The organism is Streptomyces sp. NPDC050085 (genome assembly GCF_044460595.1).
In the GTDB taxonomy this organism is placed as follows: Bacteria; Actinomycetota; Actinomycetes; order Streptomycetales; family Streptomycetaceae; genus Streptomyces.
Map to the genome: position 1 here is coordinate 507843 of NZ_JBITJZ010000004.1, position 228493 is coordinate 736335.

A 228493-nucleotide genomic window follows, 5' to 3' on the forward strand; every position below is an offset into this window, starting at 1 on the left:
CCCGGAGATCGGCCTGCCCGCGGCCTGTCGAGCTACACGCGCGGCGTGCACACCGATCAGGCGTCCTGGAAAAGGGAGTTGAGGCGCGCACCCGCCCGGGTCCAGTGGGACCCCGAGCGTGATCTGCATCTACGGCCCCTGCCTCACCGGTCGTTGCAGCTCGGGCTGTCGGGGGAAGCGGTACGGCTCTACGCGGACGAGTGGCTGGCATCGGTGCGGGATGTGGACTCCGCGGGCCGGGCCGGTTCCGCGGGAGCGGGCGTATCCGGGGCAGGAGCAGTGGCTGGGGCACCTGATGGCGGACCGCCGCTCGGGGTGAGGCGGGTGCTCACAGCCCGGCTCCGCCGCCATCTGCGCCCACGGCTACGAAGTCCTGCTCTGCGCGGTCGAGTTGGTGACGAACGTCATCGATCACGTCGGCGAGGGCACGCCTGTCTCCGTCCGCGTGTACCACGACACCTCGACCAGCCGGCCAGGTGACAGTCAACCCGTCATTGTTCTAGTATGACGCAAACAAGTACCGCACATTCGGGAGGTTCCATGCCGTCCTCCATGCCGTCCTCCATGCCGCCCTCCAAGCGCGTACGGGTCGCCGCTTCCGCCGCGCCCTGCGTACTGGCCGCCCTCGTCGTCGGCGGTGTCTATCTCGGCGTACGCGAACGGCTGCCGGATCCGATCGCCACGCACTTTCCGGGGAGCGGAGCGCCGGACGGGTTCGGGTCCGGCGGGGGTTTCGTGGGGGTCGCTGTCGGGGTGCTGCTCGGGATGGGGGTGCTGATGGGCGCGCTCGGCGGGTTCCAGCAGGCGGGTGCCGCGCGGTGGATACCGCCTCTGTCGTGGGCGGCGGCCGGGCTGACCGGGTCCGTGATGGTGTCGGCGCTCGTCGTGAACTCCGGTGTCGCCGACGCGCATGACGTACGGATGCCCGTGTGGCACCTCGGCATCGGGTGCGCGGTCGCCGTCGCGGCGGGCTGCGTCGGGTGGCTGATCGCGCGCGGCTGGCCCGGCGGACCGGTGGGGCGTGGCGTCGGGCCCGCGGGGCGGCTGACGCTGGGCGAGACGGAGAGCGCCGTGTGGGTGCGGGGCACGGGGTCCTGGCAACTCGGCCTGATCGGCGGCGTGTTGGTCGTGGGCGGAGTCGCGACCGTGGCGCCGCTGGGGTGGATCCCGTGCACGGTCCTGGTTCCCGCCGGGCTGTCCTGCCTCGTCTTCAGCCGGCTCCAGGTCGCCGCGGGCCCGCGCGGTCTCAGCGTCTCCGTGCTCGGGCTGCCCTGGGCCCGCGTCCGCGTCCCGCTGGACGGCATGGCGAGCGCCACGGCACGGCAGGTGAGCGCGATCGGCGACTTCGGCGGCTGGGGCTACCGGATCAGGCCCGGCGCCTCCGGGGTGATCCTGCGCTCCGGCGAAGCGCTCGTCGTGCGGCGCCGGGGCAGGGACGGGGGCGAAGACGGGCGGGAGTTCGCCGTGACCGTGGAGGACGCGGCCACCGCTGCTGCACTGTTGACGTCCCTCATCGACAACTCCCGTACCACGCACGGGACTTCTTCAACCTCGGGATGACAGCGTGCTGATTCGTGTGACTCCGGGATCCACCACCCCGCTCGGTGACCAGATCGCCGCGCAAGTGCGGCGGGCTGTCGCCGATGGGGACGTGTCCCCCGGCGAACGCCTGCCGTCGGCCCGCGCACTCGCGGACTCGCTCGGCGTCAACCTCCATACGGTGCTTCGGGGTTACCAGCGGCTGCGCGACGAAGGGCTCATCGAGTTGCGGCGCGGGCGGGGCGCCGTGGTGCTCTCCGGCGACGCGGCTGCCGGGCGGGCCCGGCTGATGGAGAAGGTGCTGGCGCTGGTGTCGGAGGGGCGCCGGCTCGGGCTGAGCGACGAGGAGATCGTGGGGTTGGTGCGGGGCGGGATGACCCCGTAGAGCCTCCCGAGAACCGGTAGGGGTGCGCGCACCGGCCCAGGACCAGGAGGGCGGTGATCCTGCGCCGTACGTCGACCGATTCGGCAAGGGCGTCGGCCTCACGCAGGGCCGGCGCCTGCACCTCGAGTTCCGGCAGCATGTCGAGGAGGGCGTCGCGCGCTTCCCACTCGCTCGACCTCGGTGCCGAACGCGATCATCGGGAACTCGGCGCTCGCCACGGGCTCGTCCTCCCGCCCCGACAAGACGAACAGGGTGGACCACTGGGCGAGGGCGGCGCCCCCTCCCCCGGGCTCAGGGAAGGACCGTGCGCTGCCCGGCTGCTGCCTCACGCCGGGTCTCGCCAACGAGCAGTCCGCATACGGCTGTTGCGGCTTCGTGCTGTCCGGCGCCCGCCAGGTTCGCCGCCCACGGGACCAGCCCCCAGAAGGGCTGTTCCGATGCGCCGCCGCGGACCGTCTCCGGCCTCGCGCTTCAGCAGGAGTTCCACTTCGGGATCCGAGGTGCGGTGCTGATTCAGGGCTACTTGAGGCCCCGGGGTTCCCTAGGCTTCCGCCATGGAACATCGTGCGCTCGGCCGCAGCGGCCTCATGATCAGCGAAATCACCTACGGAAACTGGCTCACGCACGGCGAACTGGTCGGCCGGGACGGCGCGTTGGCGTGCATCCGGGCGGCCCTCGACGTCGGCATCACCACCTTCGACACCGCGGACGTGTACGCCCAGGGCGCCGCCGAGGAACTGCTCGGGGAGGCGTTGCAGGCCAGCGGTGTGCGCAGGTCCTCGCTGGAGATCGCCACCAAGGTTTGCCTGCCGGTGGGTGACGGACCCAACGACCGCGGGCTGTCCCGCAAGCACGTCATGGAGTCGTGCGACGCATCGCTGCGCCGCCTTCGCACCGACTACGTCGACCTCTACCAGGCCCATCGCTTCGACGAGCGCACCCCGCTGGAGGAGACCCTCGTCGCGTTCGACGACCTGGTCCGGCAGGGGAAGGTGCTGTACCTGGGGGTGTCGGAGTGGACCGCGCCGCAGATCGCGTCCGCGCTCGCGCTCGCCGACGAACTGGGGCTGCGCAGTCGCATCGTCTCCAACCAGCCGCAGTACAACATGCTGTGGCGGGTGATCGAGCCGGAGGTGCTGCCGCTGTGCCGGGAGCGGGGCATCGGGCAGCTCGCCTTCCAGCCGTTGGCGCAGGGGGTGTTGACGGGCAAGTACCGGCCGGGGCAGGCGCCGCCCGAGGGGTCGCGGGCCGTCGCGGGCGGGCGGGCACCGCAGTTCATCGGGCGGGTCATGGGTAGGCAACTCCTCGAGCACGTCCAGGAGTTGCGGCCGATCGCCGAGGAATCAGGTGTGTCCATGGCCCAGTTCGCCATTGCCTGGGTGCTGCACCAGGAGGGCGTGTCCTCCACCGTCATCGGGGCCAGCCGGCCGGAGCAGGTCATCGAGAACGTCGCGGCCTCGGGCGTACGCCTTGGCGAGGACGCCCTCAAGGCCGTCGATGACATCCTCGCGACGCTCGTCGACCGTGACCCGGCGAAGACCGCCCGGATGATGGCTGTCGAGGCCGACTGGCGCGATTAGGGCCACACCGGGAGAAGCTCAAAGGGTGGGCGGGATAGGGCAGTTGCGCACATTTGCCGTTCGGCATCTCGACCACCCTTCGATTTCTCGGACCAATCTGCGTCACGGATCTTGACCGGGCCACTGAGGGGCTTCTTCACTGCGACGCATGCCCACCAACAGGACGCCACACCTCTCCCGTCGGCATCTGCTGGTCGCCGGTGCCCTCACCGTCACGGCCGCCGCGCTGCCCGCACCCGCCGCACAGGCTCGCACCCGGGGCAAGGACGCCGACTACGCCGGATACCTCTTCGTCTACTTCACCGGCGAGGGCACCGCCACTGGCGAGCAGATATACATGGCCCTCAGCCGGGGCAACGACCCGGTGCACTACCGGGAGTTGAACGGCGCCGCCCCCGTGCTCACCTCCGACCTCGGTGACAAGGGCGTGCGCGACCCCTTCGTCATCCGGTCGCCCGACGGGGACAAGTTCTTCCTCATCGCCACCGATCTGAAGATCAACGGCGGCAAGGGCTGGGACTACGTGCAGCGGCACGGCAGCCGGTCGATCATCGTGTGGGAGTCGACCGATCTCGTGAACTGGGACGGGCCGCGGTCCGTCGAAGTGTCACCCGAGAACGCGGGCAACACCTGGGCGCCGGAGGCCTATTGGAGCGAGGAGATCGGCGCGTACGTCGTCTTCTGGGCCTCCAAGTTGTACGCCGATGACGATCCCGAACACACCGGGGACACGTACAACCGGATGCTGTACGCCACCACCACGGACTTCGTGACGTTCACCGAGGCCAAGGTGTGGAACGACCCCGGGTACTCCGTCATCGACTCCACCGTCATCGCGCACGACGGGACGTACTACCGGTTCACGAAGGACGAGCGGGGCGCGGACCAGTCGCCGTACGGGAAGTTCATCCTGGAGGAGAAGTCCACGGACCTCCTCTCCACCTCCTGGACGACCGTCGCCGAGGGCATCGGCATGGGCGCCATGGCGCAGGGCGAGGGGCCGCTCGTCTTCAAGGCCAACCCCACCAGCGGCGCGGACCAGTGGTACCTGTTCGTCGACGACTACACCGGGAGCGGGTACATCCCCTTCGTCTCCGACGATCTCGCGGCCGGGGTCTGGACCGAGGTGAAGGAGCGGCGGCTGCCGTCCGCGCCGCGCCACGGCACCGTACTGCCCGTCACCCAGGGCGAGTTCGACCGGCTGCAGGAGAAGTGGGGCGTCGCCCCCGTCCGCGCCGACGAGCACGGGCTCGTCGCGCACTGGCCGCTCGGCAGCGATGCCGAGGACGTCTCCGGGCACGGCTATCACGGCACCGCCGAGGGCGACGCCTCCTGGTCCGACGGGGCGCTCGTGCTCGGCGGCGCCACCGGGCACGTCAAGCTGCCGGACGACATGCTCGCCGGGCTCGACGCCGTCACCGTCGCCGCCGACGTGTGGGTGGACGAGGACCAGGCGACTCCGTACTTCCTCTACGGGTTCGGGAACACCGCCGCGGCCACCGGGTACGGCGACGGCTACCTCTTCTCCTCCGGCGGCTCGGCAGACTCCGGGTTCCGCGCCGGCCTGTCCGACGGCAACTGGAAGAGAGAGCAGGGGGTCGACTCCAACACCGGTCTCACGCGCGGGCGTTGGGCCCAGGTCACGTACACCGTCGACGGGGGCAGCCACACCTCCCGGCTGTATCTGGACGGCGCGGTCGTCGCCACGAACACGGCCACGCACCTCGCCCCCGGCGACATCGGCGGCGGCCGCACCACCGCCAACCACCTGGGCCGCTCCGTGTACGCGTCCGACAAGCGCCTCAAGGGACGGCTGCGGGACGTACGGCTCTACAACCGCGCCCTGTCCGCGGACGAGATCGCCGCCCTGCCCGCGAACGCCACCAGCATCCGCGGCGTCGAGCTGGCCGCCCTGAAGGTGCCCGCGATCATCGAAGAAGAGGGGGAGACCGGCGGAACCGTCGTCCTGCCCGTCGCACCCGGCACGCAACTTCAGTCGCTACGACCCGAGTTCACGCTCGCACCCGGCGCGCGGATCAGCCCCGCCAGCGGCCGCCGCGTGGATCTGCGCCGGCCCGTCACGTACACCGTCACCTCGGCGCAGGGCGCCGCCCGGACCTGGAAGGTATCGGCCGTGGAGATGCGGACGCCCGTGCTGCCCGGGTACCACGCCGACCCCAACATCGTCGCGTTCGGGGGCACTTACTACCTCTACACCACCACGGACGGGTTCGACGGCTGGAGCGGGACCACCTTCGGCGTGTGGTCGTCGAAGAACCTCGTCGACTGGACCGACCACGGGGTCATCCTCGACCTCGGCAAGGACGTGAGCTGGGCCGAGTCCCGGGCGTGGGCCCCGACCATCGCCGAGAAGGACGGGCGGTTCTACTTCTACTTCTGCGCCGAGGCGAAGATCGGGGTCGCCTCGGCCGATTCACCCACCGGACCCTTCACGGACAGCGGCAAGGTCCTCATCGCCGCGAATCCGGACGGCGGCGGCCAGGCCATCGACCCGGCCGTCTTCACGGACGACGACGGGCAGGCGTACCTCTACTGGGGCAACGGCTCGGCCTGGGTCGTCCCGCTGAACGACGACATGGTGTCGTACGACGCCTCAAAGGTGCGTCAGATCAAGGGACTTGAGGACTTCAGGGAGGGTCTTTTCGTCGTCCGGAGGAAGGGGACGTACCACCTGACGTACTCCATCGACGACACCCGAAGCGTCAACTACCGCGTCGGGTACGCCACTTCCGACTCCCCCTACGGACCGTTCACCAACCGGGGCGTGATACTGGAGAAGGATCCCGCCCAGGGCATCCTCGGCACCGGGCACAACTCGCTGCTCCAGGTGCCCGGCACCGACGACTGGTACATCGCCTACCACCGCTTCGCGATCCCGGGCGGCGACGGCACCCACCGCGAGACCACCATCGACCGGGTCACGTTCGGGGCGGACGGTCTGATGAAGGCGGTCACGCCGACCCTCGACGGGGTACGGCCGCGGCGCATCCCGTAGTCGCGGCACCCCGTAGTCGCGGCACGAGTGCGCGACCGGGCTCAACCGGTCGTCAGGATCTCCATGTTGTGCCCGTTCGGGTCGTCGAAGTACGTGGCCCTGCTGCGGCCACGGGTACGGATCTCGCCCGGGGTCCGGTGGTGCGGGTCTGCCCAGTGGGTCAGACCCGCCGCCCGGATCCGGGCGAGGATCGCGTCGAACTCGTCGTCCGTGACCTGGAACGCGTAGTGCTGCGGGGTGATCCGCTCGCCGAACGCGGAGTCGTCGATCTCGCGGTCGTAGTAGTCGAGCGTGACGCCGTTCGCGACCTCGACCGGGGTGAACGGGCCGTCCGGCGGGCCCACTTCGAGTCCGAGGAGGTCGGCGAGGAAGCGGGCGGAGGCCTGCTTGTCATGAGCGGCGACGATGGTGTGGTTCAGTTCGACGGGCATCGTGCGGTCCCCTTCCGGGCGCTGCGTGAAGTCGTACAGCCACGGTAGGAAGGGCCGGTGCGGTGACGCATCCGCCTTGCGGAGTGCGGGAGTTGGGGCATTGGGCCTACGACGTCCCGCGGATCGCCGCGACCGTACGCGCCGCTTCGTAGCCCGGCGCCACCCCCTCCAGGAACACCAGGCTGCCGGGCAGGTGGTCGGTGCGCATCGGCAGGATCTCCTGGTAGGCGGGCGACGCGTACCAGGCGTGGGCCCGGTCCAGGTCGGGGAACTCGACCATCACGACGTCACCGAGCGGCTCTCCCTCCACCCAGTTCGCCTGCTTGCCGTGGACCAGGAAGCGGCCGCCGTACGGCTCGAAGGTGGACTGGACACGCTCCATGTACGTGAGGACGTCCGGGTGCGGTGCGGTCGTCGGGCGCATCACGGCTATCACGTAGGCGGTCATGAGCGAGCCCTCCTCGGGTTCCGGCGGTGTCGGGGGAAACACTGCCGGATCCCGGGGAGGGCCGTCGATTACCCCTGGAGTAGGGGGAGTTGCCGGAGTCAGATCGTCGCGGTGTCGATCACGAAGCGGTAGCGCACGTCGGAGTTGATGACGCGCTCGTAGGCCTCGTTGATCTGGCTGGCCTCGATGAGCTCGATCTCGGCGCCCAGGCCGTGCTCGGCGCAGAAGTCGAGCATCTCCTGGGTCTCGGCGATGCCGCCGATCATCGATCCGGCGAGGGTCTTGTTGCCGCCGATGAGGGTGAAGAGGTTCAGCGCGACCGGCTCCTCGGGGGCGCCGACGTTCACCAGGGCGCCGCCCGTCCTGAGCAGCCCGAGGTACGCGCCGAAGTCGAGCGGCGCGGACACGGTGGAGAGGATGACGTCGAAGGTGCCGGCCAGGTCCTCGAAGGTCTTCGGGTCACTGGTCGCGTAGTAGTGGTCGGCGCCCAGCTTCAGGCCGTCGTCCTTCTTGCGCAGCGACTGGGACAGGACCGTCACCTCGGCGCCGAGCGCGTGGGCGATCTTGACGCCCATGTGGCCGAGGCCGCCGAGGCCGACGACCGCGACCTTCTTGCCGGGGCCCGCGCCCCAGTGCTTCAGCGGGGAGTACGTGGTGATGCCCGCGCAGAGCAGCGGGGCGGCCACGTCGAGGGAGAGGCCGTCGGGGATGCGGACGGCGTAGTTCTCGTCGACGACGACCTTCTGCGAGTAGCCGCCGTAGTTCGGCGTGCCGTCGCGGCCGATGGCGTTGTACGTGGGGCCGATGCTGCCGTTCAGGCAGTGCTGCTCCTGACCCGCCTTGCAGTTCTCGCACTCGCGGCAGGAGTCGACGAGACAGCCGACGCCCACGCGGTCGCCGACCCGGTATTTGGTGACGCCCGGGCCGACCTCTTCGACCACACCGGCGATCTCGTGGCCCGGGACCATCGGGAAGAGGGCCTCGCCCCAGCCCTCGCGGGCCTGGTGGATGTCGGAGTGGCAGATGCCGGCGAACTTGATGTCGATCAGCACGTCGTGCTCGCCGACCGTGCGGCGCTCGATGGTGGTGCGCTCCAGCGGAGCCTTGGAGCTGGGAGCGGCGTATGCGGCAACAGTCGTGGTCATGCGACCAGCCTGCCAGCCCGATCCACGTTCACCCAGGTCATCGCTTTGCGTACGTCCAGCGGTCCTACCACTGGCGGGGTCAGGCTCGGTTTCGTACGACCGGGAATACTGGAGGCATGAGCGATCACCCCCACTCCCCCGACGGCCTCGACCGCCGCGCCGAGCTCAGCGAGTTCCTGCGCACCCGGCGGGCCCGGCTCAAGCCGGAGGACGTGGGGATCCCGTCCCTCGGCCGGGCCCGCCGCGTCCCGGGCCTGCGCCGCGAGGAGCTGGCACAGCTGGCCGGGGTCTCGGTGGCGTACTACACCCGCCTGGAGCAGGGCAACGGGCGCAACGTGTCGGCCGAGGTCCTCGACGCGATCGCGCGCGCCCTGCAGCTGTCCGACGCCGAGCACGCCCACCTCACGCATCTCGCCAAGCCGCAGCAGCAGCGCAAGAAGCACCGCGCGCCCCGCCGCCAGCAGGTGCGGCCCGCGCTGCGCCAGCTGCTCGACTCGGTGGAGGGCGTGCCCGCGTACGTCGCCGGGGCGCGGGCCGACATCCTCGCCTGGAACCGGATGGCGGCGGCCCTCTTCGGCGACTGGGGCAGCCTGCCGGCCGGCGAGCGGAACTGGGCGCGGATGACGTTCCTCAACCCGGACTACCGCGAGCTGTTCATCGACTGGGAGTCCAAGGCCAGCGACATCGTCAGCTATCTGCGGATGTACGCGGGCGAGCACGCGGAGGACCCGGAGCTGTCGGCGCTGGTCGGTGAACTCTCCGTCAAGAGCGAGGAGTTCAGGCGGCTGTGGGCCACCCATGACGTGAAGCAGAAGGGCCACGGCGTGAAGCGGATGCGGCATCCGCTGGTCGGCGAGCTGACCCTCGCGTACGAGACGCTGTACCTGCCGGACGACGACGGCCAGTTCCTGAGCCTGTACAGCGCGGAGCCGGATTCCGCTTCGGCGGACGCGCTGCGCCTGCTGGCGAGCTGGGGCACCGACGCCGCGGCGCAGCTGCACTCCGAGCCCGGACCTCAGGGCCGGTAGGGCGGGGCCGCGCCCCAGGTCCACTGCGGCACCGGCTGCTCGGCGGGCCGGGTCGCGTCCGGGCCCGAGAAGTACACCGCGAGCCGCGTCCCCCACTCCACGTACGCGCTGAACGCCGAACGGAACTCGGCGTCCGTCGGCAGCCCCGCCTCGTCCGCCGCGTCGTGGATCAGGTTCACCCAGCGGCGCCGCTGCGGCTCGGTGATGCCCTTGCCGATGTGCTTGGCGACCATGTGGCTGTGTCCGCCGTGCTGTTCCGTGTACGCGGACGGGCCGCCGAAGACCTCGCCGAGCCAGAGCGCGACGTGTTCGGCGTGCTCGGCGGGGAGGTCGGCGAAGAGCGGGCCGAGCAGGTCGTCCTTGAGGACGTGGTCGTAGAAGACGGCGGTGAGGCGGCTGAGCGCCTCGGCGCCGCCCGCCCATGCGTAGAGGGTGGGTTCGGCCGACCCGCTGCCGCGCACCGTCGTCGGCTTGTAGTGGCGCATCTCGTCGATGTCACCCACGTACGGGCGGATCTCCGCGAGGAAGTCGGGGAAGAGGTCGGACTGCCGGAAGCCTTCGAGGTGGTCCTCGGTCGAGGTCCACACGATGCGCAGGACGAAGTGCTCGAAGTCCTCCTCGCAGCGCGTGAGTTCGTAACTGACGCAGTGCGGGGAGGCGGCCAGCTGCCGGGCCGCGCGGGTGTAGGCGGCGAGGAAGCCGGGCGAGCGGTCCTCGGCGATGTGGTAGCGGATGTATTCGACCGTCTGAGTCGTCATGGGGGTCATCCCAACACGGGCGGCCCGCCCCGGCCATAAGCCGGAACGGGCCGCCTGTGTACGTGCGTTGACTACTTGCCGTAGTACGCGTTGTAGACCGAGATCGTCGACACGTTGCCCTTCTTGTCGGTGATCTTGGCGTGGAAGGAGATCGCCTTGCCCTTGGCGGGGTTCTTGACGGAGATCTTCCAGTTCTTGTACGTGACCTGCTTCCAGGTCTTGCCGTAGTCGTAACTGACGGACACCGACATGGACTTGAAGTTGCTGCCCTTGGCGGCGCCCTGGACCTGGAGCGGGATCGACTGCGTCTTGCCCGCGGGAACCGTGCTGTCCAGGCCCGTCGTCGCGGCGAAGCGGACGCCGGAGGCGGGCAGCCTGACCAGGTCGGCCACGCCCTTCGAGCGGAACGACCAGGTCGCGTAGATCTCGGGGGTCGCGGTCGCCACCTTGGGGTCGCGCTTGACCGAGGTCGTCAGCTTGTACGCGGCGTCGCCGGCGGGGACCCTGAAGCTCCCCCCGCCGAAGAGCGGGTCATGGTTCGACCCGACCTTCGTGCCGTTGCGGTAGAGCGTCGTGCCGACCGAGGTGAAGTCGGACGAGCCCGCGTGCGTCTGGCCGTCGGCGAACAGCGGCAGCGAACCGGAGATGTCGTTGCCGTCGCGGTACAGCCCGAAGTCGCCGCCGATCAGCGGCCCGAACACGGCCGTGTTGAACGTCTTCGTGTAGCTCTTGCCGCCCTGGAAGGCCTGCGGGTAGCCGAGCGTGTAGAAGGCGTCCTGGATCGGGCTGTCCTGCGCGTCCTTGCCCGCGAACTGCCCGACGTCCAGGCCCCACCGGATGCCCTCGCCCGTGGAGACGTGCAGGGTGCGGGTGGCGGGCAGCTTCTGCTCGGCGGTCACGCCGTAGACGAGGTCGGTCGGGAACTCGCCGGTGGCGCTGACCATGCCGGTCTTGCCGGGGGCGGAGGCCCCCACCTTGGTGGTGATCGTCGCCAGCTCGGACGCACTGAAGTGCTTGACCTTGCCGCCGGTGAGGTGCTTGACGGCGGAGGTGGTCGCCACGTCGTACTCGGCGGCGCCGCCCTTGGCCCACTGCCCGAACCAGGTCTGCGCCATGCCGCTGGGCACGTCGGCGCCGAGCGGCGCGACCCGCACGTCCGCGAAGGAGCCGACGCCGACGGTGAGCCCGAACGCGGCCGGGTCGTAGGTGAAGCCGACGGTGGCCGCCAGCGGCGTGGCACCGGTGTCCGGCACCGTGATGTCGGCCGCCTTGGTCTTGCGGGCGTCCAGCGTCAGGGACACGTCCTTGGTGACGCTCAGCTTGGGCTGCACGAGCCAGTCCACGCCGCCCGTGCCGTGCTCCAGGTCCTTGGCGAGGATGCCGTCCACCAGGTACGTGCCCTTGGGCACGCGCATCGTGACCTTGCCGGAAGCGACCTGCGGCGCGGAGGACACCTGGTCGATGCCGCCGGCCCCGTAGTGGTACAGGTCGGTCAGGTACGTCGGCAGCGGCTGCCCGTCACGCCCGATGTGCGTGAGCGTCACGTCGTACGACTCGACCTCGCGCTGCACCGCGGCCGCGGTCCGCACGGACTGGCCGCCGCCGGTCGCCGTCACGTACACGGAGTACGCGCCGTCGACGGTGCCGCCCAGCTTGGTGTCGGCCGACACGTCCACGGAGGCGGTGCCGCCCGCGGGGACGGTGACCTTGGTGGCGCCGAGCTTGAAGAAGCCCGCGGGGGCCGGCTGGCCCTTGGGGTTGGTGCCCGTCGCCAGGGCGAGGTCGAGGGTGACGTCGGCCGTGCCCGTGTTCTTGTACGTCACCTGCTTGGTGAGCGGGGTGTCGTCGGTGTGCGGCCACTGCGCGACGCCGAAGCTCACCGACGCGTTCTCGGCGAACACGGTCTGCGTGATGGCCTTGTCGACCTGGATGCGGCCGCTGCCCTGCTGGAACGGGGTGAGCCCCGCGGTGCCCTTCGTCGACCCGACGAGGACCGACTTGAGCTGCTGGTACGTCCAGTCCGGGTGCTGCTGCTTGAGGATCGCGGCCGCACCGGCGACGTGCGGCGTCGCCATCGACGTACCGGAGATGGTGAGGTACCCGGCCGGGTTCTCGCCGACCTCCTTGTCGATCACCGAGCCGGGAGCGGCGGCGGCCGTGATGTCGACGCCCGGCGCCGTCACGTCCGGCTTGATCCCGCCGTCGCCGACGCGCGGACCGGTGGAGGAGAAGTCGGCCAGCTTGTCGTTGCCGTCCACGGCGCCGACGGTCAGCGCGGCGTCCGCGCTGCCGGGCGAACCGATGGACTCGGGGCCCTCGTTGCCCGCCGCGATGGCGAACAGGATGCCCTTCTCCTGCGACAGCTTGTTGACCTCGGCCTCGAGCGGGTCGATCTCCGGGGTGTCGGTGCCGCCCAGGCTCAGGTTGACGACGTCGGCGCCCTCGGCGGCCGCCCACTCCATGCCCGCGAGGATGCCGGAGTCGTCGCCGTAGCCGTCGTTGTCGAGGACCTTGCCGCTGATCAGCTTGGCGCCCGGGGCGACGCCCTTGTACTTGCCGCCCGACTTGGCGCCGGTGCCGGCCGCGATGGACGCGACGTGCGTGCCGTGCCCGAAGTGGTCGGTGGCGTCGGGCGCGGTCGAGAAGTTCTTCGACTCGACGACCTGGTCCTTGAGGTCGGGGTGGGTCGCGTCGACGCCCGTGTCCAGGACGGCGATCTTGACGCCCTTGCCGTCGTACCCGGCGGCCCACGCCTTGGGCGCGCCGATCTGCGGCACCGACTTGTCCAGGCTCGCCCTGCGGATGCCGTCGAGCCAGATGCGGCTGACGCCGGCGGCGGTGGCGCCCTTGCCGTTCGTCACCGCGTCCCACAGCTTGTTCGCGTCGTCGTTCGGCGTGGTCACCGCGTCCGCGTTCAGCGCCTTCAGGGCCCGGCGGACCTTGGTGTCACCGGCGTCGCGCACCTCGGCCTTGGCGGCACTGGCGGCGCCCTGGTAGCCGACGATGACCTTCAGGCCGTTCTTCTGCGCCTTGCGGTACGACGCCTTGGACAGCTCCGTGACGTCGAACAGCCGCCGGTCGAGCTTGCCGGTGGCGATGAGCCGCTGCGCGTCGAGGGGCACCACATAGGTGTGCCCCTCGACTATCCGGGTCTGTACCGGTATGCGCTCGCGGCCCTTGGCGCGCTGCAGCCCGACCGGCTTGCCCTTCGCGTCGAGCGTGACCCGGTCACCGGTGATGAGCGTGACGTACCGCTTCGCGGTGAGGTCCCGCTGCGCGGTCTGCTGTGCCGTGCGCACCGAGTCGGCCGGTGCGGCGGCACCCGCGGGCGCGGACATGAGGCCCGCGGCCAACGCGACGGCGGCGGCGCCCGCTACGGCGACCGCCGCCCGACGCGTCCGGGTATGAGGTGATCTGAGCAACTTCCCCCCTGGTGAAGGTGGTTCAACCCCCGGGGGACTGCGATCAGCCCCCCGCAGATAGATGGCCGAGGGGGGCGATTGGTTGCTCTGCCCGCATGCTTTACGCGGCGTTCTCCTTGACCGAGATCAGGCCCTTGCGAAGGGTGGCGAGCCGGGGCGCCTTGCGGGCGATGGCGGAGTCGTGGGTGACCATGATGAAGGTCAGCCCGTGCTCCTTCCACTGCGCTTCCAGTACGTCCATGATCTCGTCGCGCATGGACTCGTCGAGGTTGCCGGTGGGCTCGTCGGCGAGCAGCACCTTCGGGTTCTTCACCAGCGCCCGTGCGATGGCGACGCGCTGCTGCTGACCGCCGGACAGCTCGGCGGGCAGGTGCCCGAGCCGCTCGCCGAGGCCCACGGACTTGAGCGCCTCGGCGGCCCGCTCGCGCCGGTCGGAGGCCTTGAGGCGGAGCGGGACGAGGGCCGTCTCGACGTTCTCCAGGGCGGTGAGCGTCGGGATGAGGTTGAAGGACTGGAACACGAACCCGATGGACTCGGCCCGCACCTTGGTCAGCCGCGCCTCCGGCAGCCTGGCCAGATCCGTGCCGTCGAGCTCGATGCTGCCCGCACTCGGCCGGTCGAGGCCGCCGAGCATCTGGAGCAGCGTCGACTTGCCGCCGCCGGTGGGGCCCTGGATGACGAGCCGGTCGCCGTCGCCGATGGTCAGGTCGATGCCGGCGAGCGCGTGGACGGTGTCCTTGGCGCGCCGGTACTGCTTGGTGACGCCTCTGAGCTGATACATGGTGCAACTCCTGCGATACGTAAGGGGGTTGGCTGCCCGGTGCAGGGCTGCTGCTACTCGACGCGGCGCAGCGCGTCGGCGGGGCGCAGCCGCGAGGCCCGCCAGCCGCCGAAGGCTCCGGCGATCAGACCGCCCGCGACGGCGAGGCCGACCGCGAGGGCGATGGTGGTGGCCGAGACCGGGGCGCTGAGCGCGATGTCGAGGGTCTTGCCGCCGCCGCTCGCGGCCTGGCGCATCATGCCGCCGCCGAAGCCGCCGCCCGGGCCCGACTGGGCGCCGCTCGCGCCGAGTTGGGCGGAGAGCGTGGGGCTGATGGCGGTGACGGCGTAGGCGCCCGCGAGGCCGACGGCGATGCCGAGGGCGCCGCCGAGCAGCCCGTTGACGACGGCCTCGCCGACGACCTGCCGGGTCACGCGCCCCGACCTCCAGCCGAGCGCCTTCAGCGTGCCGAACTCCCGCACCCGCCGCGACACGGCCGACGACGTGAGCAGCCCGGCCACCAGGAACGCGGCGACGAGCACCGCGAGCGACAGCCACTTGCCGACGTTCGAGGCGAGGTCGGAGGCGGTGGACAGGGAGCCGGAGACGGTGTCGGCGAGATCGGCGGACGTGGTGACGGTGGTGCCGCTGATGTTCTTCTGGATCGTCGACTTCACGGAGTCGATCTGCTGCGAGTCGCTCGCCTTGACGTAGACCGTCGTCACCTTGTTCTCGGCGTCGGCGAGCGTCTGCGCCTGCTTCAGCGGCAGGTACAGATTGGCGGCGGCGTCCCCGCTGTCGGGCGTCGCGATGCCGATGACTTTGTACTTGGTGCCCTTGACCGTGACGGTGCCGTCGACGGCGAGCTTCTTCTCCTTGGCGTACGACGCGTCGGCAACGACGACCTTCGCGTCGGTCTCGGACGTCTTGAACGTCCGCCCCTTGGTGATCTTCGAGGAGGTCAGCGGGCCGAGGTCCTGCTTGGTGACGTCGGTGCCGAACACGGAGTACGAGTTGACGTCGAAGTCGGCGCCGCCGCCCTCGACGCGGCCCTGCGGCTGGCCGGTGCCGCCGCCCGCACCACGACCGGGACCGCCCTGCTGCTGGTCCTGCTTGAACTGGCCGCGCGTGAACTGCCCGCTGACCTTCATGACTTGCAGGTTCAGGCCGCCCACCGTGTCGGCGACGCCCTTCTGCTGCCCGACCTCGGTGACCGTGGACGCGGCGAGGGTCTGGAACCCCTGCACCATCACCCGGTCGCTGCTCTGCTCCGCGCCGGAGTCGCTGTCCTTGGCGTCGAAGTTGAACCGCGGCCGCCCGGTCTCGCCCTCCTTGGGCGCGGCGGCGGCCTTGGTGACGGTCATGTCGGTGCCGAGGCCGTACAGCGACTGCAGCACCTTGTCCTGCGCCTTGTTCATGCCCGAGGACACGGAACTGACGACGATGACGAGCGCGATGCCGAGGGCAAGGCCGGAGGCGACGACGAGCGCCGCCCTTCTGCGGCGGCGCAACTCGCGCCTGAGATAGGTGAAGAACATCGAAGCCTCGCCGGTGACGGCCCACGGGGACGGGGGCGCTGACAGGAATCAGCGGAAGCCGGAGCAAAGGTCGTCGCTCCGGCTTCCGCTGCGGCGAAACCGTATTGAGGCGCTGTAAGGGTTCTGTGAGGTGCTGATGAGAACGGGATGAGACCGGTCACCGCCGGCGGCCCGGGCGCTGCCGGAAGACGCCGAGAGCCCCGATGCGCGAGGCGTATCGGGGCTCAACAGCCGGTCGGGGACCGGATGGTCAGGCGGCGGAGCCGGCCTTCCACGCCGACCAGCTCAGGTTCCAGCCGTTGAGGCCGTTGTCCGGCTGGACCGTCTTGTCGCCGGTGTTCTTCACGATGACGACGTCGCCGACCATCGAGTGGTCGTAGAACCAGGCGCCGGGCGTGCTGGAGTCATTGGCGCCCTTGGCGTCGGACAGGCCGACACAGCCGTGGCTGGTGTTGGCCGAGCCGAAGATGGACTTCGCGCCCCAGTAGTTGCCGTGGATGAACGTGCCGGAGTTCGACAGGCGCATGGCGTGCGGGACGTCCTTGATGTCGTACTCGCCCTTGCCGTCGTCGTCGGTGAAGCCGACCGTCGCCCCGTTCATCCGGGTCTCCTTGAACTTCTCGGAGATCACCATCTGGCCCTCGTACGTCTTGTTCTCGGGCGATCCGGCGGAGATCGGGATGGTCTTGACGACCTTGCCGTCCTGGGTGACGGTCATCTGCTTGGTCTTGGCGTCGACCGTGGAGACCTGGTTGCGACCGATCTTGAAGGTGACCGTCTTCTGCTGGACGCCGGTGACGCCGTCCGCGCCCTCGACGCCGTCGAGGTCGAGCTTCAGGGTGACGGTGGAGCCGCCCGTCCAGTACGTCTCGGGACGGAAGTCGATCCGGTTCGCGCCGAACCAGTGGCCGACGACCTCCTGGCCGCTGCTGGACGTCACGGTGATGTGGGACTGGACGTCGGCCTTGTTCGTGATGGCCTTGTCGAAGTTGATCGAGACCGGCATGCCGACGCCGACGGTCGAGCCGTCCTCCGGCGTGAAGTTCCCGATGAAGCTGTTGGCCGGGGAGACGGTCGTGAACGACCCGTTCTCGTGCGCCACCCGGTTCTGGGAGTCCTTGGCCTCGGCGGCGACCTTGTACGTCGTCGCCCGCTCCAGCTGGTTCGTGGGCTTCCAGCTCTTCTTGTCCGCGGATATCTGCCCGGGGACGGCCGTGCCGTCGGCCGTCGTCATGGTGACGGCGGTGAGCGTGCCCTTGCTCACCGTGACCTTCGCCGCGTTGTTGATGCTCGCGTTGTCGGAGCCGTCCTTCGGGGTGATCTCGATGTCGGCCTCGGAGGTCTTCTTCGCGGCGGCCTCGTCGGCCTGTGCCTGCGACTCCTTCTTGCCCGACGAGCCCGTGTCCCCGTCGCTCCCGCTGCACGCGGAGAGCACCAGTACGCCACCGAGCACAGCGGACGCGGCCATCAGGCCCTTGCGCCGCTTACCGTCCGTCATCACACGCTTCTCCATAGTCGCCGAAGTCCCCGACCCGGTCACAGAGAACACAAGGGTTCCCCTTACCCGTACACAACGCGGTGACCGGTTCATCCCGTTCCCGAAAACGCCCCGATGTGGGAGACGCCACGTCGCCTCCCGCGGAAACCTGCGGAAACGGCAGAGCCCCGGGCGGCTGTCACCACCTGGGGCTCACGGTGCGGGCCTCACCCGCTACACCGGGCTACCGCCGCGCGCCGCCGCCACCTTCTGATTCCGCTTCTGATCCCGCTTCTGGTTCCGCTTCTTCGTACGCATCCCCCTCGCCATCATCCTCGTCCAGGTCCCAGTCGGGCGAATCGGGGTCGTAGTCGACCTGCTCGCTGGACCACGAGGCCTGCACGAGCTCGGCCCCCGGCACGTCTGCGACCAGGTCGAACGGGTCCACGAGATACGCGATGGCCTCCGCCTCGTCCTCCTGGACGGCGCTCTCGGCGTGGCTCCGCTCCTCGACGGGCATCGCGTCGTCCTCGGCGATCCGCTGCAGAGCGGCCCCCGTCAGCGCTTCCGGATCACCGACCTCCAGGACCAATTCCACCGTCAGCCGAACAAAACGTGACGTCTCATCAGTGCTCATAGCCGGGAGCGTACGACCCACGGCACGCACGGCTTTCCCGTGACCCGCCGCCTTGACTAACATCAGCCCTCAGCTCACACGGCCAACTGGCCAACTCGCCAGCAGCACAAGGGGGATCGCCTCGGTGTCCGCCGCACGTCGATCACTGTTCACCGCCACCGCCGCCGGGACGCTGCTCTGCGCCCTGTGGTTCATCCCCACCGCGACAGCGACGCCCGAACAGGCGCCCGCCGCCGACCAGTCCAGAACCGCCGCCGCGGTCGACGCCCAGTCCGACCAGCAGCTCCGCCTGGCCGACACGGGCACGGTCGACACGACGCCGTACGTGGTCGGCGGCTCGGCGTTCCTCGGCCTCGGAGTCTGCTTCGTGGCGTACTCGGTACGCAGGGGCAGGAACGAGGAAGCCGCGTTCTAGAACGCGGGGTCGTCCGTCGGCTCCTGGGCTGCTTCCTGGACTGCTTCCTGGGCTGCTTCCTGTGCGGCCATGACCGCGTCGCCGTGCTCGAAGGCCCACGCGCCCACGGCGTCGATGGGCTCGAGCAGGGTCCGGCCCAGCCCCGTGAGTTCGTAGACGACCCGCGGCGGCGCCCCGGGATGCACCTCGCGCGCCACGAGCCCGTTGAACTGCAGGCGGCGCAGCGTCTGCGTGAGCACCTTGGAACTGATGCCGCCGATCCGCTCGCGCAGCTCCACCGGACGCAGCGGGGCGTCGCGCAGCGCCCAGAGCACCACGGCGTTCCAGGTGTTGGAGAGCAGGTCGAAGGCGAGCCGGGCCCGGCAGTCGGCGAGGAACACGTCAGTGGTCACGTACCGAATGGTGCCTGACGGGCCGCCTAGCGTCGTCGGAAACGGCGACGAGAGGACCGCGTGATGAGAATCGGCGTACTGGGCACGGGCGGCATGGCGGACGCGCTGGCGGGCCATTGGGCACGGGCCGGACACGAAGTGGCCGTCGGCGGGCGGGACATGGGCAGGGCGGAGCGGCTCGCGGCCCGCATCGGCGGTGACGTGCGGCCCGTCGGACTGCGTGCGGCGGCCGAGTTCGGGCAGGTGGTCCTTGCCGCGCTGCCCTACGGGGCGGGGGCGGATGTGGTGCGGGAGGTGCGCGACGCCCTGGCCGGCACGGTGCTGCTCGACTGCTCGAACCCGGTAGGACCCGGCTTCCGGCTGCTGACGGACGACGGCGCCTCGGCCGCACGGCAGTTGGCCGCGGCGGCCCCCGAGGCCCATGTGGTCAAGGCGTTCAACCTCTGCCACGTGGACGTGTGGCGGATGCGGCCCCCGGTCTTCGACGGGCGCCCCCTGTCCGTCCCGCTGTGCGGCGACGACCCCGAAGCGCTCGCGCGTGCGGCCGAGTTGGTGCGGGACGCGGGCTGCACCCCGGTGTCCGGCGGCGGCCTCGGCCGGGCGGGGCTCCTGGAAGCGACCGCCACGCTGTTCATCGCGCTCTGGGTCGGCGAGGGAGCGGACGCCCAGGCGATCGCGCCCCCGCTGGCGTACGCGACCGGGCCGATGTGACGCCCCCGGCGCGGACCCGACAAGGCTCCGCGCCGGGACGCATTGCTACGCGAGCGGGCCCGTCACCTTCTCGACGGCCTCGACCAGCGCCCCGCTGCGCACGAACGCGTCGGCCGCCGCCAGGTCAGGCGCCAGGAACCGGTCGGGGCCCGGCCCCTCGACGCCCGCGGCGCGCACCGCAGCGATGGCCGCCTGCGACGCCGGTGCCGCCGTCAGGCCCTCCCGCAGCTCGATGCCGCGGGTGGCCGCGTACAGCTCGACGGCGACGATCCGCGCGAGGTTGTCGACGGCCGTACGCAGCTTGCGCGCGGCGGACCAGCCCATCGAGACGTGGTCCTCCTGCATGGCGGACGACGGGATGGAGTCGGCGGAGGCCGGGACGGCGAGCCGCTTCATCTCGCTGACCAGCGCCGCCTGCGTGTACTGGGCGATCATCAGGCCCGAGTCGACGCCCGCGTCGTCCGCGAGGAACGGCGGCAGGCCGTGCGAGCGGTTCTTGTCGAGGAGGCGGTCCGTGCGCCGCTCGGCGATCGAGCCCAGGTCCGCCGCCGCGATGGCGAGGAAGTCCAACACGTAGGCCACCGGCGCCCCGTGGAAGTTGCCGTTGGACTCGACGCGCCCGTCGGGGAGGACCACCGGGTTGTCCACCGCCGACGCCAGCTCCCGCTCGGCGACGAGCCGGGCGTGCGCCATGGTGTCGCGCCCGGCGCCCGCGACCTGCGGGGCACAGCGCACGGAGTACGCGTCCTGGACCCGCGGCGCGTCGTCCTGATGGTGGCCAGTCAGGCCCGAACCGGCAAGCACCGCAAGCATGTTGGCGGCCGACGCGGCCTGGCCCGGGTGCGGGCGGATGGCGTGCAGCTCGGGGGCGAGGACCTTGTCCGTGCCGAGCAGCGCCTCCAGGGAGAGGGCGGCGGTGATGTCCGCGGACTTGTAGAGGGTATCGAGGTCGTCGAGGGCCATGACCAGCATGCCGAGCATGCCGTCCGTGCCGTTGAGGAGGGCCAGGCCCTCCTTCTCGCGCAGCTCGACGGGCGTGATGCCGTGCTCGGCGAGGAGTTCGCCGGCGGGACGGACGACCCCGTCGGGGCCCTCCGCGTCCCCCTCGCCCATGAGCGTGAGGGCGCAGTGGCTGAGCGGGGCCAGGTCACCGGAGCAGCCGAGCGAACCGTACTCGTGGACGACCGGCGTGATCCCGGCGTTGAGCACGTCCGCCATGGTCTGCGCGACCTCGGGGCGCACACCGGTGTGCCCGGAGCAGACGGTCTTCAGGCGCAGGAACATCAGCGCGCGCACGACCTCGCGCTCCACGCGCGGGCCCATCCCGGCCGCGTGCGAGCGCACGATGTTGCGCTGCAGCTGGGCGCGGAGCTCGGTGCTGATGTGCCGGGAGGCGAGCGCGCCGAACCCGGTGGAGACGCCGTAGACGGGCTCCGGCTTCGCGGCGAGCGCGTCGACGATCTCGCGGGCCGCGGTGAGCGCGGCGACGGCCTCGCCGGAGAGTTCGATGCGCGCGCCCTTGCGCGCCACGGCAACGACGTCGGCCGCGGTGACCCCGGCGGTCCCGACCACCACAGTGTGCATATCCATATTCAGGAGCGTACGCAGTGAATCTCGAGATGTCACGACCGAGTTCGGGAGGCGCTCCTTACCCGCGGCCCACGGTCCCGGCCCGCCCGCTACTCCCGGGTCCTGCGGATCCGCCGCCGCTCGCCCTTCTTTGCGTCCCCCGCGACCGGCGGCGGCGAGTCGGCGAGCCGGACGACCGGGTCGTCGAGCCCGCCGTCCCGCCCGGCCACCACCGGCTTCACGGACCGCAGCGCCTTCGCCCTGTACTGCGCGGCGTCCGCGAGCCGGAACAGCCGCCGCGCACTGCGCACCTCCCCGATCGGATCCCCGGTCGAGGCGATCCCGCACGCCACCCCGTCCCCGAGGTCCAACTCGGCCGCCCGCGAACAGACTTCATCTCCCACGCGTACGACCTCGTCGGCACCCGGCCCCACGGCCAGCAGGCAGAACTCGTCCCCGCCGAGCCGCGCGGCGAGCGCCCCGGGCAGCATCGCCCCGCACAGGGAGAGGACCGACCCGAACCGCTCCAGGAGCCGGTCGCCGATCGCGTGGCCGAGGGTGTCGTTGACGCGCTTGAGCCCGTTCAGGTCGCACACGACCAGGCTGACGACGGCGCCCTCCGTCACGTGCCGCTCCACCGCCTCGTCGAGCCTTGTGTCGACGGCCCGCCGGTTGGCGAGCCCGGTCAGCGCATCGGTGAAGGCGAGCCGCCGCGCCTCCTCCAGCCGTTCGGTCTGCGCGATCCCGGCCGCCACCACGGACGCCAGCACGGTCGCGAAGTCGGCGTCGCCGGGCCCGAACACGGGCACGCTCACCGGCCGCGCCACGTACAGCTCGCCCCAGGCCCGCCCGTGCAGCACGATCGGCGCGACGACACAGCTCCCGCGCCGCCGCCGACGCAGGGCCGCCACCCGCTGATGGCAGTACCCGGCGCGCTCGACGGGCCCCGCCGCCGTCTCCACCCACGCGTCGGGCTCGCCACCGCCCGCCCACTGCTCGTGCAGGAACTCGGTGATCTCCGGGAACTGGTGCACCGGATACGCCTCGTCCTCGGGGAACTCCTCCTCCCCCGCGGCCCGCTCGCCCACGTTCACCAGCACCCGCAGCCGCCCGCGCTCGCGCTCCCACACGGAGAGCGCGGCGAAACTCCCGGACAGTGCGTGGCAGGCGCCGAGCGCGGCCGCCCGCCAGGACTCGCGCGGGGACTGCGCAGCGGCCATGCCCTGCGCGAGCATCACCACGGCCCGCAGCCGGCCGTCCTCCTCACCCATTACTCCAGAGTAGGGAGATTTCCGACATTACGGTGAATTGAGTACGCCCGTCCCGGTGCCCCGGACCGTCCCGTACGTCACTCACCCGGCCACTGCGGCTTGCGCTTCTCGTTGAACGCGGCCACGCCCTCGGCCCGGTCCCCGGAGAACGCCACCGAGCGCCACGCCGCGTCCTCCACCTCGAGGCCCGCCCGCAGATCGAGCCCGTGCCCGAGTCGCAGCGCACGCTTGGCCGCCCGCAGCCCGACCGGCGAGTTCGCGGCGATCCGCGCGGCGAGCGCCAGCGCCTCGGTGCGGTCCTGACCGGCCGCCACCACCTGGTCCACGAGCCCGAGTTCAGCCGCCTCGGCGGCCTCGACGCGGCGGGCCGAGAAGATCAGCTCGGCGGCGCGCGCGGCCCCGACCCGGCGCGGCAGCAACTGCGTACCGCCGCCACCGGGGATCACCCCCACCGACACCTCGGGCAGGCCGACCACGGCGCTCTCGTCGGCCACGATCAGATCGCAGGCAAGCGCCAGCTCGAAGCCGCCGCCGAGCGCGAACCCGTGCACCGCCGCGACCGTCGGCATCGGCAGCTCCAGTACGCCGGTGTACGCGCCCCGGGCCACGGGCCGCTGCCGCACGAGCTCGGCATCGCTGAAGGAGTTGCGCTCCTTCAGGTCCGCGCCGACACAGAAGGCCCGCTCGTGGCTGGAGGTGACGACCACGACCCGCACGTCCCGCTCGCCGCCGAGCGCCGTGCACGCGGCACCGATCGAGCGCGCCATGTCGCTGGACACCGCGTTCATCGCCTTGGGCCGGTCGAGCACCAGCTCGGCGACGGTCCCGCCCTCGTGCCGCCGTACGACCACGAACTCGCCGAACCGCTGCTGGTCATCACCCATGGCACCCACAAACCTTCCGGTTAACTGACGTTAACCACGAAGGGTGTCAGCTGCGCCGGGTCAGCGTCCAGGGCTCCACGACTCCGAGCCCGCGCACGGGCCGCTGCCACATCGGCTGCAGCGCGAACCGGTACGACGGCGGCTGGTCGCCCTGCTCCTCCGCCTTCTCGGCGGCGGCCGCGGCCTCGGCCTCGGAGGCGGGCGCCTCGGCGGTGCGGATCAGCTCCTCGGCGAAGGCGCCGTCCACGAGCACGTTGTCCCGAGGCGCTATCGACGTCAGCCGGCTCGCGAGATTCACGGTGGTCCCGAAGACATCGCCCATGCGCGTCGTCACGGTCCCGAACGCCATGCCGACCCGCAGCTCCGGCATCGTCTCGTCGTTGCTCATCGTCTCGATGAGCCGCAGCGCGATCTCACCGGCGACGCCCGCGTCGTCAGCGGCGAAGAGGACCTCGTCACCGAGCGTCTTGATGAGCCGCCCGCCGTGCGCGGCCACCAGATCCGCGGCCGTGGTCTCGAAGGCCTCGACGAGCTCGCCGAGCTCCTCCTCCTCCATGCGCCGCGTCAGCCGCGTGAACCCGACCAGGTCCGCGAACCCGACGGCGAGCCGCCGGTCCACCATCTCCTCGTCGTCACCGGCCTGCACGACCCGCCCGGTGGCCGCGGCGAGCTGCCGCCGCCACACGTAGACGAGGAACTCCTCGAGCTCCGGCAGCAGCAGCTCTATCAGCGGATACGTGACCTCGGTGCGGGTCATCCCCGGCTCCGGCGGCTCGGTGAGCCCCTCCAGGAACGAGTCGATCTGCCACTCGGCGAGCCGCGCCGTGGTCTGCCCCGTCGACCGGGCGACCTGCACGGCCATCGCCTCGCTGAGCAGCCCCGCCTCAACGAGACCTGACAGCCGCCGCAGCGCCAGCACGTCCGCCTCGGTCAGGGCCTTGGCCTGCCCGATGTCGGCGAAGCCCATGGCACGCCAGAAGCGGGTGGCCAGCTCGACGGAGACGCCCGCGCTGCGGGCCGCCTGGAACGGGGTGTACCGGCGCTCGGCCCCGAGGATCAGCCCTTCGAGCCGTAGCGCGAGGGGGTCCTCCGTATCTTCTCCGGCCCCCTCCGACTTCTCGGGGTCGCCTTGGCCACCCGTGCCGGAGCCCGAGTCGTCGACGCTCACGCCTGCTGCCCTTCCGATCTGCCGCGGTCAGGTATCGACCGGCCTCAACTCTACGGCAGCCCCTGTGCGCCACGTCACTCCGTTCGCAGCGGGTCCCGCCTATAGAGGTGCCTCTGCGCGTCGCCGGGCGGCTGCGCGACCAGCCATGACGGCGCAGCGGTCGGACGAGGACAGAAGCCCCTACGGCGCGAAGCCGCGTCTACGCAGGCCGCAGATGAACGATGTCCCCCGCGCCGACCGCCTCCCGGGAACCATCCGACCCGGCGATCACCAACCTCCCGTCCGCGTCCACCGCAACCGCCTCACCAACCAACTCCCGCTCCCCCGGCAAATGCGCCCGAACCCGACGCCCCAGCGTCGAGCACCCCGCCGCATACGTCTCCTGCAGCCGCGACAACCCGGGATCCCCTTCCGCCGCACACCACTCGACGTACCACCGCTCAAAAGACCGCAGCACAGCCCGGAGCACCGGCTCCCGGTCAAGGACCTTCGCCCCGGCCAGGGCCAACGAACCCGCCCCCGGCACGGGCAACTCGTCCGCCCGCAGCGACACGTTGAGCCCGACGCCGATGACGATCCCGCCCTCGCCGGAGGCCTCCGCCAGGATGCCGCCCGCCTTGCGCTCCTCGCCGTCGACGGTGACGAGCAGGTCGTTGGGCCACTTCAGCGCCGTGTCGACGCCGGCCGACGCGGACAGGGCCGTGGCGACGGCGACGCCGGTGAGCAGGGGGAGCCAGCCCCAGCGCGAGACCGGCACCTCGTGGTCGCCGGGTTTCACCAGCACGGAGAAGAACAGCCCCGAGCGCGGCGGAGCCGACCAGCGCCGGTCGAGCCGCCCGCGCCCCGCGCTCTGCTCCTCGGCGACGAGGACCGCGCCCTCCCGCACCGTGCCCGCGGCGGCCTGCGCCACCAGGTCCGTGTTGGTCGAGCCCGTACGGGGCACCACCTCCACGGACGACCACAGCCCCTCGCCACCGCGTACGAGGGAGCGGCGCAGACCGGCCGCGGCCAGGGGTGGCCGGTCCAGGTCGGACCAGGGATTGTCGTGCGCGTCTGAACCATCTCGCTGCGTCATGCAACCCAGCCTAGGTGTGGTAAACGCCGCACTGCGCAGCCGTATTCGCGCCACTACCCTACGAGTCAGTAGCCCCACCCCCGCACCCCACACCGTCCCCCGTGAGCAGCGTCGAACCAGGCAGGGAGCCGCATCCCGATGTCCGAGTTGGAAGAGTTGGACCCCATCGACATCCACACCACCGCAGGCAAGATCGAGGATCTGCGGCGCAGGATCGACGAGGCGACACATGCGGGATCGGCCCGCGCGGTCGAAAAGCAGCACGCCAAGGGCAAGTTGACGGCGCGTGAGCGGATCGGGCTGCTGCTCGACGAGGACTCCTTCGTGGAGCTGGACGAGTTCGCGCGGCACCGGTCGACGGACTTCGGGCTCGATGCCAACAAGCCGTACGGCGACGGTGTCGTGACCGGGTACGGGACGGTCGACGGGCGGCCCGTGGCCGTCTTCTCGCAGGACTTCACGGTCTTCGGCGGCGCCCTCGGCGAGGTCTTCGGGCAGAAGATCATGAAGGTGATGGACTTCGCGCTGAAGACGGGCTGTCCGGTCGTCGGGATCAACGACTCGGGCGGCGCCCGCATCCAGGAGGGCGTCATGGCCCTCGGCATGTACGGCGAGATCTTCCGCCGCAACACGCACGCGTCGGGCGTCATCCCGCAGATCAGCCTGGTCGTCGGCCCGTGCGCGGGCGGCGCGGTCTACTCCCCGGCCATCACCGACTTCACGGTCATGGTCGACCAGACCTCGCACATGTTCATCACCGGACCCGACGTCATCAAGACGGTCACCGGCGAGGACGTCGGCTTCGAGGAGCTGGGCGGTGCGCGCACGCACAACGCGCAGTCCGGTGTCGCGCACCACATGGCGGGCGACGAGAAGGACGCGATCGAGTACATCAAGTCCCTTCTCTCCTACCTGCCTTCGAACAATCTGAGCGAGCCGCCCGCCTTCCCCGACGAGGCCGATCTCGCGCTGACGGACGAGGACCGCGAGCTCGACACCCTCATCCCGGACAGCGCGAACCAGCCGTACGACATGCACACGGTGATCGAACACGTCCTGGACGACGCCGAGTTCTTCGAGACGCAGTCGCTGTTCGCGCCGAACATCCTCACCGGCTTCGGCCGCGTCGAGGGCCGTCCGGTCGGCATCGTCGCCAACCAGCCGATGCAGTTCGCCGGCTGTCTCGACATCGACGCGAGCGAGAAGGCCGCGCGTTTCGTGCGGACGTGTGACGCCTTCAACGTGCCCGTGCTGACCTTCGTCGACGTCCCCGGCTTCCTGCCGGGCGTCGAGCAGGAGCACACCGGGATCATCCGCCGCGGCGCCAAGCTGATCTACGCGTACGCCGAGGCGACCGTCCCGCTGATCACGATCATCACGCGCAAGGCGTTCGGCGGCGCGTACGACGTCATGGGCTCCAAGCACCTGGGCGCCGATCTGAACCTGGCCTGGCCGACCGCGCAGATCGCCGTGATGGGCGCGCAGGGCGCGGTCAACATCCTGCACCGCAAGACCCTGGCCGCAGCCGATGCCTCCGGAGACACAGAGGCGACGCGTGCCCGGCTGATCCAGGAGTACGAGGACACGCTCCTCAACCCCTACACGGCGGCCGAGCGCGGCTACATCGACGCCGTCGTCATGCCGTCCGACACCCGCGCGCACGTCGTACGGGGACTGCGTCAGCTGCGGACCAAGCGCGAGTCGCTGCCGCCGAAGAAGCACGGCAACATCCCCCTCTAGTCCCCCTCTAGCCCTCTAGGTCGCAGGGAGCCAACGCCCATGATGATCAAGGTCGTACGGGGGAATCCGACCCCCGAGGAGCTGGCCGCCGCACTGGCGGTGGTCCAAGCCCGCGCCGCGGCCGCGTCCGGTGCCCCGGCCGCCGCGGCGGCGCGGGACGCCTGGGCCGATCCCTCCCGGATCGCGGCCCGCCGGCTGCCGACGCCGGGACCGACGAGCTGGGGCCGTACCTACTGGCCCGGGTAGCCGGAATTGGTCCTTTCGCGCCGGGCGCCTGAGTACGCGTACTCAGGCGCCCGGCGCGCGTCCGCCGCAGTATTCGGTGTGTGCTGTGGTCAGACCCGGAGGACGGGCCCCCCGAGGAGCTTCGCGAGACGCAGGAGATGCTGCGCCGCGCCGGCTTCGTGGTGGCACTCGCCATGTTCGTGGCGATGGTGCTGCTCGGCACGGGCGTGCTGTGACCGCTGCGGGCGGTTCTATACGCTGATCCGCATGACCGCAGCGCGCCGCCTCGTACTCGCCTCCCAGTCCCCCGCCCGCCTGGGCCTGCTCCGGCAGGCCGGGTTCGCCCCCGAGGTGATCGTCAGCGGGTTCGACGAGGACGCCGTCACCGCGCCCACCCCCGCCGAACTCGCCCTGGCCCTCGCCGAGGCCAAGGCCTCCGTCGTGGCGGCCCGCCCCGAGACACAGGGCGCGCTCGTCATCGGCTGCGACTCGGTGCTCGACCTGGACGGCGAGGCGCTCGGCAAGCCCGCCGACGCCGAGGAGGCCACGGCCCGCTGGAAGGCGATGCGCGGCCGCGCGGGCACGCTCCAGACCGGCCACTGCGTCTACGACACGGCGAGCGGGCGGTACGCGTCCGGCACCGCCTCCACCGTCGTCCGCTTCGGCGAGCCGAGCGACGCGGAGATCGCCGCGTACGTGGCGACCGGTGAACCCCTGTACGTGGCGGGCGCGTTCACGCTCGACGGCCGCTCCGCCCCGTTCATCGAGGGCATCGACGGCGACCACGGCAACGTGATCGGCCTGTCGCTGCCCCTGCTCCGTCGTCTCCTCGCCGAACTGGGCGTCGGCATCACGGAGTTGTGGGCTCAGGTGAACTAGGCGGCAGCGGGGCGCCGTTGGGCTCGTCCTTGCCCCCGGCTCCGTTCTCGGCGTCGGCGGCGCCCTCGTGACGGTCGTACGCCACCAGGGTCAGCACGATGAGTCCGAGCACGACCATCATCACCACGAAGGCGAGCCAGCCCACCAGGCCGATCGAGAACGCGCCGAGCATGCCGTGCACGACGGCGGCGCTGATCAGCAGGATGCGGCCGAAGGTGCCCGGCGCCCGGTCGCGGACCGCGGTCCGCGCCAGGAAGAACGCGCACAGCAGCAGGTACAGGCCGAACAGCCCGCCCGCGACCCAGGCCCCCACGGACATCGCCCGCGGGTCGAGCCCGGCGAGCGACATGTCCTGCCGGTCGACGACCAGCCCGAGGAACCAGTTCAGGAGCACGATCCCGAACGCCTCCACGAGCAACACGATCGCGGCCACCCACGCCACCGGCCTGCGCGCCACCGGTCCCACCCACTTCCCCGTACGAGAGCCCGTTACCCCGAGTAGGTCGGGACATCGCGAACGCTACTAACGGGTAAACCTCCGGACAAGGGTTCTGGCGCAGGCAAAGATTCGTTGGGCCATTCGTAGGGACTCCACAAAGAAAGCCGACCGGCCGCAGCACGGTCTCACAGAGACCTAGGCCACATCCGAGGGTTAGGGTTCCACGGAGGGATCCCCTGCATCCAGGCACGACAAGGGATTTCCGGGACCGAGCGGGCCTCAAGTCACACTCTGTGTGGGCAACCTCACCATTGGGGATGGGTCGTAAGCCCGTGTCGGCAGTCCCTAAACTCGGCTTGTTTCAAGGAGGGAGCCATCGTGCGCAAGGTGCTCATCGCCAACCGTGGCGAAATTGCTGTCCGGGTGGCCCGGGCCTGCCGGGACGCCGGGATCGCGAGCGTTGCCGTCTATGCCGACCCGGACCGGGACGCTCTGCACGTCCGTGCGGCCGACGAGGCCTTCGCCCTTGGTGGTGACACCCCCGCGACCAGCTACCTGGACATCGCCAAGGTGTTGCAGGCCGCCAAGGACTCCGGCGCGGACGCGATCCACCCCGGCTACGGATTCCTGTCGGAGAACGCCGAGTTCGCCCAGGCGGTCCTCGACGCGGGCCTGATCTGGATCGGCCCGCCGCCGCACGCCATCCGCGACCTGGGCGACAAGGTCGCCGCGCGGCACATCGCGCAGCGCGCCGGCGCCCCGCTCGTCGCGGGCACGCCGGACCCGGTCTCCGGGGCCGACGAGGTCGTGGCGTTCGCCGAGCAGCACGGTCTGCCGATCGCGATCAAGGCCGCCTTCGGTGGTGGCGGCCGCGGTCTGAAGGTGGCCCGCACGCTCGAAGAGGTGCCGGAGCTGTACGACTCGGCGGTGCGCGAGGCCGTCGCGGCGTTCGGCCGTGGCGAGTGCTTCGTGGAGCGCTACCTGGACAAGCCGCGGCACGTGGAGACGCAGTGCCTGGCCGACTCCCACGGCAACGTGGTGGTCGTGTCCACCCGTGACTGTTCGCTGCAGCGCCGCCACCAGAAGCTGGTGGAGGAGGCCCCGGCGCCGTTCCTGTCCGAGGCCCAGGTCGAGGAGCTGTACAGCGCCTCCAAGGCGATCCTCAAGGAAGCCGGTTACGTCGGTGCGGGCACCGTCGAGTTCCTGGTCGGCGCCGACGGCACGATCTCCTTCCTGGAGGTCAACACCCGCCTGCAGGTCGAGCACCCGGTCACCGAGGAAGTCGCCGGCATCGACCTCGTCCGCGAGATGTTCCGCATCGCCGACGGCGAGGAACTGGGCTACGGGGACCCGGAGTTGCGCGGTCACTCCTTCGAGTTCCGCATCAACGGCGAGGACCCGGGCCGGGGTTTCCTGCCCGCGCCCGGCACCGTCACCAAGTTCGACGCGCCCTCGGGCCCCGGTGTCCGCCTGGACGCGGGCGTCGAGTCCGGCTCGGTCATCGGCCCGGCCTGGGACTCCCTGCTCGCCAAGCTGATCGTCACCGGGCGCACCCGCAAGGAGGCCCTGGAGCGGGCCGCGCGTGCGCTGGCCGAGTTCGAGGTCGACGGCATGGCGACCGCCATCCCGTTCCACCGCAAGGTGGTCGTCGACCCGGCGTTCGCGCCCGAACTGACGGGCTCAGCCGCCCCGTTCACGATCTTCACGCGGTGGATCGAGACCGAGTTCGTCAACGACATCCCGCCGTTCGCCCCCGGCGGCGAGGCGGATGCCGACGACGAGGACGGCGACCGCGAGACGATCGTCGTCGAGGTCGGCGGCAAGCGCCTCGAGGTCTCCCTGCCGTCGTCGCTCGGCATGTCCCTGGCCCGTACGGGCCTTGCGGCCGGCGCCAAGCCGAAGCGCCGCGCGGCCAAGAAGTCCGGGCCCGCGGCCTCCGGTGACACGCTCGCCTCGCCGATGCAGGGCACCATCGTCAAGGTCGCGGTCGAGGAGGGCCAGGAGGTCCAGGAGGGCGATCTGATCGTCGTCCTCGAGGCCATGAAGATGGAGCAGCCGCTGAACGCGCACAAGGCGGGCACCATCAAGGGCCTGTCCGCCGAGGTGGGCGGCTCGCTCACGTCCGGCGCCGCGATCTGCGAGATCAAGGACTGACGTCCCGCGTCAGCGCAACTGACGTAACGCAAGGGCCCGTTGAACCGTGACCGGTTCAACGGGCCCTTGCCGTACGGTCCTTGCGGTGTTCAGGCGGCCCGCTCCCAGCCGAGGCCGCCGCGCATGATGTTCAGGCCCACGGCCCCGAAGCCGACGGCGAGGAACGCGAAGCCGACCACGGCGACGGCCTCGATGCCGGAGATCCAGCCGACGACGTTCAGCGGCATCGCCACGATCACCGCCCACGCGGCCCACGCCGGGACGGCGCGGCTGCGCAGCAGGGCCACGCCGATGAGGATCGAGCCGATGACGTGGCCCGCGATGAACCCGACGACGGCCGCGTTCAGTTGGGGCAGCGACTCGATGCCCTTCTGCAGCGTGACGAGCACCGGCTGGTCGAGGCCCTTGTCGAGGCCCGCGAGGGTGACGGCGTCGGTGGACGGGGTGCCGTTGATGAGGATCAGCGCACCGCCGAACAGCAGCGTGCCGGCGAGCCCCAGCTTCCGGGAGCGGGCCATCGCGTAGCCGCCGACCAGCAGGACGGCGGCGGTCAGCACCAGCGAGGCGACGACCCAGATCCACAGGTCGGCCTTCATCTGCCCCTGGTGCTCGGCGATGCCCCGGACCATCCCCTTGTCGTCGGCGTCGAGCCCGTACGGCTGGAACAGGAACGCCAGGATGAACAGGACCGGGCCGAGGAACGCGACCAGGGCCATGGTCAGGCGGGCGGGCCCCACCCGTCCGACGGCGGTCCCTGGCGCGGCTGCGGGCACGTGCGCGGGCGACGGTGTGGCGGTCATGGCGTTCCCCCGATGCCGTAGGTGACCTGCTCACAGACAGTGAAGCCGCGCCGCGGGCCGCGGGCCATCCGTCAATTCTGAGGGTGCCGCGGCACCTCACCTGCCGCCCCCGCCTCAGTCGTCGAGCAGCCCCAACTCCCGTCCCCTGCGCAGCAGTGCCGCGGTGTGCCCGGCGGCCAGCTTGCGGTGCAGGGACGCCACGTAGCCGCGTACGGTCGTCAGCGAGATGCCCATGGCGCGGGCGGCCTCCGCCGGGGTGCGGCCCGCGTCGATGTGTTCCAGGGTGCGGTGCTCGCGCTCGGTGAGGCCGAGCCCGCGGGCGGCGGCGCGGCCCGCGGCCAGGTCCCGCAGGAGCACGAGGCGCGGCACGCCGGGCACCGCGCAGGGCACGACCCGGACGGCCGCGTCCCCCACCCGGAACGGATCGGGGCCCGCGAGCCGCGCATCGCCGCGCACGAGCGGCAGCAGCGCCTCGGCGACGGCGTCCAGGGGGCGCAGGGTGCCGCTCTCGTCGACGGCGGCGACACCGTGGCCCGGGCGGCCGACGGAGTCGAGCGCGGCGGCGACGACGGCGAGCAGCCGGTTCCGCCGGGCCAATTGCCGCTCCAGGGCGGCGACTTGGGTGTGCGCGTAGCCGAACAGGTCGCGCTGGCGGTCGGTGAAGTCGGTGCCGGCGCGTACGAGGGCGTACCCGACGACGCCCTCGGGGTCGCGCGCGCTGCTGACGAGGTGGCGGCGCACGCCGAAGGGCCGGAAGTCCAGGTTGTAGCAGTGCGTGCGCTGCCAGTCCCGGTCGCTGGCGACGTCACTGACCCGGCGGGCGCCGCCGGTGCCGCCGACGAGCATCGCCTCGGTCAGCGGATGGTCCACCGGGTGGTCGTAGATGGCCGTCGGGTCGGCGTGGAACGACTCGGCGGGCACGGCGACGGCCTGGACGCCGGCGCCCGGCACCTCGAAGCGGTACCACTGGGCGCCGTCGGCCGGGACGAGCCGGATCAGCTCGCGGACCGCGCCGGTGCGCAACTCCTCGACGTCCGTCGCCTGTTCGAGCTCGCGCACGAGTCCGCGTACGTCCCGTACGTCACCGTCGCTGATGTCCATGGCCCGCTCCAGGACGATTCCCTGTTCCCGACGCTACTGCGGTGGCCGTCCCTCCGCACCGGCCCGGCGGGGCGATCAGGCATCCTTGGAAGCCCGCGCCCGCCCAGGGAGGCCCGATGACGTCCGGCACCGACCACGAGCGCGCCCGTCCCATGCGTGCGGACGCGCGCCGCAACTACGACCGGCTGCTCACCCAGGCCCGCCGGGCCTTCGCCGAGCACGGCACGGGGGCGTCCCTGGAGGACGTGGCCCGGAGCGCCGGGGTCGGCATCGGCACCCTGTACCGGCACTTCCCGAACCGCTACGCGCTGGTGAGCGCCGTCTTCGAGGAGGCCGTCAGCGATCTGCTCGCCCGCTCCCGGGCCCTGCTCGACGCGCCCCAGCCCTGCACGGCACTCGTCACCTGGCTGCGCGAGATCATCACGCACGCGAGCGAGTACCGGGGTCTTTCCCGGGCTCTCATGTCGGCCTCCCAGGACGAGAGTTCGGCGCTCGCACGGTGCAGTACGCCGATGCGGGCGGCGGGCCAGGCCCTGCTGACCCGGGCGCAGGCCTCCGGCTCGGTGCGGGATGATGTGTCGATCGGGGACTTGCTCCAGCTGACCAACGCGATTGCGCTGGCCGCCGAGGAGACCCCGTCCGACCCGGATCTGGCGGATCGGCTGTTGCGACTTACTCTGCGGGGCATCACGGCAAGCTGACCGGCGTCAGCGCTGAGGTACCGGGGCTCCGCCCCGGACCCCGCTCCTCGAACGCCGGAGGGGCTGACTTCAACGCCTCCGCAGGTCAGCAACTCGGGCCGTGCGTTCGGGCCCCGCGTCAAGCGCGGCTGCCGACCTCAACGGGTGGCCCCCGCCAGGGAGTTGGCCCCGGCGTTGACCTGGCAGCGGGACATCCCGGCGCGGCTGGCGCGCCGGGACGGGATCACCGCCCCCGGCCGACGAAGGGCCCGCCCCCGCGACAGCGATCTGTACGCCCTGGTCGGCCAGCGCCTGCAGTTCCGTGGCGGCCCGGTCGTCGTGCGCGGGCGGCTCGTCGGTGACGAGCCGCGTGATCACATCGGTCGGCACGGTCTGGAACATGGTGTCCGTCCCGAGCTTGGAGTGATCCGCGAGCACGACGACCTCCGCCGCGGCCTGCACGAGCGCCCGGTCCACGGAAGCCGACAGCATGTTGGACGTGGAGAGTCCGCGCTCGGCCGTGAGACCACTGCCGGACAGGAACGCCCGGGAGACTCTCAGACCCTGCAGGGACTGCTCGGCGCCGCTGCCCACCAGCGCGTAGTTGGAACCCCGCAGCGTGCCACCGGTCATGACGACCTCGACCCGGTTGGCGTGTGCCAGTGCCTGGGCGACGAGGAGCGAGTTGGTGACGACGGTCAGGCCCGGCACACGCGCGAGCCGGCGGGCCAGCTCCTGCGTGGTCGTCCCCGCGCCCACCACGATGGCTTCGCCCTCTTCGACGAGACCCGCGGCGAGATCGGCGATGGCCGTCTTCTCTGCGGTCGCGAGATGTGACTTCTGCGGAAAGCCGGATTCCCGCGTGAATCCGCCCGGCAATACCGCACCGCCATGTCGGCGGTCGAGGAGTCCTTCTGCCTCCAGTGCGCGCACGTCCCGCCGTACGGTCACTTCGGAGGTCTGGACGACGCGGGCGAGCTCACGGAGCGATACCGCCCCGTTGGCCCGCACCATTTCGAGGATCAATTGACGACGTTCTGCAGCGAACACGAAACTGACAGTAACCCCAACGACCGTCTGCTTTCAGCAGTTTGCGCCGAATTACAGATTCTGTTCGCACAGGAACCCTGGAAGTGGTATAGGCACAACGAGGGTGTTTACGCCCGGTGCCTATGCCGTCCGCATGGGCCGCAACTCACCGTGACCTGCGGCTCGTTCACTCCTGACGCGCGCGGCTCAGCCTTCTTCGGCGACCTTCCGCGAGTGCAGCTGCCGTGCCACTTCGGCGATCGAGCCCGAAAGGGAGGGGTACACGGTGAACGCGTTCGCGATCTGTTCGACCGTCAGATTGTTGTCGACCGCGATCGAGATGGGGTGGATCAGTTCCGAGGCGCGGGGCGCGACGACCACACCGCCGACCACGATGCCGGTGCCCGGACGGCAGAAGATCTTGACGAAGCCGTCCCGGATGCCCTGCATCTTCGCGCGCGGGTTGCGCAGCAGCGGCAGCTTGACGACGCGGGCGTCGATCTTGCCGCCGTCGACGTCGGCCTGCGAGTAGCCGACGGTCGCGATCTCCGGGTCGGTGAACACGTTCGAGGAGACCGTCTTGAGGTTCAGCGGGGTCACCGCGTCGCCCAGGAAGTGGTACATCGCGATGCGGCCCTGCATGGCGGCGACGGACGCGAGGGCGAAGACGCCGGTCACGTCACCGGCGGCGTACACACCGGGAGCGGACGTGCGGCTGACCTTGTCGGTCCAGATGTGACCGGACTCCTTCAGCTTGACCCCGGCCTCCTCCAGGCCCATCCCGCTGCTGTTGGGGATGGCGCCGACCGCCATCAGGCAGTGCGTGCCGGAGATGACCCGGCCGTCGGCGAGGGTGACCTCGACGCGGTCGCCGACCCGCTTGGCGGAGGCGGCGCGGGAGCGGGCCATGACGTTCATGCCGCGGCGGCGCATCACGTCCTCCAGGACCGCGGCGGCGTCCGGGTCCTCGCCGGGCAGCACGCGGTCGCGGGAGGAGACGAGGGTGACCTTGGAGCCGAGTGCCTGGTAGGCGCCGGCGAACTCGGCGCCGGTGACGCCGGAGCCGACCACGATCAGCTCTTCGGGCAGCTCGTCGAGGTCGTAGACCTGCGTCCAGTTGAGGATGCGCTCCCCGTCCGGCAGGGCGTCGGGGACCTCGCGCGGGTGGCCGCCGGTGGCGATCAGCACGGCATCGGCCGTGAGGGTCTCCTCGGTGCCGTCGGCGGCGGTCACGATCACCTTGCGGGAGCCGTCGAGGTCCTGCTGGCCCTCGAGACGGCCGCGGCCGCGCAGCACACGGGCGCCCGCGCGGGTGACGGAGGCGGTGATGTCGTGGGACTGGGCGAGCGCGAGGCGCTTCACGCGGCGGTTGACCTTGCCGAGGTCGACGCCGACGACGCGGGCCGGGGAGTCCGGGTCCGGGGTGTCGTCCTCGACGATGATGCCCAACTCTTCGTACGAGGAGTCGAAGGTCGTCATCACCTCGGCCGTCGCGATCAGGGTCTTCGACGGCACGCAGTCGGTGAGCACCGACGCCCCGCCCAGACCGTCGCAGTCGACGACGGTCACCTCCGCGCCGAGCGACGCGGCCACCAGGGCCGCTTCGTATCCGCCAGGTCCGCCACCGATGATCACGATCCGAGTCACGTACGCCATTGTCCCGCACGGTTCAAGGGGACGCCCGGGCGGGGTGCCGGCGACGGTTCTCCCCCGGGTCCCACTCGGGCTTCGCTCAGAGCGCGCGAGGCAACTGCCGTACCCTCGGACCCATGTCGCTCTACGCCGCGTACGCCGGCAATCTCGACCCGCGGCTCATGACGCGCCGCGCCCCGCACTCGCCGCTGCGCGCGACGGGCTGGCTGAACGGCTGGCGGCTGACGTTCGGGGGCGAGCACATGGGCTGGGAAGGCGCGCTCGCCACGGTCGTGGAGGCGCCCCGGTCGCAGGTCTTCGTCGCGCTGTACGACATCGCCCCCATGGACGAGGAGTCGATGGACCGCTGGGAGGGTGTCGGCCTCGACATCTACCGGCGGATGCGGGTGCGCATCGACACCCTGGAGGGCGAGGAGCCCGCGTGGGTGTACGTACTGAACGGATACGAGGGCGGCCTCCCCTCGGCGCGCTATCTCGGGGAGCTCGCGGACGCGGCGGAGTCGGCGGGCGCCCCGCACGACTACGTGATGGAGCTCCGCAAGCGCCCCTGCTGACGCCGGAACGGGTCCCGCCTTCTCGTCTGCCGGGTGCGCCTTCGTTCGCGGCGGCCCGCGGACAACGACGGATCATGGCCCCCGCGGCGCGAGTCCCGCCCCCCAACGGAGCGCATTCGTTGGAAACGACAAGACAACGATCGCCATCCCGTGCCCCTTGACATCTACGCGCGTAGGACTTGACCGGCTACCCTCAAGCGCGTGAACGCATCTGTTACTCCGGACAACCTCCAGGGCGACCCCTACGCCGCCGCCGACGCCGCCGCCGCTCGCCTGCGCGAGCTGACCGGCGCCGAGACCCACGACGTCGCCCTCGTGATGGGCTCCGGCTGGGCTCCGGCCGCCGAGGCGCTGGGCGCACCGGCCGCCGAGTTCCCCTTCACCGAGCTGCCCGGGTTCACCGGCGCGGCCGTGGCCGGGCACGGCGGCAAGGTCCGCTCGTACCAGGTCGGTGAGAAGCGCGCCCTGGTCTTCCTCGGCCGCACCCACTACTACGAGGGCCGCGGTGTCGCCGCCGTCGCGCACGGCGTGCGCACCGCCGCCGCCGCGGGCTGCAAGACCATCGTGCTGACGAACGGCTGCGGCGGTCTGCGCCAGGGCATGCGCCCGGGCCAGCCGGTCCTCATCTCGGACCACATCAACCTGACGGCCACGTCGCCGATCGTCGGCGCCAACTTCGTCGACCTGACCGACCTGTACTCGCCGCGGCTGCGCACGCTGTGCCAGGAGATCGACCCGACGCTGGAAGAGGGCGTGTACGCCCAGTTCCCCGGCCCGCACTACGAGACCCCGGCCGAAGTCCGCATGGCCGGCATCCTCGGCGCGGACCTGGTCGGCATGTCCACCACCCTCGAGGCCATCGCGGCCCGTGAGGCGGGCGCGGAGGTCCTCGGCATCTCCCTCGTGACGAACCTGGCCGCGGGCCTGTCCGGCGAGCCGCTCAACCACGAAGAGGTCCTGCAGGCCGGCCGCGACTCCGCCGTCCGCATGGGTGAGCTGCTGACCAAGGTCCTCGCCCGGATCTGAGCCGAGACCCGTACCCGCATCCGTACGCGTGAAGGAAACGAACCGTGACCGCTGAAGGCAGCGAACTGCTCGACCGGGCGAAGACCTGGCTGGCCGAGGATCCCGACCCCGAGACCCGTGAGGAGCTGGCCAAGCTCATCGAGAGCGCGGCGAGCGCGGCGAGCGCGGCGAGCGCGGCGGCCGGGCAGACGGAGGCACTCCGGGAGCGCTTCAGCGGCACCCTGCAGTTCGGCACGGCCGGTCTGCGCGGCGAGCTGGGCGCGGGCCCGATGCGGATGAACCGCGCGGTGGTCATCCGTGCGGCCGCGGGCCTCGCCGCGTATCTGAAGGCCAAGGGCCAGGGCGAGGGCCTGGTCGTCATCGGGTACGACGCGCGGCACAGGTCCGCGGACTTCGCGCGGGACACGGCGGCGGTCATGGTGGGCGCCGGGCTGCGCGCGGCGGTGCTGCCCCGGCCGCTGCCGACGCCCGTACTCGCCTTCGCCATACGGCACTTGGGCGCGGTGGCGGGTGTGGAGGTCACGGCCTCGCACAACCCGCCGCGGGACAACGGCTACAAGGTGTACCTCGGCGACGGCTCGCAGATCGTGCCGCCCGCGGACGCGGAGATCGCCGCCGAGATCGACGCGGTGGTCTCTCTCGACGACGTACCGCGTCCGGACAGCGGCTGGGAGACGCTCGGCGACGAGGTCCTGGACGCCTATCTGGCGCGTACGGACGCGGTCCTCGCGGCCGGGTCCCCGCGCACCGCCCGCACCGTCTACACGGCGATGCACGGCGTCGGCAAGGACACGCTGCTCGCCGCCTTCGCGCGGGCGGGCTTCCCCGAGCCGGTGCTCGTGGCCGAGCAGGCCGAGCCCGACCCCGACTTCCCGACGGTCGCGTTCCCGAACCCGGAGGAGCCGGGCGCGATGGACCTGTCGTTCGCGACGGCCCGCTCGCTGGCCGGGGCCCCGGACCTGATCATCGCCAACGACCCGGACGCGGACCGCTGCGCCGTAGCCGTCCCGGACGGCGGGGACTGGCGGATGCTGCGCGGCGACGAGGTGGGCGCGCTGCTCGCCGCGCACCTGGTGCAGCGGGGCGTGAGCGGCGTGCTCGCCGAGTCGATCGTGTCCTCGTCGCTGCTCGGCCGGATCGCCGAGGCGGCTTCGCTGCCGTACGAGGAGACGCTGACCGGCTTCAAGTGGATCGCCCGCGTCGAGGGCCTGCGCTACGGCTACGAGGAGGCGCTCGGCTACTGCGTCGACCCCGAGGGCGTGCGCGACAAGGACGGCATCACGGCCGCGCTGCTCGTCACCGAGCTGGCCAGTGAACTCAAGGAGCAGGGCCGCACCCTGCTCGACGCGCTCGACGACCTGGCGCTCGCCCACGGGCTGCACGCCACGGACCAGTTGAGCGTGCGCGTGGAGGACCTGTCGGTCATCGCCGACGCGATGCGCCGCCTGCGCGAGGTGCCTCCGGCGGAGCTGGCGGGGCTCGCGGTGACCCGGGCCGACGATCTGTCCGAGGGCGCGGGCGGGCTGCCGCCGACCGATGGGCTCCGCTACACCTTGGACGGGGCGCGGGTCATCGTCCGCCCGTCCGGCACGGAGCCCAAGCTGAAGTGCTACCTGGAGGTCGTGGTGCCGGTGGCGGACCGGGGTTCTCTGGACGCGGCCCGGGCCAAGGGTGCCGAACTCCTCGCGGCGATCAAGCGGGACCTGTCTGCTGCGGCCGGCATCTAGCCCAGGTCACGGGGCTCCGCTCCGGACCCCGCCCCCGCAATCGACGGGGGAGGCTGGTTTTACCTCGACCGAGTGATTCCTGCGGGGCAGTTGACGGAACGAAGGGCGACAGGTGCCGGGGGCAACGGGAAGGTTGCCCCCGCACACCGCCCCCGTTCCCAGGAGCCGCAGACGTGCCCCCGACCGCAACCGAGACCCCGCTCCTGCCGAAGGCGACGGCACGTCCCACCCGCACCGCTCCGAGCACCAGGTCCACAGGCCTGCGCCGAGCCGCCCCCGCCCTGCTCGCCTACGTGGCCCTGCGTACCTTCGCGCTGCTCGTCTTCGGCGTATGGGCACACAAGGAGGGGCACGGGATCTGGCCCGCGCTGGCCGCGGACTGGGACTCCAAGTGGTACCTGGGCATCGCCGACCACGGCTACGAGCGCACCCTCGGCACCGAGTACGACGCCAACAACCTGGCCTTCTTCCCCCTCTACCCGTACGCGGTGAAGGCGTTCGCCGCGGTGACGCCGGGTTCGCGGGCGACGGTGGGGCTGATCCTCGCCGGGATCTGCTCGCTGTTCGCGGCGTGGGGGATCTTCGCGGTCGGCGACCGGCTGCACGGGCGGCGGGTCGGCGTGCTGCTCACCTTCCTGTGGGCCTGCTTCCCCGTCGGCATCGTCCAGTGGATGGGCTACACGGAGTCCCTCTTCACGGCGTTCGTGGCGTGGTCCCTGTACGCCGTGCTCACCGGGCGCTGGGTGTGGGCCGGAACGCTGGCCGCGCTGTCGGGACTGACCCGGCCGACGGGTATCGCGCTCGCCGCGGCGGTGAGCGTGTGCGGCCTGCTCGCGCTGCGGCGCCGCTTCTCCTGGCGGGTCCTCGCGGGCACGCTGCTCGCCCCGCTGGGCTGGCTCGCGTACGTCGGCTGGGTCGGGCTGCGACTGGGCCGCTGGGACGGCTACTTCGCCGTGCAGAAGCTGTGGCACAACGAGTTGGACGGCGGCGTCGAGACCCTGCGCCGGATGCGGGAGTTCCTCGCGTACGACTCGACGCCGGAGCTCTTCCTGATCATGGTGTCGGTGACGCTGCTCGGCGCGGTCCTCCTGTACGCGCTCTCGCTCTGGGACCGCCAGCCGCTGCCCCTGCTGATCTTCACGGGCATCCTGCTGGTGATCACGCTCGGCAGCGGCGGCGTCTACTTCTCCCGCGCCCGCTTCCTGCTGCCCGGCTTTCCGCTGCTGCTGCCGGTGGCGCTGGTGATGGCGCGGGCGTCGCGGCGGTTCCTGGTGCTCTCGGTGACGGGGGCGGTGCTCGGGGCGGCGTATTGCGGGGCGTACATGATCCTGGTGTGGCCGAGCGCTCCCTGACGTCCACCGCCAGGGCCCGACGGGCCCGAGGGCGCGTATCGAGTCGTGATCAATGGGTGGTCCAGGAGAGGTCTTTGATCCAGATCATCGAGGCGCGCGGGTGAAGACCGGCGAGGTGGCTGTCCGGGGTCTTGTCGTACCGAGTGGCGATGCCTCGCCAGGCCTTGAGCTTGTTGATCAGACGCCCGACAGTGTTGCGCTCCTCGTACAGGTTGGCGTCGAGGCCGACGGGCCGACCACCACGGGAGCCCTTCTTCTTCCGGTTGGCGGCCCAAATCCGTACCTGGCCTGCCGTCAGGACGAACACCAGGGGGCAGCATTCCCGACGAACTCCCATTCGTTGTCGGTCAGTTGCACTCGCGTCACGCAAGACCGCCTGCGGGCTTCAGCCTGCCGACGTGCGTGCCGTGCCCCTGGTGCGGATGCGCTGACTGAGAAAGAGAGCGGCGCGGTCCAGTGCCTCGTCGGCTTCGTCCAGAACGCCGGCGAACGCCTGGAAGACATGCGGAACGTCAGCGGTGACGTCCAGGATGACGTCCACTCCGGCTTCCCTCGCGCGCGTGGCCATGCGGGTGGAGTCGTCCAGCAGTATTTCGTTGGTGCCCGCCTGCAGAAGCATCGGAGGGAGGCCGGTCAGGTCGGCGAGGGTGGCGGGGCTGAGCATGGGCTGATGCGGATCTTGTCCCGCAAGGTACATGGTCCCGGTGTGCTCCAGGCCCTCACGCGTGAAGAACGGATCGACGCCCGCCTTGGTGTCCATGCTCTCGCCCGTCCGGGTCATGTCGAGTCCGGGGGAGAACGCCACGATCGCGGCGGGCATGGGCAGGCCCGCGTCGCGGGCGGCGAGGCAGGTGGTGACGGTGAGGCCGCCGCCGGCGGAGTCCCCGGCGAACGCGATCGCCGAAGGGTCTTCGCCGCTGTCGAGAAGTGCACGGTAGGCGCTCACTCCATCCTCGATCGCGGCCGGGAACGGATGCTCAGGGGCCAGCCGGTAATCCAGGGAGAACGCCCTGAACCCTGTTCTGGTCACCAGGTTCCCCGTCAGCGACATCGCCGTCTCCGGTGAACCGACCACGTAGGAGCCGCCGTGAAAGTAGAGGATCGTCCCGGCCTTCGGAGTGCCGACCGGCTCGACGAGTACCGCGGGGCGATCGCCGAGCGTCGAGGTCCGGGTGCGGATCCCGGCCGGGACGATCATTTCCCCCATCATCGCCCTGAACCCGGCGCGGATCTCCTCCACCGACGGAGGGGCCTCCGACCGAGGGGCCTCCGGCTGAGGCCGTCGGACCATCGCGTCGATCTCCGCGCGCTGTTGCCTGCTCATGGTCGCCTCCATCGCGAGTGCATGCCAAAGAAGTATATGCCCAGGCATGTAAGTTACGATATATGCCATGGCATCTAAGTCAAGCCGTGGCCCGATCGACCTGCCGGGCTTCTTCGCCGATCTCGTCCGCTGCGAGACACGCCTCTACAACGCGCTGAACGACCGCCTTCGCGAGCGGCACGGGATCGTCACGTCGCAGTTCGAGTCCCTGCGCTTCCTGCGCGACCACCCCGGGTCCCGGGTCGCGGAACTCGCCACCGAATTCGCCATCGGGATCGGCGCGACCAGCAAGGGCATCGACCGCCTGGAGAAGCAGGCATGGGTCATACGGCGAACCAATCCATCGGACCGCCGCTCATCACTGCTGGATCTGACCCCCGAAGGCCTGCGACTCGTCGAGGCGGCGGAGGCGACCTTCACCAAAACACTGGCCGAGCTGACCGCAGACGTCCTGAACGGCCCCTCAGGACCGGCCGCCGCACAGATCTTCTCGGAGTTGCGCTCCGTACTCGAACGCGACCAGATCGGCCTGCCCACAGGCTGACCGGCATGCGCATCCAGCACGACTGCCCGCAGCCGCGTGATCAGCGTTCGCCACGAGGGTGAATCCCGCGGATCGATCACGACTCGATACGCGCCCTAGGGCCGCCCTCGGGTCCCTCTGGAGTCGGGGCCGGGCATGCGCAGCGGTCTTCTCCCCGGTCGTCCTACGCTCCACTATGAAAACTGGTGTCCGACCCCCGCTGCCCCCCAGCGGGTCCACCGGAGCACCCCGCGTCCCGCCAACCCCCCTTGCGCGGGCGCCACTTGGGCCGGTCGCGGCCCGTCCCGACGGGGGCGGGCCGCGGCCGGCTGTCAGCCGAGGGCGATGAGCACGATCAGCAGGAGTGCGCCCGCCGCGGCCGGCGCGAAGATCTCGTAGGCCCAGCGGACCGACGGCTCGCCCTGTGCGCCCGGGTCGCCCGCGCGGGCCTCCTGCAGCTCCCGCAGGTCGTCCATCGTGCGGTCACCGAGGGACCGCGTCGGCCGCTCCCGGCCGCCCGTCAGCAGCGTCGAGCTGCCCGGGTCGCCCGCGGCGGCGGCACGGGCCAGATTGCGCTGGGCCTTCTTGCGGTCGCGCAGGGAGACGGGGATGGACCAGAGCTGGTACTTGGTTCCGGCCTGGTCGAAGACCTCGTTCGAGAAGCCGGAGCGGAAGCTCGCGACGGCGGCCCAGGGCAGGGTGACGATCCGGAACGGGTTGCGGATGCGCAGCCGCTCCTCGTTGGCGAAGACCGCGGGCCGGAAGGTGAACGCCACGACCAGCGGCACCACGAGCAGCAGCCCGGCCAGAGCCAGCCACGGCGTGCGGCCCTCGCCCTTGAACACGGCGTCGAACCCGAGCCAGGCACCGAGGGCGAGCAGGACGACGCCGCCGGCGATGCCTGCGGAGGACCGGTAGATGCGGTCCGCGGTGGACGGGGTGGGGGCGCTGGTCATGGGGTGATTGTGCCTGATGCCCGGGGCCCGGCGCGGGGCGGATCCCCAGGAGCCCGGCCCCGCCGACGACAGCCCCGCACCCCTGCCCGCACCCCTGGCGGAGTACTCGCCTCCCCTGTACAGCAGCTACGCGCGTAGATATGCTCCTCTCGTGACCATGCCCACTGCATCCGCACATGCCAAAGAACACGCGCTGGCCGACGCCACCGCCTCCGAGGCCACCCTGCGCCGATTCCTCCAGGGACTGCCTGGCGTCGACGCGGTGGGCCTGGAGGGCCGCGCCGCCGCGCTCGGGACCCGTTCCATCAAGACCACGGCGAAGGCGTACGCCATCGACCTGGCCATCTCGATGATCGACCTGACGACCCTGGAAGGCGCCGACACCCCGGGCAAGGTCCGGGCCCTCGGCGCCAAGGCCGTGAACCCGGACCCGACGGACCGCACCGCGCCGCGCACCGCCGCCGTCTGCGTCTACCCGGACATGGTGGAGACCGCGAAGGCCGCCGTCGCCGGGACGGACGTGAAGGTCGCCTCCGTCGCCACCGCGTTCCCCGCGGGCCGTGCCGCCCTCGAGGTCAAGCTGGGCGACGTGCGCGAGGCCGTCGCCGCCGGGGCCGACGAGATCGACATGGTCATCGACCGCGGCGCCTTCCTCGCCGGGAAGTACATGAAGGTCTACGAGGAGATCCGCGCCGTGAAGGAGGCCTCCGGGTCCGCCCGGCTCAAGGTCATCTTCGAGACCGGCGAGCTGTCGACGTACGACAACATCCGGCGCGCGAGCTGGATCGGCATGCTGGCCGGGGCCGACTTCATCAAGACCTCGACGGGCAAGGTCGGCGTCAACGCCACCCCCGCGAACACGCTGCTGATGCTGGAGGCCGTGCGCGACTTCCGCGCCGCCACCGGCGTCCAGATCGGCGTGAAGCCCGCCGGCGGCATCCGCACCTCGAAGGACGCCGTCAAGTTCCTCGTGCTCGTGAACGAGACGGTGGGCGAGGACTGGCTCGACAACCACTGGTTCCGCTTCGGCGCCTCCAGCCTGCTCAACGACCTGCTGATGCAGCGTCAGAAGCTGGCCACAGGCCGCTACTCCGGTCCCGACTACGTTACGGTGGACTGACACATGGCATTCGAGTACGCTCCCGCGCCCGAATCGCGCGCGATCGTCGACATCGCCCCGTCGTACGGCCTTTTCATCGACGGTGAGTTCGTCGAAGGCTCGGGTGGGGATCTGAACAAGACGGTCTCTCCGTCCACTGAAGAAGTACTCGCCGAGTACACCCAGGCGAGCGCAGAGGATGTCGACCGGGCGGTCAAGGCCGCTCGGAAGGCGTTCGAGAAGTGGTCGGCACTGCCGGGCGCCGAGCGCGGCAAGTACCTGTTCCGGATCGCTCGGATCATCCAGGAGCGCAGCCGCGAGCTGGCCGTCCTGGAGACCCTCGACAACGGCAAGCCGATCAAGGAGACCCGCGACGCGGACCTCCCGCTGGTCGCCGCGCACTTCTTCTACTACGCGGGCTGGGCCGACAAGCTCGACCACGCCGGCTTCGGCCCGAACCCGGCGCCGCTCGGCGTGGCCGGCCAGGTCATCCCGTGGAACTTCCCGCTCCTCATGCTGGCGTGGAAGATCGCCCCGGCGCTCGCGACCGGCAACACGGTCGTCCTGAAGCCCGCCGAGACGACCCCGCTGTCCGCGCTCTTCTTCGCGGACATCTGCCGTCAGGCCGGTCTCCCGAAGGGCGTCGTCAACATCGTCACCGGTGACGGACGCACCGGCGCGGCCCTCACCGCCCACCCCGACGTGAACAAGGTCGCCTTCACCGGCTCCACGGCCGTCGGCAAGCAGATCGCGCGCTCGGTCGCGGGCACGGACAAGAAGCTCACGCTCGAACTCGGCGGCAAGGGCGCGAACATCGTCTTCGACGACGCCCCGATCGACCAGGCCGTCGAGGGCATCGTCACCGGCATCTTCTTCAACCAGGGCCAGGTCTGCTGCGCGGGCAGCCGTCTCCTCGTCCAGGAGTCGATCCAGGAGGAGCTGCTCGACTCGCTGAAGCGGCGCCTGTCGACGCTGCGCCTGGGCGACCCGCTCGACAAGAACACCGACATCGGCGCCATCAACTCGGCCGAGCAGCTGGCCCGGATCACGGCGCTCACCGAGACCGGCGAGGCCGAGGGCGCCGAGCGCTGGTCGGCGCCGTGCGAACTGCCGTCCTCCGGCTACTGGTTCGCGCCGACGCTGTTCACGAACGTCACGCAGGCGCACACCGTCGCCCGCGACGAGATCTTCGGCCCGGTCCTTTCGGTGCTCTCCTTCCGGACGCCGGAGGAGGCCGTCGCCAAGGCCAACAACACGCAGTACGGCCTGTCGGCGGGCATCTGGACCGAGAAGGGCTCGCGGATCCTGGCCGTCGCCAACAAGCTGCGCGCCGGGGTCGTCTGGGCCAACACGTTCAACAAGTTCGACCCGACCTCGCCCTTCGGCGGCTACAAGGAGTCGGGCTTCGGCCGCGAGGGCGGCCGTCACGGTCTGGAGGCCTACCTCGATGTCTGAGACACGACTGTCGGTCTTCAAGACCTACAAGCTGTACGTGGGCGGGAAGTTCCCGCGTTCCGAGAGCGGCCGGGTGTACGAGGTGACGGACAGCAAGGGCAAGTGGCTCGCCAACGCGCCGCTCTCCTCCCGCAAGGACGGCCGTGACGCGGTCGTCGCCGCCCGCAAGGCGTTCGGCGGCTGGTCGGGCGCGACCGCGTACAACCGCGGGCAGATCCTCTACCGCGTCGCCGAGATGCTCGAGGGCCGCCGCGAGCAGTACGTGCGCGAGGTCGCCGAGGCGGAGGGCCTGAGCAAGTCGAAGGCGGGCGCCGTCGTCGACGCCGCCATCGACCGCTGGGTCTGGTACGCGGGCTGGACCGACAAGATCGGCCAGGTCGTCGGGGGCGCGAACCCCGTCGCGGGCCCGTTCTTCAACCTCTCGACGCCCGAGCCGACCGGTGTCGTCACGGTCCTGGCCCCCCAGGACTCGTCGTTCCTCGGCCTCGTCTCGGTGATCGCCCCCGTCATCGCCGCCGGCAACACGGCGGTCGTGATCGCGAGCGAGAAGGCCCCGCTGCCCGCGCTCTCCCTCGGCGAGGTGCTCGCCACCTCGGACGTCCCCGGCGGCGTCGTGAACATCCTGTCCGGCAAGGCCTCGGAGATCGCCCCGTCGCTCGCCGCGCACCAGGACGTGAACGGCATCGATCTGACGGGCGCCGACGCCGAGCTGGCGAAGGACCTGGAGATCGCGGCGGCGGACAACCTGAAGCGCGTCCGCCGTCCCCAGCCTGTGGAGGACTTCTCTGCCGACCCGGGCACGGACCGGCTGACGACGTTCCTGGAGACCAAGACGGTCTGGCACCCGACGGGTTCGCTGGGCGCGTCCGGGTCCTCGTACTAGGAACGCCCGGAGCCCTTACGAGAGCGCGTACGGGCTCCTCGAGCCAGAGGCTCCGGCCCCTTCTCCGTCCAGGAGGGGCCGGGGCCTCGCCGCGCTCCGGGGCCGTCAGATGTCGAGGCGTCGCGCGATCCCGTCGAGCACGCAGTCGAGGCCGAACGCGAACTCCCAGGCGGGGTCGTCCTTGCGCGTCGCGGACAGCCCGTACCGCTGGTACGTCGGGTAACGGCCGCTGCCCATCAGGTAGTTCATCTGCGGTGCGAGCGCCTGCCGGGTCTCGTCACCGCTCTCCCAGCCGTGCTGCTCCCGGTACTGACGCAACGCGATCTCGGTCTGCGTAGAGCCGTGCACGAACGCGCCGACCGCGCGGAACGCGGCCATCATCGAGTCGGCGTCGAGACCCCGGCCGTCCAGGGCCCTCAACTGCCGTTCGGCGACGGCCATCCGGGCCGGGGTGAGCTGGATCAGCGGCAGCGGCGCCTGCCCCAGCCAGGGGTGACTGAGCATCAACTCCCTTGTCTGCAGGCCGAAGGAGCGCAGCACCTCGCGCCAGTCGGCCACGTCGTCCGGCACGGTCAGCTCCGCGGAGACGTGGTCGAACATGAGCGCCCAGAGATCCTCCTTGCCGGACACGTGCCGGTACGCGGCCATGGGCGCGACCCCGAGTTTCGTGGCGAGGCGGCGCATGGTGACGGCGGCCCCGCCCTCCTCGTCGGCCAGCTCCACGGCTGCGGCGGCGATCCGCTCCAGCGTCAGCGAGGCACGCCTGGCCGGGGCGGGCCTCTCGAGGCGCTCCCAGAGCGAGGGCTCGACGAGCCTGCCCTCCGCGCCTTCCGCTCCCTCGGTCTCCTTCTCCGCCACCACGGCCGGGCTCCTCTCGCTCAGCGCCCACGATCGTGTACAGCGTATCCCCAGTAGACGGCGTACACATTCGTGTGTACGTTGTACGCGTTCGGATACGCCGTACACATCCAGGCGCATCAAAGCGTTCTCATCCAGGGGGTCCCCATGTCCGATCCGGATCACAGCTCCAGCCCGCTCCGCGTCGCCGTCCTCGTCGGCTCCACCCGGGAGGGCCGCTTCGCACCGGTCGTCACGAAGTGGCTGACCGGGCTCCTCGGGCAGCGCGACGACCTGCGCGCCGATGTCGTCGACCTCGCCGAGACGCCGCTGCCGACCGTCCTGCCGGCCTTCGGCCAGGAACCCGCACCCGGCACGACGGAGGCACTCGCCCTCGTGACACCCCGCCTCGCGGCCGCCGACGCGTTCGTCTTCGTCACGCCCGAGTACAACCACAGCTTCCCCGCGGCCCTGAAGAACGCGATCGACTGGCACAACGAGCAGTGGCACGGCAAGCCGATCGCCTTCGTGTCGTACGGCGGCCTGTCGGGCGGGCTGCGCGCGGTCGAGCAACTACGCCTCGTCATGGCCGAGTTGAACGCGACGACCATCCGCAACACGGTCAGCTTCCACAACGCCTACGGCGCGTTCACCGTGGACGGCCGCGTCGACGACCCGGCGGTGGACACCGCCGCGAAGGCCATGCTCGACCAGCTGACCTGGTGGGCGCACGCGCTGCGCGACGCCAAGTCCCTTCGCCCGTACGCGGCTTGAGCCATGACATCCACAACCTCCACACAGAAGCCCGGAGTTCAGGCACCCACCGCGCCCAACGCCCCCGCCGCGCCCGCCATGCCGTCCCGGCCGGTGATCGCGGGGCTCCTGCTCGGGATCGTGCTCGCCACGCTCGACGGCACCGTCGTGGGCACGGCGCTGCCCGTCATCGTCGAGGACCTGGGCGGTCTCACCCACCTTTCCTGGGTGGTGACGGCCTACCTGCTGACCACCGCCGTCACCACACCGCTCTGGGGCAAGATCGGCGATCTGTACGGGCGCAAGGGGTCGTACCTCGTCTCCATCTCCGTCTTCCTCGCCGGATCCGCGCTGTGCGGACTCGCCCAGGACATGGGGCAGTTGATCGCGTTCCGGGCACTCCAGGGGATCGGCGCGGGCGGCCTCTTCGTCGGCGCGCTCTCGCTCATCGGGACGCTGCTGCCGCCCGCCGAGGCGGGCCGCTCCCAGTCGGTCATCGGGGTGCTGCTGCCCGCCGCCATGATCGGCGGCCCGCTCGTCGGCGGTTTCCTCACGGACCGGCTCGACTGGCGTTGGGTGTTCTACGTCAATCTGCCCGTCGGCGCGGTCGCGCTCGCCGTCGTCGGGCTCGGCGTCCGGGTCCGCACCGAGCGCGTCCGGGCCCGGATGGACCTGGCGGGGGCCGGACTCCTGACGGCGGCGATCCTGGCCCTGACGCTGCTCGCGTCCTGGGCGGGCACGACGTACGCCTGGGTGTCGCCGCCGATCGCCGCGCTCGGCGTCGTCGCCGGGGCGGCCCTGGTCGCGTTCCTGCGGGTGGAGCGGCGGGCGGCCGAGCCGGTGATCCCGCCGCGGCTGTTCCGCGACCGGAACTTCACCGCCGCGCAGGGCCTCACGTTCCTCGCGGGCGCGGCGATGCTCGCGGCGGCCAGTTATCTGCCGCAGTACATGCAGCTCGTCCTCGGCATGTCGTCGACGGCCAGCGGTCTGCTGCTGCTCCCGCTGATGCTCGGCATGATGGGCGCCCAACTCACCATCGGGCGGCGGGTGAGCGCGGGCGGACGCTACCGCCCCTACCCGATCGCGGGCGGCGCGCTCGCCACGGCCGGCGCCCTGGCCCTGCTCCTCCTGGGCACCGGCACCCCGCCCTGGGCGGCATCGGCCCTGACGCTCATGCTCGGCGTCGGCCTCGGCTGCCAGTTGCAGCCCGCGATGCTGATCACGCTGAGCAGCGCCGAACCGCGGGACATCGGCGCCGCCAGCGGCACACAGACCCTGCTGCGCACGGTCGGCGGCTCACTGGGGGTCGCGGTGCTCGGCTCGGTGTTCGCGGGGAAGGTGGGCGCCGCGGTGACCCCGGCGGGGGTGGTCGCCGGGGTGCACGGGGTGGCGCTGGGCACGGCGGTGTTGTGCGCGCTGGGGTTCGGGGTGGCCTGGCTGGTCCGAGACGGTGACGTCACCCCGGCAGCACGCCGGTAGCCGCACCCAGCACCGGCAGGTCGTCCAGCGACCCCCCGGACGTGAGCGGCGACGTCGCCGAAGCCGTACTCACCGGCTTGAAGTCGGCGACCTGCGTACCGAGCGAGTTGTCGAGGGGGTCGACCCCGGTCCCGGCCAGCGGGTCGAGCTGCAGCCGCTTCGCGGGCGCCAGTCCGCCCGCGGTGGAGGCGTGCAGCGCCTTGGTGACGGCCTGCGCCGGGGTCGCGGAGTCGAAGTCGCCCACCGGGGTGGACAGGCCGAGGGACTGGGTCGCCGACAGGGGCGTGGCGGCGCTCGCGGCGCCGCCGCCCGCCGCGACGGCCGCACCGGCGGCCGTCACGGTCAGGCCGGCGCGCAGGAGCGTACGCCGGGCGGCGGTCGAGTTCTTGGGGGCTGCGTGTCGGGCCATGGTGGATTCCGCCTGAGCCTTTCGCTGCGGATCGCTACGGATTCGATCCGGGGTAATCGCGTGGCCACGTAGCGTAGTTGACGTGGTGCGTGCCACAACGCCACCACGCGGTGGTGGCGGCGCGGCGTCCATGCCTCACACTGGTCTCTCGTGAGTTCGCATCCTCCGATACCGACCCGGGTCGTCCTGCTCAGCGGGCCCTCCGGCTCCGGTAAGTCGTCGTTCGCCACCCGTTCCGGGCTTCCCGTGCTCTGCCTCGACGATTTCTACAAGGAGGCCGACGACCCCACACTGCCGCTGGTGCCGGGCAGTTCGGACATCGACTGGGACTCGCCGGACTCCTGGGACACCGAGACGGCGCTCGCCGCGATCGTCGCGCTGTGCGAGAAGGGCCGTACGGACGTGCCCGTCTACGACATCTCCGTCAGCGCACGGGTGGGCGCGAAGGCGCTCGACATCGAGCGCACGCCCCTGTTCATCGCGGAGGGGATCTTCGCGGCGGACATCGTGGAGCGGTGCCGTGAGCTCGGGGTGCTGGCCGACGCGTTGTGCCTGCGCGGCCGCCCGTCCACGACCTTCCGGCGGCGCCTGCTCCGTGACCTCAAGGAGGGCCGCAAGTCGGTCCCGTTCCTGCTGCGCCGGGGCTGGCGCCTGATGCGCGCGGAACGCTCGATCGTGGCCCGCCAGGTCGCGCTGGGCGCTCACGCTTGTGACAAGGAGGAGGCCCTGGGCCGCGTAGCGGCTGCCGCCGCGGGCCGCTGCGTCAAGGCCCGCGCCGCATAGGGGCCCCGCCTTCTCGTCTGCCGAGTGCGGTTTCGTTCGCGGCTGCGGGCCGGTGGTCCTGCCGCGCGCAGTTCCCCGCGCCCCCAAAGGGGCGCGGGGAACTGCGCGACCAGCCACGACGGCGCAGCAGCCGACCATCCGCAGAAGCCCTACGGCGACTAGGCGCACAAAAGGAAGCGGGACCAGAAAGACCCCCCGGCCTCCTGGTCCCGCTCGTTCCCCCCACTTACCCCCGTAACAACCCCGCTCCCCCGAACAGGGCCCCCGTTCCCCCCGGAGGGAGTGTCAGGCGACGAGCTCCCCGAAGCACTCCTCCTGGTCCCGGCCGAAGCTCAGGACCTCGTCATCCCGCAGCCGCCGCAGCGACCGCCAGATGCTGGACTTCACCGTGCCGACGCTGATGTCGAGGATCTCGGCGATCTCCGGGTCGGTACGTCCCTCGTAGTAGCGCAGGACGAGCATGGTGCGCTGCAGTTCGGGGAGGCGGGCCAGGGCCTGCCAGAGAACCGCCCGCAGCTCGGTGCCGCGCATCGCGTCCGTGTCGCCGGCCGTCTCCGGCAGCTCCTCGGTCGGGTACTCGTTCAGCTTGCGGCGGCGCCATGCGCTGATGTGCAGGTTGGTCATGGTGCGACGCAGGTAGCCACCGACCGCGGCCTTGTCGCTGATCCGGTCCCAGGCGCGGTACGTCGAGAAGAGCGCGCTCTGGAGCAGGTCCTCGGCCTCGAAGCGGTCACCGGTCAGGTGGTAGGCGGTGGCGTACAGGGAGGCGCGGCGCTCCTGGACGTAGGCCGTGAACTCGGCCTCCGACAAGGACGTACGTCGCTGCTCCCCCGATTCCTCCCTGTACGCCGTTCCCTCGAGGCCCGCGTGAGCCCCGTGACCCCCGTCACTCACCGCCTCGAATCCGTCAACCACCGTCATGTACGACGGGTGCTGACGCCCGGTGCCGCGAGCGCACCCCCGCCCGCTCACGGCACCGGACTTCCCTGAGAGCCCTGAGGACCCTGAGAACCCTGAGGACTCGGACCGGCCGCCCAGGACGTCGTGCAGGCGCGTGACAACTGCGCTAGAGCTGGTGCTGTGCAGCGTGTTCATCTCGCGCCCCCCGTCGTGGAGTCCGGTGTTCTGAGCTCGCTTCCTGCGATGTCCAAAAGCTTGCCCGGGCGACTTCATGACGGTGTCCGTCGACTGTCACAGACCTGTCACAGCGGCTTTCGCTGTGCGGGTCGGGTGTGGATGGGGGTCCCTCCCTGCTCATTAAGAGCTTGGGGGACGTCCCACGGTCGAACTAAAGGCCTCCCATGGGCCAGAATGGCGCTCGTGCCTTCCCTGTTGCTGATCGAGGACGACGACGCCATCCGTACGGCACTGGAGCTGTCTCTGACGCGCCAGGGTCACCGGGTGGCCACCGCTGCCACCGGCGAGGACGGTCTGAAGCTGCTGCGCGAGGCGCGGCCGGATCTGATCGTCCTCGATGTGATGCTGCCCGGCATCGACGGGTTCGAGGTGTGCCGCCGCATCCGGCGCACGGACCAGTTGCCGATCATCCTGCTCACCGCGCGCAGCGACGACATCGACGTGGTGGTCGGGCTGGAGTCCGGCGCCGACGACTACGTGGTGAAACCCGTGCAGGGGCGCGTCCTTGACGCCCGCATCCGGGCCGTACTGCGCCGTGGTGAGCGCGAGGCCAACGACGCGGCGTCGTTCGGCTCGCTGGTCATCGACCGGGCCGCGATGACCGTCACGAAGAACGGCGAGGACCTCCAACTGACGCCCACCGAGCTGCGGTTGCTGCTCGAGCTGAGCCGCAGGCCCGGACAGGCGCTGTCCCGGCAGCAGTTGCTGCGGCTCGTGTGGGAGCACGACTACCTCGGTGACTCGCGGCTCGTCGACGCCTGTGTGCAGCGGCTGCGGGCGAAGGTCGAGGACGTGCCGTCGTCGCCGACCCTGATCCGTACCGTGCGCGGCGTGGGCTACCGGCTGGACTCCCCTCAGTGACCAAACCGCACGACAAGCTCCGCGGCTGGGCCGCGGCGAAGAAGGCGATACTGGCCGGTCTGCGCTTCACCAGCCTGCGTCTGCGTCTCGTCGTGGTGTTCGCGCTCGTCGCCCTGACCGCCGCGGTGTCCGCGTCCGGGATCGCGTACTGGCTGAACCGCGAGGCGGTCCTCACGCGTACGCAGGACTCGGCGCTCAGCGACTTCCAGCAGCAGATGCAGGAGCGGGCGGCGGTGCTGCCCGAGCACCCCACGCAGGGCGAGTTGCAGCACGCGGCGAATCTGATGGCCGACAGCAGCCAGCACTTCAGCGTGCTGCTCATCGGCACGGACGACAACGGCCGCCAGGTGGTGGGCAATTCGGATCTCGACGCCTTCACGCTCGCCGGCGTACCCGCGTCGCTGCAGAAGGCCGTGAACAAGAAGCAGCCGCTCACCGACGGCAACAAGCACCCGTACCACCTGTACTGGCAGCGCACCACGCAGGACGACACCCCGTTCCTGGTGGGCGGCGCGAAGGTGGACGGCGGGCCGACCGGGTACATGCTCAAGTCGCTGGAGCCGGAGGCCAAGGACCTGAACTCCCTGGCCTGGTCGCTGGGGATCGCCACGGGGCTCGCGCTGATCGGTTCGGCGCTGCTCGCGCAGGCCGCGGCGACGACCGTGCTGAAACCCGTGCACCGCTTGGGAGTTGCCGCCCGCAGGCTGGGCGAGGGCAAGCTCGACACGCGCCTTCGGGTGTCCGGCACCGATGAACTCGCCGAGCTGTCGAGGACGTTCAACAAAACGGCGGAGAACCTGGAGAAGCAGGTCGCCGACATGCGGGCGCGCGACGACTCCTCGCGCCGGTTCGTCGCCGACATGTCGCACGAGCTGCGGACGCCGCTCACCGCGATCACCGCCGTGACCGAGGTGCTCGAGGAGGAGCTCGACGCCGAGACCGGGTCCGTCGACCCGATGATCGAGCCCGCCGTGCGGCTCGTGGTGAGCGAGACGCGGCGCCTGAACGACCTCGTGGAGAACCTGATGGAGGTCACCCGCTTCGACGCGGGCACCGCCCGGCTCGTCCTCGACCACGTCGACATCGCCGACCAGATCACCGCCTGCATCGACGCCCGCGCCTGGCTGGACGCCGTCGACCTCGACGCCGAGCGCGGCATCATGGCCCGCCTCGACCCGCGCCGCCTCGACGTGATCCTCGCCAACCTGATCGGCAACGCGCTCAAGCACGGCGGCTCCCCGGTGCGCGTCTCCGTACGCACCGAGGACGGGGACCTTGGTGAACTCGTCATCGCCGTGCGCGACCACGGGCCCGGCATTCCCGAGGACGTCCTGCCGCACGTCTTCGACCGCTTCTACAAGGCGAGCGCGTCCCGGCCCCGCTCGGAGGGCAGCGGCCTCGGCCTGTCCATCGCCCTGGAGAACGCGCACATCCACGGCGGCGAGATCACCGCGGCCAACTCGCCCGACGGGGGCGCCGTGTTCACGTTCCGGCTGCCGCGCGATCCCTCGGCGCTGGAGCTCGCTCCCGACGACGACGATGCCAAGGGCTCCGACGAGCCCGAGGGCTCTGCGGAAGGCGGTGTCGTCAAGTGAGGCGCCACGCAAGGCTGTTGGGGCTGCTCGGACTCTCCGCCGTGCTGCTGTCCGGCTGCGGGATCCGCTCCACGGAGGTGCCGACCGACTTCGGTGCGGCGCCCACCCGCGTGGGCTGCTCGCTGTCGGGCGCGGACGACGTGGGGGCGCGCGCGGGCGGCGAGTTCCCGGTGCAGGTCTTCCTCGTCTGTACGTCGCAACTGGTCACGGTCGACCGGACCGTCACCCTGGACCGCGGCGCGACCTCCGACCGCGCCGCCATCGCCCAGCAGCTGCTCACGCAGCTCGCGCGGCCGCTGACGGCGGCGGAGAAGCAGGCCGGCTACACGACGGACGTCACCGCCGCCACCAAGGTCTCGGGGCCCCGCAAGGGCGACCCCGCCGACGCCCTGCGGCTGAACACGCCGCCGGACGCGCTGTCCCCGTACACGCTCGCCCAGATCGTCTGCACCTTCGCGAACAGCAAGGTGACGACGGACGGCTCCGAGCACGTGGTGCTCGGCGGCCCCGGCGACGATCCGCTGCGCAGTTACGCGTGCTCGGACGCGGTCAAGGCCCGCCCCGGGGTGGCGCCAGCGCCCGCCCAGACGGTGGGCTGAGAGCGTCGTCACGCGCCTCACTCGACCGGGGCGGAACCGATCGTCCCACCCCTGGCGTCTACGGGGTCGTGCAGCGCCACAGCTCAGACGGCCAAGGGGCCGTCATCCGCTTCCGTACGGCAGGGCTCGTCCTCCTCGCCGTACATCTCGTGCTCGTCGGCTGGGTCACGCTGCGCCCGCTGGACGTCCCCTGGGTCAGCGCCGCGAACCTGCATCCGCTGGCCGGCATCCGGGCCGATCTGGCGCTCGGCTGGGCCGAGGGCGCCAAGCGCATCGGTGAGGGGCTCGGGCTGCTCGCGCCGCTCGGCGTGCTGCTGCCGCTCGCGGGAGGCCGCCTCCAGGTGTCGGTGTGGGGTTCGCTGGTGCGTACCGTCGCGGCCGGCGCGCTGATCTCGCTCGGCATCGAGCTGTTGCAGACCGGGGTTCCCGGACAGATCGTGGACATCGACTCGCTGCTGCTGAACACGGTGGGCGTGGCCCTCGCGCACCTCGCCGTCGTGCCCGCCCTCAGGGCCAGGCTCCGCCGCAGGACCGAGCCCCTCCCCCTCCCCCGGCAGGAGCCGGCTCAGGGTCCGACCCCGACGATTACCAGGGTCGGCATCGCCCCCTGAGCTGACGCTTTGCCCGGTTCGCGACCGTACCTTCGAAGACGTAAGCACAAGCACCACACGTCGAAGTCGAAGTCACCACGGTTCGCGAAGGAGCCCACCATGACCGCCCTTGCCCGCCCCACCAACGGACGGATGATCGGCGGAGTGTGCGCAGCGCTGGCACGGCGCTTCGGCACCTCCGCGACCACGATGCGCGTGATCTTCCTGGTCTCGTGCCTGCTGCCCGGCCCGCAGTTCCTGCTCTACATCGCGCTGTGGATCATGTTCCCGAGTGAGAACAAGGTGCGCGAGGCCTGGTAGGCGCGCACGCGTCGTACGTACGCCGAAGGGGCGCCCCGCGAAGTCGCGGGGCGCCCCTTCGGGTGTGCGGGTGCGCCGATCAGCCGAGGCCGACCGGGAGGCCGCCGCCCGCGCCACCGACGGGCAGGCCGTCCGTCGGCAGGGACTGCTGGACGGGCAGGCCGCCGAGCAGGCCGGAGACCGGGTCGCCGCCGTCGGCGGGCAGGACCGCGGGGGCGGTCGAGTCGAGGGTGGGCTTGGCGGTGCTCAGGGAGCTGCCCAGGGCGTTCTGCCCGGCGGCCAGGGACTCGGCGCCGCCGGCGGGCAGGGTCTTCGCCGTCTGCTCCAGGGGGAGCATCGAGGTGACGGTGCCGACGGCCTCGGCGGCGTCCGGCACGGCCGGGGCGGCGTTCGCGGCACCGGCGCCGGCGGCGGCGAAGGCGGCACCGAGGGCGGCGACGCCGAGGGTCTTGGCAGCAGACTGCTTCATGGGGTCCCTTGTTCCTTGATCCTGGGGGATGCGGTTCCGTGCCCGGCAAACACGCCGCATCGTCAAGGAGTTACTGCCGACCCCCTGGCCGAACCGCCCGCGATCCCACCGCGCCGGACGCTGCGTCGCAGGTCAGACCGGCACGGTGGGAGCACTGGATAAGGGACGGTAATCGTTCCATCGCCGTCAATCCCATGTTGACCATGGGGGGCGCATGGAGGCCCTCCTACTGGAAGAGCCACTCCGCGCGCAGCTCCGCGTAGCGCGGCTTGATCACGTCATTGATCATCGCCAGGCGCTCGTCGAACGGGATGAAGGCCGACTTCAGGGCGTTCGTCGTGAACCACTCGAAGTCGGTGAGCGTGTAGCCGAACGCCTCCGCCAGGTGCTCGAACTCGCGGCTCATCGACGTCCCCGACATCAGACGGTTGTCCGTGTTGATCGTCACGCGAAAACGCAGCTTGCGCAGCAGCCCGATGGGGTGCTCGGCGTACGAACTGGCCGCGCCCGTCTGGAGGTTCGAGCTCGGGCACATCTCCAGCGGGACGCGCTTGTCGCGTACGTAGGAGGCGAGGCGGCCCAGCTGGACCGTGCCGTCGTCGGCGACCTTGATGTCGTCGATGATGCGCACGCCGTGGCCGAGCCGGTCGGCGCCGCACCACTGCAGGGCCTGCCAGATGGACGGCAGGCCGAAGGCCTCACCGGCGTGGATCGTGAAGTGGTTGTTCTCGCGCTTGAGGTACTCGAAGGCGTCGAGGTGGCGGGTGGGAGGGAACCCGGCCTCCGCGCCCGCGATGTCGAAGCCGACGACGCCCAAGTCGCGGTAGCGGTTGGCCAGTTCGGCGATCTCCAGGGCGCGGGCCGCGTGCCGCATGGCGGTGAGCAGGGCGCCGACGCGGATGCGGTGCCCGTTGGCCTTGGCGCGCCGCTCGCCCTCCCTGAAGCCCTCGTTGACCGCCTCGACGACCTCTTCGAGGGTGAGCCCCTGCTCGAGGTGCTGCTCGGGCGCGTAGCGGATCTCCGCGTAGACGACGCCGTCCTCGGCGAGGTCCTCGGCGCACTCGGCGGCGACCCGGAACAGCGCCTCCTTGGTCTGCATGACGGCGCAGGTGTGCGCGAACGTCTCCAAGTACCGCTCCAGGGAACCGGAGTCGGCCGCCTCGCGGAACCAGACGCCGAGCTTGTCGGCGTCGGTCTCCGGCAGGTTCGCGTACCCCTGCTCGCGGGCCAGGTCGACGATCGTGCCGGGGCGCAGACCACCGTCGAGGTGGTCGTGGAGGAGCACCTTGGGCGCGCGGCGGATCTGGTCCGGGGTCGGCACGTTCTGCGTCTGGCTCGTCGTCTGGCTCGTCATTTCGGCACTCTAACTCCTACGCGCGTAGATCGCGCCGGGTCGACCGGAGAAAGTGAGGAGAACGTGATCCGCCGATACGTAACAGTGACCCTGCGGACGGGTGGCGTACACCAGGCCTTCTGACACTGTTCTGTCATGCAGCAGCGAGCGACGCCGGCCCACGAGGCCCGGCTCGGCAAGGCGGTCGGGCCCGTGCCCGGGGCGGTCGGCGGCGTCGTGCTGCTGCTGCCCGGGGGCGACGAGACGTCCACCCGCAGACCGTCGCCGCTGGCGGCCGCGGTGCTGCGGCCGCTCGCCCGGCGCCTCGCCCGCTCGGGCCGGGACGCGGGCCTGGTCACGCACGTCGTGCACTACCGCTACCGCGGGTGGAACGGGGCGCAGGCCGAGTCGGCGCGGGACGCCGAGTGGGCCGCGGACGAGGTCGTGCGCCGCTACGGGGACGTGCCGGTCTGTCTCGCCGGGTACGACATGGGCGGCCGGGCCGCGCTGCACGCGGGCGGGCACACGGCCGTCAACTCCGTGCTCGCGCTTGCCCCTTGGCTGCCCGAGGACGACGTGGCCGCACCCCCCGATCCGGTGAAGCAGCTCGCGGGGCGCCACGTCCTGATCGTGCACGGCACCGACGACCGGCGCACCGACCCGGAGTTGTCGTTCCGGTACGCCGAGCGGGCGAAGAAGGCCAACCGTGACGTGTGCCGCTTCGAGGTGCACTCGGACGGGCACGCGCTGGCCCAGCACCGCGCCGAAGTCACCGCGCTGGCCGCCGACTTCCTGCTCGGCACGCTCTTCGGCCGCCCGTTCTCGCGTCCCCTCCAGGACGCGCTGGCGGCGCCGCCGCCGCTGGGCCTTCGGATGCCGCTGGCCGCGGGGTTCGGTCAGACGCTCGGGCGGTAGTCGGACACGGGGGTGCCGCTCGCGGCGAGCAGCGCGCCGAGGGCCCGGGGCGCGGACTTCTGGGCGACGAAGACGAGCACGGTCTCGTCGCCGTCGCGGCACTCGACGACGACCGTGTACTCGCCGCGTCCGCCGAGGTCGTACGGCGGATCACCGACGACGGGTTCGCGCACCCGCAGCACGGTGAGGCTCGCCGGGAGCGGCGCGAGGGCGACGCGGCCGGCCGGGTCGGTGGTGGCCGCCAGGGGGCCGTCGCCCACCACCAAGTAGCTGAAGCCCGGCTTGCTGTAGGGCACGTCGCCGTGGACCACCACCCAGGGCAGCACCCTTCTCCCGTCGGGCGGCTGCGGCACGACGCCCGCCGCGACCTGGCGGGAGCGGCGCCCCGCCCACCAGCACAGCAGGACGGCCGGCGGAACGGCCGCGACGACGCACCCGGCCGAGAACTTCAGGCCGGAGCCGACGTGGTCGACGGCCAGCAGCGTGATCAGGAATCCGGGGACGGCGGCGAAGATGCCCGCCACCAGTCCGACGACCGGCTGCCAGGGCCGCGGGGCCCCCTTGGGCACGGGCCGGTACCGCTGCCACCACCACAGCCACAGCAGCCCGAGCCCGATCGGCACGAGCGCCACGGCGAACGCGCCGGGCAGCCGCCCGTCCTGCGCCGGGGACAGCTTGACGTCCTGCGTGACGTCCCCGAACCGGACCTGGCGGATCTCGTCCTTCCAGTAGACCGCGGTGATCCGGTCACCGCGCCGCACCGCGTCGTAGACCGGGGACTCGTCGGGCAGCCGCACCTTGCGCTCGGCGTCCTTCGGGGTGCCGGGCTCGTGCAGGTACAGGAGGTACTTGATGCTCTTGCCGCTGGAGCTGGTGTCCTTGTCGGCGACGGTCACCTCGACCGCCGCCCGGCAGCTGTCGGACCGCGTCCCGGCCGGGCAGTCGGCAGCCGCGGCATACGCCCGGTTGTCCGCCTCGGCCGGCGGCACCAGGGCGAACAGCACCGCCCCGATCAGCGTGAGGCCCAGCCCGAACCAGCCGACGATCCGGGTGCGCCGCTGCTCCCGCCCCGGTCTGTCGGCGCCGCTCTCTTCCGTCGAGTCCCGCACGCCCCGCCCCTCCCTGCTGCCTGCTCCCGCACCCCAGTGTCACTCGCCATACTCCTCCGGAAGGAGCCTGCCGCGGCGCGAGAGCAGGAACTTCTTGAACGCCGCCACCGGAGGCGTGTCCGGATGACCGTCCAGCCAGGCCACGCCGATCTCGCGGACCGCCCGCTGTCCGGTCACCGCCAGCTCGACGACTCCCGGGCGGGGGAAGGTCGGTGGCGGCAGGAGACAGACACCGAGGCCCGCCGCGACCAGGCCGCGCAGCGTCTCGGCCTCCTCGCCCTCGAAGGCGATACGGGGCTTGAAGCCCGCCTCCGTACAGAGGTCGTCGAAAATGCGGCGCAGGCCGTAGCCGGGTTCGAGCGTGACGAACGTTTCGTCGGCGGTCTCGGCGAGCCGGATCCGCTTGCGGGACGCGAGGCGGTGGTCGGCGGGGACGACGAGCCGCAGCCGCTGCTCGTCCAGGCGCCGGGCGACAAGACCCGGCTCGTCCGGCACGGGCGAGGTGAGGCAGAGGTCGAGCTCCCCGGCGCGCAGCCGCTCCAGCATGGCCTCGCCGTAGTTCTGTACGAGGCTGAAGCGGATCCGGGGGTGGTCGGCGCGGAAGGCGCGGATCAGGCCGGGGACCGTCTCCGTGCCCATGGTGTGCAGGAAGCCGAAGGCGACCTTTCCCGACGCGGGGTCGGCATCCGCGCGTACGGACTCCGCGGCCTTCTCCACCTCGCCGAGGGCGCGCTCCACGGACGCCAGGAACGTACGGCCCGCAGGCGTCAGCGACACCGTGCGGCCGTGGCGGGCGAACAGGTCGACACCCAGGTCCTGTTCGAGCCGCACCATGGCGCGCGACAGGGTGGACTGGGGCACCTGGAGCTCCTGCGCGGCGCGGGTGACGTGCTCGGCGCGGGCCACCGCGGCGAAGTACGAGAGCCGCGGGGCGAGCAACATGGCCATGTCTTCTGTGTCACTGGTTGATGACACTCGCTTCTGTGACCTCTGCTGATGCTCCACGGGAACGATTATGGACCGTTCATGCATTGGACGCATGAGTCGGACGGTCCTACGTTCATGGCATGTCTCCCGCCAGTAGCCAGGCGGCCGCCACCCCTGCGGTCGCCGTCCCCGTTCATCGTGTCCCCCCGACCGGCGATACGCGCATGACCCCGGGCGGGCCCGGCTACCGCCGCATGAGCTTCGCCCTCTTCCTGGCCGGCGTCGCCACCTTCGCCCTCCTCTACTCGACGCAGGCCCTGCTGCCGCTCGTCTCCGACGGCTTCGGCGCGAGCGCCAGCGCGGCGAGCTGGACGGTGTCGGGAGCGACCGGCGCGCTCGCGCTGTGCGTGCTGCCGCTGAGCGCGCTGTCCGAGCGGTTCGGGCGGCGCACGGTCATGACGGCGTCCCTGACCGTGGCCGTCACCGTCGGCCTGCTCGTCCCCTTCGCGCCGAACCTCGGCACACTGATCGCACTGCGCGTCCTTCAAGGTGCGGCGCTCGCCGGTCTGCCCGCGTCCGCGATGGCGTACTTGGCGGAGGAGGTCCGGCCGAAGGCGCTGGTCACGGCGATCGGCCTGTTCGTCGCGGGCAACTCCATCGGGGGCATGAGCGGCCGGGTCATCGGCGGCTGGATCGCGCAGGAGTGGGGCTGGCGGGCGGCCGTCGGCGTCATCGGGGTGATCGCGGTGGTGTGCGCCGTCGCGTTCCGGATGCTGCTCCCCGCGCCGCGCCACTTCACTCCCGGTTCACTGCGCCCGCGCGCCCTCGCGCAGACGGTCGGCAGCCATCTCGCGAACCCGCTGCTGCGCCGCCTGTACGTGATCGGCGCCCTGTTCATGATGGTGTTCGGCGGCGTCTACACGGTGATCGGCTACCGCCTCACCGCGGCGCCGTTCTCCCTCCCCCAGGGCGTCGTCGGCTCGATCTTCCTGGTCTACCTGGTCGGTACCGCCTCGTCGGCGGCGGCCGGCAAGCTGGTCGCGCGGCTCGGGCGCCGCGGCACCCTGTACCTGGCCGCGGGCACGACGTCGGCCGGTCTGCTGCTGGCCCTCGTGCCCCAACTGCCCGTCGTCCTGCTCGGGTTGGTGCTGATCACGGCGGGCTTCTTCGCGGGGCACGCCACGGCGTCGTCGTCGGTGAGCCACACCGCGACGCACGGCCGGGCACAGGCCTCCGCGCTGTACCAGTCCGCGTACTACATCGGCTCCAGCGTCGGCTCTGCCGTCGGCGCCGTCGCCTTCCACGCGGCCGGCTGGGCGGGGACGGTGGGCCTGGGCTTCGTCGCCGTGCTCGGCGTCGTGTCGATCACGCTGTGGGGCACGTACGCGGCCAGGGCGCAGCAGCGTCGGGGGGCGGTGGGCGCGGTCGCCGCGCACTGAGCACCGGATCGCGGCCCGGCCGGGGAGGAACCACTGGCCACAGCCGTCACAGAGGTTTCGGCATCGGCCCTTGGACCTGCGCATTTCGCCGGTCCGGGGGCCGTTGTCAGTGGGCTGCGGTAGCTTTCCAAGTGCTGGGGATGTGCTGGGACTCACAGCCGTTTTGGGGGCGTTGGACGATGAGCGAGACCGCGACGAAAGCCGGACTCGACGACCTGGAGAAGCACCGGGTCGAGCTGACCGGGTACTGCTATCGGATGCTGGGCTCGGCGTTCGAGGCCGAGGACGCCGTGCAGGACACGATGGTGCGGGCCTGGCGCAGCTTCGACAAGTTCGAGGGCCGCTCCAGCCTGCGCTCCTGGCTGTACCGCATCGCGACGAACGTATGCCTGGACTCGTTGAACGCGGGGAACAAGCGGGCCAGGCCGATGGACCTGACGGCGGCGGCCCCGCTCGCCCAGGCCGCGCTCAACCCCCGCCCCGACAATGTGTGGCTGGAGCCCATGCCGGACGCCCGCATGCTGCCGACGGCGCACGACCCGGCGGAGGCGGCCGTCGCGCGGGAGTCGGTGCGGCTCGCGTTCGTCGCGGCCCTGCAGCAACTGCCCGCGAAGCAGCGGGCGGTGCTGATCCTGCGCGAGGTCCTCGCCTGGAAGGCCAGCGAGGTCGCCGAGCTGCTCGACACCTCGGTCGCATCGGTCAACAGCGCGCTGCAGAGGGCCCGTTCGACCCTTGCGGACGCCCCGCCCGCGGACTCGGCGACGGCGAACCCGCTGGACGAGGAGCAGCAGAAGCTCCTGGAGCGCTACGTGGCGGCGTTCGAGGGGTACGACATGAAGGCGCTCACCGAGCTGCTCGCCGAGGACGCCGTCATGACGATGCCGCCGTTCGACCTGTGGCTGCGCGGCACGGAGGACATCACGGGCTTCATGCTCACGATCGGCCACGAGTGCGAGAACTCCCGGCTGCTGCCGGTCTCGGCGAACGGGACACCGGCGTTCGCCCACTACAAGCCGGACCCGGACAGCGGCGGGTTCGTCCCGTGGGCGATCCAGGTCCTCGAGATCTCAGACGGCCGGATCGCCGGATTCCACTGCTTCCTGGACCTCAGCAAGCGCTGGTTCCCGCTGTTCGGCCTTCCGGAGCGGCTGCCCGCCTGAGCCGGACAGCCCCAAGGTGTCGGCGAGTCCGGCGAGTTGGAGCAGCAGGGCCAGCTTCGGGGACGGATCGCGCAGCCGGATCCGGCCCCCGGCCCTGCGGGCGGCCAGCTGCATCCGGGCGAGCGCGTCGATGGTGGCGAAGTCGGTGCCGGTGACACCGGAGACGTCACAGATCACCTCGCCGCCCGGGTCGCCCTGCCGGGCGGCGCGGCGGACGCGGTCGCACCACTGAGGGGCGTCGCCCGGACCGATCGGCCCGGCGACGACCACGACAGGAGGAGACGGGGAAGCAGCCACGTAGACAAGACCGGACGGCCGCGCGGAACTCATCGGTGCGCCGCCCGGATACGTGGCGTGTGCTGGGTCACGTTGATACGGATCAACGTTGACCTGCGGTTCCGCCACGGCCGAGGGTGGAGCCCGTGCAAGGGGTTCTCAACGGGTTCGCGGTCATCGCGATCGTCATCGCGGTCGGCTATGTCATCGGCAGGCGCCGCTACTTGGGCGAGGGCGGCCGCGAGGTCCTCACCAAGCTCTCCTTCCACGTGGCGACCCCGGCGCTCCTGTTCACGATGCTCGCCAAGGCGGACCTGTCGCTGATCCTGTCGCCGAGCCTGCTGGTCACGGCGCTGTCCACGGCGGCGGTCGCGGGCGTCTTCGTCACGGTCGCGGTGGTACGCCGCTGGGGCGTGGGCCGCACCACGATCGGCGCGCTGTGCTCCTCGTACGTGAACTCGGGGAACCTGGGCATCCCCATCGCGGTGTACGTCCTGGGCGACGCCTCGCTCGTCGCGCCGGTGCTGCTCTTCCAGCAGATCGTGGTGACGCCGGTCGCGCTGACGATCCTCGACCTGGCGGAGGCGTCGGGGACCCGGCAGACGTGGGGGCAGCGGCTGCTCACCCCGTTCCGCAATCCGATCGCGATCGGCGCGCTGTCGGGCGTGCTCGTCTCGGCGACCGGCTGGACGGTCCCCTCGCCGGTCTTCGACCCGCTGGAACTGATCGCGAACATGTCGGTCCCGGCGATCCTCATCGCCTTCGGCATCTCGCTGAACGGCAGTTCCTGGCCGGGCGGCCGGGGCGCCGACCGGGTGCCGGTGCTGCTGTCGACGGCGCTGAAGTCGGTGGGCCAGCCGGTGGCGGCGTGGGCCCTCGCGTCCTTCGTCTTCGGCCTGCGCGACGACCACTTGCTCGACGTCGTGGTGACCTCGGCGCTCCCCGCGGCCCAGAACCTGTTCACGTACGCGAGCCGGTACGGGGTGGGCGAACGGCTGGCCCGGGAGTCGATCCTGCTGTCGACGATGGCTTCGGTGCCGGTGCTCGTGGTGGTGGCGGCGCTGTTGGGGTGAGGTCAGTCGATGGGCAGGACGCCGGTGTCCAAGGTGACCTCGAACGGTGCCGGGAGCGCGAGTTCCTCGCCGTACTCGACCGAGGCGAGCACGCGGTACGTCCCGTTCGACGGGTCGCCGTAGAGCGTCGCGGTGGGGCGGCCCGAGAGCCAGGGGTCAAGCAGCAGGTAGAGCGGGACTCCTGCCGTCGCGTAGCCGTGGACCTTCTTGATCCGGTCGTGGTTGGCGTTGCCCTTCGAGGTGATCTCTACGACCAGTTCGGCTTCGGCGGCCTGGACGCGACGCTTCTGCCGCAGGGCCGCCTTGGGCACGACGCACAGGTCGGGGATATAGAGACCGGCGGCGCCCTCGGCGATCAGGCCCAGGGTCTGGTAGATGCCGCAGCCCTCCGGCCGCGCCGGCCAGAGGACCTCTGTAACCAGCTCAGCGGCGTCGTTGTGTTCCTCAGAAGGCGGTGGCGGCACAGTGACGATCCCCTCGATGATCTCCACCTTGCAGCCCTCGGGGGCGTCCGTCCGCTCCCAGCGGCGAACGGTCTCGTCCCAGTCCGAACCGGCGGACGGCCCGGACTCGGCGGCGAGTGCGCTCATGGCGGTGCTCCTATCGGTCGTCACCGATACCAGCATGCCGAACGGGACCGGCACAGGTCCACCGATCCCGTTCACCCGAAAGGGGAGCAGCTGAGGAAACCCCAGGTCAGCCGATACGTTCCAGCACGATCGGGCCCGCCGTGAACCGCGTACCGGCGGGTGCGATGTCGTACGCGCCCTCCAGCGCCTCCAGGGCGTACCCGAACCGCTCAGGGGTGTCCGTGTGCAGCGTCATCAGGGCCTGGCCCGCGAAGACGGAGTCGCCGGGCTTGGCGTGGAGTTCGATGCCGGCGGCGGCCTGGACCGGGTCCTCCTTGCGGGCCCGCCCGGCGCCGAGCCGCCACGCGGACAGGCCCACCGAGAGCGCGTCGAGGCGGGTCAGGACCCCGGGGGCCGGGGCGGTGACGGTGTGCGTCTCGCGGGCCGTGGGCAGTGCCGCGTCCGGGTCGCCGCCCTGCGCCGCGATCATCCGCCGCCAGGCGTCCATCGCCGAACCGTCGGCGAGGGCCTTCGCCGGGTCCGCGTCCTTCAGGCCCGCCGCGTCCAGCATTTCGCGGGCCAGGGCGAGGGTCAGCTCGACGACGTCGGCGGGGCCGCCACCGGCCAACACCTCGACGGATTCCCGGACTTCGAGCGCGTTGCCCGCGGTCAGCCCGAGCGGGGTGTTCATGTCCGTCACCAGAGCGACCGTCGGCAGGCCGTGGTCCGCCCCCAACCCGACCATGGTGCGGGCCAGTTCGCGGGCCTGCTCCAGCTCCTGCATGAAGGCGCCGGTGCCCACCTTCACATCGAGGACGAGGGAGCCCGTGCCCTCCGCGATCTTCTTCGACATGATCGAGGAGGCGATGAGCGGGATGCAGTCCACGGTCGCCGTGACGTCGCGCAGGGCGTAGAGCTTCTTGTCGGCGGGGGCGAGCCCGCTGCCGGGCGCGCAGATGACGGCGCCGACGTCCTCGAGGGCCCGCATCATCTCCTCGTTGCTGATGTTCGCGCGCCAGCCCGGGATCGACTCCAGCTTGTCGAGCGTGCCGCCGGTGTGGCCGAGGCCCCGGCCCGACAGCTGCGGCACGGCCGCGCCGCACGCGGCGACGAGCGGGGCGAGCGGCAGCGTGATCTTGTCGCCGACGCCGCCGGTGGAGTGCTTGTCGGCTGCCGGGCGCGCGAGCACGGAAAAGTCCATCCGCTCGCCGGAGTTGATCATCGCGGCGGTCCACCGGGCGATCTCCGCACGGTCCATCCCGTTCAGGAAGATCGCCATGGCCAGGGCCGACATCTGCTCGTCGGCGACCTCGCCGCGCGTATAGGCGTCGACGACCCAGTCGATCTGCGCGTCGGTCAGCCGGCCCCGGTCCCGCTTCGTACGGATGACGGAGATGACGTCCATGGCACTTCCTTCCAGGGGGCGGGGATACGCCCGCCCGACTCTACGCGCATAGACACGACGGAGGGAAGACCGCCGACCCGACGCGAACGGGCACAGAATGTCGGGCCGGGGTCATGACCCCGCTCCTACCGTGGTGATCACGAACAAGGAAGGGAACCGGGCGTGCTGGACCGTCTCAACCAGGCCATGGACCACATCGAGCGGCATCTCGCCGACGACGCACTGGACGTGGCCGACCTGGCGCGCATCGCCGCGACGTCGGAGTACCACCTGCGCCGGATGTTCTCGGCGCTCGCGGGGATGCCGCTGTCGGAGTACGTACGCCGACGACGGCTGACCGTGGCGGGGGCCGAAGTCCTGTCCGGCCAGGGCACGTTGCTGGAGACCGCGATCCGGTACGGGTACGGCTCGGGCGAGGCGTTCGCGCGGGCGTTCCGGGCGCTGCACGGGGTCGGCCCCGGCGAGGCCCGGCGCACCGGAGCGGCGCTCGTCTCGCAGCCCCGGCTCTCCTTCCGCCTCACCGTCGAAGGGAGCAGCAGTATGCGTTATCGAGTGGTGGACCGCCCGGCGTTCAACGTCGTCGGGCTCAAGGCCCGGGTTCCGTTGGTGTACTTGGGCCCGAACCAGGCGATCATCGACTTCCACCGCGGCATCGACCCGGAGGTCACCGAGCGCCTGAGGGCCCTGCCCGACCAGGAGCCCGAGGGCATCGTCGCGGTCTGCGACGACCTGGATCCGGGGCGGGCCGAGGGCAGCGAACTCGACTACTACCACGCGGTGGTGACCTCGGCCCCGGCTCCCGAGGGCGCGGTGGCCCTGCCGGTCCCGGCCGGGACCTGGGCCGTCTTCACGACGTCGGGCCCGGCCCCCGAGTCCATCCAGAAACTCTGGTCCGACGTCTACACGGAGTGGTTCCCGTCGAACCCGTACCGGACGCGGCCCGGCCCGGAGATCCTCCGCACGACGCCGTTCGCGAACGGGGAACAGGCGGAGGCGGAGCTGTGGTTGCCGGTGGAGCGGGAGGAAGGCTGAGGCGCCGGCCGTCCCTTCACGCCGCGCACGGCCGAGCCGCACAGGCTCGGCCGTGCGCGGACCGCCGTCCGCCTGTCGGCTGACGCACGTCCATGACGTCCCGGCTTCAGTTCAGGTTCTCGGGGCCGAACGCGTCCGGGAGGATCTCACCCAGCGTCCGCACTCCTGACGACGTCTCCAGAAGCAGCTCGCCGCCCCCGAACTCGTACAGGAGCTGTCGGCAGCGGCCGCACGGCATCAGGATCTCGCCCTTGCCGTCCACGCACGTGAAGTGCGTGAGGCGGCCGCCGCCCGTGGCCTGCAGCTGGGAGACGAGGCCGCACTCGGCGCACAGGCCGAGGCCGTACGACGCGTTCTCGACGTTGCAGCCCGAGACCGTGCGGCCGTCGTCGACGAGGGCCGCCGCGCCGACCGGGAAGCCCGAGTACGGAGCGTACGCGCGGGCCATCGCCTCGCGGGCCGCCTGCCTGAGCAACTCCCAGTCGGGGTCCGTCATTTGCCCTGGCCCTTCCGGTACGGCTGGCCGTCCGCCTTCGGCATCCTCAGGCGTTGTGCCGAGAGCGCCAGGACGATCATGGTCAGGACGTACGGCATGGCCGTGGCGACCTGGCTCGGGACCGAGTCCGTGGACGCGTACCAGAAGAAGAGGAGGACCGAGACGGCGAGCGTGACCGCGCCGCCGACGTACTTCTTCTTCCAGATCAGCCACGCGACGGCCAGCAGGGCCAGGATGGCGATGAGCAGGAGCAGCGCGTGCGTGTTGTCCGTGCCGCCGCGGACCTTGAGGGTGTCGCTGTAGCCGAACAGGCCTGCACCCAGGGCGAGTCCGCCCGGCATCCAGTTGCCGAAGATCATCGCGGCGAGGCCGATGTAGCCGCGGCCGCCGGTCTGGCCCTCCAGGTAGTAGTTGGAGGAGACCATCGAGAGGAAGGCGCCGCCGAGGCCCGCGAGGGCGCCGGAGGCCAGCACCGCGATGTACTTGTACTTGATCACGTTCACGCCGAGGGACTCGGCCGCGACCGGGTTCTCGCCGCAGGAGCGCAGGCGCAGACCGAACGACGTGCGCCACAGGATCCACCACGAGGCGGGGATCAGGGCGACCGCGATCAGGGTCAGCCAGGAGACGCCGGTCATGATGCCGCCGAGCAGGCCCGCGACGTCGGAGATCAGGAACCAGCCGTGCCGGTTGAGGTCGGCGAGCCAGTCCGCGAGGCCGGGGACGGTGAACTCGCCGAGGCTGGAGACGGGCGGGGACTGCCGCGTGGTGGCGTTGTCCATGCCGTCGTAGATCATGGCCGACAGGTAGCGGGTCGCGCCCAGGGCCAGGATGTTGATGGCCACACCGGAGACGATGTGGTTCACGTTGAAGGTGACCGTGGCGATGGCGTGCACCAGACCGCCGAGCGCGCCGCCGACGAGTGCGGCGATGACGCCGACCCAGGGGCCCCACTGGTAACCGGCCCAGGCGCCGAACCACGTACCGAGGATCAGCATGCCCTCGAGGCCGATGTTGACCACGCCGGCCCGCTCGGCCCACAGGCCGCCGAGGCCCGCCATGCCGATGGGGACGGCGAGTTGGAGCGCCGTGGACATCTGGCTGACCGAGGTCAGACCGTTCTCGTCGGTGATCAGACGGACCGCGGAGACCAGGCAGATCAGTCCGGCGACGAGGAGAAGCAGGACGGGGAGGCTGAGCTTGCGCCGGGCCGCCGGGGCGGCGGCAGGCGTCTTGTCGAGGACGGGAGCCGTACTCATCAGGCGGCCACCTCCTGCTTCTTGTCGTTGGTGTCGGAGGCGTCGGGGCCACCGAGAACACGGCCTGCCGCGAGTTCGGCGCCGACGCGCTGTTGCTGGCGGCGGGTGCCCCAGACGCGGACGGCCTCGTAGGAGACGACCACGGCGATCACGATCAGGCCCTGCATGATCGTGGCGATCTCGGAGCTGTAGCCCTGCAGGTCCAGCGGGTCGGCCGCGTTGAACAGCCAGGACAGGAGCAGCGAGGCGAGCGCCATGCCCGCCGGGCTGTTGCGGCCGAGCAGCGCCACGGTGATGGCGTTGAAGCCGAGCGAGGCCGGGAAGGAGTCGGAGAAGGTGTGGGTCGAGCCGAGCAGCGTCGGCAGACCGGCCATACCGGCGATGGCGCCCGACAGGAGCATCGCGGTGAGGACCATCTTCTTCGCGGAGACGCCGGAGGCGGCGGCCGCGGTCTCGGAGGCACCCGAGGCACGCAGGTCGAAGCCGAAGCGGGTGCGGTTGAGCATCACCCAGTAGACGACGCCGAGCACGGCGGCGACGACCACGAAGCCGTAGATCGTGCCGACCTGGTCGCCCATGTTGATGCCGGGGAACCAGCCGGCCTTGTCCATCTCGCCGGTCGTGCGGTTGTTGCCGACGGCGACGCCGAAGGCGTCCTCCAGGGTCAGGTACGCGATGACCGAGCCCGCGATCGAGTTCAGCATGATCGTGGAGACGACCTCGCTGACGCCGCGGGTCACCTTGAGGATGCCGGCGATGCCGGACCAGATCGCGCCCGTCACGGCGGCGGACAGGATCAGGACCGGGATCTGCAGGAAGGCCGGGAAGGCGAGGTGCGCGCCGACGATGGCGGCGACACAGGCGGCGAGCCGGTACTGGCCCTCGACGCCGATGTTGAAGAGGTTCATCCGGAAGCCGATGGCCACCGCGAGCGCGCCGATGTAGAGACCGGCGGCGTCATTGATGATCAGGACCTGGACGTCGGAGAACGTCGCCTGCTCGAACATGATCGAGAACGGGTCGAACGGGTTCTCGCCGGAGGCCACCAGCACGATCGAGGTGAGCCCGAAGGCCACGATCAGCGCGATGACGGGGCCGGCCGCCGCAAGGAGGAAACGCTCCCCGTTTTTTGCGGACCAGCGCTTGAGGAGGTTCATGGTCAGGCACCGTCTTCCGTGTGCTCCAGGTGGCCCGAGGCGGCACCGGTCATGGCGGATCCCAGCTCTTCCGGGGTGATGGAGGCCGGGTCGGCGTCGGCGACCAGGCGGCCGTCGTAGATGACCCGGAGGGTGTCGGAGAGGCCGATCAGCTCGTCGAGGTCGGCCGAGATGAGCAGCACGGCGAGGCCCTCGCGGCGGGCCTCGCGGATCTGGTCCCAGATCTGCGCCTGCGCGCCGACGTCCACACCGCGGGTGGGGTGGGCGGCGATCAGGAACTTGGGCTTGTGGCTCATCTCCCGGCCGACGATCAGCTTCTGCTGGTTGCCGCCGGACAGGGAGGCGGCCGTGACGTCGATGCCGGGGGTGCGGACGTCGTACTCCTCGACGATCCGCGCGGTGTCGGCCTGCGCGGACTTCGGGTCGAGCCAGAAGCCCTTGCTGTTGGGGCGCTCGGTGACGTGGCCGAGGATGCGGTTCTCCCACAGCGGGGCCTCGAGGAGGAGGCCGTGGCGGTGGCGGTCCTCGGGGATGTAACCGACGCCGTTCTCGCGGCGCTTGCGGGTCGCCCAGGCGGTGATGTCCTCGCCGAGCATCGTGATGACGCCGCTGTCCGCGTGCTCCAGGCCGATCAGGGACTCGATCAGCTCGGTCTGGCCGTTGCCCTCGACGCCCGCGAGGCCCAGGACCTCACCGGCGTGGATGGTGAAGGTGATGCCGTCGAGCAGCGGCTTGCCGCCGCCGGGTGCGGCCAGGCGCAGGTCCTCGACCTCGATCACCGGACGGTCGGTGACCGTGGACTCGGCGGTCTCGGGGGTGGGCAGTTCGCTGCCGACCATGAGCTCGGCGAGCTGCTTGGGGGTGGTGTCGGCCGGGACGGCCGTGCCGACGGTGGTCCCGCGGCGGATGACGGTGATCTCGTCGGCCACGGAGAGGACTTCGCCGAGCTTGTGCGAGATGAAGATGACGGCCAGGCCCTCGGCCTTGAGCTCGCGCAGGTTGTCGAAGAGCGCGTCGACCTCCTGCGGCACGAGCACGGCGGTCGGCTCGTCCAGGATCAGGGTGGTGGCGCCGCGGTAGAGGACCTTGAGGATCTCCACGCGCTGGCGGTCGGCGACGCCGAGGTCCTCGACGAGGACGTCGGGGCGCACCCCGAGGCCGTAGCGCTCGGATATCTCGAGGATCTTCTTCCGTGCCTTGGAGCCGATCCCGTACAGCTTCTCGCTGCCGAGGACGACGTTCTCCAGGACGGTGAGGTTGTCCGCGAGCATGAAGTGCTGGTGGACCATGCCGATGCCGCGGGCGATCGCGTCGGCGGGCGAGGAGTAGGAGACCTGCTCGCCGTGGATGGCGATGGTGCCCTCGTCCGGCTTCTGCATGCCGTAGAGGATCTTCATCAGCGTGGACTTGCCGGCCCCGTTCTCGCCGACCAGGGCGTGCACGGTGCCCTTGCGGACGGTGAGGCAGATGTCGTGGTTGGCGACGACGCCCGGGAACCGCTTGGTGATGCCCTTGAGTTCTACGGCGACCGTGGCCGGCGGGGAGCTTGACGTGGCGATGGCGCACTCTCCTGGGAAGGGGGGCCGCCTACACGCGTAGCGCCCCAACAACGGTGTGCGAGAAGCGAGTTCGAGACCGAGTTCGAGTCTGGAGTCCGAGCAGGATCCCACGAACGCGTTACGGGGAAGAAGCGTCCGGCGGGGATACACCTGAGAAGACCCCTGAATGAAACGTCCCCGTACCCGGTCCCTGACCGGGTCGGCCCGGACCGCGTCGCACACGCGGTCCGGGCTCCCCCCTTCGCTACGCCTTGCGGCGCTGCGGCTGCCTTACTTGGCGGCGACCTTGATGGTGCCGTCCACGATGCCCGTCTCGGCCTTCTTCAGCGCGGCCTGGAGCTTGCTGTCGTTCTTGAACTCCGGGTTGGAGTCGGCGAGGGAGACCTCACCGGACTTCAGGTTGCCGGTGATGACACCGGTCTCCGGCGCCTTGTTCTCGACCGACTCGGCGAGCTTGAAGATCGACTCGGCGACGCCCTTGGTGGCGGACGTGATGATGTACTTCTTGTACGCCGCCAGGGGCTTCTGGCTGTACTGGTCGGAGTCGACGCCGATCGCGTACTTCTTCGCGGCGGCGGCGGCCTCGATGACGCCCTGACCGGACAGACCGGCGGCGTGGTAGACGACGTCGGCGCCGTCCTCGAGCTGCTTCTCGGCGGCGGCCTTGCCGAGGTCCGGCGAGGCGAAGCCCTTGGCCGGGTCCTCGTCGAGGAACTGGACGTCGACCTTGACACCCTTCTTGGTGTCCTTGACGCCCTGCTCGAAGCCGGCGCGGAACTTGTTGATCAGCGCGTTGTCGACGCCGCCGACGAAGCCGACGTGGTTCGTCTTGGTCTTCAGGGCGGCGGTGACGCCGGCGAGGTAGGAGACCTCGTTCTCCTGGAAGACCAGGTCGGCGATGTTCTTGCCCTGGACCGAGGCGTCGTCGACGATGCCGAAGGTCGTGTTCGGGAACTTGGCCGCGGCCTCCTTCACCGCCGGGGCGTAGGAGTAGCCGATGCCGACGACCGGGTTGTAGCCCGCCTTCGCCAGGTTGACCAGGCGCGCGGCCTTGTCGTCGTCGGACTCGCCGTCCTTCGGCTCCTGGTCGGCGACCTGGTAACCGAACTTGGCCTTGGCCTTCTCCAGGCCCTGGTACGCGGCGTCGTTGAACGACTGGTCGCCCTTGCCGCCGACGTCGTACGCGATCGCGAGGCCCTTGGCCCCCTTGCCATCCTTGCCGCCCGCGGACGACGACGCGTCCGACGAGGTGCCGCCGCAGGCGGCCAGGGCGAGGGCGAGAGAGGCGGTGGCGGTGCCTGCGACCGCTATGCGGGAAACCCGGCGCATGGGAAGTGCTCCTTCGTACAAGCGCCGGAGGGACAGGTGCCGACGCTGAGTTCGCCGCAGAGTAACGCGCGTAGACAAAACATAAAACCCCTTCTGTCCATCTCGTTACCGGGGCGTTGTGCACCCCCTCGCGGCCCCTCGGAGGCCCTTTCCGAACGCAATGCAGGGCGGGCGCGGAAAGGGTTCCGCACCCGCCCTGCACGTTGTACGTATGACCTGTGTGTCCGAACTGAAATGTTCAGCGTCGGTACTTAAGCGGCCCTTTGGACCGCTGTGCACCACTACGGCTTGGTCGCGACCTTGATCGTGCCGTCGACGATGCCCTTCTTCGCCGCGGCGACCGCGTCGGCCAGGCCCGCGATCTCCTTGAACTTGGGGTTCGACTCCGCGGCACCCACCCCGTTGACCTTGAGGTCGAAGGTCTGGACGCCGGTCAGCGGCTTGCCGTCCTTGACCGACTTGGCCAGGGAGTAGACGGCGCCGCCGACCTCCTTGAGCGCGGAGGTGAGGATGTACTCCTTGTACGCGGCCAGCGTCTTCTGGTTGTACTGGTCGGAGTCGACGCCGATGACCCACTTCTTCTTCGTGGCGGCGGCCTTGATCACGCCCTGCCCGGAGAGACCGGCCGCGTGGTAGATCACGTCGGCGCCGTCCTCGAGCTGCTTGTCCGCGGCGGCCTCGCCGAGGTCGGGGCTGGCGAAGCCCTTGGCCGGGTCCTCGTCGAGGTACTGGACGTCGACCTTGACGCCCTTCTTGGTGTCCTTGACGCCCTGCTCGTAGCCGGCCTGGAACTTGTTGATCAGTTCGTTGTCGACGCCGCCGACGAAGCCGACGTGGTTCGTCTTGGTGGCCTTGGCCGCGGCGACGCCGGCCAGGTACGAGGACTCGTTCTCCGCGAAGACGAGCGACGTGACGTTCTTGCCCTCGACGACGGAGTCGACGATGCCGAAGGTCGTCTTCGGGAACTTCTTCGCCACTTCCTTCAGCGCGGGGCCGTAGGCGTAGCCGATGCCGATCACCGGGTTGTAGCCGGCCTTCGCCAGGTTCGACAGGCGCTGGGCCTTGTCGTCGTCGGACTCGCCGTCCTTCGGCTCCTGGTCGGCCGTCTTGTATCCGAACTCCGTCTTGGCCTTCTCCAGGCCTTCGTAGGCGGAGTCGTTGAACGACTGGTCTCCCTTGCCGCCGACGTCGTAGGCGATGGCGAGCCCGAGGTCCTTCTTGTCGGACGAACCACCCTTGTCGCTCTCATTGCTGGTGCCGCCGCAGGCGGTGGCGGCGAGGGCGAGACCGGTGACGGCCACGGCTATCCGCGTGAGCCGGGTTGTACGAGAACGACGCATGATCGGCTGCTCCTTCGTCAACACGCCGCGCAGGGCGTTGAGTTCGGCGGAGCGTAACGCGCGTAGAGGGGGTGGGGAACGGGGTTCGGGCCTGCCGTTACCGATTCGTGCCGGGCGTCGGTTACGTCCCGGTGAAGGAGCGTGACGAAGGGCACGAACAGCCCTCATTATCCACTCATGAGCCGCCTGGCCCCGAAGCCGACCGCGATCGCGGCGGCCCTCCTCGTCGCCCTCGCGGCCGCCTTCGCCCGCTTCAGCACGAACCTGTTCGGGCCGGACCGGCCGGGCCAGAACACCGACCCGAAGGGCGAGCCGGTGCGCCGGCGGGCGGTCGGCTCGCCGGCGGAGGGGCTGTACTGCACCTGAGCCCCCGTACGGGCGGGGGCGCCGGTCACTTCCCGTGCGCGTCCAGCAGGGCCGCCGCGGTGAACAGCTCCACGCCCACCGTGATCGCGTCCTCGTCCGCGTCGAAGTCGCCCTGGTGGAGGTCGCGGCTGCCGCGCTCGCCCGGGGACTTGACGCCGAGCCGGGCCATGGACCCGGGCACGTGCTCCAGGTACCAGGAGAAGTCCTCGCCGCCGAGGCTCTGCTGGGTGTCCTCGACGGAGTCGGGGCCGAGCCGGGCGACCATAGCGTCCCTCAACAGGTCGGTCACCGCCGGGTCGTTGACGACGGGCGGCACTCCGCGCACGTAGTTCACGACCGGCTTGGCCCGGTACAGGTCGGCGATCTCCTGGACGGCCGCGTGCACCAGGTCGGGCGCCGCGCGCCAGGACTCCAGGTCCAGGCAGCGCACGGTGCCGGAGAGCTCGGCGTGCTGCGGGATCACGTTGCACGCGTGGCCCGTCTCGAGGCGGCCCCAGGTGACGGCGAGCCCGGAGCGGGCGTCGACGCGGCGGGCGACGACGGCCGGGACCTCGGTGGCGACCTTGGCGGCAGCGGTGACGAGGTCGGTGGTGAGGTGCGGGCGGGCCGTGTGGCCGCCGGGGCCGTCGAGCGTGACCTCGAGGCGGTCGCAGGCCGAGGTGATCGGCCCGTGCCGCAGGCCGATCCGCCCGGCCTCGACCTTCGGGTCGCAGTGCACCCCGACGATCTTCCGTACGCCGTCGAGGACTCCGCACTCGATGGCGTCGGCCGCGCCGCCGGGCAGCACTTCCTCGGCGGGCTGGAAGATCAGCCGTACCGGGTGCGGCAGTTGACCCCTGCGGTGCAGGTCGGCGAGGACCAGGCCCGCGCCGAGCACGACGGTGGTGTGCACGTCGTGGCCGCAGGCGTGCGCGCGGTCGGGGACCGTCGAGCGGTACGCGCAGCTGACCTTGGTGTCCGGGATGGGCAGCGCGTCGATGTCGGCGCGCAGTGCGAGCATCTCGCGCCCGCCGCTCCACTCCCCCGACTCGGTGCCGATGTCGCAGATGAGCCCCGTGCCGATCCCGAGCACGCGCGGCGTGAGCCCGGCCTTCTCCAGGCGGGCCTTGAGCACGGCCGTCGTGCGGAACTCCTGGTTGCCGAGCTCGGGGTGCATGTGCAAGTCGCGCCGGAAGGCGATGAGTTCGGCGCGCAGTGCGTCGGGCAGCGTGCCGGGGAGCACGCCGCCCGGGGTGGCTTCCCCTGGGTTGTCGGCCTCGGACTCTCGGGACATCAACTGGTTCACCCTCTGAAGGGTAGGGCGGCCCGGGGGTCAACTGACGCGCGATCAACAAAAGTTCAGCCAGATTGACGTAAGAAATCTCGCCTTGCCAGGTATGTGGATCGTATGCGGTGGGTAGGAAGACTCTTTCCACCTGCGGCTTGTCCCGCTCTCACCGGACCGTTCCCCCATCGGCGTACGAATTTCCGTACGCATCCCATCCATGACGCCCTCTCCGGCGAACTCCGAGGCAACGACGCACCACTGGCCTCGACGGAAGAGGGACATCATGCGCAAGATCGGTTCGTTCAGTGCCGCGCTCGTGTCGGCGGCTCTGGTCGCAGCGGGCGCGGGGACCGCTGTGGCGGCTCCCGGCGCGCTCGCCTCCGGCACCGTGTACTGCATGGGGCAGCCCGCGACGATCGTCGGCACGGAGGGCCAGGACTTCGAGACCGGCACCCCCGGCAACGACGTCATCGCGCTGCTCGGCGGCAGCGACACCTACGCCGACGCGGGCGGCGACGACCTGGTCTGCCTGGGCTCGGGCAACGACCAGATGGGCGCCGACTTCGCGTTCGTGACGGGCTCCGACACCGTGGACGCGGGTCCCGGCGACGACGAGGTGTTCGGCTTCGACGGCGCGGACACGGTCCTCGGCGGCGACGGCGCGGACCGCCTCACGGGCGGCAACGGCGCGGACGACCTGCGGGGCAACGGCGGCGACGACGTCCTCAAGGGCGAGGGCGCCAACGACACGCTGATCGGGAACACCGGCACCGACAGTGCGGACGGCGGCGCCGGTGTGGCCAACAAGTGCGCGGCGGAGAGCGAGGTCAACTGTCAGCTGGACCCGTGACGTTCACGGGTCCTGTGCGGCGGGCGGCCATGGCGCCGCCCGCCACCGCGAACGCGGCCGCCACGAGCCCCGCGCTCACCCAGGGCACCGCCTCGAAACCGCCGCCGGACGCGAGTCCTCCGGCCCAAGGGCCCACCGCGGCACCGACGTTGAGTGCCGTCGTCGCGCAGGCTCCCGCCAGCAGCGGGGCGCCCGACGCCGCGTACAGGGCACGCGCGATGAGTGTGGATCCGACGGCGAAGGACAGCGCGCCCTGGGCGAAGGCGAGCGCGAAGGTGGCCGTGGCGCCGGCCGCCGCGTACCCGAGCAGCACCCAGCCCGCGAGCAGCGCCGCCCCGCCGCCCACGAGCACCGGCATCGGCCGCGCGTCCGAGAGTCGGCCCGCCGCGGTCACCCCGGCGAACGAGCCGAGGCCGAACAGGGCGAGCAGCGCCGGGACCCAGGGCTCCGGGATGCCCGCGACGCCGGTGGCGAGGGGCGCGAGGTAGGTGAACGTGCAGAACGTGGCGCCGTTCACGAGGGCGCCGAGGAGGAGGAGCGTGAGCAGGCGCGGGGAGCGCAGGGACCGTAGTTCGGTGCGCAGGTCGGCGTGCAGGTCGGTGTGCGGTACGTCATCGGGGGCGCCGCCCGTCGGTCCCTGCGGGTCCGCCGGGACCGAGCGGACCACCGCGGCGAGCGCGGGCAGACAGATCAGCGCCACGGCCCCGAACGCGGCCCGCCAGCCCAGGAGTTGACCGAGCAGCGCCCCGCCGGGCACCCCGGCGACGCAGGCCAGGGTGGTGCCGCCGAGGAGGATCGACGTGGCCCGGCCCTTGGCATCGGGGGCGACCAGCGCGGCGGCCGTGGTCAGGGCCACCGTCAGGAACCCGGCGTTGGCGAGTGCGGCCACGGCGCGCGTGGTGAGCAGGACGCCGTAGCTGGTGGTGACGGCGCCGACGACGTGCGCCGCGGTGAACACCGCGAGGAACCCGAACAGGGCCGACCGGCGCGGCCAGCGGCGCGCGAGCACCGCCGACAGGGGCGCACCGACGATCATCCCGAGCGCGAACGCGGAGGTGAGGGACCCGGCGGCCGGGATGGAGATCCCCAGGTCATGGGCGATGTCGGGGGTCAGGCCCGACAGCATGAACTCGGAGGTGCCCTGCGCGAACACGGCGAGGGCGAGCAGATAGAGCGGAAGCGGGAGAGGCACAGCGGACTCCGTGACCGTACAGATGGGTGAGAGGTGGTCGCGGTACGGCAGTCCGTGCGATGACGACATCTATGGCGACATCGATGGCGATGGCGGTGGCGTGCGTCAGCGGAGAACGGCACCCTGGGGAGGGGCGGTTCTCAACGCCGCGCGGAAGAAGGCCACCGGACGGCTGCCGGTGGCCGGAGTCTGTCGGACTCGGGATTGTTCACGCCGGGCAGCGTAGGCAGCCGCCCGGCGTGACGTCCATTGGTTTCCGATGGCTTCCGATGGTTCCCGATGGTTCCGACGGCCTCAGCGCACCAGGCACGGCCGCTTGCTGTCGAACTCCCAGCCGGGGACGAGGTACTGCATCGTGACGGCGTCGTCGCGGGCGCCCAGCGCCTTGGCCCGGTAGAGCTCGTGGGCGGCGAGGAGGCGGTCCATGTCGAGGTCGACGCCGAGGCCCGGTGCGTCGGGGACGGCGATCTCGCCGTCGACGATGCGCGGCGGGGCGACGGTCAGCCGCTCCAGGCCCTCCTGCCAGATCCAGTGGGTGTCCAGGGCGTTGTAGGCACCGGGGGCGGCCGCGCCGCAGTGGGTGACCATCGCGAGGGAGATGTCGAAGTGGTTGTTGGAGTGGCAGCCCCAGGTCAGGCCCATGGCGTTGCAGAGCTGGGCGACGCGCACCGAGCCCTGCATGGTCCAGAAGTGCGGGTCCGCGAGGGGGATGGAGACGGACTGGAGGGCCAGGGCGTGGGTCATCTGGCGCCAGTCGGTGGCGATCATGTTGGTCGCGGTCGGCAGGCCCGTCGCGCGGCGGAACTCGGCGAGGATCTCGCGGCCCGAGTAGCCGTCCTCGGGGCCGCAGGGGTCCTCGGCGTAGGCGAGCACGTCGGTGAGCGGGGTGCACAGGTCGATGGCCTCGCGCAGTGACCAGGCGCCGTTCGGGTCGAGGGTGATCCTGGCCTCGGGGAAACGGTCCTTGAGGGCGCGGACCGCCTTGACCTCCTCGGGCCCGGCCAGGACGCCGCCCTTGAGCTTGAAGTCCCGGAAGCCGTAGAGGTCGTACGCCGCCTCGGCCTGGCGGACGATCGCCCCGGGGGTCAGCGCCTCCTCGTGCCGGATCCGGTACCAGTCGACGTCCGAGTCGGCCTCGCGGGCGTACTCGAGGTCGGTGCGGTCGGGGTCGCCGACGTAGAAGAGGTACCCCAACACCCGTACGGAGTCGCGCTGTTGGCCGTCGCCGAGGAGGGCCGCGACCGGTACGTCGAGGTGCTGCCCCAGGAGGTCGAGGAGCGCGGACTCGACGGCGGTGACGGCGTGCACGGTGGTGCGCAGGTCGAAGGTCTGGGCGCCGCGGCCGCCGCTGTCGCGGTCGGCGAAGCGGTCGCCGATCGCGCGCAGGATCCGCTTGTAGTCGCCGACCTTGGCGCCGACGACCAGGGCTTCCGCGTCGCGCAGGGTTTGGGTGATCTGCTCGCCGCCGGGGACCTCGCCGAGTCCCGTACGGCCTTCGGAGTCGGTGAGGACGACGACGTTGCGGGTGAAGTAGGGGCCGTGGGCACCGGAGAGGTTGAGCTCCATGCAGTCGCGGCCCGCGACGGGGTAGACGGCGAACTCGGTGACGGTGGGCTGCTGTTGGGGCTTGCTCATCGGATTCCTTGGCTGGAGGGGAGGGAGGTCAGATGCCGACGGCGTTCAGCGCGAGGACGCCGCCGAGGCCCAGGATCGCGAGGACCGTCGTGTAGCTGGTGCGGACCTTGATGGCGTCGGGCAGGGAGAGGTTGAAGTACTCCTTGAAGAGCCAGAACCCGGGGTCGTTGACGTGGCTGAAGGCGAGCGAGCCGCAGGAGACCGCGAGCACCATCAGCTCGGGGCTGACGGGCTGGCCCGCGAGCAGCGGGAGCACCACTCCGGAGGCGGTGACCACGGCGACCGTGGCCGAGCCGAGGGCGAGGCGCAGGATGGCCGCGATCAGCCAGGCGAGGATGATCGGCGAGACGGACCAGGAGTCGGTGAGGTCCTTGATGTAGTCGGAGATGCCGCCTTCGACGAGTACGTTCTTGAAGGCGCCGCCGGCCCCGATGACGAGCAGGATCATCGCCATGGCCTGGGCGGCCGACGAGCAGGAGGCGGTGACCTCCTTCAGGCTCCGGCCGATGCGCGGCCCGAACGCCCAGATCGCGAGGGACAGCGTGAGGAGCAGGGCGATGGGGGCCGAGCCGAGAAACGCGACGGTGTGCACGAGCGGGCTCTCGGAGTCGGTCGCCATGTCCGTGATGGACGCCCCGGCGATCAGCACGACCGGGAACAGGGCCACCGACAGGGACCAGCCGAGGCCCGGCATCTCGTGCTCGTCGAACTCCTTCTCGCTGACCAGGCCCAGCGGGATGGACGGGTCGAGCTTCCTGACGAACGGCAGGCGCGGCCAGACGAGGGCGATCAGCGCACCGGCCGGGACGGCTATGCACAGGCCGTACAGCAGGGTGTGCCCGACCGAGGCGTGGAAGGTGCTGGCCACGGCGACGGGTCCGGGGTGCGGCGGCAGGAAGCTGTGCATCGTCGACAGGGTGATGGACATCGGCAGGCCGACCCAGAGCAGGTTCGTCCGGGTGACGCGGACCAGGGTGAAGGCGACGGGCACGATGATGATGAACGCGACCTCGTAGAACATGGTCACGCCGATCAGGATCGACGTGACGACCATGGCGAGCTGGACCCCGCGCGGCCCGAAGGCGTCCAGGAGCCGTCCGGCGATCCGCTGTGCGGCGCCGGAGTCCCCCATCACCCGGCCGACCATGGCGCCGAGCCCGATGGTGAGCATCGTGTCGCCGATCTGGCCGCCGATGCCCTCGGACAGGACGTCCGGGATGGTCGCCACCGGGATGCCCTGGACGACGGCGACGCCCACGGCCACGAGCAGCAGGGCGATGAAGCCGTTCAGTTTCAGCCGGGTCATGAGGAGCAGCAGGACCAGAACACTGATCCCGACGACGAGGAGCGGCATGCCAGTTCTCCCTTGAACTGTGCGAGTGCTGAGCTGTGCGGGTGCGGACCGAGCGGGGGCCGGGGGCGGGTCAGCCGATCAGGCTCAGGCCGCGGTCGAGCACCTTCGCCAGGTCGGCGAGGTCCTGCGGGCCCGGGTCGGTGAGCGGGGCGCGGACCGGGCCGACGGGCAGGCCGCGCAGTCGGGCTGCGGCCTTGACCAGGGACACGGCGTAGCCGGGCACCCGGTCGCGCAGTTCGACGAGGGGGACGTAGAACTCGCGCAGGAGTGTCGTCAGGGTCGCCTCGTCGCCGGCCCGCAGGGCGGCGAAGAAGGCGTCGGCGATCTCGGGTGCGAAGGCGTGCACGGCCGAGGAGTACGCGGGGACGCCGACGGTGGCGTAGGCGCGGGCCTGGATCTCGGCGGTGGAGGCGCCGTTGAAGAAGAGGAAGCCGTCGGGGGCGGCGAGGGTGAGGCGCTGGAGGCGGTCCAGGTCGCTGTGCCCGTCCTTGACGCCGATGACGGTGGGGAGCGCGGCGATCTCGCGCAGGCTGTCGGCGCCGAAGGCGACCTGGCCGCGCTGGTAGGCGATGAGCGGCAGCCGGGTGCCCGCGGCGACCCTGCGGACCTGTTCGACGAGGCCGGCCTGCGGGGCGGCGGTCAGGTAGTGCGGCATGAGGAGCAGGGCGTCCGCGCCCGCTTCCTCGGCGATCCGGGCGAAGCGCAGCGCCTGCGCCCAGCCGTAGCCGGTGCCGGCGACGACGGGTGCGCGGCCGTCGACGACCTCGACGGTGGTCCGCACCACGGTGCGGTACTCGTCCTCGTCGAGGGAGAAGAACTCGCCGGTGCCGCAGGCGGGGAAGACGGCGCCGGGGCGGGTGGCGACCTTGTCGGTCAGATAGGCCCGGTAGGCGTCGGGGTCGAGGCTGCTGTCCGCCGCGAAGCTGGTGAGCGGGAACGACAGGACGCCGCTCGCCATGCCGTCGCGCAGCCGCTGGGCGACCCGTTCCGCCTGGGTGTCCCGCTCGATCCCCACCATGAACCCCATTCCCGTATGCAGATGGCGTCTACGTATGGAGATGGAGGCTAGATCCGTGAACGCGACAGGTCAATGGGGGCGGGCGCCATGATCGGCACCCGCCCCCATTGACCTGTGATCACTCCGTGGGTCTCACACAAGCCGCGAGTCTCAGACCATCCGCACCCCGCGCGCCGACCCCGCGATCCCCGCCAGGAACCCCTGCGCGTGGTCGGAGACGCCCTGCGTCAGCCAGGCCGGGTCGATCTCGCAGACCGCGACCTTCACGTCCGTGCCCGCCAGCGCGAGCGGCAGGGTGTGCACGACCGTCGACGGGAAGCTGAGGATCGTACGTCCTATGGGGCCGCGCCGTGCGATCAGCTCCAGGGGGAGGTCGGGGCGCACGACCTCCAGGCCGGTTTCCACGGCCAGGCGGTGGAGTTTGTCGGCGGCCTCGCGGCGGTGCGCGAAGTAGCGGGTCGCGCCGTGGGCGGCGGCCAGGCCGCGCACCGCCTCCAGGTAGCGGTCCAGGTCCACGACTCCCGTCTCCACCAAGGACGTTCCCACCAGGTCCGCGCCGCGGGTCAGGCGCGGCGGGCCGAAGCGGGCGCGGGTCCAGGCGTAGTCGTTCGCCGTGATCGTCACGCCCTCGGGGGCCTCGTCCACCGGCATGGAGGTGAAGACGGAGACGGTGCGGCGCCCGGGGCGCGGGGTGAGTCTGCGGCGGGCCGAGGCGGAGACGGGCGCGAAGGCGACGTCCCGCGGGCCGGGGCGGCCGCCGCGCCGGTGCCAGCGCACGAGCCGTTCGCCACGGGCCAGTTGGGCGACGAACTCCATCGTGGCCGTGCCGTCGTCGACGACGACCAGGTCGCGGGCGCGGGTGATGGTCAGCAGGAGTTGGACGTAGCGGGAGAACGGGTCGCCGATCACTATCCGGTCCGCCCTGCGCAGCGGCCCGGCGAGGCCGCCGACCGTCTGGAAGGGCGCCCCCGCGCCGCCGCGCGCCTCCTCCCAGCGCACCAAGTGCCCTTCGCCGCGCGCCAGTTCGGCCATGCGGCGCAACTGGCCGCGTGTCATCGGGTCGGTGGGCGAGAGCACCACGACGGTGGCCGTGACGCTTTCCAGGTGGGCCCACTCGAGGACGTTGAGGAGCTGTACCGGGCTCTCGACGAAGCACAGCGTGCCGGCGTTGCTGCCGCTGTCCGTACTGCCAGACATCTGCGACCCTCCCGGGGACGCCAGGGCGGCCCAGCGCGTGAAGTCCGCTGAGCCGCCTCGGAGTTGGGGGTCAGACGCCGACCGGCTCACCGGCGGCGACGGCGATCTCCGACTCGGCGACGACGCCCGCGACGCGGCGCAGCTTCTTCATCGGGCCGAGCTCGGACTCGTAGACCTTCTTGACGCCGTCGCCGAGGGAGGCCTCGATGGTGCGGATGTCGCGCACCAGGCGGGTCAGGCCCTGCGGCTCGACCGAGGCGGCCTGGTCGGAGCCCCACATGGCGCGGTCGAGGGTGATGTGGCGCTCGACGAAAGTGGCGCCGAGGGCGACGGCGGCGAGCGTCGTCTGGAGGCCGGTCTCGTGCCCGGAGTAGCCGATCGGGACGTTCGGGTACTCGGCCTGGAGGGTGTTGATGACGCGGAGGTTGAGCTCTTCGGCGACCGACGGGTACGTCGAAGTGGCGTGGCACATCAGGATGTTGTCGCTGCCGAGGACCTCGACCGCGTGCCGGATCTGCTTCGGCGTCGACATGCCGGTGGAGAGGATGACGGTGCGGCCGGTCGCGCGCAGGGCGCGCAGCAGCTCGTCGTCCGTGAGCGAGGCCGAGGCGACCTTGTGCGCGGGGACGTCGAACTTCTCCAGGAACGCGACGGCCTCGGTGTCCCACGGGGAGGCGAACCAGTCGATGCCGCGCTTCTTGCAGTGCTCGTCGATCTGGCGGTACTCGTCCTCGCCGAACTCGACGCGGTGGCGGTAGTCGATGTACGTCATCCGGCCCCAGGGGGTGTCGCGCTCGATGTCCCACTGGTCGCGCGGGGTGCAGATCTCCGGGGTGCGCTTCTGGAACTTGACGGCGTCGCAGCCCGCCTCGGCGGCGACGTCGATCAGCTTGAACGCGTTCTCCAGGTCGCCGTTGTGGTTGATGCCGATCTCACCCGTGATGTAGACGGGGTGGCCGGGGCCAGCGGTGCGCGAACCGAACGTACGGACACGGGAGTTGAGAACAGAAGACATGAGGGGGTGTTTCCTTACCTGTGGAGGGAGTCGAGAGAGGGGCCGAGGATCCAGCTGGCGATCTCTCGGATCGCGCCGTCGCCACCGGGGACGGTGGTGACCGCGCGTGCGGCGCCGCGTACGACGTCGTGGGCGCTCGCGACCGCCACGGGCCAGCCGGCGACGGCGAAGCACGGGAGGTCGTTGACGTCGTTGCCGACGTAGAGCACGCGCTCCGGCGCGATGCCCTGCTCCTCGCACCACTGCTTCAGCGCGAGGTCCTTGCGGTCGATGCCGTGCAGGACCGGGATCTTGAGCTTCCTGGCCCGGGCGGCGACCACCGGGTTCTGTTCCGTGGACAGGATCAGCATCGACAGGCCGCTCTTGCGCAGCGCCGCGATGCCGAGGCCGTCACCGCGGTGCACGGTGACGAACTCCCGTCCGTCGGAGTCGATCAGCACCCTGTCGTCGGTCTGGGTGCCGTCGAAGTCGAGGACGACCGCGTCGATGTCCTCCCGGGTGGGGAGGGCACTCTGGTCGAAAAGGGGGGCGAGGGCCCGCGCGCGGGCCAGGTCGTGCGGGTCGTCGATCTCCAACACCCGTGCGGGGTCGGTGCGGACGAGTTCCGTACGGCCGAAGAAGCGGTGCTCGTGGCGGCGGAAGCCGGTGGCCTCCATCGCGTACACGGCGCCGGTCTCGAGGAGGTCCTGGGGGCGGTCCTGGCGGCGCGGGCGGAAGGACTTGTCGTGGTTGACGCCGTAGCCGCCGCTGGTCGCGACCGTCTCGGAGACGAGGGTGTCGGTGCCGCCGACGGAGGCGGCGCGCTCACCGGCGACGGCGCGGGGCTCGTCGGCCGCGTCGCGCCACACGAATCCGTGGAAGGGGGCGACGGTCAGCGCGCTGTCGGCGCCGTTCTCGACGATCGCGGCGACCACCCCGTCGACGTCCTCGCGGACGGTGAAGGGGCTGGTGCACTGCACGAGCAGCACGATGTCCACGGCCGCGCCGTGCAGCGCCTCGTGCGCGTCCATGGCGTGCAGGACGGCCGCCTCTGAGGTGGCCTTGTCGCCGGCGATGGCGGCGGGCCGGGTGACGACCTCGGCGCCCGCCTCCCGCGCGGCGGCGGCGATGGCCGCGTCGTCGGTGGAGACCACGACGTCGGTGACGTACCGCCCGGCCAGGCAGGCGTGCACGGCGCGGGCGACGAGGGGCACTCCGGCGACCTGGGCGAGGTTCTTGGCCGGTACGCCCTTGGAGCCGCCGCGGGCGGGGATCACCGCGAGCACACGGCGGACGGGGGCGGCGGCCGCTCCCGCTTCCGGGTCGGTCATGTGGGGGTCTCCTTCGGGGAGTTGGGGGATGCGGGGGGCGCGGCTGGTCACAGCTCCCCCATCCGCCGGATCACGGGGGCGACGCGCTGCACGCCGTGCCGGTAGGCGCCGCGGGCGGCCCTGCGGACGGTGCGGCGCACGGCGCCGGGGGCCTTGTCGGCGGCGGGCGCGCCGGGCAGCGGTGACCCGTCGGGCGCGAGGTGGTGGCGGGCGAGGACGCGGGGCAGGTAGCCGGGCGCGGTGGTGCGGCTGTAGTACGGCGCGAGCGGCGGCAGGTCGCCTTCGAGGAGTCCTGCGACCTTGGCGCGTGCCCCGTCGAAGGCCTTGTCGTACGTGCCGTCGGCTGCGACGCCCTGCCGGGCGACCCACGCGGGGTCGGGCTCGGGCAGCACGCCCGCGTCCAACTGGTCCCAGGACACCAGGCAGTTGGACCCGGTGAAGTGGTGGTTGCCGAGCGCCTCGCGCACCCCGAGGTCGGTGAGCAGCGCGGTGGGGATGCGCCGGTGCAGCGATTCGAGCGCGGCGGTGGAGCTGACGGTGACGAGCAGGTCCGTCCGGTCGAGGACCTCGCCCATGTTTCCGTACACGAGACGGAAGTTGGCGGGGAGCTCTCGTTCCTGGGAGAGCTTCTGGGCGAGCTTCTGGTACGGCACTTCCTCGATGTGCGTGGTGTGCTCGCCGGGCTTGCTGCGCAGCTTGAGCAGCACCTCGCGCTCCGGGTGCGAGCGGGCGTGCCGCACGAGGCGCTCGAGCAGGTACGCCCGGTCGGCCGGGGTGTCCGGCACGGACGGCTGCGCGGCGAACACCACGGTGTACGGGTCGTGTTGCTCCGTGTAGGGCGCGCCGCCGAGGAACGGCAGCGCGCACTCGGTGACCGCCGCGGCGTCCGCGCCGACGCCCTCGTACACGGCACGGAACCGCTCCGCGTCGTAGGCCGAGTTGGCGAGCACCACGTCCGCGCCGTGCCGCAGGAGCAGCCCGTCGGCCAGCTTCTCGTAGACGACGCCGACGTAGCCGGTGACGACGACGGGCCGCTGCTTCACCTCCCGCCATGCGTGGGCGAGTCCGTGCAGTACGGCCTGGACGGCTCCGCCCACCAGGGCGAGGACGACCACGTCGTACGCATCGGCGTCCCGCTCCATCACGCGCAGGAACTCGACCGCGGTGACCTCGTCGAGGCGGTCGGCGCGCACGCCGACCTCGGTGAGCTGGCGGGCGGTGGGGGTGGCGCGGCCGCGCAACAGGAATCCGTCGAGGGCCGCGCCTCCAGAGCTGTCGGAGGTGAGGCGGGACGCGGTGAGCGAGCCCCACTTCCACCGGGTGTCGGAGTCCGCGAGCACGGCGACGCGCTGCCGCTTGGCTGTACTTCGCACTTCACTTGCTGGCACGTCGAAGAAGTTAGGAAGGCATTTCGAGCCGCGGCCCAACCGGAGTGCAACAAACGGTTAACAGCGCACCGACGAATGGGGAATCGGCCTCGGAAATGCCTTCCGGAAGGGCTGGTTCACAGTCCCGCCACACGTCGTTCACCCGGTATCAAGCCGACGGCCAAGACGAATGCCGGGCCGCCGCCTAACGTCAACCTCGTGGTCAAGCTCTCCGTCATCCTGCCATTCTTCAATGTGCAGCGATATGCCCCAGAAACCCTGAAGAGTCTGCGTGCGAACACACGGGACGACTTCGAATTCATTCTCGTCGACGACTGTTCGACCGACGGGACGCGCGAGATCCTGCAGCGCGCGGAACGCGAGCTGCCGGGCGCCGTGCTCATCCGGCGCTCGGAAAGCGGGGTATCTGCCGCGCGCAATACGGGAATCGACGCCGCCCGCGGCGAGTACCTGACGTTCCTGGACGGTGACGACTGGGTCGCGCCCGGGTACTTCGAGCAGCTCGTGGCGTCGATCGAGGCGCTGGGCTGCGACTTCCTGCGCACCGACCACGTGCGGTGCACCGGCACCGAACGGACCGTCTACCGGGCCCCGTTCGGCCTGCGCGACACCGTCGTGTCGCCGCGCGACGTGATACTCCCCGACGACCGCTCGACGCCCGTGGACTACCCGTACTCCTGGGCCGGCGTCTACCACCGCAGGCTCGTCGACCGCGGCCTGCTGCACTTCCCCGAGCACCTGCACACCGCCGAGGACCGGCCCTGGATCTGGCGTCTTCACCGGGAGGCAGAGTCCTTCGCGGTGGCCGGGCGGCTGCTCGGCATCTTCTACCGGCGCGGGGTCACCTCGTCGCTCACGCAGATCGGCGACGTCCGCCAACTCGACTTCATACCGGCGTTCGACCAGGTCATAGCGGAGACGGCCAAGGACCGCGACGCCGACATCTTCCTGCCCAAGGCCGTCCGCACGTACTGCGCGATCATCGCCCACCACCTGAACACGATCGAGAAGTTCGATCCCGCGGTGGCCCGCAAGCTGCGCTCCATGAGCGCGGCGGCCCTCAAGCGCCTGCCGCAGGACATTCTCGACGACGCACTCGACTCGATGGACTGGCAGCGCGCCTCTCGCCTGAGGCGACTGCGCCGCCGCCCGGTGACGGAGACCACTGCCGCATGACCACCCAGATCTTCTGCGCCTCCACCCTGTACGGGGTCGCCACCCTCGCCGCCGCCCTCGACGCGGACTGCTTCGGCCCCGCCGACCGGCGCATCCTGCTGGTCTCCAACAACGCGGCCGTCCCGGAAGTCAGTACGTCCGTCGACGAGATGCCGGGCTTCGCGGTGCTGCGCGACCGCTTCGACGAGGTCCTGTCGTGGAACGCGGCCATCTCGCCCTTCCACCCGGGGGGTTGGTCCCCGCGGCCCGACGACACCGTCCTGTGGGAGCGGTATCTGCGCCTGTTGTGGGACCTCGGGGACGACCACGTCGAGCTCGCCGTGGAGTCCATCCAGGTCAACCCGGCGCTCGCCCTCGGCCAGATCTTCTCCGTGTCGCCGGTCGACGTGTACGCGGACGGGCTGATGAGCTACGGCCCGACCCGCTTCAAGATCGACCCGCTGGTCGGTACGCGCGTACGGCGGCTGCTGCACCTGGATCTGGTGCCCGGCCTGAAGCCCCTGCTGCTCACGGAGTTCGGCGCCCCGGCGCAGACCGTGCCGACGGACGCCTTCCTGAAGGTGCTCGGCACGGTCGGCGCGGCAGCGCCCGGACTGCCCGAGCTGCCCGAACTGCCGCAGGACGCGGCCCTGTTGCTCGGCCAGTACCTCTCCGCCCTCGACATCCTCACGCCGGAGGAGGAAGAGGAGCTGCATGTACGCATGCTGAAGGGCGCCGTCGCACAGGGGCACCGCAGGATCGTCTTCAAGCCGCACCCCACGGCGCCCGCCCGCTACAGCCGCGCCCTGGAGGAGGCCGCCGAGCGCCTGGAGGTCGAACTGACCGTGCTCGACGTGCCCGTCCTGGCCGAGCTGCTGTACGAGCGGATCCGCCCGGCCCTGGTCGTCGGCTGCTTCTCCACCGCGCTGTTCACCGCGAAGACGCTGTACGGGCTGCCCGCGGCCCGCGTCGGCACCGAACTGCTCCTCGAGCGTCTGACCCCGTACCAGAACAGCAACCGCATGCCGGTGACGCTGGCCGACGCGCTGCTGCCCGATCTGGAGAGCGGGCGCACCGTGGAGTTCGGCGAGTTGAGGGACCTGGTCGAGACGGTCGGGTTCACGATGCAGCCGAAGATCCACCCGGGGCTCGAGCGGGCGGCCACCGCCTATCTCGCGCACGGCCCGGCCGACATCGCGCGCTACTTCAAGCGGCGCCGGCTCACCGCGCTCGGACTGCCCGGCGGACTGCCGACGCGGCTCGCCTTCATCCCGCGGCACGCGGCGGTGCGGCGGGTGGCGCGGCGGGTGCGGGCGGTCAAACGATCCGCACTCGGATAGGACCGGTAACCCGGCCAGGTGACTCGCACGCATATTCCCCGTTCGTTCAGGAGTCAAGAGGGTTAACGAATCCGTCGACCTTCGTTAACGCGACATCTCCTCTGTGTCCGGAAACGTGAGCGGGCCCCGCCCTAGCGTCGCTCCCGTGGTCAAGCTCTCCGTCATCGTGCCGTTCTACAACGTTCAGCAATTCGCTCCTGACACCCTCAGAAGCCTGCGCTCGAACACCCGCGAAGATTTCGAGTTCCTGCTCGTCGACGACTGTTCGACGGACAGCACGGCGGAAATCCTCGAAAGAGCGGCACGGGACATTCCCGGCGCCATACTCCTGCGGCACGAGAAGAACGGCGGCCTGGCCACCGCGCGCAACACCGGAATCGACGCGGCGCGCGGCGAGTACCTCACGTTCCTGGACGGCGACGACTGGCTCGCGCCCGGCTATCTGTCCCAACTCCTTGGCGTTGCCGAGGGGTTGGGCTGCGACTTCGTGCGCACCGACCACGTGCAGTGCCGGGCCCGCGCCCGCACCCTGCACCGCGCCCCCGTGGCCCCGCGCGGCGTCGTCCTCTCCCCGCGCGAGGCGATCCTGCCCGCGCACCGCTCGACCTCCGTCGACTACGCGTACGCGTGGGCCGGCATCTACCACCGCCGCCTCGCCGACCGGCGCCTGCTGCACTTCACGGACGGGCTGCGCACCGCCGAGGACCGGCCGTGGATCTGGAAACTGCACCGGGAGGCCGAGACGTTCGCCGCGGTGGGCCTGCTCGGCGTCTTCTACCGGCGCGGGGTCGCCTCGTCGCTCACACAGATCGGCGACGTGCGCCAGCTCGACTTCCTGCGCGCCTTCGACCAGGTCGTCGCGGAGACGGCCGAGGACCGGGACGCGGACGCGCTGCTGCCCAAGGCCGTCCGCACGTACTGCGCGATCATCGCCCACCACCTGGGCTCCATCGACCGGTTCGAGCCGCCGGTGGCCCGGAAGCTGAAGGCGATGAGCGCGCACGCGCTGCGCCGGATGCCGCAGGACGTGCTCGACGAGGCGCTCGCCTCGATGGACGAGCAGCGCGCCACGCGCCTGCGCCGGCTGCGCCGCCGCCCCGTCGCGGCCGCGGGGGTGTCGGCGTGACCACGCAGATCTTCCTCGCGTCCACGCCGTACGGCACGGCGACCCTGGCCGCGGCCCTGGACAACGGCTGCTTCGCGCCCGCCTCGCGACGCGTCCTGCTCGTCTCCAACAACGCGGCGACGCCCGAGACGACCCCGGCCCCCGACGCGATGCCCGGCTTCGCACGCCTTCGCACCCGCTTCGACGACGTACGGTCGTGGAACGCGGCCATCTCCCCCTTCCATCCCGGGGGTTGGGCCCCGCGCCCGGACGACGTCCCGCTGTGGGAGCGGTATCTGCGGCTCGCCTGGGACCTCGGCGACGCCGAGGACGAACCGGTCGAGCTGGTCGTGGAGTCGCTCCAGGTCAACCCGGCGCTCGGCCTCGTACAGATCTTCCCGGGCGCCCAGGTCACCGTGTACGCGGACGGCCTGATGAGCTACGGCCCGACCCGCAGCAAGCTGGATCCGCTGGTCGGCATGCGCGTGGCGCGGCTGCTCCACCTCGACCTGGTGCCGGGGCTCACGCCGCTGCTGCTCACGGAGTTCGGCGTCGAGGCGGAGGCCGTGCCGACGGACGCGTTCCTGCGCGTCCTGGCCGAACTCGGGGGCACAGGTGGCGAGTTGCCCGTATACGACCGGCCGGCGCTGCTGCTCGGTCAGTACCTGGCCGCGCTCGGCATCCTCACGCCGGAGGAGGAAGAGGCGCTGCACGTACGGATGTTGAGAGGTGCATCCCAACTCGGCCACAGGCAGCTCGTGTTCAAGCCGCACCCCGCGGCCCCGGCCGGCTGGTCGCGCGTCCTGGAGAAGGAGGCGGCGGAGCTCGGCGTCGAACTGACCGTGCTGGACTCGCCGGTGCTCGCCGAGGTGCTGTACGAGCGGCTCCGTCCGGCCCTGGTCGTCGGCTGCTTCTCCACCGCGCTGTTCACCGCGGCCACGCTGTACGGCCTGCCCGTCGCCCGGACCGGCACCGGCCTCCTCCTCGAGCGCCTGACCCCGTACGAGAACAGCAACCGGGTCCCCGTCACCCTCACCGACGCACTGCTGCCCGAGCTGACCGACCGGGCGGCGGTCGAGACACAGGAACAGGGCATGTCCGTCAGCGAGTTGGGGGAACTGCTGCGGGCGGTCGGCTTCGCGATGCAGGCCAAGATCTATCCGGAGCTGCGCCCGGCGGCCGAACGCTATCTGGCCGCGCACCTGGACGAGCGGACCCGGCGCTACTTCAAGCGGCGGCGGCTGACCGCGCTCGCCCTGCCGGGCGCGGTGCCCGCGCAGCTCTCGTTCCTTCCGCGCAACGCGACGGTACGCAAGGTCGCCCGCCGCGCGCGGTCGCTGCGGCGGGCGGTGCGCCGCTGAACACCGGTACGCCGCTGAACACCGGACGGAACGCAGGACGGGAGGCGACCGGCAGGTGAACTCGTCGCGGCCGCACGGCGAAACCTCGTGCGGCGGCCGCCACCGGGCCGCGAATCGCCCTAACGTGCTGTTCGATCCCCTGAACCGTGCGTCGAGGAGCAACCCGTGAGCAACACTGCCGAGGGCGTGCGCGGGAACTCCGCCGAACCGGTGGTGCTCCGCGCCGCACTCCCCCAGGCCCTGGCGACCCCGCAGGAGCCCTCGCAATCCGCGGAGCCCCCAGAGGCCCCGGGGAAGAAGCCGCGGGAGTCCCGCCTGCGCGCCCTCGACGGCCTGCGTCTGATCGCCGCGCTGATGGTGGCCGCGTACCACTACGGCGGCCGCGACGGCGACATCACCAAGGCCTGGGGCAGCTCGCCGAGGACCCAATTCCCCACGCTGCACGAGTGGTTCGCGTACGGGCCGCTCGGCGTCCAGATCTTCTTCGTGATCAGCGGCTTCGTGATCTGCATGAGCGGCTGGGGCCGCCCGCTCCGCTCCTTCTTCGCGTCCCGCGTCTCACGCCTGATGCCCGCGTACTGGGCGGCGATCGTCCTGGTGACCCTGGTCTTCGCGCTGCCGCCGGTCGCGTACCACGCGGTGTCGCCGAGCGACGCGCTCGTGAACCTCACCATGCTGCAACAGCCGGTCGGCGCCGAGCGGGTCCTCGGGGTGTGCTGGACGCTCTGGGCCGAGCTGCGCTTCTACGCCCTGTTCGCGCTCTGCATCGTGCTGCCGGGGGCCAACCGGCGCCGCGTCGTGCTGTTCTGCGCGGTGTGGACGATGGCCGCGGTCCTCGCCGACGCGTCCGGCGAGGCGTTCCTCAACCTCCTCCTGATGCCGGAGTACGCGCCCTTCTTCATCGGCGGCATCGGCCTCTACCTCGTCCACCGCAACCGGCGTGACGTACTGGCCTGGGGCATCGTCGCGGTGGGCTGGCTGATCGGCCAGCACTACGCGGTGGCCGGGCTCTGGCACAAGCCGAACCCCGCCTTCTTCTCCTACCGCGAGCCCTGGGTCATCGTCGCGATCGTCACGGCGGGCTTCGCCGCGGTCGCGGCGATCGCGACGGGCCTCCTGAACCGCGTGAACTGGCGCTGGCTGACGACCGCGGGCGCGCTGACGTACCCCTTCTACCTGGTCCACGAACACCTGGGCTGGGTCGCCATAGGGGCCTTCCACCGCACGCTGGGGATCCCGTCGTACGCGACGTTCGCGCTGACGATCGCCGCGATGCTGCTCCTGGCGTGGCTGCTGCACCGCTACGTGGAGAAGTGGCTGACGCCGCTGCTGCGCCGGCAGTTGACCCTGCCGCTCTAGCCGATCCCGTACCGCGTCTCGATCCCTGCCACGATCAGGCGCAGCCCCTCCTCGAACCGCTCGTCGTACGCCGCGAAGAGCTGCCCGCCCGCGGCCGCCGCGAGCGGATACTCGGCGAGCAACTCGGCACGCTCGGCCACGTCGAACCCGGGGCGCTGCTCGCCGGGCAGCGGCCGCACGCCCTGCTCCTCGGTGACGAATCCGAGCGTGTACAGGTACGTCGTGGAGCTCGCCCAGGTGGCCTGGTCGGGGGTGAACCCGGCGGCCACGAGGAAGCGCAGGTTCGCCTCCATCCCGGGGCCGTGGTCGGTGCCGGTGAACCGCGACCCGCTGAAGACCTTCGCGCCGTCGCGGTAGCGCAGGAGCGTGGCGCGCAGCTGCTGATTGCCCTGCACGAGCCACTCCTGCCAGCCGCCTTCCGGGGCGTCCGGCCGGTACGCGACCTCCGCCCCGCCCTGCTCGGTCATGCGCCGGAACATCACGGTCGCCATCTCGTCGAGCAGCGCCTGCTTGTTCTTGAAGTGCCAGTACAGGGCGGGCGCCTGCACGTTCAGTTCCTTGGCGATGGCGCGCAGCGTCAGACCTTCCAGACCCACGTCGTTCAGCAGGTCAAGGGCGGTGTCGGCGACGTACGCCTTGTCGAGCTTGGCCTTCTTCGGCGGCTCGGCGGTGCGCTTCGGCTCTTTGGGGTTCTTCTGCTCAGCCACGCTTGACAGTTTAACGCCGTTAAGTCCATGCTCGAAATGGCGGACTTAACGGCGTTAAGGAGACGGCGATGACGGCGGAGACGGTGATGGTGATGGTGAGGGCGACGGAGGCCGTGGACGTCCTGATCGTGGGGGCGGGCCCGACCGGGCTCGTCCTGGCGGCGGACCTGGCCAGGCGCGGGACGCGGGCGCTGCTGGTGGAGCGGGCCGAGGGCCTGTTCCCCGGCTCGCGCGGCAAGGGCCTGCAGCCGCGCACCCAGGAGGTGCTGCACGACCTCGGGGTGATCGAGGCGATACACGCGGCGGGCTCCGAGTACCCGAAGATGCTGGCCTGGGAGGGCGACGAGCCGGGCCAGGAGTGGGACATGCTCAAGCGCACGGAGCCGACCGAACAGGTGCCGTACGCGAACGCGTGGCTGATCCCGCAGGCCCGCACCCAGGCCGTGCTGTACGCGCGACTGCGGGAGCTGGGCGGGGACGTCCGCTTCGGCACCGCGCTCAGCGGCCTCGACCAGGACGCGGACGGCGTGACGGCGACGTTCGAGGACGGCACGGCGGTGCGGGCCCGTTACGCGGTGGCGGCGGACGGCGGCCGCTCGACGGTGCGCAAGCTGCTGGACATCGGCATGACCGGCGAGACGGTGGACCCGAAGCCGATGCTGGTGGCGGACGTGCGGCTGACCGAGGACGCCCCGGTCCCCGGCACGCACTGGCACGTGTGGCCGAAGGCGCAGGACGGCGGTGTGGCCTTCTGCCCGCTCCCGTCCGGCTCGTCCGGCTCGTCCGGCTCGTCCGGCTCGTCCTGCGACGGGCGCGTCTTCCAACTGGCGGCACAGTTCGAGGACGAGTCGGCGGTACCCGACACCTCGCCGGAGGCAGTGGTCGAACTCCTCGCGGCCCGGACGCCGCTCACCGAGGCACACATCGCCGAGGTGCTCTGGGCCTCCGACTTCCGGGCCAGGGCGGCGCTCGCGGACCGCTTCCGCGAGGGCCGGATCTTCCTGGCGGGCGACGCGGCGCACGTCCACTCACCCGCGGGCGGCCAGGGCCTGAACACGAGCGTGCAGGACGCGTACAACCTGTCGTGGAAGCTCGCGGCGGTCCTGTCACCCTCGTCCCCGGCCCCCGCCGCGCTCCTGGACACGTACGAGGAGGAGCGGCTGCCGATCGCGGCGGACATCCTCGGCATCAGCACCCGCATCCACCGCCTGGGCGCGCAGGGCAAGCCCGTCCAGCGGGGCGACGAGGTGCAGCAGTTGGGCATCGGCTACCGGGAGTCGCCGCTGAGCCGGGAGACCCGGAAGGACGTGCCCGAGGACGCGCTGCGGGCGGGCGACCGGGCCCCGGACGGGCGGCGCGGGGGCCTGCGCCTCTTCGACGTCTTCCAGGGCCCGCACTGGACGCTGCTGACGGTGGGCACGGAGGCCGAACTGCCGTCGCTGGAGGGCGAGTTCATACGCACGGCACGCATTCCGGCGTACGAGGCGTACGGCACGGGCGTGTTCCTGGTGCGGCCGGACGGCTACGTGGCGTGGGCCGGGGAGACGGCCGAGGGGGTGGAGAAGTATCTGGCGGAGGTCGGGGTCTGGCTGGGGGCCTAGGACCTGGCTCAGTCGCCGTCGAGGAGGGTGTCGACGGAGAGCTCCGGGGTGACACCCACTGACTCAGGCACTGGCACGTCCTGGCCGCGCTTGTACCGCTGCGGCGCCGGGTACCGCCCGTCCACCGGGTCCTGGTACAGCAGCACTTCACCGTGCTTGCGGTCGGCCACGATGTACACGGGTACGCCCGCCTCCGCGTAGCACTCGACCTTCGGGCCCAAGTCGTCGGACCAGTTGGAGGAGGTTACTTCGAGGACCATCCGGAAGACGTTCGGGGCGTAGCAGTTCTTCTGGACGTGGGCGTCGCGGAAGTCCTCGTCGACGACGGAGAAGTCGGGGATCGCGTAGTCGTCGGGGAGCGTGGGCAGCCACAGGCCGATGCCCTGGACGTATTCGACCCCGGTGCCCTCGACCCCGGCACGCTCGAACCTTCGGCCCAGCTTGGTCAACGACAACGCGTGCGAGCCATCCGGCGGCGGTGTCACAGTGAGCCTCCCCTGGAGAATCTCCACGCGGTGCCCGGGCGGCAGTGCATGAGAGAGCAGGTCGGCGGCCTCGCCCAACGTCAGCTCGTGTTGCAGAACAGCCACGGCAACCTCCTTTTGGGAGCACTCTTCATGAGCGTAACCGGCACCGCAGAAGGTTCGCCCGGGGTCACCCGATCGAGGCCCGCCCCGCCGGAGGCCTACGCGCTGGCCAGCGTCAGCTTCACCGCGAAGCCGAGGAAGAGCACCCCGGCGGCCGAGGTCGCGCCGGCCGACAGCCGCCTGCGGCGGCGGAACGCGGCGGCGAGGCGGGTGCCGCTGAAGATCAGGGCCGACAGGTACAGCACGCTCGCCGCCTGCGCGAAGGCGCCGAGGACGACGAAGGAGAGGGCGGGATAGGCGTAGGAAGGATCGACGAACTGCACGAAGAAGGCGATGAAGAACAAGATCGCCTTCGGGTTGAGCAGGCTGATCACGAAGGCCCTGCGGAACGGGCGCTCCTGCGGCGCCTGGGCCTCGTCGATGCCGGACTCGGCGGCGGCGAGCCGCTCGCGGCGGGTGCGCCACATGCTCCACGCGGCGCGCAGCATCCCGATGGCGAGCCAGGTCAGATAGCCGGCGCCCGCGTACTTCACGATCCCGAAGAGCACGGCGTTGGCCTGGAGGAGGGAGGCGACTCCGGCGGCGGACAGGGTCATCAGGACGGTGTCCCCGCACCAGACTCCGGCAGCGGCCTTGTAGCCGGTGCGTATGCCGCGACGGGCGGCGACGGAGAGCACGTACAGCGAGTTCGGCCCCGGGAGGAGAACGATGAGGACGAGACCCGCGAGATAGGTCGGAAGATCGATGACACCCAGCATGAGCGGAGTGTCGCACAGCCGCAGGACGCTCTGCCCGGGGGTTTCACACAGCGGAAGATCACGGACGATCGCCCGCGGTCAGGGCAGTGATCAGGGCTGAGATCGCTGGCCGGAGCACGTCAGAACGCGTCGGCGGGAACGTAGGTCCCCCACACCTCCCGCAGCGCGTCGCAGACCTCGCCGACGGTGGCGCGGGCGCGCAGGGCGTCCTTCATCGGGTACAGGACGTTGCTGTCGTGGTCGGCGGCGGCCTTCTTCAGGGCGGCGAGGGCCGTGTCCACCGCGGCCTGGTCCCGGTCGGCCCGCAGCGCGGCCAGGCGCTCGGCCTGCTGGGCCTCGATGGCGGGGTCGACGCGGAGCGGCTCGTAGGGCTCCTCCTCGTCGAGCTGGTAGCGGTTGACGCCGACCACGACCCGCTCGCCGGAGTCGGTCTCCTGCGCGATGCGATAGGCGCTGCGCTCGATCTCCGACTTCTGGAAACCGTGCTCGATCGCGCTGACCGCGCCGCCCAGGTCCTCGATCCTGCCCATGAGTTCGAGGGCGGCGGCCTCCACGTCGTCGGTCATCTTCTCCACGACGTACGACCCGGCGAACGGGTCGACGGTGGCCGTCACATCGGTCTCGTAGGCAAGGACCTGCTGGGTGCGCAGGGCCAGGCGTGCGCTCTTGTCGGTGGGCAGGGCGATGGCTTCGTCGAAGGAGTTCGTGTGCAGCGACTGCGTACCGCCGAGGACGGCGCCGAGGCCCTGGACGGCGACGCGGACCAGGTTCACCTCGGGCTGCTGTGCCGTCAGCTGCACCCCGGCGGTCTGGGTGTGGAAGCGCAGCATCAGCGACTTGGGGTTCTCCGCGCCGAACTCCTCCTTCATCACACGGGCCCAAATGCGCCGTGCGGCACGGAACTTGGCGACCTCCTCGAGGATCGTGGTCCGGGCCACGAAGAAGAAGGACAGGCGCGGGGCGAAGTCGTCGACGTCCATGCCCGCGGCCACGGCCGTGCGCACGTACTCGATGCCGTCGGCCAGGGTGAAGGCGATCTCCTGCGCGGGAGAGGCCCCCGCCTCGGCCATGTGGTAGCCGGAGATCGAGATGGTGTTCCACTTCGGGATCTCGGTCCGGCAGTACTGGAAGATGTCCGCGATCAGACGCAGGGAGGGCTTGGGCGGGAAGATGTAGGTGCCGCGGGCGATGTACTCCTTGAGCACGTCGTTCTGGATCGTGCCGGTGAGCCGGTCGGCGGGCACGCCCTGTTCCTCGCCGACCAGTTGGTACATCAGGAGCAGGAGGGCGGCCGGTGCGTTGATCGTCATCGACGTGGAGACCTGGTCGAGCGGGATCCCGGCGAACAGGACCCGCATGTCGTCGATCGAGTCGATGGCGACCCCGACCTTGCCGACCTCGCCGCTCGCGATCGGGGCGTCCGAGTCGTGCCCCATCTGCGTCGGCAGGTCGAAGGCGACCGACAGGCCCGTCGTGCCGTTCGCGATGAGCTGCTGGTAGCGGGCGTTGGACTCGGTCGCCGTGCCGAATCCGGCGTACTGGCGCATGGTCCACGGCCGTCCCGTGTACATGGAGGGGTACACGCCGCGGGTGAAGGGATAGGCGCCCGGCTCCCCCAGCTTCTCCTCCGGGTCCCAGCCCTGCAGCGCCGATGGGCCGTACACCGGCTCGATGGGCAGACCGGACTCGGATTCGCGCGCCATGGTTGTGCCTCCAGCGGTTACCGGCGGAGCAGTGAGTGCACCGGCGGATCGGTGTGTGCACAGAGACCTACCCGCAATCCGGGATTCGTTCGCAACCAAGTCGGCGCGGGCAGCATCCGTAGTGACAACAGAGAACGGCGCGACAGGCGGGGGACATCATGAGGGCAGCTGTCATACGCAGAGCGGTTGCCGCCACCGGGGTGCTCGCCCTGGTCGGCGGGTGCACGGCCCAGGCGGCCGGATCGGGCGGCAAGGACCCGTCGCCCGCGCCCTCGGCGACGGCGTCCGACGACGCGAAGCCGTCCGGCTCCGGCTCACCGGGCTCAACACCGGCCCCCGCCGCGTCGTCGCCGACGCCCGCGCCCAGGACGCTGTACGCCCCCGGCGACAAGGGCAAGGACGTCCGGGAGCTGCAGGCGCGGCTGCGCCAGGTGGCCTGGCTCTTCGACGGTCCGACGGGCACGTACGACGCGGCGACGACCGCGGCGGTCAAGGGATTCCAGGGCAAGCGTGGCCTGCCCCGCACCGGCACGACCGACACCGTCACCTGGCAGCGGCTGCTGAAGATGACGCACGAGCCGACCCGCGACGAGCTGTACGCGGCCGGCGGCCAGACCCCGGCGAAGCCCGATCCGCGCTGCATGACGGGGCGGGTGCTCTGCATCAGCAAGACGAGCCGGACGCTGTCGTGGATGGTGGACGGCAAGACGCAGCTCTCGACGGACGTGCGGTTCGGCTCGCAGTTCACACCCACCCGCGAGGGCGTCTTCCAGGTGTACTGGAAGTCCCGGCACCACGTGTCGACGATCTATCACACGGCCATGCCGTACGCGATGTTCTTCAGCGGCGGCCAGGCGGTGCACTACTCGTCGGACTTCGCGGCCCGCGGCTACAGCGGCGCCTCGCACGGCTGCGTGAACGTACGGGACGAGGGGAAGATCGCCACCCTGTTCCAGCAAGTGAAGAACGGGGACAAGGTCGTCATCTACTGGTGACCCTGCGACGGAGAGTTTGAGTGGCGCGGGCGGGACCGGGGGAACGTGTCCCACCCGCGCCAGTGGCACTGAGCCGTAGGTACGGGGGGAACCCCGGCTCGTGCGCGGCCGATGACCAGTCGGCTCACTCAGTACTGCGCCTCACGCTCAAAAAACGTCACACTTGTCGCGCGACTTTTTCCCGCGAACCTCAGCGGAGTGCATTTATGCAGGTCACAGCGGCCACAGCCATCGCTGTGGCCACAGTCATCACTGTGGTCACGGTCATCACTGTGGTCACGGCAGTCACAGCGGTTCTACGAAGAAGGTGAGGCGGACGGGGAGGGAGAGGCCGTCGGCAGCTCGGGCAGTGCCGTGTACGTCGGGCTGGGGTCGGGCGAGGGCGCGGAACCGGCGGGCGGCTCGAAACCGGCGTTCTGTCCGTCGCCGACGCCGCCCCCGTTCCCGATGCCGTTCCCCACGCCGTCACCGATGCCGCTCCCGTTCCCGTCTCCGTTGCTTCCGCTGTCCCCGTCGTCGTCCCCGCCCTGTCCGTCGGACCCGCCCTTCGACCCTCCGGAACCGTCGGAGCCGCCGGAGCCGTCCGTCTCGCCGAGCAGGCGGTCGCAGAACCGGCCGACGTCGGCGGCGCTGCGCCCCGACTTCTTCGCGGAGTCCTGCAGCCGGTTGCGCTCCTCGGCGCCCAACTGCCCGCCGCGATAGCGCACACAGGCCTCGACCAGCCGCTTGCGCAGCCCTTCGGACATCTCGCTGCCGCTGGTGGGACCCGTGCTGGGTGTCCGGGTCTCGCCCTTGGTGTCCGGGGTCGGGCGCTCGTGCCCCGGCTTCGAGGACGTGGCGGGGTCCGGTGTCGCGGAGCCGTCGGGCACGGTCCGGTCCTTCCCGGAACCGCCCCGCGAGGGCGAGGCGAGCGGCCGGTCGGGGCTGGCCGCCGCGGACACGGAGGCGGCCGGCGCCGGATCGTCGTCGCCGCCGAACGGCGAGGGCAGCACCCCCGCCCCACCGGCGGCGGCGACCCCGCCGGCCATGCACGCGGCAAGCGCGGCGGCGAGCCCGAAGCGCACCGGCCGCCCCCAGCGCGGGCGGCGTCCCGGCTCCGCGGGGTCCGGCGCCGGGTACGCACCGGCACGGTGGCGCCCGGCTCGGCCGGGTCCACCCGCAGCACGGTTCACGACGGTCCCGGCGACGTCCGTGCGACCGACCTCACCGACTGCACCACCCGCACCGGCTGCACCAACCGCACCGGCCGCACCAACCGCGTCATCCACGGCACTGACGGCGCGCGCTTCCCTGAAGGCCTTCAACGCGGCGTCCTCGCCGGGGAGTTCACCGTCAAGGCCGACCGGAAGCCCGGTCAGTGCGTCGAAGGCGGCGAGCAGTCGCTCGGCCTGCCGCGCCTCGTCCCCGCCGACGCCCTTCAGCGGCTCCCCGCGCAGCAGACGCTCCGCCGCGTCGCGGTCCAGCCACTTGTCGTGCTCGTCGGCCATCACATGTCCTTCTGCGTCCGCGTACGCGAATGCGTCACACCGGCGGACGTCACCGGGCGGGGTCCCGGCTGCCTCGGATGCGGTACGGCATCGAGGGGGCCGGCGGTCTTCGGGTCGCTGCCGAGCAGCTCGGCCAGCCGCTTCAGGCCACGGTGCGCGGCGGTGCGGACGGCGCCCGGCCGCTTGCCGAGGGTCTGCGCGGCGCTCTTCGCGTCGAGCCCGACGACGACGCGGAGCACGACGGCCTCGGCCTGGTCCTGCGGGAGTCGGGCGATGAGTTCCATGGCGGTACCGGTGGCGAGGGCTTCCAGCGCCTCGTCGGCGGTGTCGGACGTCGCGGGTCGGCCGGTGAGTTCGCTCTCGTCGCCGCCTATGGCGGGCCGGCGTCCCCGCATGCGTATGTGGTCCAGGGCGCGGTTGCGGGCGATGCGGGCGGCCCAGCCGCGGAACCGGTCGGCGTCGCCCTCGAAGCGGACGAGGTCGCGGGCGATCTGCAGCCAGGCCTCGGAGGCGACGTCCTCGGCGTCCGGGTCGCCGACGAGCGTGCGTATGTATCCGAGCAGCCGCGGATGCACGGTGCGGTACACAGTCCGGAACGCGGTCTCGTCCCCGTCCTGTGCCGCAAGCACCGCGGCGGTCAGCTCCGCGTCGTCCCCCAGCACTCCCTGTCCCTGCCCCACTCGGCGTTGCGCGCCCCCGATGCGCCCCCGGCGCGAATCAGCACGCTACGGCTTGAAACACCGCACGTCCATGTTTGTACAACGGGCAACTAGTGGGTCACTCACCGGGGTGTGACAGAAAACGCACCCCCGACGCTGAAGGAAGTACGGGCCGCTCGCGACCCGTACCGCGCGGCGGCCGGGGTCTCTCCTGTGGGGGGTGGCGACCTCGGCCGTCCCGTATGTCACCACCGTGCGCGTCGCCGCTACGCCGCTACGCCGCTACTCTGCGCCGCCCTCGAGCTGCTTCGCACCGTCCTTGGCGTCCTTCGCGGCGTCCTTGGCGCTCTGCTTCTCGCGCTTCTCGCTCTCCTTTTCCCTCTCCTTCTCCCTCTCCTTGTCGCTCTTCTCGCTCAGCTTCTCCCTCTGCTTCTGGCTCTTCTCTTCGCGCTTCGTCTCGCCCTTGCCGCCCTTGCCGCTCTTCTCGTGCGCGGGAACCGCCGTCCCGTCCCGCACAACCGGCGGGGTCGACGGCGGTGCCGACGGCGTCGCGGTACTGCCCGGCGGCTGGGGACGCACCGGCTCGGCTCCCGGACCACCGATCCCGGCGACCGCGACCCCGCCCATCGTGAGCCCGGCGAGAACGGCGCCCACCGTCGCCCGCAGGGACCACCGCCCCCGGCGCCGCGGACGCCAGTCGTCACGGCGGCGCGGTGCGGCATCAAGGGCCCCGGCGTCGCGCGCCGAGCGGAACGCGGCGAGCGCCCGCGACTCCCCGTCCGCGTCCGGCCCTTCGGGACGCACGGCGGCAGCAAGCAACTCCCCGAGAGAGTCCGGCTCGGGAGCCGGTTCGGGGGCCTGCTCGGAAGCCGGTTCAGGGGCCTGCTCGGAAGCCGGTTCGGGGACCGGCTCGGGGACCGGGCCGATGGGCGCTGGAGTCTCAGTCATCTCGAATCCCCCAGCGTCCGCGGCCATTGATCCGTCACACCCGCCCGCCATCGCCATCCGCCCCGAGCTGTCGCGCGAGCCGCTTCAGCCCCCGGTGCGCCGCGGTGCGCACGGCGCCGGGCCGCTTGCCGAGGACGCGTGCGGCGGCAGGCCCGTCGAGCCCGACGACGACGCGCAGCAGTACGGCCTCCCGCTGATCGCGGGGCAGTTCGGCGACGAGGGCGAGAGCGCGCTCGGTGGAGAGGGTCTCGAGGGCCTGCTCGTCAGTGCGCTGGGCTGCGGGCAGGTCGAACACGTCCTGCTCGATGACGGACGTACGCGGCCGCGCCTTCTGACGACGTAGAAGATCAAGCGCGCGATGCCGGGCGATGGTCGCGGTCCAGCCGCGGAACCCGGCTCCGTCCCCGCGAAAGCGCCCCAGGTCCCTGGCTATCTCCAGCCAGGCGTCGGACGCGACGTCCTCGGCCTCGTCCCCGACGAGGCCGCGCAGATAGCCGAGGAGCCCGGGCTGCACCAGCCGGTAGGCCGTGGCGAAGGCGGCCTCGTCGCCGCCCTGGGCCCGGGCGACGGCTGCGCCCAGCTCCCCGTCGTACGCCTGCGTACGACGGGGTTCCCCTCCCTGGCCCAACCGCTTTCCCGTCCACGTGTTCGTCCGCGAATCCCCATGCAGAACTGCGCCGGTGCCCACAGAAACGTCACAGGCCCCGAGCCCCCGGGCCCGGCTCAGGCGGCGAACAGGGAGCCGTCGTCCCGCTGGATGTCGGCGATCTGCGCGGGGCCCGGCCGCTGGGCGTGCACGGGTGTGCCGTAGTCGGAGAACTCGACGGAGACGGGTTCGCCGTCCAAGGTCCCCTCCATGGAGCGCATGTAGGGCTTGCCGTCCGCCTCCACGTACACCGTGCCCGAGTCGCTCTTGTCGTCGGAGGGCGGGACCAGCGGCACCATCCGGTGCCCGGCGCGGCGCACCGATGGCAGCGCCCGCGTTCCGCCCGTCTCACCCTCCATCGAGGCCGTGAACCGGCCGATCCGGCACGAGCCCGCGACGGCCTGGGCACCCTTCGGCCCGGGAGGCGCCTGTACGTACTTGCCCCTGGCCCGCGCGATGTTCCCCCGCATCCGCTCGGCCACCGCGGGACCTCGCTGTTCCGCCATGGCCGAGAGCTCGGCGAGCGAGGCGTCGCTGAACTTCATGTACGCCGTGGGCTCCGCACCCGCGACCACGATGAGCTCGCCGCGCATCCCGGGCCCCCGTCGAGGGTGCCGACGCAGTTCCCGGCCCGGTCCATGAGCAGGTCGAAGCGGACCCGCCGACCACCCGAGCGGATGTCGGCCGCCATCCGCACGGAGTCGGTGTCCCGCAGCAGCCGGACCGACTCCGTCAACAGCCGTTCCCCGCGGGCCTGTTCGGCGGGCGCGGGCGGCTTCACCTGGTCGAGCAGGTGGACGTCCCAGCCGCTCGCGGCGGACGGCGCGGCCATCTCCCCCGCGACGCCGTGCCCGAGGGCCCCTGCTCCGAGCAGCCCCACGACCAGGACGGCCGTCACCGCGCGGCGCATACCCCACCCCTCCCCGCCCTCCCGGGCAGCGTCAGACATTCATTCCCTTCTCGATCAGCGGGCGAGAGCTCCTGGGCATCACGGGTTTCTCCTATGCCCCTTCTCACACGACGAATCCGGGGTACGGGTACAACCATCGGCCGCGACGGAGAGTCCGCGACCCGACGTCCGGCACCGCGTCACGCACGGCAGGCCCCGCACAGCGCTTCTGCCCCGACGGGCAGGAACAACGTCGCCTGCACGTGCCCGCTCCCCTCGCACTCCCGCATCCGCGAGACGCGCGGGACCGGCGCCTGCCGCTGTACGGGAACACGGGCTACCTCCACGTCGGCGGTGACGACGGCGGCCGGAATGTCGGCCAGCACGTACCGCAGCAGCCCGCCCGGCCGCTCGATCCAGCCGCGCTGCCCGGGAAGGCTGCGGCGGATGTGTTGCCACACGCTCTCGGCGGTGTGCCCGCGCGCGAACCAGTCCCGTACGCGGGCGGCGAGTTCGGCGACCATGGCACGCGGGATGCGCAGCCGTGAGTCCAACTCGGCCAGTCCCGCGACGAATTGACCGGCCTCGTCGCTCGATTCGGCCGACGCGCCCGGCTCGCCCGACTCGGCCGCCGGAGGGTTGGATGTGTTGTCCACAAGATCTTGCCGCCCTGGATGACGACCGACGTCCCGCCGGGTCGGCTCACCGGCGGCCGGAGCGCCACCCGCCGGTTCCCCGTCCCGCACGACGACGGCCTCCTCGGCGCTGAGCGGCGTACCGGACACGAGCTGCACGGTCTCCCACCGCCCCCGCTCCCCCTGCACCCGCCACTCGTGCAGAAAGCCCTCGGCCTTCAACTGCCGCTTGGCGGCCAGGAAGGCGCACTTGCCGAGACCTGCCCGTTCGGCGGTCCGGGAGAGGGAGTCGCGGGCGTCGCCGGGGAGGGAGAGCTGCCAGGTGAGGAGCCGTACGGCGTTCGCGTTCAGCCGGGGATGCCGGATGACGGCGTTCGGAACCTGGGTGAAGGAGCCGGGCGGCGAGATAGCATGGCGAATCATTCCCTGTGGGTCCTTTCCACGGGTAGTGAAGGCCCTCGACGCTGGTTGCCTCCGGCGTCTTGGGCCGCTTCAGTTTTCGGCAACGGTACCGCAACTCCGGTAATCGGACGGCTACTTCGAGTAATCACCGCTCGCCACTCACGCGCCGGCGGGAATCCCTCACCCGATCGCGATCCGCGGATGCGCCCCCGGCTGGATCCACCCCATGATCCGGTCCATCGTCGCGCGCGGCACCGACACACAACCGGCCGTCGCCCCGGCCCCGTTGACGTGCAGGAAGATGCCCGCGCCGCGGCCGGGGGTGGCGGGCCACCGGTTGAAGTTGATGACGAGGGCCTTGGCGTACTGCGTCGGGTAGTTGATCAGGTGCTCACTGCCCCGGTCACCGCTCTCGGTGAGCGGGAAGTCGGCACCGGCCGCACTGTGCATGGAGTTGTAGAACGCCGACTGCGGGTCCTCGACCCACCAGTGCGTCGAATTCACCTGCATATAGGGCATGTTGGTGCCTCCGGCCGCGACGCCGAACCCCTCGGTGATCGTGTACGTCCCCGAGGGCGTGGTGTACGTGTTCTGCCGCCGGGTCGCCCCGTTGACGACGCCGTTGGAGCCGACCCGCCCGGCGGTCGTCGACAGCACGGACTTCCAGCCGCCGCTCCCCTTGGCCCAGGCGGTGACGGTGGCGTACGAGCCGCTGGACTTCACCGTGATGAGCTGGGTGGCGTTGCCGACGGTGACCGGGACGGGGAAATCGGGGGTCGAGGCGGGCGCCGGCGCAGACGTCCGCCCCGGCCCGGACGGCGCGGCCGACGTGCGCGCACTTGCCGAACTCCCCTTCGAGGACGGGGATTTCACGGCCGACGGAGAGGCGGACGTGGACGCCGACGCGGAGGCAGATGCGGAGGGCGACGCGGACGCAGCCGCAGATCCGGTGGCCTGCGACGACGGCACGGGCCGATCCGCCTCGCTCCCGGGCGACACGACGGAGGCCGCGGAATCGCTCCCGTCCCCGCCACCCCCACAGGCGGAAGCAAGAAGCAGCACGCCACTGACGGCGATGACGGATCTGAACATGCGTGAACGTATTCCGGGCAGCACGAAATGACCTTTCGGCAAAAGAAGTTGAGAATTTTGAAAAAGCTGAGGAAGTAAAGAGGGGCGCGTTCTATACAGAAGGTGCGGGGCGCATCTGCAACCTCACAAACACATCAGTCATTTGCACGCTCCTTGAGCCGCCCGCTTCCTCCCCGGCAACGTCAGATAGAAGGTCTGCAGCGACTCCTCCGCGCCGGCCACGTACCGGTTCACGACCTTGCCGAGCGGATTCCACACTCGCCCGTCCGGCATCCGTACCCCCGCGCACTGCCGGAAATAGGCCTGCTGCACCTCGTCGAAGTCCACCCACACCGCCCCGGCCCGCCGTACCAGCACTTCCCCCACGTACGCGCCGAGCCCGAACAGCACACGGTCGGCCTGCTCGGGCCCCGAACTCCCCTTCCGCAGCCCGTCGATGAGAAAGTCGACGACGCGCAGACTGGCCACGGAGTAGTCCAGCGGCAGCCGCGCGGAAGCGACCTTCGCGGTGAACCCGGCCGCGTGCTTCCGCATGTCAGCGGCTCTTGCCTCGTCCTTGCCCATGGTGAGCGACCACCCCTTTCGCTCATCAAGCGAAAGAGAGCACTCAGACATCACACGTCACAGGCATGTCGCTTCTCACACGACGAGTCCGGCGATTTCGTACAACCCTTCACGGCCCTCGATCGTCAGCCGGCCGCCCGCGTGCCCGGTCCCCCGCCCGTACCCCGACAGCCACCGCAATCTGCCCAAACCCCCGTCCATGTTCGCGAGGCACTGGGAGTGGAGCGAGCTCACGGCTTTCGCCACCGCCGAAGGCAGCGGCCCACGTCTCGCGGTCGTGTCCGGGCGGCGCCGCCAGGGCAAGACGTTCCTGCTCCAGTCTCTCGCGGAGGCCACGGGCGGCTTCTGCTTCGCGGCGACCGAGGCGTCGGAAGCCGAGTCATTGCGACTGCTCGGTGCGGCACTCGCCGACTACACCGCGGCATCGGCGCCGTTCCGTCCACAGCACCGGGACGAGGCCGTGGACCTCCTCTTCGGCCTCGCCGCCGAACCCGACGTCCGCGACCGCTCCCTCTACCACTCGGTGCTCGCGGCAGTGGCCTCCGGCAGTCACACGAGCGGCGGCATCGCGAGTTCGGTGGACCGCAAGGCGACGGACGTCTCCCACCCACTCACCGTGCTGGGCAAGTGCGTACGCGGCGCCGCCGACCAGGACCAGGGAATCCTGCTCTCCTCTGCCACATCCTGGCTCTGCTCACGGCCCGCGGCATCGACACGTCTCACACCCGGCTCGCCTGCTACAGCGGCGTGGGCTTCAGCCGCGAACTTCGGGCGGCACAGACACGCGCCGAGGTGGTCCTCGTCGACCTGGAGCGGTTGTACGCGGGGGCGTGCGGCACAGCCTTTTACCCGACGGAAACCACGGGCTCAGGCCCCGGAAAGTTCGGCGGGATCCCATGCGGTTCAGCCGTCCCGGAGCACAGCCAGGCGAGATAGCTCGAGAGGCTGCCCTCATAGTGGTACCAGTCGTCATTCCGACCAGCCACAACAACAGTCCATTCGTTGGGCTGCCCTGCTGTACGCCAGTAGAACTCGTCCCCGTCTATCGAACTGCCCCACGGCAACAGCCCTCCCGATTCCGGGAAAACCGGATAGCCACCTCGACGTATCCCGCTTCGCGCCCTGGAGCCGGCGACGTCACAAAGAGGAACTGCCCGATCTTCAGCCGAGGGTACGACTCCGCCAAAGTGATGTAGTCGTCCGGCAGCCCAGTCCCCAACCCACCGAAAAGCACGTGCCAGTCGATGCGATGCGGAACCTCGAGACGCTGGGCGATCAGCCCCGGCAGCGCCGCCTCCAGGGATTCGATACTCAACAGCCACCTCCATTTACGTTCTCGTTCTTTTAACCGCACACTGAAAAGTTCACGGGTCGGCGTCGACGCCTTGCGTGCTGCGGTGACGTACGAGGTGACGGGTGAGGGCAGCGCCGACCGGTGCTGACCGTCGCCCTCGACGGCGAGGGCGGCCGAGGCACCTGCCAGGGCGAGCTGCCCTCGCCCGACGGAACGGTTCGTGCCACGACAGCAACCCACCGCCATCGCCGAACGACAGACATGCCACGCCGGGTCTCCGGCGTGGCATGTCTGTCAGGTGACGTCAGGCCACGACGACCGACGTGAGGTAGACGGTCGTACGGGACGCATCGGTCACGTCGAGCACCACTGAGTGCGTGGGTGCGTCGCTCGGCGACTGTGCTCCGTCGGACGAGCCGTGCACGTACTTCCTGGCCTTCGCGGCCTTCCATCCGGCCGCATCGGCTTCAGGCAGGTAGAACCCCTTCGTCAGCTCCTCTTCGGACACTCCGAGACTCTTGAGGAACGCGTCCGCTTCCGCGCGCGGGACCTCAAAGGTGAGTTGAAGACCGTACGAGGACCATCCGTCGTCGATTCTGTAGCGCACCCCTTCCGCATCTCGGGGAATGCTCAGCCGGTGCAACGTGAGCACCTTCGCCGGTGGCTTCCCTGAACGGAGATCCCTCTCCGCCGACTCCGCCCCGGTTCCCTGCGCATGGCTCGCGGTCGAAACATGGTCCGATTCCGCGCCGCAGCCGAGCATCCAGGGAAGTGTCATCGCGAGGGCAAGCGACGCGAAGATTTTCGCGCCTTTCAGCATTCCCTACCACCCTTCGATACTGAACGTGGTCACGCCGCGAACATCGTACTCCTGTGCCATTCCGGCCACATGAAGATGGGCGATATCGGGCTGCGTGAGTTCCATCGGACCGAGGTGCAGCGGTTTCCTAGGAACGCTTTCGGTGCCATTGCCCCAGTTGTAGCGCTTGTACACGGACAGCTGCGCCACCATTGTCTTGTTCCCCTCCCCGTCCGTGACCTGGCGCCCTTGGACCCGGTACTGGAACCCATTGAGGGCGTAGTACCAATCCATGCTTTCTTTCTCACTGGCCCGGGTGCTGACCCACCCCGAGTCGAACTTGCTCTTCCCCTTGTACTTCTGCAGCGTCTCACCGAGGCTGTCCCGGAACCCAGGAAGGTCCTGCAGCATTTCGGCAGGATCGACCCAGTAGTCGTCGCCGGAATTCTCCATGTAGTGCATGAGGAGGTTGTAGGCGTTCTTGTATCCCTTGTACGCCAGCCCGGACATGACGACCGCGCCGAGCTTCCACCACGTCTTCTTGTCCGTGGAGTTCGGGGGGCCTGTCCTGAAGATCGTGTAAGCCCGGTGTGACCGGTCTGGCATGAGACGTGGTCTCTGTCGGGAAGGATCATGATGGGCAGCAAGGACGAACGGCCCCGTGACAGCAGCAAGATCGTACGCACGGGGGCCGAGTTGGCACGACTGTCGCAGCACGACCAGGAGTTGGCCCAGCAGCTGGTGGAGCGGGCCCGCAGCGAGGGCCTGAACCTGGTCGGGGAGAACGGCCTGCTCAAAGGGCTGGTGAAGCTGGTCCTGGAGGGCGCCCTGGAGGCCGAGATGAGCGATCACCTCGGCTATGAGCGCGGGGACCGGGCCGGGCACGGCAGCGGGAACTCCCACAACGGCAGCTCGCGGAAACGGGTGTTGACCGATGTCGGCGCGGTGGAGATCGACGTGCCCAGGGACCGGGCGGGCAGCTTCGAGCCGACCATCGTCCCGAAACATCAACGCCGGGTGGAGGGCTTCGACGAGGCCATCCTGTCGCTGTATGCGAAGGGGCTGACCACCGGGGAGATCCAGGCCCACCTCGCGGAGATCTACGACATCGACGTCTCCCGCGACCTGATCTCCCGGGCCACCGACAAGGTCACCGAGGAACTCGACGCCTGGCGCCAACGCCCGCTGGACCGCACGTATGCGGTCCTGATGATCGACGCGATCGTCTTGAAGATCCGGGACGGGGCGGTCGCCAACCGGCCGGTCTACATCGCGGTCGGGATCAACCTGGAGGGCGAGCGTGACGTGCTGGGCATGTGGGTAGGTTCCGGCGGCGAGGGCGCCAAGCAGTGGATGGCCTGGCTGGCGGAGCTGAAGAACCGCGGCGTCCAGGACGTGCTGATCGCCTGCTGCGACGGGCTGAAGGGCCTGCCCGACTCGATCAGCGGTATCTGGCCGCTCGCCGACATCCAGCTCTGTGTGGTCCACATGGTCCGCAACAGTCTCAAGTACGCCTCCACCAAGCACTGGTCACAGATCGCCAAGGAGCTGCGGCAGGTCTACACGGCCGCCACCGCGGACGCCGCCGAGGCCCGCTTCGCCGAGTTCGAAGAGGAATGGGGCCGACGGTATCCGGCGCTGATCGCGGTCTGGCGCCGCTCCTGGGAGCACTTCGTCATGTTCCTCAGGTTCCCGCCCGAGATCAGGAAGATCGTCTACACGACGAACATGATCGAGAGTCTCAACTCCCGGTTCCGGCAGGCCACTCGGCGCCGCGGGCACTTCCCGAACGAGGAGGCCGCCCTCAAGGTGCTCTACCTCGTGATCCGGGACCGGCAGCCCAACCGGCGCAACCCCACCGGCCGCACCCACAACTGGAAGGAAGCGATTAACGTCCTCGCCGGCTACTACGGCGACCGCGTCACCGAGAACCAGTAACCCTGGACGTCAACACCGAAAGCAGCGTCACCAGGGCTTACACAAGGATCAAGACAGTCCCGGTCAAGGGCGTCGACCGCCGCGCCATCGCCGTGTGCGGCGCGCTGCTCGCCGCCTGCGCGGGGCTCGTCCTGTACGGCGTGCTCGACACCGAGGAGACCCCGCAGCGGCGGGTGCCGACCGCTGCGGTGACGTACGAGGTGACGGGTGAGGGCAGCGCCGACCTCACGTATCAGGCGCGCAGCGAGACGGGCGAGGCCGTCACGGTGCGCCAGGCGTCGCTGCCGTGGAAGAAGACGGTGCGGGTCCCGCTGGGCAGGCCGCCGGTGCTGACTGTCGCGCTCGACGGCAAGGGCGGCCGGGTCAGCTGCCAACTGGCCATACGCGGCAAGCACGTTCAGACCGCGACCGCATACGGCACGTACGGCCGGGCCACGTGCCAGGGCGAACTGCCCTCCCCCGAGGTCACGGCGGACACCCCTCGCACCTAGGGAGTGTCAGTCCCCGGACACCACCACGAGCGCGCCCCCGGTGTCCTGTCCGAGCCGGGCCGCCCACCGCAGCGCCTCCTCGAACGTGACGTCCGCGCCCGCCAGCTTCGCGGCGGCGAGCCCGGCCGGCGCCTTCCCCTCGTCCAGGAGCTCCGCCCACTGGGCCGCACCGAGGGCGAGATAGCGCAGTCCCGACAGTTCGCCGAGGGCGGGCAGTCGCCGTGCGTCGGCGTCGGACAGGTCCAGTCCGCGCAGCTCGGGCAGGGTGCGCAGCACCGCGACGTCCATCGGAGCCGCGCAGGTCACGTCCAGGGCGGCCAGGTGCGGATGCCCTTCGAGCGCGCTCAGATCGCCGTCGGCGAGGGTGACCCGCAGCGACTCGACCGGCAGGGCACGTACGGGCGTCAGGCCGAGCGCGGTGGACCGGTTGAGGTGCAGCAGGCGCAGCGCCGGGGCGGCGGCGAGCGGGGCCAGGTCGACGGGCTCGGACTGGTTGTTGATGTGGATCGCCTGGAGGGTGGCCGGGACCTCGTCCGGTATGTCGCCGACGATCTGCTGGACGGCGCTCGCCTCCTGGCTCTCCGGATGCCGCTCGCGCAACCACAGGCGCCCACCGCCGCCACCCTGCGCGTCGGTCTCTTCGAGCTCGTACGCGCCCTGGTCGAGGAGTTCGAGGTAGTGGCCGAGGAGGGCGGCCCGCCGCGCGAGCAGTTCCCGCATCCGGGCCACGGCGAGCCCGGGGTCGCCCGCAGGCCCGGCGGTCCCGGCCTCCTGCCACTCCCCCGGCTGCGGCAGCCGGTACGCCGGGTCGAGCACCACCTGGAATCCGCCGCCGCGCACCCCGTTCTCGTACGTCACGGTGTCGTCGAAGGCGACGAACCGGTACGCGCCGGACGGCGTGCAGCGGAGCTCGAAGCTGACCGGCTCCCATCCGTACGCGGAGCCCAGGACCTGCCCCAACCGGCCCACTTCCGCAAAGGGGTTGGGCAGCAGGGCGCGCGTCAGGCGCACACCCCGGGCGCTGTAGCCACCCCTCAGCGAGATCCCGCCGCGCCCCGCGCGGGCGTGCAGCACGGCGTCCGTCCAGCCGTCCGGTCCCTCCGCGACGATCGCCTCGACGACCGGCCGCACCAGCGCATCCATGCCCTCCACGGCAGCCTGCCCCTTCATCGCGCGCCGGACCTGGGCGTCCGGAAGCGGCCCGGTTATACAACGGCCGGCGTGCCGCCCGCGAGTCCCGGCACATTCCGGACCAACCGCACCGGGCGCATGCGGGCCGACGGCCCGGGCGGCGACTACACGGCCTGCCCGTCCTGCTCGCCCGCAGCGCCCCCATCGCCCCCATCGCCCGCCTGCGGCGAGACCGCCACGAGGCGCCCGCTCGTGAGACCCTCGGCGGTCAACTCCAGCTGCACCACTGGGCAGTTCTCGATCTGGTTCGTGAACTGCGGCGTGCACGCGTTCAGCTTCGTCAACTGGTGCCCCGGGCAGACGGCGCCGGCCGGAAGGTCGACGGACAGGTACACCTCGCGCTCCCGCGTGAAGCGGTAGCCGCCCCGCGCGTCGGGCCGTACCTCCTCGGGATTGTCCGGTTCGGGCGCGCCGATGTCCGGTTCGACGAGGACGCGCACGGCGAGGCCACGGGCGCTCGCGGTAGGGCCCTCGCCGTGCGGGGCGTACACGTCGACGGCCGCCCGCATCCCGCTGAGCCGCAGCGCCTCCGGCCCCGGGTCGAGGTGTGCGGACACGGTGAACCGGGCGCTCCCCCCGACGCGCGGCCCGGGGTCGTAGGACCCGAAGGAGCCGATGCTCAGCCGCGGGACGCCCTCGGCGCCGGCCACGGACCGCCCCGGCGCCCCCTCGGCACACCCGGGCACGTCACTCAGCCCCAACTCCTTCGCCCAGCGGCCTTCTTGACTCTCCACCGGCTCGCTGGGCCACACCACCCCGAACGCCACGACGACGGCAACGGCCGCGGCCCACGCCCAGGCACGCCACGAACCGCGCCCCACTTCGTACGTCACGCCCCACTCCTGGCCCGCCGCGACACCACGGCCCGCAGCACCCGCCGCCCCTCCGTCGACACGTCCCGCGCCTGGCGCAGCCCACCCGCACCACCGCTCGACAGGAGCGTCAATATCCTTGTCTGGCGCCGCAGTTCGGCCGCGACCAGGGGCGACATCCCCTCCGTGCGGCCCTCGCGCCGCGCCGCGACCCCGCCTCCGGCGTCACCGGCGGCGTCCAGCATCCGGTGCACCTGCAGCGCGGCCACCGAGCAGGCGTCGGCCCACTCCCGCCAGCCGCCCGCGCGGGCCTCGGGCGGTGCGGCCCCGGCCATCCGCCGCACCAGCTCCGCGGCCTGGTCGCGGGCGTCCCCGAGGTCCAGGAGGTCCAGCACGCCCCGCACCGCGGCGAGGCTTGCACCCCACTCCTCGCCGCCCTCCGCGAGGCACGTCCACAGCGGCCGCAGCACCTCGTCGTCGCCCGCGTCCGCGCCGAGCAGCGGCAGGCACCGGTCGAGGCAGCCGAGCGCGCTCACGGCGAGCCCGCGCTCGTCGGCCTGCGCGATCAGTTCCACCAGGCTCATCGACGTACGCCTCCCGGACCCCGGACCCGACAATTCCCCTTCAGGACTACGGGACTTACAGCGCCGGGACCGCCCCGGGCGTCACATCGACGCCACGCCGAGCCGGTCGAGGAACCGGAAGAACAGCTCCTCCGCCGACGGCTGCGCCTCCGCCCTGAGCACGTCGAGCAGCAGCTGCGCCTGCACCGTCCGCCCGCACTCCGCGGCCCAGGCCACCGCCCGCTCGGCGGCGTCCGCGGGCGGCAGGAAGTAGTCCTCCAGGGAACGCTCGTCGCCGCCGATGTACCCGGTCATCGCGGAACGCCCCAGACAGGCCGTCCACCCGCCGCTCTGCGGCGCGGCCGCCTCGACGACGGCGCACCGGCTGTCCATGACGTACGCGAACAGGGCGGGCGAACCGGTCTGTGCGGCAAGGGAGTTCATGCTCCCCACGTCCCGCGCCTGCTCCCCGCCCCCGCCGGGGCACTCCCACACCTGCCAGCCCGCGGCCCGCTCCTCCAGGAGCATCAGCTCGTCCCGCACCCCGCCCAGGGCCTCGAGCTCCTTCAGCGGACGCTCGCTTCTGGCCACCACGTAGTAGCCCCAGTAGCCCATACCGTGCCCCCGTCCCCGTCCCTGTTGTCCTGGCCGAATACACCACAGCGGTAAGGGACTTCGCCACCAAAAACGCGAACTAGGCGACCTGCGGGTGCGCGGCCGTCACCTTCTGGTTCTGCAGCCGGGTCAGGGAACGTACGAAGACGATCGCCGCGCCGGCGCTCACGATGTCGAGGACGTCGCTGAACATCACCACGCCCGTGGCCGTCCTGGCCTCCGCGAGGGTTTCGGCGTTGCTGTACATGCTCCCGGCGAGCCGCCCCACGAGCATGTTGCCCAGGAACAGGAACCACCACGTCTCGACCACCATGGACGTGCTCTGCCCACGGTCCGGTTCCAGGCCGCCGGCGCTGGCGTGCCAGCTGTCGAGCGCGATCCGGCGCGGAAACCAGAGGGAGACGACCGGCACCAGGAAGCCGAATATCGCCCACGCCCTCGCCTTGCTCTGCCCTTGCGGCGCGAAGACATGGGCGTTGTCCCGTACGCGCAGGAACCACGCGATGAAGCCGATGGCGGTGACGATCAGCGCCCCCGTCTGAGCGCGGCCGGCCAGGATGTACAGGTCTTCGGTGTGCGAGGCGTCCGCGTCGTAGACGGCCGTTCCGTCCATCAGCGCGGACACCATCCGGTACTCGGCGATCCCCGCCGCCACCGCGCCGACATCAGCCAGGACAACCAGGCCGAGCAGCACAGTGGCAACCGTGGCGAGCCCGTTCGGCGACCGCAGCAGCGCCCAAGCGGCTCTCGGGTCGTACGTCGCACCCTGCGCGGCCGCCACGGGCGGCGCGACCGGCAGCCCGGCCGGCGGGTCGGCGCCGAGCGTGCCGCTCTCGTCCGCGCACTGCGCGCACAGCCCGTCCACGAGCAGCCCGTCGTTCTTCTTGCATCGTTCGCACAGCACAGCTGCGCCCCTCCCCGAAAACACCGCGGATGATCCGGCCCCCCCGGCCGCGCGGCCTCCGGAAGATAAGGCTCCGCCGACCGCGCTGTCTACTCGAATCCGCAGGTCAGCCGCCCAGACGCGCCGCCAGCTCGACGAACTGCGGCCAGGTCAGCTCGGGCGTGCCCGGATCCCACAGCTTCTGCGCCGTCGCCCGCAGCGGCATCCGCACGCCCTGGGCGACCTGCGCCTGGGTCTGCGCCTGCGCGAGGTCGCACCACACGGCGAAGGTGCCGCCGAGGATCTGGCCGTCGTACTTCGCGGGAACCGGGGTGGTGCCGCGCACGACGCGCGGCGTCCAGCTCTCGTAGATCCGCCGGCCGGTCGGGTAGACGAAGGTGTTGGGCTGGCCGAGGACGTAGTACAGGTACTCGTCGTTGTAGTTGGTCAGCCTCCGCCCGGCGCTCAGGTACGAGACGGGCTCGCGCGCCCCGATCTCCTTGCCGGTCCAGTACGCGACTTCGAGGTCCTTGTCCGCGCCGACGGCACCGCCCGCGTAGAACCCGTCGTTCCACGCCTTCAGGTTCCGGTCGTACGGGGCCATGGTCTTCGCCCGGTCGTTCAGCCAGCCCTGCGCGAGGTCCTGCACGCGCGCGTTCGCCCCGTACTTCTGGCGTGCGGCGGCGGCGAGCTGCGGGTAGGAGGCCTCCGGGCTGCGCACCGTCAGCGCCCGGTACTCGTCCCCGCCCAGATGCCAGTACGCGCCCTTGAAGAGCCCCGCGTACTCCTTCAGCAGATCGTCCACGATCTTCGCGGCGCCCGGCTTGGAGATGTCCACGGCACCGCGCGCGGGCACCCCGCCGACGTTCCGCAACTGCAGCTCGGGGTGGGCCTCGATGACGGCGCCGAGGTGTCCCGGCGAGTCGATCTCGGGCACGACGGTCACGTGCCGCTCGGCGGCGAGCGACAGGATCTCGCGCACCTGCGCCTTGCTCAGGTGGTCGGCGGAGACGACCTCCGGGTGCGTGTCCGACTCGATCCGGAAGGCCTGGTCGTCGGAGAAGTGCAGCCCCAGCTGGTTGTACTTGAGGTCGCCGATCTCCCGGATCCGGTCCTTGATCCAGCCGGCCGTGAAGTGCTTGCGCGCGATGTCGACCATGAACCCGCGCTGCGCCTTGGCGGGTTCGTCCGCGACCACGCCCTCGGGCGCGGTGCCGCCGTCGTGCACCTCCTGCTTGAGGGTGCGCGTCCCGTAGAACACCCCGGCCTCACCGGGTCCGACGATCCGCACCCGGCCGCCCTGCACGGTCATCCGGTACGACTCGGGGTTCGCGCCGCTCGCCCCGCCGAGCGCCAACTCGACGTCCCCGGGCCCGGCCTCGCCCTCGCCCCCGTAGCCGAGCCCCAACTCGTCGGCGACCAGCCGCCCCTCGTCGGCCAGCTTCCCGTCCCCGACCACGACCCGCCCGCCGTCCGGCTTCCACCCGGGCCCGTGCGCCGGGGTGAAGTCCCGCACGGCGGGAATCGTGCGCGGCGGCGACGACAACGGGTACGACCGGCTCGGCGAGGGCGTGGGCGTGGCCGACGCGGCGGACTTCCCGTCGGACGGCGCCGCCCCCGAGGGACTCCCGCCGTCCGACGGCCACAGCACAGCGGTGAGCACCACGGCCCCGGCCGCCACGACCCCAGCTCCGGCGAGCAGAACCTTCCGCTCTTTCTCCACGAACAACCCCGATCAAGTTCAGCGCCCTGAAGGGGCGCGGGGAACTGCGCGACCAGCCACAACGGACCGTCAGACGCCACCCCAACAGGTCAGGCCAACAGCGCCAAGGCGAAACGTCCACCCCCGGCCCGCAAACTTCCCGTCCGAGTGAAATTCGCGCATCCGTCGGACACCCGCAATCAGCCATCGCTACCGTTGCGCCACAAACACCGCACAGACATCGCACAGACACCGCACCGCCCCCACCTGTCCCCGCTGTCCCCGCTGTCCCCGCCCGGAGGCATCCCTGCCCGCGCACCGCGCCCCTCACGTTCCCGGCCGCCTGCCCATACCGGCACAGGCCACGCCTTCGGGGGGACTCGCCCACTTCAACGCGCTGCCGCAGGACGCCGCCGAGGCCGCGCTGCGCACCTGCTGCGGCAGCAGCGCCTGGGCGCTCCGGCTCGCCGACCACCGCCCCTACCCGGACCTCGACGCGCTGCTCGCCGCGGCCGACGAGGCGGCGTACGACCTGAGCCCCGACGACCTCGCCGAGGCCCTGGCCTGCGAGGAGTTGGCCCGGCCCGCGGGCGCCGACGCGTACACGGCGGCGTACACCGCACTGGCCGCGGCGCACAGCGCGTACCGCGCGAGCTTCGGTCACGCCTTCGTGGTCTGCCTGGACGACATCGCCCCGAGCGAGGCGCTCGACCACCTGCTCGCGGCCCTCCACGCCCGCCTCGGCAACGACGCGGAGGAGGAGCGGGTGCTCGCCGCGGAGGAGCTGCGCCGACTCGCCCGGGGCCGCATTACCCGGCTTGTCCGGAATCTTCCGCCCGGTCGCTCCCAGGTGTCCGACTCAGCACGGCAGGAAAGCGTCGGCAATAGCCCGTACGTGCCTGTTTGATTGCCTGTTTGATCACACCAGTGGCCCCCGGGCGAGCGAGCCGACAACTCGTCGATACGATGACGAGCGGCCGGTGGACCGTACCCGGCCGGGCCCGACCGACACCGAAGCCGGCGCGGCCCTAGTCCCCGCTCCCGGAGGGTTCTTCCGTGCCGGCTGGAACGCTGTACCGCGGCCGGGAAGGCATGTGGTCGTGGGTGGCTCATCGAGTCACCGGTGTCCTCATTTTCTTCTTCCTGTTCGTACACGTCCTGGACACCGCTCTCGTCCGCGTCTCCCCGGAGTCGTACGACGACGTCGTTTCCACTTACAAGACGCCGATCGTCGCGCTCCTTGAGTACGGCCTCGTCGCCGCCATCCTCTTCCACGCGCTCAACGGCCTGCGTGTCATCGCCGTCGACTTCTGGTCGAAGGGCCCGCGCTACCAGAAGCAGATGCTCTGGACCGTCGTGGGCATCTGGGTCGTCCTGATGGTCGGGGCCCTGTACCCCGTCCTCGGCCACGCCGTCCGTGAACTCTTCGGGAGCTGAGGCCAGACATGTCTGACACCACCCTCACCAAGGACTCCGGTTCCTCCGGCGTCGGCCCCGTCGAGGGCGCATCGCTCGATGCCCTCTACAACGCTGACAACCCGGCCCCGTACATCGAGGCGCCGCGCAAGCGCACCTCGAAGACGGGCAAGGGCAGCCGCGGCAACTTCGAGATGGCCGCATGGGTGTTCATGCGCCTGTCCGGTGTCGTCCTGGTCGTTCTCGTCCTCGGCCACCTGTTGATCCAGCTCGTGCTCGACGGCGGCGTCTCCAAGATCGGCTTCGCGTTCGTCGCGGGCCGCTGGGCGTCCCCGTTCTGGCAGGGCTGGGACCTGCTGATGCTGTGGCTCGCGATGCTGCACGGCGCCAACGGCCTGCGTACCGTCATCAACGACTACGCCGAGCGCCCCCAGACCCGCCTGTGGCTCAAGGGCCTGCTGTACGCCGCGACGGTCTTCACCGTCCTGCTGGGCACGCTGGTGATCTTCACCTTCGACCCCAACATCCGTTAAAGCCGAGGCGAGCGAGAACGTGAAGATTCACAAGTACGACACCGTCATCGTCGGCGCCGGCGGCGCGGGCATGCGCGCGGCCATCGAGTCGACGAAGCGCAGCCGCACCGCCGTGCTGACCAAGCTCTACCCCACCCGCTCCCACACGGGCGCCGCGCAGGGCGGCATGGCCGCCGCGCTGGCCAACGTGGAGGAGGACAACTGGGAGTGGCACACCTTCGACACGATCAAGGGCGGCGACTACCTGGTCGACCAGGACGCCGCCGAGATCCTGGCGAAGGAGGCCATCGACTCGGTCCTCGACCTGGAGAAGATGGGCCTGCCGTTCAACCGGACGCCGGACGGCACGATCGACCAGCGCCGTTTCGGTGGACACTCGCGCAACCACGGTGAGGCCCCGGTCCGCCGGTCCTGCTACGCCGCGGACCGCACCGGCCACATGATCCTCCAGACGCTGTACCAGAACTGCGTCAAGGAGGGCGTGGAGTTCTTCAACGAGTTCTACGTCCTCGACCAGCTGATCGTCGAGGAAGACGGCGTCAAGAAGTCCGCGGGCGTCGTCGCGTACGAGCTCGCGACCGGCGAGATCCACGTCTTCCAGGCCAAGGCGGTCATCTACGCCTCCGGCGGCACCGGCAAGTTCTTCAAGGTGACGTCGAACGCGCACACCCTGACCGGCGACGGCCAGGCCGCCTGCTACCGGCGCGGAATCCCGCTGGAGGACATGGAGTTCTTCCAGTTCCACCCGACCGGCATCTGGCGCATGGGCATCCTCCTGACGGAGGGCGCCCGCGGTGAGGGCGGCATCCTCCGCAACAAGGACGGCGAGCGCTTCATGGAGAAGTACGCGCCGGTCATGAAGGACCTCGCGTCCCGTGACGTCGTGTCCCGCTCCATCTACACGGAGATCCGTGAGGGCCGCGGCTGCGGTCCCGAGGGCGACCACGTCTACCTCGACCTCACGCACCTCCCGCCGGAGCAGCTCGACGCCAAGCTCCCGGACATCACGGAGTTCGCGCGTACGTACCTCGGCATCGAGCCCTACACGGACCCGATCCCGATCCAGCCGACCGCGCACTACGCCATGGGCGGCATCCCGACGAACGTCGAGGGTGAGGTCCTCGCGGACAACACCACCGTCGTCCCCGGCCTGTACGCCGCCGGCGAGGTCGCGTGCGTGTCCGTGCACGGCGCCAACCGCCTCGGCACGAACTCGCTGCTCGACATCAACGTCTTCGGCAAGCGGGCCGGCATCGCGGCCGCCGAGTACTCCCACACGGCCGACTTCGTCGAGCTCCCGGAGAACCCGGCGTCGCTGGTCGAGGAGCTCGTCGAGCACCTGCGCAACTCCACGGGCACCGAGCGCGTCGCGGTGATCCGGGGCGAGCTGCAGGAGTGCATGGACGCCAACGTGATGGTGTTCCGCACCGAGCAGACGATCAAGACGGCGGTCGAGAAGATCGCGGAGCTGCGCGAGCGCTACCGGAACGTCTCGATCCAGGACAAGGGCAAGCGGTTCAACACCGACCTCCTCGAGGCCATCGAGCTGGGCAACCTGCTCGACCTGGCCGAGGTCATGGCGACCTCCGCCCTCGCCCGCAAGGAGTCCCGCGGCGGTCACTACCGCGAGGACTACCCGAACCGCGACGACGTCAACTTCATGCGCCACACCATGGCGTACCGCGAGGTCGCCGACGACGGCACGGACTCGATCCGACTCGACTACAAGCCGGTCGTCCAGACCCGCTACCAGCCGATGGAGCGTAAGTACTGATGGCTACTCCGACCATGGACAAGCTGGAGGCGCTGGAAGCCGACTCCACGTCCTCCCACCTCATCACCGTCACCTTCCGCGTCCGCCGGTTCAACCCGGAGGTCTCGGCGGAGGCAGTCTGGGAGGACTTCCAGCTGGAGATCGACCCGAAGGAGCGCGTGCTCGACGGTCTCCACAAGATCAAGTGGGAGCTCGACGGCTCGCTGACGTTCCGTCGTTCCTGCGCGCACGGCATCTGCGGCTCCGACGCGATGCGCATCAACGGCAAGAACCGCCTGGCGTGCAAGACCCTGATCAAGGACATCAACCCCGAGAAGCCCATCACGATCGAGGCCATCAAGGGCCTCACGGTCCTCAAGGACCTGGTCGTGGACATGGACCCCTTCTTCCAGGCGTACCGCGACGTCATGCCGTTCCTCGTCACCAAGGGCAACGAGCCGACGCGCGAGCGCCTGCAGTCCGCCGAGGACCGCGAGCGCTTCGACGACACGACGAAGTGCATCCTCTGCGCCGCCTGCACCTCGTCCTGCCCGGTGTTCTGGAACGACGGCCAGTACTTCGGCCCGGCCGCCATCGTGAACGCCCACCGCTTCATCTTCGACTCGCGTGACGAGGCCGGGGAGCAGCGCCTGGAGATCCTCAACGACCGTGACGGCGTGTGGCGTTGCCGCACGACCTTCAACTGCACGGACGCGTGCCCCCGCGGCATCGAGGTCACGAAGGCGATCCAGGAAGTGAAGCGCGCACTGATCACGCGCCGCTACTGACACTTCTTGTCGTACGAGGGTGAGGGCCCCGTTCCCGGATTCGCTCCGGGGGCGGGGCCCTCACTCGTACCGGTGAACGGCTCGGATCCGGACGTTCGGGTCCTGACCGGCCTACGATGATGCTCTCGACACCAGCCCTCAAGGAGGCACGCGATGTCCGCTGCATCCGTCGAGCAGTACTTCGACGACGACAAGCCGTTCTCGCTCACGGCCATCGCCGACGAGATCATGGAGCGCCATCCGGGCTACCGCGTCGAGATCATCGGAGGACACCTCCTCGTGACCCCCTCACCGGATGCCCCCCACGCCCGGGCCCTGACCAAGCTCATGCGCCCGTTCATCGCCGCAGGACTTGACGACGACGGCACCGAGGTCCTCCAGAACGTGGGCCTCTGGCTGCCCACCGGTGCCGAGGACTACGCCATCCCCGACCTCGTGGTGGTCGACGCCGACATCGACGACCACTTCGTCGAGAACAACGCCTACGACCCGGTCTGCTTCCGGCTGGTCCTGGAGGTCACCTCCAGCAACTGGAAGGACGACCTGAAGACCAAGGTCGCCGCCTACGCCGAGGCCAAGGTTCCGGTCTACGTCATCGTCGACCGCAAGCACCAGCGCCTGCACGTGCTCACCGATCCCTCGGGCAACGAGTACGCCAACCACCGCGTGCACGCCCCGGGTGAGAGCGTCGCCCTCCCCGATTCGATCGGCGCCCCGGTGACCGTCGACGTCGAGGCCCTGCTCAAGGCCGCGGCCCGCCGGGTCAAGCCCGAGTAGCCGTCACCCCCCGCTCGAAGAACGTCTCAAGCACCACCGTCGCCTGCGTTCCGCTCACCCCCTCGATCCCGTACAACCGCCGCAGCACGTCCTGCAGTTGCTCCGTCGTCGCCGTTCTGACCTTCACCAGGACCGAGGCGCTGCCCGCGATGACATGAGCCTCCACGAGCTCCGGGATCGCCGCGAACTCCGCCGCCGATTCGCCCATCCAGGCCGACGAGTCGACCATCACGTACGCGAGGACGCCGTGCCCGAGCGCCGCCGGGTCGACGTCGATCGTCGTGCGGCGGATGACGCCCCGCTCGCGGAGCTTGCGCACGCGCTCGTGGGCGGCGCCCGCCGAGAGGCCGACCTCCTTGCCGAGTGCGGCGTAGGCCGTCGTCGCGTCGCGCTGGAGCGCCGCGATCAGCTTGCGGTCGATGTCATCCACGATCTGCCCGATCTCCATGGCGTAACCGTATCTCGTTCTGTCATAGTCAGGTACAGCTGAACGAGATTCCGTTTCGAAGCCTTGGAGGGTTACCGTGTCCATAGAGCGCGTCCCCGTCTCGTACGACATCCTCGACGACCGCTTCCGCACCGAGAAGTGCGCCAGCGGTGATCACTTCTTCGAGGTGCTGCACACCGGCGGGCGCTGGGTCGAGGGGCCCGTCTACCTGCCCGCCTGGCGGCAGGTCGTCTGGAGCGACATCCCGAACGACCGACTGCTGCGCTGGGACGAGACGACGGGGACGGTCGGCGTCTTCCGGACGAACGCCGGATACGTGAACTGCAACGCGCCCGACCGCGAGGGACGGCTGATCCACTGCGAGCAGGGCAATAGGCGCGTGACCAGGACCGAGCACGACGGGACGATCACCGTGCTCGCCGACCGGTGGCAGGGCAAGCGGTTCAACAGCCCGAACGACGCCGTGGTGCGGTCCGACGGGTTCATCTTCTTCTCCGACCCGGATTTCGGGATCACCAGTGACTACGAAGGCTTTCGCGGCGAGTCCGAGATCGGGGCGAACAACGTCTACCGGATCGACCCCGCGAGCGGTGAAGTGACGCTCGCCGCCGAGGGGTTCGGGGCGCCGAACGGGCTGGTGTTCTCGCCCGACGAGAGCCAGTTGTTCGTGTCCGACACGCGGGGCGGCGCCCTCCGCGTCTTCGACGTCCGGGACGACGGGACGCTCTCCGACGGCAAGGTGTTCGCCGAGGCGAAGGACGGGCTCGGCCGGTTCGACAACATCCGGTTCGACGACCAGGGGCACCTGTGGGCCGCGGCCATGAGCGGCGGCGTGCACTGCTACCACCGCGACGGCACCCTGCTGGGGCGCATCCTCACGCCCGAACCCGTCGCCAACATCGTCTGGGGCGGCCCCAAGAACAACCTGATGTTCCTCGCCGCCTCCACCTCCCTGTACTGCATGATGACGACCGTCACCGGGGCGCCACGGATTCGACGCTGAAGCGCATTGCCATGATTTGCCTGTTGCATGGCTAATCTGACGGTATGTCACAAGATGCAGGCCTGGAGATCCTCGGCTTCGACAACGCCCTGCTGCCCGTCGGCGACCTGCCCGAGGCCGTCGCCTTCTACGAGCGCGTCGGGTTCCCCGTGAAGTTCCGCCTCGACGAGGCCGGGATCGCGCTCCTCGGCGTCGGCAAGGAGACGCCGGGGCTGCTGCTGCGCGCCGAAGAAGAAGGGGCCGGGTTCGGGCACCGGCCTCCGGCGTGGCCCGCGGCGCGCCTGTGGCTGGAGGTCCCGGACGCCCGGGCGGTGGCCCGCTCCCTGGCCGCCGCGGGCGTCGAGCCGATCGATCCGCCCTTCTCCACCTCCACCGGGTACGTCGTCGAGATCGCCGACCCGTGGGGCAACGTCATCGGGTTCACCGACTACCTCAAGCGCCCCGAGCTCGCCCGGAACTGACGCCATCGAGCCGACTCGGGGTGACCCCCGTCACGTACGACAACTCTCGCTTGAACGTGTTCAAAAACAGGGCTACCTTCATCCCTGTCAGCGTTTTTGAACGCGTTCAAGGAGGGGTGGGGCATGGACCTCACAGTTGTCGCCTACGTCGTCTACCTCGTCGTCAGCATCGGCCTGACCATCTGGGTGGCGCGCACCCTGAGCCGTAACGGAAGGGTCTTCCTCTCCGACGTACTGCACGGGAACGAGAAGCTCGCCGATGCCGTGAACCACCTGCTGGTGGTCGGCTTCTACCTGGTCAACCTCGGGTTCGTCGCCCTCTACCTGAGCAGCGACGAGGAGATCGTCAGCGCCCGCGAGGTCTTCGAGGCCCTGTCGACCAAGCTCGGTGTCGTCCTGCTCGTGCTCGGCGTGATGCACCTGGGCAACGTCTATGTCCTCAACAAGATCCGGCGGCGCGGTGTCCTCGAGAAGGAGCAGCAGCCGCCGGTACCGCCGCAGGGGTGGGCCGCTCCGGTCGCCGGGGCGTGACAGCGGTGGGAAGCACGGGGGAAGCGGGGGAAGTGGTGGATCGGGGCGCCCGGGGGGACGTCCCGGTCCGCCGGCTGACCGTGCTGTACGACGCTCAGTGCCCGCTGTGCACGTTCGTCCGGGGCTGGCTGGGCCGGCAGCGGCAGCTCGTGCCGCTGGAGTTCGTGGCGGCGGGGAGCCGGGAGGCCCGGCAGCGGTACCCCGGGATCGATCATGCCGCCACGCTCGGCGACATCACCGTCATCGGGGACGGCGGGCAGCTCTACCGGGGCGGCGCCGCCTGGGTCGTGTGCATGTGGGCGCTGCGCGAGCACCGGGTCACCGCCCACCGGATGTGCACGCCCGCCGGGATGAAGGTGGCCAAGCAGATCGTGCTCGGCGTCGCGAAGTACCGCGAGCGGCAGTTCGGCGGCGGCGCGTACCGCAGGCAGGACGGGTGGACGTACGACCGGAGCATCGGCTGGACGTACCTCCCGGCGAACGATCCGGCCGCCTGTGACAGTGGCTGCCGCGTGGGCGATTAGGCTCGTGGTGTGGCTGGAGAGAAGACCGTGAAGAGCGAGCAGACCCGGGCGCTCATCCTGGAGACCGCGATGCGGCTGTTCCGGGAGCGGGGGTACGACAAGACCACGATGCGTGCCATCGCCCAGGAGGCCGGGGTCTCCGTCGGCAACGCGTACTACTACTTCGCGGGCAAGGAACATCTCGTCCAGGGGTTCTACGACCGGATCGCCGCCGAGCACCAGGCGGCGGTCCGGCCCGTGCTCGACACGGAGACCGATCTCCAGGCGCGGCTCGCGGGGGTTCTGCGGGTGTGGCTGGAGATCGCGGAGCCGTACCACGAGTTCGCGTCGCAGTTCTTCAAGAACGCGGCGGACCCGGATTCGCCGCTCAGCCCGTTCTCGGCGGAGTCGGAGCACGCGCGCGAGGCCGCGATCTCCGTGCACCGGGAGGTGCTCGCCGGGTCGAAGGCCAAGGTTCCGGCCGAACTGGCGCAGATCCTCCCGGAGTTGATGTGGCTGTCCCAGATGGGGCTCGTGCTGTACTGGGTCTTCGACTCGTCGAAGGACCGTGAGCGCAGCCGCCGGCTCGCCGAGCGGGGGGCGGCGCTCACGGCGCGCGGCGTGGCGCTCGCCCGGTTCCGGGTGCTGCGGCCGCTGGTGCTCGAGGTGCACGAGCTGTTCATCGACTTCCTGCCGGGGATGACGCGCTCCCCCTCGTAGCCGCGGGCGACCCCTCTTACCTTTGCCTCAGCTTGGGCCGGTACGGTCACGGGATGCCCGGCACACCCTCGTCCCCACGATCGCCCCGGTTCAGCCGCCGTGCCGCCCTCGGCATGGGCCTCGGTACGGCCGCCGCCCTCGCCCTGCCCGCGCAGCGCGCGTCCGCCGCGAGTGCCGTCGGCGGCGAGCGGCTCGCCTCGTCCGGGGTCCAGGTGCGGCTCGGCTCGGGGGCGCCGAAGCTGCCGAAGCTGAACGCGCGGTCCTGGCTGATCGCCGACAACGACAGCGGCGAGGTGCTCGCCTCCTTTGACGCCCACCGCGCGCTGCCGCCCGCCTCCACGCTGAAGATGCTGTTCGCGGACACGGTGCTGCCCTCGTTCGCGCATGACCTGAAGCACAAGGTGACGGCCGAGGACCTGGCCGGGATACCGGCGGGCTCCAGCCTCGTCGGCATCCAGGCCGGGACGACGTACACCGTGCACCAGCTGTGGCAGGGCGTCTTCCTGCGCTCCGGCAACGACGCGGTGCACGTGCTGGCCCACATGTACGGCGGCGTCGACAAGACGGTCGCGGCGATGCAGGCCCGCGCCGAGGACCTGCAGGCGGGCGACACCCATGTGGTCAGCCCCGACGGCTTCGACCACCCGGGGCAGCTCTCGTCCGCGTACGACCTCACGCTGTTCGCCCGCGCGGGCCTCAAGAACGACGACTTCCGGGGCTACTGCGCCACGAAGACCGCCGACTTCCCGGCGGGCGGCAGGAAGACGTTCCAGATCCAGAACACCGACCGCCTGCTGACCGGGCAGGGCGTGGCCGCGTACGAGGGGCTCATCGGCGTCAAGAACGGCTACACCTCGCACGCGGGCAACACCTTCACCGGCGCCGCGACCCGCGACGGGCGCACCCTCCTGGTCACCGTCATGCACCCGAAGTCCGGCTACGAGGCGGTCTACGAGGAGACGGCCGCGCTGCTCGACTGGGGCTTCGCGGCAGGCGACAGGGCGAGCGCGGTCGGCGAGCTCGTCACGCCGCTGAGCGAGCAGCCGAAACGCTCGTCGGCGTCGCCCGCCGCCGGCGCCTCCGCCGCGCGCCCGGTCGCCTCCGGCGGTTCGCACGGCGACGACTGGGCGCTCGGCGGTTCGGCCGCTCTCGCGGCCGTGGCGGGCGGCGGCCTGTGGGCGCTGCGGCGGCGGGCCAGGCCGTCGGGCCGCCGGCGCCGGGCCTGAGAGACGGGCCCTAGGGTGTCGCGTCCACGTCGTCCGGCAGCTCCACGTCGTACACGAGCGGTTCGTCCCCGACCGTGATGTGCCGTGCCACCGGCGCCTGTTGACGGTCCGTCACCACCAGGACGTACGCCCCGGGAGCGGGCACGGAGACGATGTACGAGCCGTCCGCGAGGGACGTCACGCGGTCGAGCTGTCGGCCGCCCCGGGAGATCAGGGTGACCGCCGCGTCGGCCAGCGGGCCGCCGTCGAGGGTGCGCAGGAAGCCGTGCACGACCGTGGTGCCGGACGCCTCGGTGCGCGGCTGCGGCACGGGCGGCGCCTGCGGGGTCTCGCGGGGCTCCACCGCCAGGTGCGGCAGGCGGCGTTCCAGCCCCTTCGGCAGCCACCAGTTGGCACGGCCGAGCAGGTGCATCGCGGCCGGGACCAGCGCCGTGCGCAGGACGAACGCGTCGAGGGCGACCGCCGCCGCGAGGCCGATGCCCGCCATCGCGCCCTCCATGTCGCCGCTGAGGACGAACGCGGAGAACACGCAGACCATGATCAGGGCCGCGCAGTTGATGACGCGGCTGGTCTCGGCGAGGCCGACGCGGACGGAGCGCGCGTTGTCCTTCGTGTGCACCCATTCCTCGTGCATCCGGCTCACCAGGAACACCTGGTAGTCCATGGACAGGCCGAAGAGGAGCGAGAGCATGATCACGGGGAGGAAGGCCGTGATGGGTCCGGACTTGCCGAGGCCCAGCGCCTCCGCTCCCCAGCCCCACTGGAAGATCGCGACGAGCACGCCGAACGAGGCCGCGGCCGCGATCAGGTTCATCAGCGCCGCCGTCAGCGGGACGACGAGCGAGCGGAACGCGATCAGGAGCAGCAGGAAGCCGAGCGCGATGATCGTGCCGATGAAGTACGGGAGCCGGTCGCCCGTCACCGACGCGAAGTCCTTGAAGACGGCCGTCACGCCGCCGACGTGCGCCTCGACTCCGGCCTGCGGGATCACGTCGTCGCGCAGCCGGTCGATGAGGTCGTCGGTGTCGGCCGACTGCGGTGACGTCGTCGGGACCACCTGGACGACGGAGACGCCGTGCGCGGGCGGCGCCGCCGCGACCTGCGCGACCCCTTCGGTCGTACGGATCCTCGCCACGAGCGCGGAGGCGTCCGCGCCGCCCGGCACGACCACCTGGAGCGGGCCGTTGAAGCCGGGCCCGAAGCCCTCGGCGAGCAGGTCGTAGGCCTGCCGGGTCGTCGTCGACTTCTTGTGGTTGCCCTGGTCGGTGGCGCCCAGGCGCAGCGACAGGACGGGGATCGCGAGGACCAGCATGACGACGACGGCCGCCGCGCCGATCGTCCGCGGCCTCTTCTGCACGTACGAGGACCAGCGCGCCGCGAGTCCGCTCGCCTCGGGCGACTCGGGCCCCTGCGCGGCGAGTTTGCGGCGCTGGCGGCGGCTGAGGACGCGCGGGCCGAGCAGGCCGAGGAGCGCGGGCAGCAGCGTGACCGCGGCGAGGACGGAGAGCACGACCGTGAGGGACGTGGCGATGACGACGCCGTCGAGGAAGCGCAGGTTCATCACCAGCATGCCGGCGAGGGCGATGCAGACGGTGCCGCCCGCGAACAGGACGGCGCGGCCTGAGGTGTTGAGGGCCTGGACAGCCGACTCCTCGGGTTCCAGGCCGCGTTGGATGCCGCGCCGGTGCCGGGTGACGATGAAGAGGGCGTAGTCGATGCCGACGCCGAGCCCGATCAACGAGCCGAGCAGCGGGGCCACTTCGGGCACGTTCGTGACGTGGCTGAGCAGCATCGTCGTCATCATGCCGGTGCCCACGCCCATGATCGCGACGACGATCGGGAGCACCATCGCGAACAGCGAGCCGAAGGCGAGGAAGAGCACGACGGCCGCGGCCACGATGCCGACCGCCTCGGACAGACCCTGCGGCGGCTCCTGGATCCGGGTGATGGCCTGGCCGCCCAACTCGACCTGGAGACCGCTGCGTTCGGCGGCCTGCGCGCGGTCGACGACGTCCTGGACGAGCTGCTTGGGCACGTCGTTGGCCTGCTCGGTGAAGGTCACCTGCGCATAGGCGATGGTGCCGTCCTTGCTGATCTGCGCCGCGCCCTGCGGGTTCCCGTACGGGCCCGCCACCTCGCCGACGCCCTTCATGGCGGCGATCTCCTTGAGCGCGGGCTCGATCCGGGACCGCACCGCCTCGTCGCGCACGGAGCCCCGGGCGCCGTCCGTCGCCTTCCACACGATGGTGTCGGTGTCGCCGGAACGCTCCGGGAACGCCTTCGCCATCAGGTCGTACGCGGTCTTCGAATCGGTGTCGGGCAGGGAGAAGACGTTCGAGTAGTCGGTCCCTGCCGCCGTGCCCGTGGCCCCGAGGCCGAACAGCGCCCCCAGCCACAGCACGAGGACCACAAGCCGGTGCCGAAAGCACCACCGTGCCAATGTCGTCACGTGCTCGCTCCTTGTCGATGCGTCGGCGTCCCCCGGGCGTCGAGCCTCAGCATCCGACGCCGGGGCTGCCGTTGGCCGTCCGCCACCATGACTCTCAAGGAACTCCAAGGAGGCCGGAGGTCACCGGTGCCGGGCGCGCGCCGATACTGGGCTCATGACGGTCAACGGCACGGACCCTGAACAGGAAACCCCCGAACACGCGACCGCCACGGTGCTCGTCGTCGAGGACGAGCCGAGCATCGCCGACGTCCTCGCGATCGCCCTGCGCTACCACCGCTTCCAGGTGATGACCGCGGGCACCGTGCGGCGCGCCCTCGCGCTCGCCGAGCGGACCAGGCCCGACGCGGCGCTGCTCGACATCATGCTGCCGGACGGCGACGGCCGCGCCCTCGGCCGTGAACTGCGGCTGCGACAGCCCGAGTTGGCGCTCGTCTTCCTGACCGCGCGGGACTCCCCCGCCGAGGTCGTCGGCGCCCTCGGCTTCAGCGACGACTACATCACGAAGCCGTTCAACGTCGACGAGGTGATCGCCCGCGTCCGGGCCGTGCTGCGCCGCACCCGGCGGCCCGCCGACGTCCTGCCGCAGCGGCCGCCGCTGACGTACGGGGACCTGGAGCTGGACGAGACCACGTACACCGCCCAACGGGCAGGGCGGGCCGTGCAGTTGACGCCGACCGAGTACGCGCTCCTGCGCTTCCTCGTGCGCAACGGCGGCCGGATCGTGCCGAAGGAGCAACTGCTGCGGCACGTGTGGCAGTACGAGCACGCGGCCACCGCCGAGTCGACCGTCGTCGAGACGTACATCAGCTACCTGCGGCGCAAACTCGACGCCCTGGGGCCGCCGTTGATCACGACGCGGCGCGGCGTCGGCTACGGGCTGGCCGCGCTGTGAGGCGGCGCAGGCGCGGGATGCGTTCGCTGCGCGGCGGGCTCACGCTCGCCAGCGTGGCACTGCTCGCGCTCGGCATCGCCGCCGCGACCGCGGTGAGCCTGATGGGCCTGCGCCACTACCTCGTCGGAAACGTCGACCGGGAGCTGCGCAGCTCCCGGTCCTCGATCCAGAGCACCGGCATCACCCTCAAACAGGTCCAGGTCCTCAGCCAGTTGGGCATCGCCCTGGACAAGGTCTCCGGGGACGGCGGCTCGGGGGCGCCCGGCTCGCTGCCGCGGTCCGACTCGCTGTTCGTGGCCGTCGGCAAGGAGGGGCGTCCGGTCGCCGTCGGCTCGCTGGCGCCGACACCGCGCCAGCGCGCGCTCGCGGCCGCCGTCACCTCCGTCACCGACCCGGAGGCCTTCGCGCGCGACGACACCGTGCGCGACCTGACGGTGGACGGCGACCCGTACCGCGTCGTCGGCGCGCACCTCGCCGACGACACCACCGTCCTCATGGCCACGTCCACGGGCGCCGTGCAGTCCGCCCTGCACAAGGCGCTGAAGCTCGATCTGGCCGTCGGCGTCGCCCTGTTGCTGCTGCTCGCCGTGCTCACCATGATCGGCGCGCACCGGCGCCTGCGCCCCCTGGAGGACATGGTGGAGACCGCGTCCGCCATCGCCGAGGGCGATCTGACGCTGCGCGTGCCGTCAAGCCGCGCGCCCGTCCAGGAGACCGAGCAGCTGCGGCTCGCCCTCAACTCCATGCTCCACCAGGTCGAGTCGGCCTTCGAGACGCGCGAGCGCAGCACCTCGCAGCTGCGCCGCTTCGTCGCCGACGCCTCGCACGAACTGCGTACGCCGCTGTCCGCGATCCGCGGCTACCTCCAGCTCTACGACAAGGGCATGCTCCGCGACCCTGAGGAGCGGGCCCGCGCCCTGCGCCGGATGACCGCCGAGGCCGACCGCATGCAGCGCCTCGTCGACGAACTGCTCACCCTGGCCCGCCTCGACCAGCGGCCCGAACTGCGTTTCGCCAACGTCGACTTGAGCCGCCTGGTGCGCGACGCGGCGGACGACCTGCGGGTGCAGCAGCCCGAGCGTCCCGTGACGGTCTCCGCCCGGGGGGCGGTGCTCGTACGCGCCGACGAGTCGGGGCTGCGCCAGGTCCTGGCCAACCTGCTGGCCAACGTACGCGTCCACACGCCGCAGGAGACGCCGGTCGCGCTGTCCGTGACGCGACGGGCGGGAGTGGTGCGGCTCTGCGTCGCCGACGAGGGCCCCGGGCTGTCACAGGAGGACGCCGCGCGGGTCTTCGACCGCTTCTTCCGGGCCGGCGGGGGCGCGGGCAGCGGGCTCGGCATGGCCATCGTGCAGGGGGTGGTGGCGGCGCACGGGGGCGAGGTGACGGTGCGGACGGCGCCCGGGGAGGGTCTTGCGGTGACCGTTGCGCTGCCGGACGGGACCGGCGCGGAGGGGGAGCCGACTGCAGAGAGGGCGGGGTCAGGGCCCGACTCCTTGACGAACATGGAGCAGGGTCAGGAGCGCACCAGCGCCCAGACCGTCTTTCCGTAACGACCCCGGTGCCACACGCCCCACGCCTCGGAGAGGGCGTCGACCAGGTGCAGGCCGCGGCCGGTCTCGTCGTCGGGGGTGCGCGTCGGCCGGGGTTCGGGGTCGGCCGTGGACTCGTCGGACACCTCGATGAAGCACGAGCCGTCCGCGAGGACCGTCACCGCCACCTCGAACTCCCGCTCGCGCAGGGGTCCGTGCCGGATCGCGTTCGTCGCCAGCTCGGAGACGAGCAGGACGACGGTGTCGAACGCGTCCGCCGGTCCCGAGTGGCCCCAGACTGCGAGGTGCTCGCGCACGCGCAGCCGCGCCACCCCCACCGAGGCCGGATGTCGGGGCAGTCTGAACGCACTGCGCCGCAACACACGTAGCCACCTCCTCCGCATCATGAACACAGGTTCGACACATGATGCAGCGTCGGGGCAACGGTGCACATGATGCGTGGTGGGAGCGCGGTCAGATCCAGTCGAGCCGCCACAGGCGGAACACGCCCGCCCCGTCCGACAGATACTGGCCGCCCGTGATGTCCTCCGTGCTCAGCACGTACTCCTTGCGCTGCCACAGCGGGAGGATCGGCACGTCGTCGGCGACGAGTTGCTGCAGCTTGCGGAAGTCCTTGAGGGTGCGGCTGCGGTCCTCGTACTGCTGGCTGGAGACGATCAGGGCGTCCACGGCCTTGTTGCTGTACCCGTTGTGCATGCCGGACCCGGTGCGCACGAGCGCCGAGGTGAACGTGTCCGGATCCGGGAAGTCGGGCAGCCAGCCCAGCGCGTACGCGTCCAGCTTCCCGGCGGCGTAACGCTCCTGGAAGTCCGTCCAGTCGTAGTACTTCGTCGTGACCTCGAACAGCTTCGAGGCCTCCAACTGCCGCTTCACCTCCGCGGCTTCGGCCTTGGACGCGGCGCCGCGCGAGTACGCGTACTCGAACCTCACCGGCGTCTTCACCCCGGCCTGCGCGAGGAGCTCGCGCGCCCGCGCCACGTCCGGCTTCGGATACGCGTCGAAGAACGCGGTCGTGTGCCCGGTGATGCCGCGCGGCACCAGCGAGTACAGCGAGTCGACCGTCCCCTTGTACGCGGACTCGACCAGCTCGTCCCGGTCGAGCAGCGCCGCGAGCGCCTGCCGCACCTTCTTGTCGTGCAGCGGCTTACCGCCGCGCACGTTCAGCACGAGGTTGCGGGTCTCCGCGCCGTCGACCTCGGTGAGGCGCTGCTTCGGGTCGCTCGTGGACAGCGTCGCGAGCATCGACGGCGGCAGCTGGCGCGCCGCGACGTCGACGGCGTGCGCCTTCCACGCGGACTCGAGCGCGTCGGACTCCTTGTAGTAGCGCACGGTGGTGGGGTGGTCGGGGACCTGCGCGGCGCCCTTGTAGCGGGAGTTGGGGACGAGCTGGGCCTCGCTGCCCGCCTTGTACGTCTTCAGCGTGTACGGGCCCGTGCCGTCCACCGAGGTGCCCCCGCGCAGCGCGTCCTCCGGGTAGGTGTCCCGGTCGACGATCGAGCCCGCGCCCGTGGCGACCTTGAACGGGAACGTGGCGTCCGGCGAGGAGAGCTTGAACGTGACCGTGCGGCCGCTCGCCTCGACGGTGCCGAGCGTGTCGAACAGCGGGGCCGGGCCGACCTTCGCCTTGATCTTCCTGACCCGGTCGAAGGAGTACTTCACGTCCTGCGCGGTCATCGCGCGGCCGCTCGGAAAGCGGACGCCCTCGCGCAGTTCACAGCGGTACGTCCGCAGCCCCGAGCCCACGAACCGGCAGCTGCGCGCGGCATCGGGCACGGGCGTGGTGGCACCCGGGGTGAAGGTCAACAATGACTGGAACACGTTGCTGTACAGCGCCCACGACCCCGCGTCGTACGCACCGGCAGGGTCCAGTGACGTGACGGCGTCCGTCGTGCCGACCGCCACGGTCCGGCCCGGATCGTCCTTCTTCGGCAACAGCTGCCAGCCGCCGAGCCCGGCCGCAACCAGCACCATGAGCGTGGCGATGATCCGCCAGCGAACCGTGCGCATCGGTGTCCCTCCCCGCGTCACTCCCCAGTGACAGAGGTCACTGAATCACAGGAGTTCGGGGTGGGGGAAGGGAGGTCCGTGAGGTAGTTCCACGTTGTCCGGCCCATACGGGGCCCCGGTGTGCGCAACGGCATTTCAAGCCTGTTTCGAGGCGAGCTCCACGACCGTGATGTCGGAGGGGGCACCGACCCGGACCGGCGGGCCCCAGGCGCCCGCGCCCCGGCTCACGTAGAGCTGGGTGTCGCCGTAACGCTCGAGGCCCGCGAGGGTCGGATTCGCCGCGTCCGCGATGAAGTTGCCCGGCCAGAGCTGACCGCCGTGCGTGTGCCCGGACAACTGCAGGTCCACCCCGTGCTTGACGGCCTCGTGGATCATCACGGGCTGGTGGGCGAGGAGGACGGCCGCACGTGCGGGGTCGCGGTCACCGAGCGCCTTCGCGTAGTCGGGTCCCGCTCCGTAGTTCTCCCCGGACACGTCGTTGACGCCCGCGAGGTCGAAGGCGCCCAGTTCGACCCGGGCGTTCTCCAGCGGCCGCAGCCCGATCTCCCGCACGTGCGCCACCCAGGGGTCCGCGCCGGAGAAGTACTCGTGGTTGCCGGTGACGAAGTACGCACCGTGGCGCGCCCTGAGCCGGGCGAGCGGCGCCACGGCCGGGGCGAGATCCGCCACGCTCCCGTCGACGAGATCACCGACGACCGCGATCAGATCGGGCTGCGTGGCATTGACGGTGTCGACGACGCGCTCGGCAAAACCCCTGCCGAGCACCGGGCCGAGGTGGATGTCGCTGACCACCGCGATCCTGAACCCATGGGCCGCACGCGGCAGTCGGGCCAACGGAACGGTCACCCGCTTCACCTTCGGCCCCCGCAGCACCCCGTACGCCCCGTTGCCCACGACGCCCGCGGCGACGACGGTGGTGGCTGCCGCCATGGTGCGGGCGAGGAGGAGGCGACGGGTGGGGTCCTGGGGCGACGACGCCGAGTGGGCCGGGGGCTCCGGGGACTGGTGTGAGGAGTTCGGGGTCGGCTCCGGGGACTGCTGTGAGGGGTTCGGGGCCGGCTCCGGGGACTGGTGTGAGGAGTTCGGGGTCGGCTGCATCTCCGGTACGGGCGCGGGGCCCGCCGCAACCGGCGCCTTGCGATCGAGCACCCGCCGCAGCACCGGCCGCACGACCTCCCCCACCAGCAGCGCGAGCACCAGGTAGAGCGAGAACGCCATCCACAGGAACCCCGGCCAGGCCAGAATCCGCTGCAACAGGAACGGCGCCCCGGCCCGCTCCGCGACCAACGCCGCGCACATCAGCACCGGCCCCGCCACGAACACCACCGTGCCCAGACGCCGGGCCGGCCCTGGCCCCGCAGTCGTGTCCCGCACGAGCCGGCGCCACGCGTAGTAGTGCAGCCCGACGAGCGCTGCCAGCACGACCACGTCGATCACCACGAAGACGACGACCACGAGAACCTCGCCCGCTTCTGTCTACGACGTCCGATGTCGATGTAGTCCGACGCCTATGAGTCGATGAAGTCCGACGCCTATGAAATGCGACGTGCGACGTGCGACGTCGATGTGACGTGCGACGTCTATGAAGTCCGCCGCAGCGCACGCACTCCACGGAACCCGATGCCTCCGACCACCGTCCCCAAGACAAAGGAGACGACGGCGAGCGTCAGATGCACCCAGAAGTACGCCGTCGGGTCCCCGGCATCGTCGAAGGCGAGGCCGCTGCCGTCCTTCCACAGGTTCTTGACGAAAGTGATCCAGATGATCCAGCTCCACACCCCGAAGGCGAGCAGGAACCAGGAGACGGGGCGGCTGAGCTTCATACGTTCAGTATCGCCAGCCGCCTTCGCGCACCGCCGCCGGGGTGGGGACGGCAAGACACAGATCACCTCGGCGGAGACTTACGGGCCGGGTACATGTACGTTTCCGACCGTGCCTGCCTCCCATGCGTCGTACATGTCGTACATGAAGAAGTCCGCCACGAAGAAGTCCGCGCGCCCGGCCGCCCCACTGCGGTCCGCGCTCCTGTCGACTTCCGCGGTGCTGCTCACGGCCTCCGCGCTGTCGCTCACGGCGACGGCCCCGGCATCCGCCGACGACAAGCCTCCGGCGCAGATGTCGACGATCGGCGGCGCCCAGCTCGGCAGGCCCGGCACCCAGGTCAACCTGGCCGGCGGCGCCCCCGTCCTGCCCAAGGACCTGACCGGGAAGTCCTGGATCGTCGCGGACGCCGAGTCCGGCGACGTCCTCGCCGCACACAACGCGCACTGGGAACTCCCGCCCGCCAGCACCCTGAAGATGCTCTTCGCGGACACCGTGCTCCCCAAGTTCCCCAAGACGCAGACCCACAAGGTCGCCCTCTCCGACCTGCAGGGCATGGGCGCGGGCTCCAGCATCGCCGGCATCAAGGAGAACTACACGTACACCGTCCACGACCTGTGGCTCGGCGTCTTCCTCCGCTCCGGCAACGACGCGGTGCACGTGCTGTCCGCCATGAACGGCGGCGTCCCGCAGACCGTCAAGGACATGCAGGCCCACGCGGTGGAACTGCAGGCGGGCGACACCCACGTCGTCAGCCCCGACGGCTACGACGAACCGGGCCAGCACTCCTCCGCCTACGACCTGACCCTCTTCGCCCGCTCCGGGCTGCAGAAGAAGGACTTCCGGGAGTACTGCTCCACGGTCACCGCCAAGCTGCCCAAGAAGCAGAAGAACGGCAAGACCAGCGAGACCTTCGAGATCCAGAACACCAACCGCCTCTTCACCGGCGACGGCGACCTCTCCCCTTACAAGGGCATCGCCGGCGTCAAGAACGGCAACACCACGAACGCCGGAGCCACCTTCACCGGCGTCGCCGAGCGGAACAACAAGGTCCTCCTCGTCACCGTCATGAACCCCGACGGCAAGGAGAGCCACGCCGTCTACAAGGAAACCGCCCGCCTCCTCGACTGGGGCTTCCAGGCCGCCGGGAAGGTCACCCCAGTCGGCTCCCTCGTCGCCCCGAAGAGCGCCGCGGCCCCCGGCTCCGGCGCCGCCGGCTCGGCCAGCCCCCAGGGCGACGCAGGCCCCGCCAAGCCCGCGGCCCACGCCGAGGCTTCCAGCAACGGCTCCAGCGGCATCGGCATCGCCCTCGCCATCACGGGCGGCATCCTGGTGGCCCTGGCCGCCGCGGTCTTCGTGGTCCGCAAGAAGTGGCCGGTCCGGGTCAAGGGGTGATCGACGGGGCGGACGGGGGCCGGTCCTGAGGGTGACTGTCCGGAGGGTGGCTGACCCAGGGGTGGCTGTCCCACGGGTGACTGTCCGGAGGGTGACTGACCCGAGGGTGGCTGACCCAGGGGTGACTGTCCGGAGGGTGGCTGGGCCCGGGGTAGCTGACCCCCGAAGGTGCCTGTCCGGAGAGTGACTGACCCGGGGTGGCCGTCTGGAGGGTGGCTGGCCCGGAGGTGGCTGGCCCGGGGGTGGCTGCCCCCCCCCCGAAGGTGACTGACTCGGGGGTGGCTGACCCCCCGAAGGTGCCTGCCCGGAGGGTGGCTGCCCCGAGCGGGACTGGCCCGAGGGCAACTGACCTGACCGAGGCGGCCGACCCGGGGTGGATCGCCCTCGGCCGCGGCCGGAGTGCCCGTCCCTGGCTGGGCTGGTCACTCACGGCCGGGCTGATCCTGGCCGGGCCGATCCTGGCCAGCTGGTCGTGGCCGGGCCGATCCTGGCCGGAGCCGGGCCCTGCCCGGGCCCACTCGCTCAACTCCCCGACGCCGAGGGCCTGTCACGTCCCCGCAGTGGGCCGCCTGACACCGACCGTTGACACCGACCGTTCCCGCCTCGCCTCCCAACCTCAGCTGCTTCGGCGGCCCGGAGGATGAGCCTCAACCGCAGGGGTGCGAGGCTCGGCGCCACCGTCGGACTCGGGGCCCCCTTCTCCCTCCGGCTCCTCCCGTTGTTCCTGCTCCTCCTGCGCGTCCTCCTCCCCCCGTTCCTGCGCGGCAGCGCTCCCCGTCGCACTCCACGCCGCACAGAACAGCACCAGCTTCGCCGTGAAGTTGATCCAGAGCAGCAACGCGACCGGCGTCCCGAACGCCCCGTACATGCTCTTCGCCGCGACGCCCTTCATATAGCCGCCGAGCAACAGCTTCAGCAGCTCGAACCCCGCGGCCCCGATCAACGCCGCAGTGATCAGATCCCGCCGCGGCGGCTGCACCCCTGGCAGCAACGTCAGCACGTACAACAGCAACAGGAAGTCCGCCAGCACCGCGATCCCGAACGCCACGGTCTGCAGCAGCGCCCCGCCCCACCCCGCCTTGTCGATCCCCAGCTGATCCGCCGACCACCCCACCGCCGTAGACGCCAACGTCGACGCCACCACCGAGGCCAGCCCCGCACCCCCGAGCCCCACCAGCACTCCGGCGTCCTTGAGCTTGCGCAGGACCGGGTTCTCCTCCTCGTCCGGCACCTCCCACACCGCCCGGAGGCAGCCCCTTATCGACCCGACCCAGCCGACACCGGTGAACAACAGCAGCGCTCCGGCCACGACCCCGACCGTCCCCGCGTTGTCGATCAGCGCCCCGAGGTCCAACTGGTCGGCGATGCCCGGAACTTGATCGCTGATGGTGTCCTCGAGCTTCTGCTGCCGGTCGGCACCGAGCGTGCCGGCGGCAACCGCGGCACCCACCGTGAGGAGCGGGAACAGGGCGAGGAAGCTGATGAAGGTCATCGCCGCCGCGAGCCGCGACCAGATCACCTCGTCGAGCCGCTCGTAGGCCCGCCAGGCATGCGTTCGCATCAGCCGGGCGACCATCGGCCCGACAACGGGGAGTCTTGTCAGCCAGTCCATGATCTCAGCCTGCCCTGGTCGACCGGTTCAACCGGTCTCGCTCCGGCCGGCCGCTCATCGGCCGGTCTCTGGGTTACCGGCCTCTCGCCGACCGGCCACTCACGCGGTCTCGCACCGAAGACCAGGGTCCGGGTACCCCAGAACCGCACCATGGTGGCCAAGGCCATCCCCACTCCCGCACCCGAAATCGTGTCCGCCCGCGGCGAGGTCAGTCCAAGCCCGTAGTGCGACACCCCCAGGCACAGCAACTGCACCAGGGCCCCCGCCACGTTCACCGCGAAGAACACCCCGTACTGCCGCAGCCGCGATACTCCGGCCGCCCTTCTCCGGTAGGTGCCAAGGGCGTTCCCCGCATACGCCACCGAGCAACCCGCCACAAACGACAGGGCCTTGGCCGACAGCGGATCCATCCCGGCACCCCCGCGCAACCACACGAAGACCCCCAGATCAGCCGCGTAGGCGCACACTCCGACCGCCGCGAACCCCATCAGCTCGGGCCCCAACTCCCGTACTCGCTGGCCCACTCCACTCCGAGCACTCACCACGTCCCCCACTTCCCGCGCTTCCACTCGGCGCACTGCTTCCACCCCTCCCCCGCCGCGCACCGCTTCCGCCGCTCCCCCTCCGTGCACCGCTTCCGTTTCCGCTTCCGCCGCTCCCCCTCCGTGCACCGCTTCCGCTTCCGCTTCCGCCCCGGCATGAGGCGTCGCGCCGCACGCGCCCTCCCTCTCACCCTTCCCCTCACGGCCTCCCGACCGCTTCACGCTCTCGCCGCTCACCAGTCGGCGACCGCGAGCCCGTACATCGCCAGCCACACGAGCCCGATCACGGCCAGCGCCCGGTCGCGCAGCACCACGTCCTCCGGCTCACCGGCCGTGCCCCGGTCGGCGAAGACCGCGTATCTCAGGACCGCGACGATGAACGCCACCATCGACAACTGCCGCCACGGCAACAGGCTGCTGCGCGCGACACCCCCTTCCTCCATCGCCCACAGGCAGTACGCGAGCACGGCCACCCCTGCCGCCAACTGCCATACGAACCGCAGATAGCCGGTCGTGTACTCGGTCAACAGAGCCCGCGTGGCCCCCGCCTTGCCCGCCATCTGGACCGCCTCGGAGTACCGCTTGGCCGAGACCATGAACAGCGCACCGAACCCCGTGGTGATCAGGAACCAGCGCGACAGCGGAATCCCGAGCGCGAGCCCACCGATCATCGCCCGCATCAGGAACCCGGTCGTCACCACGACCAGGTCCACGACCAGTACGTGCTTGAGGCTGATGCAGTACGCCAACTGCATGCCGACGTACGCGGTCAGCAGCGCCGCGGTCACGGGGTTGCACAGCACCGCCGCCGCGGCCGGGGCCAGCACGGCCAGCACTCCCCCGACTGCGTAGGCGACCGGCACGGGGACCAGCCCTGCGGCCACCGGGCGGTTCCGCTTCACCGGGTGGGCCCGGTCCGCCTCCGCGTCCCGCGCGTCGTTGATCAGATACACCGCGGAGGCGGCCGCCGTGAACAGCACGAACACCAACGCCAGTTGAGTCATCGCGTGCTGTGAGAACAACTCACCCGCAGCCGCCGGCGCAGCCACCACCAGCACGTTCTTCACCCACTGCCGGGGCCTCGCCGTCCGCAGCAATCCGGCGGGCAGCCCACGCGACAGCGCCGCACTTGTCGCCGCCACCGGATCCCGCGGCCGCTCCAGCACCGCCGTCGCAGCACCGGCACCGCCCCGGGCTGCCCCGACCAGCCGGACTCCGCTTCCCGTCACCATTCCTTCCTCACCCCCTCGACCGTCCAGCCCTTCATCGGGCGCCCCAGTGACACCTGGCCCACCCAACTCGCCCATCTCACCGACCTCTTCGGGTGTGCCACGCCGCTGGTCCGCACGCTCCATGCGCTCCGTCATCGCGACTCACCCCCGGTCATCCAGCGCACGCCGAGCCGCGCCGTGAGCGCCCCCAACGCGGCGCCCGCCGCGACGTCGGAGGGATAGTGAACGCCGACGACCATCCGCGAGACACACATCGCGGCAGCCAGTGGCGGCACCAGGTGGGCTCCCGCCGGCCTCAACGCTCCATAGGCGACCGCCGCGGCAGCAGCCGATGTCGCATGCGAGCTGGGGAACGAGTGCTTGCCCGCCGTCCGCACCAGCGGCTCAATACCCGCATCGACGCCGGGTCTCGGCCTACGCACCACCCGCTTCACGCCCATGCTGGCCAGGTGCGCACCGGCGATGAGAACCGTCCCGCGCAGCCACGCCGAACGCCTCTCCCGGTCGGTGGCGGCTCCTACCAGCCCGGCAGCCAGCCACAGCGCCCCGTGCTCACCGGCCCACGACAGCGCACGAGCGGCTGAAGCCACACGGCGGTCGCTGCCGCAGTCGCGCATCGCCGACAGCAATCGGTGGTCCATGTCGTCCATGTGGCCCACTCTGAGTCCCAAATCGCCCACAGCTTGGGCAATTTAGAGTGACACCCGCTCAATCACCCATTTCGGTGAGGGTCCACTAGGTTTAGAGCAAAGCCTCTCACTTCGGACGATACGGTCACGCATATGGCTGCCGACCCTGTATCCACCTCCACTTCCGTGCCCGCACCCGTCGCCGCCCCTCCGTCCGGCCCCCCTTCCGCATCCGTATCCGCCCGCTCGACCACGGCTGCGACACCACCAGCGTCGCCCTCGGTCTCGGCGCCAACTCCCGCTTCGGCACCGGGCTCTCACTCCTCGACGGCGGCCACCCCTCCCCGCACGGCATCCCGCCTCCCCACACACCCGGGGTACGACACCGTGCCCGTCACCGGGTGGGGTCGCACGGCCCCCACCTCGGCGCATCTGGTGCGCCCCCGCTCGTACGAGGAGACCGTGGCGGCGGTCCGCGAGTGCGCCGCGCCTGGTCGCCGTGGCGGCATCGCCCGCGGCCTGGGACGGGCCTACGGCGATGCGGCTCAGAACGCGGGCGGCGCCGTCCTGGACATGACGGCCCTGAACCGGATCCACGCGATCGATGCCGACGGCGGCACCGTGCTGTGCGACGCGGGAGTCTCCCTGCATCGTCTGATGGAAGTGCTCCTTCCCCTCGGCTGGTTCGTCCCCGTGACCCCCGGCACTCGCTATGTCACGGTCGGCGGAGCGATCGGCGCCGACATCCACGGCAAGAACCACCATGTCTCCGGCTCCTTCTCCCGCCACGTCCTCGCGCTGGAGCTCCTCACCGCGGACGGCGAGGTCCATGTCGTCGAACGCGGCACCGAACTCTTCGACGCCACGGCCGGCGGCATGGGTCTGACCGGAGTCATCCTCACCGCGACCGTGCAACTGCAGCGCGTCGAGACCTCGTTGATGTCCGTCGACACCGAACGTGCCACGGATCTCGATGACTTGATGGCCCGCCTCACCGCCACCGATCACCGCTACCGCTACTCGGTCGCCTGGATCGACCTGCTGGCCCGCGGAGCGTCGATGGGCCGCTCCGTCCTCACCCGCGGGGACCACGCACCTCTGGATGCCCTGCCCACCCGCGCACGCCGCGCCCCTCTGGCCTTCCGCCCAGGGCAGTTGCCCTCTGCTCCCTCCTTCCTGCCCGAAGGACTGCTGGGCCGCACGAGCGTCGGCCTTTTCAATGAGCTGTGGTACCGCAAGGCCCCCAAGTCGCGCGTCGGCGAGATCCAGAAGCTCTCCACGTTCTTCCACCCCCTCGACGGGGTCCCGCACTGGAACCGCATCTATGGGCGCAGCGGCTTCGTGCAGTACCAATTCGTCATCGGATACGGCAAGGAAGAGGCACTCCGGCGGATCGTGCAGCGCATCTCGGACCGCCGCTGCCCCTCTTTCCTGGCGGTCCTCAAGCGCTTCGGTGACGGGGACCCCGGCTGGCTCTCCTTCCCGATGCCGGGCTGGACCCTGGCCCTCGACATCCCCGCGAACCTGCCGCAACTCGGCGCGTTCCTCGACGAGCTCGACGAGGAGGTGGCCGCCGCGGACGGGCGCATCTACCTCGCCAAGGACTCTCGCCTGCGTCCGGAACTCCTGTCCGCCATGTATCCGCGCCTGAACGACTTCCGGTCTTTGCGGGCGAGGCTGGACCCACGGGGCGTCTTCCGCTCTGACCTGTCACGTCGACTGGACCTTTGAGGCGTGCCGGAGCCGCCGCGGCCACCCCTTGCCTGCGCGCGCAACCGTGCTCACGGCCCCTCCAACGGGCTCCGCCCCTCCTTTGATCCGTTCGCATCCGACTCAACTCACCCAGTTCCGCTGCCACTTGACCATCCCGCCATCCCTCCCGATTCCCCTGGTGCGGGCCTCCGCGCCTTCGTCACTTCTGATACACCGCTCGGGCCGACCAGGTTCCCGATCCCGATCCTCGAATTCCGCATCCGGCACACTCGGCCGGCTCCGCCACGCCGCCGACCAGCCCCCAGCTCATTGGAGTTTGGTTCTCATGAAGGACGCCTTCGGCACCCCCCAGTCCCTGCTGATCCTCGGCGGCACATCCGAGATCGCGCTCGCGACGGCACGCCGTCTCGTCGCCCGGCGCACCCGCACCGTGTGGCTCGCGGGCCGTCCGTCGCCCGCGCTCGACAGTGCCGCGGCCCAGTTGCGCGACCTGGGGGCCGACGCCCGCACGGTTCCGTTCGATGCCCTGGACGCGGAGTCCCACGAGGAACTCCTCGGCAAGGTCTTCACGGAAGGCGACATCGACATGGTGCTGCTGGCGTTCGGCATCCTCGGGGACCAGGCCCGGGACGAGGGCGAGCCGATGTCGGCGGTGCGCGTCGCGCAGACGAACTACACCGGCGCCGTCTCGGCGGGGCTCGTGTGCGCTCGGGCGCTGCAGGCCCAGGGGCATGGTTCGCTGGTCGTGCTGTCGTCCGTCGCGGGCGAGCGGGCCCGTCGCGCCAACTTCATCTACGGGTCGAGCAAGGCGGGTCTCGACGCCTTCGCACAGGGGCTGGGGGACGCACTGCACGGCACGGGTGTCCACGTCATGGTGGTGCGGCCGGGGTTCGTGCGGTCGAAGATGACGGCAGGAATGGCGGAGGCGCCGATGGCCACGACGCCGGAGGCGGTGGCGCAGGCCATCGAGATCGGGCTGCGGCGCCGGTCGGAGACGGTGTGGGTGCCGGGGACCCTGCGGGTGGTCATGTCGGCACTGCGGCACGTGCCACGTCCGGTGTTCCGCAAGCTTCCGGTCTGACACGCGCGTACACGGGGAACCGGGTGGAACCGCACCGCGAAGGTGACGGAGGCGGCGCCCGGTGACCCTGGACGGCCAACAGGCGCGTGCACGCCGTCGTGGTGGTCGACGCCGCCCCCGGCCCGGATCAGCGCGTGGGCAGTCGGCGCCCACTCATCGTGCGATCGGCACCCTGGGCCGGAAGCACGGGCTTGCCGAAGGTGAATTCCCTCAGCTTGCGCCAGATACCGTCCGCACCCTGTTCGTAGAGAGCGAAGCCCTGGCAGGGCCAAGCCGCCTCATAGTCGGCCAGCGCCTCGAAGGCGTGGTCCATCGCTTCCTCGACAATGCCGTGTGCGACGGTGACATGCGGGTGGTACGGAAACTGCAGCTCACGCGCGACAGGCCCCGACGCGTCGCGCACTTGCTTCTGCAGCCAGGTACAGGCCTCGGCGCCCTCGACGACCTGTACGAACACAACGGGCGACAGCGGGCGGAAGGTTCCCGTCCCCGAGAGCCGCATCGCGAAGGGGCGTCCCAGACCCGCGACCTCCACCAGATGTGCCTCGATCGCCGCCAGTTCCCCGGCCTCCACCTCGGTCGGCGGGAGCAGGGTGATGTGCGTGGGAATGCCGTGCGCCGCGGGGTCACCGAAGCCCGCACGCCGCTCCTGGAGCAGGCTGCCGTGAGGCTCCGGGACCGCGATCGAAACGCCGATCGTTACGGTCCCCACGTCGTACTCCTTCGTCGTGTGGTGGGCGTGCGGGCGGGACGTGCAGCTGGTGCGGCTAGTGCTTGGCGGGCAGGAAGCCGACCTTCTCGTACGTCTGGGAAAGGGTCTCGGCGGCGACGGTCCGCGCCTTCTCCGCGCCCTTGGCCAGGATCGAGTCGAGCGTCTCCGGGTCGTCCAGATACTCCTGCGTGCGGGTCCGGAACGGCGTCACGAAGTCGACCATGACCTCGGCCAGGTCCGTCTTGAGCGCACCGTACATCTTGCCCTCGTACTTCTGCTCCAGTTCCGGGATACCGGTGCCGGTGAGGGTGGAGTAGATGGTGAGGAGATTGCTCACACCCGGCTTGTTCTCCGCGTCGAAGCGGATGACGGTCTCGGTGTCGGTGACCGCGCTCTTGACCTTCTTGGCGGTGGTCTTCGGGTCGTCGAGCAGGTTGATGAGGCCCTTCGGCGTCGACGCCGACTTGCTCATCTTGATCGACGGGTCCTGAAGGTCGTAGATCTTGGCCGTCTCCTTGAGGATGTACGGCGCCGGGATCGTGAAGGTGTCACCGAAGCGGCCGTTGAAGCGCGTCGCGAGGTCACGGGTCAGCTCGATGTGCTGCCGCTGGTCCTCGCCGACCGGAACCTGGTTGGCCTGGTACAGCAGGATGTCCGCGACCTGCAGGATCGGGTACGTGAACAGGCCGACGGACGCACGGTCGGCACCCTGCTTCGCGGACTTGTCCTTGAACTGGGTCATACGGCTGGCCTCGCCGAAGCCTGTGAGGCAGTTCATGACCCAGGCGAGCTGAGCGTGCTCGGGGACGTGGCTCTGGACGAACAGCGTGCAGCGCTCCGGATCGAGGCCGGCGGCCAGGAGCTGGGCGGCGGCAAGACGCGTGTTCGCACGCAGTTCCTTCGGATCCTGCGGAACCGTGATCGCGTGCAGGTCCACCACCATGTAGAAGGCGTCATGGGACTCCTGCAGCGCCACCCACTGGCGGACCGCGCCGAGGTAGTTGCCGAGGTGGAACGAGCCTGCGGTGGGCTGGATTCCGGAGAGCACACGAGGACTGTCAGAGGCCATGCCCCTCATTCTCTCAGGTGTCTCTCATTGCTCGGGGCCCGGTGTGCGACGCGTGCACGCCAAGCAGGGACGTGGTGCGCTCACCGCGGGCCAACGCGTGACGGGCTGTGAGAACTCGTGCGTGACGGGTGGGAACCGATCACCCTCGGCCGGTGTATCAAAGGTGTGAGGGCACAGGGGGAAGTCCTGGAGGGGGGCCGCGTCGTCGACGAGGGTGCGGTGATCGCCCGCGTGCGCGCCGGAGAGCCGGAGGCGTACGCGGAGTTGGTCCGCGCTTTCACCGGGATCGCCCTGCGCGCAGCGACAGCGCTGGGCGCAGGGGCGGACGCGGAGGACGTCGTACAGCAGTCCTTCTTCAAGGCGTATTGCAGCTTGGGACGATTCAGGGACGGCTCGGCCTTCCGACCGTGGCTGCTCAAGATCGTCGCCAATGAGACGAGGAACACAGTGAGATCGGCAGGGCGGCATCGCTCCGCCGTCGGCCGGGAGGCCGCGATGGCCGAGGCCGAGCCGCTGATACCGGAGGCGGCCGACCCGGCGGTCGCCGCGATCGAGATAGAACGCCGGTCGGAGCTGCTGGCCGCGCTGGAGTTGCTGAGCGAGGAGCATCGGCTCGTCGTCACCTATCGCTATCTGCTGGAGATGGACGAGGTGGAGACGGCGCAGGCACTCGGCTGGCCGCGTGGCACGGTCAAGTCCCGGCTCAATCGTGCGCTGCACAAGCTCGGCCAGTTGCTGCCCGCGGGACAGAATTCCTCATCGGTACCGGCGCAGCGGCTGAGGAAGGGAGGTGACAGACGTGGGCGAGCGGCGCGATGAGGACCCGGGGCTGCCCGACGAGCTGCGCTCGCTGGGTCGCCTCATGGAGGGGTCGGACGGCGCGGGCGAGACGATGGCGGAGCGTGTCCTGGCGCAGATACTCGCCGAGCGTGTGCCCACGCCTGTCGCCGAGCCGCCAGGGCCTCGACGGCTCCTTCGCCGGATACGACGCTGGGCGCGACTGCGCCGGCGCGTGCTCACCGCTGCCCTGTGCGGCGTGGCGACGGTCGCCGTGCTCACGCCTCCGGTGCGGGCCGCGGTCGCGGACTGGTTCGGCTTCGGCGGCGTCGAAGTGCGCTACGACCCTTCGGCGACGCCGTCGACCGGTGCCCAGATCCCTGGCTGCAGCCCCTCCCTCTCCATGGAGCAGGCTGTGCGCCGGGCAGGGTTTCGGCCGATGATCCCGACCGAGCTGGGGTCGCCCGACGGAATCTCTGTCACCGGCGAGCCGGGCCATCGTGCTCTGCTCACCCTGTGCTGGCGCGAGACGGGTCGGACGATACGGCTCGACGAGTATCCGGCCACGCTGGACATCGGCTTCGCCAAGACGATCCCGGTTCCGCCCCGTTGGGTGACGGTGCGTGGCGACACCGGACTGTGGTTCACCGGCGAGCACCGACTGACCTTCTGGATGTTCGACCCACAGGGCGACCAGTGGAAGCGGACGGAGCGGACGGCTGGACCGACTCTGCTGTGGACGTCCGAGGGCCGGCTCACGTTGCGCCTGGAAGGGATCGCGTCCCAGGACGAGGCGCTGAAGGTCGCCAGATCGGTTCGCGAACCGCGCTAGAGCCTGTCCTGGCGTCGAAAGACGTGCCGCCGGATTGGGAACCCGGACCGCTCGAGCGGTGTACCAGAAGTGAAACCAGCGCGGAGGGGCCGCGCCGGAGATCGGCTGGGGGTTCGGATGCGTACGGTACGGAGATGGGCGGCGCTGGCCGCAGCGCTGACAGCCGCACTGGCCATGATCCTTCTGAGTGGGACGCAAGCTGTGGCCGGCGGACCGACGAGCGTCCTCGTCGTGTCGCCGGAGAGCTTGCAGAGCAAGTCGCTCTACTTCAGTGACAAGGCGTACGACCAACTGAGCGCCCTGCTCGGCGAGTCAGACATGGGACAGGAGACCGTGCCTCCCGGACTCGGCGTCGCTGCGGGACGGCAGCTCAATGTGACGTGGATGATCCATGACGTGCAGCCATGGCGCGTGGACCGGGTCTACCCGGACACTCCGCGCAGCATGGACGTCTGGATCCACACGTCCACGAGCGTCCCGAAGTCGTACAACGGTTACTGGCACAAGGCCCAGAAGCCGGCTGAACTGCGGGCGCTGTTGCGCAAGTTGGGCGTGATGGGCAAGCGGGTGCCAGGAGGCGTCTCACCCATCTTTCCCACCCCGGAGACATCCGCGGCTCCGGCCGTGGCGGATCCGGGCACCGATGCCACCGCGCCGGCCGCGACCGCGTCGACATCGCAGGGCGGGGGAACCGACTGGTGGTGGGCGCTGCCCGGTCTGGCCGCCGGGGCAGCGGCAGCCCTGCTGCTGCGGCCGCTGCTCATACGTCTGCCGGAGACGTTCGCTCCGGCGCGCGGGCGCAGGGAGCCAGGGCCTCGGCAGGAGCTGCGGGACATGTGACCGCCGCGAGGAGCAGGGCCTTGGGCTCATCGACGCCGCCGCCTCCTGCTGGGAGATCCCGTTCGGAGGCGGCGGTCAGCACTCAGGTGAGGTCGACGGCGGGGTAGAGCGGGAAGCCGGCGAGAAGGTCGGCGGCCCGCTGCGACACCTCGTCGGAGACCTTGGTCTCCAGGACGTGCTGGGCCTTGGAGGGGGCGCCCTTGCTGGTGGTGCCGGGCTCGGCCGCCGTGAGGACACGGTCGATGAGTGCGGCGATCTCGTCCATCTCGGCCGCGCCCAGGCCGCGGGTGGTGAGCGCGGGAGTGCCGATGCGGATGCCGGAGGTGTACCAGGCGCCGTTCGGATCGGCGGGGATCGCGTTGCGGTTGGTGACGATGCCGGAATCAAGGAGCGCGGACTCGGCCTGACGGCCGGTCAGACCGTAGGAGGTGGCGACATCGATCAGATTGAGGTGGTTGTCCGTACCACCGGTGACCAGGGTGGCGCCGCGTCGGGTGAGCCCTTCGGCGAGGGCGCGGGCATTGTCGACGACGGCCTGGGCGTAGTCGCGGAAGTCGGGGCGGCGGGCCTCCGCGAGGGCCACGGCCTTGGCTGCCATGACGTGCGGCAGCGGGCCGCCCAGCACCATCGGACAGCCGCGGTCGACCTGGTCGGCGAGCGAGTCGTCGCACAGGACCATGCCGCCGCGCGGGCCGCGCAGCGACTTGTGGGTGGTCGTGGTGACGATCTGGGCGTGCGGCACCGGGTCGAAGTCGCCGGTGAGGACCTTGCCGGCGACGAGGCCGGCGAAGTGCGCCATGTCGACCATCAGCGTCGCCCCGACCTCGTCGGCGATCTCCCGCATGATGCGGAAGTTCACCAGGCGCGGGTACGCGGAGTATCCGGCGACGATGATCAGCGGCTTGAACTCGCGGGCCGTCGCGCGCAGCGCTTCATAGTCCAGGAGTCCGGTGGCCGGGTCGGTGCCATAGCTGCGCTGGTCGAACATCTTGCCGGAGATGTTGGGCCGGAACCCGTGGGTGAGGTGGCCGCCGGCGTCCAGGGACATGCCGAGCATGCGCTGGTTGCCGAAGGCCTGGCGCAGTTCGGCCCAGTCGGCGTCGCCGAGGTCGTTCACGTTGCGCACGCCGGCCCGCTGCAGGGCGGGGGCCTCGACGCGGTCGGCGAGGACGGCCCAGAAGGCGACGAGGTTGGCGTCGATGCCGGAGTGCGGCTGGACGTACGCGTGCTGGGCCCCGAAGAGTTCGCGCGCGTGCTCGGCGGCCAGGGACTCGACGGTGTCGACGTTGCGGCAGCCCGCGTAGAAGCGACGGCCGACGGTGCCTTCGGCGTACTTGTCGCTGAACCAGTTGCCCATCGCCAGCAGGGTGGCCGGAGAGGCGTAGTTCTCGCTGGCGATCAGCTTGAGCATCTCGCGCTGGTCGGCGATCTCCTGGCCGATGGCGTCGGCGACCCGGGGTTCCACACTCCGGATCACGTCGAGGGCGCTGCGGAAGGCGACGGACTCAGTGGACAGACCGGTGGACGCAGAGGAGGAAGAATGAGTGGGCTCTGGCATGAAGGACCTCCGGGACGGGTTCTCCCCTGCCCGCGTGATGTCGGGCTCGAGGGGCAGTGCACGGTTCGGCCCAGGCGCACGGCACACAGTTCACGGGCCGCTCCCCGATGGTCGGTCCCATCCCAGCGCGCCAGTCACGGCCCTGGCATCACACTACCGGGCGCGCCGGTGCGCGAGGTTTCCACGTCCAGGATGCGAGCGACGATAGGAAAGGGCCACAAACCCGTCTCGCGCCGTAAGAGCCGCAAGGCCCTCAGAGCCGTAAGAACGGAGATCCCGTGACTTCTGTGACTCCTCCCCCCACCGCCGGGGACCCTGGTGCCGCTACGGAGAGGTTGATTGCCGCCTCCGACGAGCACAGCGCGCACAACTACCACCCACTGCCCGTCGTCGTCGCCACGGCGGAGGGCGCATGGATGACGGACGTCGAGGGACGCCGCTATCTGGACATGCTCGCCGGATACTCCGCGCTCAACTTCGGGCACGGGAACCGGCGGCTGATCGAGGCGGCCAAGGCCCAGTTGGAGCGGGTCACGCTGACCTCCCGGGCGTTCCATCACGACAGGTTCGCCGAATTCTGCACTCAGCTCGCCGAGTTGTGCGGCATGGAGATGGTGCTGCCGATGAACACGGGCGCGGAGGCGGTCGAGACCGCTGTGAAGACCGCCCGGAAGTGGGGGTACCGCGTCAAGGGGGTGCCCGACGGCCGGGCCCGGATCGTGGTCGCGAGCGACAACTTCCACGGCCGTACGACGACGATCGTCAGCTTCTCCACGGATCCGGAGGCCCGGGCGGACTTCGGGCCCTACACGCCGGGGTTCGACATCGTCCCGTACGGGGACCTGGCGGCGCTGCGGGATGCGGTCACGGAGGACACGGTCGCGGTCCTGCTGGAGCCGATCCAGGGCGAGGCGGGGGTGCTCGTGCCGCCTGCCGGATACCTCGCTGGGGTCAGGCAGTTGACGCGCGAGCGCAGCGTGCTGTTCATCGCGGACGAGATCCAGTCGGGGCTCGGGCGGACGGGGCGGACGTTCGCCTGCGAGCACGAGGGTGTGGTGCCCGACATGTATGTGCTGGGCAAGGCGCTCGGCGGCGGTGTCGTGCCCGTGTCGGCGGTGGTGTCGAGCACGGCGGTGCTGGGGGTGTTCCGGCCGGGCGAGCACGGATCGACGTTCGGCGGCAATCCGCTCGCGTGTGCTGTCGCCCTCGAGGTGATTGCGATGCTGCGCGGCGGGGAGTTCCAGCAGCGGGCCGCGGAGCTGGGCGAGCATCTGCACACCGAACTGGGGCTGTTGACCGGCACGGGCAAGGTGAGCGAGGTCCGGGGCCGTGGCCTGTGGGCCGGAGTCGACATCGATCCGGCGTACGGGACGGGCCGCGAGATCTCGGAGAAGTTGATGGACCGCGGGGTGCTCGTGAAGGACACCCATGGCTCCACGATCCGGATCGCTCCGCCGCTGGTGATCAGTAAGGAGGATCTCGACTGGGGGCTCGACCAGCTCCGTGCGGTACTCGGCGTATGAACGGCGGCGCCCGGAGACTCCGGACAGTTCTGGAGTCGCCGAGAGTTCCTTGACACCTGAAGAGTGATGACGCCCAGCGGGGCGAGGCGCGTGGTCGGGTCCGGGGTCGGCGGCCCGGGCTCGACCACCGGTCGGCCTCTAGAGGATGACGTGGGGCAGAAAGCGGGCGTACTCGTCCGTGACCGGGCCGGAGGACTCGCGGATGCCGAGACCCGCCGCTTCGTTCTCCACGACCCAGGCGCCGAGCACCACGCGATTGCCGTCGAAGTCGGGCAGTGGACTCAACTCCTGGTAGCAGTAAGCCTCTTCAAGAGAGCCGGCTACGGCCTGTGGGCTGTCCGGCGGGTGAAGGGTGACGCCCGCGCCTTCGCGGCCGAGGAGGGGCTTGGCGACGTACCCGGTGGTGTGGGCCAGTTCGCGGGGGCCGTCCAGATAGGCGGGAAGGAGGTTCGGATGGCCCGGGAAGAGTTCCCAGAGCACCGCCAGCAGGGCCTTGTTGGACAGGAGCATCTTCCAGGCGGGCTCGATCCACAGGGTGGTGCCGGTGCCGCCGCCGTTGTCGAGGGTGTCCAGGACCTGCGGAGCGAAGCGGTCAGTGGTCAGCCACTCCCAGGGATAGAGCTTGAAACAGCTGCGGATGAAGCGGAGCTTCTTGTCGACGAAGCGCCGCGACAGCGGGTCCCAGCCGATGTCCTCCATGGAGATGGCCGCTGTGTCCAGTCCCGCCTGCTCGGCCGTTTCACGCAGGTAGGCCACGGTCATCAGGTCCTCGCCGAGTTCGTCGGCGGCGGAGTGCGCGAAGTGCAGCGGGCTGCCGGGCGGGAGGAGTGGGGCCTGCTTCTTCCAGGCTTCGATCAGCCGCTCGTGGAGGGAGTTCCACTGGTCGGCTCCGGGGAAGCGCTCCTCCATCCAGAACCATTGGGGACTGGCGGCCTCGACGAGGGAGGTGGGGGTGTCGGCGTTGTACTCCAGGAGCTTTGCCGGGGCTCCGGTGCGGCCGTCGTAGTGCAGGTCGAACCGGCCGTACAGGGAGGGGAGTTCATCGCGCCGGTGCCAGGACTCGGACACCAGTGAGGCGAGGCGCGGCTCGGTGATGCCCAGGTCGGCGAGGCGGTCCTGGGTGACCAGATGCTCGGCCGCCGCCAGGCACATCCCGTGCAGTTCCTCGACGACCTCCTCCAGCGCCTCCACCTCGGGAAGGGAGAACTCGTAATAGGCGCTCTCGTCCCAGTAGGGGCGAAGGGAGTCGTCCGGGTAGCGGGTGAGCGGGTAGATCAACCCCTGTTCCTCGACGGTCTGCTGCCAGCCGTCGCGGGGCTGGATGGTGTGGCGCCGCATCGCTGGTTCAGCCACCTCCTGAGCCGGAGCCCGAGCAGCCGAAGCCACCCCGGTCGACTGCCTCGCTGCGACTGAAGGTGCCGGAGTCGGCATGGCTCCCGCTGACGTCGGCGTCGTAGTACCAGGCTCCGTCGACCCGACCGCTGCGGCCGGTGCCGCTCGCACTGCTGCCGGTGCCCGTGCCGGCCTTGCGGCCCTTGCCGCCCGTGGTGGGTCCCGACCCGCTCTTGCAGTACTGGTCGCCGACGATCTTGTACCCGGTGACCGCGTCGTAGCTGTCCCGGTCCACGCAGCGCCGATCCGGATCCGAGCCGCAGGAGGTCAGGGCCGTGGCGAGGACGCCCATGCCGCCGAGCACCACGGTGCTGGACCGAAGCCGCCTTCGTTTCTCCGCCATCGGTGCAACTCCCCCGTCTCTGCCTCGTGCATGTCGGCGGTCAGCGTAGAAGACCACGGGCCCCTCGCGCCCACCCCCTCCCGCTATAGGTCCGACTCCCCTTCCTCTACAGTCACTTTGTGCCCCTTGGAATGATTTGCGCGCTGGGATCCGCGGTCTGCTTCGGTACGGCCTCGGTGCTCCAGGCGATGGCGGCCCGGGCCGCGGAGCCCGGGACCGGGTCCGGAGTGGATGCGGCGCTGCTGATGCGGGCGTTGCGGCAGTGGCGTTATGTCGCGGGGCTCGGGCTCGACGGCCTGGGGTTCGTGCTGCAGGTCGTGGCTCTGCGGTCCCTTCCGATCTACGCCGTCGGGGCGGCGCTCGCTGCGAGCCTGGCCGTCACCGCGGTGGTCGCCGCGCGGCTGCTGCACGTGCGGTTGAGCGGTGCGGAGTGGGGCGCGGTGGGTGCCGTGTGCGCGGGGCTCGCGATGTTGGGGCTGGCTTCCGGGGCCGAGGGCGAGCGGGCCGGTTCGGACACGCTGCGGTTCGTGATGCTCGGGGTTGCACTCGCGGTGCTGGCGATCGGGGCCGCGGCGGGGCGGTTGCCGGGGCGGGGGCGGGCGTTGGCGTTGGGGCTCGGAGCGGGGTTCGGGTTCGGGGTCGTCGAGGTGAGCGTGCGGCTCATCGACGATGTGTCGCCGAGGGCGTTGCTGACGAATCCGGCGACGTATGCGCTCCTTGTGGGCGGGGGCGCGGCGTTCCTGTTGCTGACGTCGGCGTTGCAGCGCGGGTCTGTGACGGTGGCCACGGCGGGGATGGTCGTCGGGGAGACGGTGGGTCCCGCGCTGGTGGGCGTGGTGTGGCTCGGGGACCGAACGCGGTCGGGGCTCGAGTGGCTGGCGGTGTTGGGGTTCGCGGTGGCGGTGGCGGGGGCGTTGGCCCTGGCTCGGTTCGGGGAAGCGCCGACGGTGGAGGAAGGGAAGCCGACCCGGGCGGCGGAGTAGGGCACGGGGTGGACCTGTCGGGCGCCGTCACACTCCCCTGCCCCAACGCACCAACGCACCAACGCACCAACGCACCAACGCACCAACGCACCAACGCACCAGTGTCCTAGTTCCCTAGTGCCCCGCCCCAATCCCCCGACGCACCAGCGCCCCGCCCCAACGCGCCAATGCCCCAACGGCCCTAGGGCAGCACCCTGCACAGTGCGTCCAGGGTGCTGGACCAGGCATGGTCGGGTGGGGTCCCGTAGCCGACCACCAGAGCGTCGCGTGCGGTGGCGTCGGCGGCGGCGTCCTCGTGGCGGAAGCTGGAGAGGCCGGCTACGCCGAGGCGTTGCCAGGCGGCGGCGCGGACGACGGACTGCTCGGTGCCGGGCGGGAGTTGGAGGACCGCGTGCAGGCCGGCGGCGATGCCGGTGGCGTGGACGGAGGGGGCGTGTTCGGCCAGGGCTGCGACGAGTTGGTCGCGGCGGCGTCGATAGCGCAGGCGGGCGCTGCGCAGATGGCGGTCGTAGGCGCCCGAGTTCAGGAACTCGGCGAGGGTCAGCTGGTCGAGGACGCCGCAGGACCAGTCGATGGTGCCCTTGACCTCGATGACCTCTCGGGTGAGCGCTGCGGGCAGGACCATCCAGCCCAGACGCAGGCCGGGGGCGAGTGACTTGCTCGCTGTGCCCAGGTACGCGACGCGGTCGGGGTCGAGTCCCTGGAGGGCGCCCACGGGTTGGCGGTCGTAGCGGAATTCACCGTCGTAGTCGTCCTCGATGATCAGTCCGCCCGTACGTCGTGCCCAGTCGACGGTGGTGGCCCGGCGGTCCGGGTGCAGTGGGACGCCCAGGGGGAACTGATGGGCCGGCGTGAGCAGGACCGCACCGACGTGACTCGGGCCGGTAGGACTCGGACCGATGGGACTCGAACCGGCAGGACTCGGACCGTGGGCCCTGCGAGAGGTGCCTCGCTTTGATGTCCAGGCATCCAACTCACTTGTGTCCGTTCCGAGTTGGTCGACCGGGAGGGGGTGGGTGCGTAGCCCGGAGTGGGTCAGGACGTCCCAGTGGGCGTCAAGGCCGTAGGTCTCCACGGCGATGTCGCGGTCACCCCGGCGGCGCAGCACCTCGCCGAGCAGTTTCAGTGCGTGCACGAAGCCGGCGCAGATGACGATGTGGTCGGGGTGGGCGTGGACCCCGCGGGCGCGGGAGAGGTAGGCGGCGAGGGCGGTGCGAAGTTCGGGACGACCGCGGGGGTCGCCGTAGCCGAGGGCTTCGTTCGGAGCGTTGGTCAGGGCTCGACGGGAGGCCTTGAGCCACTCGGCGCGGGGGAAGGAGGCGAGGTCCGGCGTGCCGGGGTGGAGGTCGTGGAGCAGATGGCCCGCGGCGCGGCGGCCCGGGGCGGGGGCCGGGCGGGGGGCCTCGACGGGGCGTTCGGCGACTCGGGTGCCGGAGCCCTGGCGGGCGGTGAGCCAGCCTTCGGCGACGAGGTCGGCGTAGGCGTCGGCGACGGTGTTGCGGGCGATGCCCAGGTCGGCCGCGAGGGTGCGGGAGGAGGGCAGTCGGGTGCCGGGGGCGAGCCGTCCGCCGCGTACCGCTTCGCGCAGCGCGTCGGTCAGGCCCCGGCGCAGGCCGGAGCCCGTGGGCTCGATGTGGAGGTCGATGCCGAGTGCCTGACCGGAGGGCGAAGTGGCCCAGGATTCTGCCATGGAAATGGACCATACCCCTGGGCTAATTGGTTCGTAGGGTCGAAGCATGACGACGCACGAAAGCGCATCGCATAGAGGCACGCAGGCACACAGGCACACAGGCACACAGGCACACAGGCACAGCCGATCAGCGCACCGGCACCGCAGTCCCGGGTACGACAGCCCGGCGTACGACAGGCGAGGACACCATGAGTGAGACCAGCAGCCACGAAGGCACCGCCCCCGCACGCACCACCGGCACGGGCACCACCGGCACGGACACCACCGGTACGGGAACCACCTCCGGCCCCGCCGAGTACGTGCACGAGCACACGCCGCGGCTCGCCTGGGCGAAGCACGCGCCCGAGGTGTACAAGGCGATGGTCAGGCTCGACGCGGCGGCGCGTCAGGGGCTCGACCCGGTGACGTACGAGCTGGTGAAGATCCGGGCGTCGCAGATCAACCACTGCGCGTTCTGCGTGGACATGCACAGCAAGGACGCGCTGGCCGCGGGCGAGAGCGTGGAGCGGATCATCCAGCTCAGCGCCTGGGAGGAGTCCAAGCACTTCTACACCGAGAAGGAGGTCGCGGCGCTCGCGCTGACGGAGGCGATCACGGTTCTCACGGAGGGGTTCGTGCCGGACGACGTCTACGCGGAGGCGGCGCGGCTCTATGACGAGCGGGAGCTGAGCCAGTTGATCGCGGCGATCACGACGATCAATGCGTGGAACCGGTTCGGGGTCACCACGCGCATGGTTGCCGGGCACTACAAGGCGGGGGACTTCAAGTGAGCGCGCGGATGACGCAGTTGGACCCCAAGGTCCGGGACGCGATGGTCGCGTTCAGTGCGGCGGCGAAGAAGGGGCTCGGGGATCCGGTTCTCGCCGAGTTGGTGATGATCCGGGCCTCGCAGATCAACGAGTGCGCGTTCTGTCTGGACATGCATGTCGACGTCGCCGTGGAGAAGAACGGCGAGAGTGCGAAGCGGATCGCGCTGCTCAACGCCTGGCGAGAGGCCGGGGAGTTGTACAGCGAGCGGGAGCGGGCGGCGCTCGCGCTGACGGAGGCGGTCACCCTGCTCACGGAGGGGTTCGTGCCGGACGAGGTGTACGAGGTCGCGGCCAAGCACTTCGACGAGACCGAGCTCGCGCATCTCATCGGGGCGATCACGGTGATCAACAGTTGGAACCGGCTGATGGTCAGTCGCCGCATCGAGCCGGGAGGCCCCGCATGGTGAACAACCCCGAGAACCCCGAGAACCCTGAGAGCCCTGAGAACGACGAAAACAGCGGGAGCCCCGAAAACGCCGAGCCCGTGGACATCCTCCGGGCGTTGCACCACGGGCGCTCCCCCGCCGATCCTCTCGTCCTGCCGGGGCCCTGGGACGCGGCGAGTGCGCGGGTCTTCGAGGAGACCGGGTTCCCGGCCCTGGCTACGCCGAGCGCGGGGGTCGCGGCGTCGCTCGGGTACGCGGACGGGCAGACGCCGGCGGAGGAGATGTTCGCCGCGGTGACCCGGATCGTGCGGTCGGTGTCGGTGCCGGTGTCGGCGGACATCGAGGGCGGGTACGGGTTGGCGCCCAAGGAGTTGGTCGAGCGGCTTCTGGAGACCGGGGCCGTGGGGTGCAACCTGGAGGACACCGCCCCGGACGGCACCCTCAAGGACCCGGCGCGGCACGCCGATTGGCTGGCCGAGGTGCGGGCGGCCGCCGGGGGACGGATCGTGCTCAACGCGCGGATCGACACGTTCCTCAGAGGGGTCGGCGATCCGGTCGCGGAGGCGATCGAGCGGGCGCGGCTGTACGTGGCCGCGGGCGCGGACTGTGTGTATCCGATCGGGGCACCGGCCGACGTGGTGCCCCGGCTGCGGGCCGGTATCGAAGGGCCGATCAACGTGGCGGCGCTGCCTGGCGGGCCGTCGCTGAAGGGGTGGGGTGAGGCGGGGGCCACTCGGATCACCTTCGGGCCCGGGTTGCAGCGGCGGGCGACCGCGGCGCTACGGGACATCGCGGCCAATCTCGCCTGACCGGCAGTCCCTGACCGGCAGCCCCTGACCGGCAGTCCCCGACCGGGCAGTCCCCGACCGGGCAGTCCCCGACCGGCAGTTGCCGTGCCCCGTTGTCCCGTGTCCCGTGTCCCGTTGTCCCGTACTCGAAGGACGTGCCGGGTGCCCCCGTCAGGAAAGGCACCCGGCACGGTGGTGCGTGGGGAATCTGCCCGTTACTCGGGCAGCCACGCCTCCCACGTGGAGCGGTGAGCGTCGATCCACTTCTTCGCCGCGTCGTCGGGCGAGAGTTTCTGCTCGGCGATCATCAGGGAGACCTCGTTCTGGTCCTCCGTCGTCCAGCGGAAGTTCTTCAGGAGGGCCGCGGCCTTGCCGCCGTCCTTGGCGAAGTCGGCGTTGAGGTACTTCTGCAGCGGGGTCTGCGGATAGGCGCAGGTGATCTTCTTCGGGTCGGCGTCGCAGCCCTCCTTGTAGGCGGGCAGCTTCACCTCGGTCATCGGCACCTTCTTGAAGAGCCACTGCGGCTGGTACCAGTACGTCAGGAACGGCTTCTTCTGCTTGGCGAACTGCTGGATCTGGGTGATCTGGGCGGCTTCGGAGCCGGAGAAGACGACCTGGTAGTTCAGCTTCAGGTTCTGGACCAGGGCCTTGTCGTTGGTGACGTACGACGGTGAGCCGTCGAGGAGTTGGCCCTTGCCGCCGCTCTCCGCGGTCTTCAGCTGGTCGGCGTACTTGTTGAGGTTCTTCCAGTCCGTGACGTCCGGGTGCTGCTTGGCGAAGTACGTGGGGACGAACCAGCCGATGTGTCCGGTGACGCCGAGGCCGCCGCCGTTCACGATGGTCTTCTTGTCCTTGACGTAGCGCGCTTCCTGGTCGGGGTGGCCCCAGTCCTCCATGATCGCGTCGACGCGGCCCTGGCTGAGGGCGTCCCAGGCGGGGACCTCGTCGACCTGGACGGTGTCGACGCGGTAGCCGAGTTCGTGTTCCAGGAGGTACTGGGCGACGGCGACGTTGGCCTGGGCGCCGACCCAGGACTGGACGGAGAGCGTGACCGTCTTGGCGCCGTGGGCATTGGCGTACGGGGAGGACTGCTTGGTCATGTCGGCGGCGCCGCAGCCGCTGACCGTCAGCAGGGCCGCCGCCGCGACAACGACCCCTGTGGCCTTACGGGTTCGCATCACGTCAGGCCTCCTTTCCGGTGCGGGTGCGTCGCTGGGTCGGCTGGGTCACCCGGTCCAGCATCAGGCCGAGGCAGACGATCGCGGCGCCCGCGACGAGGCCGGTGGCGAGGTCGCCCTGGGCGAGGCCGAAGACGACGTCGTAGCCGAGTGCGCCGCCGCCGACGAGGCCGCCGATGATGACGACGGCGAGGACCAGGACGACGCCCTGGTTGACGGCGAGGAGCAACGCCGGGCGGGCGAGCGGGAGTTGGACCTGGCGCAGTTGCTGGCCCGCGGTGGCGCCCATCGAGCGGGACGCCTCCATCGCGGCCGGGTCGACCTGGCGCAGGCCCTGGGTGGTGATGCGGACGACGGCGGGCAGCGCGTAGACGACGGCCGCGGCGACCGCGGGGGCCCGGCCGACGCCGAACAGGGCGACGACCGGGATGAGGTACACGAACTGCGGCATCGTCTGGAAGACGTCGAGGACGGGACGCAGCACGCGCTCGAGGCGTTCGCTGCGGGCGGCCGCGATGCCGATCGCGAAGCCGAGGACCAGGGTCACCGCCACGGCCGCCAGGACCTGGGAGAGAGTGTCGAGGGACGGCTTCCACACGCCGAGTACGCCGATCGCGGCCATGGCGAGCACGGCGGTCAGGGCGGTGCGCCAGGTGCCGATGAGCCAGGCGAGCGCGGCGACGATCAGCAGCACCGACCACCAGGGCAGCCAGGTGAGGCCGTCGCGGACCGGGTCGAGGACCCAGGTGGTGAAGTGGGCGGCCCAGTCGGCGGTGCCGCCGATGACCGGGACGCCGGTGTAGAGGTGGTCGGTCATCCAGCCGACGGCGTCGTTGACGGGGTTCGCGATGTTCACGACCCAGGAGTCGGGCCAGTCGAGGCGGTCGGCGAAGCGGGAGGCGAGCGCGACGGCCACGGTGCCTGCGGCGACGACGCCCCACTTCCAGTGGGCCGGGGGTTCGTGTGCGCCAAGACGTTCGCCCGCGGCGCCGGTCACCCGGTCGAGGATGACGGCGAGCAGCACGATCGGGATGCCGGCGCCGAGTGCGACGCCGACGTCGACGGAGGCGAGGGCCTGGTAGACGCGGTCGCCGAGTCCGGCCGCGCCGATGACCGAGGCGATGACGGCCATCGAGAGGGCCATCATGATCGTCTGGTTGAGGCCGAGCAGGAGTTCCTTGCGGGCCAGCGGAAGGCGCGCGGAGAGCAGGCGTTGGCGGGCCGTCGCGCCGAGCGAGGTGACGGCCTCCATGACGCCGCTGTCGGCCGAGCGCAGGCCGAGGGCGGTGAGGCGGGCCATCGGCGGGGCCGCGTAGACGACGGTGGCGAGGACCGCGGCCGGGACGCCCATGCCGAAGACGAGGACGACCGGCAGGAGGTACGCGTAGGCGGGCAGCACCTGCATGGTGTCGAGGACGGGGCGCAGGGCGCGGTACATGCGCTCGCTCAGGCCGGCGGCGAGCCCGAGCAGGAGGCCGAGCACGACCGAGGCGAGCACGGCGATCACCATGAGGGCCAGGGTCTGCATCGTGGGGACCCACATGCCGAGGGCGCCGCAGGCCAGCAGGGCGACGACGGCGGACGCGGCGAGGCGCCACCCGGCGACGCGCCAGGCGACGAGTCCGGCGGCCGCGGTCACGCCTGCCCAGCCGGCGGCGAGCAGGACGACGTAGACGGCGCGGACGGAGACGATGACCGCGTTGCTGATGTGGCCGAGGAAGTACAGGAACAGCGGGGAGCTGTCACGGTTGTCGATGATCCAGTCGCTGGTCCTGCCGAGCGGCTCGGAGACGTCGACGGTGAGGGCGCCGGGCCAACTGGCTCCGGGCCACTTGGCGTTGACGATCGGGACGATCACCGCCGCGGCCACGGCGAGCAGCAGGAGCTTGCCGAGTACGCGGTGGCGGAGCGCGGCCATGAGAGGGCTCGCGCTGTCCCTGTCCAGCGGGGCTGTTGTGGTGGCGGCCGTCATCTATACCGCCTCCTCGTCCTTCGCGGGCGCCGCGGTGGGCTGCTCGCCCTCGGCCGGGGCAGGCGGGTTCGTGCCTGCGGCCGGGGCAGGCGGGTTCGCGTCCGCAGCCAGATCCGGCGAGTTCGCGCCCGCAGCAGAGCCAGGCAGATTCGCGCCCCCAGCCAGATCCGGCGAGTTCGCGCCCGCAGCGGAGGCAGGCGAGTTCGTGCCGGCGGCAGGGGCGGGGGGATTCGCGCCCCCGGCCGGGGCAGGCGGATTCGCGCCCCCAGCCAGATCCGGCGAGTTCGCGCCCGCAGCAGAGCCAGGCAGATTCGCGTCCGCAGCGGAGGCAGGCGGGTTCGTGCCCGCCACGACCCCGATGAGGCCCTCGTGGTCGATGACCCCGACGCAGCGCCCGTCGTCGACGACCCGTACCGCGAACCCGCTGCGCGCCACCGCCTCGATCGCGTCGGAGACCGTCGCGTCGGGGGCGATCGCGGGTCCCCGGTCGGCCTCGTCCGCGTCGGCCGGGCGCATGGCGCGGCGTACGGTCATGACCTGTTCGCGGGGGACGTCGCGGACGAACTCGCGGACGTAGTCGTCGGCGGGGGCGCCCACGATCTCCTCGGGCGTGCCGAGTTGGACGATCCGGCCGTCGCGCATCAGGGCGATGCGGTCGCCGAGGCGGAGCGCCTCGTTGAGGTCGTGCGTGATGAAGACCATGGTGCGGCCTTCCTCGCGGTGCAGGCGTACGACCTCTTCCTGCATGTCGCGCCGGATCAGCGGGTCGAGCGCGCTGAACGGTTCGTCGAAGAGCAGGACTTCGGGGTCGACGGCCAACGCCCGTGCCAGGCCCACGCGTTGCTGCTGGCCGCCGGAGAGCTGACCGGGCCTGCGCGCTTCCAGGCCCTCGAGGCCCACCTTCGCCACGACCTCGGCCGCCTTCGCGCGGCGTTCGGCGCGGCTCAGGCCCTGGATCTCCAGGCCGTACGCCACGTTGTCGAGGACCGAGCGGTGCGGGAGCAGGCCGAAGTGCTGGAAGACCATCGCGGCGCGGTGGCGGCGCAGGGCACGCAGCCGGGACTTGTCCATGGCGAGGACGTCCTCGCCGTCGATGGACAGCGAGCCGGACGTCGGCTCGATGAGGCGGGTGAGGCAGCGCACCAGGGTCGACTTGCCCGAGCCCGACAGGCCCATCACCACGAAGACCTCGCCGCGCTTCACGTCGAAGGAGACGTCGCGCACGGCGGCCGTGCAGCCGGTGCGGGCGCGCAGCCCGGCGGCGTCGAGGTCGGCCAACTCGGCGTTGCCCGGCACCCGTTCGGCCTTCGGGCCGAAGACCTTCCACAGGTTGCGCACGGAGAAGACGGTCTCCGACCCCGTACCCGACCCCGCACTCGTGCCCGTACCCGTACCCGTACCGGAGGACGTTCGTATCTCACTGGCCTTCGTACTCATCACGCATCACCACCCAGCAGTTCGGCGCACTTCTCCCCGACCATGAGCACCCCGATCATCGGGTTCACCGCGGGCATCGTCGGGAAGACGGACGCGTCGGCGATTCGGATGGCTTGCAGCCCGCGGACCCTCAACTCCGGGTCGACCACGGCGAGTTCATCATTCTTGGCGCCGATACGACAGGTGCCTGCGGGGTGGTAGACGGTATGGGCGACCTTGCGGGCGTACTCGCTCAGTTCCGCGTCGCCGGTGACGTCGGGCCCGGGGCACACCTCGCGCTTGAGCCAGCCCGCCAGCGGGGCCGTCTGCGCGATCTCGCGCGCGATCCGGATCCCGTCGACGAGGGTCTGCCCGTCGTAGTCGTCCTCGTCGGTGAAGTAGCGGAAGTCGAGGGCGGGCTTGACCTCGGGGTCGGCGCTGGTCAGGTAGAGGCGGCCGCGACTGCGGGGCTTGGGGATGTTCGGCGTCATCGACACCCCGTGCGCGGGCTTCTCGTAGCCGAGCCGCTCCGGGTTGTCGGTGAACGGGATTTGGTAGAAGTGGAACATCAGGTCGGGCCCGGCGGCCTCGGGGTCGCGCTGGATGAACAGGCCCGCGTCGCTGTCCATCGCGCTGTTGTCGGGGATCGGCCCGTCCGTCTCCCAGACGATGACGGACTCGGGGTGGTCGAGGAGGTTCTCGCCGACGCCCGGCAGGTCGTGCAGGACGGGGATGCCGAGCTTCTCCAGGTCGGCCTTGGGCCCGATGCCGGAGTGCAGGAGCAGCCGGGGCGTGTCGACGGCGCCCGCGCACACCACCACCTCGCGCCGCGCGGATATCAGCCGCTCGACACCGTCCTTGCCGCGGACGCGCACACCGCTGGCCCGGGTGCCGTCCACGAACTCCAGCTTGTACGCCCAAGTCTCCAGCAGGAGCGTCAGGTTGGGGCGGTCGCCCGCCTCCATGTGGGGGTGGAGGTACGCCACCGACGCGCTCGACCGCTTGTTGCTCTCGGGGTGGTACGCGAGGTCGAAGAAGCCGACGCCGTCCTTGAACGGGCCCTTGTTGAAGCCCTCGACGCGCGGCACGCCGGTCGCCGTCTGCGCGGCCTCGACGAAGTCGCGGGCGATGGCGTTCCGGTCCTTCTCGTCGACCGGCACGATGTTGTTGCGCAGCTTGGCGAAGTAGGGGTCCATCGCCTTGTGGTCCCAGCCCTCGGCACCGGCCGCGGCCCACTCGTCCCAGTCGCCGGGCAGCGGCTTGAACGAGATCAGGGTGTTGTGCGACGAGCAGCCGCCGAGCACCTTGGCGCGGCTGTGCAGGATGTGCGAGTTGCCGCGCGGCTGCTCGGTCGTGGTGTAGCCGTAGTCGAGGTCGCCGCCGAGCAGACCGAGCCAGCGGCGCAGCGTCAGCACGTCGTCGCGGTCGATGTCGCTGGGGCCGCCCTCGATGACGGCGACGGTGACGTCCGGGTTCTCGGTGAGCCGGGAGGCGATCACCGACCCGGCGGTGCCGCCGCCGACTATGACGTAGTCGTACGTTTTCTCGTGTTCAGGCATGCGTCAACTCCAGGGCTTCGCAAGGTACTTCGCGTAATGGGTCGGTACGGGTGCAGGTACGGGCGCGGGTACGGGTACGGGCTCAGCCCGCGAACCACCGCACCGGCTTCGGCGCCAGGTTCTGGTACACGTGCTTGGTCTCGCGGTACTCGGCGAGTCCGGCGGGGCCCAGTTCGCGCCCCACGCCGCTCTTTCCGAAGCCGCCCCACTCGGCCTGCGGCAGGTAGGGGTGGAAGTCGTTGATCCAGACGGTGCCGTGGCGCAGCCGGGCGGCGACCCGGCGGGCGCGGCCCGCGTCCGCCGTCCAGACGGCGCCCGCGAGGCCGTACTCGGTGTCGTTGGCGAGGGCGATCGCCTCGGCCTCGGTGCGGAAGGTCTCGACGGTGAGGATCGGCCCGAAGGTCTCCTCGCGCACGACCCGCATCTCGCGGTGGCACTGGTCGAGGACGGTCGGCTCGTAGAAGTACCCGGTGGCCGGGCGTACGTCGCTCGCCTCGGGCCGCTTGCCGCCGGAGCGCAGCACCGCGCCCTCGGCGAGGGCCGAGGCGACGTACGACTCGGTCTTGTCGCGCTGCTGCTCGCTGACGAGCGGGCCGCATTCGACGCCCGCCTCGGTGCCGCGGCCGAGGCGGATCCTCGCGGCGCGGCGGGCGAGTTCGGCGACGAAGCGTTCGCGCACGGACTCCTCGATGATGAGGCGCGAGCCGGCGGAGCAGACCTGGCCGCTGTGGATGAACGCGGCGTTCAGGGCCTGGTCGACGGCGGTGTCGAAGCCGTCCTCGGTCTCGCAGGCGTCGGCGAAGACGACGTTCGGGTTCTTGCCGCCGAGTTCGAGGGCGACCTTCTTGACGTCCGCGGCGGCGGCCAGCGCGACCTTGGTGCCGCTGGCCAGGCCGCCGGTGAAGGAGACGAGGTCGACGTCGGGGTGGTCGGCCAGGCGTGCGCCCACCGAGGCACCCGGCCCCGTCACGAGGTTGGCGACGCCGTCGGGCAGCCCGGCCTCGATCAGCAGCTCCACGAGGACGACCGTGGTCAGCGGCGTGATCTCGCTCGGCTTGATGACGAAGGTGTTGCCCGCAGCGAGGGCCGGGGCGATCTTCCAACTGGCCTGCAGCAGCGGGTAGTTCCAGGGCGTGATCATCGTGCAGACGCCGACGGGCTCGTGCACGACGACGCTGTGGATCTCGTCGGAGCCCGCGTCGACGACGCGGCCCGCGCCCTCGCCGATGACGAGGTCGGCGAAGTAGCGGAAGGCGTCCGCGACGCAGTCGACGTCGACGCGGCCCTCCTCCACGGTCTTGCCCGCGTCCCGGCTCTCCAGGAGGCCGATCTTCTCCCGGTCCCGGACGAGGAGGTCGGCGACGCGGCGCAGCAGCGCGGCGCGTTCGGCGACGGGCGTGTGCGGCCAGGGTCCCTCGTCGAAGGCGCGCCGGGCGGCGGCGATCGCGGCGTCCGCGTCCTCGGCGCCACCCTCGGCGATCACGGCGAACGGCTTGGCGTCGGCGGGATCGAGGATCTCGCGCGCCGCGCCCGAGGCGGCGCCGCGCCACTGACCGCCGACATGGATGGTGTGTTGTGCTGACACGTCCTGCATTGCCTTCCGTTCCTGAGGTGTTCCCCCGGCATCGCGGACCGCCGGTCGGCGGTTCCACGGTGACGTCGGAAGCCCCTGCCCTCAGGTGGGGAAAGCATGCGTGATCAGGGCCGGGAAGTGCGCTGCGTCACGTGCGCACCACCCGCCGCGCCTTCGACGAGGGCTCAGGGACGATCGGTGTCCGGCAGCCAGTCGCGCGCCGGGTCGTAGTCGAGCCAGCGCCGCGCACCCGCCAACTGACCGCAGGCACGAAGGAGTTCGGTGATGCCCGGGTGTTCGCGACCGGCAGGCCACACCAGTGACCAGGCGTACAGCGGGGTCGGGTCGACCAGTGGCACGACGCGCAGCCCCGGATCGTCGGGAAGGGGCACATCGGCCGGGAAGAGGGTGAATTGCCCCGGCTCGTCCCTGAGATGGGCGAGGAAGGACTCCAGGCCCAGGTTCGGGCCGCCCGCGCGTCGCTCGATGCCGAAGCGGTCCGCGAACCGGGTGAGGAAGTCGAGCCGTACGGTCTCCGCCGGGTAGCGCAGCACGGAGCCGCGCAGCCGGTCCGGGCTGAGCGCGTCGGCGCCGGCCAGCGGATGGCGGGCGCTGAGCACCGCGTCGACGGGCTCGAGCCGGACCAGGCGCCGCACCAGGGCGCTGTCGCCACTGTCACGGTCGGGCAGCGCGTGCACCCGCCCGAACCCGGCGTCCACCTCGCCGCGCATCAGCGCATCCGCCACGGACGGATAGTCGCGCCCGGCCCCCGGTTCGGCGTCCAGGCCGGGGGCGGACTCGATCATGGTGGCGACGGTGCGCATGGGCGCGTACAGATGTCCCCATACGTCGATGCGCAGCGGTCGCGGCGGAGCACCGCGCACGGCGTCGACCGCGGCCCGGCCCGCGTCGAGGACCCGCCGCGCGGGTTCGAGGAACAGTCCGCCGTCACCGGTGAGCGCGACCCCGCGCGCGCCGCGGTCGAAGAGCCGCACGCCGAGAGCGGACTCCAGGCGGGCGACCCGCTTGGACAGCGCCTGCTGGGTGATGCCGAGCCGGGCGGCGGCCCGCCCGAAGTGCTGCTCGTCGGCGACGGCGGCGAAGGCACGCACCTGCGCGAGGTCGAGGTCCAGGTCGATGCCAGGGTCGATGCCAGGGTCGATGCCAGGGTCGATGCCGGGGTCGATGCCGACGTCGAGATCAGCGTCCAGATCAGCGGGCTCCATGACCGTCACCCTAGAAAACAACCATCGGTTGTCACACCCGGTGCCCAGTTGTTGGACCCCTCCACCCCGCGGCCGGTGCACTGTGGGCATGCGAGCTTACGTACCCACGGGCAAGGCCCACACCGGACAGTCCCCCATCGAACCGCACGTCGTCCTCGCCGAGCTGCCGCAGCCGCGGCTGCGGCCGGACGAGGCGCTGATCAAGGTCGAGGCCTACTCGGTGAACCGGGGCGAGACCTTCAAGTTGGAGGAACCAGGGGCCAGTTGGCGACCCGGAAAGGACGTCGCGGGACTCGTCGTGCAGCAGGCCGCGGACGGCAGCGGGCCCGAGGCGGGGCGCCGCGTCGTGGGGCATCCGATGGGCGCGGGCTGGGCGGAGTACGCGGCGGTGCCGACCTCCGCCCTCGCCGAACTGCCCGACGCGGTCTCCTCGCCACAGGCCGCCGCGCTGCCCCTGGCGGGTCTCACCGCTCTGCGCCTGCTGCGCGCCGCGGGCCCGGTCGGCGGCCGCCGGATCCTGCTGACCGGCGCGTCGGGCGGGGTGGGCCACTACGTCACCGAGCTCGCCGCCGCCGCGGGCGCCGACCTCACCGCGGTGACCTCCTCGCCCGAACGCGGCGCACGCCTGCGGGAGTTGGGCGCCGCGACGGTCGTGCACGACGTCGCCGACGCGAGCGGCCCGTACGACCTGGTCCTCGAGTCGACGGGCGGTTCCGCACTCCCGGTGGCCCTGTCGCGGCTGCGCCGCGGCGGCACCCTCATCTGGTTCGGGCAGGCCAGCCGCACCCCGGTCACCCTCGACTTCTTCGACTTCTTCAAGGGCCCCGAGTCGGCGACCCTGCGCCACTTCCACTACATGGACTTCCCCGAGTCGTACGCCGACGACCTCGCGGCCCTCGTCCGGCTCGTCGCCACGGGGCGGCTGCACCCGGAACTCGGCCGCGTCACCGACTGGGCGGACACCGCCGACACCCTCGTCGACCTGCGCGAACGCCGCATCCGCGGCAACGCGGTCCTGACCGTTTCCTGACCCTCCGGAGCACCTTCATGACGACCTCCTTCCTCCAACTCCCCGGAATCCTCCCGGACTTCATCGCCCAGAACCGCTCCCGGACGTACGGTGCGGGCCTCGACCCGTTCGCGTACGAGCGCGTCACGGGCCCGCTCACCGCCCTGAAGGAGTGGCCAACGGCCTTCATCCGCGAGGGACTTGAGCGCACGGCCGTCGCCGAGAAGTGCGCGGCCGACGGTGCGGACCGCTCCGCCGGTGAGGCGTACCGCCGGGCTGCCTGCTGGTTCCACTGCGCCGTCCTGCTCCCCCACCCCGATCGCGCCCTGGCCGCGGACGCCGCCGCGCGGGCCGACGCCGCGATGGGCCGCGCGCTCGCGCTCCTCGAACCGGGCGCGGTACGCATCGAGGACGCGTCGTACGCGGGCTGGCTGCGCGGCGCCGAGCGCGGGGCACGGGCGGTGGTCGTCGTGGTGCCCGGCCTGGACTCGTCCAAGGAGGAGTTCCACGACGTGACCGAGGCGCTGCTTGCCCGCGGCTGTGCCGTGTTCACGATGGACGGCCCGGGCCAGGGCGTCCGGGCCGCCACGACCACGGTCACCGCGGACTACGACAAGGTCATGGCCCGGGTCGTCGACGCGCTGCACGCCCGCCTCGGCCCGGTCCCGGTCGGCGTCGTCGGCCTCAGCCTCGGCGGCTACTACGCGGCGTGGAGCGCGGCCCACGAGCCGCGGATCCGCGCGGCCGCCACGGTGAGCGGGCCGTACCGGATCACCGGGTGGGACGACACGGTGCCGTTCGTCCGGGAGACGCTGACGCAGCGGGCCGGGTCGGAGCGGGCCGCACGCGACTTCCTGACCCGGGTCGACCTGCGCCCGGTGGCCCGGCACATCGAGGTGCCGCTGCTCGTGGTCGACGGGGCGGACGACGTGATCCCGGGGGTGGAGAACGGGGAGCGGCTCGCGGCGCAGGCGCCGGGCGGCACGTACTGGTCGGTGCCGGGCGGCGATCATCTGCTGGGCAACGTAAGGGAGTTGTGGCTGCCGGGGCTCACCGACTGGATGGCGACGCGACTCGGGGCCTGAGCCCACCCGCCGCGACGAGGCCGCGTCGCAACGAAGCCCCGCCGTTACGAAGCCCCGTCGCTACGAAGCCCCGTCGCTACGAAGCCCCGTCGCTACGAAGCCGCGTCCTTCGCCAGCCGCACCGCCGCGTACAGGCTCAGGCTCGGTTCCGCCGCGCGCAGCGCCCTGATCGCCTGGACCGAGTCGGCCGGGCCCTCGTGCCCCGCGTCATCGAGCCGGTCCCGCACCCAGCGGCCGCGCACCTCGGCGTCGCTCGCGTCGGCCGCCTCCGCGACGAGCGCGGCGGCCCGCTCGAGTCCGGGCCGTTCCGCGTCGCTCGCGTCCTGAAGCGCGGCGTGCACGGCCGCGGCGATCCGGTCGGCGTCCCGCAGGACCAGGACGTTCAGCTCGCGCTTCGCTTTGATGATCATGACTCCATGGTGCCGGACGGCTTCCGTGCCCCGCCGCCGAGTTGAGCATCCTCAGAGCTTGCCGCCGCACTCAGACCGACGCCGAGGACGGCGCGCCCGCCATGATCTCCCGTACGCACCCGCGCACCCACGCATGCGCCGGATCCGCGTCGTGCCGGGGATGCCAGGCCAGGCCGATGTCGAGCGGCGGCAGATCGAGCGGCACCGGGAACGTGACCAGGCCGAGCGCGTCCGTCATCGGCCGGCACCAGCCGCCCACCAGGCCGATCAGATCCGTGTCCCGTACGAAGAACAGCGACGCGGGGAACGAGCCGACGCTGCCCACCACCCGCCGCCGCAGCCCGAGTTCGGCCAGCGCCTCGTCCACCGGACCCCGCAGCCGGCCCCGCCGCGACACGGTGAGGTGCTCCGCGGCCTCCGCGAACCGACGCGCCGTCAACTTCCCTTCCAGCAACGGATGTCCGGCCCGGACGACCCCCAGCATCCGGTCCACGTACAGCGACTCGACCCGCACCTCGGGCGCGGCCGAGTCGATGACGCCGACCTCCAGATCCGCCGTGCCCTCGCGCAGCACCGGCGCGTCGAGATGGCTCTCGCCGAGGAACCGGATCCTGATCCCGGGCGCCTCGGCCAGCGCCCGCTTCAGCAGCGGCGGCCCGAGCAGCGCGGCCAGCGAGTCCTGCCCGTGCACGGTGAACGTCCGCGTCACCGACCGCAGATCCTCCTCCCCGCGCGCCGCGAACAGCGCCCGCGCCCGCTCCACCACCGCCCCGACCTCGGCCCGTACCGACAGCGCGTACGGCGTCGGCACCATCTGCCGTCCGGCGCGCACCAGGACCGGGTCGCCCAGCGCCTTGCGGATCCGGCCCAGGGTGCGGCTCATCGCGGGCTCGGACAGATGCAGCCTGCGGGCGGCACCGCGCACGCTCTGCTCCTCGAGCAGCACGTCGAGGGAGACGAGCAGATTCAGATCGAGCCCGACGGCCGAGGGCTCGGCAGGCAAGGGCTCGACGGGCGAGGGCTCGGCAGGCAAGGACTCGACGGGCGAGGGCTCGGCGGGCGAGGCTTTCGCGGATTGCTCCATACGCAATTATCACCTGCATAAGTTGCACTGGAAAGCAGATCACTCCGGGCCTACGTTGAAGAGGCACCCCACAGAAGGGGGCACCCCACACCACCACGCCGAGCTCCCGGGAGGAGCCATGTCCGCGCCTGCCCAGACGACGTCGCCGCCCGTGCCGAGCGACACCCCGCCCTCCGCGTCCGCGCTCAAGCGCACCACCCTGCTCGCCGTCTGCGCCTGCGTCATGATCGCGCAGAGCATGGTCGCGGCGATCAACTTGCTGATACCGCAGCTGAGTTCGTCGTCCCTGCACCCGTCGTCGAGCCAGGTCCTGTGGACGGTCGACGCGTACGTCATCGCGTTCGCGGGCCTGCTGATCCCGGCGGGCGCGGCGGCCGACCGGTACGGACGCAAGGGCGCCCTGCTCACCGGCCTCGCGCTGTTCGCCGCGGGCGCCGCGACCAGCGCGCTCGCCGCCACCCCCGCCGTCCTCATCGCGGGCCGCGCCGTCTGTGGCACCGGGGCCGCGCTGATCACCCCGGCGACCATGTCGATCCTGGTCCACCTGGCCGGGACCCCGATGCGCCGCGCCCAGGCCATGGCCGCCTGGACCCTGGCGATCGGCGTCGGCGGCGCGCTCGGCAACCTCGGCGGCGGTCTGGCCGGTCAGTTCCTCACCTGGCGTGCCCTGTTCTGGGCGATGGTCCCGCTCACCGCACTGCTCGCCCTCGCGGTCGCGTACGCCGTCCCGCGCACGGACCGCTCCGCGCGGGGCAACCCCGACCCCCTCGGCACCCTCCTGATCACCGCGGCCCTGGTGGCACTGCTCTTCGGCATCATCGAAGGCCCCTCCTACGGCTGGACGTCCGCCCGCATCCTGAGCGCCTTCGCCCTCGGCGTGCTGCTCGCGGCCGCGTTCACCCGGCACGCCCTGCGCGCGAAGGCCCCGCTCTTCGACCCCCGCGTCTTCCGCTCCGCTCGGCTGCGGGCGGCGACGCTCGGGACGGCCGCCGGGTTCTTCGGCCTGTTCTCGCTCTTCTTCGTCAACTCGCAGTACCTGCAGGACATCAAGGGGTACGGGCCCGCCCTGACCGGCCTCGCGATCATCCCGGTCACCGTCGGCATGGCCCTGGCGCCGAGGCTCGCCGCGCGCCGGCAGGCGACGCCACGGCCGGTCGTCACGATCGGGCTCGCGCTGATCGGCCTCGGCCTGCTGGGGACCTCGACGGCGGGGCCCGACACCCCGTACGGCATCTACGTGATCTGGCTCCTGGTCATCTCCTTCGGCACCGGCACGTGCATGCCCGCCCTGACGATGGGCGTGCTGAACTCGCTCCCCGCGCACCAGGCCGGCCTCGGCTCGGGCCTCGGCACGGCGTCGCGGGAGCTGGGGGCGGCGTTGGGGGTGGCCGTCACCGGAACGGTGCTCGCGTCTGCCGGGCGGGACTTCTCCTCGGGCATGTCGTCCGCTCTGGCCGTCGTGGGATCAGTACTGCTGCTCGCGACGGTGGCGGTCAGTCTTGGCTATCGGGGTCGCGCCTGACCGTCTGCCGGGTTGCTGATTCGTCGGCGGCCGACGGCTGGTGGGAACTGCGCGAGAAGCCCCACGGACCCGCACTCGCCCACACGCACAAACCGCCCACGGCGAGTCGCAATGACCCGCCGTGGGCGGCAGCAGTTATCGGGGCCGAGGGCTAGATGAGCCCGAGGCCGCGCACCGCCTCGCGCTCCTCCGCCAGCTCCGCGACGGACGCGTCGATGCGGGCCCGCGAGAACTCGTTGATGTCCAGGCCCTGGACGATCTCGTACTTGCCGTCCTTCGTGGTGACCGGGAAGGACGAGATGAGGCCCTCGGGGACACCGTAGGAGCCGTCCGACGGGATGCCCATGGAGGTCCAGTCGCCCTCGGCCGTGCCGTTGACCCAGGTGTACACGTGGTCGATCGCCGCGTTGGCCGCGGAGGCCGCCGAGGACGCGCCCCGGGCCTCGATGATCGCGGCGCCGCGCTTGGCGACGGTCGGGATGAAGTCCTCGGCCAGCCACTTCTCGTCGCCGCCGATGGCGTCGATGGCCGGCTTGCCCGCGACGGACGCCTGGAAGATGTCCGGGTACTGCGTGGCGGAGTGGTTGCCCCAGATCGTCAGGCGCTTGATGTCGGCGACCGTCGAACCCGTCTTCTTCGCGAGCTGCGTCAGCGCACGGTTGTGGTCGAGGCGCGTCATGGCGGTGAAGCGCTCGGCCGGTACGTCCGGGGCCGCGGCCTGGGCGATGAGGGCGTTGGTGTTGGCCGGGTTGCCGACGACGAGGACCTTGATGTCGTCCGCGGCGTTGTCGTTGATGGCCTTGCCCTGCGGCTTGAAGATGCCGCCGTTGGCGGAGAGCAGGTCGCCGCGCTCCATGCCCTTGGTGCGCGGGCGGGCGCCCACGAGGAGGGCGACGTTGGCACCGTCGAACGCGACGTTCGGGTCGTCGGTGATGTCGATGCCCTGGAGGAGCGGGAACGCGCAGTCGTCCAGCTCCATCGCGGTGCCCTCGGCGGCCTTCAGGGCCGGGGTGATCTCCAGGAGGCGCAGCTTGACCGGCACGTCCGCGCCGAGCAGCTGGCCGGAGGCGATGCGGAAGAGCAGTGCGTAGCCGATCTGGCCGGCGGCGCCGGTGACGGTGACGTTCACGGGAGTGCGGGTCATGGCGTTCTCCGTATGACAGCAGGTCTTTTGATCGATCTCTCTACATCAAGAGATCCGCTCGTCAGGCTATCGCGCCCCGCACCCACCGGACCCACGGGTTCGTGTGGCTCACCCCACAGAGCGCCCCGCAGTGCCCCCGCCCGAACGTGGGGCGGCCGCCGGCCTCGGGAGAGAGGGACCGGCGGCCGCCGTGGGGGTGCCACTTTTCGTGACCGCTCCCGTGGGGGTACTGCTGCGCCTTCCCCGAAGGAGCGCCCCCATGCACAGCTACGGGGTGCAGCCGCTCGTACCGGCGGCGAGCGTCGCGCAGGCCTTGGCCTCGGTGGCCGACGAGACGGCCACCATCGGGGTGTACGCGTCCGTGTCCGCGTCGCCGACCAGGCCCTTCTTCGACGACTTGGTGCCTGCGGTGAGCTGCACGCTGTCGCCGGGGGCCGCGCCCTGGATGCGCGCCCACGCCGCCTTGCACGTCTTGCTGTAGCGGACCTCGACGGTGGCCGTGCCGACGGCGGTCCTGGCGGGGCTGTCGGCGAGGTCACCGCCGCAGCCCATGGCCTCCGGGTCCTTGCCGGTGCAGCCGGATCCCACGCACTGGACACCCGCGGGCAGTCGGGGCGCGCTGGTGGTCGGTGACGGCGTCGGCGTCGCGTCGGCGTCCTTGCCCTTGTCGCCGCCGTTGGTCAGGACGTAGGCGATGAGCACGACGATGGCGGCGCCGAGCACTCCGGCGAGGAACATGACCGCCCGGCGCTTGCCCCCGCCGCCGCCCTGCGCACCGGACTTGGGCGCGGGCGCGGCGGGCTGCACGGGCGGACCGAACTGGTCCACGCGCGGCGGCTGCCCCTGCGGCGGCACGGTCGGCGAGACGCCCGCGGGCCCCGCGACACCGGTGACCCGGGGCGCGGGCGCGGCCGTCGCGCTCCCGTTCCTGCTGCTGCCCGGCGCGGTCGGGCCGCCGAACTCCCCCAGCGCTGCCCGCGCCTGGGAGATCCGTATCGCCTCCATGGTCATGTCGTGGCGCATCTCGGAGCGGCTCCAGGCGCGCTCCGCGAGCTCCCACATCGTGGTCAGATGCGTGGGATTGGTGCCCGTCACCTCGGCGAGCGCCACGATGGCGCCCTTGGGTGCGAGCAGCCGGCCGTTCAGATACCTCTCCCACGAGGTCTTGCTGTACCCGGTGCGGTCCGCCAGAGCGGCGATCCCGAGCCCGCTGCGGTCCACCAGCCTGCGCAACTGGCTGGCGAACTCCTTGACCTGCGGGTCGAGTTCGTCCGGTAGCGCCCTCCAACGAGGCATTGCCTTCCCCCTATTCCCCCCATACGTACCTGTATCCCCCCGCGCCGCGCCGTGGCCTCGGCCCCCCACTGGCTACCCAATGGGATGCGAGTAGCCAGGATGTCAGTTCCCCGGGCGGGGGCGCACGGGGGCATTCGACAGCGTTCGACAGCGCGGCGTGCCCCCTCGCACGCCGCCAGGCCCGGGACGTCCGGAACAGTCCGGATTTTCCAGGCTATGCGCGCTGTCCACCGTCGTGCGACAAAATCCCCGAACCTGCCCAGAGATCGCCACACAAGGAGGCGGGGCCTCCAACTCGAAGGCCCCGCACCTCACTTGAGATCACTCACCGCACAGTGAAGTGCAAGGTGTCCTGGAGGAAGGGGATCTTCAGCCAGGGTGACGGCTGCGCCATCAACGCGAGCAGCACGATGGCGAGGCCGAGGATCCCGTACGTGACCATGTCCGTGAAGCGGGAGCGCACGGCGAGCATGCCGACGCCCGGCAGCACCCACCGCATCACGGCCCCGCCGAGCAGCGCCACCCCCACCAGGATGCAGCCGACCCGGAACTGGTCGAAGGCCGTGAGCAGCAACCCCACGCCGGTCAGCACGAGCACCGCGATCAGCGGCCACTGGCGGGCGGGCGCCGGGGCGTCACCGGGCGCCGCGCGGCCGCCGCCCTCGGGGCGTGCGGTGTCCCGCGTCCACAGCGGGAAGCGCCGCCCCTGCTTCTTCCCTCCCCGGGAGGCGTCAGCGAACACCGGCGTTCCGTTCGGCGGCCTCGACCACGTTGACCAGGAGCTGGGCGCGGGTCATGGGGCCCACACCGCCCGGGTTCGGGGAGATCCAGCCGGCGACCTCGGTGACGCCGGGGTGCACGTCGCCGACGATCTTGCCGGTCTCGTCGCGCGAGACACCGACGTCGAGGACGGCCGCGCCGGGCTTCACGTCCTCGGGCTTGATCAGGTGCGGCACACCGGCGGCGGCCACGATGATGTCGGCCCGCTTGAGGTGCGCGGCCAGGTCACGGGTGCCGGTGTGGCACTGGGTGACCGTCGCGTTCTCCGAGCGGCGGGTGAGCAGCAGCGGCATCGGGCGGCCGATGGTCACGCCGCGGCCGACGACGACGACCTCGGCGCCGGCGATCTCCACTCCGTACCGGCGAAGGAGCGTGATGATGCCGTACGGGGTGCAGGGCAGCGGCGCCGGCTCGTTCAGGACGAGACGGCCCAGGTTCATCGGGTGGAGTCCGTCCGCGTCCTTGTCCGGGTCCATCAGCTCGAGGATGCGGTTCTCGTCGATGCCCTTGGGCAGCGGCAGCTGGACGATGTACCCGGTGCAGGCCTGGTCCTCGTTCAGCTCGCGGACGACGGCCTCGATCTCCTCCTGCGTGGCCGTGGCGGGCAGCTCGCGCTGGATGGAGGCGATGCCCACCTGGGCGCAGTCGCGGTGCTTTCCTGCCACGTACTTCTGGCTGCCGGGGTCCTCGCCGACGAGGACGGTACCGAGGCCGGGCGTGACCCCCTTCTCCTTCAGGGCCGCCACGCGGGCGGTCAGATCGGACTTGATCGCGGCTGCGGTGGCCTTGCCATCGAGAATCTGGGCGGTCATGGTGCCCATTGTTTCAGGGCCGCCCTGGTTCACCCAAGTTGCACTTGCACAACAGCGGGTACGCCCCTCTGGACAGGGCCCAACAGCCTGAGAAGCATGATCGACGCCGTCCCCCTCACCGTCCTCACCGTCCCCGAAGGAAACCCGCCATGAGTTACGGCGATCCGAACAATCCCTACGGCCAGCAGCCGCCGCAGCAGCCGAACCCGTACGGCCAGCAGGCCCCGCAGGGCGTCCCGCCGCAGGGCTACGGCTACCCGCAGCAGCCGGGCATGCCGTACGGCGCCCATCCGCAGCAGCCGATGGGGATGCCGGGGGTGCCGCCGCTCGCCTCGATGGGGCGGCGGTTCGCCGCGCGGCTCATCGACGGCGTGGTGATCAGCGTCGTGTACGGGATCGTGATGGGCCCGAAGCTCGTGGACCTCGTCCGGGCCATGGTCGACTGCGATCCCGACGCCTCCGACTCCGTGTTCAACGCCTGCGTGGACCACGCCCAGTCGGACTTCTACTCCGGGTTCTGGCCGCTCATGCTCATCCTGTGGGTCGTCGTCGCCCTCTACGAGACGCTGATGATCGGCTTCGTCGGCGCCACGCTCGGCAAACTCGCCCTGGGACTGCGCGCGTTGAAGGCGGAGACCGGCGAGAAGCCCGGCATCGGCGGCGGCTTCCTGCGCTGGGTCATCCCGACGGTCGGCACGTTCGCCTGCGGCATCGGCACCTGGGTCGTCTACCTCTCCCCGCTGTGGGACAAGTCGGGCCGCAAGCAGGGCTGGCACGACAAGGTGGCGGGCACCGTCGTGGTGCAGGTGAAGGGCTGACGCCCTCGTGGCGGTGTTCGTCGTGGTCCTGATCGTCTGGGGCGTCTTCTACGCGGCGTGCGGCGCGGGCGTGGTCCTCGGCCTCGTCCCGCGCTCCCGGCGCGAACGCCGCCTGCGCCGCCACGGCCAGAGCATCGACGCGGTGTGCCGCGGCCACCTCCAGCCGGTCGACGCGGGCCGCCCGCCGCGCCTGCGGTGCGCCTTCCGGCCGCCGTCGATCAGCACCGGGGAGTACGAGGTCGTCGTCGAGTCCGGCGCACACCTTCCGCAGGTCGGCGACGCCGTCCGGATCGTGTACGACCCCGAGGACCTTCAGGTGGCGGTGCTCGCGGAGCGCGTCACGTCCGCGGCGTTCGGCCGCCGCGACCTCATCGCGCTCGCGATGGTGACCGTCCTGTACGCCGCGCTCGGCGGCTGTCTCGCCGCGATCTCCGGCTGAACGGCGAGGGCCCACCGGTCGGTCGACCGGCGGGCCCTCGCCACGTACGAGCACGGCTCAGTGGAAGAAGTGCCGCGTCCCCGTGAAGTACATCGTCACGCCCGCCTTCTTGGCGGCCTCGACGACCTGCTCGTCACGGATCGAACCGCCGGGCTGCACGATCGCCTTCACACCGGCGTCGATCAGGATCTGCGGCCCGTCCGGGAACGGGAAGAACGCGTCGGAGGCGGCGTACGAACCGCGCGCCCGCTCCTCGCCCGCCCGCTCGACGGCGAGCTTGCAGGAGTCGACGCGGTTGACCTGGCCCATGCCGACGCCGACGGAGGCGCCGTCCTTGGCGAGCAGGATGGCGTTGGACTTCACGGCCCGGCACGCCTTCCACGCGAAGGCCAGCTCGTCCAACTCGCCCTGGGAGAGCGCGTCCCCGGTCGCGAGGGTCCAGCTGGACGGGTCGTCGCCGTCGGCCTGGAGGCGGTCGGTGACCTGGAGGAGCGCGCCGCCGTCGATCTGCTTGGTCTCGACGCGGGCCGACGGCCCGTTCGGGGCGCGCAGCACGCGGATGTTCTTCTTCTTGGTGAGGGCCTCGAGGGCGCCGTCCTCGTAGTCGGGCGCGACGATGACCTCGGTGAAGATGTCGGCGACCTGCTCCGCCATCTCCTTGGTGACCGGACGGTTGACCGCGATCACGCCGCCGTACGCGGAGACCGGGTCACAGGCGTGGGCCTTGCGGTGGGCCGTGGCGACGTCCGAGGCGACGGCGATGCCGCACGGGTTGGCGTGCTTGATGATCGCGACGCAGGGGTCCTCGTGGTCGTACGCGGCACGGCGCGCGGCGTCCGTGTCCGTGAAGTTGTTGTACGACATCTCCTTGCCGTGCAGCTGCTCGGCCTCGGCGAGGCCGCCCGTGCCGTCGACGTACAGCGCGGCGCCCTGGTGCGGGTTCTCGCCGTAACGCAGCACGTTCTTGCGCGCGTACGTGGCACCCAGGAAGTCGGGGTGACCGCTGTCGTCGGCGGCGGCGTAGTCATCGGCGAACCAGGAGGCGACGGCCACGTCGTACGCGGCGGTGTGCTGGAACGCCTCCGCGGCGAGGCGCTTGCGCGTGGTGAGGTCGAAGCCGCCGTCCTTCACCGCGGCGAGGACATCGGCGTACCGCTCGGGGCTGGTGACGACCGCGACCGAGGGGTGGTTCTTGGCGGCGGCGCGGACCATGGACGGGCCGCCGATGTCGATCTGCTCGACGCACTCGTCGGGGGTGGCGCCCGAGGCGACGGTCTCCCGGAACGGGTAGAGGTTCACGACGACGAGCTCGAACGGCTTCACGCCGAGGTCGGCGAGCTGCTTCTGGTGGTCCTCCAGGCGCAGGTCGGCGAGGATGCCCGCGTGCACCTTGGGGTGAAGGGTCTTCACGCGCCCGTCGAGGCACTCCGGGAACCCGGTGACTTCCTCGACCTTGGTGACCGGCACCCCGGCCGCGGCGATCTTCGCGGCGGTCGAACCGGTCGACACCAGCTCGACGCCCGCCTCGTGGAGCCCGCGCGCGAGCTCCTCCAGACCGGTCTTGTCGTAGACGCTGACCAGCGCCCGTCGCAGGGGCCGCTTGTTGCTTCCGGCGGTGTTTTCCGCGGTCACGGGATGACTACCTTTCGTCCCTCAATGCTGAAGCCGTTACGGGCGAGCCGCCCCACGACATCGACGAGCAGCGTGCGCTCGACTTCCTTGATGCGCTCGTGCAGAGCGCTCTCGTCGTCCTCATCACGGATCTCGACCACGCCCTGGGCGATGATCGGTCCGGTGTCGACGCCGTCGTCGACGAAGTGGACGGTGCATCCGGTGACCTTGGCGCCGTACGCGAGTGCGTCCCGCACACCGTGCGCACCGGGAAAACTGGGCAGCAGGGCCGGGTGCGTGTTCACGACCCGGCCGCCGAAGCGGGCCAGGAACTCCTTGCCCACGATCTTCATGAAGCCCGCGGACACCACCAGGTCCGGCGCGTACGCGGCCGTCGCGTCGGCGAGCGCCCGGTCCCAGTCCTCGCGCGCGGCGTGGTCCTTGACCCGGCACACGAAGGTGGGGAGCCCGGCGCGCTCGGCGCGCTCCAGGCCCGCGATGCCGTCGCGGTCCGCGCCGACGGCGACGATCTCCGCTCCGTACGCGTCCGTCCCCCGGGCCTCGATGGCATCCAGCAGAGCCTGCAGATTCGTACCTGATCCGGAGACCAGCACGACGAGGCGCTTGGCCTTGGCCACGGCGGGGCCCTTTCTCGGGAGAGCATGTCCGACGGCCGGCCTTTGTCCGTTCCTACGAAGGCTTCGCACTCCCCGATACGGGGAACCCTACGAAGCGGCCGACCGTCAGCAACGATACCGGCACACCCGACGGGCCCCATGGGACGGGTGGCGGCGCTCCAGGTAGCGTCAGCGAAGCGGAACGCTGAGCGACGACCGAGCGTTGACGTAAAGAACGAACCAAGCCGCAAGAACGAACCAAGCCGCGCGTGACACACGGAAGGCGGCTTGTGACCGACGACCTAGGGGAAGACGCACACCTGATGCCGGACCGAAGCCTTCGCCTCACGCTGCCCGCCGGCGCCGTCCTGCCGCGCGAAGGCCGACCCACGTCGCCGTCTCCGTCTCCGTCGCCGACCGGGCCGACCGGGCCGTCCAAGGAGGCCGACGGATCCACGCCCGCACCCGCCGGGGACGACAATCCCTTCGCCCCGCCGCCGGAGGACGCGCCGGACCGCCCCTGGCAGCCGCGCCGCCCCGAGGGCTCGGGCGACTCCGACGGCACCGGCGACGCCTCGGGCGGTGGCCCTTCGCCGTGGGGCGGCCAGTGGAGCGACCAGCAGCCGGGCCGCGCCCAGGGCGGCCGGTTCGGCGAGCGCCCGGGCAGCGGGGGCGGCGGACAGGGCGGACCCGAGGGGCAGGGCGGGCCCGGCGGACCCGGCCCCGGTTCCGGCATGCGCTGGGACCCGACGGACCCGGCCCAGCGCCGCGCCCGCTTCGCGCTCCTCGCGGGCATGTGGGGCTTCTTCTTCGTCCTGTTCGGTGTGCCGTCCGTGGCGCTGCTGCTCGGTGCGCTCGCCCTGTACTGGGGCATCAGCGCGCTGCGCACCAAGCCCCGCAAGCGCAATCCGGACGAGCCCGTCGCGCCTGCCACGCCCACCGCGCCCGCCGCGCCCGCCGTCCAGGAATCGTCGCGTCCGACGACGACCGCGGCGATCAGCGGCCTGGTCACGGGCGGCCTCGCCCTGGTGATGGTGGCGTCGCTGTTCACGGCGAAGCTCGTCTACAGCGACTACTTCGAGTGCCGGTCGGACGCCCTGACCAACGCGGCGCAGAAGTCCTGCGAGGACCTCCTGCCGAAGCAACTGCGTCCTCTGCTCACCAAGTAGGACGCGGCGCCTCGGGCGTCAGGCCTCGGGCACGTCAGGCCTCGGGCTGCTCCCCCGGCAGCGGCTGAGGCTGCGGCTGCGGCTGCGGCTGCGACGGCTCGGCGGATGCCTCCTTCAGCAGCGCCCAGCGCGTCTCACGGGACGACTCGTCGAAGAAGTCATAGGGCTCGAACTCGGCCGGTTCCAGGCCGGGTTCGGGCTCCGGCACGGCCGCGGACCTGCGGGGCCGCCGCGCCACCACCGACGCCGCCCACGCCGCGACGCGGGCCCGCACCGCGAACTCCCGGCCGCGCCACCAGCGCACCGCGAGCGCCGTCGGCAGCCCCACGACGCCGGTCCAGGCCGCCGCCGCCAGACCCGTCAGCCAGCCCACGGGCCCGAACGCGGCGAGTGCCGCGCCCCCGAGCGCCCCGCCCGCCGCCACCGCGAGCACGGCAAGAGCGACCCCGCACAGGGCGGCCGCCACCGCCATCGCGTAGCCGACCCGGCCCCGCGACCACTGCTCCGTCTCGCCCGCCGTGGCCACGAACCAGGCCACGGTCACCGCCGCCACCAGCGGCACCGCACCCACCGCCCAGGTCAGCGGTGACCCGGCGCCCGCCGACGGCAGTGCCGCGAGCAGCGGGAAGGCGGGCAGCAGCGGCCCGCCCGCGCTGCCGAGCGGGCCGACCGTGTGGCCGGCGCCGAGCACGACGCCGGGCCCGAGCGCGTACGCGGCGCCCCAGATCACGGCGTTCGGCACCAGTGCGAGGCAGAGCAGCAGCACCGCGAACCGCCCCGACCAGGCCTCGGTGAGCTCCAGGAACGACGCGTGGACCGCTCCCCCGTGCCAGACGAGGCCCGCGGCCACCACCAGCGCGCCGCCTGCGACCAGGGCGAGGACCCCGGCGGCCGCGGCCCGCGCGGCGACCGGCAGCACCTCGCGCAGGAACACCTCGGGCAGCACGTCCGTGCAGCGGCGCAGCACCCCGGGCAGCGGGCCCCGCGGCCGCCCGAGCGCGGTCCACACCCCGGCCCCGGCCGCCGCCACGGCGACCACGAAGAGATGGGCCGCGCAACTCACCCACGAGGGGCGCAGCTCGCCGCCGGACGCGTAGGACGCGGCGGCCGCGCCGACCAGCAGATAGCCGAGCACGGCCCCGCCCCAGACGCCCGCCGCCTCCGCCCCTTCGGTGTCCACGGTGTCCGCGGTGTCCTCGGTGGCGTCGCGCACCGCCCGGTGCAGCAGCCACACCGGCAGCACCAGCAGGAGCAGCGGGGTCAGCCCCATCGGCGCGGGCACCCCGGACAGCGTGTCCGTCCTGACGATCTCGGCGCCGTGCGCGAGCAGCCACACCGCGGCGGCCGTGTGCAGGGCGCCGCCGGGCCCGCTGTCGGGGTAGGGCGAGCTGATCCACAGGACCATCACCAGGACGGCGCACGCCCCGAGCCCGAGCCCGGCCGCGACGGCGCCGCCGAGCACTCCGGCGGCGGGCCCGGGTGCACGCTCCCGCGCGCGGGTCAGCAGCAGGGGCAACGACAGTCCACGGCCGGTCATTTGGGTCACCGGGCCATGCTCCCAACGACACGCGCTTTCGCCGCGTAACAGGCGAAGTACGGATGTGTCGCTCAAGATACGTTTATGTACTTTTTCGCGCGAAAGGGTGTGTGGAGTTCCCGATGACGCAGCGTCCTACGACCTCCCTGCCGACACCCACCGAGCGCCGCAGGATCCGAGTGGCGAAGTCGCTGACGCAGACTCAGGTCGCGGAGCGGGTCGGCGTCACGCGCGCGACGGTCCAGTCCTGGGAGACGGGCCGCACCGCTCCGCGCGGCCGCAAGCGGGAGGTCTACGCGAAGCTCCTGGCGGAGCTGGCCGCGGCGCCCACCGCTGCGGCCCCGGAGCCGAAGGCCGTGAAGGAACCCGTGAAGGAACCCGAACCGGTGGCGGCGCCGGTGGCCGCGGTATCCGTAGCCCCCGTAGCGCCCGTGGCCCTCACCAAGACGAAGGCCGCGACCGCCGTCAAGGAGCGCCCGCCGCAGGGCACCGGGGGCGACCCCGGGTCCAGCGCCGAGGCCGAGCCCGTCACCGTGCCGGAGCAGGCGCCGGGCAGAAGTCCGGCCGAGGCGTTCGACGCGCTGTACGCGTACTGCGCCCCGCACCTGGTCCGCCAGACCTATCTGCTCACCGGGCGGCGCACCCTCGCCCGGGAGTCCGTCGAGCGTGCCTTCCAGCTGGCCTGGCAGCGCTGGCCCGAGGTCGCCGTCGACCCGGACCCGGCGGGCTGGGTGCGCGCCGCGGCGTACGAGTACGCGATGTCGCCCTGGCACCGGCTGCGCCCCGCGCACCGCCAGCCGGACGCGCCGCCCGCCGACGCCGACGACCGCAAGCTCATGGACGTCCTGCTGAGCCTGCCGCCCGCCTACCGGCGCACCCTGCTGCTCTACGACGGCGTCGGGCTCGACCTGCCGGACACCGCGGCCGAGACGGAGGCCAGCACCCCGGCCGCCGCGAACCGGATCCTGCACGCCCGCGCGGCCGTCGCCGAGCAGCTGCCTGACCTGTCCGTTCCCGAGCAGTTGCAGCAGCGCCTCACCGAGCTGGCGGGGGCGGAGAAGCTCGACGCCCCGAAGCCCACGCTCGTCCGCGACGTCGGCGAGAAGCGCACCCGGTTCTGGACGCGCGCCGCGATCGCCGTCACCGTCCTGATCATCGGCGCGACCGCGCTCACGGTCCGGGTGGCCCCCACGCACTACGAGCCGGCGCCCGCGCCCGGCGCCCCGATCAGCGGGGTCCCGCCGCTGACCGGCCCGGGACGGCTGACCGAGCACGAGCGGGAGCTGCGCAAGCAGCTGCGGGACGAGCTGAGCGGCGGGCCCGAGCGCCTTGCACCGGCCGCCGAGTAGCCGGACACGCGAGTGGGCCCGCACCTTCGAAAAGGTGCGGGCCCATTCGCGTAGCGGCGTACGAACTACGAAAGCAGCTCGCGGGCCAGCTTGGCGGTCTCGGTCGGGGTCTTGCCGACCTTGACGCCCGCGGCCTCCAGGGCCTCCTTCTTCGCCTGGGCGGTGCCCGACGAACCGGAGACGATGGCGCCCGCGTGGCCCATGGTCTTGCCCTCGGGGGCGGTGAAGCCCGCGACGTAGCCGACGACCGGCTTGGTGACGTGGGCCTTGATGTAGTCGGCCGCACGCTCCTCGGCGTCGCCGCCGATCTCACCGATCATGACGATCAGGTCGGTGTCGGGGTCCGCCTCGAACGCCTCCAGGGCGTCGATGTGCGTCGTACCGATGACCGGGTCGCCACCGATGCCGACGGCGGACGAGAAGCCGAGGTCACGGAGCTCGTACATCATCTGGTACGTCAGCGTGCCGGACTTCGAGACCAGGCCGATGCGGCCCGGCTTCGTGATGTCGCCCGGGATGATGCCGGCGTTCGACTGGCCCGGCGTGATGAGGCCGGGGCAGTTCGGGCCGATGATGCGGGTCTTGTTGCCCTTCGACTGCGCGTACGCCCAGAAGGCGGCGGAGTCGTGGACGGCGATGCCCTCGGTGATCACCACGGCGAGCGGGATCTCGGCGTCGATCGCCTCGATCACGGCGGCCTTGGAGAAGGCCGGCGGGACGAAGAGGACGGACACGTTGGCGCCGGTCTTCTCCATCGCCTCGGCGACCGTGCCGAAGACGGGGATCGACGTGCCGTCGAAGTCCACGTCCGTGCCGGCCTTGCGCGGGTTCACGCCGCCGACGATGTTCGTGCCGTCACCCAGCATGAGCTTGGTGTGCTTCATGCCCGTGGCACCGGTCATGCCCTGGACGATGACCTTGCTGTCCTTGTTGAGGAAGATAGCCATGGCTGTTCTGTCCCTCGTCCCTTACTTCGCGGCCGCGAGCTCGGCGGCCTTGTCGGCCGCGCCGTCCATGGTGTCCACGCGCTGCACCAGCGGGTGGTTGGCGTCGGAGAGGATCTTGCGACCCAGCTCGGCGTTGTTGCCGTCGAGGCGGACGACGAGGGGCTTCTCGACCTTCTCGCCCTTCTCCTCGAGGAGCGCGAGCGCCTGGACGATGCCGTTGGCGACCTCGTCACAGGCGGTGATGCCGCCGAAGACGTTGACGAACACGGACTTGACGTCCGGGTCGCCGAGGATGATCTCCAGGCCGTTCGCCATGACCGCGGCGGAGGCGCCGCCGCCGATGTCGAGGAAGTTGGCCGGCTTCACGCCGCCGCCATTCGCCGATGTGTACGCCTCGCCGGCGTACGCGACGACGTCCAGGGTCGACATGACCAGACCGGCACCGTTACCGATGATGCCGACCTCGCCGTCGAGCTTGACGTAGTTGAGGCCCTTCTCCTTGGCAGCAGCCTCGAGCGGGTTGGCTGCGTCCTTGTCCTCGAGCGCCTCGTGCTCCGGCTGGCGGAAGTCGGCGTTGGCGTCCAGGGACACCTTGCCGTCGAGCGCCAGGATCCGGCCGTCCTTGGTCTTGACCAGCGGGTTCACCTCGACGAGGAGCGCGTCCTCGGCGACGAAGGTGTCCCACAGGGTGACCAGGGCCTCGGCGACGCCCTCGGCCACGTCGGCCGGGAACTTCGCCTGGGCCACGATCTCGCGGGCCTTGGCGATGTCCACGCCGTCCACGGCGTTGACCGGGACCTTCGCGAGGGCCTCGGGGGTCTTCTCCGCGACCTCCTCGATGTCCATGCCGCCCTGCACCGAGGCCATGGCCAGGAAGGTGCGGTTGGTGCGGTCGAGGAGGTACGAGACGTAGTACTCCGCCTCGATCTCCGGAGACAGCTCGGCAATCATCACCTTGTGGACCGTGTGGCCCTTGATGTCCATACCGAGGATGTCGGTGGCTCGGGCCACGGCCTCGTCGGCGTTCGCCGCCAGCTTCACGCCGCCGGCCTTGCCGCGGCCGCCGACCTTCACCTGCGCCTTGACGACGGACTTGCCGCCAAGCCGCTCGGTCGCCTCGCGGGCTGCCTCAGGCGTGTCGATGACTTCACCGGCCAGCACCGGTACACCGTGCTTGGCGAAGAGGTCCCTCGCCTGGTACTCGAACAGGTCCACGCGCGTCCGTCCCTATCAGTGATCTCGCGGTTCTGCGGTCTTCGTCTGCGTGGGCGTGCCGCGATGGGCAACGTGACTCCGCTGTCACAAGGGAGGCGTACGAGGCGTACACAGTGGCCGGTACGCGGCATGTCCGTCTCGCAGGTTATCGCCGCTCAGCGATGGCTTCTAAATCGCAGATCACACCTGAGCGGTGATACCGGTCACAGAGCGCATTCTCATGGACCGTTTTTCTCGCTGTTGTCGCGTTCTTCGCGGCCTCACCGTGCGGGGGTACGCACGGTGAGGCCACCCGAAGGACCCCGGGTGGTGCTCGGTCGGGGTCCTGGGCGGGCGGCCCGTCCCCACGGTCCGCCCGCTCGTACGCCGCGCTCTGCCCGTTCGTCCCGACGGCATTCGGCCGACCGGGCTGCGCGACGTCGGTCAGATGCCCGGCACGTAGCTGGGCGCGACGGAGGTGGCGACGCCCTGCACGCCGGTGACCGCGTTGCCCGCCAGCGGCTGCGCGTCGGCGACGACCGTGCCAGTCAGATCCTGCGCGAAGGGGGCGACCGTGCCCGTGACGCCGGCGGCGAGAGGAGCCGCCTCACCGCCGACGACGGTCTGCGCGAACGGGGCGACGTTGTCCCCGACGACCCCGCCCACGAACGGCGTGACGTCTCCGGTGACACCCCGCACCAGTCCGTGGGCGCTGCCGGTGACGCCCTGCACGACGGGGCTCACGTGGTCGACGACGGTCCGCACGACCGGCTGCACGGCGTCCACGACCCCGGCGGCGAACGGCTGGACGTCGCCCCCGGCCAGCGCCTGCGCGAACGGGACCGCCTCACCGGTGACCCCGGCCGCCAGCGGCTGCACCCGGCCGGTCACGCCCTCGGCGAAGGGCCCCACCTGCTGCCCGACGAGGCCGGTCGCGAAGGGAGCGACGTCCCCGAGCGCGCCGCCCGCGAGCACCGTCACGTCCCCGACGGCCTGGCCCGCGACGGGCAGCACGCCCTGGACGGCGGTGGCGGCGACGGGCGGCAGCACGGCGGACGCCGTCTCACCGGCGATGGGGGTGGCGGCGGCCACCTGGTTCTGAACCTGGTCCTGGACCCGGCTCTCGACCTGGCCCTGACCCTGGTCCTCGAGCTCGGGCGCGAAGGCGGAGAGCGGACCGAAGAGGTAATCGACGTCGTCCTGAGCCTTGCCGGCCTCGGCAGCCTTGCCGACGTTGACGGACTTGCCGACCTCGGCGGACTTGGCGGCGGCGTCCCGCGTCAGGTGCGACGCCGTTTCCTGTACGCGGTCCTGCACCTGGTCCTGCACGTGGTCCTGCACGTGGTCCTGTACGTCGGACACGGCGTCCGGGGTCACGTCCGGCACGGACAGCGAGTGGTGGGCGGGCAGTTCGTCGGCGCTGGCCACGGCGGAGCCGAGGGCCCAGGCGCCGCCGACGCCCGCGGCTATGACGAGGGAGCGGCGGATGTTCTTGTTCATGGGTGCGTGGTTCCTTCGAATTCTCAGGGGTGGGCAGACCTGTTCCGCCCCCGCGCGGCAGGTCACGAGCGGGGAACGGGCTGCCCTAGCCGGGGAATTCGGGAATGTCGCGATGCCGGTCGGCCACCGGCGCGGGCCGTGCCGACGCGGGCGCGCCGGGCGGCAGCAGCACGGGCACGCGGCTGTCGAACGCCGCCGCGTGCAGATCTCCGTGCCGCGTCGAACTGCCGTCGCCCGCCGAGGCGTTGGCCACGGGCGCGCCGTCCGGGCGCGTCGGGATGCCGCCGGGTGCCGGCGACTGCGCGGCGGTGTGCCGGGCGGCCGTGGACCCGCGGTGCGGTTCGTGCGCCGGTACGTCGCTGAAGAGCGCGGCACCGTACGCCTTCGGGCCCGCGACCTCGGCGGAGCGCTTGTGGTGCTCGCCCTCGGCGGCGTGCGCGGATGCAGGGGCGGCGGTGCCCGACCGGTCGGCGGGCGCGGACGGCACCGGGGGTACCGACGGCGCCGGCTCGGGGTCCGAACCGCCGGGCCAGCCGGGAAGTCCGGGCAACCTCGGCGTACCGGACGGCAGCGGCCGGGACGCCGCCCCGGCGAGGCCCTCGACGACCTGCCCCGTCAACTCACCCACCGGCCGCACCACTTGGCGGACGACATCGGCGACGGGCCGTACGACCTTGTCCCGTACGGGTTCGGTGACGCGTACGGCTTCAGTTGCGTGTACGGGTTCAGTTGCGCGTACGGCTTCAGTTGCGCGTACGGGCGCGAGGTCGCGCACCCGTTCGACCACCCGCTCCCGCACCTCGCGCATGGGGCGCACCTCGCCCACCTCGTGCACGGCCGCATGACGCTGCAGGAGAGAACCGACGGAGTCGTCCGCATGGGCCTGGCCGCCGCACAGGAGGCCGAGGCCGATCAACCCGCCGAGCAGCAGCGCCAGTTGCAGCGCACGTCGCCCGACCGCCGCGCGCAGCAGGCGCCCGGCGGGAACGGGAAGAGTGGTCTGGGAAGTCACGGTGCGCCGATCCTCGCACGGGACGAGGGCGCCTGCGCAAGCCCCGTGTTACCGATGGGTACTCATATCCGGTTTGCCGCGACTCCCCCTGTTCCCCCGGTATCGGATGCCGCGTCGGGTATCGGCAGGGGCCGCTTCTCGATGGCCGCGGCCATCACGTCGGGGAACAGATCCGGGGTGCAGGCGAACGCGGGCGCCCCGAGTGCGGCGAGTGCCGCCGCGTGCTCCCGGTCGTAGGCGGGCGTCCCCTCGTCGGAGAGCGCGAGCAGCGTCACGAACTGGACCCCGGATGCCTTCATCGCCGCGACCCGCTTCAGCATCTCGTCGCGGATGCCTCCCTCGTAGAGGTCGGAGATGAGCACGACGACCGTCTCGGCGGGGCGGGTGATCTGCGACTGGCAGTACGCGAGCGCCCGGTTGATGTCGGTGCCGCCGCCGAGCTGGGTGCCGAACAGGACGTCGACGGGGTCGTCGAGCTGGTCGGTGAGGTCGACCACGGCGGTGTCGAAGACGACGAGCCGGGTCTGTATCGACCGCATCGAGGCGAGCACGGCCCCGAACACGGAGGCGTAGACGACGGACGCGGCCATCGAGCCCGACTGGTCGATGCAGAGGATCACCTCCTTCTTGACGGACTGCGCGGCCCGCCCGTACCCGACGAGGCGCTCGGGCACGATCGTGCGGTACTCGGGCAGGTAGTGCTTGAGGTTGGCCGCGATCGTGCGGTTCCAGTCGATGTCGTGGTGGCGCGGGCGGCTGACGCGGGCGCTGCGGTCGAGGGCGCCGGTGAGCGTGGCCCTGGTCCGGGTGGCGAGCCGCTTCTCCAGGTCGTCGACGACCTTGCGGACGACCGCTCGGGCCGTCTCCTTCGTCGTCTCCGGCATCGCCTTGTTGAGCGAGAGCAGCGTGCCGACGAGGTGCACGTCGGCGTCGACCGCCTCCAGCATCTCGGGTTCGAGCAGCAGCGCGGACAGGCCGAGCCGGTCGATGGCGTCGCGCTGCATGACCTGGACGACGGAGGACGGGAAGTACGTGCGGATGTCCCCGAGCCAGCGGGCCACCGACGGGGCGGAGGCTCCGAGCCCGGCGGTTCGGGGGCCGCCCGGTGCCGGCTTTCCTCCGCCGCCCGAGCCGTACAGTGCGGCCAGCGCGCCGTCCATCGCCGCGTCCCGGTCCGCGAGCGGGCAACCCGTGCCGTCGGCCCCGGCGTCGCCCCCGAGGACCATGCGCCAGCGCCGGAGTCGCTCGTCGCCAGCAGTCGTCGTGGTCGTGGCGTCCGTCATCTCGCGGTCTCCTCAGGGTCGTTGATGCGCGTTCTCGTCTGCGGGGTGACTCCGTCGTGGGCGGGTGCGGCCGTGTGGGGGCTGGTCGCGCAGTTCCCCGCGCCCCTGGAGATGCGCACTTCGTGCGCCATCTCCATCAGCCCGCACCCGCCGGCCGACGGAGTCACCCCGCCCCCACCCCGAGCAGCATCCGGACGACCGGCACCACCGCGTCCGCCCGCCCCGCGTCGAACTCCTCGCTGAACCCGGAGACCGCCCCCGCCCCGGCGGACGCCGAGGACGCGGGGCCACGGCTGACCAGTTCCCCCAGGGCCCGTCGGACTCCGGGTTCGTACGCCGAGAACGTGCGGCGCAGCAACGGCAGTACGTCGATGAACGCGTCGCCCGGCACTCCCGTCAGCCACGCGTCGACCAGCGCGAGGAGTCGCTCGTCGTGGACGAGGAGGAGGCCGCCGCCCGAACCGCTGCCCGCGCCGCCGACGAAGCCCTCGATCCAGGCCGCCGCCTCGGCCGGCGGGGTGCCGGGCGAGAGGGCGAGGCCCATGAGGCGGGCCGCGTCGTCGTCGGCGAGTGCGCCCTCGTCCAGCAGGATCCGCACGCAGCGGCCGCGGACGACACCGGCCACGCTGTCCCGCACGGCGAGGGTGCGCAGCACGGCCCGCCAGCGGTCCCGCAGCGCGGCGTCCTCCAGGAGCCCGACCGCGGAGTGCACCGCGTCGACGTGGTCGCGCATCCCGGACGCCGCGTCGGTGTCGAGGCCCGCGCACGCCGGGGGCAGCCCGACGAAGACCCGCTCGGCCAGGCCGGTCGCCACCCCGGCGAGGGCGGCGGTGTCGGTGCCGCGCACATCGCCGTAACGCAGGGCGCGGACCAGGGCGGGCAGGGCCTGGGCGAGGTGGCCGACGTCCGTGTCGAGGGCGGCGCGGTCGGCGAGGACCCGCATGACGACGGGCAGCGCGTCCGGCAGCCCGGCCAGCAGGCAGTGCTCGGCGAGCGCCGTGACGTCGGCGAGGGCACGCGCGGCCACGGCGTCCGCCTCGGCCTTGGCGCTCGCCGCGGCGAGCACGGTGGTCCCCCACACCCCGGCCTCCGCGACCCGCACCGAGAGCTCGGGCTCCCAGCGCAGCCGCCAGGTCTCGCGGAACGTGCCGGTGGAGCCCCGCGCGGATCTGGCCGGTTCGCCCCAGGCGACGCCGAGGAGGCGCAGGCGGTGCAGCAGGCGGCTGCGCGCGGCGTCGGTGTCACCTCGAAGGTCGAGGTCCAACTCCCGCTCCGGCGCGGCCGGTTTGAGCCGAAGGGTGCGCTGGGCCCGGGTCAGGTCGCGCTGCAGGGGGACGGCGGGCGCCGCCTCCGGCACCTCGCCCAGGACGTCGCCGACCACGAGCCTGTCGTGGATGAGCGACAGCGGGACGTCCGAGCCCTCGCAGAGCACGGCCCGGACGGCGTCGGTGGTCTCGGTCAGGCCCGCCAGCGGCCGTCCCCGCATCACGGCGAGGCTCTCGGCGAGCCGCACCGCCTCGATGACATGGGCGGACGACACGATCCTGTCCTCGTCGCGCAGCAGCCCGGCGACCTTGGTCAGCCAGCGCTCCACGGGCCGGTCGGGAACGCCGAACAGATGCCCGTACCAGCCCGGCGACTCGATGCCCGCCCCGTACCCGCTGGCGCGCGCGAGCCGGCGGTGCGTCCAGGGAACCCAGGTCATGTCGACCTTGGCCTTCGGCAGCCCCTTCAGGAGGGCGCGGTCGGCGGCGACCGTGGTCCTCTCGCGGAGCGCGGGCACGTGCCAGGCCCCGCACACCACGGCGACGGAGTCGTCGAACTCCCTTTGCGCGGCACGCACTTGGAGCCGCATGTACGCCTCCCTGACCAGGTCACGGGCGTGCCCGCCGTCCCCGTACGACTCCCGCAGCGCGCCCATCGCCTCGCCGAGGGCGGCGAACGCGTCGCCCTCACGGTGCTCGACGACGTCCTCCCACCAGCGCTCCGCGTCGTCGTACCCGGCGGTCTCGGCGAGCACGCGCAGGGGATCGACGCGCACGTCACCCGCCTCCCCCTCCTCTCCCTCCTCCTCCAGCAACGCCTCCTCGGTGTCCCGCAGCGCCAGGCTGTGTGCGGCGGGCAGGTCGATGAAGCGGACCGGCACCTCGTGCTCCAGGGCCCAGCGCAGCGCGACCCACTCGGGCGAGAACTCGGCGAACGGCCAGAACGCCGACCTGCCCGGCTCGTCCACGACATGCGCGAGCAGCGCGACCGGCGGCCGCATGTCCTCCTCGGCGGCGAGCGGGACGAGGGCGTCGGCCTCCGGCGGGCCCTCGATCAGCACGACCGCCGGCCGGGCCTCGTCCAGCGCACGCCGCACGGCCCGCGCGGACCCTGGCCCGTGGTGCCGGACGCCGAGCAGCAGCGCTTCCTCGCTCATGCGCTCACCTCGCGGCAGGCCCGGTAGAAGTCCTTCCACCCGTCGCGCTCGCGCACCACGGCCTCCAGGTACTCCTGCCAGACGACGCGGTCGGCGGCCGGGTCCCGCACCACGGCGCCGAGGATCCCGGCGGCGATGTCCGAGGGCCGCAGCACGCCGTCCCCGAAGTGGGCGGACAGCGCGAGGCCGCTGGTGACGACGGAGATCGCCTCTGCCGTGGACAGCGTCCCGCTGGGCGACTTCACCTTCGTACGACCGTCCGCCGTCACTCCGTCGCGCAGCTCGCGGAAGACGGTGACGACGCGCCGGATCTCGTCGATGCCGTCGGAAGAGGCGGGCAACTCCAGTGCCCGGCCCACCTGTTCGACACGGCGCGAGACGATGTCGACCTCCATCTCCACGCTCGCGGGCAGCGGCAGCACCACGGTGTTGAAACGCCGCCGCAGCGCGCTCGACAGGTCATTGACGCCGCGGTCGCGGTCATTGGCGGTGGCGATGAGGTTGAACCCGCGCACGGCCTGCACCTCCTGCCCCAACTCCGGTATGGGCAGGGTCTTTTCGGAGAGGATGGTGATGAGCGTGTCCTGCACGTCGGCGGGGATGCGCGTGAGCTCCTCGACGCGCGCCGTCATCCCGTCCGCCATCGCCCGCATGACGGGGCTGGGCACGAGCGCGTCCCGGCTCGGCCCGTGCGCCAGCAACTGCGCATAGTTCCACCCGTACCGGATCGCCTCCTCGGGAGTGCCGGCCGTGCCCTGCACGAGCAGCGTGGAGTCCCCGCTGACGGCGGCCGCGAGGTGCTCGGACACCCAGGTCTTGGCGGTCCCCGGCACGCCGAGGAGCAGCAGGGCGCGATCGGTCGCGAGCGTCGTCACGGCCACCTCGACGATGCGCCGCGGCCCCACGTACTTCGGCGTGATCACGGTGCCGTCGGGCAGGGTGCCGCCCAGCAGATACGTGGCGACGGCCCACGGCGAGAGGCGCCAGCGGGCGGGGCGCGGCCGGTCGTCCTGCGCGGCCAGCGCCGCCAGTTCACCCGCGAACGCGTCCTCGGCGTGCGGGCGCAGCGCCTGCCCCTCGGCCTGCTCCCCTGTCCGGTCCTCGACGGAAACGGTCATGGCTGTCCCCCACCTTCTGATTCGCCCAACTCGAACCATCACGACGAGAGGTCGTGACGCCTCGTCGCGCGATGGGTTCCACGGTGCACCACGCCACTGACAATCGACGTCGCCCCCACAATCACCGCAGGTCAGAAGGGACTTCGGCTGGATTGTCAGTGCCGGGACCTACCGTCGACGACATGACACAGCAGGGGGTGCGCTGGACGTCGGACCAGGTGCTTGCACTGGCGCCTGACGCCGCGTCACGCAAGGCGGGAAGCAAGCTCGGGGAAGCGGGACCCTGGTCGGCGACCGGGAGTTCGGATGCGGGAGGGGTGTGGGGGCTGTGCAAGGGAAGCGGCAGCAAGCCGTACCAGACGATCGTGGACATCGGCGGCGGCTCCGGCGGGGCGGGCCCGGCGTACAAGTGCAGTTGCCCGAGCCGCAAGTTCCCGTGCAAGCACGCGCTCGGACTGCTGCTGCTCTGGGCGGGCGCGGACCCGCGGATCCCGGCCGGACAGACGCCACCGGACTGGGCCGAGCAGTGGCTGGAGGGCAGACGCAAGCGGGCCGAGACGAAGCAGGAGGAGTCGACCGCACCCGGTTCCGCCGACGCACGGGCAGACCCTGAGGCGGCCCGGCGCAGAGCGGAGCGCCGCGCGCAGCGGATCACGGCGGGGGCCTCGGAGTTGGAGCAGCGCCTGACCGATCTGCTCCGCGGCGGCCTGGCTCAGGCGGAGCGGGCCGGATATGGGATGTGGGAGGAGACGGCGGCCCGCATGGTCGACGCGCAGGCGCCCGGACTTGCCTCGCGCGTACGGGAGTTGGGGGCGATCCCCGGGTCCGGTCCGGGCTGGCCGGTGCGGCTCCTCGAGGAATGCGCCCTCCTCCACCTCCTCGACCAGGGCTGGCTGCACCGTTCGGAGCTTCCCGAGGACCTGGCGGCGACGGTCCGCTCCCGCGTCGGACTCCCCGCCTCGCCCACGGGCCGGCCGATCCGGGACGACTGGCTGGTCCTGTCCCAGTACGACTCGGCGGACGGGCACCTCACCACGCGCCGCATATGGCTGTACGGCGCCGAGTCGGCCCGCACGGTCCTGCTGCTGTCCTTCGGGGCGGCGGGCCGTGCCCCCGCGCTCGCCCTGCCGGCCGGGCTGACGCTGGAGGCGACGGTCACGGGGCATCCCGGGGCGGGGGCCCTCCGGGCGGAGCTGGGCGAACAGTTCTCGACGCCCTCGGCAACAGGGGTTCGCCCTGCGGGAGTTGATGCGGGCGGCGCCGTCGCGGCGTACGGGGACGCGCTTGCGCTGGACCCGTGGCTCGACTCGTGGCCGGTGACCCTGGCCGACGTCATACCGGCCCGGGCGCCCGACGGCACCTGGCAACTGACGGACTCCGACGGCAAGTCGGCCCTCCCCCTGACCGCCCCTGCGGCGGCCTCGCCCGGCCTGTGGCGCCTGGTCGCGCTCTCGGGCGGCGAGCCGGTGACGGTGTTCGGCGAATGCGGCCATCAGGGCTTCCGCCCCTTGTCCACGTGGACGGCGACGTCCCCCGAGATCCGCCCCCTGTGCTGATCGCCTCCGGCGCGGGGCGGGTTCGGCGCGGGGCCCTGTTTGAACGGTTGCCCGGCGTGTGTGTCTTCGACCGGGGTCGGGCTGAGCCCTTGTTGTATCGCGCACCCAGCGCTCGGGTGCCGCCTTGCCCACCCGTGCCGCCCCAGGCGGCAGACTGCCCAAGGCGGGGGCGGAGTGACCGGATACCCAGAGGCGGGGGCGCCCCGCAGCCGAAGGCGGGCGGGCGCAGCCCTCATCGAAGGGTGCGGTCCCACCGGCGGTTGGCCGCTCGGCGACGGGAGGGGACGTGTCGGGGTGCCCCCGCAGGACACCGCAGGCACCCAACCCGGGACGCCGCGCCGTAGGCGCACACGCGACGGTGACCGGAGCCCGGCCGAGGAGGTACCCCGACACGGCCCCGCCCCACGACGAAAGCAACAGCGCACCGAACCCGGCCGGGTATTAGCAGTCAGCCTCCGGCCCACGACGAAAGCAACAGCGCACCAAACCCGGCTACATCACGGAGGGGTACTCATGGCCAGTTCCATCAGCACCAGCACCGGCACCGGCACCGGCACCGGCACCGGCACCACCGACACGACCTGGGACGACCTCGTGACCGCCGCTCTGCTCGGAACCGAACGGCGCCCACTCAGCCGCCCCGGCGAGCTGCTCGACGAGGCCGCCCTGCAGACGGTGCGACGCCGCGCGGGCCTGCGTCCGGCCCCGGCCGCGACCCCGCCTGACCCGGCCGCCACCGACCCGCGCCCACCCCTGCCCGCCCCCGCCCGCGGCCGACTGGCGATGCTGCTCACCGACCGCCCCGGCACCGGCACCACCCGCCGCGGCACGGCCCCGGACCTCCTCGAACTGCTGCCGCAGTGGCTGGCCACGGCCAACAACCACGGCTACGCACCCCCGCCCGAACTCCTCCCCGCCCTGCTGGACGCGGCACGCGGCCGCACCGACCTCCGCCCGGGGGCCCTCACCTTCGCGGGCCCGCGCGCACTGTGGCTGGCCCGGCTCAACCCGGACTGGAAGTTCGCCCTGCGCGCGACCCCGGGCGCAGGCGCCGCGCTGCCCGCACCGGAGGAGACCGAACAGGTTCAACTCCTGTGGGAGGAGGGCCTGTTCGCGGAGAGGGTGGCGCTGCTGGCCGCTGTCCGGGCCCATGATCCCGAGGCGGCCCGCACTCTCCTGGAGAGCACGTGGGGCACGGAGCGCGCCGAGGACCGGTTGATGTTCCTGGACTCACTGCGTACGGGACTGGGCGACGCGGACGAGCCGTTCCTGGAGCGGGCGTTGACCGACCGCAGCCGCAACGTGCGGGCGACGGCGGCCGAGCTGCTCTCCGCGCTGCCGCACTCCGCGCTGGCCGGGCGGATGGCGGACCGGGCCCTGTCCTGCGTAGCGCTCGACCGTGCGACGGGAACGGTCGTCGTGGAGGCTCCGCACGAGTGCGACGCGGCGATGGAGCGGGACGGAGTAACAGCCAAGCCGCCGGCGGGCCGGGGCGAACGGTCGTGGTGGTTCGGCCAGTTGGTGGAGGCCGCGCCCCTGGGGAGCTGGCCCGCGAGGCTGGGCGACCGCACCCCGGAGGAGATCGTGGCGCTGCCGGTGGCCGACGACTGGCGGAGCGAGTTGCACGGGGCGTGGTGCCGGGCCGCGGTGCGCCAGCGGGACACGGGCTGGTCGCGGGCGCTGCTCGGGGCTCCGACGGCGCCGGGGGCGGCGGGGCCCGGGGCGGTGTCGCTGGCGGAGCGGGCGAAGTTGCTGACGGCGCTGCCGGGGGTGGAGCGGGCGGACTGGGTCGGGCGGTTCATCGCGGCGCACGGGCTGTCGGAGGCGTTCCAGTTGCTCGGGGTGTGCGCGACGCCGTGGGCCCCGCCGCTCGGCCGGGCGGTGGTCGACGCGCTGAACATCGCGCGGGACGCGGGGAGTTACCCGTGGAGTTTCAGTGGGGTGATGGGCCTTGCCGAGCGGTGTCTTGACCCGGAGGAGGCGGCCCGGCTCGAGGGGCTCACGGCCACCGTGGAGGAGCGGGAGGACGCGGCGCCCGGGGCCGGGGGCTACTGGTCCGAGGCGTTCCAGAGACTGGTCGGCACGCTGCGGCTGCGCGGGGCGATGCGAAGGGAACTGGCGGGGCTGGACGGGTAGAACGAGCAGACCGGACAAGACGGGTAGGGCAGGCAGGGCAGGCAGGGCGGGTAGGGCGGGTAGGACGAGCAGTCGGCGCGTGATGCCGACCGGGGTGACGGCGCCCGTTTCACCCCGCCCCACGACACACCCGCCCCACGACGGAACCCGCCGCACAACAACACCCTCCGCACGACAAAACCCGCCCCACCCGGAGGGCTACGCCTGGGCGGGCTGCCTGACGTTCGCGCGGACCCAGTCCACGATCGACGCCGTCGTCGCGCCCGGCGTGAAGATCTCCGCGACGCCCTTCTCCTTGAGCGGCGGGATGTCGGCCTCGGGGATGATGCCGCCGCCAAAGACGAGGATGTCCGCTGCGTCGCGCTCCTTGAGCAGCTCGATGACGCGGGCGAACAGCGTGTTGTGCGCGCCGGAGAGGATGGACAGGCCGATCGCGTCGGCGTCCTCCTGGATCGCGGTGTCGACGACCTGCTCGGGGGTCTGGTGCAGGCCCGTGTAGATGACCTCCATGCCGGCGTCGCGCAGCGCCCGCGCGATCACCTTGGCCCCACGGTCGTGACCGTCGAGCCCCGGCTTCGCGACGACCACGCGGATCGGACCGGTTGCCACACCCATCACTGCCTCCATGAAGTGACTGACCCGCGGGCCCTTGTGGGGTCCCGTACCCGGGTTCCGGACGTCCCATCCCGGACACCCGAGGTGAACGAACGTTATCCACAGCATCCCGCACCCCGCCGTTTCGCGGTGCGGACCGAGGGGGAAATCACACGGTGGGACACGTTCGCTGCGCGCCGCGACCGCACCAGGCGAGACATCCGCCGCATCCGGGACAGGCGCGAAGGGAGCCGCTTCGAGGTCGCCGGGCCACCGCGCCGACAGCCGCACGGCACGGTGGCACGGTGCTTTCCCGGTGCGTTCGGCCGCACGGAGGCCGGATCACCGGGATCGGATCGCCAGGACCGGATCCGGACCTGGCCAGGAAGGTCTGCTCGGCACGGCTCCCATGAGCGCACACGGGGGACAGAGGCGTCGCTCGTGTGCCGACGGGAGGTCGACCGATGAAGGTCACGAGGGCCCTGCCCTTTCGCCCGCTCTGCCACCTGCTGCCCGCCAGACTGGCGGGTCTGTCCATCGCGCTGTTGAAGGCGACGGCACTCGAGCTGACGATCCTCGCGGGCCATCTGCTCCTCTACCCCTCGGGAATCCTCCCGGAGCGCCCGGACCGCAGGCACCCGGCGGCGCTCCCGGCAAAGTCATCACCGGACCTGGACCCAGACCTCCCGGAGGGCCCCGATCTCCAAGTGGGCCCCGACCCCCAGGACAGCGAACCCCTGGCGGACGCGCCGCGCCTGCCCACCCCCGACCGCTCCCCGGTCCTCCTCCTGCACGGCTTCATCGACAACCGCTCGATCTTCGTCCTGCTGCGCCGTTCGCTGGCCCAGCACGGCAGGCACCCGGTCGAGTCCCTCAACTACTCGCCCCTGACCTGTGACATCCGGACGGCGGCCGCGCTCCTTGCCCGGCACGTCGAGGAGCTGTGCGAGCGCACGGGCCAGGAGCGGATCGACATCGTGGGGCACAGCCTGGGCGGGCTGATCGCGCGCTACTACGTGCAGTGCCTCGGCGGCGACCGCCACGTGCGCACGCTGGTCACGCTCGGCACTCCGCACGGCGGCACCAGCGTGGCGCCGCTCGCCGACGCGCACCCGATCGTGCGGCAGATGCGCCCGGGGTCCTCCGTGGTCGAGGAGTTGAAGCGTCCCGCGCCCGGCTGTCGTACGCGCTTCGTGAGCTTCTGGAGCGATCTCGACCAGCTGATGGTCCCGGTGGAGACAGCCTGCGTCGACCACCCGGACCTGATCGCGCAGAACGTACGGGTCACGGGCATCGGTCATCTGGCGCTGCCGGTGCACCCGGCCGTCGCGACGGGCATCCGGCAGGCGCTCGACGCGGAGCCGGCGTCCGGGGCACGCGCCGGTTCCGTGGGCGGCCTGACCGTGGCGTGATCGCGCACCCCGCATCCCACACCCCGCCCGCCCCGAGCCGCGCGCAGCCCGAACCCCCGCCCCTGATCCCAATGAACCGCGTTTCAGGGCCATTTGATACGGCATCATGTGCACATCCGACGTCTCGACGGGGGAGCGCATGGAGGTCGGGGAGCGTTTGTCCGGGCGGTACCGGGTCGACGAGCGGCTCGGGCACGGTGGCATGGGGGAGGTCTGGAAGGCCTTCGACCTGGCCCTGAAGCGTGCCGTCGCCGTCAAGGTGCTGCTGGCGGGGCGCGCCGACGACCAGCTCATCTCCAGGTTCCGCCGCGAGGCCGTGCTCGGCGCGCGGCTGCAGCACCCCGGCATCACCGTCGTGCACGACGTGGGGCAGCACGACGGCCGGCTGTATCTGGTGATGGAGCTGCTGGACGGCGCGGATCTGGCCGTCCTCCTCAATCGTTCGCCGGGCGGGCTCGCGGTGGGCGAGGCGGTGGGCTTCGGGCTGCAGGCGGCCGAGGCACTGGTCGCCGCCCATGCCCGGCAGGTGGTCCACCGGGACCTCAAACCGGCCAACCTGTTCGTCGAGTCCGACGGGCGCCTGAAGGTCTGTGACTTCGGGATCGCGCGGGCCATGGACGCGTCCACCCAGCTCACCGCGCCCGGCTGGATGGTGGGCACGCCGCCGTACATGGCTCCCGAGCAGTGGCGCGGCGACCCCGTGGACACGCCCTGTGATCTGTACGCGCTGGGCTGCGTACTGAATGAACTCCTCACCGGAGAACCGCCGTTCGGGACCGACGCGCACCCCATGGCGGTCATGCGCCGTCATCTGGAGGACGTCCCGCGCGGCCCTCGGGAGACCCGGCCCGAGGTACCGCCCACGCTCGACGCACTGGTCCTTGACCTGCTGGCCAAAGACCCCGAGGAGCGGCCGACCGCGACGGCGGTGGCCGACGCGCTCAAGCTGCTGAACACGCCGGAGGCGCTGACCGGGATCGAGGTCGGCCCCGGCCCCAGCCCCGGCCCCGGCCCCGGCCCCGGCACGAGCAGCCGGGCCGACTTCCGCGAGACCGTCATCGAGCTGCTGGCGGAGGCCGAGCGTGCGGCCCGCGCGATCGATCTGCCCGACGGCGACGTGCCCGACGGCTGGTACGTGAACATGGCCCTGACCGCGTCCTACGTCGACGCGGAGCTCGCCGCCCGCTTGTTGGGCGTCGCCCAGGAACAGACGCAGCGGCAGCTGCGGGACACCCCCACCCTCCTGGCGTCCGAGCTGGCGCGCATGACAGGGCAGGCGCGGAACTTCGCGCCTGCCCGCGCCCGCCGGATCGGGGCCGAGGCGCTGCAGGCCCTCTTCCCCCTGGCGGGTGTGGACCGGGAGGTCGAGCTCAGCATGGTGCTGGATGAGGTGGCCTTCGTGGACCCCGAGCGCGCCACCCACCTCATCGATCTGCTGCGCCCCGGGAATCCCGGCCGGGACAAGATCTTGGCGCACGCCGCCGAAGCCGTCGCGGTCAGCGACCCCGGGCAGGCGTACGCGTACCGGAACCGGATCCAGGGCGAGTACTGGCGGCGGTCGGCCATGGTCCATGTCCTCGCCGAACAGGCCACGGCCGCGCAGGACCCCGAAGCCGCGCTGCACGTTCTGGAGGGGATGCGGCCGGAGCAACGCGTCGAGGCACTGTGGCTCGTGATCATGGGCTGGTGCCGTAGCCGCTACGCCGAAGCCGCGCAGCTGCTGCCGGCCATGGAGCGCGCCGTCGAACTGGCAGCGAAGGAGCGGATCGCCGAACTGCGGGAGCAGGCGGCGGAGGCCGAGGAGCGCGGCGCCCTGGTGGAAGCGGCCAAGGCACGGAACATGGTCGAGCGGATACTCGGCCGCGGCCCCGGCGAGACGACGACGGACAGCTCGCTGGACCGCGTCCTAAGGCACCTTCGGATGACCGGGGAAGGGCTCGATGCCTCGCGTCCCCGGCCGCGCACGACACCGGAGTCGGTACGGCAGACGGCGGCCGAGGCCCGCGCCCTGGCCGATCCCCGCGAGCGCGCGTTCAAGCTGACGAACGCCGCCTCGGCCCTGATCGACCGCGCCGCACCACCCCTCCCCGAGGCCCCACTCCCGCTCCCCCTGCACGCGGCCCCCACCATCACCGCACCCCCCGACGACCACGCCCGTCCGTCGCCCCACCACACCGACTGGATCTCCGAAGTGGTCACCCCCGCAGACCTCGCCGCGGCAGGGGACACCGTCGTCTGGTCCTCCGGCGACGTGATCGGCGCGCTCGACGCGGCGTCGGGGCTCCAGCGATGGACCGCCGTCGACGACCACGGCGTACCGGAGCCTCCCAAGGAGGCCGGTCAACCGCTGCGCTGCGCTGTGGACACGCACGCGATCTACCTCGCGACCGGCGGCGTGGGCAGCCCCGGTGTGCGGGTCGTGGCGCGGGGCGTGCGCGACGGACGGGTGCTGTGGTGGCGGGAGTTGCCACAGGCGGTGCGCGACCCTTCGACCAACCCCCTGCTTGTCCTCAACGGACTCGACAGACCCAACGGACTCAACGGACTCAACGGACTCAACGGACTCAACGGACTCAACGGGCTCGTGCTGTACCGGGACAACGTCACGGTCACCGCGCTCGACCCGGCGTCCGGCGAGGTGGCGTGGACCTTCCGGGCGCGGCAGGGCGCACCGCGGCCGGTCGCCGCCGGGCACGGCTGCGTCGCCGTCGTCGACGGGACGCTGATCCACGGCCTGGCGCAGACCTCGGGCGACGTCCGCTGGACACGGGCCAGAACCGCGCACCCCGAGACCGACTCCACCACCGACGGAGCCACCGACGACCACTCCGCCCCCGCCCCCGACCTCCTCCCCCTCCCCCTCGCCGACGAAGGCGCCGTCATCGTGCTGGACGCCGCGACCGGCGCCTGCCTGTGGAGACATCAGCTGCCGGGCACGCCGTCGCCAGTGCTCCCTGCCGCGGACGCGCTCGTCACCTCGTACGGCACCGGGCGCGGCACGGACGTGGTCCTCGCTCTCGACGCGGCGACCGGCGAGGTCCGCTGGGAGCGGCGGCTGCGCACGGCCGGGGGCCTGGAACTCGTGGGCGTCCGTTCGGGGTTGGTGGTGGCGAAGGCCGGTCGCGGCAGCACGGGGCTGCTGGGGCGTGCGCCGCGCCCGCCGTTCCTCATCGGGCTCGACGTCCTGGACGGAAGGCGGCGCTGGCGGTGGGAGAACCAGGGCATCGACGAGCGGTCGGCCGTCGCGCTCGACGGCAGCGGCGCCTTGGTGGCATGCCCCTTCGTCACGGCCGTGGCGCTGCCCACCACCTGACGAACGGCCGATCTGCCCCCGCGAACTCCCCGTCACCGGCCCATTTCTTCGAACGCATGTCGAACTCAGAGCCAAAGCTCTGCCCACAGTCCACCGAAAGGCGGCCGATTGCCCGTTTCCGCGAGGCATGAAACCTGCCGAAGATTGTCGTGCCCGCGTACCGCCGGGTACAGTCGCCGCACTGCTCTGGCAGCCCCTGTTGTCGAGGCGAAAGAGAAGTTGGTGAACGACCGTCATCCGTCGGGGACCGCGTACGACGCGGCGTACGACGGTTACTCCACGACCAGCTTCGCCGCCGACCCGCTCTTCGGAGACCTCCCGGGCAGCGAGCCCGCGTACGACACGGGTTCCTACGACACCGGCCAGTGGTACACGGCCGCGCAGCCCCAACAGCAGCAGTACACGGACCCGTACAGCACCGGCAGTTACGACACGACCGCCATGTGGGCGCAGACCGGCGAGTGGCCCGCGCAGTCCTATGGGACCCAGGCGTACACCACACAGACTCCGGTGTTCGGCACGACGGCGTACGACACCGGCACGTACGACACCGGCACCTATGACACCGGCGCGTACGACGCCACGGCCTGGAACTCCGGCGGCACCGCGCACGAGTACGTACCGGACCAGTACAGCCCCCCGGAGTTCCCCCAGGCCCACGAGCCGGAACCCGAACCCGAACCCGAACGGGGACCAGAGCTCGGCCCCGAGCCGGAACCCGAAGCCGACGAGCCCCAACACTCCTCCCCCGAGCGGGAGTTCACCCCGCGCGCGGCCTCCCGTGGGACCCGGACCCGCCGCCGCACCCCCGCCAAGCGTTCCGCGTTGCTGACCGTGGCCGTGCCCTCGGTGTGCGTGGTCGGGGTCGCCGGAGTCGCGGCGGCGTCGGTGATGGGCGGCGGGGACGACGGCAAGGAGACGCAGGCGGCGTCGGTGCCCGACGCGAGCGCGGTGAAGCCGTCCGTCGCCAACAACAAGCTGGACACGCAGCTCAAGGAGATGTCCGCGGACGCGGGCGACTTCGCCGACCGGGCGAGCCGCACGCAGGAGCGCATCGACCTGAAGGCGAAGCAGGAGGCGGACCGCAAGAAGGCCGCCGAGGAGGCCAGGCGCAAGGAAGCGCTGCGGCCCAAGTTCGCGCTGCCGGTGACGCAGCACGGGCTGAGCGCGTACTACGGCCAGGCCGGCATCAACTGGATGTCCGTGCACACCGGCATCGACTTCCCCGTCTCGTACGGCACTCCGGTGATGGCCGCGACGGACGGCACCGTGCGGACGCAGTGGAACAGCGCCTACGGAAACATGGCGATAGTGACCGCCAAGGACGGTACGGAGACCTGGTACTGCCACCTCTCCGCGCACACCGTGATGAGCGGGCCCGTGAAGGCCGGTGACGTGATCGCGCGGTCGGGCAACTCCGGGAACTCGACCGGACCGCACCTGCACTTCGAGGTACGGCCCGGCGGCGGCTCGGCGATCGACCCGCTGCCGTGGCTGCGCAGCCACGGCCTCGACCCCACCTGAGCCCGAGTCGGCTACAGCTTCTCGACCGGCGCGTACCGCAGCAGCAGCCGCTTCGGCTTCGGGTCGCCGAAGTCGATCGTCGCCTCCGCGTTCCCTCCCGAGCCGCTGACGCCCACCACCGTGCCGAGGCCGAACTGGTCGTGCGTGACGCGGTCGCCGACGGCCAGGGACACCACCGGCTTCTCGGTCGCCCGGCGCGTGGCGAACGCCGGGGTCGTGCGCGAGCGGGCCGAAGACTGCGCGGACAGCGAGGCCGCGATGCCGCCCCCGATGCCCTTGGTCGGCGCCGCCGGGGCCGAGCCGCCCGTGCGCTTCCACTCCAGGTGCGCGTCCGGGATCTCCTCCAGGAAGCGCGACGGCGGGTTGTACGAGGGCTGGCCCCAGGCGCTGCGCATGGTCGAGCGCGTGAGGTAGAGCCGCTCGCGGGCGCGCGTGATGCCGACGTAGGCGAGGCGGCGCTCCTCCTCCAGCTCCTTGGTCTGGCCAAGGGAGCGCATGTGCGGGAAGACGCCGTCCTCCATGCCGGTCAGGAAGACCACCGGGAACTCGAGGCCCTTCGCGGTGTGCAGGGTCATCAGGGTGATGACGCCGCTGCCGTCGTCCTCGTCCGGGATCTGGTCGGAGTCGGCGACGAGGGCGACGCGCTCCAGGAAGTCGGAGAGCGTGCCGCCGCCCTCCCCTTCCTCGGACGCGCCGGACTCCTGCTCGAACTCCAGGGCCACGGCGGCGAGTTCCTGGAGGTTCTCGATCCGGGTCTCGTCCTGCGGGTCCGTCGAGGCCTGCAACTCGGCGAGATATCCGGTGCGTTCGAGGACGGCTTCCAGGACGGTGGCCGGGCCCGCGCCGGACTCGACGATCGTACGGAGGTCCTCCATCAGCGTGTTGAACCGCTTCACGGCGTTGGTCGACCGGGCCGCCATGCCGTACGCCTCGTCGACGCGGCGCAGCGCCTGGGCGAAGCTGATCTTCTCGCGCAGCGAAAGGGCGTCGATCATCGCTTCGGCGCGGTCGCCGATGCCGCGCTTCGGCACGTTCAGGATCCGGCGCAGGGGGACGGAGTCCTCCGGGTTGGACAGGACCCTCAAGTAGGCGAGGACGTCCCGGACTTCCTTGCGCTCGTAGAAGCGGACGCCGCCGACGACCTTGTAGGGCAGGCCGACGCGGATGAAGATCTCTTCGAAGACACGGGACTGCGCGTTCGTCCGGTAGAAGACGGCGACGTCGCCCGCCTTCGCGTCGCCCGCGTCGGTGAGCCGGTCGATCTCCTCGGCGACGAACTGCGCCTCGTCGTGCTCGGTGTCCGCGACGTAGCCGGTGATCTGCGCGCCCGCGCCCGCGTTCGTCCACAGGTTCTTGGGGCGGCGCGACTCGTTGCGCTCGATGACCGCGTTGGCCGCGGAGAGGATCGTCTGCGTGGAGCGGTAGTTCTGCTCGAGCAGGATCGTCGTCGCGTCCTTGTAGTCCTCCTCGAACTGGAGGATGTTGCGGATGGTGGCGCCGCGGAACGCGTAGATCGACTGGTCGGCGTCACCCACGACGCACAGCTCGGCCGGGTCCGCGCCCTCGCCCTCTGTCGGTCCCACCAGCTCCTTCACCAGCGCGTACTGCGCGTGGTTCGTGTCCTGGTACTCGTCGACGAGGACGTGGCGGAAGCGGCGGCGGTAGTGCTCGGCGACGTCGGGGAACGCGCGCAGCAGGTTCACCGTGGTCATGATCAGGTCGTCGAAGTCGAGCGCGTTGGCCTCGCGCAGCCGCGACTGGTACATCGCGTAGGCCTGGGCGAGGGTCTTCTCGAAACCGTCGGCCGCCGTACCGGCGAAGTCCTCCTCGTCGATCAGCTCGTTCTTCAGGTTCGAGATCTTGGCGCTGAAGGACTTCGGCGGGAACTTCTTCGGGTCGAGGTCCAGGTCACGGCAGACCAGGGCCATCAGGCGCTTGCTGTCCGCGGCGTCGTAGATCGAGAAGGACGACGTGAAGCCGAGCTTCTTCGACTCGCGGCGCAGGATGCGCACGCACGCGCTGTGGAAGGTCGACACCCACATCGCGTTGGCCCGCGGGCCGACGAGGGACTCGACGCGCTCCTTCATCTCGCCCGCGGCCTTGTTCGTGAACGTGATCGCGAGGATCTGGCCCGGGTGCACACCGCGCTCGGCGAGCAGGTACGCGATGCGGTGCGTGAGGACGCGGGTCTTGCCGGAGCCCGCGCCCGCGACGATGAGCAGCGGGGCACCACCGTGCACGACGGCCGCCCGCTGGTTCTCGTTCAGCCCGTCGAGCAGGGCCGCCGGGTCGATCACCGGGCGCGGGGCGCCGTCGCGGTAGTGGGCGTCCCTGGCCGGGGGCACGTCGAACTTCCCGCCGAACAGGTCGTCCGGGATCGGCTCCGGGGCACTGTCGTGCTCGGGCTCCTCGGGCGGCGGCGGGGGCTCCTGCGTACCGCTCTGGAGGCTGGCCAGGAAGTTGTCGTCAAAGAGGCTGCTCATCGCCTTACGAGTCTAGGCCGCCCCACTGACACCACGCCGCCACCTTCACAAGACCCGAAAGACCGGCAGGTCAGAACCCCGTGATCCGCCAGACCTGGCCGCCGGGGGACTTCTTGCCGCCCTCCATCACCGTCCCGTCACGGTCCGCGACCGACCAGGCGGAGACGTAGACGCTGCCGTCCCGGCGGTCGACGGCGACGCCCGCGGGGAACGGCACCTTCATGCTCGTACGCTTCCCCGTCCCGTGGTCGACCCTGGTGACGGCCCCGGCGAAGAGCTGGCTGACGTACAGGTCGCCGTGGCCGCCCACCGCGAGGCCGGTGATCGAGCCGAAGCCGGACGTCCAGCCGAGGATCCTGCCGCGGGGGCTGACCTTCCAGACGCGGGCGGTGGGCCTGGTGGCCTCGCCGTTCAGGTCGCCGACGTAGAGGTTGCCGTCGGGGCCGAGGGCGAGCGAGGTCGGGACCGCCTCGTGGCCGTTGTGGTTCGGGAAGACGGTGAACGGCTTCGCCTTTCCGTCGGGCGAGACGACGATCAGGTCGTTGCCCGCCGCGTCCGCGACGACGGTCCGCCCGTCGGGAAGCGCGAGGACCGCGTACGGGTTGGAGTCGACGCTCGCCCTGTGCGGGTTGTGCTTCAGCTCGACGGCCGCGATGTCGGCGGCGACCTGGTAGCGGCCCCAGTCGAGCCGGAGCAGTTTGCCGAGCGTGTTCCACGGCCTGCCCCTGGGCACCTGGTCGGGCGGCGCCCACGTCATGACGCCCCAGGCACGGCCGTCTCGCACGGAGACGCCGTCGAGGCCGGTCGCGAAGCCGCCGTCCTTCGTGGCGGCGGACGGCAGGCCCTCGACGAAGCGGAACCGTTTGCGCTGTCCGTCCTCCCAGTAGATCTTGGTGACCGCGGCCGACGTGCCGATGCAGGTGTCGCCCTCGGGTCCGCCGCCCGGCAGGCACTTCCTGCCGCCCCGGCCGGCCTCGGCGACGTACAGGCGTCCGTGGTCGACGGCGAGCTGGCGCGGGTTGTCGAGCCCGCGTGCGAGGACCTCGACGGCGGGCCCCGCGGGCGTTGCGGGCGTCGCGACGGCCGGGCCCGCGCTCAGTGCGACGCCGACCGCGACCGCGGCCCCGGCGGTGGCGGCGACGGCCCTGCGTCCCTGGCTGCTGACACTCATCTCCGTACCCCCTCAGTCCATGGGGGCAGGACCCTAGTAGGGACAAGTCGGCGGACTCCGTAACTCCGGGAAGACTCCGGGCAATCCACGGACAACTCGGCGCAGATCCTTCCGGATTGACCACGGGGAGCGAGGCCCGGCGCCAAGGTCACGAAAATGTATCGGGCATATCGAACATCAACCTTCACAGCAGCAACACGAGTTGGCTACGGTGCTGCTCGGGCAGCCCGTCCCCCCGCCCGCGAGCAACGCGGCGAGCGGGCAGCCCCCGCCGAGTCCCGTACGCCGTGAGGCAGGGAACCGGGGACCCAACCGACCTTGGGGTGAATCGGCTCAACAGCTCATGCAGACAGGGCAGTTGACCGTAGGGCAGCCTTCCGTACGCGAGTACCACCAGCCCGAACCCGACAGCTAACCCGGTAGGCGGACCACGGAAGGAGTCGCCTCTCTTGGCGTCGCACCGCAAGCCGCGCACCCGCTCCCGAATAACCGGCGGTCTTCGCACCACGCCCGCGGTCGGGATCACGACCGCGGCCCTCACCTCCGTCGCCCTGCTCTCGCAGACGGCACAGGCCGCGCCCGCGCAGCCGGACCGGCCGAGCCTGGAGGAGGTGCAGAAGAAGGTCGACACCCTGTACCGGCAGGCCGAGGTCGCCACGCAGAAGTACAACTCCGCCAAGGAGCAGACCACCGCCAAGAAGAAGCAGGTCGACAAGCTTCTCGACGACATCGCGCAGCGCACCGAGAAGATGAACGCGGCCCGCCAGGAGCTGGGCCGGTTCGCCGCCGAGCAGTACCGCACGGGCGGCGTCAGCGACACCGCGACGATGTTCCTCGCCGACAACCCCGAGGACTACTTCGCGCAGGACCAGCTGATGAACCGGATGACGTCCCGCCAGAAGAAGGCGGTCGACGACTTCCAGACGCAGGCGCGCACGACCGCGAAGAAGCGCACCGAGGCGCAGGAGAGCCTGGAGCAGCTCTCCACGTCGCAGACCGAGCTGAAGACCTCGAAGCAGAGCGTGCAGACGAAGCTCTCCGACGCGCGCGAGCTGCTGTCGAAGCTGACGGCCGAGGAGAAGGCGCGGCTCGCGAAGATCGCGCAGGCCAAGGAGGAGGCGGCCCGCAAGAAGGCCGCCGAGCTGGCCCGGCAGCAGAAGGCCGCGGAGGAGAAGAAGCGCCAGGAGGCCGAGCAGGCGAAGAAGGACGAGGAGTCCTCCGGCTCATCGGGTTCGTCCGGCTCGTCCGGCTCGTCCGACGGCTCCGGTTCCTCGGACTCCTCCGGCTACGCCGCCAAGGCCGCGAAGGCGCTCGCGTTCGCCAAGTCCCAGGAGGGCAAGCCGTACGTGTGGGGTGCCACGGGCCCCGACTCCTACGACTGCTCGGGCCTGACGCAGGCCGCGTGGAAGGCCGCCGGCATCTCGCTGCCGCGCACCACCTGGGACCAGGTGGAGGTCGGCACGACGGTTCCCCTCTCCGACATCCAGCCGGGCGACCTGGTGTTCTTCTACGACGACATCAGCCACGTCGGCCTGTACCTCGGCGACGGCATGATGATCCACGCGCCGAAGCCGGGGGCGTACGTGCGCGAGGAGTCCATCTACTACGACGGCACGGCGTCGATCCACAGCGTGGTGCGCCCGGCCTGACCGGCCCTAGGGAAGCGGTGCGAGTCCCGGTATCGCCCTGCGGTACCGGGCCACCGCCGCCCACGACGCCTCGGGTTCCACCGCGAGCTTGGCGCGTGCGGTGGTGAGGAGGTCCACGGCGTCCGGACCCGCCGCGCGCAGCCGTGCGAGGTGCGGGGCGACGTCGGCGGTGTCGGCGGTGTCGGCGGTGTCGCCCTCGACGAACGTACGGATCAAGGTGGCGCCCAGGGCGAGATAGGCACGGACCTGGCTGACGGTGTGCGCGCTCCGGTAGTCCTGCGGCGGGATCGTCGGCGCGTCCTGGATCAGCGCCTCCCAGTCGGCAGCCGTGACGGGGGCCTGCGAGGCGTCGGCGATCCACCGGGCCACGGCCGGTGCCTCGTCCCCGGCGAGAGAAGCGGCGAACCGGGTCTGCGCGGAGAGCACGGTGCGCGCGTCGTCCTGGATCAACTCGCTTGCCAGCGGCGCGAGTTCGGCCACGTCTCGCAAGGCGCGCGTGGTGGCGAGGCTCATCACGCCGCGCAGCAGGTCGCGCGGCAGTCCGCCCGAGAGGATCTGGCACAGCCACAGGTACGGCTCGGGCAGCCACACCCCGCGCAGTTCGAGCAGCGCACGCGCCTGGTCGACCCCGAGCGGGCGGACGGCGACCACGCGGTCGAAGGCGCTGTCGAAGGTGGTGCGCACGTCGAGGACGCTGCGGCCGAAGGCGGTGAGGGCGTCCTCGGACACCGCGACGAGGAAGTGGCAGCCCCTGATCCCGAAGATCACCTTCAGGTCGTTGAGGAATCGCTCGGCCTCCTGGGCGTCGCCCAGCTTGTCGAGTTCGTCGATGCCGATGACGACGCGGCCACCGAGCGGGCGCCGTTCGAGAGCGACGAGGTCGAGCAACGAGCGGAACCGGGCGACCAGTTCGGGGTAGGCGAGCACCTGCTCCGTGTGCTGGACCTGGGCACCCTCGGCCAGCTGCAGGCCGCCGGGGACGGCGAGTTGGGCGGTGCGGCTGCGCAGCACGGTCAACTGGTAGTGCAGCATGCGCAGATGGCCCCGGGCCGCGGCATCGGCCCGACCCTCCGCATACCGGTGGCCGCGTGTCGCCGAACGGCGCGAGACCACGCGCGCCCAGCCGAAGCCGACGGCCACCAGGAGCAGCCCGCCCGCGAGCCACAGCCAGCGCGGGCTCACCGTCCAGATCCGGCCGAGGACGTCGCTGAGGTCGGGCCAGAGCCCGGCGCAGAACGCGATGACACCGCCCGCCACCACCGCAAGGGCCGCACCCGCACGCTGCAGCCGGACCGCACGCTGCCCCGGCTCGGGCCCCGGCCTGCCGTCCGCGCCGCTGTCCGCACCGGTGACCTTGCGGCACACCTCGGCGAAGAGGTGGATGAGGAACTCCCTGGGGTCGTACGAGGTCGGGGCGGGTACGAGCACAAGGAGGTCCTCTGCGGCGCGGCCGGCGTCCGGCGCGCAGAACCGCTGCATCAGGCTGCTCTTCCCGGCGCCGCGCGCCCCGCTCACTCCGATGCTGGCGCTCTCCAACTCCCGTAGCAGATAAGCGGTCTGCTCGGCCGCGTCGGTGGCGAGGATCTGGTCGAAGCCGCGCGTGCCGGTCAGCCGGGAGGGGTCGATGCCGGGGAAGGTGAGCGTGCCCGCGTCCCGGTCGGCGCGCAGCCGGTCGCGCAGGAACGGCATGACGCCGTCGCGGGCCACCGTGTTCAGCCAGTCGCGGCGGGCCTGCAGCGCGGCCGCCCGGTAGCGGGAGCGGGGCGGGCGGATCTCGGGCCAGCGGGCGGGGTCCTGGGAGGCGAGGTCGTCGTGGAGGTCCGCGTAGGGGCGGGCGTTGATCCAGGCCAAGAGGGCGACGATGCCGACAGCGGCGGATACGAGGGGGACGGGAGCGAGCCGGGTCGACGCGCCGTCGATGAGGCCGAGAGCGGCGGTCCCCGAGATCGCGGCGAGGACCAGTCCTGCGGGCAGGCGCAGTCGGGTGGCCCACCTGCCGGCGGACCCGGAACCGTCCATCACCCACCCGAAGCTCGTGGCCATCCCGACGGCGACCACGGCGAGCGCGGGCAACTCGTCCCAGACGCTCACGGCCTGGTGCGCCCCCGGAATCCTGGCCCCGAGGCTGCCGAGCCCTGCGGTCACGGCGGCCCACAACAGGAAGCGGTAGAGGTAGGTGAACAGCGGTCGGGTCCACCAGGGTTGACGTACGGCGGCCGTCAGGTCGCGGTGCGCCCGGCGGAAGCGCTCGTAGTGAGCGGCAGCGGCCTGGGCGATGGTCGGCAGTTCCTCGTCCAGCGCGCTCCGGGCGAGGTCCGCCACCCGCTCACGCGCGCGGACGTGCCGCTGCGGGTCGCCGCCCGCCGCGTACCCGATGTGCGCGACGGACTCGGGGAGGTCGAGGACCTCGTCCCTGATCTCGTCGCCGTGCCGCTCCAGCGCGGCCCGGTGCGGGGTGTCGGAGCCGACGCGCTCGGCGAGCGTCACCCGGATCAGATCGTGCCGGAAGGCGTAGCAGCCGGACCCGTATCCCTCGGCCGGGGTCAACAGGCCTTCCCGCACTGCCTCTTCGAGGAACCCGGGCAGGCGAGGGGGGAGTTTGTCCTCCATGCTCAGGGAGAAGTACGCGAGGCGGAAGCGACCCGCACAGGTGCCGAGCAGCAGCACGCCCAGGAAGAAGGGGAGCACGATCATGGCGGTCGTGACGGCAGCCGTCCACGGATCCGATCCCTTCTCCAGCGCATCGCGCAGCACCGGGGCGCACTGCGGGAGTCCCAGGACCAGGGTCACGGCCACCGCGGTGACGAGCGCCGCCCTGCGGTCCGCCGTCAGATCCGCCACCCGGCGCCCCGCGACCGGTTCCGCATCGGGCACCACGAAGCCGAGTGCCGCACCGGCGAGCGGGGAACAGGCCGCCACGGCGAGGCCGAACCAGGTCGCCGCGTCACCGCTCGCGCGGCCCCCGGTGCAGGTGGCGTACAGGAAGGCGCCGAACAGCGCGCCCGCCGACGCCCCCACCGCCACGCGCCACCACTGCGGGTTGGGGATGAGCCGCCGCGGGCGTGGTGGGTGCCACATCCCCAGGAACGGTGCGGCAGCCAGCATGGCCAGCAGCTCGCCGACCGCCACCAGCCAGCCGCGCCGCGTCGACGGGAACGACAGGAAGAACGGGATCAGCGCGAGGACCCGCCAGACGAACTCGGGGGCGCGCCGCTGCGACATCCGGAACCACAGGAGCTGGGCGTCCCCCTCCCGGCCCATCATGTCGGTGACCGTCTCCAGCCACGTGCGCCGGTCGGACCCGCTCCACCGCTCGAGATCGGCCGCCGGGTCGGCGGTGTCGAGGACGCGCCGGCGCACGTCGTCGACGCCCGCGAAGCGCACCTCGTCGAGGAGTTCGCCCGGCACCCGGCCCTCGCTGGCCGCGTACGCCCCCATGGCCAGGGTGAGCATCCACGGCGACGACAGCGCCTGCGCCACGGGTCCCTCGGGCCGCGCACGCACGGCCGACGCGACCCCCTCCCAGCGCCGGTCCCCTCGCAGGAATCCGGTGATCTGCTCGGTGTGCAGCGGCTGGATCCGGGCGGCGGTGCCGAGCCTGTGCCGCAGGGCAGGACCCAGGTTGTCGTAGGCCTCGGTACGGCAGGTGGCGATGTACGCGGCACCCGCACGGCCGTACTGCAGACGGTTCAACACCTCGACGGCCAGGCCTCGTTGGGCCGCAGGCAGCTCGTCGAGCCCGTCGATGACCGGGAGTACGAGCCCCAGGTCCACGAGGTCCACCGCGGACCGCGCCGACACGCGGTAGTCGGACGTCAGGCGCTGGACGATCCACTCGCGCAGCGGCTGCGCGGCGGGGTCCCACGAGGCGCACCTCAGCAGCACCGGGACGCGATCACCGCCCGTCCGACGTTCCAAGAGGGTGTGGGCGAGGCGCCGCGCCGTGTCCGTCTTGCCCGAGCCGGGCGGTCCCACGAGGACGAGCCGGGGGTCGGCCTGCGCCAGGTACCGGTCCGCTGCCGACGACAGGGCCGCGATCTGCGCGGTGTCGGTGCCCGCGTCGAAGAAGACGAGGCTCAGATCGGCGACGATTCCGGATCCGTCCGGCGTGGGGCGGGCCAGTCGCGCGGACAGGGTTCTGTGCACGTCGTGGGCGAGCCGTTCCAGGGTCACGGTGTACGACGGCCGGCGCCGGCCGCTCAGCCGGTAGGCCACCAGGAAGAAGACGGGGCCCACCAGCAGGACGACGAAGCCCGGCAGTTTCGCCTCGCCGTCGGCCAGCGTCCAGGCGGTGGCGGCGAGAGGCGCCACCGACATGGCGAGCAACAAGCCCAGCCTTCTGGCATTCCTGCCGCTCGCCCGGTCACCCCCCGGTCCCCTCACCCCCGCATCCTCCCCGACACCACCACCCCGAACCACCGGGATCACGAATCCCGCCGACCCGAACTCCTAGCATCGAGCGGACCTCAGGATTCCGTTTCTCGAAGGGCAGGGCCCATGCCCGACTCCCCCGGCACACCCCGCCCCGCTGCCGCCCTCTGGGCCCAGCTCCCGCCCGCCGCGGGCTCCGCCGTCATGGCGACCGGCATCCTCTCCGTCGGTCTCCACCTCACCGGGTACGACGTGCTGTCCGTCGTCCTGCTCGTCCTCGCGGCGGCGCTCTGGGTGCTCCTCGCGGCCGACTTCGTGCTCCGTCTCGTACGCGAGCGCAGCCGCTGGGAACACGAGGCCGACACCCCGCCCGCACTGACCGCCGTCGCCGCGACCTGTGTGCTCGGCACCCGCTTCTCGCTGGCCGGGTGGCAGTGGCTCGCCGAGGCACTGCTCGTGATCGCCGTGGTCGTGTGGCCGGTGCTGCTGTTCCTCGTGGTGCGGCACTGGAAGCCGAAGATGCCGGGGGCCGTGTTCCTCGTGTGCGTCGCGACGCAGGGGATCGCCGTGCTCGGCGCGACGCTCTCGGCGCAGCTGCGGGTGGACTGGCTGGGCTACGCGGCGATGGTGGTGTTCTGGTCCGGCATCGTGCTGTACGCCGTCGCGTTCGCCCGGTTCGATCTGCGGCAGGTGTTCGACGGGGCCGGGGACCACTGGATCGCGGGCGGCGCGCTCGCCATCTCGGCGCTCGCCGCGGCGAAGCTGGTGGTCGCGGGGCGGGCCGGTGACCTGTGGAACTCGGACGCCACGGGCGTGCTGCGCGACATGTGCGGGGTGCTGCTCGTGCTGGACGTGGCCTGGTACCTGGTGCTCGCCGTCGCCGAGGTGATCGAGCCGCGGTTCAGGTACGACGTGCGGCGCTGGGCGACCGTCTTCCCGATGGGGATGACGGCGGTGGCGATGCTGTCGGTCGCCGCCGCCGTCGGGACGCCCTGGCTCGAGGGTCCTGGGCAGGTGCTGCTGTGGATCGCGGTCGCGGTGTGGCTGACCGTCCTCGTGGGGGCCGTCAGGTCGACGGGGTCGGCCGGGTCCCGAGAGCCACGATGAGGATCAGGTCCAGAGAACCGCGATGAAGATGTTGGCGACCGTCAGGCCGCCGACCGCCGCGAACAGGCCCTTCTCCGTCTTCTCGCCTTCTTCTTGGTCGCGCTTCACGTAGACGATCCCGAGGATCACGATCAGGATCGCCAGCTTCACGCCGATCTTGATGTTGTTGACCGTGTTGTCGTCCGCCTGGTTGAGGCCGACGAGGGCGACTCCGGTGACCAGCATGGTCAGGGCGCCGTGCAGCATCGCCTTGTTGAACCGGGCGGTGCCCTGCCCCATCGCGGACATCTGCGTGAGGAAGCCGCCGAGCAGCGAGGCGATGCCGATGATGTGCAGGCCGACGAAGAGATGGATGAGTACGTCCATGACTCCGGAGCCTAATGGGGTGTCGGTTGCCACCCATCGGCGGGCGTCCCCGAACACCCGGCTGTCACTCTCTGACACCACTCGGAACAAATAGACCAGTTGCGAAAAATCCGGCACCAACCCGTTACGCCGAGGTTTAGCGTCCTTCCTCAGGTGACCGGCTCCCCACCGCCGCCCGGGCCAGGGGCGGCAGTCGGACACCACCGCCGAGAAAGGTCCGGCGGCGGCCCGCTCCCCCTGTGCGGGCCGCCGCCGGACGCGTAAGCGGCGGTTGCACGTACGGGAAGGACGTGGCACCTCGTGCCCGCAGCGCATCGCAAGCCCAAACAGCGTTCGCTCAGTGGCAGTACGGTCCGCACCGCGGCCACCCTCGCCCTGGCCTCCGCGGCCACCGCCACCGCGTTCGACGGCGGCACGGCACACGCGGAGCCGGAGCTCACCCCCGCTCAGGTGAAGGCGAAGGTCGACAGGCTCTACCAGGAGGCGGAGGTCGCCACCGAGAAGTACAACGGCGCGAAGGACAGGGCCGGGCAGGCCCAGAAGAAGGTCGACGCCCTCCAGGACGAGGCGGCCCGGCGCACCGAGGCGCTCAACTCCCAGCGGGAACAGCTCGGTTCGGTCGCCGCGGCGCAGTACCGCAACGGCGGCGTCGACCCGTCCGTACAGCTGCTGCTCTCGTCGAGCCCCGACCGCTATCTCGACGAGGCGGCCCTCGCGGACCGCGTCGGCACCCGGCAGGCCGCCACGATCTCCCGCGTCCGCAAGGAGCTGCGCGAGATCGACCAGCTGCACACGCAGGCCGACGGCACCCTGTCCGAACTGCGCTCCAAGCAGCAGGAGTTGGAGCGGCAGAAGAAGACGGTGACGAAGAAGCTGGCGCAGGCGCGACAGCTGCTCGACCGGCTCGACCCGGCCGACCGCTCACTCGCCGGCACCGGCAGCGCCTCCGGCGCCGGTGCCGATACCGGTGCCGATGCCGTCTCCGCGGACCGGGCGTCACGCTCGGCACCCCGCGGCACGTCCACCAAGGCGCCCAACTCCCGCGCACAGAGCGCCATTTCCTTCGCGTACGGAGCCCTCGGCAAGCCGTACGTCTGGGGCGCCACGGGGCCCAACGCGTTCGACTGCTCGGGCCTGACGCAGGCCGCGTACCGCTCGGCGGGCGTCTCGCTGCCGCGCACCACGTACGCGCAGATCAACGCGGGACAGCGGGTCCCCAAGTCCCAACTGCAACCGGGCGACCTGGTGTTCTTCTACTCCGGCATCAGCCACGTCGGGCTCTACATCGGCAACGGGCAGATGATCCACGCACCGAACCCGAGCGCGCCGGTGCGGATCGCGCCCATCGACCAGATGCCGTTCGCCGGAGCCACCCGGGTCTCCTGACGGTCCCCGCTCCCCGAAGATCCCCGCTCCCGGGATCCCGGCTGCGGCGTCGTGTTCTACTGCTGCCGTGACGGACAAGGAACTGCTGGACCTGACCGCGGTGTTCGAAGAGCAGCGGCCGCGGCTGCGCTCGGTCGCGTACCGCATGCTCGGGTCGCTCAGCGAGGCGGACGACGCCGTGCAGGAGGCCTGGATACGCGCCGACCGCGCGGACACCGACGAGGTCGACAACCTCGCCGGGTGGCTGACCACCGTCGTCGCCCGGATCTGCCTGAACCTGCTGCGCTCGCGCACCACCCGCGGGGAGACACCGCTCGACGAGCGCCCCTCCGACCCGGCGCTCGGCCCCGACGAGGCGGGTCACCCCGAGGAGGAGACGCTGCTCGCGGACGAGGTGGGGGTGGCGCTCCTCGTCGTCCTCGACACCTTGTCCCCCGCCGAGCGCGTCGCCTTCGTCCTGCACGACACGTTCGCGGTGCCGTTCGAGCAGATCGCCCCGCTCCTGGACCGCACGCCCGCCGCCGTACGCCAACTCGCCAGCCGGGCCCGCCGCCGGGTCAGGGGCGCCGAGCCCGCCCCCGTCCCCGTCCCCGATCTGGCGCGGCGCCACCGCCTGGTCGACGCCTTCCTCGCCGCCACCCGCGGCGGCGACTTCGAGGCGCTGCTCGGGCTCCTCGCCCCCGATGTCGTCCTGCACGCCGACCGTGCGGTCATCCCGACCCCGCAGCCGGTGGTCCTCGCCGGTGCGCGGGTCGTTGCCGAGAGCGCGATGGCGGCGGTGGCCAGGGCACGGCACACCGGCGTGGCCCTCATCGACGGGACGCCCGGCCTGGTCATGGCGGTCCACGGCCGCCTCGCCCTGGTCCTCCGCTTCGCGTTCGGGCCCGCCGGCACCATTTCCGACATCCAAGTGGTAGCGGAGCGCGAGGAGTTGGCGAAGCTGGACATCGTGACGCCGGACGCACCTCAACCCTAGGGCCTGCCCGTCCTAGCGCGTCACCGGCGTCTCCGTCTCCACCCGCGACAGCTTCTCCGGGTTGCGCACCGCGTACACGCCGGTGATGAGGCCGTGGTCCATGCGGACGGCGAGGACCGTGTTGACCTCGCCGTCGACCCTGGCCATCAGCGCGGGGGCGCCGTTGACGTGGACGGGGTGCATGGACACCGCGGACGAGACCCGGGCCAGCAGGGTGGCCACCGCCTCGGCGCCGACGACGGGTTCGAGCGCGGCCCCGACGACTCCGCCGCCGTCGCCGAGGAAGACGACGTCCGGTGCGAGGACGTCGAGCAGGCCCTGCAGATCGCCGGTCTCGATGGCCCGCCGGAACGCCTCGAGCGCGCCCTTGCTCTCGGCCTCGGAGACGGCGCCGCGCGGCCGCCGCGCCGCGACGTGCGAGCGGGCCCGGTGCGCGATCTGGCGGACCGCGGCCGGGGTCTTGTCGACGGCCTCGGCGATCTCGTCGTAGTCGAGGGCGAACACCTCGCGCAGCACGAACACCGCCCGCTCGGTCGGCGTGAGGGTCTCCAGGACGAGCAGCATCGCCATCGAGACGCTGTCCGCGAGCTCGACGTCCTCGGCGACGTCGGGCGCGATGAGGAGCGGTTCGGGCAGCCACGGCCCGACGTAGGACTCCTTGCGGCGGCCGAGCGTGCGCAACCTGGTCAGCGACTGGCGCGTGGTGATCCGGACCAGGTACGCGCGCTGGTTCTGCACGGTGTCGAGGTCGACGCCGACCCAGCGCAGCCAGGTCTCCTGCAGCACGTCCTCCGCGTCGGCGGCCGAGCCGAGCATCTCGTAGGCCACGGTGAACAGCAGGTTGCGGTGGGCCACGAACGCCTCGGTCGCGGGGTCCGGGCGGCCCACTCCGCGCTGCTCGTCGCCGTTCGGCACGTCGCCCATCTCGGCTCTCCTCTTCGCTTCTTCACTGCCGGCTTCTCCTGACAGCCGGCGGCTCTTCTTCTTGCTTCGTCTTCTTGCTTCGTCTTCTCGCTGCAAGGGACGCGCATGAGACGCCGGGGAGCGGCGTTCTGTGACACCCCGACCCCCGCGAATCCCTGTGGAACAGATCACATTCCCGGGCCGTCACACGGCCTCGCCCACCGGCATCTCGTGTTCGTCGGACGCCGCGCCACCGGGTGCGGCCGCCACTCGCCCCGTGAGGACGAACCCCATGGAACCCCGCGTGAACCTCTTCGCCCACCCCGTCACCGCCAAGGCCTCCAAGCACTTCGCCGCCGCGAGCCGCGCGCTCATCGACGGCTCGACGGTGCCGAAGTCGACGCAGGACCTGGTCATGCTGCGCGCCAGCCAGATCAACGGCTGCGGCTACTGCACCGACGCCCACAGCAAGGACCTCGCCCACGCCGGTGAGAGCGCGACGCGCATCAATCTGGTCGCCGCCTGGCGCGAGTCCACCGTGTTCACCGACGCGGAGCGCGCCGCCCTGGAGCTGACGGAGCAGGGCACCCGCGTCGCCGACGCGGCCGGCGGCGTCCCGGACGACGTCTGGGCGAACGCCGCCAAGCACTACGACGAGGAGCAGCTCGCCTCCCTCGTGCTGTTCGTCTCGCTGATCAACGCGGCCAACCGCATGGGTGTCATCAACCGGATGGCGGGCGGCGACTACCAGCCCGGCCAGTTCAACTGACCCCCAACTCCCCTTTTTCGCAAGCCAGTTGAAAGGAACGTCATGAGCAACTCGGCCCTCCACACCCTGCGCCGCGACTTCGGCGGCGCCCTCATCGAGCCCGGCGCGGACGCCTACCCGGCAGCGAGCCGCTCGGCCCTGGCCGAGGGCAGCCCGGCCTTCGTCCTGCGCCCCGGCACCGTCGACGACGTACGGGCGGGGGTGCGCTTCGCCGCCGCCACCGGCCTGTTCCTGTCGGTGCGCGGCGGCGGGCACGGCTTCGCGGGCTTCGCCACGAACGACGGCGGCATCGTGCTCGACCTCGGCGGCCTCGCGGACGTGACGGTGATCGACGCCGAGCGCCACCTCGTGCGCGTCGGAGGCGGCGCCACCTGGGGCCGGGTCGCCGACGCCCTGGCCCCGCACGGCCTCGCACTCTCCTCCGGCGACACCAGGGAGGTCGGCGTCGGCGGGCTCACCCTGTCGGGCGGCATCGGCTGGAAGGTGCGCAAGTACGGTCTGACCCTGGACAGCATGGTCGCGGCCGAAGTGGTCACCGCCGCAGGGGAGTTCGTACGGGCGAGCGCGACCGAACACCCGGAGCTCTTCTGGGCGCTTCGCGGTGGCGGCGGGAACGTCGGGATCGTGACCGCCTTCGAGTTCGCGGCGCACCGGACGACGGACGTCTTCCACGGCGCCCTCACGTTCCCGGCGGCACAGGCGTCCGCGGTGCTCCAGGGCTGGGCGGAGCACCTGCGCACCGCGCCCGAGGAGCTCACGTCCCTCGTGGAGTTCGCCAACCCCTTCGCCGGGGGCCCCGAGGCTCCGGTCGAGGTCAAGGTCGCCTTCGACGGCGACGACCCGGAGCGCGCGGCCGCGGCGATCGACCCCGTCCGCCGGCTCGGCACGGTGCTCCACGACGACGTCGCGCTCAAGCCGTACGCGGACACGCTGGCGTCGGCCCCGACGCCGCCGCCCGGCATCCGCCTGCTGACCCGAAGTGCCTTCGTCGCCAAGGAGTCCGTGGCCGACGTGCTGCGGCTGCTCGCCGAGACGGGGGCGTCGCAGGGCTCGCCGTTCCTCGCCGTACGCGCGGTGGGCGGCGCGGTGTCGCGGGTCCCGGCCGAGGCCACCGCCTATGCGCACCGGCAGGCGGAGCTGCTCGTCCTGACCACGTCGATCGGCCCCGAGCCCGCCCTGGCGGCCGCGCGCCCGGCCCTCGACGCCGTCTGGGGGCGGCTCGCCCCGCACACCACGGGCGCCTACGCCAACTTCCTCGCGGGCACCGCCGAGGACGACGTGGCCGCGGTGTACCCGGCCGGGACGTACGAGCGGCTCGCGGCGGTCAAGCGGGCGTACGACCCCGGCAACCTGTTCACCGGGAACCACAACGTCCGTCCATGAAGGGCCCGTTGGGCCTGTTGGGCCCGGGCGGACCCTCGTCGTCGCGCAGTCCCCGGCGGTGGCCGCCACCGGAGTATTTCGGTGGCGGACTCCCGCCGCTCCCCCGAGCATGGGCGCATGACCGATCAACCCGCGCGATGGACCCAGGCGACCGTCCACCCCGACATGTGGGTCGACCCGGACGACGATCCGCGTGAAGGACCGGCCCCTGACGGCGAGTTGGCGACACTGGAGGACTTCCTGTCGGGGTACCGGGCGACCCTGCGGATGAAGTGCGAGGGACTCGACCCGGAGCAGCTGGCCCGCCGCTCGGTCCCGCCGTCGACGATGTCCCTGCTCGGCCTGGTCCGTCACCTCGCCGAGGTGGAGCGGGACTGGCGCAACTGGATCACCGACGAGGAGCCGCTGTCGAAGCTGTACGGCAGGCGCGACGGCGACTTCGACGGGGCCGTGGCCGACCAGTCGGTGGTCGACGCCGCGTTCGCCGACCTGGCGCGCGAGCAGGCCGAGACCGACGCTGCTCTCGCCGCGCACCCCGACCTGGGCGAGCGCCTCGGCAAGGACGGCACGTCGGTCCGCGAGCTCCTGGTGCACCGCGTCGAGGAGTACGCCCGCCACTGCGGCCACGCCGATCTGCTGCGCGAGTGCGTCGACGGCCGCGTCGGCCAGTGAACCACCGCTGAACCAGGGCGAGTCACGTGAGCGGCGCCGCGCAGCACGCGCGGCGCCGCAGCCGTCGGCGCACCGGCCGTGGCTGCGACGTCACAGCGCCTTGAGCGCCGCCGTCGTGGCCGCCGCCAGCCGTTGCAGATGCCCCTTGGGCAGCTGCGGCGTACGGACGACGATCGAGCGCCAGTACAGCGGCCCCGAGATCAGATCGAGCGCGAGCTCCTCGTCGAGACCCTCGCGCAGCTCGCCGCGCGCGACCGCCGCGCGCACGATGCCGCTCGCCACCCCGTGCTGCCCCTCCCGCAGCGCCTTCTGCATGGCGTCGGCGATGTCCGGGTTGCGCGCCGCCTCCGCCTGCAGGTCGGGGATGATCTGGCCGGCCACCGGGTGCTTCAGGGCCCGGGACGTGACCCGGTACAGGAGCAGCAGGTCCTCCTCGAGCGAGCCGGTGTCGGGCGCGGGCAGGCCCTGCACCGCTATGGCCGAGACCAGGTCGAGGACCAGGTGGAGCTTGGAGCGCCAGCGGCGGTAGACCGCGGTCTTGCCGACGCCCGCGCGGCGCGCGATGCCCTCGATGGACATCCGCGCGTATCCGACGGCCGCGAGCTCCTCGAAGACGGCGCCGCGAATGGCGTCGGTCACGTCCTCGCGCAGGACGGCGGCCCCGGCCGGGGCTCGGCGACGCGTCGGCTGGGGGGAGTCGGCGTTGGTCGTCATGGCGCCAGCATAGTTCCGTAACGACGAAACGGTTGCGTTCCGACGTCGATGCCCCCTATCGTCACGTGACGACGATACGGGTCCGTCCCGACGTAAACGGCAAGCAAACACCGGCCCCCGAAAGGGCAAGCCCCCACCCAAGGGCACCCCAGCCCCGAGCGAAAGCAGCGGATGTGAGTCAGGTCCTGGACACGCCTCCCACGCCGGCCCCCACCCCCCTCGCGGAAGACCCCGCCGCCCTCGCGGCCAGACACGGGCTGAGCGTCAGCGGCGCCCGCCCCTCGCTGCCCGCCTACGTGGGCCAGCTGTGGCAGCGGCGACACTTCATCACCGCCTTCGCGACCGCCAAGCTCACCTCGCAGTACAGCCAGGCCAAGCTCGGCCAGGTCTGGCAGGTCGCGACCCCGCTGCTGAACGCGGCGGTCTACTACTTCATCTTCGGCGTGCTCATGGGCACCAGCCGGGGCGTGCCGGACTACATCCCGTTCCTGGTCACGGGCGTGTTCGTGTGGACGTTCACGCAGTCCTCGGTGATGGCGGGCACCCGGGCGATCTCCGGCAGCCTGGGCCTGGTGCGGGCCCTGCACTTCCCGCGCGCCTCGCTCCCCATCTCGTACTGCCTGCAACAGCTCCAGCAGCTGCTGTTCTCGATGTGCGCGCTCGTCGTGATCCTGCTCTGCTTCGGCGTCCCGCCGACCGCGTCCTGGGTCCTGGTGCTGCCGGCGCTGTTCCTGCAGTTCACCTTCAACACCGGACTCGCCCTGATCATGGCGCGGATCGGCGCCCACACCCCGGACATCGCCCAGCTCATGCCGTTCCTGCTGCGTACGTGGATGTACGTGTCCGGGGTGATGTGGAGCCTGGAGCACCTCACCTCCGGCCGCGACATCCCGTCGTGGGTGGTGTCCGCGCTACAGGCCAACCCGGCCGCGGTCTACATCGACCTGATGCGCTTCTCGCTGATCGACAGCTTCACCGCGAGCCAGCTGCCGCCCCACGTGTGGGCGCTCGCCGCGGGCTGGGCGCTGCTCTTCGGCGCCGGCGGGTTCATCTACTTCTGGAAGGCAGAGGAGACGTACGGCCGTGGCTGACCTCACCAAGGACCGGGACGGGACCGTCCCCACCGCCCCCACCGCCCCCACCGTCATCGTCGACGGCGTCGACATCGTCTACCGCGTCAACGGCACGGGCGCGGGCCGCGGCTCCGCCACCGCCGCGCTCGGCCGGATGCTCGGCAACAAGAAGAAGGCCGAGAAGCGCGCGGGCGTGCGCACCGTGCACGCGGTCAGGAACGTCTCCTTCACCGCCCACCGCGGCGAGGCCATCGGCCTCATCGGCACGAACGGGTCCGGCAAGTCGACCCTGCTCAAGGCCGTCGCCGGGCTGCTGCCCGTGGAGCGGGGCCGGATCTTCACCGACGGCCAGCCCTCGCTGCTCGGCGTGAACGCGGCCCTGATGAACGACCTCACCGGCGAGCGCAACGTACGGCTCGGCGGGCTCGCGATGGGCATGACGCCCGAGCAGCTCCGCGAGCGCTACGACGAGATCGTCGACTTCTCCGGCGTCAACGAGAAGGGCGACTTCATCACCCTGCCGATGCGCACGTACTCGTCCGGCATGGCGGCCCGGCTGCGGTTCTCCATCGCGGCCGCCAAGGACCACGACGTCCTGCTCATCGACGAGGCGCTCGCCACCGGCGACCGCGCCTTCCAGAAGCGCTCGGAGGAACGGATCCGCGAGCTGCGCAAGCGTGCGGGCACCGTCTTCCTGGTCAGCCACAGCAACAAGTCGATCCGGGACACCTGCGACCGGGTGCTGTGGCTGGAGCGCGGCGAGCTGCGGATGGACGGGCCGACCGAGGAGGTCCTCAAGGCCTACGAGTCCTTTACGAACCCCGCGAAAGCGGGCAAGGCCGCGTAGACCCGTACTGACCAGCAGAAAGTGGCGCTTTCTTCGTGAGGCTTACCATAGAGAAGCTGTGTTTAGCCTTTTTTCTTTTTGATGTAACTATGGTTCGCCCCGTGCAGTGCGCAGAAATGGATAAGGGAGGCCGCGTGCAGGCCATGGCCCAGCCCCGGCTGAGTGAGATAGAAGGGCGTCGCCTGACATGACGAAGCTCAGTGTCATCGTCTACGGCCGTGACGTGCAGGGCCTGCTCGGCACCTGTCTGGAGAGCGTCGCCACGCAGCTTCCGGCCGAGGCCGAACTGGTGGTCGCCGCCGTCGGCACCGCCGCCCAGAGCGTGGCCGCGGAGCACGACGGCACCGTCGTCGCGCTGCCCGAGGGCACGTCCGACGCCGACGCCCGGGCCGCGGGCGCCGAGCGCGCGAGCGGCGAGTGGCTGTGGTTCGTGCATGCCAAGGACCACGTCCACCTCGGCGCCCTGCGCATGGTGCTCGACCGGCTGATCGAGCAGCCCGCGACCGTCGACGTCCTGCTCGTCGACCACATGCGGGACATCTGGCCCTCGACCAACCGCGGCAGCTTCGACACCGGCCGCCTGGCCCGCGTCGGCCGCCGCGAGATGGCCCTGGCCGACGCCCCGAACCTGCTCCAGGTCACGCCGATCCTCGGCAACCGCATCGTCCACGCCGACCTGTGGCGCGCACACCAGGGCGAGCTGACGGCCGACGAGATGTTCGCCGCCCGCGCCCTGCTGATCCACGCCGACCGGATCGCCTGCCTCGAGCACCCGGTCATCGACATCCGCGAGCTGCGCCCCGAGAGCCTGCCGCCGGTCACCCCCGAGCAGCGCTACCAGCTCATCGAGTCCTTCGAGGCCCTGCAGCGCCTGATGCGCAGCCTCGACGTGCCCGTCGGCCCGCGCACCGTGCTCTACAACCAGATGGCGACCGAGTCCACGCGCGTCGTGGCCCGCCAGAAGATGCCGGACGCCGTGGCCAAGGAGTTCTTCCACCGCGCCTCCGCCGCCGCCGTGCGCTGGAAGCCCGAGGGCCACAAGCCGCCGGGCGGCCTCGAAGGCATCCGGCGCCGCCTGCTCGAAGAGGACGCGTACACGAAGTACCGCGCGTTCCAGACCGCGAACGTCAAGCGGCGCGAGCTGAAGACGACGCTGCGCGAGCGCAAGAAGCAGCTCGGCCAGAAGGTGCAGGAGCACCACTACCACAAGGCGCTGCGCGAGCCGATCGACCCCAACCTGGCTGTCTTCTCCGCCTATTGGGACCGCGGCGTGGCCTGCAACCCGGCCGCGATCGCCGCCAAGCTGCGCGAGCTCGCGCCGCAGGTGCGCCAGGTGTGGGTGGTCTCCAAGGCGGCCCAGCCGCTGCTGCCGCCCGGCACCGACCACGTCGTGCCCGGCACCCGGCAGTACTGGGAGGTCATGGCCCGCGCCAAGTACTTCATCAACAACGTGAACTTCCCGAACGCGGTGGTCAAGCGCCCCGGTTCGGTGCACGTCATGACCCATCACGGCACGCCGCTGAAGAAGATGGGCATGGACCAGCTGGACTACCCGACCGCGTCCAAGGGCCTCGACTTCGACGCCCTGCTCGAGCGCGTCGACCGCTGGGACTACAGCGTCAGCGCCAACAGCCACACGACGCGGATGTGGGAGCGGGCCTACCCCTCGCACTTCACCTCGCTCGACATCGGCTACCCGCGCAACGACGTGTACTACCACGCGAGCGCCGCCGACGTGCGGTCGATCCGCGAGCGCCTGGGCATCGCCCCCGGCAAGCGCGCCGTCCTGTACGCGCCGACGCACCGCGACTACGAGGCGAGCTGGACCCCGCGTCTGGACCTCGCGGCGCTGTCCGAGCGGCTCGGCGAGGACACCGTGCTGCTGGTGCGCGGCCACTACTTCTACGGCAGCGCGGCCTCCCCGCTGGCGAGCCTGCGCCGTACCGGCCGCGTCATCGACGTGTCCGGCTACGACCCGGTCGAGGAGCTGTGCCTGGCCGCGGACGTGCTGATCACGGACTACTCGTCGATCATGTTCGACTACGCGAACCTGGACCGGCCGATCATCAGCTACGCGGACGACTGGGAGACGTACGCCAAGACGCGCGGCGTCTACTTCGACCTCATGGAGGAGCCGCCCGGGCACGTGGCGCGCACCCAGGAGGAGCTCGAGGAGCTGCTCGTCACCGACGCCTGGCACGACGAGGCGTCGGCGAAGGCGCGCACCCACTTCCGGCGCCGCTTCTGCGACTTCGACGACGGGAACGCCTCGGAGCGGTTCGTGCGCCGCGTCTTCCTCGGCGAGTCCGAGGAGTCGCTGCCGGCGATCGTCCCGCTGGAGTCCCGTACGCCCGCCCCCACGCCCGAGGAAGCGAACGCCTGATGTCGCAGACCCCTGACGTGACGATCACTGTCATCGTCTTCAACGATGCCGAGCGGCTGCCCACGGCCGTCGCCTCGCTCCTGGCGCAGACGCACCAGAACATCGAGATCATCATCAGCGACGACCACTCCACGGACAACACCCCTGAAGTGGCCCGGGCGTTGGAGGCGTCGGACAGCCGCATCACGTACCTGCGGCTGCCGGAGAACTCGGGCGGCTGCAGCGCCCCGCGCAACCGCGCGATCGACATCGCGCGCGGCAAGTACCTGATGTTCCTGGACAGCGACGACGAACTCACGCCGAACGCGGTGGAGTTGCTGCTCGCCGCGCACCGCGAGCGTCCCGACATCGACTTCGCGATGGGCCAGGTCGAGCGCGTCCGCGTCGACACCGGCCGCACCTCGCTGTGGATGCCGTCTCTCGTCGCCGAGCGCCGCACGGTCGAGGGCATCGAGGCCGAGCCGGGTCTGCTCTTCGAGCACCTGTCGACCAGCAAGATGTACACGCGGGACTTCCTGGACCGCCACGACCTGCGCTTCCCCGAGGGCATCCACTACGAGGACCAGCTCTTCTCGGCACAGGCGTACTGCCTGGCCAAGGCGTTCACGGTGGTGCCCGAGCGGGTCTACCGCTGGTACATCGCGCCGTTCGTCGCCGAGTCCGCGGCGTCCATCTCGAACCAGCGCCACAAGCTGAGCAACGTGCGCGACCGCGTGTACGTGCAGGGGCTCATCGACGCGTTCCTGGTCGAGGGCGGCTACAGCGCGCAGCTGCGCGAGGCCAAGGACTTCAAGTTCCTCAAGCACGACCTGCGCATGTACTCCGGCGACCTGCCCTACCGCGACGACGCGTGGATGGCGGGCTACGCGGAGATCGTCAACCCGTACCTGGAGGGCCTGGCCCCGGGGGCGTTCGTCCGCCTGCCGCGCGGCGAGCGCGTCGTCATCCAGCTCGTGCGCGACGGACGGCTGGACGACGCCCGCACCGCGGCGCGCGGCCTCGGCCACGACGTCGCCCCGCCGGCGACGACGACGGACGAGTCCGGCGCCCTGTACTGGGGCGACCGGGTGCCGGACACGGAGACGGGGCGGCGCGAGCTGGACCTCACCGGGCTCGGCCTGGACTCCCGGCCGTTCCCGCGCGCCCAGTTCCGCAACGAGATCGTGGACCTCAAGCGCGGCCCGGGCGCGGCCTCGGTCCAGCTGAAGGTGCGCACGTACGACCCGGGGCTCCGGCTGCCGTTCGGGCCGCAGGTCGCCTCGCTGCTGATCTCCCCCGGCCGCAAGCGGATGACCGTGCGGTTCCGGCTCGACCCGGTGCGGCCCGGCGTCTTCGAGGGCCAGGTCCTGCTCGACCTGGCGAAGGCCCAGCTGCCCGCGCAGGGCTTCGCGGGCGTGCGCCACCCGATGCTGCAGCTGCAGGCCCCGGAGGGGCTGCGCAACAACGGGCTGCTGCTCGCGCCGCTCGAGTTCCCCTCGTTCACGGCCGAGGTCGACCAGCACGT

General features: G+C 71.3%; 206 protein-coding genes, 5 pseudogenes and 2 riboswitches (2 of these 213 only partly in view). Of the genes and pseudogenes, 96 read left to right on the forward strand and 115 right to left on the reverse strand.

Annotation, left to right across the window (positions count from 1 at the left end):
- From ACIBUY_RS18460 to ACIBUY_RS18485, 6 genes and pseudogenes are all read left to right on the forward strand, one after another.
- Positions 1–226 (forward strand): annotated as a pseudogene (locus ACIBUY_RS18460) (DUF4291 family protein); its annotated part reaches 74 nt to the left of the window's first position; the annotation flags it as partial.
- Between the two features lie 123 nt (positions 227–349).
- Positions 350–448, forward strand: a pseudogene (locus tag ACIBUY_RS18465) (ATP-binding protein); the annotation flags it as partial.
- 92 nt (positions 449–540) lie between these two features.
- Positions 541–1560, forward strand: coding sequence for a hypothetical protein (locus ACIBUY_RS18470; protein ID WP_399153064.1), 1020 nt, complete (start codon positions 541–543; stop codon positions 1558–1560).
- Positions 1561–1564: 4 nt separating this feature from the next.
- On the forward strand, positions 1565–1924 hold the full coding sequence (locus ACIBUY_RS18475) for a GntR family transcriptional regulator (RefSeq protein ID WP_365579168.1): 360 nt from the start codon (positions 1565–1567) through the stop codon (positions 1922–1924).
- Between the two features lie 554 nt (positions 1925–2478).
- Positions 2479–3504 (forward strand): aldo/keto reductase family protein, encoded by a 1026-nt coding sequence (locus ACIBUY_RS18480; protein WP_399153065.1) that lies wholly within the window; start codon positions 2479–2481, stop codon positions 3502–3504.
- A 148-nt stretch (positions 3505–3652) separates the two neighbouring features.
- The gene (locus ACIBUY_RS18485) at positions 3653–6520 is read left to right on the forward strand and encodes a family 43 glycosylhydrolase (RefSeq protein ID WP_399153066.1); all 2868 of its coding nucleotides are present in this window, start codon (positions 3653–3655) and stop codon (positions 6518–6520) included.
- 41 nt (positions 6521–6561) lie between these two features.
- Here the strand turns inward: ACIBUY_RS18485 and ACIBUY_RS18490 are convergent, their stop codons facing one another.
- The 3 genes from ACIBUY_RS18490 to ACIBUY_RS18500 all read right to left on the reverse strand — a co-directional run bounded on the left by ACIBUY_RS18490 (position 6562) and on the right by ACIBUY_RS18500 (position 8544).
- A complete protein-coding gene (locus tag ACIBUY_RS18490) occupies positions 6562–6951 on the reverse strand; it encodes a VOC family protein (RefSeq protein ID WP_365579164.1) in 390 nt (129 codons plus the stop codon).
- 106 nt (positions 6952–7057) lie between these two features.
- A complete protein-coding gene (locus ACIBUY_RS18495; protein ID WP_365579162.1) occupies positions 7058–7399 on the reverse strand; it encodes a DUF1330 domain-containing protein in 342 nt (113 codons plus the stop codon).
- Positions 7400–7497: 98 nt separating this feature from the next.
- Entirely contained in the window at positions 7498–8544 is a 1047-nt protein-coding gene (locus tag ACIBUY_RS18500) for an NAD(P)-dependent alcohol dehydrogenase (protein ID WP_365579160.1), read from the reverse strand.
- A 116-nt stretch (positions 8545–8660) separates the two neighbouring features.
- Between ACIBUY_RS18500 and ACIBUY_RS18505 the strand changes: the two genes are divergently transcribed.
- A complete protein-coding gene (locus ACIBUY_RS18505; RefSeq protein WP_365579158.1) occupies positions 8661–9572 on the forward strand; it encodes a helix-turn-helix transcriptional regulator in 912 nt (303 codons plus the stop codon).
- Here the strand turns inward: ACIBUY_RS18505 and ACIBUY_RS18510 are convergent.
- The 6 genes from ACIBUY_RS18510 to ACIBUY_RS18535 form a co-directional block, all read right to left on the reverse strand.
- Positions 9560–10330 (reverse strand): antibiotic biosynthesis monooxygenase, encoded by a 771-nt coding sequence (locus ACIBUY_RS18510; protein WP_365579156.1) that lies wholly within the window; start codon positions 10328–10330, stop codon positions 9560–9562. The two genes, ACIBUY_RS18505 and ACIBUY_RS18510, sit on opposite strands and share 13 nt — an antisense overlap.
- A gap of 71 nt (positions 10331–10401) precedes the next feature.
- On the reverse strand, positions 10402–13668 hold the full coding sequence (locus tag ACIBUY_RS18515) for a S8 family peptidase (protein ID WP_399153179.1): 3267 nt from the start codon (positions 13666–13668) through the stop codon (positions 10402–10404).
- Positions 13669–13852: 184 nt separating this feature from the next.
- Complete coding sequence (locus ACIBUY_RS18520; protein ID WP_399153067.1) at positions 13853–14533, reverse strand: ABC transporter ATP-binding protein; 681 nt, start codon at positions 14531–14533, stop codon at positions 13853–13855.
- Between the two features lie 53 nt (positions 14534–14586).
- Entirely contained in the window at positions 14587–16050 is a 1464-nt protein-coding gene (locus ACIBUY_RS18525) for an ABC transporter permease (protein WP_399153068.1), read from the reverse strand.
- A 250-nt stretch (positions 16051–16300) separates the two neighbouring features.
- Positions 16301–17548: an Ig-like domain-containing protein gene (locus ACIBUY_RS18530; protein ID WP_365579150.1), complete on the reverse strand. Its 1248-nt coding sequence runs from the start codon at positions 17546–17548 to the stop codon at positions 16301–16303.
- Between the two features lie 223 nt (positions 17549–17771).
- Positions 17772–18164, reverse strand: a complete 393-nt coding sequence (locus ACIBUY_RS18535) for a hypothetical protein (RefSeq protein ID WP_399153069.1) — start codon at positions 18162–18164, stop codon at positions 17772–17774.
- Between the two features lie 124 nt (positions 18165–18288).
- On the opposite strand from ACIBUY_RS18535, the gene ACIBUY_RS18540 reads away from it, so the two are divergent.
- Positions 18289–18579 (forward strand): hypothetical protein, encoded by a 291-nt coding sequence (locus ACIBUY_RS18540; RefSeq protein ID WP_365579146.1) that lies wholly within the window; start codon positions 18289–18291, stop codon positions 18577–18579.
- On the opposite strand, the gene ACIBUY_RS18545 is transcribed toward ACIBUY_RS18540, so the two are convergent.
- Entirely contained in the window at positions 18576–18971 is a 396-nt protein-coding gene (locus ACIBUY_RS18545; protein WP_399153070.1) for a winged helix-turn-helix transcriptional regulator, read from the reverse strand. The two genes, ACIBUY_RS18540 and ACIBUY_RS18545, sit on opposite strands and share 4 nt — an antisense overlap.
- A 63-nt stretch (positions 18972–19034) precedes the next feature.
- Here ACIBUY_RS18545 and ACIBUY_RS18550 point away from each other — a divergent pair, with 63 nt between their 5' ends.
- Positions 19035–19682: an NADPH-dependent F420 reductase gene (locus ACIBUY_RS18550; RefSeq protein WP_399153071.1), complete on the forward strand. Its 648-nt coding sequence runs from the start codon at positions 19035–19037 to the stop codon at positions 19680–19682.
- Positions 19683–19727: 45 nt separating this feature from the next.
- Here the strand turns inward: ACIBUY_RS18550 and hutH are convergent, their stop codons facing one another.
- The 5 genes from hutH to ACIBUY_RS18575 form a co-directional block, all read right to left on the reverse strand.
- Positions 19728–21266 carry a histidine ammonia-lyase gene (gene hutH, locus ACIBUY_RS18555; protein ID WP_399153180.1) on the reverse strand — a complete coding sequence of 513 codons (1539 nt, stop codon included), beginning with the start codon at positions 21264–21266 and terminating at the stop codon, positions 19728–19730.
- 95 nt (positions 21267–21361) lie between these two features.
- Positions 21362–22522: a diguanylate cyclase domain-containing protein gene (locus ACIBUY_RS18560; RefSeq protein WP_399153072.1), complete on the reverse strand. Its 1161-nt coding sequence runs from the start codon at positions 22520–22522 to the stop codon at positions 21362–21364.
- Between the two features lie 77 nt (positions 22523–22599).
- On the reverse strand, positions 22600–23406 hold the full coding sequence (locus tag ACIBUY_RS18565) for an enoyl-CoA hydratase/isomerase family protein (protein WP_399153073.1): 807 nt from the start codon (positions 23404–23406) through the stop codon (positions 22600–22602).
- A gap of 46 nt (positions 23407–23452) precedes the next feature.
- Positions 23453–24574 (reverse strand): adenylate/guanylate cyclase domain-containing protein, encoded by a 1122-nt coding sequence (locus tag ACIBUY_RS18570; RefSeq protein ID WP_365579137.1) that lies wholly within the window; start codon positions 24572–24574, stop codon positions 23453–23455.
- 199 nt (positions 24575–24773) lie between these two features.
- The gene (locus ACIBUY_RS18575) at positions 24774–25649 is read right to left on the reverse strand and encodes a biotin--[acetyl-CoA-carboxylase] ligase (protein WP_365579136.1); all 876 of its coding nucleotides are present in this window, start codon (positions 25647–25649) and stop codon (positions 24774–24776) included.
- A gap of 138 nt (positions 25650–25787) precedes the next feature.
- On the opposite strand from ACIBUY_RS18575, the gene ACIBUY_RS18580 reads away from it, so the two are divergent.
- The 4 genes from ACIBUY_RS18580 (at position 25788) to ACIBUY_RS18595 (ending at position 28493) form a co-directional block, all read left to right on the forward strand.
- Complete coding sequence (locus tag ACIBUY_RS18580) at positions 25788–27389, forward strand: acyl-CoA carboxylase subunit beta (protein ID WP_365579134.1); 1602 nt, start codon at positions 25788–25790, stop codon at positions 27387–27389.
- 39 nt (positions 27390–27428) lie between these two features.
- A complete protein-coding gene (locus ACIBUY_RS18585) occupies positions 27429–27635 on the forward strand; it encodes an acyl-CoA carboxylase epsilon subunit (RefSeq protein WP_365579132.1) in 207 nt (68 codons plus the stop codon).
- Positions 27636–27715: 80 nt separating this feature from the next.
- Positions 27716–27850, forward strand: a complete 135-nt coding sequence (mmpB, locus tag ACIBUY_RS18590; RefSeq protein ID WP_365580368.1) for a morphogenic membrane protein MmpB — start codon at positions 27716–27718, stop codon at positions 27848–27850.
- Positions 27851–27881: 31 nt separating this feature from the next.
- Positions 27882–28493 carry a nucleoside triphosphate pyrophosphatase gene (locus ACIBUY_RS18595; RefSeq protein ID WP_365580370.1) on the forward strand — a complete coding sequence of 204 codons (612 nt, stop codon included), beginning with the start codon at positions 27882–27884 and terminating at the stop codon, positions 28491–28493.
- Here the strand turns inward: ACIBUY_RS18595 and ACIBUY_RS18600 are convergent.
- Positions 28465–28950, reverse strand: a complete 486-nt coding sequence (locus ACIBUY_RS18600) for a hypothetical protein (RefSeq protein WP_365580372.1) — start codon at positions 28948–28950, stop codon at positions 28465–28467. The genes ACIBUY_RS18595 and ACIBUY_RS18600 overlap by 29 nt on opposite strands.
- A gap of 360 nt (positions 28951–29310) precedes the next feature.
- Here ACIBUY_RS18600 and ACIBUY_RS18605 point away from each other — a divergent pair, with 360 nt between their 5' ends.
- The gene (locus ACIBUY_RS18605; protein WP_365580375.1) at positions 29311–31086 is read left to right on the forward strand and encodes a biotin carboxylase N-terminal domain-containing protein; all 1776 of its coding nucleotides are present in this window, start codon (positions 29311–29313) and stop codon (positions 31084–31086) included.
- 89 nt (positions 31087–31175) lie between these two features.
- Here ACIBUY_RS18605 and ACIBUY_RS18610 read toward each other — a convergent pair whose 3' ends face one another.
- Both ACIBUY_RS18610 and ACIBUY_RS18615 read right to left on the reverse strand, forming a co-directional pair.
- Complete coding sequence (locus ACIBUY_RS18610) at positions 31176–31886, reverse strand: hypothetical protein (protein ID WP_365580378.1); 711 nt, start codon at positions 31884–31886, stop codon at positions 31176–31178.
- Positions 31887–32000: 114 nt separating this feature from the next.
- Positions 32001–32987, reverse strand: a complete 987-nt coding sequence (locus ACIBUY_RS18615) for a response regulator transcription factor (RefSeq protein WP_399153074.1) — start codon at positions 32985–32987, stop codon at positions 32001–32003.
- 152 nt (positions 32988–33139) lie between these two features.
- On the opposite strand from ACIBUY_RS18615, the gene ACIBUY_RS18620 reads away from it, so the two are divergent.
- Positions 33140–33688 carry a TetR/AcrR family transcriptional regulator gene (locus ACIBUY_RS18620; protein WP_399153181.1) on the forward strand — a complete coding sequence of 183 codons (549 nt, stop codon included), beginning with the start codon at positions 33140–33142 and terminating at the stop codon, positions 33686–33688.
- Positions 33689–33757: 69 nt separating this feature from the next.
- Here ACIBUY_RS18620 and ACIBUY_RS18625 read toward each other — a convergent pair whose 3' ends face one another.
- Both ACIBUY_RS18625 and ACIBUY_RS18630 read right to left on the reverse strand, forming a co-directional pair.
- A complete protein-coding gene (locus tag ACIBUY_RS18625; protein ID WP_365580385.1) occupies positions 33758–34717 on the reverse strand; it encodes a DeoR/GlpR family DNA-binding transcription regulator in 960 nt (319 codons plus the stop codon).
- A 186-nt stretch (positions 34718–34903) separates the two neighbouring features.
- The gene (locus tag ACIBUY_RS18630; protein WP_365580388.1) at positions 34904–36352 is read right to left on the reverse strand and encodes an NAD(P)H-quinone dehydrogenase; all 1449 of its coding nucleotides are present in this window, start codon (positions 36350–36352) and stop codon (positions 34904–34906) included.
- A gap of 113 nt (positions 36353–36465) precedes the next feature.
- On the opposite strand from ACIBUY_RS18630, the gene ACIBUY_RS18635 reads away from it, so the two are divergent.
- The 4 genes from ACIBUY_RS18635 to ACIBUY_RS18650 all read left to right on the forward strand — a co-directional run bounded on the left by ACIBUY_RS18635 (position 36466) and on the right by ACIBUY_RS18650 (position 41008).
- On the forward strand, positions 36466–36903 hold the full coding sequence (locus ACIBUY_RS18635; RefSeq protein WP_365580390.1) for a gamma-glutamylcyclotransferase: 438 nt from the start codon (positions 36466–36468) through the stop codon (positions 36901–36903).
- A 201-nt stretch (positions 36904–37104) separates the two neighbouring features.
- Entirely contained in the window at positions 37105–37929 is an 825-nt protein-coding gene (locus tag ACIBUY_RS18640) for a purine-nucleoside phosphorylase (protein WP_365580393.1), read from the forward strand.
- A gap of 44 nt (positions 37930–37973) precedes the next feature.
- Positions 37974–39656, forward strand: coding sequence for a phospho-sugar mutase (locus ACIBUY_RS18645; protein ID WP_399153075.1), 1683 nt, complete (start codon positions 37974–37976; stop codon positions 39654–39656).
- Positions 39657–39829: 173 nt separating this feature from the next.
- Positions 39830–41008: a hypothetical protein gene (locus ACIBUY_RS18650; RefSeq protein ID WP_399153076.1), complete on the forward strand. Its 1179-nt coding sequence runs from the start codon at positions 39830–39832 to the stop codon at positions 41006–41008.
- 49 nt (positions 41009–41057) lie between these two features.
- Here ACIBUY_RS18650 and ACIBUY_RS18655 read toward each other — a convergent pair.
- Together ACIBUY_RS18655 and ACIBUY_RS18660 are read right to left on the reverse strand one after the other, a co-directional pair.
- Positions 41058–41279 (reverse strand): annotated as a pseudogene (locus ACIBUY_RS18655) (IS5/IS1182 family transposase); the annotation flags it as partial.
- 114 nt (positions 41280–41393) lie between these two features.
- A complete protein-coding gene (locus tag ACIBUY_RS18660) occupies positions 41394–42332 on the reverse strand; it encodes an alpha/beta hydrolase (RefSeq protein ID WP_399153182.1) in 939 nt (312 codons plus the stop codon).
- A 67-nt stretch (positions 42333–42399) separates the two neighbouring features.
- On the opposite strand from ACIBUY_RS18660, the gene ACIBUY_RS18665 reads away from it, so the two are divergent.
- Positions 42400–42876, forward strand: coding sequence for a MarR family winged helix-turn-helix transcriptional regulator (locus ACIBUY_RS18665; RefSeq protein WP_399153077.1), 477 nt, complete (start codon positions 42400–42402; stop codon positions 42874–42876).
- 311 nt (positions 42877–43187) lie between these two features.
- Here the strand turns inward: ACIBUY_RS18665 and ACIBUY_RS18670 are convergent, their stop codons facing one another.
- A complete protein-coding gene (locus ACIBUY_RS18670) occupies positions 43188–43811 on the reverse strand; it encodes a PH domain-containing protein (protein WP_399153078.1) in 624 nt (207 codons plus the stop codon).
- A 157-nt stretch (positions 43812–43968) separates the two neighbouring features.
- Between ACIBUY_RS18670 and deoC the strand changes: the two genes are divergently transcribed.
- The 3 genes from deoC to ACIBUY_RS18685 are packed head-to-tail and all read left to right on the forward strand — an operon-like array spanning position 43969 to position 47248.
- Positions 43969–44931 (forward strand): deoxyribose-phosphate aldolase, encoded by a 963-nt coding sequence (gene deoC / locus ACIBUY_RS18675; protein WP_399153183.1) that lies wholly within the window; start codon positions 43969–43971, stop codon positions 44929–44931.
- 3 nt (positions 44932–44934) lie between these two features.
- Positions 44935–46365 carry an aldehyde dehydrogenase family protein gene (locus tag ACIBUY_RS18680; protein ID WP_365580761.1) on the forward strand — a complete coding sequence of 477 codons (1431 nt, stop codon included), beginning with the start codon at positions 44935–44937 and terminating at the stop codon, positions 46363–46365.
- Complete coding sequence (locus ACIBUY_RS18685; protein ID WP_365580762.1) at positions 46358–47248, forward strand: aldehyde dehydrogenase family protein; 891 nt, start codon at positions 46358–46360, stop codon at positions 47246–47248. Before ACIBUY_RS18680 ends, ACIBUY_RS18685 begins: the two co-directional genes overlap by 8 nt.
- Before the next feature lie 105 nt (positions 47249–47353).
- Here ACIBUY_RS18685 and ACIBUY_RS18690 read toward each other — a convergent pair whose 3' ends face one another.
- A complete protein-coding gene (locus tag ACIBUY_RS18690; RefSeq protein ID WP_399153079.1) occupies positions 47354–48109 on the reverse strand; it encodes a TetR/AcrR family transcriptional regulator in 756 nt (251 codons plus the stop codon).
- A gap of 144 nt (positions 48110–48253) precedes the next feature.
- On the opposite strand from ACIBUY_RS18690, the gene ACIBUY_RS18695 reads away from it, so the two are divergent.
- Together ACIBUY_RS18695 and ACIBUY_RS18700 are read left to right on the forward strand one after the other, a co-directional pair.
- Positions 48254–48859 carry an NADPH-dependent FMN reductase gene (locus tag ACIBUY_RS18695; protein WP_399153080.1) on the forward strand — a complete coding sequence of 202 codons (606 nt, stop codon included), beginning with the start codon at positions 48254–48256 and terminating at the stop codon, positions 48857–48859.
- Between the two features lie 3 nt (positions 48860–48862).
- On the forward strand, positions 48863–50317 hold the full coding sequence (locus ACIBUY_RS18700) for an MFS transporter (protein WP_399153081.1): 1455 nt from the start codon (positions 48863–48865) through the stop codon (positions 50315–50317).
- On the opposite strand, the gene ACIBUY_RS18705 is transcribed toward ACIBUY_RS18700, so the two are convergent.
- Positions 50295–50726: a hypothetical protein gene (locus tag ACIBUY_RS18705; protein ID WP_365580771.1), complete on the reverse strand. Its 432-nt coding sequence runs from the start codon at positions 50724–50726 to the stop codon at positions 50295–50297. The genes ACIBUY_RS18700 and ACIBUY_RS18705 overlap by 23 nt on opposite strands.
- A gap of 150 nt (positions 50727–50876) precedes the next feature.
- On the opposite strand from ACIBUY_RS18705, the gene ACIBUY_RS18710 reads away from it, so the two are divergent.
- Positions 50877–51509 carry an ATP-binding protein gene (locus ACIBUY_RS18710; RefSeq protein ID WP_365580774.1) on the forward strand — a complete coding sequence of 211 codons (633 nt, stop codon included), beginning with the start codon at positions 50877–50879 and terminating at the stop codon, positions 51507–51509.
- Positions 51510–51794: 285 nt separating this feature from the next.
- On the opposite strand, the gene ACIBUY_RS18715 is transcribed toward ACIBUY_RS18710, so the two are convergent.
- Positions 51795–52604, reverse strand: a complete 810-nt coding sequence (locus ACIBUY_RS18715) for a SigE family RNA polymerase sigma factor (RefSeq protein ID WP_365578345.1) — start codon at positions 52602–52604, stop codon at positions 51795–51797.
- A gap of 225 nt (positions 52605–52829) precedes the next feature.
- On the opposite strand from ACIBUY_RS18715, the gene afsQ1 reads away from it, so the two are divergent.
- From afsQ1 to ACIBUY_RS18740, 5 genes are all read left to right on the forward strand, one after another.
- The gene (gene afsQ1 / locus ACIBUY_RS18720) at positions 52830–53507 is read left to right on the forward strand and encodes a two-component system response regulator AfsQ1 (protein ID WP_164303731.1); all 678 of its coding nucleotides are present in this window, start codon (positions 52830–52832) and stop codon (positions 53505–53507) included.
- On the forward strand, positions 53504–55102 hold the full coding sequence (locus ACIBUY_RS18725) for a HAMP domain-containing sensor histidine kinase (protein WP_365578343.1): 1599 nt from the start codon (positions 53504–53506) through the stop codon (positions 55100–55102). The genes afsQ1 and ACIBUY_RS18725 overlap by 4 nt, the downstream gene beginning before the upstream one ends.
- Positions 55099–55701 carry a hypothetical protein gene (locus ACIBUY_RS18730; protein ID WP_399153082.1) on the forward strand — a complete coding sequence of 201 codons (603 nt, stop codon included), beginning with the start codon at positions 55099–55101 and terminating at the stop codon, positions 55699–55701. The genes ACIBUY_RS18725 and ACIBUY_RS18730 overlap by 4 nt, the downstream gene beginning before the upstream one ends.
- Positions 55702–55769: 68 nt before the next feature.
- Complete coding sequence (locus ACIBUY_RS18735; protein ID WP_399153083.1) at positions 55770–56312, forward strand: VanZ family protein; 543 nt, start codon at positions 55770–55772, stop codon at positions 56310–56312.
- Positions 56313–56411: 99 nt separating this feature from the next.
- On the forward strand, positions 56412–56612 hold the full coding sequence (locus tag ACIBUY_RS18740; RefSeq protein ID WP_365578337.1) for a PspC domain-containing protein: 201 nt from the start codon (positions 56412–56414) through the stop codon (positions 56610–56612).
- A 79-nt stretch (positions 56613–56691) separates the two neighbouring features.
- Here the strand turns inward: ACIBUY_RS18740 and ACIBUY_RS18745 are convergent, their stop codons facing one another.
- Together ACIBUY_RS18745 and ACIBUY_RS18750 are read right to left on the reverse strand one after the other, a co-directional pair.
- On the reverse strand, positions 56692–57081 hold the full coding sequence (locus ACIBUY_RS18745) for an ATP-binding protein (RefSeq protein WP_399153084.1): 390 nt from the start codon (positions 57079–57081) through the stop codon (positions 56692–56694).
- A gap of 226 nt (positions 57082–57307) precedes the next feature.
- Positions 57308–58435, reverse strand: a complete 1128-nt coding sequence (locus tag ACIBUY_RS18750) for an adenosine deaminase (protein WP_365578333.1) — start codon at positions 58433–58435, stop codon at positions 57308–57310.
- Positions 58436–58570: 135 nt separating this feature from the next.
- Here ACIBUY_RS18750 and ACIBUY_RS18755 point away from each other — a divergent pair, with 135 nt between their 5' ends.
- On the forward strand, positions 58571–59329 hold the full coding sequence (locus ACIBUY_RS18755; protein WP_365578331.1) for an alpha/beta hydrolase: 759 nt from the start codon (positions 58571–58573) through the stop codon (positions 59327–59329).
- Here the strand turns inward: ACIBUY_RS18755 and ACIBUY_RS18760 are convergent.
- Together ACIBUY_RS18760 and ACIBUY_RS18765 are read right to left on the reverse strand one after the other, a co-directional pair.
- Positions 59311–60438 carry a hypothetical protein gene (locus ACIBUY_RS18760; RefSeq protein WP_399153085.1) on the reverse strand — a complete coding sequence of 376 codons (1128 nt, stop codon included), beginning with the start codon at positions 60436–60438 and terminating at the stop codon, positions 59311–59313. The two genes, ACIBUY_RS18755 and ACIBUY_RS18760, sit on opposite strands and share 19 nt — an antisense overlap.
- 39 nt (positions 60439–60477) lie before the next feature.
- Complete coding sequence (locus ACIBUY_RS18765; RefSeq protein WP_399153086.1) at positions 60478–61386, reverse strand: LysR family transcriptional regulator; 909 nt, start codon at positions 61384–61386, stop codon at positions 60478–60480.
- Between the two features lie 119 nt (positions 61387–61505).
- Between ACIBUY_RS18765 and ACIBUY_RS18770 the strand changes: the two genes are divergently transcribed.
- Both ACIBUY_RS18770 and ACIBUY_RS18775 read left to right on the forward strand, forming a co-directional pair.
- Positions 61506–62804, forward strand: coding sequence for an MFS transporter (locus ACIBUY_RS18770; RefSeq protein WP_365578325.1), 1299 nt, complete (start codon positions 61506–61508; stop codon positions 62802–62804).
- 179 nt (positions 62805–62983) lie between these two features.
- Positions 62984–63964, forward strand: a complete 981-nt coding sequence (locus ACIBUY_RS18775) for a sigma-70 family RNA polymerase sigma factor (RefSeq protein ID WP_365578323.1) — start codon at positions 62984–62986, stop codon at positions 63962–63964.
- On the opposite strand, the gene ACIBUY_RS18780 is transcribed toward ACIBUY_RS18775, so the two are convergent.
- Positions 63872–64261: an STAS domain-containing protein gene (locus ACIBUY_RS18780; RefSeq protein WP_365578320.1), complete on the reverse strand. Its 390-nt coding sequence runs from the start codon at positions 64259–64261 to the stop codon at positions 63872–63874. The two genes, ACIBUY_RS18775 and ACIBUY_RS18780, sit on opposite strands and share 93 nt — an antisense overlap.
- A 125-nt stretch (positions 64262–64386) precedes the next feature.
- Here ACIBUY_RS18780 and ACIBUY_RS18785 point away from each other — a divergent pair, with 125 nt between their 5' ends.
- Entirely contained in the window at positions 64387–65313 is a 927-nt protein-coding gene (locus tag ACIBUY_RS18785) for an AEC family transporter (RefSeq protein ID WP_365578318.1), read from the forward strand.
- Positions 65314–65315: 2 nt separating this feature from the next.
- Here the strand turns inward: ACIBUY_RS18785 and ACIBUY_RS18790 are convergent, their stop codons facing one another.
- Together ACIBUY_RS18790 and ACIBUY_RS18795 are read right to left on the reverse strand one after the other, a co-directional pair.
- Entirely contained in the window at positions 65316–65903 is a 588-nt protein-coding gene (locus ACIBUY_RS18790) for a Uma2 family endonuclease (RefSeq protein WP_365578316.1), read from the reverse strand.
- Between the two features lie 106 nt (positions 65904–66009).
- A complete protein-coding gene (locus ACIBUY_RS18795; protein WP_365578314.1) occupies positions 66010–67287 on the reverse strand; it encodes a thymidine phosphorylase in 1278 nt (425 codons plus the stop codon).
- Between the two features lie 162 nt (positions 67288–67449).
- Between ACIBUY_RS18795 and ACIBUY_RS18800 the strand changes: the two genes are divergently transcribed.
- Complete coding sequence (locus tag ACIBUY_RS18800) at positions 67450–68319, forward strand: GyrI-like domain-containing protein (protein WP_399153087.1); 870 nt, start codon at positions 67450–67452, stop codon at positions 68317–68319.
- 106 nt (positions 68320–68425) lie between these two features.
- On the opposite strand, the gene ACIBUY_RS18805 is transcribed toward ACIBUY_RS18800, so the two are convergent.
- The 6 genes from ACIBUY_RS18805 to ACIBUY_RS18830 form a co-directional block, all read right to left on the reverse strand.
- A complete protein-coding gene (locus tag ACIBUY_RS18805; RefSeq protein ID WP_365578310.1) occupies positions 68426–68815 on the reverse strand; it encodes a cytidine deaminase in 390 nt (129 codons plus the stop codon).
- Positions 68812–70074: an ABC transporter permease gene (locus ACIBUY_RS18810; protein WP_365578308.1), complete on the reverse strand. Its 1263-nt coding sequence runs from the start codon at positions 70072–70074 to the stop codon at positions 68812–68814. Before ACIBUY_RS18810 ends, ACIBUY_RS18805 begins: the two co-directional genes overlap by 4 nt.
- Positions 70074–71231, reverse strand: coding sequence for an ABC transporter permease (locus tag ACIBUY_RS18815; protein ID WP_365578306.1), 1158 nt, complete (start codon positions 71229–71231; stop codon positions 70074–70076). The genes ACIBUY_RS18810 and ACIBUY_RS18815 overlap by 1 nt, the downstream gene beginning before the upstream one ends.
- A 2-nt stretch (positions 71232–71233) precedes the next feature.
- Positions 71234–72790 carry an ABC transporter ATP-binding protein gene (locus ACIBUY_RS18820; RefSeq protein ID WP_365578351.1) on the reverse strand — a complete coding sequence of 519 codons (1557 nt, stop codon included), beginning with the start codon at positions 72788–72790 and terminating at the stop codon, positions 71234–71236.
- A gap of 270 nt (positions 72791–73060) precedes the next feature.
- Positions 73061–74119: a BMP family protein gene (locus tag ACIBUY_RS18825; protein WP_399153088.1), complete on the reverse strand. Its 1059-nt coding sequence runs from the start codon at positions 74117–74119 to the stop codon at positions 73061–73063.
- 281 nt (positions 74120–74400) lie between these two features.
- Complete coding sequence (locus ACIBUY_RS18830; protein WP_365578302.1) at positions 74401–75459, reverse strand: BMP family ABC transporter substrate-binding protein; 1059 nt, start codon at positions 75457–75459, stop codon at positions 74401–74403.
- A gap of 177 nt (positions 75460–75636) precedes the next feature.
- Here ACIBUY_RS18830 and ACIBUY_RS18835 point away from each other — a divergent pair, with 177 nt between their 5' ends.
- Positions 75637–75825, forward strand: a complete 189-nt coding sequence (locus ACIBUY_RS18835; RefSeq protein WP_399153089.1) for a hypothetical protein — start codon at positions 75637–75639, stop codon at positions 75823–75825.
- Between the two features lie 25 nt (positions 75826–75850).
- On the opposite strand, the gene ACIBUY_RS18840 is transcribed toward ACIBUY_RS18835, so the two are convergent.
- Positions 75851–77098: an amidohydrolase gene (locus tag ACIBUY_RS18840; protein WP_399153184.1), complete on the reverse strand. Its 1248-nt coding sequence runs from the start codon at positions 77096–77098 to the stop codon at positions 75851–75853.
- A 277-nt stretch (positions 77099–77375) separates the two neighbouring features.
- On the opposite strand from ACIBUY_RS18840, the gene ACIBUY_RS18845 reads away from it, so the two are divergent.
- Positions 77376–77942, forward strand: a complete 567-nt coding sequence (locus ACIBUY_RS18845; RefSeq protein WP_399153090.1) for a calcium-binding protein — start codon at positions 77376–77378, stop codon at positions 77940–77942.
- Here the strand turns inward: ACIBUY_RS18845 and ACIBUY_RS18850 are convergent.
- The 8 genes from ACIBUY_RS18850 to ACIBUY_RS18885 all read right to left on the reverse strand — a co-directional run bounded on the left by ACIBUY_RS18850 (position 77920) and on the right by ACIBUY_RS18885 (position 88051).
- Complete coding sequence (locus ACIBUY_RS18850) at positions 77920–79068, reverse strand: Cmx/CmrA family chloramphenicol efflux MFS transporter (protein WP_399153185.1); 1149 nt, start codon at positions 79066–79068, stop codon at positions 77920–77922. The two genes, ACIBUY_RS18845 and ACIBUY_RS18850, sit on opposite strands and share 23 nt — an antisense overlap.
- Positions 79069–79428: 360 nt before the next feature.
- Entirely contained in the window at positions 79429–80769 is a 1341-nt protein-coding gene (locus tag ACIBUY_RS18855; protein ID WP_365578294.1) for an enolase C-terminal domain-like protein, read from the reverse strand.
- A gap of 28 nt (positions 80770–80797) precedes the next feature.
- Positions 80798–82123, reverse strand: coding sequence for a gluconate:H+ symporter (locus ACIBUY_RS18860; RefSeq protein ID WP_399153091.1), 1326 nt, complete (start codon positions 82121–82123; stop codon positions 80798–80800).
- A gap of 70 nt (positions 82124–82193) precedes the next feature.
- Positions 82194–83141 carry a 5-dehydro-4-deoxyglucarate dehydratase gene (locus tag ACIBUY_RS18865; RefSeq protein ID WP_365578290.1) on the reverse strand — a complete coding sequence of 316 codons (948 nt, stop codon included), beginning with the start codon at positions 83139–83141 and terminating at the stop codon, positions 82194–82196.
- Between the two features lie 150 nt (positions 83142–83291).
- Positions 83292–84338, reverse strand: coding sequence for a hypothetical protein (locus tag ACIBUY_RS18870; RefSeq protein WP_399153092.1), 1047 nt, complete (start codon positions 84336–84338; stop codon positions 83292–83294).
- Between the two features lie 70 nt (positions 84339–84408).
- Positions 84409–85353: an N-acetylneuraminate synthase family protein gene (locus ACIBUY_RS18875; protein WP_365578286.1), complete on the reverse strand. Its 945-nt coding sequence runs from the start codon at positions 85351–85353 to the stop codon at positions 84409–84411.
- Positions 85354–85367: 14 nt separating this feature from the next.
- Complete coding sequence (locus tag ACIBUY_RS18880; protein ID WP_365578284.1) at positions 85368–86663, reverse strand: N-acylneuraminate cytidylyltransferase; 1296 nt, start codon at positions 86661–86663, stop codon at positions 85368–85370.
- Between the two features lie 47 nt (positions 86664–86710).
- The gene (locus ACIBUY_RS18885) at positions 86711–88051 is read right to left on the reverse strand and encodes a DUF6716 putative glycosyltransferase (RefSeq protein WP_365578282.1); all 1341 of its coding nucleotides are present in this window, start codon (positions 88049–88051) and stop codon (positions 86711–86713) included.
- Positions 88052–88249: 198 nt separating this feature from the next.
- Here ACIBUY_RS18885 and ACIBUY_RS18890 point away from each other — a divergent pair, with 198 nt between their 5' ends.
- The 5 genes from ACIBUY_RS18890 to ACIBUY_RS18910 all read left to right on the forward strand — a co-directional run bounded on the left by ACIBUY_RS18890 (position 88250) and on the right by ACIBUY_RS18910 (position 94371).
- Positions 88250–89227 (forward strand): glycosyltransferase family 2 protein, encoded by a 978-nt coding sequence (locus tag ACIBUY_RS18890; RefSeq protein WP_365578280.1) that lies wholly within the window; start codon positions 88250–88252, stop codon positions 89225–89227.
- A complete protein-coding gene (locus ACIBUY_RS18895) occupies positions 89224–90546 on the forward strand; it encodes a polysialyltransferase family glycosyltransferase (protein WP_399153093.1) in 1323 nt (440 codons plus the stop codon). Before ACIBUY_RS18890 ends, ACIBUY_RS18895 begins: the two co-directional genes overlap by 4 nt.
- A 145-nt stretch (positions 90547–90691) precedes the next feature.
- Positions 90692–91672, forward strand: a complete 981-nt coding sequence (locus ACIBUY_RS18900) for a glycosyltransferase family 2 protein (RefSeq protein WP_399153094.1) — start codon at positions 90692–90694, stop codon at positions 91670–91672.
- On the forward strand, positions 91669–93012 hold the full coding sequence (locus ACIBUY_RS18905) for a polysialyltransferase family glycosyltransferase (RefSeq protein ID WP_399153095.1): 1344 nt from the start codon (positions 91669–91671) through the stop codon (positions 93010–93012). Before ACIBUY_RS18900 ends, ACIBUY_RS18905 begins: the two co-directional genes overlap by 4 nt.
- A gap of 165 nt (positions 93013–93177) precedes the next feature.
- The gene (locus ACIBUY_RS18910) at positions 93178–94371 is read left to right on the forward strand and encodes an acyltransferase family protein (protein ID WP_399153096.1); all 1194 of its coding nucleotides are present in this window, start codon (positions 93178–93180) and stop codon (positions 94369–94371) included.
- On the opposite strand, the gene ACIBUY_RS18915 is transcribed toward ACIBUY_RS18910, so the two are convergent.
- Entirely contained in the window at positions 94368–95078 is a 711-nt protein-coding gene (locus ACIBUY_RS18915) for a TetR/AcrR family transcriptional regulator C-terminal domain-containing protein (protein WP_399153097.1), read from the reverse strand. The two genes, ACIBUY_RS18910 and ACIBUY_RS18915, sit on opposite strands and share 4 nt — an antisense overlap.
- Before the next feature lie 68 nt (positions 95079–95146).
- Between ACIBUY_RS18915 and ACIBUY_RS18920 the strand changes: the two genes are divergently transcribed.
- Positions 95147–96679 carry an FAD-dependent monooxygenase gene (locus ACIBUY_RS18920; RefSeq protein ID WP_399153098.1) on the forward strand — a complete coding sequence of 511 codons (1533 nt, stop codon included), beginning with the start codon at positions 95147–95149 and terminating at the stop codon, positions 96677–96679.
- 8 nt (positions 96680–96687) lie between these two features.
- Here ACIBUY_RS18920 and ACIBUY_RS18925 read toward each other — a convergent pair whose 3' ends face one another.
- From ACIBUY_RS18925 to ACIBUY_RS18935, 3 genes are all read right to left on the reverse strand, one after another.
- Entirely contained in the window at positions 96688–97269 is a 582-nt protein-coding gene (locus ACIBUY_RS18925; protein WP_399153099.1) for a Uma2 family endonuclease, read from the reverse strand.
- A gap of 95 nt (positions 97270–97364) precedes the next feature.
- Complete coding sequence (leuE, locus tag ACIBUY_RS18930) at positions 97365–98024, reverse strand: leucine efflux protein LeuE (protein WP_365578266.1); 660 nt, start codon at positions 98022–98024, stop codon at positions 97365–97367.
- Between the two features lie 119 nt (positions 98025–98143).
- The gene (locus ACIBUY_RS18935) at positions 98144–99727 is read right to left on the reverse strand and encodes a methylmalonyl-CoA mutase (protein WP_399153100.1); all 1584 of its coding nucleotides are present in this window, start codon (positions 99725–99727) and stop codon (positions 98144–98146) included.
- A 158-nt stretch (positions 99728–99885) separates the two neighbouring features.
- Between ACIBUY_RS18935 and ACIBUY_RS18940 the strand changes: the two genes are divergently transcribed.
- Positions 99886–100722, forward strand: coding sequence for a L,D-transpeptidase family protein (locus ACIBUY_RS18940; protein WP_399153101.1), 837 nt, complete (start codon positions 99886–99888; stop codon positions 100720–100722).
- A 296-nt stretch (positions 100723–101018) separates the two neighbouring features.
- Here the strand turns inward: ACIBUY_RS18940 and ACIBUY_RS18945 are convergent, their stop codons facing one another.
- From ACIBUY_RS18945 to ACIBUY_RS18980, 8 genes and pseudogenes are all read right to left on the reverse strand, one after another.
- Positions 101019–102209 (reverse strand): hypothetical protein, encoded by a 1191-nt coding sequence (locus ACIBUY_RS18945; protein WP_399153102.1) that lies wholly within the window; start codon positions 102207–102209, stop codon positions 101019–101021.
- Entirely contained in the window at positions 102209–102871 is a 663-nt protein-coding gene (locus ACIBUY_RS18950) for an RNA polymerase sigma factor (protein ID WP_365578259.1), read from the reverse strand. Before ACIBUY_RS18950 ends, ACIBUY_RS18945 begins: the two co-directional genes overlap by 1 nt.
- Before the next feature lie 279 nt (positions 102872–103150).
- Positions 103151–103816: a hypothetical protein gene (locus tag ACIBUY_RS18955; protein ID WP_399153103.1), complete on the reverse strand. Its 666-nt coding sequence runs from the start codon at positions 103814–103816 to the stop codon at positions 103151–103153.
- A pseudogene (locus ACIBUY_RS18960) lies at positions 103813–104444 on the reverse strand (RNA polymerase sigma factor). Before ACIBUY_RS18960 ends, ACIBUY_RS18955 begins: the two are co-directional and overlap by 4 nt.
- A gap of 95 nt (positions 104445–104539) precedes the next feature.
- Entirely contained in the window at positions 104540–105055 is a 516-nt protein-coding gene (locus ACIBUY_RS18965; RefSeq protein ID WP_399153104.1) for a hypothetical protein, read from the reverse strand.
- Positions 105004–105411: a hypothetical protein gene (locus tag ACIBUY_RS18970; RefSeq protein ID WP_399153105.1), complete on the reverse strand. Its 408-nt coding sequence runs from the start codon at positions 105409–105411 to the stop codon at positions 105004–105006. Before ACIBUY_RS18970 ends, ACIBUY_RS18965 begins: the two co-directional genes overlap by 52 nt.
- Before the next feature lie 140 nt (positions 105412–105551).
- The gene (locus ACIBUY_RS18975; RefSeq protein ID WP_399153106.1) at positions 105552–106409 is read right to left on the reverse strand and encodes a hypothetical protein; all 858 of its coding nucleotides are present in this window, start codon (positions 106407–106409) and stop codon (positions 105552–105554) included.
- 159 nt (positions 106410–106568) lie between these two features.
- Positions 106569–107111: a L,D-transpeptidase family protein gene (locus tag ACIBUY_RS18980; protein ID WP_399153107.1), complete on the reverse strand. Its 543-nt coding sequence runs from the start codon at positions 107109–107111 to the stop codon at positions 106569–106571.
- On the opposite strand from ACIBUY_RS18980, the gene ACIBUY_RS18985 reads away from it, so the two are divergent.
- Positions 107086–107511: a hypothetical protein gene (locus ACIBUY_RS18985; protein WP_399153108.1), complete on the forward strand. Its 426-nt coding sequence runs from the start codon at positions 107086–107088 to the stop codon at positions 107509–107511. The genes ACIBUY_RS18980 and ACIBUY_RS18985 overlap by 26 nt on opposite strands.
- Before the next feature lie 107 nt (positions 107512–107618).
- Here the strand turns inward: ACIBUY_RS18985 and ACIBUY_RS18990 are convergent, their stop codons facing one another.
- The 4 genes from ACIBUY_RS18990 to ACIBUY_RS19005 all read right to left on the reverse strand — a co-directional run bounded on the left by ACIBUY_RS18990 (position 107619) and on the right by ACIBUY_RS19005 (position 110743).
- On the reverse strand, positions 107619–108014 hold the full coding sequence (locus tag ACIBUY_RS18990) for a hypothetical protein (protein ID WP_365578247.1): 396 nt from the start codon (positions 108012–108014) through the stop codon (positions 107619–107621).
- Positions 108015–109086: 1072 nt separating this feature from the next.
- On the reverse strand, positions 109087–109359 hold the full coding sequence (locus ACIBUY_RS18995; RefSeq protein WP_365578245.1) for a hypothetical protein: 273 nt from the start codon (positions 109357–109359) through the stop codon (positions 109087–109089).
- Between the two features lie 283 nt (positions 109360–109642).
- Complete coding sequence (locus tag ACIBUY_RS19000; RefSeq protein ID WP_399153109.1) at positions 109643–110158, reverse strand: hypothetical protein; 516 nt, start codon at positions 110156–110158, stop codon at positions 109643–109645.
- Between the two features lie 3 nt (positions 110159–110161).
- Positions 110162–110743, reverse strand: a complete 582-nt coding sequence (locus ACIBUY_RS19005) for a hypothetical protein (protein ID WP_399153110.1) — start codon at positions 110741–110743, stop codon at positions 110162–110164.
- A gap of 27 nt (positions 110744–110770) precedes the next feature.
- Between ACIBUY_RS19005 and ACIBUY_RS19010 the strand changes: the two genes are divergently transcribed.
- Positions 110771–112075, forward strand: a complete 1305-nt coding sequence (locus ACIBUY_RS19010) for an IS256 family transposase (protein WP_399153111.1) — start codon at positions 110771–110773, stop codon at positions 112073–112075.
- Between the two features lie 92 nt (positions 112076–112167).
- Positions 112168–112566 (forward strand): hypothetical protein, encoded by a 399-nt coding sequence (locus tag ACIBUY_RS19015; RefSeq protein ID WP_399153112.1) that lies wholly within the window; start codon positions 112168–112170, stop codon positions 112564–112566.
- A gap of 6 nt (positions 112567–112572) precedes the next feature.
- Here ACIBUY_RS19015 and ACIBUY_RS19020 read toward each other — a convergent pair whose 3' ends face one another.
- The 6 genes from ACIBUY_RS19020 to ACIBUY_RS19045 form a co-directional block, all read right to left on the reverse strand.
- A complete protein-coding gene (locus ACIBUY_RS19020; RefSeq protein ID WP_399153186.1) occupies positions 112573–113709 on the reverse strand; it encodes an SMI1/KNR4 family protein in 1137 nt (378 codons plus the stop codon).
- A gap of 152 nt (positions 113710–113861) precedes the next feature.
- Complete coding sequence (locus ACIBUY_RS19025; RefSeq protein WP_399153113.1) at positions 113862–114590, reverse strand: hypothetical protein; 729 nt, start codon at positions 114588–114590, stop codon at positions 113862–113864.
- Entirely contained in the window at positions 114587–115153 is a 567-nt protein-coding gene (locus ACIBUY_RS19030; RefSeq protein WP_399153114.1) for a hypothetical protein, read from the reverse strand. Before ACIBUY_RS19030 ends, ACIBUY_RS19025 begins: the two co-directional genes overlap by 4 nt.
- An 81-nt stretch (positions 115154–115234) precedes the next feature.
- Positions 115235–115747, reverse strand: coding sequence for a hypothetical protein (locus ACIBUY_RS19035; RefSeq protein ID WP_399153115.1), 513 nt, complete (start codon positions 115745–115747; stop codon positions 115235–115237).
- Between the two features lie 79 nt (positions 115748–115826).
- Complete coding sequence (locus ACIBUY_RS19040; protein WP_365577902.1) at positions 115827–116651, reverse strand: DUF4328 domain-containing protein; 825 nt, start codon at positions 116649–116651, stop codon at positions 115827–115829.
- A 106-nt stretch (positions 116652–116757) separates the two neighbouring features.
- Positions 116758–118359 carry a glycoside hydrolase family 20 protein gene (locus ACIBUY_RS19045; RefSeq protein ID WP_399153116.1) on the reverse strand — a complete coding sequence of 534 codons (1602 nt, stop codon included), beginning with the start codon at positions 118357–118359 and terminating at the stop codon, positions 116758–116760.
- Positions 118360–118756: 397 nt separating this feature from the next.
- Between ACIBUY_RS19045 and ACIBUY_RS19050 the strand changes: the two genes are divergently transcribed.
- The 6 genes from ACIBUY_RS19050 to ACIBUY_RS19075 all read left to right on the forward strand — a co-directional run bounded on the left by ACIBUY_RS19050 (position 118757) and on the right by ACIBUY_RS19075 (position 123599).
- Positions 118757–119239, forward strand: a complete 483-nt coding sequence (locus ACIBUY_RS19050) for a 2-oxo-4-hydroxy-4-carboxy-5-ureidoimidazoline decarboxylase (RefSeq protein WP_399153187.1) — start codon at positions 118757–118759, stop codon at positions 119237–119239.
- Between the two features lie 149 nt (positions 119240–119388).
- A complete protein-coding gene (sdhC, locus tag ACIBUY_RS19055) occupies positions 119389–119769 on the forward strand; it encodes a succinate dehydrogenase, cytochrome b556 subunit (protein ID WP_100594758.1) in 381 nt (126 codons plus the stop codon).
- An 8-nt stretch (positions 119770–119777) separates the two neighbouring features.
- On the forward strand, positions 119778–120281 hold the full coding sequence (locus ACIBUY_RS19060; protein ID WP_399153117.1) for a succinate dehydrogenase hydrophobic membrane anchor subunit: 504 nt from the start codon (positions 119778–119780) through the stop codon (positions 120279–120281).
- 19 nt (positions 120282–120300) lie between these two features.
- Entirely contained in the window at positions 120301–122055 is a 1755-nt protein-coding gene (sdhA, locus tag ACIBUY_RS19065; protein WP_365577896.1) for a succinate dehydrogenase flavoprotein subunit, read from the forward strand.
- Positions 122055–122822 carry a succinate dehydrogenase iron-sulfur subunit gene (locus tag ACIBUY_RS19070; RefSeq protein WP_365577894.1) on the forward strand — a complete coding sequence of 256 codons (768 nt, stop codon included), beginning with the start codon at positions 122055–122057 and terminating at the stop codon, positions 122820–122822. The genes sdhA and ACIBUY_RS19070 overlap by 1 nt, the downstream gene beginning before the upstream one ends.
- A gap of 153 nt (positions 122823–122975) precedes the next feature.
- A complete protein-coding gene (locus tag ACIBUY_RS19075; RefSeq protein ID WP_365577892.1) occupies positions 122976–123599 on the forward strand; it encodes a Uma2 family endonuclease in 624 nt (207 codons plus the stop codon).
- Here ACIBUY_RS19075 and ACIBUY_RS19080 read toward each other — a convergent pair.
- Positions 123586–124029, reverse strand: coding sequence for an Lrp/AsnC family transcriptional regulator (locus tag ACIBUY_RS19080; RefSeq protein ID WP_365577928.1), 444 nt, complete (start codon positions 124027–124029; stop codon positions 123586–123588). The two genes, ACIBUY_RS19075 and ACIBUY_RS19080, sit on opposite strands and share 14 nt — an antisense overlap.
- 94 nt (positions 124030–124123) lie before the next feature.
- On the opposite strand from ACIBUY_RS19080, the gene ACIBUY_RS19085 reads away from it, so the two are divergent.
- The 6 genes from ACIBUY_RS19085 (at position 124124) to ACIBUY_RS19110 (ending at position 128491) form a co-directional block, all read left to right on the forward strand.
- A complete protein-coding gene (locus tag ACIBUY_RS19085) occupies positions 124124–125050 on the forward strand; it encodes an SMP-30/gluconolactonase/LRE family protein (RefSeq protein WP_399153118.1) in 927 nt (308 codons plus the stop codon).
- Positions 125051–125094: 44 nt separating this feature from the next.
- A complete protein-coding gene (locus ACIBUY_RS19090; protein WP_365577888.1) occupies positions 125095–125511 on the forward strand; it encodes a VOC family protein in 417 nt (138 codons plus the stop codon).
- Between the two features lie 123 nt (positions 125512–125634).
- The gene (locus ACIBUY_RS19095; RefSeq protein WP_365577886.1) at positions 125635–126042 is read left to right on the forward strand and encodes a hypothetical protein; all 408 of its coding nucleotides are present in this window, start codon (positions 125635–125637) and stop codon (positions 126040–126042) included.
- 35 nt (positions 126043–126077) lie between these two features.
- Entirely contained in the window at positions 126078–126566 is a 489-nt protein-coding gene (locus tag ACIBUY_RS19100; protein ID WP_399153188.1) for a thiol-disulfide oxidoreductase DCC family protein, read from the forward strand.
- 69 nt (positions 126567–126635) lie between these two features.
- Positions 126636–127265, forward strand: coding sequence for a TetR family transcriptional regulator (locus ACIBUY_RS19105; RefSeq protein WP_399153189.1), 630 nt, complete (start codon positions 126636–126638; stop codon positions 127263–127265).
- Positions 127266–127318: 53 nt separating this feature from the next.
- Complete coding sequence (locus ACIBUY_RS19110; protein WP_365577880.1) at positions 127319–128491, forward strand: D-alanyl-D-alanine carboxypeptidase; 1173 nt, start codon at positions 127319–127321, stop codon at positions 128489–128491.
- Positions 128492–128501: 10 nt separating this feature from the next.
- Here the strand turns inward: ACIBUY_RS19110 and ACIBUY_RS19115 are convergent, their stop codons facing one another.
- Positions 128502–130931 carry an MMPL family transporter gene (locus tag ACIBUY_RS19115; RefSeq protein WP_365577926.1) on the reverse strand — a complete coding sequence of 810 codons (2430 nt, stop codon included), beginning with the start codon at positions 130929–130931 and terminating at the stop codon, positions 128502–128504.
- 163 nt (positions 130932–131094) lie between these two features.
- Between ACIBUY_RS19115 and ACIBUY_RS19120 the strand changes: the two genes are divergently transcribed.
- Together ACIBUY_RS19120 and ACIBUY_RS19125 are read left to right on the forward strand one after the other, a co-directional pair.
- Positions 131095–131832, forward strand: a complete 738-nt coding sequence (locus ACIBUY_RS19120; protein ID WP_365577878.1) for a response regulator transcription factor — start codon at positions 131095–131097, stop codon at positions 131830–131832.
- Between the two features lie 17 nt (positions 131833–131849).
- On the forward strand, positions 131850–133385 hold the full coding sequence (locus tag ACIBUY_RS19125; RefSeq protein WP_365577876.1) for a HAMP domain-containing sensor histidine kinase: 1536 nt from the start codon (positions 131850–131852) through the stop codon (positions 133383–133385).
- Here ACIBUY_RS19125 and ACIBUY_RS19130 read toward each other — a convergent pair.
- The 4 genes from ACIBUY_RS19130 to ACIBUY_RS19145 form a co-directional block, all read right to left on the reverse strand.
- Positions 133349–133747 carry an ATP-binding protein gene (locus ACIBUY_RS19130; protein ID WP_399153119.1) on the reverse strand — a complete coding sequence of 133 codons (399 nt, stop codon included), beginning with the start codon at positions 133745–133747 and terminating at the stop codon, positions 133349–133351. The two genes, ACIBUY_RS19125 and ACIBUY_RS19130, sit on opposite strands and share 37 nt — an antisense overlap.
- A 91-nt stretch (positions 133748–133838) precedes the next feature.
- On the reverse strand, positions 133839–135392 hold the full coding sequence (locus ACIBUY_RS19135; RefSeq protein ID WP_365577872.1) for an ABC transporter substrate-binding protein: 1554 nt from the start codon (positions 135390–135392) through the stop codon (positions 133839–133841).
- 135 nt (positions 135393–135527) lie between these two features.
- Positions 135528–136847: a metallophosphoesterase gene (locus ACIBUY_RS19140; RefSeq protein WP_399153120.1), complete on the reverse strand. Its 1320-nt coding sequence runs from the start codon at positions 136845–136847 to the stop codon at positions 135528–135530.
- 125 nt (positions 136848–136972) lie between these two features.
- Positions 136973–137215 (reverse strand): SCO4848 family membrane protein, encoded by a 243-nt coding sequence (locus ACIBUY_RS19145; protein WP_365577868.1) that lies wholly within the window; start codon positions 137213–137215, stop codon positions 136973–136975.
- Positions 137216–137357: 142 nt separating this feature from the next.
- Between ACIBUY_RS19145 and ACIBUY_RS19150 the strand changes: the two genes are divergently transcribed.
- Positions 137358–138608, forward strand: coding sequence for a D-alanyl-D-alanine carboxypeptidase (locus ACIBUY_RS19150; protein WP_365577924.1), 1251 nt, complete (start codon positions 137358–137360; stop codon positions 138606–138608).
- Positions 138609–139224: 616 nt separating this feature from the next.
- Here the strand turns inward: ACIBUY_RS19150 and ACIBUY_RS19155 are convergent.
- The 4 genes from ACIBUY_RS19155 to ACIBUY_RS19170 form a co-directional block, all read right to left on the reverse strand.
- Positions 139225–140220 (reverse strand): YihY/virulence factor BrkB family protein, encoded by a 996-nt coding sequence (locus ACIBUY_RS19155; RefSeq protein ID WP_365577866.1) that lies wholly within the window; start codon positions 140218–140220, stop codon positions 139225–139227.
- Complete coding sequence (locus tag ACIBUY_RS19160) at positions 140208–140708, reverse strand: GtrA family protein (protein ID WP_365577922.1); 501 nt, start codon at positions 140706–140708, stop codon at positions 140208–140210. The genes ACIBUY_RS19155 and ACIBUY_RS19160 overlap by 13 nt, the downstream gene beginning before the upstream one ends.
- Before the next feature lie 287 nt (positions 140709–140995).
- The gene (locus tag ACIBUY_RS19165; protein ID WP_399153121.1) at positions 140996–141994 is read right to left on the reverse strand and encodes a decaprenyl-phosphate phosphoribosyltransferase; all 999 of its coding nucleotides are present in this window, start codon (positions 141992–141994) and stop codon (positions 140996–140998) included.
- A gap of 131 nt (positions 141995–142125) precedes the next feature.
- Complete coding sequence (locus tag ACIBUY_RS19170) at positions 142126–142644, reverse strand: phosphatase PAP2 family protein (RefSeq protein WP_365577862.1); 519 nt, start codon at positions 142642–142644, stop codon at positions 142126–142128.
- Between the two features lie 366 nt (positions 142645–143010).
- Between ACIBUY_RS19170 and ACIBUY_RS19175 the strand changes: the two genes are divergently transcribed.
- Both ACIBUY_RS19175 and ACIBUY_RS19180 read left to right on the forward strand, forming a co-directional pair.
- Positions 143011–144354: an FAD-binding protein gene (locus tag ACIBUY_RS19175; protein WP_399153122.1), complete on the forward strand. Its 1344-nt coding sequence runs from the start codon at positions 143011–143013 to the stop codon at positions 144352–144354.
- Positions 144355–144661: 307 nt separating this feature from the next.
- A complete protein-coding gene (locus ACIBUY_RS19180; RefSeq protein ID WP_399153123.1) occupies positions 144662–145417 on the forward strand; it encodes a decaprenylphospho-beta-D-erythro-pentofuranosid-2-ulose 2-reductase in 756 nt (251 codons plus the stop codon).
- 127 nt (positions 145418–145544) lie between these two features.
- Here ACIBUY_RS19180 and ACIBUY_RS19185 read toward each other — a convergent pair whose 3' ends face one another.
- Complete coding sequence (locus ACIBUY_RS19185) at positions 145545–146129, reverse strand: 2'-5' RNA ligase family protein (RefSeq protein WP_399153124.1); 585 nt, start codon at positions 146127–146129, stop codon at positions 145545–145547.
- Positions 146130–146184: 55 nt separating this feature from the next.
- On the reverse strand, positions 146185–147198 hold the full coding sequence (trpS, locus tag ACIBUY_RS19190) for a tryptophan--tRNA ligase (protein ID WP_365577854.1): 1014 nt from the start codon (positions 147196–147198) through the stop codon (positions 146185–146187).
- Between the two features lie 219 nt (positions 147199–147417).
- Between trpS and ACIBUY_RS19195 the strand changes: the two genes are divergently transcribed.
- From ACIBUY_RS19195 to ACIBUY_RS19205, 3 genes are all read left to right on the forward strand, one after another.
- Positions 147418–148017, forward strand: coding sequence for a sigma-70 family RNA polymerase sigma factor (locus tag ACIBUY_RS19195; protein ID WP_365577852.1), 600 nt, complete (start codon positions 147418–147420; stop codon positions 148015–148017).
- Positions 147989–148807, forward strand: a complete 819-nt coding sequence (locus ACIBUY_RS19200; protein WP_365577850.1) for a hypothetical protein — start codon at positions 147989–147991, stop codon at positions 148805–148807. The genes ACIBUY_RS19195 and ACIBUY_RS19200 overlap by 29 nt, the downstream gene beginning before the upstream one ends.
- Positions 148808–149038: 231 nt before the next feature.
- The gene (locus tag ACIBUY_RS19205; protein WP_365577848.1) at positions 149039–149647 is read left to right on the forward strand and encodes a hypothetical protein; all 609 of its coding nucleotides are present in this window, start codon (positions 149039–149041) and stop codon (positions 149645–149647) included.
- Between the two features lie 82 nt (positions 149648–149729).
- Here ACIBUY_RS19205 and ACIBUY_RS19210 read toward each other — a convergent pair whose 3' ends face one another.
- A complete protein-coding gene (locus tag ACIBUY_RS19210) occupies positions 149730–151205 on the reverse strand; it encodes a glycine hydroxymethyltransferase (RefSeq protein WP_365577846.1) in 1476 nt (491 codons plus the stop codon).
- Positions 151206–151266: 61 nt separating this feature from the next.
- A riboswitch (ZMP/ZTP riboswitch) is annotated at positions 151267–151353 on the reverse strand.
- Positions 151354–151540: 187 nt separating this feature from the next.
- On the opposite strand from ACIBUY_RS19210, the gene rocD reads away from it, so the two are divergent.
- Positions 151541–152728 (forward strand): ornithine--oxo-acid transaminase, encoded by a 1188-nt coding sequence (gene rocD / locus ACIBUY_RS19215; RefSeq protein ID WP_365577844.1) that lies wholly within the window; start codon positions 151541–151543, stop codon positions 152726–152728.
- Between the two features lie 138 nt (positions 152729–152866).
- On the opposite strand, the gene ACIBUY_RS19220 is transcribed toward rocD, so the two are convergent.
- Together ACIBUY_RS19220 and ACIBUY_RS19225 are read right to left on the reverse strand one after the other, a co-directional pair.
- Positions 152867–154066 carry a glutathionylspermidine synthase family protein gene (locus tag ACIBUY_RS19220; RefSeq protein WP_365577920.1) on the reverse strand — a complete coding sequence of 400 codons (1200 nt, stop codon included), beginning with the start codon at positions 154064–154066 and terminating at the stop codon, positions 152867–152869.
- A gap of 7 nt (positions 154067–154073) precedes the next feature.
- The gene (locus ACIBUY_RS19225) at positions 154074–154463 is read right to left on the reverse strand and encodes a hypothetical protein (RefSeq protein ID WP_365577842.1); all 390 of its coding nucleotides are present in this window, start codon (positions 154461–154463) and stop codon (positions 154074–154076) included.
- Positions 154464–154594: 131 nt separating this feature from the next.
- Between ACIBUY_RS19225 and ACIBUY_RS19230 the strand changes: the two genes are divergently transcribed.
- Entirely contained in the window at positions 154595–155446 is an 852-nt protein-coding gene (locus tag ACIBUY_RS19230) for a hypothetical protein (protein ID WP_399153190.1), read from the forward strand.
- A 181-nt stretch (positions 155447–155627) separates the two neighbouring features.
- Here the strand turns inward: ACIBUY_RS19230 and ACIBUY_RS19235 are convergent, their stop codons facing one another.
- Positions 155628–157136 carry a PLP-dependent aminotransferase family protein gene (locus ACIBUY_RS19235; RefSeq protein ID WP_399153125.1) on the reverse strand — a complete coding sequence of 503 codons (1509 nt, stop codon included), beginning with the start codon at positions 157134–157136 and terminating at the stop codon, positions 155628–155630.
- Between the two features lie 188 nt (positions 157137–157324).
- Between ACIBUY_RS19235 and ACIBUY_RS19240 the strand changes: the two genes are divergently transcribed.
- From ACIBUY_RS19240 to ACIBUY_RS19250, 3 genes are read left to right on the forward strand one after another with little or no spacing between them, the layout of a single operon-like run.
- Positions 157325–157906: a carboxymuconolactone decarboxylase family protein gene (locus ACIBUY_RS19240; RefSeq protein WP_399153126.1), complete on the forward strand. Its 582-nt coding sequence runs from the start codon at positions 157325–157327 to the stop codon at positions 157904–157906.
- 8 nt (positions 157907–157914) lie between these two features.
- A complete protein-coding gene (locus tag ACIBUY_RS19245; RefSeq protein ID WP_365577836.1) occupies positions 157915–158352 on the forward strand; it encodes a carboxymuconolactone decarboxylase family protein in 438 nt (145 codons plus the stop codon).
- The gene (locus ACIBUY_RS19250; protein ID WP_399153127.1) at positions 158346–159140 is read left to right on the forward strand and encodes an isocitrate lyase/phosphoenolpyruvate mutase family protein; all 795 of its coding nucleotides are present in this window, start codon (positions 158346–158348) and stop codon (positions 159138–159140) included. The genes ACIBUY_RS19245 and ACIBUY_RS19250 overlap by 7 nt, the downstream gene beginning before the upstream one ends.
- Positions 159141–159334: 194 nt before the next feature.
- Here ACIBUY_RS19250 and ACIBUY_RS19255 read toward each other — a convergent pair whose 3' ends face one another.
- The 6 genes and pseudogenes from ACIBUY_RS19255 to ACIBUY_RS19280 form a co-directional block, all read right to left on the reverse strand.
- Positions 159335–160297, reverse strand: a complete 963-nt coding sequence (locus ACIBUY_RS19255; protein WP_365577916.1) for an ABC transporter substrate-binding protein — start codon at positions 160295–160297, stop codon at positions 159335–159337.
- 4 nt (positions 160298–160301) lie between these two features.
- Positions 160302–162269 carry an ABC transporter permease gene (locus ACIBUY_RS19260; protein ID WP_399153128.1) on the reverse strand — a complete coding sequence of 656 codons (1968 nt, stop codon included), beginning with the start codon at positions 162267–162269 and terminating at the stop codon, positions 160302–160304.
- A gap of 338 nt (positions 162270–162607) precedes the next feature.
- Positions 162608–163706, reverse strand: a pseudogene (locus ACIBUY_RS19265) (glycine betaine/L-proline ABC transporter ATP-binding protein); the annotation flags it as partial.
- Entirely contained in the window at positions 163706–165244 is a 1539-nt protein-coding gene (locus tag ACIBUY_RS19270) for a GMC family oxidoreductase (RefSeq protein ID WP_399153129.1), read from the reverse strand. The gene ACIBUY_RS19270 and the pseudogene ACIBUY_RS19265, both read right to left, overlap by 1 nt.
- A gap of 82 nt (positions 165245–165326) precedes the next feature.
- Positions 165327–166838, reverse strand: coding sequence for an aldehyde dehydrogenase family protein (locus ACIBUY_RS19275; RefSeq protein ID WP_365577828.1), 1512 nt, complete (start codon positions 166836–166838; stop codon positions 165327–165329).
- Positions 166839–167002: 164 nt separating this feature from the next.
- Positions 167003–167950 carry a LysR family transcriptional regulator gene (locus ACIBUY_RS19280; RefSeq protein ID WP_365577912.1) on the reverse strand — a complete coding sequence of 316 codons (948 nt, stop codon included), beginning with the start codon at positions 167948–167950 and terminating at the stop codon, positions 167003–167005.
- Positions 167951–168131: 181 nt separating this feature from the next.
- On the opposite strand from ACIBUY_RS19280, the gene ACIBUY_RS19285 reads away from it, so the two are divergent.
- Entirely contained in the window at positions 168132–169073 is a 942-nt protein-coding gene (locus tag ACIBUY_RS19285; RefSeq protein ID WP_399153130.1) for a zinc-binding dehydrogenase, read from the forward strand.
- Positions 169074–169090: 17 nt separating this feature from the next.
- Positions 169091–170137 carry an alpha/beta hydrolase family protein gene (locus ACIBUY_RS19290; protein WP_399153131.1) on the forward strand — a complete coding sequence of 349 codons (1047 nt, stop codon included), beginning with the start codon at positions 169091–169093 and terminating at the stop codon, positions 170135–170137.
- Between the two features lie 92 nt (positions 170138–170229).
- Here the strand turns inward: ACIBUY_RS19290 and ACIBUY_RS19295 are convergent, their stop codons facing one another.
- Entirely contained in the window at positions 170230–170547 is a 318-nt protein-coding gene (locus ACIBUY_RS19295) for a hypothetical protein (RefSeq protein WP_365577822.1), read from the reverse strand.
- Positions 170548–170617: 70 nt separating this feature from the next.
- Positions 170618–171631: a LysR family transcriptional regulator gene (locus tag ACIBUY_RS19300; protein ID WP_399153132.1), complete on the reverse strand. Its 1014-nt coding sequence runs from the start codon at positions 171629–171631 to the stop codon at positions 170618–170620.
- A gap of 118 nt (positions 171632–171749) precedes the next feature.
- On the opposite strand from ACIBUY_RS19300, the gene ACIBUY_RS19305 reads away from it, so the two are divergent.
- Positions 171750–173153, forward strand: coding sequence for an MFS transporter (locus ACIBUY_RS19305; RefSeq protein WP_399153133.1), 1404 nt, complete (start codon positions 171750–171752; stop codon positions 173151–173153).
- Between the two features lie 151 nt (positions 173154–173304).
- Here the strand turns inward: ACIBUY_RS19305 and ACIBUY_RS19310 are convergent, their stop codons facing one another.
- From ACIBUY_RS19310 to ACIBUY_RS19325, 4 genes are all read right to left on the reverse strand, one after another.
- Complete coding sequence (locus tag ACIBUY_RS19310) at positions 173305–174297, reverse strand: malate dehydrogenase (RefSeq protein WP_365577253.1); 993 nt, start codon at positions 174295–174297, stop codon at positions 173305–173307.
- Between the two features lie 267 nt (positions 174298–174564).
- The gene (locus ACIBUY_RS19315) at positions 174565–175593 is read right to left on the reverse strand and encodes an XRE family transcriptional regulator (RefSeq protein ID WP_365577251.1); all 1029 of its coding nucleotides are present in this window, start codon (positions 175591–175593) and stop codon (positions 174565–174567) included.
- 325 nt (positions 175594–175918) lie between these two features.
- Positions 175919–176335, reverse strand: a complete 417-nt coding sequence (locus ACIBUY_RS19320) for a DUF3017 domain-containing protein (protein WP_365577249.1) — start codon at positions 176333–176335, stop codon at positions 175919–175921.
- Positions 176325–177185 carry a bifunctional methylenetetrahydrofolate dehydrogenase/methenyltetrahydrofolate cyclohydrolase gene (locus ACIBUY_RS19325; protein WP_399153134.1) on the reverse strand — a complete coding sequence of 287 codons (861 nt, stop codon included), beginning with the start codon at positions 177183–177185 and terminating at the stop codon, positions 176325–176327. Before ACIBUY_RS19325 ends, ACIBUY_RS19320 begins: the two co-directional genes overlap by 11 nt.
- Positions 177186–177334: 149 nt before the next feature.
- Between ACIBUY_RS19325 and ACIBUY_RS19330 the strand changes: the two genes are divergently transcribed.
- Entirely contained in the window at positions 177335–178003 is a 669-nt protein-coding gene (locus tag ACIBUY_RS19330; protein ID WP_365577246.1) for an RDD family protein, read from the forward strand.
- Between the two features lie 7 nt (positions 178004–178010).
- Entirely contained in the window at positions 178011–178442 is a 432-nt protein-coding gene (locus tag ACIBUY_RS19335) for a DUF3592 domain-containing protein (RefSeq protein WP_399153135.1), read from the forward strand.
- A 57-nt stretch (positions 178443–178499) separates the two neighbouring features.
- Here ACIBUY_RS19335 and purH read toward each other — a convergent pair whose 3' ends face one another.
- Together purH and purN are read right to left on the reverse strand one after the other, a co-directional pair.
- Positions 178500–180074 carry a bifunctional phosphoribosylaminoimidazolecarboxamide formyltransferase/IMP cyclohydrolase gene (gene purH / locus ACIBUY_RS19340; protein ID WP_365577242.1) on the reverse strand — a complete coding sequence of 525 codons (1575 nt, stop codon included), beginning with the start codon at positions 180072–180074 and terminating at the stop codon, positions 178500–178502.
- A complete protein-coding gene (gene purN / locus ACIBUY_RS19345) occupies positions 180071–180691 on the reverse strand; it encodes a phosphoribosylglycinamide formyltransferase (protein WP_365577240.1) in 621 nt (206 codons plus the stop codon). Before purN ends, purH begins: the two co-directional genes overlap by 4 nt.
- Positions 180692–180993: 302 nt before the next feature.
- On the opposite strand from purN, the gene ACIBUY_RS19350 reads away from it, so the two are divergent.
- Positions 180994–181839, forward strand: coding sequence for a hypothetical protein (locus tag ACIBUY_RS19350; protein ID WP_399153136.1), 846 nt, complete (start codon positions 180994–180996; stop codon positions 181837–181839).
- Between the two features lie 34 nt (positions 181840–181873).
- Here ACIBUY_RS19350 and ACIBUY_RS19355 read toward each other — a convergent pair whose 3' ends face one another.
- Positions 181874–183376 carry a DUF6350 family protein gene (locus ACIBUY_RS19355; RefSeq protein ID WP_399153191.1) on the reverse strand — a complete coding sequence of 501 codons (1503 nt, stop codon included), beginning with the start codon at positions 183374–183376 and terminating at the stop codon, positions 181874–181876.
- Positions 183377–183498: 122 nt separating this feature from the next.
- On the opposite strand from ACIBUY_RS19355, the gene ACIBUY_RS19360 reads away from it, so the two are divergent.
- Complete coding sequence (locus ACIBUY_RS19360) at positions 183499–184725, forward strand: helix-turn-helix domain-containing protein (protein WP_399153137.1); 1227 nt, start codon at positions 183499–183501, stop codon at positions 184723–184725.
- Positions 184726–184790: 65 nt separating this feature from the next.
- Here ACIBUY_RS19360 and sucD read toward each other — a convergent pair whose 3' ends face one another.
- The 7 genes from sucD to ACIBUY_RS19395 form a co-directional block, all read right to left on the reverse strand.
- Positions 184791–185672: a succinate--CoA ligase subunit alpha gene (sucD, locus tag ACIBUY_RS19365; RefSeq protein WP_365577234.1), complete on the reverse strand. Its 882-nt coding sequence runs from the start codon at positions 185670–185672 to the stop codon at positions 184791–184793.
- 21 nt (positions 185673–185693) lie between these two features.
- The gene (gene sucC, locus ACIBUY_RS19370; protein ID WP_365577232.1) at positions 185694–186887 is read right to left on the reverse strand and encodes an ADP-forming succinate--CoA ligase subunit beta; all 1194 of its coding nucleotides are present in this window, start codon (positions 186885–186887) and stop codon (positions 185694–185696) included.
- Between the two features lie 423 nt (positions 186888–187310).
- Positions 187311–188366, reverse strand: a complete 1056-nt coding sequence (locus ACIBUY_RS19375; protein ID WP_399153138.1) for a hypothetical protein — start codon at positions 188364–188366, stop codon at positions 187311–187313.
- 85 nt (positions 188367–188451) lie between these two features.
- Positions 188452–189378: a hypothetical protein gene (locus ACIBUY_RS19380; RefSeq protein WP_399153139.1), complete on the reverse strand. Its 927-nt coding sequence runs from the start codon at positions 189376–189378 to the stop codon at positions 188452–188454.
- Between the two features lie 62 nt (positions 189379–189440).
- A complete protein-coding gene (locus ACIBUY_RS19385) occupies positions 189441–190661 on the reverse strand; it encodes a VWA domain-containing protein (RefSeq protein ID WP_365577226.1) in 1221 nt (406 codons plus the stop codon).
- Between the two features lie 163 nt (positions 190662–190824).
- Positions 190825–193083, reverse strand: coding sequence for a DUF5682 family protein (locus ACIBUY_RS19390; RefSeq protein ID WP_399153140.1), 2259 nt, complete (start codon positions 193081–193083; stop codon positions 190825–190827).
- Positions 193080–194201: an AAA family ATPase gene (locus ACIBUY_RS19395; protein WP_365577222.1), complete on the reverse strand. Its 1122-nt coding sequence runs from the start codon at positions 194199–194201 to the stop codon at positions 193080–193082. Before ACIBUY_RS19395 ends, ACIBUY_RS19390 begins: the two co-directional genes overlap by 4 nt.
- Positions 194202–194383: 182 nt before the next feature.
- On the opposite strand from ACIBUY_RS19395, the gene ACIBUY_RS19400 reads away from it, so the two are divergent.
- Entirely contained in the window at positions 194384–195757 is a 1374-nt protein-coding gene (locus ACIBUY_RS19400) for an SWIM zinc finger family protein (RefSeq protein ID WP_399153141.1), read from the forward strand.
- A gap of 513 nt (positions 195758–196270) precedes the next feature.
- A complete protein-coding gene (locus tag ACIBUY_RS19405; protein ID WP_399153142.1) occupies positions 196271–197893 on the forward strand; it encodes a DUF5691 domain-containing protein in 1623 nt (540 codons plus the stop codon).
- Between the two features lie 198 nt (positions 197894–198091).
- Here the strand turns inward: ACIBUY_RS19405 and ACIBUY_RS19410 are convergent, their stop codons facing one another.
- Positions 198092–198508: a cobalamin B12-binding domain-containing protein gene (locus ACIBUY_RS19410; RefSeq protein WP_365577216.1), complete on the reverse strand. Its 417-nt coding sequence runs from the start codon at positions 198506–198508 to the stop codon at positions 198092–198094.
- A gap of 443 nt (positions 198509–198951) precedes the next feature.
- Here ACIBUY_RS19410 and ACIBUY_RS19415 point away from each other — a divergent pair, with 443 nt between their 5' ends.
- The 3 genes from ACIBUY_RS19415 (at position 198952) to ACIBUY_RS19425 (ending at position 204736) form a co-directional block, all read left to right on the forward strand.
- Positions 198952–199899, forward strand: coding sequence for an alpha/beta fold hydrolase (locus tag ACIBUY_RS19415; protein WP_365577214.1), 948 nt, complete (start codon positions 198952–198954; stop codon positions 199897–199899).
- A gap of 106 nt (positions 199900–200005) precedes the next feature.
- Positions 200006–203212: a protein kinase gene (locus tag ACIBUY_RS19420; RefSeq protein ID WP_399153143.1), complete on the forward strand. Its 3207-nt coding sequence runs from the start codon at positions 200006–200008 to the stop codon at positions 203210–203212.
- A gap of 222 nt (positions 203213–203434) precedes the next feature.
- The gene (locus tag ACIBUY_RS19425) at positions 203435–204736 is read left to right on the forward strand and encodes a M23 family metallopeptidase (RefSeq protein ID WP_399153144.1); all 1302 of its coding nucleotides are present in this window, start codon (positions 203435–203437) and stop codon (positions 204734–204736) included.
- 11 nt (positions 204737–204747) lie between these two features.
- Here the strand turns inward: ACIBUY_RS19425 and pcrA are convergent, their stop codons facing one another.
- Both pcrA and ACIBUY_RS19435 read right to left on the reverse strand, forming a co-directional pair.
- The gene (gene pcrA, locus ACIBUY_RS19430; protein WP_399153145.1) at positions 204748–207219 is read right to left on the reverse strand and encodes a DNA helicase PcrA; all 2472 of its coding nucleotides are present in this window, start codon (positions 207217–207219) and stop codon (positions 204748–204750) included.
- A 70-nt stretch (positions 207220–207289) separates the two neighbouring features.
- Positions 207290–208390, reverse strand: a complete 1101-nt coding sequence (locus tag ACIBUY_RS19435; protein ID WP_399153146.1) for a ScyD/ScyE family protein — start codon at positions 208388–208390, stop codon at positions 207290–207292.
- Between the two features lie 259 nt (positions 208391–208649).
- Positions 208650–208832: riboswitch (cyclic di-AMP (ydaO/yuaA leader) on the forward strand.
- Between the two features lie 7 nt (positions 208833–208839).
- On the opposite strand from ACIBUY_RS19435, the gene ACIBUY_RS19440 reads away from it, so the two are divergent.
- Positions 208840–210039 carry an NlpC/P60 family protein gene (locus ACIBUY_RS19440; RefSeq protein ID WP_399153147.1) on the forward strand — a complete coding sequence of 400 codons (1200 nt, stop codon included), beginning with the start codon at positions 208840–208842 and terminating at the stop codon, positions 210037–210039.
- A gap of 6 nt (positions 210040–210045) precedes the next feature.
- Here the strand turns inward: ACIBUY_RS19440 and ACIBUY_RS19445 are convergent, their stop codons facing one another.
- Entirely contained in the window at positions 210046–214356 is a 4311-nt protein-coding gene (locus tag ACIBUY_RS19445; protein WP_399153148.1) for an NACHT domain-containing protein, read from the reverse strand.
- Positions 214357–214536: 180 nt separating this feature from the next.
- On the opposite strand from ACIBUY_RS19445, the gene ACIBUY_RS19450 reads away from it, so the two are divergent.
- Positions 214537–215517 carry a tellurite resistance/C4-dicarboxylate transporter family protein gene (locus tag ACIBUY_RS19450; protein ID WP_399153149.1) on the forward strand — a complete coding sequence of 327 codons (981 nt, stop codon included), beginning with the start codon at positions 214537–214539 and terminating at the stop codon, positions 215515–215517.
- 3 nt (positions 215518–215520) lie between these two features.
- On the opposite strand, the gene ACIBUY_RS19455 is transcribed toward ACIBUY_RS19450, so the two are convergent.
- Positions 215521–215883, reverse strand: a complete 363-nt coding sequence (locus tag ACIBUY_RS19455) for a hypothetical protein (protein ID WP_365577199.1) — start codon at positions 215881–215883, stop codon at positions 215521–215523.
- A 300-nt stretch (positions 215884–216183) separates the two neighbouring features.
- On the opposite strand from ACIBUY_RS19455, the gene ACIBUY_RS19460 reads away from it, so the two are divergent.
- The gene (locus ACIBUY_RS19460) at positions 216184–217269 is read left to right on the forward strand and encodes an NlpC/P60 family protein (protein ID WP_399153150.1); all 1086 of its coding nucleotides are present in this window, start codon (positions 216184–216186) and stop codon (positions 217267–217269) included.
- Between the two features lie 67 nt (positions 217270–217336).
- The gene (locus ACIBUY_RS19465; RefSeq protein WP_399153151.1) at positions 217337–218245 is read left to right on the forward strand and encodes a sigma-70 family RNA polymerase sigma factor; all 909 of its coding nucleotides are present in this window, start codon (positions 217337–217339) and stop codon (positions 218243–218245) included.
- A 12-nt stretch (positions 218246–218257) separates the two neighbouring features.
- Here ACIBUY_RS19465 and ACIBUY_RS19470 read toward each other — a convergent pair whose 3' ends face one another.
- On the reverse strand, positions 218258–219169 hold the full coding sequence (locus ACIBUY_RS19470) for an RNA polymerase sigma-70 factor (protein WP_365577193.1): 912 nt from the start codon (positions 219167–219169) through the stop codon (positions 218258–218260).
- Positions 219170–219440: 271 nt separating this feature from the next.
- On the opposite strand from ACIBUY_RS19470, the gene ACIBUY_RS19475 reads away from it, so the two are divergent.
- The 3 genes from ACIBUY_RS19475 to ACIBUY_RS19485 all read left to right on the forward strand — a co-directional run bounded on the left by ACIBUY_RS19475 (position 219441) and on the right by ACIBUY_RS19485 (position 221972).
- A complete protein-coding gene (locus ACIBUY_RS19475) occupies positions 219441–219917 on the forward strand; it encodes a carboxymuconolactone decarboxylase family protein (protein WP_365577191.1) in 477 nt (158 codons plus the stop codon).
- Between the two features lie 42 nt (positions 219918–219959).
- Complete coding sequence (locus tag ACIBUY_RS19480) at positions 219960–221300, forward strand: FAD-binding oxidoreductase (protein WP_399153152.1); 1341 nt, start codon at positions 219960–219962, stop codon at positions 221298–221300.
- A gap of 117 nt (positions 221301–221417) precedes the next feature.
- Complete coding sequence (locus ACIBUY_RS19485; RefSeq protein ID WP_365577187.1) at positions 221418–221972, forward strand: DinB family protein; 555 nt, start codon at positions 221418–221420, stop codon at positions 221970–221972.
- Between the two features lie 90 nt (positions 221973–222062).
- Here ACIBUY_RS19485 and ACIBUY_RS19490 read toward each other — a convergent pair whose 3' ends face one another.
- Positions 222063–222686 (reverse strand): TetR/AcrR family transcriptional regulator, encoded by a 624-nt coding sequence (locus ACIBUY_RS19490; RefSeq protein WP_365577185.1) that lies wholly within the window; start codon positions 222684–222686, stop codon positions 222063–222065.
- A 173-nt stretch (positions 222687–222859) separates the two neighbouring features.
- Here ACIBUY_RS19490 and ACIBUY_RS19495 point away from each other — a divergent pair, with 173 nt between their 5' ends.
- The 4 genes from ACIBUY_RS19495 to ACIBUY_RS19510 form a co-directional block, all read left to right on the forward strand.
- Positions 222860–223777 carry an ABC transporter permease gene (locus tag ACIBUY_RS19495; RefSeq protein WP_365577183.1) on the forward strand — a complete coding sequence of 306 codons (918 nt, stop codon included), beginning with the start codon at positions 222860–222862 and terminating at the stop codon, positions 223775–223777.
- A complete protein-coding gene (locus tag ACIBUY_RS19500) occupies positions 223770–224606 on the forward strand; it encodes an ABC transporter ATP-binding protein (RefSeq protein ID WP_399153153.1) in 837 nt (278 codons plus the stop codon). The genes ACIBUY_RS19495 and ACIBUY_RS19500 overlap by 8 nt, the downstream gene beginning before the upstream one ends.
- Before the next feature lie 187 nt (positions 224607–224793).
- Positions 224794–226989: a CDP-glycerol glycerophosphotransferase family protein gene (locus tag ACIBUY_RS19505; RefSeq protein WP_399153154.1), complete on the forward strand. Its 2196-nt coding sequence runs from the start codon at positions 224794–224796 to the stop codon at positions 226987–226989.
- Positions 226989–228493: the 5' portion of a glycosyltransferase family 2 protein gene (locus tag ACIBUY_RS19510; RefSeq protein WP_399153155.1), read on the forward strand. 160 nt of this gene lie beyond the right edge of the window; 1505 of the gene's 1665 nt are visible here — the first part of the coding sequence; the start codon lies at positions 226989–226991; the stop codon falls past the right edge of the window. The genes ACIBUY_RS19505 and ACIBUY_RS19510 overlap by 1 nt, the downstream gene beginning before the upstream one ends.

Bases quoted from the DNA above. Each gene is read 5' to 3' on its own strand.
- ACIBUY_RS18470 (WP_399153064.1), top strand. From the start codon at position 541: ATGCCGTCCTCCATGCCGTCCTCCATGCCGCCCTCCAAGCGCGTACGG.
- ACIBUY_RS18480 (WP_399153065.1), top strand. From the start codon at position 2,479: ATGGAACATCGTGCGCTCGGCCGCAGCGGCCTCATGATCAGCGAAATC.
- ACIBUY_RS18485 (WP_399153066.1), top strand. From the start codon at position 3,653: ATGCCCACCAACAGGACGCCACACCTCTCCCGTCGGCATCTGCTGGTC.
- ACIBUY_RS18490 (WP_365579164.1), bottom strand. From the start codon at position 6,951: ATGCCCGTCGAACTGAACCACACCATCGTCGCCGCTCATGACAAGCAG.
- ACIBUY_RS18495 (WP_365579162.1), bottom strand. From the start codon at position 7,399: ATGACCGCCTACGTGATAGCCGTGATGCGCCCGACGACCGCACCGCAC.
- ACIBUY_RS18500 (WP_365579160.1), bottom strand. From the start codon at position 8,544: ATGACCACGACTGTTGCCGCATACGCCGCTCCCAGCTCCAAGGCTCCG.
- ACIBUY_RS18505 (WP_365579158.1), top strand. From the start codon at position 8,661: ATGAGCGATCACCCCCACTCCCCCGACGGCCTCGACCGCCGCGCCGAG.
- ACIBUY_RS18510 (WP_365579156.1), bottom strand. From the start codon at position 10,330: ATGACGACTCAGACGGTCGAATACATCCGCTACCACATCGCCGAGGAC.
- ACIBUY_RS18515 (WP_399153179.1), bottom strand. From the start codon at position 13,668: ATGTCCGCGCCCGCGGGTGCCGCCGCACCGGCCGACTCGGTGCGCACG.
- ACIBUY_RS18520 (WP_399153067.1), bottom strand. From the start codon at position 14,533: ATGTATCAGCTCAGAGGCGTCACCAAGCAGTACCGGCGCGCCAAGGAC.
- ACIBUY_RS18525 (WP_399153068.1), bottom strand. From the start codon at position 16,050: ATGTTCTTCACCTATCTCAGGCGCGAGTTGCGCCGCCGCAGAAGGGCG.
- ACIBUY_RS18530 (WP_365579150.1), bottom strand. From the start codon at position 17,548: ATGACGGACGGTAAGCGGCGCAAGGGCCTGATGGCCGCGTCCGCTGTG.
- ACIBUY_RS18535 (WP_399153069.1), bottom strand. From the start codon at position 18,164: ATGAGCACTGATGAGACGTCACGTTTTGTTCGGCTGACGGTGGAATTG.
- ACIBUY_RS18550 (WP_399153071.1), top strand. From the start codon at position 19,035: ATGAGAATCGGCGTACTGGGCACGGGCGGCATGGCGGACGCGCTGGCG.
- hutH (WP_399153180.1), bottom strand. From the start codon at position 21,266: ATGCACACTGTGGTGGTCGGGACCGCCGGGGTCACCGCGGCCGACGTC.
- ACIBUY_RS18560 (WP_399153072.1), bottom strand. From the start codon at position 22,522: ATGGGTGAGGAGGACGGCCGGCTGCGGGCCGTGGTGATGCTCGCGCAG.
- ACIBUY_RS18565 (WP_399153073.1), bottom strand. From the start codon at position 23,406: ATGGGTGATGACCAGCAGCGGTTCGGCGAGTTCGTGGTCGTACGGCGG.
- ACIBUY_RS18575 (WP_365579136.1), bottom strand. From the start codon at position 25,649: ATGACGCAGCGAGATGGTTCAGACGCGCACGACAATCCCTGGTCCGAC.
- ACIBUY_RS18580 (WP_365579134.1), top strand. From the start codon at position 25,788: ATGTCCGAGTTGGAAGAGTTGGACCCCATCGACATCCACACCACCGCA.
- ACIBUY_RS18585 (WP_365579132.1), top strand. From the start codon at position 27,429: ATGATGATCAAGGTCGTACGGGGGAATCCGACCCCCGAGGAGCTGGCC.
- ACIBUY_RS18595 (WP_365580370.1), top strand. From the start codon at position 27,882: ATGACCGCAGCGCGCCGCCTCGTACTCGCCTCCCAGTCCCCCGCCCGC.
- ACIBUY_RS18610 (WP_365580378.1), bottom strand. From the start codon at position 31,886: ATGACCGCCACACCGTCGCCCGCGCACGTGCCCGCAGCCGCGCCAGGG.
- ACIBUY_RS18615 (WP_399153074.1), bottom strand. From the start codon at position 32,987: ATGGACATCAGCGACGGTGACGTACGGGACGTACGCGGACTCGTGCGC.
- ACIBUY_RS18620 (WP_399153181.1), top strand. From the start codon at position 33,140: ATGCGTGCGGACGCGCGCCGCAACTACGACCGGCTGCTCACCCAGGCC.
- ACIBUY_RS18630 (WP_365580388.1), bottom strand. From the start codon at position 36,352: ATGGCGTACGTGACTCGGATCGTGATCATCGGTGGCGGACCTGGCGGA.
- ACIBUY_RS18635 (WP_365580390.1), top strand. From the start codon at position 36,466: ATGTCGCTCTACGCCGCGTACGCCGGCAATCTCGACCCGCGGCTCATG.
- ACIBUY_RS18660 (WP_399153182.1), bottom strand. From the start codon at position 42,332: ATGAGCAGGCAACAGCGCGCGGAGATCGACGCGATGGTCCGACGGCCT.
- ACIBUY_RS18665 (WP_399153077.1), top strand. From the start codon at position 42,400: ATGGCATCTAAGTCAAGCCGTGGCCCGATCGACCTGCCGGGCTTCTTC.
- ACIBUY_RS18670 (WP_399153078.1), bottom strand. From the start codon at position 43,811: ATGACCAGCGCCCCCACCCCGTCCACCGCGGACCGCATCTACCGGTCC.
- deoC (WP_399153183.1), top strand. From the start codon at position 43,969: ATGCCCACTGCATCCGCACATGCCAAAGAACACGCGCTGGCCGACGCC.
- ACIBUY_RS18680 (WP_365580761.1), top strand. From the start codon at position 44,935: ATGGCATTCGAGTACGCTCCCGCGCCCGAATCGCGCGCGATCGTCGAC.
- ACIBUY_RS18685 (WP_365580762.1), top strand. From the start codon at position 46,358: ATGTCTGAGACACGACTGTCGGTCTTCAAGACCTACAAGCTGTACGTG.
- ACIBUY_RS18695 (WP_399153080.1), top strand. From the start codon at position 48,254: ATGTCCGATCCGGATCACAGCTCCAGCCCGCTCCGCGTCGCCGTCCTC.
- ACIBUY_RS18700 (WP_399153081.1), top strand. From the start codon at position 48,863: ATGACATCCACAACCTCCACACAGAAGCCCGGAGTTCAGGCACCCACC.
- ACIBUY_RS18705 (WP_365580771.1), bottom strand. From the start codon at position 50,726: ATGGCCCGACACGCAGCCCCCAAGAACTCGACCGCCGCCCGGCGTACG.
- ACIBUY_RS18715 (WP_365578345.1), bottom strand. From the start codon at position 52,604: ATGAACACGCTGCACAGCACCAGCTCTAGCGCAGTTGTCACGCGCCTG.
- ACIBUY_RS18740 (WP_365578337.1), top strand. From the start codon at position 56,412: ATGACCGCCCTTGCCCGCCCCACCAACGGACGGATGATCGGCGGAGTG.
- ACIBUY_RS18745 (WP_399153084.1), bottom strand. From the start codon at position 57,081: ATGAAGCAGTCTGCTGCCAAGACCCTCGGCGTCGCCGCCCTCGGTGCC.
- ACIBUY_RS18750 (WP_365578333.1), bottom strand. From the start codon at position 58,435: ATGACGAGCCAGACGACGAGCCAGACGCAGAACGTGCCGACCCCGGAC.
- ACIBUY_RS18755 (WP_365578331.1), top strand. From the start codon at position 58,571: ATGCAGCAGCGAGCGACGCCGGCCCACGAGGCCCGGCTCGGCAAGGCG.
- ACIBUY_RS18765 (WP_399153086.1), bottom strand. From the start codon at position 61,386: ATGGCCATGTTGCTCGCCCCGCGGCTCTCGTACTTCGCCGCGGTGGCC.
- ACIBUY_RS18770 (WP_365578325.1), top strand. From the start codon at position 61,506: ATGTCTCCCGCCAGTAGCCAGGCGGCCGCCACCCCTGCGGTCGCCGTC.
- ACIBUY_RS18775 (WP_365578323.1), top strand. From the start codon at position 62,984: ATGAGCGAGACCGCGACGAAAGCCGGACTCGACGACCTGGAGAAGCAC.
- ACIBUY_RS18790 (WP_365578316.1), bottom strand. From the start codon at position 65,903: ATGAGCGCACTCGCCGCCGAGTCCGGGCCGTCCGCCGGTTCGGACTGG.
- ACIBUY_RS18795 (WP_365578314.1), bottom strand. From the start codon at position 67,287: ATGGACGTCATCTCCGTCATCCGTACGAAGCGGGACCGGGGCCGGCTG.
- ACIBUY_RS18805 (WP_365578310.1), bottom strand. From the start codon at position 68,815: ATGACGGACCCCGACTGGGAGTTGCTCAGGCAGGCGGCCCGCGAGGCG.
- ACIBUY_RS18810 (WP_365578308.1), bottom strand. From the start codon at position 70,074: ATGAGTACGGCTCCCGTCCTCGACAAGACGCCTGCCGCCGCCCCGGCG.
- ACIBUY_RS18815 (WP_365578306.1), bottom strand. From the start codon at position 71,231: ATGAACCTCCTCAAGCGCTGGTCCGCAAAAAACGGGGAGCGTTTCCTC.
- ACIBUY_RS18825 (WP_399153088.1), bottom strand. From the start codon at position 74,119: ATGCGCCGGGTTTCCCGCATAGCGGTCGCAGGCACCGCCACCGCCTCT.
- ACIBUY_RS18830 (WP_365578302.1), bottom strand. From the start codon at position 75,459: ATGCGTCGTTCTCGTACAACCCGGCTCACGCGGATAGCCGTGGCCGTC.
- ACIBUY_RS18835 (WP_399153089.1), top strand. From the start codon at position 75,637: ATGAGCCGCCTGGCCCCGAAGCCGACCGCGATCGCGGCGGCCCTCCTC.
- ACIBUY_RS18840 (WP_399153184.1), bottom strand. From the start codon at position 77,098: ATGTCCCGAGAGTCCGAGGCCGACAACCCAGGGGAAGCCACCCCGGGC.
- ACIBUY_RS18845 (WP_399153090.1), top strand. From the start codon at position 77,376: ATGCGCAAGATCGGTTCGTTCAGTGCCGCGCTCGTGTCGGCGGCTCTG.
- ACIBUY_RS18850 (WP_399153185.1), bottom strand. From the start codon at position 79,068: ATGCTGTCGGGCCTGACCCCCGACATCGCCCATGACCTGGGGATCTCC.
- ACIBUY_RS18855 (WP_365578294.1), bottom strand. From the start codon at position 80,769: ATGAGCAAGCCCCAACAGCAGCCCACCGTCACCGAGTTCGCCGTCTAC.
- ACIBUY_RS18860 (WP_399153091.1), bottom strand. From the start codon at position 82,123: ATGCCGCTCCTCGTCGTCGGGATCAGTGTTCTGGTCCTGCTGCTCCTC.
- ACIBUY_RS18865 (WP_365578290.1), bottom strand. From the start codon at position 83,141: ATGGTGGGGATCGAGCGGGACACCCAGGCGGAACGGGTCGCCCAGCGG.
- ACIBUY_RS18870 (WP_399153092.1), bottom strand. From the start codon at position 84,338: ATGTCTGGCAGTACGGACAGCGGCAGCAACGCCGGCACGCTGTGCTTC.
- ACIBUY_RS18875 (WP_365578286.1), bottom strand. From the start codon at position 85,353: ATGTCTTCTGTTCTCAACTCCCGTGTCCGTACGTTCGGTTCGCGCACC.
- ACIBUY_RS18880 (WP_365578284.1), bottom strand. From the start codon at position 86,663: ATGACCGACCCGGAAGCGGGAGCGGCCGCCGCCCCCGTCCGCCGTGTG.
- ACIBUY_RS18895 (WP_399153093.1), top strand. From the start codon at position 89,224: ATGACCACCCAGATCTTCTGCGCCTCCACCCTGTACGGGGTCGCCACC.
- ACIBUY_RS18920 (WP_399153098.1), top strand. From the start codon at position 95,147: ATGACGGCGGAGACGGTGATGGTGATGGTGAGGGCGACGGAGGCCGTG.
- leuE (WP_365578266.1), bottom strand. From the start codon at position 98,024: ATGCTGGGTGTCATCGATCTTCCGACCTATCTCGCGGGTCTCGTCCTC.
- ACIBUY_RS18935 (WP_399153100.1), bottom strand. From the start codon at position 99,727: ATGGCGCGCGAATCCGAGTCCGGTCTGCCCATCGAGCCGGTGTACGGC.
- ACIBUY_RS18940 (WP_399153101.1), top strand. From the start codon at position 99,886: ATGAGGGCAGCTGTCATACGCAGAGCGGTTGCCGCCACCGGGGTGCTC.
- ACIBUY_RS18945 (WP_399153102.1), bottom strand. From the start codon at position 102,209: ATGGCCGACGAGCACGACAAGTGGCTGGACCGCGACGCGGCGGAGCGT.
- ACIBUY_RS18955 (WP_399153103.1), bottom strand. From the start codon at position 103,816: ATGACTGAGACTCCAGCGCCCATCGGCCCGGTCCCCGAGCCGGTCCCC.
- ACIBUY_RS18965 (WP_399153104.1), bottom strand. From the start codon at position 105,055: ATGCGCGGCGAGCTCATCGTGGTCGCGGGTGCGGAGCCCACGGCGTAC.
- ACIBUY_RS18970 (WP_399153105.1), bottom strand. From the start codon at position 105,411: ATGTCTGACGCTGCCCGGGAGGGCGGGGAGGGGTGGGGTATGCGCCGC.
- ACIBUY_RS18975 (WP_399153106.1), bottom strand. From the start codon at position 106,409: ATGATTCGCCATGCTATCTCGCCGCCCGGCTCCTTCACCCAGGTTCCG.
- ACIBUY_RS18990 (WP_365578247.1), bottom strand. From the start codon at position 108,014: ATGCGGAAGCACGCGGCCGGGTTCACCGCGAAGGTCGCTTCCGCGCGG.
- ACIBUY_RS19000 (WP_399153109.1), bottom strand. From the start codon at position 110,158: ATGCTGAAAGGCGCGAAAATCTTCGCGTCGCTTGCCCTCGCGATGACA.
- ACIBUY_RS19005 (WP_399153110.1), bottom strand. From the start codon at position 110,743: ATGCCAGACCGGTCACACCGGGCTTACACGATCTTCAGGACAGGCCCC.
- ACIBUY_RS19010 (WP_399153111.1), top strand. From the start codon at position 110,771: ATGATGGGCAGCAAGGACGAACGGCCCCGTGACAGCAGCAAGATCGTA.
- ACIBUY_RS19020 (WP_399153186.1), bottom strand. From the start codon at position 113,709: ATGGATGCGCTGGTGCGGCCGGTCGTCGAGGCGATCGTCGCGGAGGGA.
- ACIBUY_RS19030 (WP_399153114.1), bottom strand. From the start codon at position 115,153: ATGAGCCTGGTGGAACTGATCGCGCAGGCCGACGAGCGCGGGCTCGCC.
- ACIBUY_RS19035 (WP_399153115.1), bottom strand. From the start codon at position 115,747: ATGGGCTACTGGGGCTACTACGTGGTGGCCAGAAGCGAGCGTCCGCTG.
- ACIBUY_RS19060 (WP_399153117.1), top strand. From the start codon at position 119,778: ATGTCTGACACCACCCTCACCAAGGACTCCGGTTCCTCCGGCGTCGGC.
- ACIBUY_RS19070 (WP_365577894.1), top strand. From the start codon at position 122,055: ATGGCTACTCCGACCATGGACAAGCTGGAGGCGCTGGAAGCCGACTCC.
- ACIBUY_RS19075 (WP_365577892.1), top strand. From the start codon at position 122,976: ATGTCCGCTGCATCCGTCGAGCAGTACTTCGACGACGACAAGCCGTTC.
- ACIBUY_RS19090 (WP_365577888.1), top strand. From the start codon at position 125,095: ATGTCACAAGATGCAGGCCTGGAGATCCTCGGCTTCGACAACGCCCTG.
- ACIBUY_RS19095 (WP_365577886.1), top strand. From the start codon at position 125,635: ATGGACCTCACAGTTGTCGCCTACGTCGTCTACCTCGTCGTCAGCATC.
- ACIBUY_RS19105 (WP_399153189.1), top strand. From the start codon at position 126,636: ATGCGGCTGTTCCGGGAGCGGGGGTACGACAAGACCACGATGCGTGCC.
- ACIBUY_RS19110 (WP_365577880.1), top strand. From the start codon at position 127,319: ATGCCCGGCACACCCTCGTCCCCACGATCGCCCCGGTTCAGCCGCCGT.
- ACIBUY_RS19120 (WP_365577878.1), top strand. From the start codon at position 131,095: ATGACGGTCAACGGCACGGACCCTGAACAGGAAACCCCCGAACACGCG.
- ACIBUY_RS19125 (WP_365577876.1), top strand. From the start codon at position 131,850: ATGCGTTCGCTGCGCGGCGGGCTCACGCTCGCCAGCGTGGCACTGCTC.
- ACIBUY_RS19135 (WP_365577872.1), bottom strand. From the start codon at position 135,392: ATGCGCACGGTTCGCTGGCGGATCATCGCCACGCTCATGGTGCTGGTT.
- ACIBUY_RS19145 (WP_365577868.1), bottom strand. From the start codon at position 137,215: ATGAAGCTCAGCCGCCCCGTCTCCTGGTTCCTGCTCGCCTTCGGGGTG.
- ACIBUY_RS19150 (WP_365577924.1), top strand. From the start codon at position 137,358: ATGAAGAAGTCCGCCACGAAGAAGTCCGCGCGCCCGGCCGCCCCACTG.
- ACIBUY_RS19155 (WP_365577866.1), bottom strand. From the start codon at position 140,220: ATGGACTGGCTGACAAGACTCCCCGTTGTCGGGCCGATGGTCGCCCGG.
- ACIBUY_RS19160 (WP_365577922.1), bottom strand. From the start codon at position 140,708: ATGGGGTTCGCGGCGGTCGGAGTGTGCGCCTACGCGGCTGATCTGGGG.
- ACIBUY_RS19165 (WP_399153121.1), bottom strand. From the start codon at position 141,994: ATGGTGACGGGAAGCGGAGTCCGGCTGGTCGGGGCAGCCCGGGGCGGT.
- ACIBUY_RS19170 (WP_365577862.1), bottom strand. From the start codon at position 142,644: ATGGACGACATGGACCACCGATTGCTGTCGGCGATGCGCGACTGCGGC.
- ACIBUY_RS19180 (WP_399153123.1), top strand. From the start codon at position 144,662: ATGAAGGACGCCTTCGGCACCCCCCAGTCCCTGCTGATCCTCGGCGGC.
- trpS (WP_365577854.1), bottom strand. From the start codon at position 147,198: ATGGCCTCTGACAGTCCTCGTGTGCTCTCCGGAATCCAGCCCACCGCA.
- ACIBUY_RS19210 (WP_365577846.1), bottom strand. From the start codon at position 151,205: ATGCCAGAGCCCACTCATTCTTCCTCCTCTGCGTCCACCGGTCTGTCC.
- ACIBUY_RS19220 (WP_365577920.1), bottom strand. From the start codon at position 154,066: ATGCGGCGCCACACCATCCAGCCCCGCGACGGCTGGCAGCAGACCGTC.
- ACIBUY_RS19225 (WP_365577842.1), bottom strand. From the start codon at position 154,463: ATGGCGGAGAAACGAAGGCGGCTTCGGTCCAGCACCGTGGTGCTCGGC.
- ACIBUY_RS19230 (WP_399153190.1), top strand. From the start codon at position 154,595: ATGATTTGCGCGCTGGGATCCGCGGTCTGCTTCGGTACGGCCTCGGTG.
- ACIBUY_RS19235 (WP_399153125.1), bottom strand. From the start codon at position 157,136: ATGGCAGAATCCTGGGCCACTTCGCCCTCCGGTCAGGCACTCGGCATC.
- ACIBUY_RS19240 (WP_399153126.1), top strand. From the start codon at position 157,325: ATGAGTGAGACCAGCAGCCACGAAGGCACCGCCCCCGCACGCACCACC.
- ACIBUY_RS19245 (WP_365577836.1), top strand. From the start codon at position 157,915: ATGACGCAGTTGGACCCCAAGGTCCGGGACGCGATGGTCGCGTTCAGT.
- ACIBUY_RS19250 (WP_399153127.1), top strand. From the start codon at position 158,346: ATGGTGAACAACCCCGAGAACCCCGAGAACCCTGAGAGCCCTGAGAAC.
- ACIBUY_RS19255 (WP_365577916.1), bottom strand. From the start codon at position 160,297: ATGCGAACCCGTAAGGCCACAGGGGTCGTTGTCGCGGCGGCGGCCCTG.
- ACIBUY_RS19260 (WP_399153128.1), bottom strand. From the start codon at position 162,269: ATGACGGCCGCCACCACAACAGCCCCGCTGGACAGGGACAGCGCGAGC.
- ACIBUY_RS19270 (WP_399153129.1), bottom strand. From the start codon at position 165,244: ATGCCTGAACACGAGAAAACGTACGACTACGTCATAGTCGGCGGCGGC.
- ACIBUY_RS19275 (WP_365577828.1), bottom strand. From the start codon at position 166,838: ATGCAGGACGTGTCAGCACAACACACCATCCATGTCGGCGGTCAGTGG.
- ACIBUY_RS19285 (WP_399153130.1), top strand. From the start codon at position 168,132: ATGCGAGCTTACGTACCCACGGGCAAGGCCCACACCGGACAGTCCCCC.
- ACIBUY_RS19290 (WP_399153131.1), top strand. From the start codon at position 169,091: ATGACGACCTCCTTCCTCCAACTCCCCGGAATCCTCCCGGACTTCATC.
- ACIBUY_RS19295 (WP_365577822.1), bottom strand. From the start codon at position 170,547: ATGATCATCAAAGCGAAGCGCGAGCTGAACGTCCTGGTCCTGCGGGAC.
- ACIBUY_RS19300 (WP_399153132.1), bottom strand. From the start codon at position 171,631: ATGGAGCAATCCGCGAAAGCCTCGCCCGCCGAGCCCTCGCCCGTCGAG.
- ACIBUY_RS19305 (WP_399153133.1), top strand. From the start codon at position 171,750: ATGTCCGCGCCTGCCCAGACGACGTCGCCGCCCGTGCCGAGCGACACC.
- ACIBUY_RS19310 (WP_365577253.1), bottom strand. From the start codon at position 174,297: ATGACCCGCACTCCCGTGAACGTCACCGTCACCGGCGCCGCCGGCCAG.
- ACIBUY_RS19315 (WP_365577251.1), bottom strand. From the start codon at position 175,593: ATGCCTCGTTGGAGGGCGCTACCGGACGAACTCGACCCGCAGGTCAAG.
- ACIBUY_RS19325 (WP_399153134.1), bottom strand. From the start codon at position 177,185: ATGACCGCCCAGATTCTCGATGGCAAGGCCACCGCAGCCGCGATCAAG.
- ACIBUY_RS19330 (WP_365577246.1), top strand. From the start codon at position 177,335: ATGAGTTACGGCGATCCGAACAATCCCTACGGCCAGCAGCCGCCGCAG.
- ACIBUY_RS19350 (WP_399153136.1), top strand. From the start codon at position 180,994: ATGCCGGACCGAAGCCTTCGCCTCACGCTGCCCGCCGGCGCCGTCCTG.
- ACIBUY_RS19355 (WP_399153191.1), bottom strand. From the start codon at position 183,376: ATGACCGGCCGTGGACTGTCGTTGCCCCTGCTGCTGACCCGCGCGCGG.
- ACIBUY_RS19360 (WP_399153137.1), top strand. From the start codon at position 183,499: ATGACGCAGCGTCCTACGACCTCCCTGCCGACACCCACCGAGCGCCGC.
- sucD (WP_365577234.1), bottom strand. From the start codon at position 185,672: ATGGCTATCTTCCTCAACAAGGACAGCAAGGTCATCGTCCAGGGCATG.
- ACIBUY_RS19375 (WP_399153138.1), bottom strand. From the start codon at position 188,366: ATGAACAAGAACATCCGCCGCTCCCTCGTCATAGCCGCGGGCGTCGGC.
- ACIBUY_RS19385 (WP_365577226.1), bottom strand. From the start codon at position 190,661: ATGACGGACGCCACGACCACGACGACTGCTGGCGACGAGCGACTCCGG.
- ACIBUY_RS19390 (WP_399153140.1), bottom strand. From the start codon at position 193,083: ATGAGCGAGGAAGCGCTGCTGCTCGGCGTCCGGCACCACGGGCCAGGG.
- ACIBUY_RS19395 (WP_365577222.1), bottom strand. From the start codon at position 194,201: ATGACCGTTTCCGTCGAGGACCGGACAGGGGAGCAGGCCGAGGGGCAG.
- ACIBUY_RS19400 (WP_399153141.1), top strand. From the start codon at position 194,384: ATGACACAGCAGGGGGTGCGCTGGACGTCGGACCAGGTGCTTGCACTG.
- ACIBUY_RS19405 (WP_399153142.1), top strand. From the start codon at position 196,271: ATGGCCAGTTCCATCAGCACCAGCACCGGCACCGGCACCGGCACCGGC.
- ACIBUY_RS19410 (WP_365577216.1), bottom strand. From the start codon at position 198,508: ATGGGTGTGGCAACCGGTCCGATCCGCGTGGTCGTCGCGAAGCCGGGG.
- ACIBUY_RS19415 (WP_365577214.1), top strand. From the start codon at position 198,952: ATGAAGGTCACGAGGGCCCTGCCCTTTCGCCCGCTCTGCCACCTGCTG.
- ACIBUY_RS19420 (WP_399153143.1), top strand. From the start codon at position 200,006: ATGTGCACATCCGACGTCTCGACGGGGGAGCGCATGGAGGTCGGGGAG.
- pcrA (WP_399153145.1), bottom strand. From the start codon at position 207,219: ATGAGCAGCCTCTTTGACGACAACTTCCTGGCCAGCCTCCAGAGCGGT.
- ACIBUY_RS19435 (WP_399153146.1), bottom strand. From the start codon at position 208,390: ATGAGTGTCAGCAGCCAGGGACGCAGGGCCGTCGCCGCCACCGCCGGG.
- ACIBUY_RS19445 (WP_399153148.1), bottom strand. From the start codon at position 214,356: ATGTCGGTGGCGCCTCTCGCCGCCACCGCCTGGACGCTGGCCGACGGC.
- ACIBUY_RS19450 (WP_399153149.1), top strand. From the start codon at position 214,537: ATGCCCGACTCCCCCGGCACACCCCGCCCCGCTGCCGCCCTCTGGGCC.
- ACIBUY_RS19455 (WP_365577199.1), bottom strand. From the start codon at position 215,883: ATGGACGTACTCATCCATCTCTTCGTCGGCCTGCACATCATCGGCATC.
- ACIBUY_RS19470 (WP_365577193.1), bottom strand. From the start codon at position 219,169: ATGGGCGACGTGCCGAACGGCGACGAGCAGCGCGGAGTGGGCCGCCCG.
- ACIBUY_RS19475 (WP_365577191.1), top strand. From the start codon at position 219,441: ATGGAACCCCGCGTGAACCTCTTCGCCCACCCCGTCACCGCCAAGGCC.
- ACIBUY_RS19480 (WP_399153152.1), top strand. From the start codon at position 219,960: ATGAGCAACTCGGCCCTCCACACCCTGCGCCGCGACTTCGGCGGCGCC.
- ACIBUY_RS19485 (WP_365577187.1), top strand. From the start codon at position 221,418: ATGACCGATCAACCCGCGCGATGGACCCAGGCGACCGTCCACCCCGAC.
- ACIBUY_RS19490 (WP_365577185.1), bottom strand. From the start codon at position 222,686: ATGACGACCAACGCCGACTCCCCCCAGCCGACGCGTCGCCGAGCCCCG.
- ACIBUY_RS19505 (WP_399153154.1), top strand. From the start codon at position 224,794: ATGACGAAGCTCAGTGTCATCGTCTACGGCCGTGACGTGCAGGGCCTG.